The sequence below is a fragment of the Methylobacterium sp. Leaf125 genome, from assembly GCF_001423085.1.
Classification (GTDB): domain Bacteria; phylum Pseudomonadota; class Alphaproteobacteria; order Rhizobiales; family Beijerinckiaceae; genus Methylobacterium.
The window spans coordinates 1-197,607 of sequence record NZ_LMNU01000047.1 but is presented as its reverse complement, the minus strand read 5'-3'; the positions used below and the strand labels follow the sequence as shown (position 1 = coordinate 197,607).

173 protein-coding genes, 2 tRNA genes and 1 pseudogene are annotated in these 197,607 nt (G+C 69.0%); 87 read left to right on the top strand and 89 right to left on the bottom strand.

The window, feature by feature from the left end:
* Positions 1-116: 116 nt before the first annotated feature.
* The 5 genes and pseudogenes from ASF58_RS27575 to ASF58_RS22935 all read left to right on the top strand — a co-directional run.
* A pseudogene (locus ASF58_RS27575) lies at positions 117-557 on the top strand (YDG domain-containing protein); the annotation flags it as partial.
* 15 nt (positions 558-572) lie between these two features.
* Entirely contained in the window at positions 573-3,869 is a 3,297-nt protein-coding gene (locus ASF58_RS27340) for an MBG domain-containing protein (protein ID WP_280137573.1), read from the top strand.
* A gap of 26 nt (positions 3,870-3,895) precedes the next feature.
* Entirely contained in the window at positions 3,896-4,651 is a 756-nt protein-coding gene (locus tag ASF58_RS22945) for a SapC family protein (protein WP_055958131.1), read from the top strand.
* 17 nt (positions 4,652-4,668) lie between these two features.
* The gene (locus tag ASF58_RS22940; protein WP_055958128.1) at positions 4,669-5,322 is read left to right on the top strand and encodes an invasion associated locus B family protein; all 654 of its coding nucleotides are present in this window, start codon (positions 4,669-4,671) and stop codon (positions 5,320-5,322) included.
* Positions 5,323-6,789: 1,467 nt separating this feature from the next.
* Positions 6,790-8,001, top strand: a complete 1,212-nt coding sequence (locus tag ASF58_RS22935) for a serine protease (RefSeq protein WP_055958125.1) — start codon at positions 6,790-6,792, stop codon at positions 7,999-8,001.
* A gap of 129 nt (positions 8,002-8,130) precedes the next feature.
* On the opposite strand, the gene ASF58_RS22930 is transcribed toward ASF58_RS22935, so the two are convergent.
* The 11 genes from ASF58_RS22930 to queA all read right to left on the bottom strand — a co-directional run bounded on the left by ASF58_RS22930 (position 8,131) and on the right by queA (position 24,786).
* A complete protein-coding gene (locus ASF58_RS22930) occupies positions 8,131-8,589 on the bottom strand; it encodes a hypothetical protein (RefSeq protein WP_244477455.1) in 459 nt (152 codons plus the stop codon).
* Between the two features lie 227 nt (positions 8,590-8,816).
* On the bottom strand, positions 8,817-10,694 hold the full coding sequence (locus tag ASF58_RS22925; RefSeq protein WP_200930241.1) for a hypothetical protein: 1,878 nt from the start codon (positions 10,692-10,694) through the stop codon (positions 8,817-8,819).
* Between the two features lie 20 nt (positions 10,695-10,714).
* Positions 10,715-11,779, bottom strand: coding sequence for a hypothetical protein (locus tag ASF58_RS22920; RefSeq protein WP_055958123.1), 1,065 nt, complete (start codon positions 11,777-11,779; stop codon positions 10,715-10,717).
* A gap of 60 nt (positions 11,780-11,839) precedes the next feature.
* Positions 11,840-14,482 (bottom strand): virulence factor SrfC family protein, encoded by a 2,643-nt coding sequence (locus tag ASF58_RS22915; protein ID WP_055958120.1) that lies wholly within the window; start codon positions 14,480-14,482, stop codon positions 11,840-11,842.
* Between the two features lie 48 nt (positions 14,483-14,530).
* Complete coding sequence (locus ASF58_RS22910; RefSeq protein ID WP_055958117.1) at positions 14,531-17,641, bottom strand: virulence factor SrfB; 3,111 nt, start codon at positions 17,639-17,641, stop codon at positions 14,531-14,533.
* An 81-nt stretch (positions 17,642-17,722) separates the two neighbouring features.
* Complete coding sequence (locus ASF58_RS22905) at positions 17,723-19,090, bottom strand: hypothetical protein (RefSeq protein WP_055958114.1); 1,368 nt, start codon at positions 19,088-19,090, stop codon at positions 17,723-17,725.
* A 13-nt stretch (positions 19,091-19,103) separates the two neighbouring features.
* The gene (locus tag ASF58_RS22900; protein ID WP_055958111.1) at positions 19,104-20,924 is read right to left on the bottom strand and encodes a trypsin-like peptidase domain-containing protein; all 1,821 of its coding nucleotides are present in this window, start codon (positions 20,922-20,924) and stop codon (positions 19,104-19,106) included.
* Between the two features lie 36 nt (positions 20,925-20,960).
* The gene (locus ASF58_RS22895; RefSeq protein WP_244477454.1) at positions 20,961-21,575 is read right to left on the bottom strand and encodes a tetratricopeptide repeat protein; all 615 of its coding nucleotides are present in this window, start codon (positions 21,573-21,575) and stop codon (positions 20,961-20,963) included.
* Positions 21,576-22,275: 700 nt separating this feature from the next.
* Positions 22,276-22,351: transfer RNA gene (locus tag ASF58_RS22890), tRNA-Lys, on the bottom strand.
* A 118-nt stretch (positions 22,352-22,469) separates the two neighbouring features.
* Positions 22,470-23,642, bottom strand: coding sequence for a tRNA guanosine(34) transglycosylase Tgt (tgt, locus tag ASF58_RS22885; protein WP_055958104.1), 1,173 nt, complete (start codon positions 23,640-23,642; stop codon positions 22,470-22,472).
* A gap of 58 nt (positions 23,643-23,700) precedes the next feature.
* Entirely contained in the window at positions 23,701-24,786 is a 1,086-nt protein-coding gene (gene queA, locus ASF58_RS22880; RefSeq protein ID WP_055958101.1) for a tRNA preQ1(34) S-adenosylmethionine ribosyltransferase-isomerase QueA, read from the bottom strand.
* 182 nt (positions 24,787-24,968) lie between these two features.
* On the opposite strand from queA, the gene ASF58_RS22875 reads away from it, so the two are divergent.
* From ASF58_RS22875 to ASF58_RS22855, 5 genes are all read left to right on the top strand, one after another.
* Positions 24,969-25,226: a hypothetical protein gene (locus ASF58_RS22875; RefSeq protein ID WP_156375847.1), complete on the top strand. Its 258-nt coding sequence runs from the start codon at positions 24,969-24,971 to the stop codon at positions 25,224-25,226.
* A gap of 119 nt (positions 25,227-25,345) precedes the next feature.
* Positions 25,346-26,233 (top strand): cation diffusion facilitator family transporter, encoded by an 888-nt coding sequence (locus tag ASF58_RS22870; protein ID WP_055958098.1) that lies wholly within the window; start codon positions 25,346-25,348, stop codon positions 26,231-26,233.
* Between the two features lie 88 nt (positions 26,234-26,321).
* The gene (locus ASF58_RS22865) at positions 26,322-26,924 is read left to right on the top strand and encodes a TetR/AcrR family transcriptional regulator (protein WP_055958095.1); all 603 of its coding nucleotides are present in this window, start codon (positions 26,322-26,324) and stop codon (positions 26,922-26,924) included.
* A gap of 86 nt (positions 26,925-27,010) precedes the next feature.
* Positions 27,011-27,262, top strand: a complete 252-nt coding sequence (locus tag ASF58_RS22860; protein WP_055958092.1) for a hypothetical protein — start codon at positions 27,011-27,013, stop codon at positions 27,260-27,262.
* Between the two features lie 102 nt (positions 27,263-27,364).
* On the top strand, positions 27,365-28,048 hold the full coding sequence (locus ASF58_RS22855; protein WP_055958089.1) for a type 1 glutamine amidotransferase domain-containing protein: 684 nt from the start codon (positions 27,365-27,367) through the stop codon (positions 28,046-28,048).
* Between the two features lie 145 nt (positions 28,049-28,193).
* Here the strand turns inward: ASF58_RS22855 and lipB are convergent, their stop codons facing one another.
* A complete protein-coding gene (gene lipB / locus ASF58_RS22850; protein ID WP_082513259.1) occupies positions 28,194-28,919 on the bottom strand; it encodes a lipoyl(octanoyl) transferase LipB in 726 nt (241 codons plus the stop codon).
* Positions 28,920-28,999: 80 nt separating this feature from the next.
* On the opposite strand from lipB, the gene ASF58_RS22845 reads away from it, so the two are divergent.
* Entirely contained in the window at positions 29,000-29,305 is a 306-nt protein-coding gene (locus tag ASF58_RS22845) for a FliM/FliN family flagellar motor switch protein (protein WP_055958086.1), read from the top strand.
* A 135-nt stretch (positions 29,306-29,440) separates the two neighbouring features.
* Positions 29,441-29,525: transfer RNA gene (locus ASF58_RS22840), tRNA-Leu, on the top strand.
* 122 nt (positions 29,526-29,647) lie between these two features.
* Here ASF58_RS22840 and ASF58_RS22835 read toward each other — a convergent pair.
* Entirely contained in the window at positions 29,648-30,781 is a 1,134-nt protein-coding gene (locus ASF58_RS22835) for an FAD-dependent monooxygenase (protein WP_055958194.1), read from the bottom strand.
* A gap of 371 nt (positions 30,782-31,152) precedes the next feature.
* Here ASF58_RS22835 and ASF58_RS22830 point away from each other — a divergent pair, with 371 nt between their 5' ends.
* Entirely contained in the window at positions 31,153-31,362 is a 210-nt protein-coding gene (locus ASF58_RS22830) for a hypothetical protein (RefSeq protein WP_055958083.1), read from the top strand.
* A gap of 76 nt (positions 31,363-31,438) precedes the next feature.
* On the opposite strand, the gene ribB is transcribed toward ASF58_RS22830, so the two are convergent.
* From ribB to ASF58_RS22815, 3 genes are all read right to left on the bottom strand, one after another.
* Positions 31,439-32,515, bottom strand: a complete 1,077-nt coding sequence (gene ribB / locus ASF58_RS22825; protein WP_055958080.1) for a 3,4-dihydroxy-2-butanone-4-phosphate synthase — start codon at positions 32,513-32,515, stop codon at positions 31,439-31,441.
* A gap of 51 nt (positions 32,516-32,566) precedes the next feature.
* Entirely contained in the window at positions 32,567-33,670 is a 1,104-nt protein-coding gene (aroC, locus tag ASF58_RS22820) for a chorismate synthase (RefSeq protein ID WP_055958078.1), read from the bottom strand.
* Between the two features lie 94 nt (positions 33,671-33,764).
* Positions 33,765-34,904, bottom strand: a complete 1,140-nt coding sequence (locus ASF58_RS22815; protein WP_055958075.1) for an anhydro-N-acetylmuramic acid kinase — start codon at positions 34,902-34,904, stop codon at positions 33,765-33,767.
* Positions 34,905-35,039: 135 nt separating this feature from the next.
* Here ASF58_RS22815 and tyrS point away from each other — a divergent pair, with 135 nt between their 5' ends.
* Positions 35,040-36,344 carry a tyrosine--tRNA ligase gene (tyrS, locus tag ASF58_RS22810; protein ID WP_055958072.1) on the top strand — a complete coding sequence of 435 codons (1,305 nt, stop codon included), beginning with the start codon at positions 35,040-35,042 and terminating at the stop codon, positions 36,342-36,344.
* A gap of 25 nt (positions 36,345-36,369) precedes the next feature.
* Here tyrS and ASF58_RS22805 read toward each other — a convergent pair whose 3' ends face one another.
* Positions 36,370-37,278, bottom strand: a complete 909-nt coding sequence (locus tag ASF58_RS22805; RefSeq protein ID WP_055958069.1) for a LysR family transcriptional regulator — start codon at positions 37,276-37,278, stop codon at positions 36,370-36,372.
* A gap of 161 nt (positions 37,279-37,439) precedes the next feature.
* Between ASF58_RS22805 and ASF58_RS22800 the strand changes: the two genes are divergently transcribed.
* Positions 37,440-38,297, top strand: a complete 858-nt coding sequence (locus ASF58_RS22800; protein WP_156375850.1) for an aldo/keto reductase family oxidoreductase — start codon at positions 37,440-37,442, stop codon at positions 38,295-38,297.
* A 60-nt stretch (positions 38,298-38,357) separates the two neighbouring features.
* Here ASF58_RS22800 and ASF58_RS22795 read toward each other — a convergent pair whose 3' ends face one another.
* Complete coding sequence (locus ASF58_RS22795) at positions 38,358-41,807, bottom strand: DUF3971 domain-containing protein (RefSeq protein WP_055958063.1); 3,450 nt, start codon at positions 41,805-41,807, stop codon at positions 38,358-38,360.
* A gap of 173 nt (positions 41,808-41,980) precedes the next feature.
* On the opposite strand from ASF58_RS22795, the gene ASF58_RS22790 reads away from it, so the two are divergent.
* Together ASF58_RS22790 and ASF58_RS22785 are read left to right on the top strand one after the other, a co-directional pair.
* Positions 41,981-42,448 carry a peroxiredoxin gene (locus ASF58_RS22790; RefSeq protein WP_055958191.1) on the top strand — a complete coding sequence of 156 codons (468 nt, stop codon included), beginning with the start codon at positions 41,981-41,983 and terminating at the stop codon, positions 42,446-42,448.
* A gap of 98 nt (positions 42,449-42,546) precedes the next feature.
* The gene (locus ASF58_RS22785) at positions 42,547-43,755 is read left to right on the top strand and encodes a M23 family metallopeptidase (protein WP_055958060.1); all 1,209 of its coding nucleotides are present in this window, start codon (positions 42,547-42,549) and stop codon (positions 43,753-43,755) included.
* A 176-nt stretch (positions 43,756-43,931) separates the two neighbouring features.
* Here ASF58_RS22785 and prfB read toward each other — a convergent pair.
* A protein-coding gene (prfB, locus tag ASF58_RS22780; protein ID WP_156375845.1) for a peptide chain release factor 2 occupies positions 43,932-45,060 on the bottom strand; the annotation gives its coding sequence in 2 pieces (ribosomal slippage) (positions 43,932-44,990 and positions 44,992-45,060; 1,128 coding nt in all).
* 118 nt (positions 45,061-45,178) lie between these two features.
* Here prfB and ASF58_RS22770 point away from each other — a divergent pair.
* The gene (locus ASF58_RS22770; RefSeq protein WP_055958052.1) at positions 45,179-45,574 is read left to right on the top strand and encodes a DUF2809 domain-containing protein; all 396 of its coding nucleotides are present in this window, start codon (positions 45,179-45,181) and stop codon (positions 45,572-45,574) included.
* Here ASF58_RS22770 and ASF58_RS22765 read toward each other — a convergent pair.
* From ASF58_RS22765 to ASF58_RS22750, 4 genes are all read right to left on the bottom strand, one after another.
* Positions 45,550-45,870 carry a hypothetical protein gene (locus tag ASF58_RS22765; RefSeq protein ID WP_082513268.1) on the bottom strand — a complete coding sequence of 107 codons (321 nt, stop codon included), beginning with the start codon at positions 45,868-45,870 and terminating at the stop codon, positions 45,550-45,552. The genes ASF58_RS22770 and ASF58_RS22765 overlap by 25 nt on opposite strands.
* Before the next feature lie 211 nt (positions 45,871-46,081).
* Positions 46,082-46,294 (bottom strand): hypothetical protein, encoded by a 213-nt coding sequence (locus ASF58_RS22760; RefSeq protein WP_055958046.1) that lies wholly within the window; start codon positions 46,292-46,294, stop codon positions 46,082-46,084.
* A 163-nt stretch (positions 46,295-46,457) separates the two neighbouring features.
* The gene (locus ASF58_RS22755) at positions 46,458-47,690 is read right to left on the bottom strand and encodes an LL-diaminopimelate aminotransferase (RefSeq protein ID WP_055958044.1); all 1,233 of its coding nucleotides are present in this window, start codon (positions 47,688-47,690) and stop codon (positions 46,458-46,460) included.
* Positions 47,691-47,946: 256 nt separating this feature from the next.
* On the bottom strand, positions 47,947-48,273 hold the full coding sequence (locus ASF58_RS22750) for a hypothetical protein (protein WP_055958041.1): 327 nt from the start codon (positions 48,271-48,273) through the stop codon (positions 47,947-47,949).
* Between the two features lie 142 nt (positions 48,274-48,415).
* On the opposite strand from ASF58_RS22750, the gene phaC reads away from it, so the two are divergent.
* Positions 48,416-50,221 carry a class I poly(R)-hydroxyalkanoic acid synthase gene (gene phaC, locus ASF58_RS22745; RefSeq protein WP_055958037.1) on the top strand — a complete coding sequence of 602 codons (1,806 nt, stop codon included), beginning with the start codon at positions 48,416-48,418 and terminating at the stop codon, positions 50,219-50,221.
* Positions 50,218-50,688, top strand: a complete 471-nt coding sequence (locus ASF58_RS22740; protein ID WP_244477453.1) for a GNAT family N-acetyltransferase — start codon at positions 50,218-50,220, stop codon at positions 50,686-50,688. The genes phaC and ASF58_RS22740 overlap by 4 nt, the downstream gene beginning before the upstream one ends.
* A gap of 13 nt (positions 50,689-50,701) precedes the next feature.
* On the opposite strand, the gene ASF58_RS22735 is transcribed toward ASF58_RS22740, so the two are convergent.
* Positions 50,702-52,039: an outer membrane protein transport protein gene (locus tag ASF58_RS22735; protein ID WP_082513257.1), complete on the bottom strand. Its 1,338-nt coding sequence runs from the start codon at positions 52,037-52,039 to the stop codon at positions 50,702-50,704.
* Between the two features lie 436 nt (positions 52,040-52,475).
* Here ASF58_RS22735 and ASF58_RS22730 point away from each other — a divergent pair, with 436 nt between their 5' ends.
* Entirely contained in the window at positions 52,476-53,360 is an 885-nt protein-coding gene (locus ASF58_RS22730) for a fumarylacetoacetate hydrolase family protein (RefSeq protein WP_055958035.1), read from the top strand.
* A gap of 50 nt (positions 53,361-53,410) precedes the next feature.
* On the top strand, positions 53,411-54,430 hold the full coding sequence (gene bioB / locus ASF58_RS22725) for a biotin synthase BioB (protein ID WP_055958183.1): 1,020 nt from the start codon (positions 53,411-53,413) through the stop codon (positions 54,428-54,430).
* 37 nt (positions 54,431-54,467) lie between these two features.
* Here the strand turns inward: bioB and ASF58_RS22720 are convergent, their stop codons facing one another.
* The 4 genes from ASF58_RS22720 to mnmA all read right to left on the bottom strand — a co-directional run bounded on the left by ASF58_RS22720 (position 54,468) and on the right by mnmA (position 58,799).
* On the bottom strand, positions 54,468-55,958 hold the full coding sequence (locus ASF58_RS22720; RefSeq protein WP_055958031.1) for a HAMP domain-containing sensor histidine kinase: 1,491 nt from the start codon (positions 55,956-55,958) through the stop codon (positions 54,468-54,470).
* 186 nt (positions 55,959-56,144) lie between these two features.
* Positions 56,145-56,945, bottom strand: coding sequence for a VTT domain-containing protein (locus tag ASF58_RS22715; protein ID WP_055958028.1), 801 nt, complete (start codon positions 56,943-56,945; stop codon positions 56,145-56,147).
* The gene (locus tag ASF58_RS22710) at positions 56,942-57,595 is read right to left on the bottom strand and encodes a class I SAM-dependent methyltransferase (protein ID WP_055958025.1); all 654 of its coding nucleotides are present in this window, start codon (positions 57,593-57,595) and stop codon (positions 56,942-56,944) included. The genes ASF58_RS22715 and ASF58_RS22710 overlap by 4 nt, the downstream gene beginning before the upstream one ends.
* 52 nt (positions 57,596-57,647) lie before the next feature.
* Positions 57,648-58,799, bottom strand: a complete 1,152-nt coding sequence (gene mnmA / locus ASF58_RS22705; protein WP_055958022.1) for a tRNA 2-thiouridine(34) synthase MnmA — start codon at positions 58,797-58,799, stop codon at positions 57,648-57,650.
* 274 nt (positions 58,800-59,073) lie between these two features.
* Here mnmA and ASF58_RS22700 point away from each other — a divergent pair, with 274 nt between their 5' ends.
* The 8 genes from ASF58_RS22700 to ASF58_RS22665 all read left to right on the top strand — a co-directional run bounded on the left by ASF58_RS22700 (position 59,074) and on the right by ASF58_RS22665 (position 66,966).
* Positions 59,074-60,537, top strand: coding sequence for a flagellar hook-length control protein FliK (locus ASF58_RS22700; RefSeq protein ID WP_055958019.1), 1,464 nt, complete (start codon positions 59,074-59,076; stop codon positions 60,535-60,537).
* Between the two features lie 12 nt (positions 60,538-60,549).
* Positions 60,550-61,227, top strand: a complete 678-nt coding sequence (locus ASF58_RS22695; protein ID WP_055958017.1) for a flagellar hook capping FlgD N-terminal domain-containing protein — start codon at positions 60,550-60,552, stop codon at positions 61,225-61,227.
* A gap of 101 nt (positions 61,228-61,328) precedes the next feature.
* Complete coding sequence (locus tag ASF58_RS22690; RefSeq protein WP_018044452.1) at positions 61,329-61,604, top strand: DUF1153 domain-containing protein; 276 nt, start codon at positions 61,329-61,331, stop codon at positions 61,602-61,604.
* A 226-nt stretch (positions 61,605-61,830) separates the two neighbouring features.
* Positions 61,831-63,444, top strand: coding sequence for a flagellar basal-body MS-ring/collar protein FliF (gene fliF, locus ASF58_RS22685; RefSeq protein ID WP_055958180.1), 1,614 nt, complete (start codon positions 61,831-61,833; stop codon positions 63,442-63,444).
* Between the two features lie 42 nt (positions 63,445-63,486).
* Positions 63,487-64,539 carry a flagellar motor switch protein FliG gene (gene fliG, locus ASF58_RS22680; protein WP_055958014.1) on the top strand — a complete coding sequence of 351 codons (1,053 nt, stop codon included), beginning with the start codon at positions 63,487-63,489 and terminating at the stop codon, positions 64,537-64,539.
* Entirely contained in the window at positions 64,536-65,135 is a 600-nt protein-coding gene (locus ASF58_RS22675) for a FliH/SctL family protein (RefSeq protein WP_055958011.1), read from the top strand. The genes fliG and ASF58_RS22675 overlap by 4 nt, the downstream gene beginning before the upstream one ends.
* Before the next feature lie 53 nt (positions 65,136-65,188).
* Positions 65,189-65,533: a flagellar motor switch protein FliN gene (gene fliN / locus ASF58_RS22670; protein WP_055958008.1), complete on the top strand. Its 345-nt coding sequence runs from the start codon at positions 65,189-65,191 to the stop codon at positions 65,531-65,533.
* Between the two features lie 65 nt (positions 65,534-65,598).
* Positions 65,599-66,966: a sigma-54 dependent transcriptional regulator gene (locus ASF58_RS22665; RefSeq protein ID WP_055958005.1), complete on the top strand. Its 1,368-nt coding sequence runs from the start codon at positions 65,599-65,601 to the stop codon at positions 66,964-66,966.
* Positions 66,967-67,005: 39 nt separating this feature from the next.
* On the opposite strand, the gene ASF58_RS22660 is transcribed toward ASF58_RS22665, so the two are convergent.
* Entirely contained in the window at positions 67,006-67,284 is a 279-nt protein-coding gene (locus ASF58_RS22660; protein ID WP_055958003.1) for a hypothetical protein, read from the bottom strand.
* A gap of 52 nt (positions 67,285-67,336) precedes the next feature.
* Positions 67,337-68,650, bottom strand: a complete 1,314-nt coding sequence (locus ASF58_RS22655) for a hypothetical protein (RefSeq protein WP_055958000.1) — start codon at positions 68,648-68,650, stop codon at positions 67,337-67,339.
* A 249-nt stretch (positions 68,651-68,899) separates the two neighbouring features.
* On the opposite strand from ASF58_RS22655, the gene ASF58_RS22650 reads away from it, so the two are divergent.
* From ASF58_RS22650 to ASF58_RS22640, 3 genes are all read left to right on the top strand, one after another.
* The gene (locus ASF58_RS22650; RefSeq protein ID WP_055957997.1) at positions 68,900-69,277 is read left to right on the top strand and encodes a (2Fe-2S) ferredoxin domain-containing protein; all 378 of its coding nucleotides are present in this window, start codon (positions 68,900-68,902) and stop codon (positions 69,275-69,277) included.
* A 100-nt stretch (positions 69,278-69,377) separates the two neighbouring features.
* Positions 69,378-70,484, top strand: coding sequence for a lysylphosphatidylglycerol synthase domain-containing protein (locus tag ASF58_RS22645; RefSeq protein ID WP_082513256.1), 1,107 nt, complete (start codon positions 69,378-69,380; stop codon positions 70,482-70,484).
* A gap of 10 nt (positions 70,485-70,494) precedes the next feature.
* Positions 70,495-71,409, top strand: coding sequence for an EamA family transporter (locus tag ASF58_RS22640; protein WP_055957994.1), 915 nt, complete (start codon positions 70,495-70,497; stop codon positions 71,407-71,409).
* A 30-nt stretch (positions 71,410-71,439) separates the two neighbouring features.
* Here ASF58_RS22640 and ASF58_RS22635 read toward each other — a convergent pair whose 3' ends face one another.
* The 4 genes from ASF58_RS22635 to mltG form a co-directional block, all read right to left on the bottom strand.
* Positions 71,440-72,837, bottom strand: a complete 1,398-nt coding sequence (locus ASF58_RS22635; RefSeq protein ID WP_055957991.1) for a dihydrolipoyl dehydrogenase — start codon at positions 72,835-72,837, stop codon at positions 71,440-71,442.
* 100 nt (positions 72,838-72,937) lie between these two features.
* A complete protein-coding gene (gmk, locus tag ASF58_RS22630; protein WP_055957988.1) occupies positions 72,938-73,600 on the bottom strand; it encodes a guanylate kinase in 663 nt (220 codons plus the stop codon).
* A 12-nt stretch (positions 73,601-73,612) separates the two neighbouring features.
* Complete coding sequence (locus ASF58_RS22625; RefSeq protein WP_055957986.1) at positions 73,613-74,491, bottom strand: YicC/YloC family endoribonuclease; 879 nt, start codon at positions 74,489-74,491, stop codon at positions 73,613-73,615.
* Positions 74,492-74,526: 35 nt separating this feature from the next.
* Positions 74,527-75,888, bottom strand: coding sequence for an endolytic transglycosylase MltG (gene mltG, locus ASF58_RS22620; protein WP_055957983.1), 1,362 nt, complete (start codon positions 75,886-75,888; stop codon positions 74,527-74,529).
* 453 nt (positions 75,889-76,341) lie between these two features.
* Here mltG and ASF58_RS27570 point away from each other — a divergent pair, with 453 nt between their 5' ends.
* Genes ASF58_RS27570 through ASF58_RS25435 form a run of 3 tightly spaced genes read left to right on the top strand, consistent with a single transcriptional unit; the run spans position 76,342 to position 77,777 of the window.
* Complete coding sequence (locus ASF58_RS27570) at positions 76,342-76,470, top strand: hypothetical protein (protein ID WP_280137572.1); 129 nt, start codon at positions 76,342-76,344, stop codon at positions 76,468-76,470.
* Positions 76,471-76,495: 25 nt separating this feature from the next.
* Complete coding sequence (locus ASF58_RS25440) at positions 76,496-76,816, top strand: helix-turn-helix transcriptional regulator (RefSeq protein WP_082513254.1); 321 nt, start codon at positions 76,496-76,498, stop codon at positions 76,814-76,816.
* On the top strand, positions 76,791-77,777 hold the full coding sequence (locus ASF58_RS25435) for a reverse transcriptase family protein (RefSeq protein WP_082513267.1): 987 nt from the start codon (positions 76,791-76,793) through the stop codon (positions 77,775-77,777). Before ASF58_RS25440 ends, ASF58_RS25435 begins: the two co-directional genes overlap by 26 nt.
* An 11-nt stretch (positions 77,778-77,788) precedes the next feature.
* Here the strand turns inward: ASF58_RS25435 and fabF are convergent, their stop codons facing one another.
* The 5 genes from fabF to ASF58_RS22595 all read right to left on the bottom strand — a co-directional run bounded on the left by fabF (position 77,789) and on the right by ASF58_RS22595 (position 82,357).
* Positions 77,789-79,051, bottom strand: a complete 1,263-nt coding sequence (gene fabF / locus ASF58_RS22615) for a beta-ketoacyl-ACP synthase II (protein WP_055957980.1) — start codon at positions 79,049-79,051, stop codon at positions 77,789-77,791.
* Positions 79,052-79,138: 87 nt separating this feature from the next.
* The gene (locus ASF58_RS22610; RefSeq protein WP_018044468.1) at positions 79,139-79,375 is read right to left on the bottom strand and encodes an acyl carrier protein; all 237 of its coding nucleotides are present in this window, start codon (positions 79,373-79,375) and stop codon (positions 79,139-79,141) included.
* A 428-nt stretch (positions 79,376-79,803) separates the two neighbouring features.
* On the bottom strand, positions 79,804-80,544 hold the full coding sequence (gene fabG, locus ASF58_RS22605; RefSeq protein ID WP_055957977.1) for a 3-oxoacyl-[acyl-carrier-protein] reductase: 741 nt from the start codon (positions 80,542-80,544) through the stop codon (positions 79,804-79,806).
* A gap of 30 nt (positions 80,545-80,574) precedes the next feature.
* Positions 80,575-81,516, bottom strand: a complete 942-nt coding sequence (gene fabD, locus ASF58_RS22600) for an ACP S-malonyltransferase (protein ID WP_055957974.1) — start codon at positions 81,514-81,516, stop codon at positions 80,575-80,577.
* A gap of 118 nt (positions 81,517-81,634) precedes the next feature.
* Positions 81,635-82,357, bottom strand: a complete 723-nt coding sequence (locus ASF58_RS22595) for a carbonic anhydrase (protein WP_055957971.1) — start codon at positions 82,355-82,357, stop codon at positions 81,635-81,637.
* A 231-nt stretch (positions 82,358-82,588) separates the two neighbouring features.
* Here ASF58_RS22595 and rpoZ point away from each other — a divergent pair, with 231 nt between their 5' ends.
* The 3 genes from rpoZ to ASF58_RS22580 all read left to right on the top strand — a co-directional run bounded on the left by rpoZ (position 82,589) and on the right by ASF58_RS22580 (position 86,515).
* Positions 82,589-82,999 carry a DNA-directed RNA polymerase subunit omega gene (gene rpoZ / locus ASF58_RS22590; protein WP_055957968.1) on the top strand — a complete coding sequence of 137 codons (411 nt, stop codon included), beginning with the start codon at positions 82,589-82,591 and terminating at the stop codon, positions 82,997-82,999.
* A 184-nt stretch (positions 83,000-83,183) separates the two neighbouring features.
* Complete coding sequence (locus ASF58_RS22585) at positions 83,184-85,427, top strand: bifunctional (p)ppGpp synthetase/guanosine-3',5'-bis(diphosphate) 3'-pyrophosphohydrolase (protein WP_055957965.1); 2,244 nt, start codon at positions 83,184-83,186, stop codon at positions 85,425-85,427.
* A 413-nt stretch (positions 85,428-85,840) separates the two neighbouring features.
* Positions 85,841-86,515, top strand: coding sequence for an NYN domain-containing protein (locus ASF58_RS22580; RefSeq protein WP_055957962.1), 675 nt, complete (start codon positions 85,841-85,843; stop codon positions 86,513-86,515).
* 318 nt (positions 86,516-86,833) lie between these two features.
* Here the strand turns inward: ASF58_RS22580 and smpB are convergent, their stop codons facing one another.
* A complete protein-coding gene (gene smpB / locus ASF58_RS22575; RefSeq protein WP_055957959.1) occupies positions 86,834-87,307 on the bottom strand; it encodes an SsrA-binding protein SmpB in 474 nt (157 codons plus the stop codon).
* A gap of 82 nt (positions 87,308-87,389) precedes the next feature.
* Entirely contained in the window at positions 87,390-88,289 is a 900-nt protein-coding gene (dapA, locus tag ASF58_RS22570; protein ID WP_055957956.1) for a 4-hydroxy-tetrahydrodipicolinate synthase, read from the bottom strand.
* Positions 88,290-88,476: 187 nt separating this feature from the next.
* Between dapA and ASF58_RS22565 the strand changes: the two genes are divergently transcribed.
* The 3 genes from ASF58_RS22565 (at position 88,477) to ASF58_RS22555 (ending at position 92,491) form a co-directional block, all read left to right on the top strand.
* Complete coding sequence (locus ASF58_RS22565; RefSeq protein ID WP_055957953.1) at positions 88,477-90,747, top strand: lytic transglycosylase domain-containing protein; 2,271 nt, start codon at positions 88,477-88,479, stop codon at positions 90,745-90,747.
* A gap of 68 nt (positions 90,748-90,815) precedes the next feature.
* Entirely contained in the window at positions 90,816-91,574 is a 759-nt protein-coding gene (locus tag ASF58_RS22560) for a molybdopterin-binding protein (RefSeq protein ID WP_055957951.1), read from the top strand.
* 71 nt (positions 91,575-91,645) lie between these two features.
* Positions 91,646-92,491 carry a formate/nitrite transporter family protein gene (locus ASF58_RS22555; protein WP_055957948.1) on the top strand — a complete coding sequence of 282 codons (846 nt, stop codon included), beginning with the start codon at positions 91,646-91,648 and terminating at the stop codon, positions 92,489-92,491.
* A gap of 7 nt (positions 92,492-92,498) precedes the next feature.
* Here ASF58_RS22555 and ASF58_RS22550 read toward each other — a convergent pair whose 3' ends face one another.
* Positions 92,499-92,717 carry a hypothetical protein gene (locus ASF58_RS22550; RefSeq protein ID WP_055957944.1) on the bottom strand — a complete coding sequence of 73 codons (219 nt, stop codon included), beginning with the start codon at positions 92,715-92,717 and terminating at the stop codon, positions 92,499-92,501.
* A gap of 131 nt (positions 92,718-92,848) precedes the next feature.
* Positions 92,849-93,028: a hypothetical protein gene (locus ASF58_RS22545; protein WP_055957941.1), complete on the bottom strand. Its 180-nt coding sequence runs from the start codon at positions 93,026-93,028 to the stop codon at positions 92,849-92,851.
* Between the two features lie 230 nt (positions 93,029-93,258).
* Between ASF58_RS22545 and ASF58_RS22540 the strand changes: the two genes are divergently transcribed.
* Positions 93,259-94,143, top strand: coding sequence for an outer membrane beta-barrel protein (locus ASF58_RS22540; protein WP_055957938.1), 885 nt, complete (start codon positions 93,259-93,261; stop codon positions 94,141-94,143).
* A gap of 105 nt (positions 94,144-94,248) precedes the next feature.
* On the opposite strand, the gene ASF58_RS22535 is transcribed toward ASF58_RS22540, so the two are convergent.
* The 9 genes from ASF58_RS22535 to ASF58_RS22495 all read right to left on the bottom strand — a co-directional run bounded on the left by ASF58_RS22535 (position 94,249) and on the right by ASF58_RS22495 (position 105,230).
* Positions 94,249-94,683: a heme-binding protein gene (locus ASF58_RS22535; RefSeq protein ID WP_055957935.1), complete on the bottom strand. Its 435-nt coding sequence runs from the start codon at positions 94,681-94,683 to the stop codon at positions 94,249-94,251.
* A gap of 220 nt (positions 94,684-94,903) precedes the next feature.
* A complete protein-coding gene (locus ASF58_RS22530) occupies positions 94,904-95,878 on the bottom strand; it encodes a CoA ester lyase (RefSeq protein WP_055957932.1) in 975 nt (324 codons plus the stop codon).
* 130 nt (positions 95,879-96,008) lie between these two features.
* Complete coding sequence (locus ASF58_RS22525) at positions 96,009-98,768, bottom strand: phosphoenolpyruvate carboxylase (RefSeq protein WP_055957929.1); 2,760 nt, start codon at positions 98,766-98,768, stop codon at positions 96,009-96,011.
* A 230-nt stretch (positions 98,769-98,998) separates the two neighbouring features.
* Positions 98,999-99,892, bottom strand: coding sequence for a succinate--CoA ligase subunit alpha (gene sucD, locus ASF58_RS22520; protein WP_055957928.1), 894 nt, complete (start codon positions 99,890-99,892; stop codon positions 98,999-99,001).
* A gap of 20 nt (positions 99,893-99,912) precedes the next feature.
* Entirely contained in the window at positions 99,913-101,103 is a 1,191-nt protein-coding gene (locus ASF58_RS22515) for a malate--CoA ligase subunit beta (protein WP_055957924.1), read from the bottom strand.
* A 240-nt stretch (positions 101,104-101,343) separates the two neighbouring features.
* Entirely contained in the window at positions 101,344-101,985 is a 642-nt protein-coding gene (gene fchA, locus ASF58_RS22510) for a methenyltetrahydrofolate cyclohydrolase (RefSeq protein ID WP_055957921.1), read from the bottom strand.
* 5 nt (positions 101,986-101,990) lie between these two features.
* Positions 101,991-102,851: an NADP-dependent methylenetetrahydromethanopterin/methylenetetrahydrofolate dehydrogenase gene (locus ASF58_RS22505; RefSeq protein ID WP_055957917.1), complete on the bottom strand. Its 861-nt coding sequence runs from the start codon at positions 102,849-102,851 to the stop codon at positions 101,991-101,993.
* Between the two features lie 116 nt (positions 102,852-102,967).
* Positions 102,968-103,906 carry a D-2-hydroxyacid dehydrogenase gene (locus ASF58_RS22500; RefSeq protein ID WP_055957914.1) on the bottom strand — a complete coding sequence of 313 codons (939 nt, stop codon included), beginning with the start codon at positions 103,904-103,906 and terminating at the stop codon, positions 102,968-102,970.
* Between the two features lie 115 nt (positions 103,907-104,021).
* Positions 104,022-105,230 (bottom strand): aminotransferase class V-fold PLP-dependent enzyme, encoded by a 1,209-nt coding sequence (locus ASF58_RS22495; protein ID WP_055957910.1) that lies wholly within the window; start codon positions 105,228-105,230, stop codon positions 104,022-104,024.
* Between the two features lie 585 nt (positions 105,231-105,815).
* On the opposite strand from ASF58_RS22495, the gene ASF58_RS22490 reads away from it, so the two are divergent.
* From ASF58_RS22490 to ASF58_RS22480, 3 genes are all read left to right on the top strand, one after another.
* Positions 105,816-106,637, top strand: coding sequence for a UDP-2,3-diacylglucosamine diphosphatase (locus ASF58_RS22490; RefSeq protein WP_055958174.1), 822 nt, complete (start codon positions 105,816-105,818; stop codon positions 106,635-106,637).
* A complete protein-coding gene (locus tag ASF58_RS22485; protein WP_055957907.1) occupies positions 106,634-107,713 on the top strand; it encodes a glycosyltransferase family 1 protein in 1,080 nt (359 codons plus the stop codon). The genes ASF58_RS22490 and ASF58_RS22485 overlap by 4 nt, the downstream gene beginning before the upstream one ends.
* Before the next feature lie 65 nt (positions 107,714-107,778).
* Entirely contained in the window at positions 107,779-108,408 is a 630-nt protein-coding gene (locus ASF58_RS22480; protein WP_055957904.1) for a ribonuclease HII, read from the top strand.
* Here the strand turns inward: ASF58_RS22480 and ASF58_RS22475 are convergent.
* Positions 108,374-109,498 carry a PA0069 family radical SAM protein gene (locus ASF58_RS22475; protein ID WP_055957901.1) on the bottom strand — a complete coding sequence of 375 codons (1,125 nt, stop codon included), beginning with the start codon at positions 109,496-109,498 and terminating at the stop codon, positions 108,374-108,376. The two genes, ASF58_RS22480 and ASF58_RS22475, sit on opposite strands and share 35 nt — an antisense overlap.
* A gap of 169 nt (positions 109,499-109,667) precedes the next feature.
* Between ASF58_RS22475 and ASF58_RS22470 the strand changes: the two genes are divergently transcribed.
* Positions 109,668-110,189, top strand: coding sequence for a hypothetical protein (locus tag ASF58_RS22470; protein ID WP_055957898.1), 522 nt, complete (start codon positions 109,668-109,670; stop codon positions 110,187-110,189).
* Positions 110,190-110,219: 30 nt separating this feature from the next.
* On the opposite strand, the gene moaB is transcribed toward ASF58_RS22470, so the two are convergent.
* The 3 genes from moaB to ASF58_RS22455 form a co-directional block, all read right to left on the bottom strand.
* Positions 110,220-110,777, bottom strand: a complete 558-nt coding sequence (gene moaB, locus ASF58_RS22465; RefSeq protein WP_055958170.1) for a molybdenum cofactor biosynthesis protein B — start codon at positions 110,775-110,777, stop codon at positions 110,220-110,222.
* Between the two features lie 85 nt (positions 110,778-110,862).
* Complete coding sequence (locus ASF58_RS22460; RefSeq protein WP_055957896.1) at positions 110,863-111,774, bottom strand: neutral zinc metallopeptidase; 912 nt, start codon at positions 111,772-111,774, stop codon at positions 110,863-110,865.
* Between the two features lie 94 nt (positions 111,775-111,868).
* Positions 111,869-112,765 (bottom strand): uracil-DNA glycosylase, encoded by an 897-nt coding sequence (locus tag ASF58_RS22455; protein ID WP_055957893.1) that lies wholly within the window; start codon positions 112,763-112,765, stop codon positions 111,869-111,871.
* A 231-nt stretch (positions 112,766-112,996) separates the two neighbouring features.
* Between ASF58_RS22455 and ASF58_RS22450 the strand changes: the two genes are divergently transcribed.
* From ASF58_RS22450 to ASF58_RS22435, 4 genes are all read left to right on the top strand, one after another.
* The gene (locus ASF58_RS22450; protein ID WP_055957891.1) at positions 112,997-114,658 is read left to right on the top strand and encodes an electron transfer flavoprotein-ubiquinone oxidoreductase; all 1,662 of its coding nucleotides are present in this window, start codon (positions 112,997-112,999) and stop codon (positions 114,656-114,658) included.
* Positions 114,659-114,822: 164 nt separating this feature from the next.
* Positions 114,823-116,676, top strand: coding sequence for a tetratricopeptide repeat protein (locus tag ASF58_RS22445; protein ID WP_055957888.1), 1,854 nt, complete (start codon positions 114,823-114,825; stop codon positions 116,674-116,676).
* Positions 116,677-116,757: 81 nt separating this feature from the next.
* Entirely contained in the window at positions 116,758-117,633 is an 876-nt protein-coding gene (locus tag ASF58_RS22440; protein WP_055958168.1) for a 4-(cytidine 5'-diphospho)-2-C-methyl-D-erythritol kinase, read from the top strand.
* Positions 117,634-117,750: 117 nt separating this feature from the next.
* Positions 117,751-119,403, top strand: coding sequence for an EAL domain-containing protein (locus tag ASF58_RS22435; RefSeq protein WP_055957885.1), 1,653 nt, complete (start codon positions 117,751-117,753; stop codon positions 119,401-119,403).
* A gap of 21 nt (positions 119,404-119,424) precedes the next feature.
* On the opposite strand, the gene ASF58_RS22430 is transcribed toward ASF58_RS22435, so the two are convergent.
* The gene (locus tag ASF58_RS22430) at positions 119,425-120,444 is read right to left on the bottom strand and encodes a polyprenyl synthetase family protein (protein WP_055957882.1); all 1,020 of its coding nucleotides are present in this window, start codon (positions 120,442-120,444) and stop codon (positions 119,425-119,427) included.
* 159 nt (positions 120,445-120,603) lie between these two features.
* Here ASF58_RS22430 and ASF58_RS22425 point away from each other — a divergent pair, with 159 nt between their 5' ends.
* The 3 genes from ASF58_RS22425 (at position 120,604) to ASF58_RS22415 (ending at position 122,955) form a co-directional block, all read left to right on the top strand.
* Positions 120,604-120,828, top strand: coding sequence for a DUF2007 domain-containing protein (locus ASF58_RS22425; protein WP_055957879.1), 225 nt, complete (start codon positions 120,604-120,606; stop codon positions 120,826-120,828).
* Positions 120,821-121,591 (top strand): methyltransferase, encoded by a 771-nt coding sequence (locus ASF58_RS22420; protein WP_055957876.1) that lies wholly within the window; start codon positions 120,821-120,823, stop codon positions 121,589-121,591. The genes ASF58_RS22425 and ASF58_RS22420 overlap by 8 nt, the downstream gene beginning before the upstream one ends.
* 509 nt (positions 121,592-122,100) lie before the next feature.
* On the top strand, positions 122,101-122,955 hold the full coding sequence (locus ASF58_RS22415) for a S49 family peptidase (protein WP_055957873.1): 855 nt from the start codon (positions 122,101-122,103) through the stop codon (positions 122,953-122,955).
* Positions 122,956-122,959: 4 nt separating this feature from the next.
* On the opposite strand, the gene ASF58_RS22410 is transcribed toward ASF58_RS22415, so the two are convergent.
* A complete protein-coding gene (locus tag ASF58_RS22410; RefSeq protein WP_055957870.1) occupies positions 122,960-123,199 on the bottom strand; it encodes a hypothetical protein in 240 nt (79 codons plus the stop codon).
* Between the two features lie 212 nt (positions 123,200-123,411).
* Here ASF58_RS22410 and ASF58_RS22405 point away from each other — a divergent pair, with 212 nt between their 5' ends.
* The 3 genes from ASF58_RS22405 (at position 123,412) to ASF58_RS22395 (ending at position 127,210) form a co-directional block, all read left to right on the top strand.
* A complete protein-coding gene (locus ASF58_RS22405) occupies positions 123,412-124,341 on the top strand; it encodes a glycine--tRNA ligase subunit alpha (RefSeq protein ID WP_055957867.1) in 930 nt (309 codons plus the stop codon).
* Positions 124,342-124,402: 61 nt separating this feature from the next.
* Positions 124,403-126,541, top strand: coding sequence for a glycine--tRNA ligase subunit beta (glyS, locus tag ASF58_RS22400; protein WP_055957864.1), 2,139 nt, complete (start codon positions 124,403-124,405; stop codon positions 126,539-126,541).
* A 429-nt stretch (positions 126,542-126,970) separates the two neighbouring features.
* Positions 126,971-127,210, top strand: coding sequence for a hypothetical protein (locus ASF58_RS22395; RefSeq protein ID WP_055958157.1), 240 nt, complete (start codon positions 126,971-126,973; stop codon positions 127,208-127,210).
* A gap of 66 nt (positions 127,211-127,276) precedes the next feature.
* Here ASF58_RS22395 and ASF58_RS22390 read toward each other — a convergent pair whose 3' ends face one another.
* Together ASF58_RS22390 and ASF58_RS22385 are read right to left on the bottom strand one after the other, a co-directional pair.
* Positions 127,277-127,771 carry an N-acetyltransferase gene (locus tag ASF58_RS22390; protein ID WP_055957861.1) on the bottom strand — a complete coding sequence of 165 codons (495 nt, stop codon included), beginning with the start codon at positions 127,769-127,771 and terminating at the stop codon, positions 127,277-127,279.
* Entirely contained in the window at positions 127,768-129,342 is a 1,575-nt protein-coding gene (locus ASF58_RS22385) for a glucan biosynthesis protein G (protein ID WP_055957858.1), read from the bottom strand. The genes ASF58_RS22390 and ASF58_RS22385 overlap by 4 nt, the downstream gene beginning before the upstream one ends.
* Before the next feature lie 677 nt (positions 129,343-130,019).
* On the opposite strand from ASF58_RS22385, the gene ASF58_RS22380 reads away from it, so the two are divergent.
* Positions 130,020-131,186 (top strand): type III PLP-dependent enzyme, encoded by a 1,167-nt coding sequence (locus tag ASF58_RS22380; RefSeq protein WP_055957857.1) that lies wholly within the window; start codon positions 130,020-130,022, stop codon positions 131,184-131,186.
* Between the two features lie 155 nt (positions 131,187-131,341).
* Complete coding sequence (locus ASF58_RS22375) at positions 131,342-131,911, top strand: N-acetyltransferase (RefSeq protein ID WP_055957854.1); 570 nt, start codon at positions 131,342-131,344, stop codon at positions 131,909-131,911.
* Positions 131,912-131,935: 24 nt separating this feature from the next.
* Here the strand turns inward: ASF58_RS22375 and ASF58_RS26780 are convergent, their stop codons facing one another.
* The gene (locus ASF58_RS26780) at positions 131,936-132,112 is read right to left on the bottom strand and encodes a hypothetical protein (protein ID WP_200930240.1); all 177 of its coding nucleotides are present in this window, start codon (positions 132,110-132,112) and stop codon (positions 131,936-131,938) included.
* A gap of 320 nt (positions 132,113-132,432) precedes the next feature.
* Between ASF58_RS26780 and ASF58_RS22370 the strand changes: the two genes are divergently transcribed.
* The 4 genes from ASF58_RS22370 to ASF58_RS22355 all read left to right on the top strand — a co-directional run bounded on the left by ASF58_RS22370 (position 132,433) and on the right by ASF58_RS22355 (position 135,687).
* Positions 132,433-133,878, top strand: coding sequence for a saccharopine dehydrogenase NADP-binding domain-containing protein (locus ASF58_RS22370; protein ID WP_055957851.1), 1,446 nt, complete (start codon positions 132,433-132,435; stop codon positions 133,876-133,878).
* A gap of 153 nt (positions 133,879-134,031) precedes the next feature.
* On the top strand, positions 134,032-134,376 hold the full coding sequence (locus ASF58_RS22365; protein ID WP_055957848.1) for a hypothetical protein: 345 nt from the start codon (positions 134,032-134,034) through the stop codon (positions 134,374-134,376).
* Positions 134,377-134,400: 24 nt separating this feature from the next.
* Complete coding sequence (locus ASF58_RS22360; protein WP_055957845.1) at positions 134,401-135,243, top strand: DUF1206 domain-containing protein; 843 nt, start codon at positions 134,401-134,403, stop codon at positions 135,241-135,243.
* A 108-nt stretch (positions 135,244-135,351) separates the two neighbouring features.
* Positions 135,352-135,687, top strand: a complete 336-nt coding sequence (locus ASF58_RS22355) for a hypothetical protein (RefSeq protein WP_055957841.1) — start codon at positions 135,352-135,354, stop codon at positions 135,685-135,687.
* A gap of 61 nt (positions 135,688-135,748) precedes the next feature.
* Here the strand turns inward: ASF58_RS22355 and ASF58_RS22350 are convergent, their stop codons facing one another.
* The 4 genes from ASF58_RS22350 to leuD form a co-directional block, all read right to left on the bottom strand.
* Complete coding sequence (locus ASF58_RS22350; protein WP_055957838.1) at positions 135,749-136,672, bottom strand: NAD-dependent epimerase/dehydratase family protein; 924 nt, start codon at positions 136,670-136,672, stop codon at positions 135,749-135,751.
* Positions 136,657-137,073: a RidA family protein gene (locus ASF58_RS22345; protein WP_055957836.1), complete on the bottom strand. Its 417-nt coding sequence runs from the start codon at positions 137,071-137,073 to the stop codon at positions 136,657-136,659. The genes ASF58_RS22350 and ASF58_RS22345 overlap by 16 nt, the downstream gene beginning before the upstream one ends.
* Positions 137,070-138,275, bottom strand: a complete 1,206-nt coding sequence (locus tag ASF58_RS22340; protein ID WP_055958154.1) for a lytic murein transglycosylase — start codon at positions 138,273-138,275, stop codon at positions 137,070-137,072. The genes ASF58_RS22345 and ASF58_RS22340 overlap by 4 nt, the downstream gene beginning before the upstream one ends.
* 169 nt (positions 138,276-138,444) lie before the next feature.
* On the bottom strand, positions 138,445-139,047 hold the full coding sequence (gene leuD, locus ASF58_RS22335) for a 3-isopropylmalate dehydratase small subunit (RefSeq protein WP_055957832.1): 603 nt from the start codon (positions 139,045-139,047) through the stop codon (positions 138,445-138,447).
* A gap of 182 nt (positions 139,048-139,229) precedes the next feature.
* Here leuD and ASF58_RS26775 point away from each other — a divergent pair, with 182 nt between their 5' ends.
* Positions 139,230-139,397, top strand: coding sequence for a hypothetical protein (locus ASF58_RS26775; RefSeq protein WP_181017318.1), 168 nt, complete (start codon positions 139,230-139,232; stop codon positions 139,395-139,397).
* Positions 139,398-139,480: 83 nt separating this feature from the next.
* Here the strand turns inward: ASF58_RS26775 and ccrA are convergent, their stop codons facing one another.
* The gene (gene ccrA / locus ASF58_RS22330; RefSeq protein WP_055957829.1) at positions 139,481-140,758 is read right to left on the bottom strand and encodes a crotonyl-CoA carboxylase/reductase; all 1,278 of its coding nucleotides are present in this window, start codon (positions 140,756-140,758) and stop codon (positions 139,481-139,483) included.
* A gap of 595 nt (positions 140,759-141,353) precedes the next feature.
* Between ccrA and ASF58_RS22325 the strand changes: the two genes are divergently transcribed.
* A complete protein-coding gene (locus tag ASF58_RS22325; RefSeq protein ID WP_055957826.1) occupies positions 141,354-143,420 on the top strand; it encodes a protein meaA in 2,067 nt (688 codons plus the stop codon).
* A 112-nt stretch (positions 143,421-143,532) separates the two neighbouring features.
* Here the strand turns inward: ASF58_RS22325 and ASF58_RS22320 are convergent, their stop codons facing one another.
* The 10 genes from ASF58_RS22320 to ASF58_RS22275 form a co-directional block, all read right to left on the bottom strand.
* Positions 143,533-144,708 carry an MFS transporter gene (locus ASF58_RS22320; RefSeq protein ID WP_244477452.1) on the bottom strand — a complete coding sequence of 392 codons (1,176 nt, stop codon included), beginning with the start codon at positions 144,706-144,708 and terminating at the stop codon, positions 143,533-143,535.
* Complete coding sequence (lnt, locus tag ASF58_RS22315) at positions 144,705-146,381, bottom strand: apolipoprotein N-acyltransferase (RefSeq protein WP_055957824.1); 1,677 nt, start codon at positions 146,379-146,381, stop codon at positions 144,705-144,707. Before lnt ends, ASF58_RS22320 begins: the two co-directional genes overlap by 4 nt.
* A gap of 10 nt (positions 146,382-146,391) precedes the next feature.
* Positions 146,392-147,504 (bottom strand): hemolysin family protein, encoded by a 1,113-nt coding sequence (locus tag ASF58_RS22310; protein ID WP_055957821.1) that lies wholly within the window; start codon positions 147,502-147,504, stop codon positions 146,392-146,394.
* Between the two features lie 48 nt (positions 147,505-147,552).
* Entirely contained in the window at positions 147,553-148,083 is a 531-nt protein-coding gene (ybeY, locus tag ASF58_RS22305; protein WP_055957818.1) for an rRNA maturation RNase YbeY, read from the bottom strand.
* Positions 148,080-149,189 (bottom strand): PhoH family protein, encoded by a 1,110-nt coding sequence (locus ASF58_RS22300; RefSeq protein ID WP_055958148.1) that lies wholly within the window; start codon positions 149,187-149,189, stop codon positions 148,080-148,082. Before ASF58_RS22300 ends, ybeY begins: the two co-directional genes overlap by 4 nt.
* A 148-nt stretch (positions 149,190-149,337) precedes the next feature.
* Positions 149,338-150,678 (bottom strand): tRNA (N6-isopentenyl adenosine(37)-C2)-methylthiotransferase MiaB, encoded by a 1,341-nt coding sequence (miaB, locus tag ASF58_RS22295; RefSeq protein WP_055957815.1) that lies wholly within the window; start codon positions 150,676-150,678, stop codon positions 149,338-149,340.
* Positions 150,675-151,607 carry a lysophospholipid acyltransferase family protein gene (locus ASF58_RS22290; RefSeq protein ID WP_082513253.1) on the bottom strand — a complete coding sequence of 311 codons (933 nt, stop codon included), beginning with the start codon at positions 151,605-151,607 and terminating at the stop codon, positions 150,675-150,677. The genes miaB and ASF58_RS22290 overlap by 4 nt, the downstream gene beginning before the upstream one ends.
* A gap of 27 nt (positions 151,608-151,634) precedes the next feature.
* Entirely contained in the window at positions 151,635-152,156 is a 522-nt protein-coding gene (locus ASF58_RS22285) for a GNAT family N-acetyltransferase (RefSeq protein WP_055957814.1), read from the bottom strand.
* A complete protein-coding gene (gene tsaB / locus ASF58_RS22280) occupies positions 152,153-152,830 on the bottom strand; it encodes a tRNA (adenosine(37)-N6)-threonylcarbamoyltransferase complex dimerization subunit type 1 TsaB (protein WP_055957803.1) in 678 nt (225 codons plus the stop codon). Before tsaB ends, ASF58_RS22285 begins: the two co-directional genes overlap by 4 nt.
* 160 nt (positions 152,831-152,990) lie before the next feature.
* Positions 152,991-153,557: a NifU family protein gene (locus ASF58_RS22275; protein WP_055957800.1), complete on the bottom strand. Its 567-nt coding sequence runs from the start codon at positions 153,555-153,557 to the stop codon at positions 152,991-152,993.
* Positions 153,558-153,827: 270 nt separating this feature from the next.
* Between ASF58_RS22275 and rplS the strand changes: the two genes are divergently transcribed.
* Positions 153,828-154,283 (top strand): 50S ribosomal protein L19, encoded by a 456-nt coding sequence (gene rplS, locus ASF58_RS22270; RefSeq protein WP_055957797.1) that lies wholly within the window; start codon positions 153,828-153,830, stop codon positions 154,281-154,283.
* A gap of 117 nt (positions 154,284-154,400) precedes the next feature.
* Here the strand turns inward: rplS and ASF58_RS22265 are convergent, their stop codons facing one another.
* Both ASF58_RS22265 and ASF58_RS22260 read right to left on the bottom strand, forming a co-directional pair.
* Positions 154,401-156,416: an EAL domain-containing protein gene (locus ASF58_RS22265; RefSeq protein ID WP_055957794.1), complete on the bottom strand. Its 2,016-nt coding sequence runs from the start codon at positions 156,414-156,416 to the stop codon at positions 154,401-154,403.
* A 414-nt stretch (positions 156,417-156,830) separates the two neighbouring features.
* Positions 156,831-158,420 (bottom strand): catalase, encoded by a 1,590-nt coding sequence (locus ASF58_RS22260; protein ID WP_055957792.1) that lies wholly within the window; start codon positions 158,418-158,420, stop codon positions 156,831-156,833.
* A gap of 168 nt (positions 158,421-158,588) precedes the next feature.
* Here ASF58_RS22260 and ASF58_RS22255 point away from each other — a divergent pair, with 168 nt between their 5' ends.
* From ASF58_RS22255 to rimM, 12 genes are all read left to right on the top strand, one after another.
* Positions 158,589-159,563 (top strand): LysR substrate-binding domain-containing protein, encoded by a 975-nt coding sequence (locus ASF58_RS22255; protein WP_055957790.1) that lies wholly within the window; start codon positions 158,589-158,591, stop codon positions 159,561-159,563.
* A gap of 124 nt (positions 159,564-159,687) precedes the next feature.
* Positions 159,688-160,737, top strand: coding sequence for an AbrB family transcriptional regulator (locus ASF58_RS22250; RefSeq protein WP_055957787.1), 1,050 nt, complete (start codon positions 159,688-159,690; stop codon positions 160,735-160,737).
* 14 nt (positions 160,738-160,751) lie between these two features.
* Positions 160,752-161,108: a diacylglycerol kinase gene (locus ASF58_RS22245; RefSeq protein ID WP_055958146.1), complete on the top strand. Its 357-nt coding sequence runs from the start codon at positions 160,752-160,754 to the stop codon at positions 161,106-161,108.
* Between the two features lie 211 nt (positions 161,109-161,319).
* A complete protein-coding gene (locus tag ASF58_RS22240) occupies positions 161,320-162,348 on the top strand; it encodes an asparaginase (RefSeq protein ID WP_055958143.1) in 1,029 nt (342 codons plus the stop codon).
* 143 nt (positions 162,349-162,491) lie between these two features.
* Positions 162,492-164,057: a threonine ammonia-lyase, biosynthetic gene (ilvA, locus tag ASF58_RS22235; protein ID WP_156375849.1), complete on the top strand. Its 1,566-nt coding sequence runs from the start codon at positions 162,492-162,494 to the stop codon at positions 164,055-164,057.
* Positions 164,058-164,282: 225 nt separating this feature from the next.
* The gene (locus ASF58_RS22230; RefSeq protein ID WP_055957781.1) at positions 164,283-166,433 is read left to right on the top strand and encodes a methyl-accepting chemotaxis protein; all 2,151 of its coding nucleotides are present in this window, start codon (positions 164,283-164,285) and stop codon (positions 166,431-166,433) included.
* Positions 166,434-166,593: 160 nt separating this feature from the next.
* A complete protein-coding gene (gene lgt, locus ASF58_RS22225) occupies positions 166,594-167,490 on the top strand; it encodes a prolipoprotein diacylglyceryl transferase (protein ID WP_055958140.1) in 897 nt (298 codons plus the stop codon).
* Complete coding sequence (locus ASF58_RS22220) at positions 167,487-168,569, top strand: SAM-dependent methyltransferase (protein WP_055957778.1); 1,083 nt, start codon at positions 167,487-167,489, stop codon at positions 168,567-168,569. The genes lgt and ASF58_RS22220 overlap by 4 nt, the downstream gene beginning before the upstream one ends.
* Positions 168,570-169,263: 694 nt before the next feature.
* On the top strand, positions 169,264-169,488 hold the full coding sequence (locus ASF58_RS22215; protein WP_055957775.1) for a hypothetical protein: 225 nt from the start codon (positions 169,264-169,266) through the stop codon (positions 169,486-169,488).
* Between the two features lie 38 nt (positions 169,489-169,526).
* On the top strand, positions 169,527-171,101 hold the full coding sequence (gene ffh, locus ASF58_RS22210; protein ID WP_055957773.1) for a signal recognition particle protein: 1,575 nt from the start codon (positions 169,527-169,529) through the stop codon (positions 171,099-171,101).
* 105 nt (positions 171,102-171,206) lie between these two features.
* The gene (rpsP, locus tag ASF58_RS22205) at positions 171,207-171,569 is read left to right on the top strand and encodes a 30S ribosomal protein S16 (protein WP_055957770.1); all 363 of its coding nucleotides are present in this window, start codon (positions 171,207-171,209) and stop codon (positions 171,567-171,569) included.
* A 14-nt stretch (positions 171,570-171,583) separates the two neighbouring features.
* A complete protein-coding gene (gene rimM / locus ASF58_RS22200; protein ID WP_055957767.1) occupies positions 171,584-172,270 on the top strand; it encodes a ribosome maturation factor RimM in 687 nt (228 codons plus the stop codon).
* Positions 172,271-172,329: 59 nt separating this feature from the next.
* Here the strand turns inward: rimM and ASF58_RS22195 are convergent, their stop codons facing one another.
* From ASF58_RS22195 to ASF58_RS22185, 3 genes are all read right to left on the bottom strand, one after another.
* Entirely contained in the window at positions 172,330-173,862 is a 1,533-nt protein-coding gene (locus ASF58_RS22195) for a sensor domain-containing diguanylate cyclase (RefSeq protein WP_055957765.1), read from the bottom strand.
* 235 nt (positions 173,863-174,097) lie between these two features.
* Positions 174,098-175,789 carry a HAMP domain-containing methyl-accepting chemotaxis protein gene (locus ASF58_RS22190; protein WP_055957764.1) on the bottom strand — a complete coding sequence of 564 codons (1,692 nt, stop codon included), beginning with the start codon at positions 175,787-175,789 and terminating at the stop codon, positions 174,098-174,100.
* Between the two features lie 217 nt (positions 175,790-176,006).
* Entirely contained in the window at positions 176,007-176,909 is a 903-nt protein-coding gene (locus ASF58_RS22185) for a LysR family transcriptional regulator (RefSeq protein WP_055957763.1), read from the bottom strand.
* A gap of 124 nt (positions 176,910-177,033) precedes the next feature.
* Between ASF58_RS22185 and ASF58_RS22180 the strand changes: the two genes are divergently transcribed.
* Together ASF58_RS22180 and ASF58_RS22175 are read left to right on the top strand one after the other, a co-directional pair.
* Positions 177,034-177,435 (top strand): DoxX family protein, encoded by a 402-nt coding sequence (locus tag ASF58_RS22180; RefSeq protein WP_055957758.1) that lies wholly within the window; start codon positions 177,034-177,036, stop codon positions 177,433-177,435.
* Between the two features lie 149 nt (positions 177,436-177,584).
* Positions 177,585-178,619, top strand: coding sequence for an Atu2307/SP_0267 family LLM class monooxygenase (locus tag ASF58_RS22175; RefSeq protein ID WP_055957753.1), 1,035 nt, complete (start codon positions 177,585-177,587; stop codon positions 178,617-178,619).
* 182 nt (positions 178,620-178,801) lie between these two features.
* On the opposite strand, the gene ASF58_RS22170 is transcribed toward ASF58_RS22175, so the two are convergent.
* The gene (locus ASF58_RS22170) at positions 178,802-179,614 is read right to left on the bottom strand and encodes a methyltransferase domain-containing protein (protein ID WP_082513249.1); all 813 of its coding nucleotides are present in this window, start codon (positions 179,612-179,614) and stop codon (positions 178,802-178,804) included.
* Positions 179,615-179,685: 71 nt separating this feature from the next.
* Between ASF58_RS22170 and trmD the strand changes: the two genes are divergently transcribed.
* The 6 genes from trmD to mtnA all read left to right on the top strand — a co-directional run bounded on the left by trmD (position 179,686) and on the right by mtnA (position 187,163).
* Positions 179,686-180,387 carry a tRNA (guanosine(37)-N1)-methyltransferase TrmD gene (trmD, locus tag ASF58_RS22165; RefSeq protein ID WP_055957749.1) on the top strand — a complete coding sequence of 234 codons (702 nt, stop codon included), beginning with the start codon at positions 179,686-179,688 and terminating at the stop codon, positions 180,385-180,387.
* A gap of 150 nt (positions 180,388-180,537) precedes the next feature.
* Positions 180,538-181,359, top strand: coding sequence for a TauD/TfdA family dioxygenase (locus tag ASF58_RS25420; RefSeq protein ID WP_082513248.1), 822 nt, complete (start codon positions 180,538-180,540; stop codon positions 181,357-181,359).
* A gap of 116 nt (positions 181,360-181,475) precedes the next feature.
* Positions 181,476-182,849, top strand: coding sequence for an MFS transporter (locus ASF58_RS22160; protein ID WP_055957746.1), 1,374 nt, complete (start codon positions 181,476-181,478; stop codon positions 182,847-182,849).
* Positions 182,850-183,075: 226 nt separating this feature from the next.
* A complete protein-coding gene (locus ASF58_RS22155; protein WP_244477451.1) occupies positions 183,076-184,245 on the top strand; it encodes a phosphoserine transaminase in 1,170 nt (389 codons plus the stop codon).
* 108 nt (positions 184,246-184,353) lie between these two features.
* Entirely contained in the window at positions 184,354-185,946 is a 1,593-nt protein-coding gene (gene serA / locus ASF58_RS22150) for a phosphoglycerate dehydrogenase (protein ID WP_055957740.1), read from the top strand.
* A 119-nt stretch (positions 185,947-186,065) separates the two neighbouring features.
* Positions 186,066-187,163, top strand: coding sequence for an S-methyl-5-thioribose-1-phosphate isomerase (mtnA, locus tag ASF58_RS22145; RefSeq protein ID WP_055957738.1), 1,098 nt, complete (start codon positions 186,066-186,068; stop codon positions 187,161-187,163).
* A gap of 4 nt (positions 187,164-187,167) precedes the next feature.
* Here mtnA and ASF58_RS22140 read toward each other — a convergent pair whose 3' ends face one another.
* The 4 genes from ASF58_RS22140 to ASF58_RS22125 form a co-directional block, all read right to left on the bottom strand.
* Positions 187,168-188,163: a MaoC family dehydratase gene (locus tag ASF58_RS22140; RefSeq protein ID WP_055957735.1), complete on the bottom strand. Its 996-nt coding sequence runs from the start codon at positions 188,161-188,163 to the stop codon at positions 187,168-187,170.
* An 84-nt stretch (positions 188,164-188,247) separates the two neighbouring features.
* Complete coding sequence (gene ychF / locus ASF58_RS22135; RefSeq protein ID WP_055957732.1) at positions 188,248-189,345, bottom strand: redox-regulated ATPase YchF; 1,098 nt, start codon at positions 189,343-189,345, stop codon at positions 188,248-188,250.
* A gap of 67 nt (positions 189,346-189,412) precedes the next feature.
* Positions 189,413-190,021 carry an aminoacyl-tRNA hydrolase gene (pth, locus tag ASF58_RS22130; protein WP_055957729.1) on the bottom strand — a complete coding sequence of 203 codons (609 nt, stop codon included), beginning with the start codon at positions 190,019-190,021 and terminating at the stop codon, positions 189,413-189,415.
* A gap of 125 nt (positions 190,022-190,146) precedes the next feature.
* Positions 190,147-190,839: a 50S ribosomal protein L25/general stress protein Ctc gene (locus ASF58_RS22125; RefSeq protein WP_055957728.1), complete on the bottom strand. Its 693-nt coding sequence runs from the start codon at positions 190,837-190,839 to the stop codon at positions 190,147-190,149.
* Between the two features lie 1,301 nt (positions 190,840-192,140).
* Here ASF58_RS22125 and ASF58_RS22115 point away from each other — a divergent pair.
* On the top strand, positions 192,141-192,668 hold the full coding sequence (locus tag ASF58_RS22115) for a TIGR02281 family clan AA aspartic protease (protein WP_055957716.1): 528 nt from the start codon (positions 192,141-192,143) through the stop codon (positions 192,666-192,668).
* 98 nt (positions 192,669-192,766) lie between these two features.
* Here ASF58_RS22115 and mutS read toward each other — a convergent pair whose 3' ends face one another.
* The 3 genes from mutS to ASF58_RS22105 all read right to left on the bottom strand — a co-directional run.
* The gene (gene mutS / locus ASF58_RS22110) at positions 192,767-195,421 is read right to left on the bottom strand and encodes a DNA mismatch repair protein MutS (RefSeq protein ID WP_244477457.1); all 2,655 of its coding nucleotides are present in this window, start codon (positions 195,419-195,421) and stop codon (positions 192,767-192,769) included.
* A gap of 259 nt (positions 195,422-195,680) precedes the next feature.
* Positions 195,681-195,974 (bottom strand): hypothetical protein, encoded by a 294-nt coding sequence (locus ASF58_RS25410; RefSeq protein WP_082513260.1) that lies wholly within the window; start codon positions 195,972-195,974, stop codon positions 195,681-195,683.
* A gap of 838 nt (positions 195,975-196,812) precedes the next feature.
* The coding region (locus ASF58_RS22105; protein ID WP_280137571.1) for an exopolysaccharide biosynthesis polyprenyl glycosylphosphotransferase at positions 196,813-197,491 on the bottom strand (679 nt) is incomplete at its 3' end.
* Positions 197,492-197,607 lie beyond the last annotated feature (116 nt).

Below are 197,607 nucleotides of genomic sequence, written 5' to 3'. Positions count from 1 at the left end.
ATGTCTGCTTCATCTTCGCTCCTCAGGGGCTACGATGAACCAGCCATCCTCCGTTCGGGAAGACCCTCATTCTGTCCCACAGGTGCTGACGTCGGACAGTCGCGGTCACGCCCAGCAGCAGCCGCACCTATGGCAGCGGCAGCGCGCCGGTCGCCACCTATGCCGGCCTGCGCCCCGGCGACTTCGTGACGACGCTCGGAACCCTGAGCACCGGCGCCACCGCGTCCTCGGACGTCGGCGACTACGCGGTGACGGCATCCGGAGCCGCCGTGACGGGCGCGGCCGGCACCGCCTACCGCATCGTCTACGTCCCCGGCACGTTCAGCATCACCCCGGCGACGATCACCGTGGCGGGGGCGACCGGAGTGGACAAGACCTACGACAGGAGCTCCGCCCTGCCGGGCGGCAACCCCGGCTTCACCAGCGCGGGCGTGCTGTTCGGCGACGCCGTCACGGTCTCGGCCGGCAGCGCGGCCTACGACAGCGCCAGGGCCGGCACCCGCTCGGTGATCGTCTCCGGCCTGTCGCTGAGCGGGGCCAAGGCGAGCAATTACAGGCTCTCCGCCGCGTCCGTGACTGGCTCGGGCACGATCGATCCGGCGGCGCTGACGGTCGCCGGCGTGCGCGCCCTGGACAAGACCTACGACGGCACCACCGCCGCCACCCTCGCCGGCACCGCGGCGGTGACCGYGCTGCGCGGCGAYGTCGTCTCGGTGAGCGGCACGGGCACCGGCACCTTCGCCGACAAGAATGCCGGYACGGGCAAGGCCGTCACCGTCGGCGGCTATTCGCTGGCCGGCACCGACGCCGGCAACTACACCCTCGTGCAGCCGAGCGGCCTGAGCGCCGACATCGCCCGGGCCCCCCTGSCCSTCTCCSGCCTCTCCGCCCTGGACAAGACCTACGACGGCACCACCGCCGCCGCCCTCGCCGGCACCGCGACGGTCACCCCGTTCGGCGCCGACCTCGTCGCCTTGACGGGGGCCGTCACCGGCCGCTTCGCCCGCCAGAACGCCGGCCCCGGGATCCCGGTGAACCTGTCCGGGCTCGGCCTGACCGGGCTCGATGCGAGCAATTACGATCTGAGCCTGCCGACCCTCTCCGCCGCCATCTCCCCCGCGGCGCTGACCTACACGGCGGCCGCCGCGGCGCGGACCTACGGCGCGGCCAACCCGACCCTGGCCGGGACGGTGACCGGCTTCGTCGCCGGCGAGAGCCTGAGCAGCGCCACCACCGGCACCCTCGCCTTCGGCACGGCGGCGACGTCGGCAAGCGACGTCGGCACCTATGCGGTCAGCGGCTTCGGACTCGTTGCCGTCGACGGCAACTACGTCTTCGTCCAGGCGGCGACGAATGCCGGCGCGCTCACCGTCGATCCGGCCCTGCTGAGCGTGAGCGGCAGCCGGAGCTACGACGCCACCACCGGCTTCGCGACCGCCCAGCTCGGCGTGGCCGGCGGCCAGAACGGCGAGACCGTCACCTTGATCCGCGGCAGCGGCACGGCCGCCTCGGCCGATGCGGGCCTCCAGGCCGGCTCGGCCCTCGCGGGCCTGGCCGTGCAGGTCGCAGGGGGCAACGCCAGGGCGGGCAACTACCGGCTGCCGACCACCGGCACCCTCAGCATCACCCCGGCGCCCGTCCGCGTGACGGCCACGGGCGGGCGCTCGAACTACGGCGACGCCTCGGCCGATCCCGGCCTGTCGGCGACGGGCCTGCAGGGCGGACAGGACGTCCGCGTGCTCACAGGCCTGTCCAACGGCTTCGGCATCGATGCGGCCACGGGGGCGGGCCGCTACGGCCTCGTGGTGGTCGGCGCACTGAGCAACGGCAATTACACGGTCGCGGCGCGCACCCCCGGCATCTGGCAGGTCGACCCGCGCCCGCTGACCCTGACCGCGGACGCGCAGAGCCGCGTCTACGGCGACGCCGACCCGGCCCTGACCTACAGGATCGGCGGTCTCGGCCTGGTCAACGGCGACCGCCTCAGCGGTGGTTTGGCGAGCGACGCCGACGCGGCCAGCGGCGTCGGCCGCTACGCCATCGGTCAAGGCTCGCTCGCAACCTCCGCCAACTACGCGCTGACCTATCAGGGCGCCGAGCTCACGGTCACGCCGCGCCCGGTGACGCTGACGGGCACGCGGGTCTACGATGCCGGCGCCGGCATCGTCGGCGGGGCGCTGACGGCCGGCAACCGCGTCAACGGCGATGCGGTGACCGTCTCCGGCTCCGGGACGCTCGCGGGCCGGGACGTCGGGCTCCAGGCCCTGAGCGACGTCTCCGGGCTCGCGCTGTCGAACCCCAACTACACCCTCACCGGGGCGGGCGGCGCCGTGACGGTCACGCCGGCCACCCTGACCTACACCGCCGACGCCGCGCGCCGCCGCTACGGCGCGGCCAACCCGGCGCTGTCGGGCACGGTCACCGGCCTTCTCGGCCCCGACACGCTGCCCGGCGCCACCACCGGCCGCGCCTTCTTCGCGACCGCGGCCGGCACCGGCAGCAACGTCGGGGTCTACGCCGTCACCGGCGCCGGCCTCGCGGCTGGCAACTACGTCTTCGTCCAGGCCCCCGGCAATGCCGATGCGCTCACCGTCGATCCCGCCGGGCTCGCCGTCACGGGGGCCAGGACCTACGACGCCACGACCGGCTTCCGCTTCGGTCAGCTCGCCGTCAGCGGCGGCGCCAACGGCGAAACCCTTACGCTGACGGCCGGCTCAGGCGTCACGGCTTCCGCCGATGCCGGCCTCTATGCCGATGCGAGCCTGACCGGCCTGAACCTGTCGGTCGCCGTCGGCAACGGCTCGGCCGCGAACTACCGCCTGCCCGCCACCGGAACGCTCGCCATCACCCCGGCGACCGTGACGGTGCGCGTCGACGATGGGCGCTCGACCTACGGCGATGCTCCGGCCCATCCCGGTCTCGCGGCCACCGGTCTCGTCGGCGGGCAGGAGGCCGGCGTGCTCACCGGCCTCGCGACCGGCTTCAATCTCGACGCGGCGAGCGCGGCCGGCCGTTACACCATCGCGGTGGCGGGCCGGCTCAGCAACGGCAACTACCGGGTCGAGGGCGTCGAACCCGGCACCTATACGATCGAGCGGCGTCCCCTCACCGTCACCGCCGACGCGGTCGCCCGCGTCTACGGGGATGCCACTCCGGTGCTGACCTACACGGTCGGCGGCCGCGGCCTCGCCAACGGCGACCGCTTGACCGGAGACCTCGCGACCGCTGCGGCGGCCGGCAGCGATGTCGGCCGATACGCGATCGGACAGGGCACGCTGGCGGCCTCCGCCGATTATGCCCTGACCTGGCGCGGGGCCGACCTCACCGTGACCCCGCGGCCGATCACCGTGTTCGCCGACCCGCAGACGCGCCGCGCCGGCACGGTCAACCCGAGCCTGACCTACACGGTCGGCGGCCGCGGGCTCGTGGCAGGCGACCGCCTGACCGGCGCGCTCGCCACCACGGCCGGGGCGGAGAGCGAACCCGGCCTCTATCCGATCACGCGCGGCAGCCTGGCGGCCTCGGCCAACTACGGTCTCGGCTTCGTCGGCGCGAGTCTTACCGTCCTCCCGGCGCAGCCCCAGCCCCAGCTGCGACCGGTCGACAGCGACCCCGTGGGCCTCGCCAGCACCGCCGAGCGTGCCGCCCGCCGCGACGCCCGTCCGGTCGATCCAGATCCGCCGCTACTCCTCGGGGCCGGACCGGATGGCGCCCTCCGGGTCTCCGACCCGCGCTTCGACGCCATCCTCGCCTGTGCAGGCCAGCAGGGCGGCTGCTTCCTCACGCCCCTCCCGCGGGCACCGATGGCCCTCCCGGCCCCCGTCCCTGCCCCCACGCCGCAGGCGAGCCTGCCGGCGCGCACCCGCTGATTCCGAACCGGACCGTGACGCGACCGATGACAGGCTTGCCCCTGCTCTACGGCGCGGTCGTGCCCCTCGACCGCGCGACTCAACGCATCTTCCACCTCGCCAACCCGCAGCGCTTCGGCTTCGCCCGCGACAGCCATCGCGTCCCGGCGGCGATCGACGCGTTCGGCCCCGCCTGCCGCCACCGGCCGATCCTGTTCCGGCTGGACAGCCTCGGCCCGACCACGGTCTTCCTCACCGGCCTCGTGCCCGGGCACTGGGCTCTGATCGACGCGGACGGCGCCTGGACCGGCCGCGACCGGCCGGCCTATCTGCGCCGCTTCCCCTTCATCCTCGGCGGGACCGGCGACGCCCCGCCGCTGGTCTGCCTCGACGACCCCAGCGACCCGATCCGCCGCGATTCCGCCGGGGCGGCGCTGGCCGAGGCCGCCCCGCTGTTCCGCGAAGACGGCCCAGAGACGCCGCTGCCGGAAGAGCGGGTGCGGCCGACGGCTGATGATGCGGACGCCGCCCACCGCACCATGGCCTTCGGCCGCACGCTTCAGGATCTCGGCCTGCTGCGGGCGCTGACGGTGCAGGGCCGGGATGCCGCGACCGGTTCCAGCCACGCGATGCACGGGGTGCTCGGCATCCACGAGGCCGCGCTGGCCGCCCTGACGGATGAGGATCTCGGGCGGCTGCGCCGCGAGGGCGGGCTCCCAGCCATTGACGCCCATCGCCTCAGCCTGCGGACGCTGGCCGACTTCACCCTCGCCTTCGCCCCGCCCGGACAGACCGCAGCCTAGGCCCAGGACAACGCCGCATGACCTCGTTCGCCCATCGGAAGACCGCCCTCCCCCCGTCCCCTTTGCGCGCCCGCCTCCTGGCCGTGCTCGCCTCGGGCGCCGTCCTGATCGGTGGCCCGCTCCCCCTCGACTCCGCCCTGGCGCAGGCACCCGGCGCCAAGGCTTCGTCCCCGTCGCCCACGGCGCCGGCCGCCCAGCCGCCGCTCTCGTCCGAGCCGGGTGTCACCACCGCCAGCTACGGCGACTGGGTCCTGCGCTGCCAGCGGGTCGGCACAGCCGAGAAGGCGGCGCGCCTTTGCGAGGTTTCGCAAGCGATGCAGGGGCAGGGACAGCCCGCACCGATCGCCCAGGTCGCGATCGGACCGATGCCGGGCGAAGCCGGGTTGCGGGTCACCGCCCTGCTGCCGGTGGCCGTGAGCTTCCCCTCGACCGTCCGGATCGGCCTCGAGGAGAAGGACGCCAAGGCTGCGTTGCTCGACCTCGCATGGCGGCGCTGCCTGCCCGGCGGCTGCGTGGCGGACGGGCCGGTGAAGGAGGACCTGAAGCGCTGGCGCGAGGCGGAGGCGCCGGGCCGCCTTCTGTTCAGGAGCGCGGGGGGCCAAGAGGTGGCGATCCCCCTGTCGTTCTGCGGTCTCGCCCAGGCGCTGGACGCGCTCGGCAAGGAACGCTGATCCGGCCCCACCAGGCGATCGAGCGAGAGCAGCAACACGCGCACGATCGGAGCGCCCGTTGCGCGCTGGGCCGGCCTCGCGGCCGTCCTATGCGCCGTCCCCACCGGCGCGCCGACCGATGACGGCCGCGGCCTGTGGCGCGGCGGTGATCCGAGCCGGGTCAGCCTCTCGGGGGGCACCTCGGGCGCGGCGACGGACGTCCCAGACGCGATGGCGCATTCCGGTTCGGTGGTGGCGGTGGGAGCCGTTGCTGGCCCACTGGGGCTGCGCCGCGTTCGGCCTGTCCCGCTTGGTCAACGCTTGCCTGTGTGACCGCAGCGCGTTCACGCCCACGATCGAGACGGCTCGACGCTTGGCCGCCCCGGTGCGATCGATCCCTGCGAGGCCGGCAAACCGCGAGCCCTGAACCGGTCCTGGGTGTTTCAGAGCCCGGCCGACGAAGCCGTCGCGGTGGATCTGCGGTCGCGTCTCGCTTGCGGGATCCCACGTCTCTGAAGCGATGCCCGGACGAGGCGTGGCCGCCAGACGTGGCCTTGAGACGTAAAAGGCGGTCTCGTTCGCATCGTGTTTCGGCTTTGGGACGACAATCGAACGACGTCCAGAGGCAGCGATGAACAGGCGGCGCGGCGAGTTCATCGCAGCCTCCGCCGACCAGGCTTGAACGTCAGACCGTGCCGCGCTGACCTGGTGCCGCCAAGCTGCCAAGCTTCGAATTGAGCAACGCCGCCCGAGGTCATGATGGCCCGCGCGAATGGTTCGTACAACCATCCTCTGATGCTGCGCGAACCAGTCGACGCATCAGATGGCAGAAGGCTCCTCCGGGTGTGCCGGCAGATGTCGTGGGGTGCACGCAGTCGTCTTCCGACGGGATTATACGTCTCGGCGAGAACATTCGCCCACCGGTCGGTAAGGTTGTCGCTTAAAAATAGTGCGGGCCGAGGATTTCAGGCGGGAAAACGACTTTCCAAGCGTGGCCGTTCAGGTAGGTTGTAGCGGTAGCACGGGGTTGTGGACGCGAAGATCCCGCAGCCGAATGACCTTTCGCTCCGACGCGGGAGGCCGTTTGCAAGACTCTGCGCTTTCTTTCGATCGGGATGCTTTCGGTGAACGCTTCAAAATATGTTCTCAGCGCCGTCGCGGCGGCTCTCATCAGTTGCACCGCAGCGGTGCCGCGCGCATCCGCGGGCCCGTTGGACGGCCTCGCCGGCGGAGCCATCGGCTTCGCTCTGGGCGCCATGGCGGCTGCACCGCGACACGCCTACCACGCTCCGCGGACGCAACGCGTCGTCGTCTATCGGAACCGTCCGACCCGCCGCCACGTCGCTGCCGCCCCGGCCCGTCGGAAAGCTGCGCCATTGCAGGGCGGCGCTGCCATCAGCACCGTGTCCGATCCGTTCGCCGGATCGAGCACCGCTCGGCCGATTCCCGTCAGCGGTCGCTGAGACCACCGGGAAAGTTTTGACCGTGATGAGCCTCGTCTTGCGTCCGTTCCTCATCGGCGTGGTGGCCCTCGCGGCTGCGTTCCCGGCAACGCGTGCAGCCACGGCCGCGCCTGTCCTCAGCGTGGACAAGACGGTGGGTAAGGTGTCGGGTTGGTCGATCGGGATAAGCCGATCGACCGACGGCTGCCTGGCCGCTGCGACCTACGAGGACCAGACGACGGTCTGGATGGGATTCAACGGAGAGAAGGACGAGGCATTCCTGGCCTTTACCAATCCCAAGTGGCGGTCAATCGAACCCGATCGCCTCTATCAACTCATGATGCTCACCGGACGGGGACGCTGGAAGGGCCAGTTCTCCGGGATCGAACGCGGTGCGGATCGCGGTCTCATGGCATCCGGGCTCAAGAAGAGCTTCGTGCTCGACATCGCCCGTGCCGGTGGGATCGAAGTGCTGTTCGACCGCAAGTCGATCGCGCAACTCTCGTTGTCGGGATCCTCGGATGCGATCAGCGCGATGATCGATTGCCAGAAAGCCATCGTCGAAGCGAAAGCGGAAACGGCGCCACCCAGGAACAAGGCGAACCCCGACGCGGGCGTGACGCCGAGGCGGGACGGCGGGTCCTCCGGAACCGGCTTCTTCGTGTCGGAGGCCGGACACGTGCTGACCAACAACCATGTCATCAATGGTTGCACGGAAATCAATATCGCCAAGTTCGGTCTGCCGTCCCTGCGGGCGCGGCTCGTCGCCACCGATGTCCAGAACGATCTCGCGGTGCTGAGCACCGGCTTCGAGAATCCCGTGGTTCCGGCCCTGTCGCTCAAACCGAGGGTCGGCGAGAGCGTCTATGCCTATGGCTTTCCACTTCCCGACCTCCTGGCAGCCTCCGGAAATTTCACGGTCGGCAACATCACCGCCGCCGCGGGCCTCGGCGATGACACCCGCATGCTCCAGATCTCGACGCCCGTTCAGCCCGGCAACAGCGGCGGGCCTCTGATCGACCAGTACGGCGCCGTGGTCGGCGTCATCGCCTCGAAGCTCAACGCGATGACGGTCGCGAAGGCCAACAACGACATCCCGCAAAACGTGAACTTCGCCATCAAGTCGACGATCGCGCTGAATTTCCTCGACTCGAACGGGATCGTCACAGGGAGCGGTACCAAGAATCCGACTCCGCTGGATCCGGCGACCGTCGCCGAGCAGGCCAAGGCCTACACGGTGCACGTGACCTGCCGATAAGCTGTGCCGTTCGCCATCGGTCTCGGGAATACCCCCCGGGTCGGACAGCGATGCGCCGTCTCGCGCGAACACCCGACGGTCAGGTCTGCCACCCAGGCGACAGGCCGGCATATCGACCGACACGGGCGTTCAGTTGCAGCCGACGCTCCCGCACAGGGTGTTGGCACCCGTCGGCGACGCCCCGGCGATGGCGGGCGCGAAGAGCGCCGCTCTGGCAAGCTTCGCCTCCTCGTTGTCGGGCTTCAGGCGAAGGACTTCGTCGTAGTCGCGCGATGCCAGGAGGAGGTTGCCGAGCTGAGTCTGCGACTTGGCGCGGTTCATCAGCGGATAGATGAAGGTCGGCCGCATGGTGTGGGCCTGCGTGAAGTCGACGATGGCCGCCGCATGGTTGTTCAGACCAGCCTGCGCGATGCCACGATTGGCGAAACTGTAAGGGTAATCGTCATCGGCCCGGATCGCGCTGGTGCAGTCGGCGAGCGCCGCCGCGAAGGCGAGACGATCGTTGTTGGCCTTGCAGCGCCCATCGAGGGCGATCGCGCGCTGTCGAGGCGTGCGCGCTTCCGCCAGCAGAGCCGAACAGCCGGTCACCCGAGCTTCCGCCGTACCGCTTCTGCAATCCTGCCCGGGATCGGCCAGAGCGCCTGATCCTGGCGTCAGGCATGCCGCCAGAACGAGGAGCGCGGTGAGCTGACGGGCGGCTCCTGGAAACCGGTCTCGCCGACACTGCCTCGGAGTCGCGCAGGTGCCGAAAACGGTGCGGGGGCGTGGCGGCATTCGTTTTCCCGGCATGATCAGACGTCCTCGACCCGTTGTCTTCACCGGCACCGGTTCGTGAACATGTCACTGTTCGGCAATTGCATGGAGTTCATCATCTTGAGCAACTCGGCGCGATACGTCTCGCTGTGCTCGGAGGGAAAACGGCCGCCGATATGCGTGATCGTGCTGCGGTCATCGCGGCGAATCGAGACGAAGTCGAGATAGTTGCGATCGTCGAAAGCCCCTTGTCCGCGCGCCGTGCCCCGCCCTTCGAGAATGTAACCGGACCGTCCGGGCGCAGTCGTGATCTCCTGCGAGCGGGAGACCTGCGTCCGGCGTGGAGCGATCTGTTCGCTCATGTACTGGCGCGCGTCGCCGCAGCGCTCGTTCGGGCTGACCTGCACATAGATGGCGACCTGCTCGCCATGCAGCCGGGATTGCCAGACCGTGCTGTACGACTGTTTCTGAGCGTCGAAATGATCATCGGCCAGCGCTTTGATCTCAAGCAGATTTGTCGCGTAGTTCAGTGTCCAGCCGGACGCGCTCCGGGCCGTCGACCGCTGCCGTTGCGCCTCCTCACGCAGCCGCTGGGCTTCCGCCTCCCGCTGTCGCTGCGCCTCTGCCTCGCGCTGCCGGAGGGCTTCGCGCTCGCGCTCGCGCTGGCTCTCCTGTTCGAGGCGAAAGCGGTCCGCTCGTTCACGCTCAAGTCGCGCCTGCTCCTCCCAGCGCCGCCGCTCATCGGCCTCACGCTGGCGCTGAGCGTCGGCGTCCCGTTGGCGTTGGGCCTCGCTTTGCTGCCGGTCACGCAGGCGGTCGCATTCCACGACGTGGTTCTCGACGATGCCGCGGAAGCGTCCGGCCGGATAGGCGCTGCCGTAGCTCGACGCACTGAGGCGGTCGTCGCAGGACGCCACGGCCTTCTGAAACGCGCGCTGCTCGCGGCCGGCCTGGAGCCTGTCGGCGAAAGCGCGCGCATAGGGATAGGCGGCGGTGACCGCCTCGCATTCGCGGATCAGCGGATCGAGGGCGATGGAGCTCAGCGCTGCGGGCTCGGCGTTCGGGTCGACCTTGTTGCAGGGTGTCGTCATACCCGCGAAGAAGCCCTGGGGCAGGAAAGAGAAGGCGGTGGTGAGCGCGCCGCTCGCCCTCGGCTCGAGATCGCTGCCGCCGAGGCCGCGTTGCAGGAATTCGTAGGATTGCAGGAAGTTCTGTCCCTCCTGCGCCATCGCGCCAAGCAGAATGTCGCGCAGGGACGCGCGTCCCGCCAAGGGCACGGCGCCCGGCGCCCGGCGTCCGAGACGCTGACCGCCGATGACGCTGGCACCCGAGGACCCTGCGGCAGCGTCGAAGTCGCAGCGGCCTCCCGCGACCGGCTGACACTCGTCGACGACGGCGACGAGGTCGCGCGGCTGACGGCGTGACAGGCGTCGGAGCAGATCGCCGAGGCGTACGCCCTCGCTCTCGATGAAGGCCGGTCGCTGCGTGAGGTCGCCCGCAGCCCCCTGCGGCATCAGGAACACGTCGTCCTCGCCACCGACACTCGGGCCGAGCGCGATCACCGCGACCTGGGCCCCCTCCGGGAGCCGCGCTGCGGCTTCGCGCAATCCGCGCTCGAGTTCCGGCCGGTCCGCGGGTCCGAAGGTCCAGACGTCGAACCCGATTTCGCGCAGACGCTTGCGATAGGCTTCCTCGTCGGCATGGGCCGTCGCCGCCCGACTCCCGGCATTCGTCGCCTGGGGCACGATCAGGAGCGCGATGCGCGGACCGGACAGGACGCTGCTCCTGCCCGTCGCCGCCTGAACGGCAAGCCCTGGTGCGGCCGCGTGTGCGGACGGGGTGTGCATGCTGGCATTCAGGGCGAGAGACAGGCCCGTGAGCAGTGCAGCCGCGCGCGCCGTGGCCCGGAGCCGGACCGGTCGTGAACTGGAGAGGGCCATGGGAAGACTCTTGGAAAGCGTCATGGACGGCAGATCGCGCGCAGTCGCTCGTCGCGGCCGACGAGATCCGTGTTGGCGTCGCACAGGCTTCGGAGCGCGTCGGTGTGCCGGGGCGAGCGGTTGCGCCAGAGCGCGTAGTAATAGGCCGCGCGGGAGACGTCGGGCTGAGCGGCGTTGCGATACGTGGTGTCGGTGGTCCGGGGATCGTAGAAGCGCGCCATCTGCCAGGCAGCATCCGCGCTGGCGGCGGGATCGGCCTCCTCGAAGGCCCTGAAGGCGGCCCCTCCCTGCTGAGCCTCGATCGCTGTGCCGCCGAGCGCCAGAAACGCGCTGCCTGTCGCGCGTTCCTCCAAGAGGCGTCCGTGCCGTTGGCGCAGTTCGGCAGCACTCAGACGTGGCGCCTCCGCAGCGGGCGGCGTCCGTGCTTCGGGCTGCGCCGGTGTGTCCGTCGGCGCAGTCGGGTGGCCGGCCAGGACAGCCTTGAGCAGGTCCTGGTACAGGTACGCGCCGATCCCGGCCCCGGCGAACAGAACCAGGAATACGAGCGCCGGCCAGATCCGGCGCGGCGCCTCTCGAGGCACTTCGGGCAGGACAAGCCCGTCGCGCACGTTGGCCCGGCGGGGCGGCTCAGGCTCGGCCGGGGACGTTTCCGAATCCTGGAGCGGGGGGAGACCGTCACCGGGTTCACCGGCGAGCGTCTCCTGAGAGGGCGCGGTCTGGGTCAGGCTGGGGGCGGGGATCGGGGAAGCGGCGAGCATGCCGGAGCCGGCGGGTGCCGGCGTGATGAACGGCCAGGACACGACCCCGAACGAGGTGCCGTCCTGGCCCACGATCTCGATCGGAACGAGTTCCTCGATGCGATCGACCACCGAGGGGCCGAAGCGGGCTACGGTGCGGCCGTCATGCTCGGTCATGGAGAGCGGGGCGAGCCACGCAATCTCCGGCTGCCATCCCTCGGTGCCGAGATGCCTCGGCTCGGTGTCCTGGCGCCGGAACGACAGCAGCGGCGAGGCGGCGCGCTGCCCGAGATCGATGAGGGCGTGGCCGCCGATCTCGTCCTCGTCCTCTGTGATGCGAAGGGTCATGGTTGTGTCCAGGCAAGTCGTCTGAGGCGTCTGTGAGCAGCGGGGCTCGAGGTCCGTGAGCTAGGCGGCCGAACGCCCTTGCAGGCCCGTCAGGATCGCGCCCAGCCTGCCGTTCTGCTCGAGGTCGATGGTGACCCCGGCCGCACTCTTCGCGTTGTCCTCCACGACCCGGTAGAAGCCGTGGAACCAGTCGGTCGCGTAGGTGTGGCCGAAGGCTGCCGGAGTGGGGCCGATCGACCGGGCATCGAAGGTGACCGGGCGAGCCTCGAAGGCGATGCGGTCGCCCGCCTCATCCTGGATCGAGGGCCGTTCGCCGGCCGGGGGGACCAGACCGAAGCCGAGATCGCCGCTCAACCGGTTCAGGCGCGTGGCCGCGATCAGTGCGAGCTTCGCCGTCGACTGCTCGGCACGCTCCACGGTCGCGAGGGCCCGCAGATCGGCTGCGATGGCGGCCTCCACATCCGCACGGCGAGCCAGGGTGATCATCTCGCCGACGATGATCTCCATCACGTCGACCGGAACCTGGAAGCGGCGTGTGAACCCGTCGGCCTCGATCCGCCGGCGCATGGAGCCGATCCAGGCGGTAACCGCGGCCCGGGCCAGGCCACGCTCACGATCGGACGCGCCGGGTCCCACCGGTGATCGGGCGCCCGGGACTCCACCCCCAGGGCTCGGCGCACCGGGGCGGGCGATCGCACCGGGACGCGCGATGCGAGCAGGTGCCGCCGGCGAAGCGCTCTCGGCCGGTGCCCCGGATATCGACTGACTCGCCCCATGGAGGGCTTCGGTCAGGGTGCCCACATCGATCAGGAGTTCGCGCAGCAGCGAACCGAAGCCGCCGGCCGCTACGGTCGCGTCGAGGGCGTCGAAGACATGGCCGGCAGCCTCGCGGCGCTCGGCCAAGCGGGTCTCGATGTCGAGGGCCACGTGGAAACGCCCGAGCCGCTCCCGCAGCTCGGCCCGCAGTCCATCGAGCCGCGAGGCAATCTGGGCGGCCTTCAGCTCCGGCCGGCAGACGCGAGCCAGATTCTCGACGAGGTAGCTGACGCCTCCGTCGTTGAGGCGCAACGCCTCGTCGAAGGCGCGGGCAGGATCCTGAAAATGCGCGGCGGCCTCGGGCAGGGCCACGAAGCCGCGGCGCAGTTCGGCGATCCGCTCCTGCTTCTCCGGCAGGAACCCGATCTCGCGCCGCCCCTCGTATCGGATCACCGATTCGGCCGGGTAATTCGGGTTCCGGAACCAGAACGCGTTGCGGAACGGCGCCCCCGGCGTCCACTGCCGAGGCCAGGTATGGGCCTTGCCGAAGAACCCCAGGAGTGATGCCTCGATCCGGTTGCGGAACCGCAAACCGGCATCCTGACCGGCATCCCCCGCCTTGTCGACGAAGTGACTGTCGAACCAGGTCATCACCAGGAAGAGCAGGTTCGGCAGGGCGATCCGCGCCTCGGGGCTGGCACCGTGAGTCTGGGTGATCCAGCGCTCCACCAGATCCGGCAGCGTCACGACCTCCTGGTTCGATGGCCTGATACAGAGCAGCATCGTCGTCAGTTCCTGCTCGGCCACGTAGCGATCGAACAGGTAGGCGACCTTGCCGCGCAGGAAGGTCTCCTTGAGAGAGTCGGGGTGCTCCGCCAGGAAATGGGCCAGATCGACCTTCTGACGGCTGCGTGCGCCGGGGAAGTCGAGGAGGTCCGCTTCACGAAGGAAGGATCGCGGTGCATCCGCGATGTCGATCCGCAACTCCGCCGTGATGGCCGCTACGGTGGCGCGCGGCAGGGAGACCGGCGTTCCGGAGGCGCCGTAGACGAGCAGCGTGTCGGCGCCCCCTGAGGCCCCGAGGCCCGCCAGCGTGGCGACATCGAGGATACTGCCTTCCCGCGGCACCAGGGCGCCGATCGGCGCAAAGATCTCGTCGGGATGCCCGAGGCGTTCGAGGGCCTCCGTGAAGTCCCGGTAGAGCCGGGTGAACGCCGCATGGCCGCCCCAGAGCGGCGCGAACAGGCGCGCGCGTCCCTCCAGGTCGAGCCCCGGGGCGAGTGTGCGTGCCTCGTCCCAGTAGCGTGCCAGCGCCTCCAGGGCGCGGCTGCCGCGCGCCTGGTCGAGAAGATAGTCCCTCAGGTCGTCGACTTCGGCGCCCGTGAAGCGTGCACCCCCGGTGCGGGGCCGGGTCCGCAACTGGGCCAGGAGCGCATCGATCTCCTCGGCCTGCGGCGGATGTTCCTTCGTGGCATCGCTGTCGTGCAGGAAGCTGTTGCAGAGAACCTTGATCAGATCGCTCTCCGTCAGCACCCGAAGGCGTACCGGAGCGCCGGGCGGAGTCGGTGTCCCGCCCTCCTGGGCGCTGAAGCGCGTCACGAGCCCCGTCGCTTCCTTCTCGCCAATCGGATTGATCTCGGCGAGGAAGTCGACCGGCGCGATTCCGTCGAAACGGGCCCGCAGTGAACCGTTTTCGGGGCGGGCCAGAACCTCCACGAGGTAGGATTTCCCAGCCTGGCTCGGGCCGAACACGCCGACGCACATCGGTCGCTGCGCTGCCCGGCCGAGGCGTTCGGCCCGATGGGCGATCTTGCGCGTCGAGCGGACGAGATCGTCCCGCTCACGGCCGACGGTGGCTGCGTTGGCGGCATCGCCGAGCCAGCGCTCGGCATCCTGCGCGAGACGGCTGGTGTCGTGGCAGGCCTTGGCAAGGAGGTCAGTCGACATGGCAGAGATTGTGGTTAATCCTGGAGGAGTTGGGGGCAGACAATGCCTTCAATCGACGGAGAGAACTCCAGTATCGAGCCAGTACCCTTGCTCAGAAACCAGAGTGTCGAGCACAAGCTCGATCTTTCTTTTGACGTCGAGGCCGTCCGCATCGTAGGCATCGGTGATTTCGAATTCTTCCTTCATGGATTCCGAACGGATCAGGGCATCCGGGCTGTCATCGTCAGCACGCCCATCGCCGACGCGTTCGAGCGTGATGTCGAGGGGAAGGCGCAACGGCGTGGCCTCCTGTCCGGTTCGGAGACGCAGCCGATACAGGGGCGTTGCGATCCAGCGCTCGACCGGCAATTGCCGGTAGCCGAGGCGCATTGGCGCATAGTAGCGGAGCTTCGCAGTCATCGCGGGTCCGCTCGCCCGCGCTGCTGCGGGCGCGTCGAGGTCCACGTCGCGGAAGCAAAGACCGGCATCCCGCAACTGCCCGCTCAATTCCATCTCGCCGATGTACCGGGCGGTCGAGCGCAGGCCCAGGCGGTGGGTGAACAGGGTGAAGTTCGTCAGCTGGCTCTCGGCCAGCGCGCAGAGCATTCCACCCACCGCCGTCGTCGTCTTCGGATCGCCGATGCGGCGGTTGTCGCGATCCCGGAACGGATACCAGTTGCCGGCCTGGTACTGGTGCAGCGGCACGATCCGATCGGGAGAGACCGCCAGCTTGTTCACGAGGAGGTCGACGAAGGCCGAGAGACGCGAGGGGCGTCCCGACAGCAGCACGACGTCCACATCCAGGGCGTGGATCGCCTCGCAGAGGTTGTCGAGCACGAGGTCGAGAACCGACACCACGCAGGCGCCGACAACCTCGGCGCGCGCCTCGAACACGCAATCCACCAGGGCAAAGCCGATAGCGCCGTCGCGCCGCGCCGGACCTTCGAGGAAATCGAGCAGGCGTGGCTGCGGCAGGGCACGGCGCACCACGCGGCCGCCGCGCTCAGGGAAGAATTCCGAGAACGGACGGGTGGTCAACTCGCCCTCGGCCTCGACATCGGCCAGAAGACGCAATCCGATCGGTTCCAGCACGCGGGATACGAATTGCCGGCGCAGGTGCTTTTCCTGCTCGGCCATGTTGGCGCGGTCGCCACCGAAGCGCTCGAGCAGGAGCGCGTGCGGGTCAGGATGCCCCGCACGGCGCAGGGCCTCCTCGAGGGTCGGCAGGACGAGCCTCTCGATGACGCTCTTGAGGATGTCGTCGCCCGCGATCCTGAATCCCTCGCGGAAATTCTGCACCGGTTTGATCGCCCGGTTCCCCTCCGCGTAGTAGGTCGTCACCATCAGGTCGGTGGTGCCGCCGCCGACGTCGATACTGGCGATCCGCACCGAGGGTTCGGCGGGCGTGCCGGGAGCGGGTCTCGAGTCCGGTTCGGCGAAGGGTCGCGGGCGGCCGATGAGCTTGAGGAAGCCGTCGACGGCCCCGCCCAGTTTCTGGGTGATCTCTCCGTAGAGATAGACGAACTGGACGCAGCTCGCCTCATCCCAGGACACGTGGACCTCCGGCTGCGTGACGCCCGGGGGTGGCGTGTCGGCCCATCCCATCAATTGCCAGATCAGCTTGACGGCGCCTTCCGCCCGGGAGCGCAGCAGACGCTGTTCCTGCACGGGCATCGCCGGTGGCAGAGTGAGGATGATCCGTCGCAGCTTGCGGGGCGCGTCCTTCGTCCGTCGACGCTCACGCACGCCGGCGTTGTTGATCATCGACAGCGCGTGGCAGACGACCTCGGCGACCATGAACGTGAAGAAGGACGACCGTGAGAACGTCAGCCGCGATGCACCGATCCGATCGTCGGCCTGAACCCGGATGCCGTAGCGCTTCCTGTCGGCGTCGAGCTGCGAGATCACGTCGCCGCGGCTGTTGACGAACTGGCGGATCGTCCGGTCGATGAGCGGGCTCGTTCCATCGGCGCCGTAGTCGCGATCCGGAAAGCGCCATTCCTGGTTCACCGGTCTCACGTCGCAGAGATAGCGTTTGGGGCTCGACAGACCGCCGACCGCCTCGGTGCCCTGCGCCAGCTCTCGGAAACGGCTCGCTTCTGGCCCGACCCGAACGGGGCTCGGCCAGAAAAATGCGCGCGGCCGTGCCGAGAGCCGCGAGAGATGATCGCGTCCGAATCGGGCGTGGGATAGTTCGACGTGGCTCTCGAACGGCTCGACATAGACCTGTTCTGGCTCGGACAGGTCGCGAAGCTGCAGCACGAAGGAGTTGTTGAGGTCGACGCGATCCTCGTTGGGGTGCGACTCGATCAGGATCCCGCAGGTGCGGCTGTTTCCGATGTCTAGGATTAAGTCGACGGTCACTGGCTTGATCGCCGGGAGCGCCGAGACCGTATCGGTCAGACGCATGACGCGGGGCTGGATCGCTCGCTGCAGGTATTCGAGCAGCACGAGATAGCGGGCATAGTGTTCGAGGGTGTTGGGGAAATCGCTGTCCCGCAGAGGCCGGTCGGGCCGCTGGGCCGCCTTGAACTCGCGGAATTGCTCGGAGAGCCAGGACGGCACCCATTCCTGAAAGCCGGCGCGCTGGCGCGCCTCCTCGCTGTCGGAGGCCGCGCCGAGAAACCAGCCGATGTCGCGGAAGCGGTAGGCGAACCGGAACTCGTGCTCGTTGGCGGCATCGTCAAGGCTCGGCGCCGTGTACGGCCGGTTCGGGCGCCGCTCCAGAAGTTCCGTGTCGAAGGCGAAGATCACCCGATGGCTGATTGGACTGTCTGGGGCGCGGTCGGAGACCTCTGCGACGCGCACCCGCGCCCAGTTGGTCGGGCCCACGTCGAGTTCATCGCCTCCCTCGATTCCCGCCTTCACCCGCAACATCGGGATCGGCGTCCACTTCTCCAGGAAGACTTCGAGGGCGCCCCGCTCGCTGATGGCGTATTCGCGATCGGCACCGCGGGCGGTCTCGATTTCCTCTCCACCCGGGTCGGTCTCGTCCCAGGTCGGGAGCAGCCGATAGGTCTGCCGACCCGCCGGCTGGGACACGCCTTCGACCTCGCGCTCGATGAAGCGGCGCGACAGGCGACCAACGGCATCGATGTTGAACGCGTACTCGACGAACTGCACGCCGCTATGGGGCACGAGTCGGATCGTGGGACCGAAGGTGACGGGATCGACGAACATCGGGACGGATACAATCCTGATACGAGACGGCCTTGCCGAGACTCAGGGGACGCGTGGAGGAGGCATGCTCACGGCCGAAGTTCACGGCATGGCAGGGGCTCCGGAAGCTGGGACGATCGGAACCGGGAAGGTGAAGACGTTCTGGGATACACGGGGAGCCGAGACCCGCCCTTCCTCTTCCCGCATCACCCGACCGTTCTGGGACAGGACGAGGCGGAACGGAATGCTCGGGCGCGCATCGCCGTGCCGGTCGTAGAGGGCGACGGCGATGCCGAAGACCCCGGCCGGCGTCGGCGCCTCGTCCCAAATGATGTGCTCGACCGGGCGGCTGGCGCTGGTCCCTCCGCCTTCGTTCTGGTCGGCCACGAGGCGGCCGCCGCAGGCGCTGCGGTTGTTGAAGCTGATCCGGGCCTGATCGGGGCAGGCGACCTGCAGATCGAGATCGGCAGCCCCGTCCCAGGCGAGGGTCAGCTCCAGGTATCGCCCGCGCTCGATCCGCTCCAAACGCCGTTCCACATCGGCGGCGATGGCGCGTGGCGGGGTGACCGGCGTGGACGGACCCGGAATCGCGGCACGCGATGGCAGGGGACAGCTCGCATCGCAGGACAGGGCACGGCGCGTCAGCGCAAGCTCGGCAGCGTGCACCTCGCCCTCGATGGCCTGGATCGCTGTGCGCTGCGACAGGTCGGCCGGGTCGATGCCGAGGGAAGCCACGGGACAGTGATCGGGCAGGACGCCCTTCAGCCAGTCCGGCCAATTGGCGCTGCCGATCGCGCAGGCCTGCAGCAGGCGGTCGCCGAGAGCCAGCGAGAGAAGGGCGAATACCAGCCACAGGACGGGCACGAGAGCCGATCTCGCCCGCACCACGCCGGCGTCGTTCACCGCTTCAGGCCGCGGCGGCGGCGGCGCACTCGAATGCCGGGCGGCCTGCGATGTCCGCGGTGTGACCATCGCGGCTGCCGCACTGCCGGTGATCGCGCCGTTCCGCTCGGCAACGACGCCCATCCCCTGAGCGTGACGATAGCCCCATGCCACCAGGACCGGTTGGCCGCCGAGAGACCAGAGATGGTCGTCGTCAGGGGTGACGAGCGCATCGCGAATGAGGCGAGCAAGGTCACGCGAAGCTTCGCCCTCACGCTCGAGCGCGTCGGCGAAGGCGGCGACCTCGGATCTCAGGCGCCCCGCTACGCGACGGAGGGCTTGCGCCTCGCCGGCTTCGAGCCCCAAGACGGGCGCGGCCTCGCCGTCTCCGTCGGCAAACCAGGCCAGCCCCGGGAGGCCCGTCTTCGCCATGGTGATCGGCACCGGCTCGGCGAAAAGCTTGGCGTGCGCGCGACCGACCCGCTGAGCCAGCAGGGCGACGAACTGGTCGTACTGTTGATTGAGCTTCGGATTGACCGCATCCAGACCTTGGCGCGGCGTCTCGGTCAGCTTGACGGTGCTCGACATCTGGCGACCGATCTCAACGCGCTTGCGGCCCGCCCTCACGCCCCGGACGGGGGCGTGAGGGGACGGGAGCGGTGGGGCGGGGCGGAGGGGCGACGGTACCCTCCCTCGGCGCTGGTCTCGGTGCCACGTCCGGCGCGGGCTCCGCGGTGGCCCCGGCACCCGGGCCGGATTCCCGCGGGGCGGCGGACGCAGGTTCCCCGGGCGGGGCGTCCCGCGCAGTCGCCTGCAGGTCGCATGGTTCGGCGTCGAGCGGTGCCGCGACGCCACTGGCTTCCAGGAATGCCGAGAGACCGTCCGCCCCCAACGCGTAGCGCGCCGTGACGGGCATGTGCCCGTCACTGCGGCCGAAGCTGTTCACGCCGATGACGCGCGCGCAGTAATCCACCAGCGGTCCGCCGCTGTTGCCGGGAGCGATCTCGGCGCTGTGAAGAACCAGCGTCACGGCCGCGTCGTCGTAGCGCTGAAGGTGGTTGACGACGCCGGTCTGTAGGACCGGTTCCAGGTCGCGGCTCGCGGAAGCGTCCCCCTCGCCGAGCCTTGCGAACGTCGGGTCGGTGCCGAGGTGAAGGCCGGGGAAACCGGCCGCGACGACGGGTGTCAGGGGTCGTCCGGGTCCAGCCAGAGCGAGGGGTCGCACGTCGGCCTGACGCGGAACCCGCAACAGGGCGAAATCCGTGAGGTGGCCCTCACCTCCGGTACGGACGAGCGTGGCCGGAATGATTCCGATATGGCGGCCCGCGATCCTCAGGGTCTCGGCGTTCTCGACCACGTGGCGGTTGGTGACCACGAACTCGTCGCTGACGAAGAAGCCGGAGCCGGTGGAACTGCCCGCGAGGACCAGGACGCTGCCTCGCTCCAGTCGGGCAACGAGACTGGCCGGGTCAGGCGTGGCCGGCCCTTGGATCGCGGGCCCGATCGCGGCCCGGGCCTGAGGACGCGACGTGGCATCGGGTGGCAGGCGAACGCCGGCTGGACTCTGGGGAACCAGGGACGGCAGTTCGGCGCGCAGGCGCGGACAGGCGAACGCGGCGGCGGACGCCAGGGCGTCGCGGCGTCGCTGCAGGTTGTCGAGCCATGCGGCCTGCAGCGCCTTCGCCTCCGCCGACAGCGTCCGCGGGGCAGTGGGAAACGTCAGCGCGCCCGGTAGAAAGGACAGTCCGAGAAGAACGGCTGCGCAGGCGACAGCGACAGGTGCCGGGCTCGACCAAGCCGGCAGGGGACGGGCCCTCGGCGGACGTAAGGCTGCCCTCGCTGTCGGTGCGGTCTCGGAGGATGGTGCTTCCTCGGATGGGAAGCGGGCCGACCAGTCTGCGCGTCCGACCGGCGGCATCGGCAGGCCCGGGGGCAGGAGGCCCCCGAGGGCCATTGCGTGATGGCGCAGCCGGCTCGCCTCGTCCGCAACCAGTCCGGCCGGGAGGAGGCCCCAATCGATCAGGACCGGCTGATCGCCGATGGCCAGGACGGCGCGCGGCCCGGCGAGATTCAGACAGGCCCCCAGGAACGGACCCTCGACGAGGTCGCGCAGGAGGGGCGTCAGGTCGGAGAGGACCGCGCGGAAACGGTCGCGCAGCTCCTCGGCCTCGACGGGGTCGAGGTCCGCGAGACTACGAACAGGTCCGTCGAGGGACGTGTACCAGTCGACACGCGCCGCAGCGGATCCGTTGCTGTGCGACAGGACCGGCTCGGCGAAGAGCCGGGCCGCAGCCGCACCACTACGCTGTCGCAGGAGGCGGACCAGGCGTTCGTAACCTTCGATGACGAGCCCGTCATCGATCCGAACGAGGTCGAGGTCGGCCAGCGTGCGACTGCCGACGAAACGCGACCCCTCCGTCACGGCCGCTCTCCGCAGCGCTGGCCCAGGCAGCCGGGGCTAATCACAGCGGGCACCCGTTCCAGGCCCGTCGATATCCAGGCGTACGAGAACATCGCGTGCCTTCGCCGTCCCACGTTGCGCCGCCCGCTCGTACCAGGATCGTGCGGCAGATCCGTCAACGGGACCGCCGAGGCCGTTGTCGAGGGCCGTCGCGTAGCAATACATGCCCTCCGCGAGTCCCATTTCCGCCGCCTCGCGAAACCACGCCCGGGCCTTGGTATCGTTCTGCTCGAAGCGGCGTCCCTGCCGATAGAGAATACCGATGTTCACCTTGGCGGCGGCGCTACCGAGGTCGGCAGCGACCTTGTAGGCGCGATAGGCATCCTGGTTCGCGCCCTGACGATCATAGGCGCGGCCAAGCTGAAAGCTCAGGCGACGAAGGTCGGAATTCTGCGCGAAGGCTCGCTGGCAAAACGGAATGGCACGTTCGGGTTGCAGCTGGCGGAATTCGAGGCGCGTGCGCCGATGCGCCGAATCCGGGTCCCAAGGTGCGGCGGCGGCCTGATCGCACAATTCAACAAGGTTCTCTTGTCGTGCGAATGGCTGCTCCATCCCCGAACACAGCGTGATTTGGAGATCAATGAAAAGACAGATCAGAACGAAGCGCAGCATTGCAAATATCTTCGCATTGCTCAATGATAATGACATTGGACGAATAGAAGGAGTGAACCGCTCCGGTCGTGGAAGTGCCCGCGACTACCCGTGCGGTGTACGATGGGTGGCCTTGAAAAAGTACCAAAGACTCGGACGGTTTTGCCGATTTCGGAAAACAACGGCTGCGTGTCCCCCTTCCGCAACACGTTAGGGTCCTCAACCTTCCACATCGTTGTCAGGATTGTCGTTGCACTTGGCTACCCGTCCTCCTGCCGATGCAAACAGCCTGACGCGCGGGGTCACGGCGCGGGTGGGCTGCGAACTGGGGCGGTGACCTCCAGCGACGAGCGCTCGGACGGGCAGAGCCCGCGGCGTGACGGCGTCTGTGATGGCATTTGTGTCCGACGTGGCCGAGCCGACCCGTTTCCCGTAAGCAGCCACCGTGTTCGCAGTCCCGTTCGCACCGGCGCGCCAGCGACGTTTCCGGGATCGAACCCGAATTGCTCCCCGTTTCTGAACGTACCGGATCATCGAACGCCGTATCGGACGGCGGTTTTCGCCCGCCCCGTCCCCCGACTGGCGAGGGGGCCTGCACGCTTGCGGCGTCGTCCTGCTCGCCCGGCTCCGTTTAGCGGACCAAGCCTAGCCATCGCGACAGATCACCGATGATCGGCGCCGGGACGGGGATGCGCAGGAATGTTTTCGGGGTCTGAAATGGTGGTGAGCGCGCTGGGACTCGAACCCAGGACCTACAGATTAAAAGTCCGTTGCTCTACCAACTGAGCTACGCGCTCGTGTGCGACGGGGCGTTGCGGCGCTCGGCGCCGCGCCGTGTCGAACAGCGTGGCTCGCAATAGGGGCTCGGCGGTATGGGGTCAACCGGCTTCGCGGCCGTCCCCCGGGGATGGTGCGTCAGGCCGCAGCGCGCTCGGCCTCGGCCCGGGCCCAGGCCGCGCGGGTCTCGTCGCTGAAGTCGGCGAGGCGGCCCTGCGCGATGGCGGCGCGCAGGCCCGCCATCAGGTCCTGGTAGTAGGACAGGTTGTTCCAGGTCAGCAGCATCATCCCCAGGATCTCGTCGCTGCGCACCAGGTGGTGCAGGTAGGCCCGGGAGTAGTCGCGGGCCGCCGGGCAGGCCGAGGCCGCGTCGAGGGGGCGGGTGTCCTCGGCGTGGCGGGCGTTGCGCAGGTTGATCCGGCCGTGCCGGGTGTAGGCGAGGCCGTGGCGCCCGGCGCGGGTCGGCATCACGCAGTCGAACATGTCGATCCCGCGCGCCACCGAGCGCATCAGGTCGTCCGGGGTACCGACGCCCATGAGGTAGCGCGGCTTGCCCGCGGGCAGGTGCGGCTCCACGGTCTCGATCATCGCCAGCATCACGTCCTGCGGCTCGCCCACCGCGAGACCGCCGATGGCGTAGCCCTTGAGGTCGAGATCCACGAGCGCGCGGGCGCTCTCCACCCGCAGGGCCGGCACGTCGCCGCCCTGGACGATGCCGAACATCGCCTTCCCGGGCTGGGCGCCGAAGGCCACGCGGCAGCGCTCGGCCCAGCGCAGGGACAGGTGCATCGCCTTCTCGATCGCGGCGTGCTCGGCCGGCAGGCGGACGCACTCGTCGAGCTGCATCTGGATGTCGGAGCCGAGCAGCCCCTGGATCTCGATGGAGCGCTCCGGGCTCATGTGGTGGGTCGAGCCGTCCACGTGGGAGCGGAAGGTCACGCCCTGCTCGTCGAGCTTGCGCAGGGCCGAGAGCGACATGACCTGGAAGCCGCCGGAATCCGTGAGGATCGGGTGCGGCCAGTTCATGAAGTGGTGCAGGCCGCCGAGGCGGGCCATGCGCTCGGGGCCGGGACGCAGCATCAGGTGATAGGTGTTGCCCAGGACCACGTCGGCCCCGAGTTCGCGGACCTGGCCCGGATACATCGCCTTCACGGTGGCGGCGGTGCCCACCGGCATGAAGGCCGGCGTCCGGATGGTGCCCCGCGGCATCGTGATCGCGCCGGTGCGCGCCGCCCCGTCGGTGGCGTCGACGCGGAAGGTGAAGTCGGCGGGCAGGCCGCCGGATGCGGAGGGGGGAGCGGGCTCGGACATGGGCGCCGTCTTAGAGCCTCCGGCGCTTTCGAGGCAAACACCGCCCGGGCCGGCGGCGTCAGCCGCGCGCCGGGAACAGCAGGCTGGAATCGCCGTAGGAGTAGAAGCGGTAGCCCTCCGCGATGGCGTGCGCGTAGGCCGCCCGCATGGTCTCCAGGCCCGAGAAGGCCGAGACCAGCATGAACAGGGTCGAGCGCGGCAGGTGGAAATTGGTCATCAGGGCGTCCACCGCGCGAATGCGCGTGCCCGGGGTGATGAAGATCTCGGTCTGGCCGGCGAAGGCGTGAAGCCGCCCGTCTGCGTCGGCCGCACTCTCGAGGAGACGCAGGGCCGTGGTGCCGACGGCGACGATGCGCCCGCCGCGGGCCCGCACGGCGTTGAGGGCCGCGGCGGTGTCGGGGTCGAGGCGACCGATCTCCGCATGCATGCGGTGGTCTGCGGTGTCGTCGGCCTTCACCGGCAGGAAGGTGCCGGCGCCCACGTGCAGGGTCACGGTGTGGCGGGCGATGCCGGCGACATCGAGCTCGGACAGCATCGCCTCCGAGAAGTGCAGCCCGGCGGTGGGGGCCGCCACCGCCCCCGGCTCGCGGGCATAGACCGTCTGGTAGTCGGTGGCGTCCTGCGCGTCGGTGGGGCGCTTGCCGGCGATGTAGGGCGGCAGCGGCAGGTCTCCGAGGGCGGTGATGGCCTCGTCGAGCGCCGGTCCGGCCAGATCGAAGCGCAGGGTGATCTCGCCGCCCTCCCCCTTCGCCGCGATGGTGGCGTCGAGGCCGCCGAGCTCGCAGGGTTCGCTGGCGCCGTGGCGGCCGAAGCTGACCCGGTCGCCGGCGGCGAGGCGCTTGCCCGGCCGGGCGAAGGCGCGCCAGGTGTCCGGGGCCTCGCGCAGGTGCAGCATTGCCTCCATGCGCAGGCCCGGGGAACCCGGGCGATGGCGCAGGCCGGCGAGCCGCGCCGGAATCACGCGGGTGTCGTTGAAGACCAGGGCGTCGCCCGGGCGCAGGAGCTGCGCGAGGTCACGCACCCGCCGGTCCTCCAGGCCCTCGCCGGGCCGGACCACGAGGAGGCGCCCGGCATCGCGGGGCACCGGCGGCCTGAGGGCGATGCTGGCCTCGGGCAACTCGAAATCGAAGAGATCGACGCGCATGCCGCGCCACCTGCATGGTTTGTCCGCCCGGATCAATGGTCCGGCGCGCCCGTCCGGAACCCAGGCCGGTCCGGCCGGTTCGATGATGCGGTCGGGCGAGCGTGCGACCCGCCTGGATTTTCGTACCTGAGGTTGCGATAAGCGGGTCCACGCACGGTGGGATCGAGGCAGGAGTTCGAGGCATGAGCGACGGAATCACCCGGCCGGTGCGGCCGGGCCGCGTGACCCTGGACGGGCAACTGGTGTCGTACTGGGAGCGGGAGGCGCAGCGCCTCGAGGCCCTCGCCGATGCCGCGCGCTGGAACTGGAGCGCCCGCAGCTTCCGGCGCCGGGCCGAGCGCGCCCGGGCCGAGGGCGCGCGCTTCGCCGCGCGCGAGCAGGCGCGCAGGCCCGCCGCGCCCGAAGCGTCCGAAGCGTCCGAAGCACCCGAGACGGCATAGCCCCGGCTCAATCGTTCAGCGGCGGGTTCAACCTTTGCCGTGGCCTTGGCGCAGGGACGGGCGCTATGGCCGCGCGACCGGGCGTCGTCGCTGCGCCCGGCGCGAGACCGGACGTCGTCATGGACCGTACCCAGAAAGCTGCCCTCCTGAGCGCCGGCCTCGGCGCCCTGGTGATGGGCCTCAAGTTCGCCGCCTACTGGGTCACCGGCAGCCTCGCGCTGTACTCGGATGCCCTCGAGAGCATCATCAACGTGGTGGCGGCGGTGTTCGCCCTCATCGCCCTGCGGGTCGCCGCCCGCCCGGCCGACGACGACCACCCCTACGGCCATCACAAGGCCGAGTACTTCTCCGCCGTGATCGAGGGCGCCCTGATCATCGTGGCGGCGATCCTGATCCTGCGCGAATCCTTCCACGGGCTCCTCGACCCGAAGCCCCTCGACGCGCCCTTGACCGGCCTCGTCGTCAACCTCGTGGCCACCGCGATCAACGGCGCCTGGGCCATGATCCTGCTGCGCCGCGGCCGGGAATGGCGCTCCCCGGCCCTGGTGGCGGATGCCCGCCACGTCATGGCCGACGTCGTCACCTCCGGCGGCGTGCTCGCCGGCGTCGCCCTGGTGGCGCTCACGGGCTACGCGATCCTCGACCCGCTCATCGCCGGCCTGGTCGCCCTCAACATCCTGTGGTCCGGCTGGGGCATGGTGCGCGATTCGGTGAGCGGCCTGATGGACAAGGCGGCCCCCAGCGAGATGGTCGCGCAGATCCGCGCGTTGATCTCGATCCACAGCACCGGCGCCCTGGAGGCGCACGACGTCCGCACCCGCCACGCGGGACAGGCCACCTTCATCGACTTTCACCTCGTGGTGCCGGGCACCATGACGGTGCAGGATTCGCACGCGATCTGCGACCGCCTGGAGGCCGCGATCGAGAGCGCCATCGAGGGCTCCGTGGTGGTGATCCACGTCGAGCCGGGCGAGCACGCCAAGGGGCGCGGCGTGCCGGTGATCTAGGGCGTTTCGCCGTCAGAGCCGTCGGCCCACGCCGACAAACTGCGCATGGGCACTAGACGACCGGTCTAATCGGTCCTATATCGCCGTCATGGCACAGGCGAGCGGCAACACCGATGTTCGGCAGGGCATCCTCGATACCGCCCACACGATCGTGGGTGCGAAGGGGTTCTCCGGGGTCGGCCTCAACGAGATCCTTGTGGCGGCGCGGGTCCCGAAAGGGTCGTTCTACCACTACTTCGGCTCGAAGGAGGCTTTCGGCGAGGCGTTGCTGGCGGATTACTTCGAGGCTTACCTGGCCGACATTGACGCGACGCTGGCGGAGCCTGGTCTCAGCCATGCCGAGCGCCTGATGAATTACTGGCGCAAGTGGCGGGCGACGCAGGGGAGTATCGATCACCAGCGCAAGTGCCTCGCCGTAAAGCTGGCCGCCGAGGTCTCGGATCTGTCCGAGCCCATGCGCCTGGCCCTCAAGGTCGGAACGGCGGGGATCATCGCGCGGGTGACCGGTGCGATCGAGGCGGGCGTGGCGGACGGGTCGCTGCGGGTCGAGGGCAGCGCCCGGGATACCGCCGAGATGCTCTATCACGTCTGGCTCGGGGCCAGCCTCATGGCCAAGATCGAGCGCGCCGACGCACCGTTCGAGGCCGCCATGGCCACGACCCGCCGCGTCCTCAACCTGCAACCGTCCTGATCGCACGATGCGAGACGGGCACCACAGCACCGTCCGGCCCAATTTCCAGACGACTGGTCTACTCAATTCGAATCGAAGGGAGAAGCATGATGCGTTCCGAACTCACCCACAGCGTTGCCCCTTACCTGCTGCTTGCCGAACTCGGCGCGTCCCTGTTCGGGAGCGCCGCCGCCTCGGCCGAGGAGCGCATCACCCTGGAGGTGATCGGCGCCGTCCGCATGGCCGGACCCGATGCCGACCGCCGGGCCAACGACCCTGAGCGACCGGTCGAGGCGCGGCCGTTCCGCGCCGTGGACGCGGAGCGCGCCGATGCCGCGCTCTGGTCCGAACGGCATTAATCGGCATCCACTCGACAACCCGTGCCGATCCGCTCGGCTCCGCGGCCGCTCGACCCCATATCCCCAGACGACCCCCGATTTCCCCGTAAACGGAGAGCACCCATGAAAATCCTGATGGTCCTGACCTCGCACGATACCCTCGGTGACACCGGGCGGAAGACCGGCTTCTGGCTGGAGGAGCTTGCCGCACCCTACTACGTGTTCAAGGACGCGGGTGCCGAGGTCGTGCTGGCCTCGCCCAAGGGCGGCCGGCCGCCTCTCGACCCCAAGAGCAACGAACCGGGTTTCCAGACCGACCTGACCCGCCGATTCGAGGCCGACGATGCGGCCAATGCCCAGCTGTCCGAGACGGTGCGGCTCGATGGCGTCACCCATGACGGTTTCGATGCGGTGTTCTACCCCGGTGGGCACGGACCGCTCTGGGACCTGGCCGAAGATCCGGCCTCGGTCCGGCTCATCGAGGCGACCCTGCGCGCCGACAAGCCCGTGACGCTGGTCTGTCACGCTCCCGGCGTGCTGCGCCACGCGAAAGCCCCTGACGGCAAGCCCCTCGTTGCCGGTAAAGCCGTCACCGGCTTCACCAACACCGAGGAAGCGGCCGTGGGCCTGACCGATGTCGTCCCGTTCCTCGTCGAGGACGAGCTCACCCGCAACGGCGGTACGTTCTCGAAGGCGGGGGACTGGGAGCCGTATGTGGTCGGCGATGGGTTGCTCATCACCGGCCAGAACCCGGCCTCGTCCGGCCCTGCAGCCGAGCGCCTTCTCGGCCTGCTCGCGGGCGCCTGACGCTGCAGGTCGTGCCGGCAGGCGAATGGGACGGCGAGGCGCGTTCGGCATCCCGGCCGGACGCGCCCGGCCCCTCGACCGCGGCGCATCGACCACGACCGATGAGTTCCTGGGAGATCCACGTCGCGGTGCCCGGGCGGGCGCGTCAGTCGACCGGGACAGTCGGTCCGAAGACCGCCTCGAAGGCGGCGCGCAGCTGCATGTCGACCTCGGGCATCGAGACGAGGTGGCCGAGATCGACGAGGCTGGTGACGCCGTGGCCGGCGATGCCGCACGGCACGATGCCGGAGAAGTGCGACAGGTCCGGCTCCACGTTGAGACTGATGCCGTGGAAGCTGACCCAACGCCTCACCCGGATGCCAATGGCGGCAATCTTGTCCTCGACCTCCGCCCCGCGCTCCGGCCGCCGGACCCAGACCCCAACCCGGTCCTCCCGCCGCTCACCGCGGACGTTGAAGGCCTCCAGGGTCGCGATGATCCAGGCCTCCAGGGCGGCCACGTAGGCCCTCAGATCCCGGCGGCGCCGGTTGAGATCGAGCATCACGTAGGCCACCCGCTGGCCGGGCCCATGATAGGTGTACTGCCCGCCCCGCCCCGTCCGGTGAACGGGAAAGCGCCCGGGCGCGACGAGGTCGGCGTCATGCGCCGAGGTGCCGGCGGTGTAGAGCGGCGGGTGCTCCAGCAACCAGACGAGTTCCGGCGCCTGCCCCGCCGCGATGGCCTCGGCGCGCGCCTCCATGGCCGTCACGGCCTCTTCGTAGGGCACGAGCGCGTCGCTGATCCGCCATTCCACCGCCGCCGCGCCGGCCTCGGCCCGGAAGTCCCCGGACGGGAGTGCCAGCCGGGGGGCGTTTAGGGTTTCGTTTACCAAGACTTCACCATCGCGCGTGGAAGGTGGACGGAAGGGCGGACGCCGCATCGCGCGCCGTCCCGGAGCGAGGGACGGGTCGCGTGGCGGTTCTGGAAGACCTGAAGGTCGATCTTACGGTGGTGCTCGGGCGCAGTCACATGCCGCTGCACATGCTGTTGCGCATGGGCCGCGGCGCCGTGATCGAACTCGAATCCACTGAATCCGATATGGTCGAGATTCTGGCGAACGACCATCCGATCGCGCGCGGTCAGATCGTCGTCACGGGCAACCGCATCTCCGTGGAAATCACCGAGCTGATCCGGAAGGCCGAGGTGGTGCGCCTCGCCGGCGTGACAATCGGCGAGGGGGCGGTCCCGGTCCTCGAGAGCGGCGTCGATTTTCTCTAATCCCGCCCTCGCGGCGCTTGTCGGACGGAAATCCCTCTGTTATTGGCTGCGCCGCGCCCCGAGAGATCGGCCGCCGCAGCCGAGTGAGACAGGATCTCCGGGCCCGGTGACCGACGCGAACGGTGTGTTGACGATGCGGCCATGGCGGAATTGGTAGACGCGCTAGCTTGAGGTGCTAGTCCTGCAAGGGGTGGAGGTTCGAGTCCTCTTGGCCGCACCAGCTCAACTGAGTTGGTGTCCCCTTCTGAACGATGAGGTCCCTACCAGGCCTCCCCATCTCCTCAGACACTTCGATCGATGCGGCGCCCTGCACCGGGTGCGTGATCCTTTGCAAACCGGATCTCACACCGAGACCGGCTCGCGGAGGGGCGCGTAAGTGGCGCGGTAGCTGCGCGGGCCGATCATGGGCAGCAGCCGGTTTCGGACCCAGTCCGGCAGCGTCGCGGTGCGCGACAGGCGATCGGTCATGGCCTGGACATGCGCCACGCGCGGCCGGCGCCGCGCCTCGTAGGCGGGACCGATCGCGTTCCAATCGGTTTCGTGCGCCAGGATGTCGGACAGCACCAGGGCATCCTCCAGGGCGAGCGCGGCGCCCTGCGCCCAGACCGGCGCCGTGGCGTGGGCGGCATCCCCGGCCAGGAGAACCCGCCCTTGGGTCCAGCGCGCGATCCGCACCTCCTCGAGCGGGGAGTGATGGATCGCGTCGGGACGGGGCAGCACCCGATCCAGCGTGTCCTGCACCAGGCGCGGAAACCGGTCGAACACCCGGCGAACCTCCGCCAGATCCCGGTCGCCCGCGCCGGCCCGGCTGATGGAGACCCAGCCGTAGACCTCTCCGTTGTCGACCGGAATGAGCAGGAACAGGCCGCCCGCTCCCGCCCAGAGAGTCCAGGCGTCGATGCCCGGGTTGGGTGCCATGAATCGCCAGCTGGCTTGTCCGAGTACCGCCGCGCGGGTCGCCTGTTCGCCGAACATGGAACGCCGGACCGTCGAGTGCACGCCATCCGCGCCGACGAGGAGGCCGCCGTGCTCCACCCCGCCGGCGCCGAGATCGACGGTCACGCCCGCGGCGGTCGCCGCGATCGCCTGGATCGTACAGCCGCGCCGGATCGTCTCCGCCGGGAAGTCCTGCCCCAGGAGGCGCTGGAGATCGCTGCGGCGCAGGCAGCGCGGGCAGGCCGCCTCCCCCCAGAACGCCGCCTCGTCCACGGCAAACAGCAGGTCGCCGCGATGGGTGCGATAGTCGCGCCGCCGCACGGGTGATCCGACGTGCTTGAGGGCGTCGCTCAATCCGAGCTGCCCGAGGGCCTGCACCGCATTGCCCGGGAGGTTGATGGCGAGCCCGCCGTCTTCCGGTGCGGCGCGTCGCTCCAGGGCGAGGACGGGGCGTCCCTGCCGGTGCAGGGCCCGCGCCAGCGCCAGTCCGGCGATGCCGCCGCCGGCAACGAGAACGCGACCGCGCGCATCATCAATCATGAAGCTCTCCATCCTCGTCGCGATCGGCGCCGCGCACGGGGCACGCGCGCCATTGTCACGAAGTCGCGTGCGGCAGGGAACCGTCCGCGGCGCCGGACCTTCCTAGTGCGGGTCTGCGACGGGCGGGTTCGCCTTATGCGGGTGTTGCGCGCGCAGGGCTGCCCTGTGCGAAACGACCTTGTCCGGGTCGGATTTGTACGAAACCCAGGCCCACGGCCCGGCGCTTGCAAGTCGCCGAGAGGCGTCGGCCATGGCGCTTGTCGCAGGCGGCACGTGTCCGTCGCCCGAAGCGATGGACGAAAATGGGTGCCATCGCGGCCGAATCTACGTAGTTCTAACGCGGACGCTCGCCGAGCGCAGGGAGAAGCGGAATGCGGTTGATCGAGGACGTGGATGCGACGGGGGGACGACGGCTCCTGCGAGGGGCCTACATCTGGTATCGCTTCACCCTCCTCGCGGTTCGCGAGATCCTGACGCGCCGCGACACCGAGCACGATCAGGCGGGGGCCCCGTCCTACCCGAGTTCGCCGTCGGGATCCCACCCGCGCCGACTGTCCTGGTCGAGCGGCCCCAAGGCCTGAGGCTCGGACGACTGCGCCCGTCGCTGACCGGACCCTGCAGGGGGTCGGGGGCAAACGGAGGCTCCCGCGCCCCGCCTCAGCTCTCGAGGCGCTCGTCGCCCAGGAACTCGATCCCGAAGCCCGATAGGCCGACATAGGCCCGCGACGAGGTCGCGAGGTTGCGGATCGACGAGACGCCGAGATCGCGCAGGATCTGGGCGCCGAGCCCGACCTCGCGCCACTGTGCCACGCGCTGGGCCTCCGAGCCCTCCTCGGCGAAGGGCTTCAGGGGCACGCCGGCCGTGCCGTCGCGCAGGTAGACGAGAATGCCGCGGCCCTCCTCGGCGAAGCGGCGCATCACCGTTTCGATCTGGCGCCCGCCCTCGATGACGTCGGCCACCACGTTCGACCGGTGCAGGCGCACCAGCACGTCCTTGCCGTCGCCGATGCGGCCGTGGACGAAGGCGAATTGCTGCACGGTCTCGAAGGGCGTGGTGTAGGCGTAGCCCGTCATCTCGCCGAACTCGGTCTTCACCGGGAAGGTGCCGACCCGCTCCACCAGGGTCTCGCGAGCCTGACGGTAGGCGATGAGATCGGCCACCGAGACGCGCTTGAGGTGGTGCCGCTCGGCGAAGGCCGTGATCTGCGGACCCTTCATCACGGTGCCGTCGTCGTTGGCGAGTTCGCAGATCACGCCCACCGGGGGCAGGTTCGCGAGCTTGCACAGGTCCACCGCCGCCTCGGTGTGTCCCGAGCGCATGAGCACGCCGCCATCCTTGGCGATCAGCGGGAAAACGTGGCCCGGACGGACGAAATCGTCCTCGCCCATGTTCCCGTTGGCCAGCGCCCGCACGGTGTTGCAGCGCTGCTCGGCCGAGATGCCGGTGGTGAGGCCGTGCTTAACGTCCACCGTCACCGTAAAGGCGGTGCCGAGCGGGGCGTCGTTCGAGGCCACCATCGGGTCGAGGCGCAGGCGCCGGGCCTCGGCCCGGGTCAGGGGCGCGCAGACGATGCCGCAGGTGTTGCGGATGATGAAGGCCATCTTCTCCGGCGTGCAGAGCGAGGCGGCGACGACGAGGTCGCCCTCGTTCTCGCGGTCGTCGTCATCGGTGACGACGACGATCTCGCCGCGGGCATAGGCCTCGATGGCCTCGGTGATGTGGGTGTGGGGCACGGGCTGTCTCTTGGCGTTTCGCGGATCGACGGCGGCGGGCGCAGGCGGGGGTCAGACCCGCGCGCCGACCTGCCCCCGATGGCGCAGATAGTGATCGGCGAGGACGCACGCCATCATGGCCTCGGCCACCGGGACGGCGCGGATGCCGACGCAGGGGTCGTGGCGGCCCTTGGTGACGAGGTCGACGTCGCGGTTGTCCTGCGTCACGCTCATGCGCGGGGTCAGGATCGACGAGGTCGGCTTCACGGCGAAGCGGCAGATCACCGGCTGCCCGGTAGAGATGCCGCCGAGGACGCCGCCGGCATGGTTGGCGAGGAAGGTCGGGGCGCCGGCATTGCCCGAGCGCATCTCGTCGGCGTTCTCCTCGCCCCGCAGGGCGGCGGAGGCGAAGCCGTCGCCGATCTCGACGCCCTTCACGGCGTTGATCGACATCATCGCGGCGGCGAGATCCGCGTCGAGCTTGCCGTAGATCGGCGCGCCGAGGCCGGGGGGCACCCCCTCCGCCACGACCTCGATCACCGCACCGACGGACGAGCCGTCCTTGCGGATGCCGTCGAGGTAATCCTCGTAGAAGCGCGCCGTCTCGGCGTCCGGGCAGAAGAACGGGTTGGCGTTCACCGCCTCCCAGTCCCAGCGCGACCGGTCGATGGCGTGCGGGCCCATCTGCACCAGGGCGGCCCGAATGGTGACGCCGGCCGGCAGGACCTTGCGGGCGACGGCGCCGGCCGCGACCCGCGCGGCGGTCTCGCGGGCCGAGGAGCGCCCGCCGCCGCGATAGTCGCGGATGCCGTACTTGGCGTCGTAGGCGTAGTCGGCATGCCCCGGCCGGTAGCTGTCGCGGATCTCGGAATAATCCTTCGAGCGCTGGTCGGTGTTCTCGATCTCCAGGGCGATCGGCGTGCCGGTGGTGAGCTGGACGCCGCCGGTGCGGTCGTCGGCGAAGACGCCGGAGAGGATGCGGACCTGGTCGGCCTCGCGCCGCTGCGTGGTGAAGCGCGACTGGCCGGGCTTGCGCCGGTCGAGCTCGGCCTGGATGTCCTCCGCCGAGAGGGCCAGCCCGGGCGGGCAGCCGTCGACCACGCAGCCGAGGGCGACCCCGTGGCTCTCGCCGAAGGTGGTGACGCGAAACAGGTGTCCGAACGTATTGTGCGACATGGCGCTCCCGCTCTAGCGCGGGTTTGGCCCGAGGGCCAGCGTGCGGCCATGCGCGGCTCCCGGGGCGACCGTGCGCCAGGACACGCGCCGCACCTCAGGCATCCGGTCGCGCCAGCACGCCGCCGGTGGTCGGCTCGCGCACGCCGGTGGTCGACGGGAAGGTAATCGGCAGACCCTTCAGCGAGCGGACCGCCAGATGCGCGAAGGCCTGCGCCTCCAGGTAGGCCGAGGACCAGCCGATGGCGTCGGCCGTCGTGATCTCGGCGCGCAGGTGGTAGTTCAGCAGGCGCACGAGCTCACCGTTGCGCGCGCCGCCGCCGGCGACGATCCAGCGCGCCGGAATCTCGGGGGCGTGGTCGAGGGCGCGGGCGACGGCGCGGGCGGTGAACGCCGTCAGGGTCGCGGCGCCGTCCTCAGTGGAGAGCTGGCCCGCGAGCTTGTGCGAGAACCAGTTGCGGTCGAGGGATTTCGGCGGCCGCCGGGCGAAGAACGGGTGGATCAGCAGCCAGGCCAGCAGCGGCTCGTCGGGGCGCCCGCGGGCGGCGGTGCGGCCGCCGTCGTCGAGGGGGCGGCCCGTGCGCTCGCGCATCCAATCGTCGATCAGCGCGTTCCCGGGGCCCGTGTCGAAGGCGATGACGTCGCCGTTCGCGGACAGGATCGTGGCGTTGGCGACGCCGCCGATGTTGAGGATGCCGAGCGCGCCCTCGAAGCCGGAGGCGCGGGCGAGGGCTTGGTGGAACACCGGCACCAGGGGGGCGCCCTGCCCGCCCGCCACCACATCCGCGTGGCGCAGGTCCGAGACCACGGCGATGCCGAGGCGGCGGCTGAGGGCGGCGCCGTCGCCGATCTGCACGCTCATGCGCTGGTCCGGCCGGTGCACCACGGTCTGGCCGTGGAAGCCGATCACGTCGATGTCGGCCGGCGTGAGCTGGTTGTCGGCGAGGAAGCTCTCCACCGCCTCGGCATGGGCGGCGGTGACGAAGGCCTCGGCCTCGGCGAGGCAGCCCGGCCGGTCCTCGCGAGCGGTGACCCCTTCCGAATCGATCAGCGCCTGGCGCAGTAGGGCCCGATCCTCCTCGCTGTAGCCGCGATAGCCGGTCGGCCCGAGGGGCTCGAGGTAGCCGTTGTGGCTCTCGACCACCCGAACGGTCTCGCCATCGGTCTCGATCAGGGCGACGTCGACCCCGTCGAGGGACGTGCCGCTCATCAGTCCGATCGCGCGCATCATCGTCATGGTGCCCTCCCCGGGCCTCGATGCCCGTGCCTTCCGTCCGCAGCCCTGCTAAGAGCCGCCCCAACAACCCGTGCGGTGCTATCACGCGGCCTTCGGCCCTGTCCCGCGCCGCGATCCACCAGACCGGAACCTCGCATGTCCCCCGACGCCACCCAGGCTGCCCCCGCCAAGCCCGTCGACGCCTTCGTGCCGCAATCCGACTTCCTGAAGGTGTTGACCGAGCGCGGCTACATCCACCAGGGCTCGGACCTCGCCGGCATCGACGCGGCCGCGCGCGAGGGCCGGCTGACCGCCTATGTCGGGTACGACTGCACCGCCGCCTCCCTGCATGTCGGCCACCTCCTGTCGATCATGATGCTGCACTGGCTCCAGGCCACCGGCGGCACGCCGATCACCCTGATGGGCGGCGGCACGACGCGGGTGGGCGACCCCTCGGGCCGCGACGAATCGCGAAAGATCCTCACCCTGGAGCAGATCGAGGAGAACAAGGCCGGCATCCAGAAGACCTTCGCGCGGTTTCTCAGCTTCGAGGCCGGCGGCAACGGCGCGACGATGGTCGACAATGCCGAGTGGCTGACGAAGCTGAACTACATCGAGATGCTGCGCGACATCGGGCGCCACTTCTCGGTCAACCGCATGATGTCGATGGACAGCGTGCGCATGCGGCTGGAGCGCGACCAGGAACTCTCGTTCCTGGAATTCAACTACATGATCCTGCAGTCCTACGACTTCGTCGAGCTCAACCGCCGCTACGGCTGCGTGCTGCAGATGGGCGGCTCGGACCAGTGGGGCAACATCGTCAACGGCATCGACCTCGGCCGCCGCATGGGCACGCCGCAGCTCTACGGCCTGACCTGTCCGCTCCTCACCACCGCCTCGGGCGCCAAGATGGGCAAGACCGCCGCCGGCGCGGTCTGGCTCGATGCCGGGATGCTGAGCCCGTACGATTACTGGCAGTTCTGGCGCAACACCGAGGACGCCGATGTCGGCCGCTTCCTCAAGCTGTTCACCCTGCTGCCGATGGACGAGATCGCGCGTCTCGAATCCCTGCTGGGCGCCGGCATCAACGAGGCCAAGAAGGTGCTGGCGACGGAGGCGACCGCGTTGATGCACGGTCGCGAGGCGGCGGAGGCCGCCGCGGAGACGGCCCGCAAGACCTTCGTCGAGGGTACGGTGGCGCAGGACCTGCCGAGCATCACCGTGTCGGCCGAGCTCCTGGACGCGGGCCTCGGCGTCCTCTCGGCTTTCGGCCCGGACTACGCCAAGCTCCTGCCCTCCACCAGCGAGGGCCGGCGCCAGATCAAGAGCGGGGGCCTGCGCGTCAACGACGTGCCGGTGACGGACGAGCGCGCGGTCCTGCGGACGGCCGACCTCACCGCGGACGGCGTGATCAAGCTCTCGTTCGGCCGCAAGAAGCACGTGCTCGTCCGCGTCGGTTGACGCGGCCGCCAGCGCCGCGCCGGCCTCAGGCCCCGCGGCGCTGGCGGCCGATGAAGTCCACGAAGGCGCGCAGCGGCGCCGGCAGGTAGCGGCGCCCGGGATAGTACAGGAACGGCCCCGGGAATCGCTGCCACCAGGGCTCCAGGACGGGTTCCAGGGCGCCGCTGTCCAGGTGCGGCCGAAGCCAATCCTCGAACAGGTTGAGGATGCCGACGCCGGCGATCGCCGCGTCGACGGCGAGCTCGGTGGCCGCCCCGACGCGTACGATCAGCGGCCCCGTCGGCTCGACCCGCACGATCGCGCCGTCGCGCTCGAACTCCCAGGGCGGCATGGCGCCGCTGGCGAAGCGGCCGCCGATGCAGGCATGGTCGAGAAGGTCGCGCGGGTGCTCCGGGCGGCCGCGCCGGTCCAGATAGGCCGGGGCCGCGACGGTGGCGAAGCGCTGCACCCGCGGGCCGATCGGGACCGCCACCATGTCCTGCTCCAGGCGCTCGTCGTAGCGGATCCCGGCGTCGCAGCCCGCGGCGAGCACGTCGACGAAGCTGTCATCGGCGATCACCTCCAGGCGGATGTCGGGATAGGCCGCCAGGAAGGGCGGGACGATCCCGGGCAGCACCAGCCGGGCCGCGCTCACCGGCACGTTGAGCTTCAGCGTTCCGGCCGGCCGGTCGCGAAATCCGTTGACCACGTCGACCGCCGCCGCGACTTCGCCGAGGGCGGGTTTCAGGCGCTCGAGCAGACGCAAGCCCGCCTCGGTCGGGACGACGCTGCGGGTGGTGCGGTTCAGGAGCCGGACCCCGAGGCGGGTCTCCAGCCGTCGCACCGCCTCGCTCAGCCCCGAGGCGCTGAGCCCGCTGGTTCGGGCGCCGTCGCGAAAGCCGCCCGCCTCCGCCACGGCGACGAAGGCCGCCAATTCTCCGAGATCTCGGCTCATTGTTCGCATTTCCGCACGGGCCGTGCACATTATGCCGGATTATCGCGCGGGGTGGCAGGGTCTAGGTGGAACTCATCGCAGAGGAGTTTCCCATGACCGACCTTGTCACCCCGAACGATCTCGACACGGCGAACGACATTGTCACCCCGAACAATCTCGACATGGCCGGGACCTACCGGCTCGGCGACCGGACGGTGAAGCGGATGGGCTACGGCGCCATGCAGCTGGCCGGACCACAGGTGTTCGGCCCACCGAAGGACCGGCCGCGCGCCGTCGCCGTGCTAAGGGAGGCGGTGGCCTCCGGCGTCGATCACATCGACACCAGCGACTTCTACGGGCCCCACGTCACGAACCAGATCATCCGCGAGGCGCTGCACCCCTATCCGGACGATCTCGTCCTCGTCACCAAGATCGGGGCACGGCGCGGCCCCGACGCCTCCTGGATCCCCGCCACCTCGGCCGCCGACCTGACCGCCGCCGTCCACGACAACCTGCGGAACCTCGGGATCGCGACGCTCGACGTGGTCAACCTGCGGATCATGTTCGATGCGCACGGTCCCGCCGAGGGCTCCATCGCGGAGCCCCTGGGGGTTCTCGCCGACCTGCAGCGCCAGGGACTCGTGCGCCGGATCGGGCTCAGCAACGTGACGCCGCGGCAGGTGGCCGAGGGACGCGCGATCACACCCATCGTCTGCGTGCAGAACGCCTACAACCTCGCCCATCGGGCGGACGACGCGCTGGTCGACGACCTCGCCGCCGCCGGCATCGCCTACGTGCCGTTCTTCCCGCTCGGCGGCTTCAGCCCGCTGCAATCGACCACGCTGTCGGCCGTCGCCGCCCGGCTCGGCGCGACGCCGATGCAGGTCGCGCTCGCCTGGCTCCTGGCCCGGGCCCCCAACATCCTGCTCATCCCCGGCACGTCGTCACCGGAGCACCTGCGCGAGAACATGGCCGCTGCAGCCCTGAGGCTGCCGGAGGACGCGATGGCGGACCTCGACGGCATCGGCGGCGCCGGCTGATCGCGGCTGCCTGCGGTCGGGCCGATGGCGTTCGGACCGACCCGCCGGCGGACCGGTCCCTCAGCGCTCCGTCTCGTTCATCGGCGTGCCGGCGGCGAGGCCGTCATTGCCGCCGCCGGCGCTGAACAGCTTGCGCAGGATGCCGGGGGCGAGGGCCGAGAGCGGGTTCACGCTGACGTCCGGCTTGGCGAGGCGGCCGGAGACGCGGAAGTTCAGGGCGAACAGGCCCTCGTTGCGGCCCCCGCCGAGGAGCTGGCCGAGGATCGGCAGCTGCGAGACGACGTTGTTCAGGCCGTAGAGGGGCACGAAGGTGCCGTTGATGTCGGTGCGCTCCTTGGCGGTGTCGAGGTAGCCCGTCATGGTGAAGCCCATGGCGGGGTTCGAGATCGCCGCGTCGCTGATGTCGATCCGGCTCCCCGTGCGGGTGAAGATCGCTCGCAGGCGGTCGAATTCCACGTCGTTGCCGGAATTCTGGACCACGTATTTCCGGCCGCGCGCATCCGTGACCTCGCTGGTGGCGGGCCCCTGCGCCATGATGCTCGACAGGGCCGGCTCGTTGCGCAGGATGAAGTTGCGGATCTGGACGGAGCCCGGCTGCGGCCCGTCGTTCAGGGCGCTCGTCATGATCAGCTTGCCGCCGTACATCCGCTTGTAGATGTCGGCGAAGCGCAGGGTCGAGCCGGCATCGAGCGTCTCGATGGTGACGCTCGATCCGCCGCGATCGGTGTGGGTCACCTGCGCCGTGAAGGGCGCGCTGCTGAACTTGCCCTGGACGCGGCCGCTGCGCAGGTCGCGGCCGCGCAGGGAGAGCTTGGCGCTGGCATTGGTGAGGGATTCGCCGTTGAAGCCGCTGACGATGCCGAGGTTGAGATCGGCCTCGACATCCTTCGGGCTGGCGTCCCGGGCTCCCTTGACGTCCGGCCCGCCGAGACTGCGCAGGAACGGCCGCGCATCGGCCACGGCGCCCCGGACGGTGACCCGATAGGCGTTGCCGCCGCTGCGGTCGACCTGAAGCCGCATGTCGTCCCCGGGCGAGAGCTTCAGCGCCGTCAGATCGGCGCGCTCCAGTCCCCCATCGCCGTTGAGGCTGGCGCTGCCGCGCGCCATCAGCGGCGACGCCTCCACCACGAGGTCGCGCAGGTCCTGATTGCCGTTCGCGCCCTCGCTCACGGTGAAGCTCGCGCGCCCGGCCTTGCCGACGGCCTTGGTCACGCCGGGGAGGAGCCCGTCGGTGCCCATCCGGGTCAGATCGGCCTCCACGCGGATCGGGGGCTTGCCCGACCCGGTCCGGCCGATCGGCAGGGTCAGGCGGACCGGGATGGTGCCGGTGATCTGGGGCGCCACCGGCAGGCCCTTGCGGGCCCGCAGGGCGTCGTCGATGGCCAGGCCGATATTCACCTCGCCGGGGGCGCCGGCCTTCGGCTGGCGAAGGTCCACGGTGATGGGGGTGCCCATGACGCGGCCGTCGCCTTTGAGGGAGAAGGCACCCCGGTCGCACAGGACCGTGAAGCGTCCGCTCTCGAGCCGCTCCTTCCCGAACACCTTGTCGACCGCGATGTCCGACAGGGTCCCGGTGATGCTCACCGGCAGGTCCGGCAGGTCGGGGATGTGCTTCAGGTTGAGGGGGAAGTCGATGCGCAGGTCCGCGGCACCCTTCACCGTCCCGGGATCGAGGTCGAGGCCCGTGAGCGTCTTGAACATGTTGGTCTGCAGCAGCGAGACCAGGGCGTCCGCGCCGCCGCTGAGGCGCAGCCCGATCTGCGCCGTCACCGTGTCGGGGGTGATCTTCGGGATGACGAAGGATCCATCCGAGATCGACAGGGTCCGGTTGTCCGCCATGCGCACATCGGCGGTGACGTTGCGGATCTTGGTCGTCTGTCCGGTGATCGTGCCGGTCACCCGCCCCCGCGTGAGGGGCGGCGCGTCGGGCACCACGATGAGCGTGGCGTCGGAGACCGCGAAATCGATATGGACCGCGTTGTCGGGCATCGGCTCGCCGCGGGTGGCGGCGGCGAGTTCCGAGCCGCTCATGTCCACGGTGATGTCCACCGTGTTGACCTTGCCGCCGCGCAGGTTGTCCACGAGGTAGTTGCGCGCGGGCGGCGCCACGTGCTCCGGCCAGAGGCGGAGCGCCATGCGCCCATCGGTGTCGGCGGCGGCGATGTGCAGGGTCAGCCCGTCATCGTCCGCGGAGGTCCCGATGGTTCCGGTGATCCGGCCGTTGGCGACACCGGCCCGGACCGAGAAATCGTCGATCACGACGCCGCCGGCCTTGCCGGTGAGATGGGCCGAGACGGTGTCGAGGCTGACGGGCTTGTCGGCCGCATTGGCCCCGCGCAGCACCGCGTCCTTGCCCGCCAGTTCCAGGGTCCAGGCGGATTCGGCGCCCGGCGGGGCGGCGGTCCAGGCGCCGGTGAGGTGCACCGCGTTGCCGGCCCCGCGATAGTCGAGGGCGTCGAGCTTCATCGCCCGGCCGGCCTCGTCCCAGCTCACCGCGGCCGACAGGCTGTCGATGGTGACGGGGTTGAAGTCCTTCTCCTCGATCAGGACGTTGCCGCCGCCGGTGCGGATCTCCGCCGTCATCGTCTCGATGCGCCCGGCATCGATCGCCACGTCGGCCTTGGCCGAGAGCTTGAGGTCGGTGTCCACCGGCAGCTTCGACTGGCCGGACAGCAGGAGCAGGTCGGTGATCGGCAGGTCGTCGAGGGTGATGATGCCGGTCCGCTTGGTGCCGCCGGCCTCGTGCAGGTCGCCGCCGAAGCGCCACTCCCCGTGCGGGCCGTCGATGCGCAGCTCGAAGACCCGGGCGTCGCGCACGGCATCGCGGCGGAACAGGCCGTTCACGTGCTCGAAGACGGCGCGCTGGCGGGCATCGTCGTCGATCAGGGTCAGGCGTCCGTTGGTGATCCGCGCCCGATCGAGGGCACCGATGACGCCGGCGGAATCGAGCACCACGCCGAAGATCGAGGCGACACCGGCGGAGATCGGCGAGACGTGGCCGATCGCGGCGTCGACGCTGGGCAGGGTGTGGGGCACCACCGCATTGCCCTGGCTGCTGTCGGAGGCCGCGAAGGCGATGCTGCCGTTGCGGTGGACCAGGGCCGTCATCTGCAGGTCGCGGAACTCGATGGCCCGGGGCTGCACCGCGAGGCGCAGGAGGCTCCAGGTGTCGAGGCTGACCACGGCCAGGGGCGCCCGGACCACGAGGGCGCCCTCGGGATTGTGGATGTCGAGGCCGGAAACGCGAAGGGCCAGTGACTGCTCCGAATCGAGCTCCAGGGCGCTGTCGCTGAGGGCGACGCGCCAGCCGGGACCGATGCTGCCGGCGATGGCCGAGGCCACCCGCTCCGACATCCCGTCGATGCGCAGCGGCCCCATCGACAGACGGCCGATGACCCCGCCGATGGCGACCAACAGGCCCACCACCAGGACGGCCGCAATCCAAAGCAGCGGCCGCCGCCGTGCGGCGGGCCGCGCGGGCCGCAAACCTTTGGCCGTATCCTGGTCCATCAATCCTTGTGCCGCTGGATCGGAAAGTCCCCTCGGGCTATCGAGCGGCAGTCCTACGGGTTTCAGCTTTCGCGGGTCTTTGGCGTTCGTCGGTCCCGGTGCGCCGGGGCGTCGGGCTGCCGTCGCGGTGCAACGCCAGAGGCACACCATCAATCGGCCGAAAGGAAGGCATGATGCCCCTCGATACCGGAGATCAGGCGCCCGATTTCACCCTGCCGGGCGCCGGCGACGAGACGATCAGCCTCGAAGCGCTCAAGGGCCGCAAGGCGGTCCTGTACTTCTACCCCAAGGATGACACGAGCGGTTGTACCCTGGAGGCGCAGGGCTTCAACGCCCTCGGCCCCGACTTCGCCGCGGCTGACACCATCGTGATCGGGGTCTCCCCGGACTCGGCCAAGAGCCACGACAAGTTCCGCGCCAAGTACGCCCTCACCTTCCCGCTGGCCTCCGACGAGGGCAAGGCGATGCTCGAGGCCTACGGCGTCTGGGTCGAGAAGAGCATGTACGGCCGGAAATACATGGGCGTTGAGCGCACGACGATGCTGCTGGACCGCGATGGCCGCATCGCCCGGATCTGGCCGAAGGTGAAGGTGCCCGGCCACGCTGGGGAGGTGCTGGCCGCCGCGCGCGACCTGGCCTGAGGACGAAAGTCGACAGGGTGAATCGCCGGGGCGGCGCCTTGGCGGTTCGTTAACCCTGATTCGGGCAGGGTGACGGGGTGGATCAGGTCACGCGTCCCATGTCATCGTCTTCCCGGAAACCCTCCTCGACGGCGAACCGCGTCGTCTCCGCCACCCCGGCTTCAACGCTGCGGTCACGCCTCCTCGCAGGGGCGCTGGCCGCCGCCGTCGCCTGGGCTGGCGGAGCGACGTACTACCTCGTCTTCCACGACGAGGTGCTGGCACGCTTCGTCTCGCAGCAAAGCGCCATCCAGTACGGCTACGAGGAGCGGATCGGCACCCTGCGCCTGCAGCTCGACCGGGTGACGATGGAGCAGACGGCGTCGCGCGATGGGCTCGCCCAGCGCATGGCCGAGCTGGCGCGCCGGCAGGCCGCCATGGAGGCCCGCCAGGCCGCCATCGCCAGCCTCGCGGGCGATACTGCCCCAGTGGCACTTCCGACGCCGGTGATCGAGGCGACCGAGCCGGCGCCCAGAGCCCTGTCGGGTCCCCCGTCGGGTGCCAAGCCCTTCCCCACGCCCGATGCGCTTCGGCTCCGGACCGAGGCCGAGCCCAGTCCCGGGCGCCAATCCGCCCGCGTCGTCGAGGGTCAGGTCGCGGCCCTGGAACAGCGCCTGGACGGCCTCGCGGAAGCGCAGTCCCGCGTGCTCGCCACCCTCGGGTTGCGGGCCGGCAAGGGCGCGCAGCGCCTGCGCGGCCTCGTCGCCCGCCTCGGTCTCGACCCGGCCCGCTTCGAGCACGAGCGCCCGACCGGCATCGGCGGTCCGCTGGTGCCCCTGAGCGGCGACGCCTTCGCCCTGTCCCTGTCGGAGGTGCAGCGCTCCCTGGCCGAGGAGGCGCGCCTCCGCCGGATCACGGCCGCCCTCCCCGTGCGTCGTCCGCTATCCGGGGAGATCAGCCTCTCCAGCAATTTCGGCGCCCGCCTCGATCCCTTCACCCGCGGCTACGCGATGCATACCGGCATGGACATGCGGGCGGAGACCGGCGAGCCGGCCCGCGCCACGGCGGCGGGCCGCGTGACGGTGGCGGATTACAATGGCGGCTACGGCAACATGGTCGAGGTCGATCACGGCCACGGCCTCGTCACCCGCTACGCCCACCTCTCGGCCTTCGACGTCACGCCGGGCCAGTGGGTCGAGCCGGGAACGGTGGTCGGACGCGTCGGCTCCACCGGCCGCTCGACCGGCAGCCACCTGCATTACGAGACCCGCATCGACGGCGAGCCGGTGGACCCGGTGCGCTTCCTCAGGGCCGCCGACGCACTCTGACCGGCTCTCCGCCGCCCCCACGTCGGGAGGCGGGACCGCCGACGGGACCGTCTGCCGAAACGGGCTCCCCCGCACGATCGAATCGCTGCGGCGCCTCCCCGGAACTGGGAGACGCCGCCTGACGATGGGGAAAGTGACGCTGGACAAGTGACGCTGGCGACGTGGGGTCGGGCGCCCTACTCGATGTCCTCGACCACGTCGGCCCCGCCATAGACGCGCTGGGCCAGCGAGGCTTCCATGAACGGATCGAGGGAGCCGTCCAGCACCGCATCGGGGTCGGTGGACTGGGTGCCTGTGCGCAGGTCCTTCACGAGCTGGTAGGGCTGCAGCACGTAGCTGCGGATCTGGTGGCCCCAGCCGATATCGGTCTTCGCGGCGGCCTCGGCACTCGCCTTCTCCTCCCGCTTCTTCAATTCGGCCTCGTACATGCGGGCGCGCAGCATGTTCCAGGCGGTGGCCCGGTTCTTGTGCTGCGAACGCTCCTGCTGACACGCCACCACGATGCCCGTCGGGATATGCGTGATGCGCACCGCCGAATCGGTGGTGTTCACGTGCTGGCCGCCCGCGCCGGACGACCGGTAGGTGTCGATCCGACAATCGGATTCCTTGATCTCGATCTCGATCCGGTCGTCGATGACCGGATAGACCCAGACGCTGGCGAAGCTGGTGTGGCGGCGCGCGCTCGAATCGTAGGGTGAGATGCGGACCAGCCGGTGCACGCCCGACTCGGTCTTGAGCCAGCCATAGGCGTTGTGGCCCTTGATCAGCAGCGTGGCGCCCTTGATCCCGGCCTCGTCGCCGTCCGACCACTCGACGATCTCGACCTTGTACTTCCGGCGCTCGGCCCAGCGGCCGTACATGCGCTGGAGCATGTTGGCCCAGTCCTGGCTCTCGGTGCCGCCTGCGCCCGAATGGACTTCGAGATAGGTATCGAAGCCATCGGCCTCGCCGGAGAGCAGGGTCTCGATCTGGCGGCGCGCGGCCTCCTTCTCGACGGCGCGGACGCCGGCCTCGCCTTCCTGGATCGTGGACTCGTCGCCCTCCATCTCGCCGAGTTCGATCAGCGTGTGGGCGTCCTCGAGCTCCTGGCTCAGCTTCTTGATCGCGGTGACGGCGTCATCGAGCTGGGTGCGCTCGCGCATGACCTTCTGGGCCGCCTCGGCGTCGTTCCAGAGTTCGGGGTTCTCGGAAGCCGCGTTCAGCTCCGCGAGGCGTTTCTCGACGGTATCCCAGTCAAAGATGCCTCCTCAGCAGTCCGATCGACTGCTTGGCGGCATCCGAGAGTTGTTCGATCTCGGCGCGCATCTGGTGTTTCGGGCTCGTGTGTTCGGGGTGTGGGACGGGGTGATACCGGGCCGGCCGGATGGTGTAAACGGCGCGGGCTGAAAACCGGGGGGCGCGCTCCCGTCAGGAGAACCGCCGCATGACAGGACCGAACCGCGCGCGGCTGCGCCTGCTCGTCGGCACCGCGCTGGTGATCGCCGCCGGGCTCGCCCTGCGCCTCCTCGGGCTCGGGCTGCCGGGGCCGGTGGTCAAATGGGGTGGATCGGTCCTCTGGGGCGCGATGGTCTATGGCCTCGTCGGCCTCGTCCTGCCGCTGCCGCGCTGGCGCATCGTGGCCGTGGCGGCGGCGATCGCCCTGGCGGTGGAGCTGTTCCGGCTCATTCACACGCCGGACCTCGACGCCTTCCGGCTGACGCTGGCGGGCAAGTTGCTGATCGGACGGGTGTTCTCGCCCTGGAACGGCGTCGCCTATGCGGCCGGCATCCTGTGCGCGCGCCTGGCCGACCGGCGTCAGCGGAGCGCGGGACGAACGTAGTCCGGCGGGCCGATGCGGGCCGGCGACAGGACGAATTCGCGCGGGCGGTGCCGCTGGTTGAGCGGGCCCTCGCTGAGGCCGTCGCTGAAATAGTCGGTTCCGGTCAGGCCGAACCCGCCGCCATTCATCACGCTCGGCACGGGAACCGCCTCGGGCACGTCCGGGATCGGCCGGCCGGAGCTCGGGCTGGTCGGCAGCACCACGGGGCCGTTCGCGCCGAGATAGAGGGTCTGCGCGGAGGCGCCGACGGTGAACCCGAGACCGATCAGGCCAGCAGCGAGGAGGGTCCGCATCATCAGCACCACGATCAAACTCCGGCGGGCAGCCTGAAGACCCGGAGGGACGCGCCCGGGGGCACCATGCCCCAATCTTGCGCCCCTGTCCGTATCCGTTCGGTCGCGCCGGCGCGACATTCGTCGCTGTCCTGTGGGAAAGCCGCCGCGCGGGGCGGCCCCGAAACGACGAAGGCCGGGCATCGGCCCGGCCCTGCGACACCTTTCGGCACGCTCAGCCCTTGGCGCGGAGCACCACCGAGCGCTCCTGGAGCGACGGCTCGCAGCTGGAGTAGAAGCCGTTCAGCACGGTCGGTCGCGAGGTGCACTCGTAGCCGAGGGTCGGCTCGGGCGCCGGAACCGGGTCGCGGGCGACGATCGGCTTCGGAGCGCAGGCTCCCGCGGAGGCGCTCAGCAACAGGGCGACGGCAAGGGTCAGGCGACGCATACGATCCTCGGGCCTCGGCGAACGCGCCGCGCGCAAACAGGACTTGCGGCGCGGCTTCGTTGCGACCCTGCTGAGCGCACACCGCCGTGACAAGCACGTCGGCGCGTTTCGGCAAGCTTTGCGGCCGGCTGTCTCCCGGCCGCAACATGCGGGCGATGACGCCTCAGCCGGCCTTCGAGAGCGACGCTTCGGGCATCGGCACCACGTTGTGCAGGGTCTTGTCCGAGGTCTCGAAGAAGCGCCGGACGTTGCGCGCGGCCTGCCGGATGCGTTGCTCGTTCTCCACGAGGGCGATGCGGACGTAGTTGTCGCCGTGCTCGCCGAAGCCGATGCCGGGGGCCACCGCCACGTCCGACTTCTCGAGGAGGAGCTTCGAGAACTCCAGGCTGCCGAGGGCCTGGTACTTCTCGGGAATCGGCACCCAGGCGAACATCGAGGCCGACGGGGTCGGGATCTTCCAGCCGGTCTTGCCGAAGGACTCGACCAGCGCGTCGCGGCGCTTCTTGTAGATCCCGCGCATCTCGACGATGCAGTCCTCCGGCCCGTTCAGGGCCGCGGTGGCGGCGACTTGGATCGGCGTGAAGGCGCCGTAATCGAGGTAGGACTTCACGCGGGTCAGCGCCGCGAGCAGGCGCTCGTTGCCCACCGCGAAGCCCATGCGCCAGCCGGCCATGGAAAAGGTCTTCGACAGGGACGAGAACTCCACCGTACAGTCGATGGCGCCCGGAACCTCGAGCACGGAGGGCGGCGGATCGCCGTCGAAGTAGACCTCCGCGTAGGCGAGGTCCGACAGGATGATGATCTCGTGCCGCTTCGCGAAGGCGACGAGGTCCCGGTAGAAGTCGAGGCTCGCCACGTAGGCGGTGGGGTTCGAGGGGTAGCAGACCACGATCGCCACCGGCTTCGGGATCGAGTGCTGCATCGCCTTCTCGACCGCGGGGAAGAAGGCGGGCGTCGGCTCGGCCGGCACGGAGCGGATGACGCCGCCGGCCATGAGGAAGCCGAAGGCGTGGATCGGGTAGCTCGGGTTCGGCACCAGCACCACGTCGCCCGGCGCCGTGATCGCCTGCGCCATGTTGGCGAAGCCCTCCTTCGAGCCCAGCGTCGCCACCACCTGGGTGTCGGGGTTCAGGCTCACGCCGAAGCGGCGCTTGTAGTAGTTCGCCTGGGCGCGGCGCAGGCCGGCGATGCCCTTCGAGGCGGAGTAGCGGTCGGTGCGCGGACGGCCGGCGGTTTCCACCAGCTTGGCGATGACGTGCTTCGGGGCGTCGAGGTCCGGGTTGCCCATGCCGAGATCGATGATGTCGGCGCCGTTGGCGCGGGCCTGGGCCTTGATCCGGTTCACCTGCTCGAACACGTAGGGGGGCAGGCGCTTGATGCGGTGGAAGTCGGTCATGGCCTTCACGATGTCCGAGAAAACGAGCGAGGATACGAGTTTGGGCGCGAGGCGGCGAGCGTGACCCGGCGCGAAGCTGTCATCATCCCGAGACGGCAGCGTGGTCTCGTCCGGCGGTCCCTCGGGCGGAATCCGGACGTCTTTTGACGGCCTTGCCTGACGCAGGGCCGTCGCAGAATTCGCACGCTCGGCTCCGGTCTAGCAGTTTTGTGCCCCGACGCCGAACGATATCTCGGGATCCCCGGCGGCCTGCTCCCTAGGGCTTGGCGCCCTGGGCCGTGCCCTCGGCGGAGCGGCCGCGCGCCTCGTTGCGCCCCCGCGCCGCGACCAGCTCCGCCTCCAGGGCCTTGGTGCCCTCCGGCGTCTTGGCGCGGATCGGCCGGGGCGGGGCGGAGACCCCCACCGGCATGAAGTCGTCGCTGCCGCGGCGGGACTGCGCCACGAAGTCCGGCGCCTTGGCGGGCGGTCCGGCCTCGCCGGTGCCGTAGGCGATCCGCATCGGGTTCAGGTCGCCGGAACATCCCGCGAGCAGGACGGCCACGGCGACGACCGCGACAAACTGGGAGTTGTGAAGCCGGGACATGGAGAAGTCGGCCGTTTTGGAGGCGTGCGCTCTGGCGGAACTCCGCGATGGCGCGTTAATTTGTCGGAAACGAGGCCCCCCGGGCCGCGCGGCAGGCGTCGCCCGGCGAAAGGTTCGGCCACACTCGGGGAGAGATGCACGCGTGACGACCGAACGGACGACACCGCTGCCCGACATCGAGGCCCTGTCCCGCAACGCGAGCCTGCTGGTCGAGGAATTCGGGCGGGCCGCATCACGCTACATGAAACCCGTCGGTACGCCGGACGCCCTGCCGGTCGAGGCGGTCGAACCGCCCGAGGAGGTCAAGGACGTGGTCCGCACCCTCGGCAGCGTGGCCGAGACCTGGCTCTCCGACCCGAAGAAGACCGTCGAGGCGCAGACCAAGCTGAGCGAGGCCTTCATCACCCTCTGGGGCTCGACCTGGCAGCGCCTGCAGGGCGAGGCCGCCGCGCCCGTGGCCCAGCCCGAGCCGAAGGACAACCGCTTCGCCCACGCGGAATGGTCCACCAACCCGATCTTCGACTTCATCAAGCAGAGCTACCTCATCACCTCCCGCTGGGCCGAGGGCCTCGTGGACGAGGCCGAGGGCATCGACGAGCACACGCGGCACAAGGCGCAGTTCTACCTGCGCCAGATCACCGGGGCCCTGTCGCCGTCGAACTTCGTGATGACCAACCCGGAGCTGATCCGGTACACCCTGAAGGAGAACGGCGCCAACCTCGTGCGCGGCATGAAGATGCTCGCCGAGGACATCGAGGCCGGCAAGGGCCAGCTCCGGGTGCGCCAGACCGATCCGGCCGCGGGCTTCGAGGTCGGGGTCAACGTGGCGGTGACGCCGGGTGAGGTCGTATTCCGGAACGACCTGATGGAGCTGATCCAGTACGCGCCCACCACCGACACGGTGCTCAAGCGGCCGTTCCTGATCGTGCCGCCCTGGATCAACAAGTTCTACATCCTCGACCTCAACCCCTCGAAGAGCCTGATCGCCTGGATGGTCAGCCAGGGCCTGACGGTGTTCTGCATCTCCTGGGTCAACCCGGATGCGCGCCACGCCGACAAGGACTTCGAGAGCTACATGCGGGAGGGCATCGAGACCGCGATCGACGCCATCGGGGTCGCCACCGGCGAGAACGAGGTCGCGGCGGCGGGCTACTGCGTCGGCGGCACCCTCCTGGCCGTGACCCTGGCGATGCAGGCCGCCACCGGCAACAAGCGGATCAAGAGCGCCACCTTCCTGACCACGCAGGTAGACTTCACCCATGCGGGCGACCTGAAGGTGTTCGCCGACGAGGATCAGATCCGCCTGATCGAATCGCGGATGCAGAAGCGCGGCTACCTCGAAGGCACCGGCATGGCGACCGCCTTCAACATGCTCCGCCCCAACGACCTGATCTGGTCCTACGTGGTCAACAACTACGTCAAGGGCCAGACGCCGATGCCCTTCGACCTGCTGTACTGGAACGCCGATTCCACCCGGATGCCGGCGGCCAACCACTCGTTCTACCTGCGCAACTGCTACCTCAACAACACGCTCGCGCAGGGCAAGATGATCCTCGGCAACGTCCGGCTCGACCTGAAGAAGGTGAAGATCCCGATCTTCAACCTCGCCACCAAGGAGGATCACATCGCGCCGGCCCTGTCGGTGTTCGAGGGGTCGTCGAAGTTCGGCGGACCGGTCGACTACGTGCTCGCCGGCTCGGGCCATATCGCCGGGGTGGTGAACCCGCCGGCCAAGCCCAAATACGGCTTCTGGACCGGGGGGCCGGCCAAGGGCCGGTTCGAGGACTGGATGGCGGCGGCCACCGAGACCAAGGGCTCCTGGTGGCCGTACTGGTTCCAGTGGCTGGAGCACCAGGCGCCCGCCCGCGTACCGGCACGGGTGCCGGGCGAAGGCGGCCTGGCCTCCCTCGGTCCGGCGCCCGGCACCTACGTCCGCATGAAGGCGTGAGCGCGGGCGTGGAGGCGCCGGTCTGGACCGTCCGCCTCGAGGCGGAACCAGACCCGGCGATGCGGGCCGCGATCCTGGCGCCCCTCGTCGCCTACAACGAGGCCCAGGTGCCGAATGGGAACTGGGGCCTGCTCGCCCTCACGGTACGCGACGCGGGCGGAGCCATCGTCGGCGGTCTCTGGGGCCGGACCGGTTACGGCATGCTGTTCGTCGAGTTGCTCGCCCTCGGCCCGGCCCGGGGGCGCGGCCTGGGCCGCCGCCTGATGCGGGATGCCGAGGCGGAGGCGCGGCGGCGGGGCCTGTCCGGGATCTGGCTCGACACCTGGACCTTCCAGGCCCCGGGCTTCTACCAGCGTCTCGGCTTCACCGAGTGCGGGCGGATCCGCGAATTTCCGCCCGGCCACGACCGCATCTTCTTCGTCGAGCGCTTCGCGGACGGCGGGACCGGACCGGCTCCGCCGCCCTGAGCGTCGTGCGTCCTCAGAACTTGCGCACCAGGGGGGCCGGCGCGGCCGCCACGGGCTCGCCGAACACGTAGCGGAAGCCGACCGAGACGATGTCGGCGCTGCTGTCGGCGACGCCCGCGAAGACCACGTTCTGGACGTTGTAGTCGCGGCCGGGGCCGGCCAGGATCCGTCCCTTGTCGACGAAGAAGTGCGAGTAGGCGAGGTTGAGGGTCAGCTTCTCGCTCCAGCGGTAGCTTCCGCCGACCGAGACGTTCACCCGGTCGCCATCGGGCAGGCGCACCGACCGGTTCGAGAAATCGATCGGGGAGGATTCGTAGGCCACGCCGGCGCGGACCGTCAGGGCCGGCGACCAGTCGTACTCGCCGCCGATCGAGTAGGTGTAGCCGTCCTTGTAGTTCAGCGGCAGCTGCGTCGCGACGGCACCGGTCCGGTCGAGGAGGACGTTGACGGTGCCCAGACGGCTCCAGTTGTCCCACTCGAAACCGAGATTGAGGCGCGCCACCGGGGTGATCGCCTGGGTGAGGCCGACGCTCAGCTTCTCGGGGGTGTTCAGCTTGGCCTTCACGTCGCCGCCGAGCGCCGCCAGCGGCCCGGGCAGGATGAGCTGGCCGCCGATGTCGTGATGGACGGAGGAGCGGAAGCCGACGCCGATCGCGGTGCCGTCGAAGGGCGTGATCAGCGCACCGGCGGTGAAGCCGACGCCCCAGGAATCGCCCTTGAGGCCGGAGCTCGGCAGGGCGGCCGGATTGGTGCTGAGCGGCGAGAGCAGGGCCTGGCGCAGGACGAGCTTGAAGTACTCGATGTTCGGGCCGGCGGCGATGGAGAGCCACTCGTTGACCTTGAAGCCGACGACCGGGTTGAAGGCCAGGGAGAAGATGCGGCTGGACCGGCCGTAGAGCTCGCCCGACCAGGTCTGGCGCGGCTTCGTCACGAGGCCGAAGGGCGCGCCGGAGGTGATGCCGACCCAGAGGCGGTCGTTGAGCTGGTAGGAGGTGGCGCCGGCCGGAACCACGGCGCCCTGGCCGATCTCGCCGCTGTCACCGAGGCGGGCGAAGGCCGGGTTCGTGCCCACGTCGGGCGTGATCTTCGCCGACAGGTTGATGAAGGACAGGTTCTGCTCGGTGACCCAGCCCGGCCGCATGGTCACGGTGGCGGGGTTCCAGAACATCGAGGAGACGCCGCCGGAGCCGGAGGCGGCGCCCGCCCAGGCGAGACCCTGGGCCTGGGCGCTCTGCTCGCGGATGCCGAAGGCCCCGGCCGAGGCCCCGGCGACGCCGGCGCAGAGGAGGGCTGCGGAAACTCCCGAAAGCGCCAGGCCGCGCAGGGAACGGCGCCGAATCGTACCCATCATGACGTAGGACCCACCCCAGTTGTTGGTGCTCGCTTGTCCTCTCCCGATCGGGGAAGGCCTCGCACCTTGGGTGTGACAATGACGCGAGTGACGCAACTTCGCAAATCGCAGGCCGACAAGTATATCTTCAGTATTAAGGGAAACGTAAACTGAAATCAGCGCGATATTGCAGGCCTGGATTCGAGCTGGCGAGGAAGCCTGCAGAATGGTTCACATCTAAACTCTCGTCTCCGTGAGTAAGCCCGTCGGCCGAAAAAACGCGCCCGGCGCATCTCCGGACGGGGGTGTGACCTTTCGGCGACAAAATCGCCCTCGGGCCGGGCCTCGGGTCCCGGCGCGCGATGAGACGGCACGCCGTCCGTCGCCGATTGCCCCTTGCCGCCCGTCCGGGTCCGATCGATGTCAGGCAGCGGACAGACATGCGGAGGCACGAGCGATGAAACTGGTACGCCACGGCGCGAGCGGAGACGAGAAGCCCGGTCTGGTCGATGCGCAGGGTGTCCTGCGCGACCTCTCGGCCCATGTGCGCGACATCGCCGGGCCTGCCCTCTCGCGCGAGACCCTGGAACGCCTGCGCCGGCTCGATCCGGCGAGCCTGCCGGCCCTGCCGGCGGAGACCCGCCTCGGCCCCTGCGTCGGCGGCACCCGCAACTTCGTGGCCATCGGGCTGAACTTCACTGACCATGCCGCCGAGATCGGTGCCGACATCCCGCCGGAGCCGATTATCTTCAATAAGGCGCCCTCGTGCCTCGCCGGGGCGAACGACCGGGTCATCCTGCCCAAGGGCTCGGCCAAGACCGACTGGGAGGTGGAGCTCGCCCTGGTGATCGGCGCGCGGGCCTCCTACGTGCACGCCAACGAGGCGCTGTCCTACGTGGCGGGCGCCTGCATCTGCAACGACGTGTCCGAGCGCGCGTACCAGATGGAGCGCGGGGGCACCTGGACCAAGGGCAAGGGCTGCCCGACCTTCGGACCGCTCGGCCCCTGGCTGGTCACCCTCGACGAGATTCCCGACCTCAAGAACCTGGGCATGTGGCTCGACGTGAACGGCACCCGGATGCAGACCGGCTCGACGGCCACGATGATCTTCGACGCGGCGCAGCTCGTCGCCTACGTCTCGCATTTCATGATGCTGGAGCCCGGGGACATCATCACCACGGGTACGCCCCCCGGCGTCGGCATGGCGCGCAAGCCGCCCCGCTTCCTGCGCAGCGGCGACGTCATGACCCTCGGCATCGCGGGACTCGGCGAGCAGCGCCAGGAGATCATCGCCTTCGACGACTGGACCGCCAAGGTGGCGGCGGGCGAGCCGACGCACTGAGGTCGCGCGGCCGGCTTGATTTTCCGGCCGAGATTCGCCTCATGGGGACCATGACTGACACCCTGGCCCCCCTCGCCGCCCGCCCGGTCTCCGCCACAGCCGCGATCCGTCACGACTGGAGCGTCGCCGAGATCCAGGCGATCCACGACCTGCCGCTCCTCGACCTCGTGTTCCGGGCGGCGGAGGTCCATCGCGCCCACAACGATCCGGCCGACATCCAGCGGGCCGCCCTGCTGTCGATCAAGACCGGCGGTTGCCCCGAGGATTGCGCCTACTGTCCGCAATCGGCCCACCACAAGGGCACCGGCATGGCCCGCGAGCGCCTGATGCCCGTCGACGCCGTGCTGCGCGAGGCGGCCGAGGCCAAGGCGGCGGGCGCGCACCGCTTCTGCATGGGCGCGGCCTGGCGCCAGCCCAAGGACGGGCCGGAATTCGACTCGGTGCTGGCGATGGTGCGCGGCGTGCGCGGCCTCGGCATGGAGGCCTGCGTCACCCTCGGCATGCTCTCGCCCTCGCAGGCTGAGCGCCTCGCGGAGGCCGGGCTGACCTCCTACAATCACAACCTCGACACCGGCCCCGACTTCTACGGGGACATCATCTCGACGCGGACCTACGAGGACCGCCTCACCACCCTGCAGAACGTGCGCGATGCCGGCATCGGCGTCTGCTGCGGCGGCATCGTCGGCATGGGCGAGGGCGTGAAGGACCGCGCCAGCATGCTCCAGGTCCTGGCCAACCATGCGCCGCACCCCGAGAGCGTGCCGATCAACGCCCTGGTGGCGGTGGAGGGCACGCCCCTCGAGGACCGGCCCGCGGTCGATCCCCTCGACCTCGTGCGGATGTGCGCCACCGCCCGCATCGTGATGCCGCGTGCCCGCGTGCGCCTCAGCGCCGGCCGCAAGGGCCTGACCCGCGAAGCGCAGATCCTCTGCTTCCTCGCCGGGGCCAACTCGATCTTCTACGGCGAGCGCCTGCTGACGACGGCGAACAACGAGACCGATTCGGATGCCGAGCTCCTGCGCGACATCGGCATCACCGTGCCGGGCCTGACCCTGGCGGCGGCCGAGTAGCCGTCGCCGTTCGAGACCCGGCCCGTCCGCCGTCCGGTCAGGCGCCGGCGGCGTCCGGGATCGTGATGCGGAAGCAGGTCCCGGCGGCGGTGTCGTCGAGGCTGAGGCGTCCGCCGTTCAGCTCGATCAGCTCGGACGCGATGGCGAGGCCGAGGCCGGTGCCGCCGGAACGCGACGAGCCCTTGAACGGGGAGAACAGGTGCTCGCGGGCCCGCGGCGGCAGGCCGGGGCCGTTGTCGGCGACGAGGATCGTCGTCTCGCCCGCGCCGGGCTGGCCCGCGCGACGGGCCCGGATGGTGATCTCGGGATTCTCCTGGGACGGCGCCTCGTAGCCGGTCCCCTGCGGGCTCAGGGCCTGGACGGCGTTCCGGACGATGTTGGCCAGCGCGCGCGAGAACTGGTCCGGGTCGACGAAGATCCGGAGCTCGCTCGGGCAGAGCTCGCGGATGACGATCTTCGAATCGCGTCCCCGCCCGGCGAGGTCAGCCTGCTCGGCGACGATCTGGGCGATGGGCACGAGGCGCCGGTTCGGGTTGCGCTCCGTCGCCCGGCCATAGGCCAGGGTTTCCTCGCAGAACCGGATCGCCCGATCCAGGGTGGCGACGAGGCGCGGAGCCACCCGCTGGGCGACCGGATCGGCGACGCCGTCGAGGCGGTCGCTGAGGAGCTGCGCCGTGGTCAGCAGGTTGCGCAGTTCGTGGTTGATCTTGCTCACCGACAATCCGAGTCCGGCGAGCCGCCGCTTCTCGCGCAACTCGCTCGCCAGGGCGGTCTCCATGCGGGCGAGCGCGATCTCGGCATGGCCGATCTCGTCCGTCCGGCGCGAGGGCACGATCACGCCGTCGATCGCCTCCGGGTCGTCGGCGAAGCTGGTGATGTTCTGGACGAGCCGGCGCACCGGCCGCACGATCGCCCGCTGCAGGACGAGGAAGATCAGGCCCGCCACCGTCGCCGCCAGCGCCATGGACGACAGGGCCAGCCGGATCGAGAAATCCGCCACGGCCAGCCGCAGGGGGCGGGGATCCATCAGGATCTCCACGAGGTCGAAGCCGTCGCGGCCGTGCCCGATCACCCGTATCGGATCGTTCGATTCGATCAGGAGCGTCCGGGCGACGCCGCGGATCGAACGGATCCAATGCTCCGACCGCAGGTCGATGATGTCCGAGACCGTATCCGGCACCGTCTCGTTGGCGAGGAGCCGGCGGGTGCCGTTGCCGCGCACCGCGATGGCGCGCGCGCCCGCACCGTCGAGCAGGCGCTGGGACAGGCCCTCCGAGACCTGCTGGTCCGGCGCGGCGTCGAGGACGAGGGCGGCCACCTGGGCGGCGGCGATCCGGTCCGACAGCCACATCCGGCGGTAATTCGCCACCGTGGGGACGTAGATCAGCACCTCGATCAGCGCGACGAACGCCACGGTGAGCAGGAAGAGGCGACCCGAGAGGCCGAGGTGTCGGCCGAGACCGCGCGCAGCCACGGGATTCGCCGCGGCCGCCTCCTGCTGAAATTCGACGCGCGACGTCACAGCCATCTCGGTACTTCGCGTTTCCGGTGTCCCAACGGCGCGGCGGGTGACGGCGTGAACCCGATCTGGAGCGTGGTCCAGTGGCGTTTTCAGGGCGACGGCTCGGAGCGCGATTGCCCACCAACGTCCCGGACCGCATTAGGCTGCGTCCGGAGATGCAACTTTTTAGATCAGATGTATGGCCAAATTCGATCAGGACTCTAACCGGCGTCGCGCCTGAATGCGACGTCGTAGGAATACCGAGATCAGGGCCAAAGCCGCGAGAGCGCCGAGGCCGAGCACCATTTTGGGGGTGATCAGGGCCCGCAGCGTCAGGGCGTTCTCGCAATCGAGGCCGTCGGCGGCGAGGCAGGCCGCCTTGGCGGTCTCGTGCGCCAGCACCACGTCCTCGATCGCCGCGCCGGTGGCGGCATACACGAAGGCCCCCGGCAGGAGACCCACGAGGGTCGCCAGCACGAAGGTGCTGCGCTTCACCCCGAAGGCGGCCGGGGCGAGGTTGGTCATCCAGAACGGAAAGATCGGCAGCAGGCGCAGGACGGCGATGTAGCCGAAGGCGTCCTCGCGAAAGCCCGCCGCGAGGCTCGCGAGCCGGGGCCCGGCCCGGCGCAGCAGCAGGTCGGAGGCCGCGCCGCGGCCGATGGTGAAGACGATCGCGGCCCCCGTGGTGGCGGAGGCGACGGCCACGAGGGCGCCGGGCACGATCCCGAACAGGAATCCGCAGAGCATCGTCAGGAAGAGCGAGGCCGGGATCGAGACCACCACGGCGCCGACATAGACCAGATAGGCGACCACCATCGCGCGGAAGCGGTCCTCGGCCACCCAGGCGTTGAGCCACGCCCGGGAGGCGAGCAGCCGGTCGAGGCTGAGAAGGTGCGAGGCGCCGGAGGCCAGCACGGCCAGGGAGGCGCAGACGAGGAGCAGGAGCGGTCCCCAGCGGAGGAGGCGCTTCAGCCGGGTCGGCGCTTCGTCGGCCGGAGGCGTCGGCGCACTCACCCGCGCTTGCGCATCCGCAGGATCTTGAAGAACCCGCCCGGGAAGGTCGGCGAGACGCCGATGAACTCGACGCCGTTGGCGCGGGCCCAGGCCTCGATGCGGCTCGACTTGAAGTCGGAGGACCAGCCGATCTTGGTGCAGAGCGGCGCCACGATCTCCTCGACCTTGGCCAGCGTGCCGGCATTCTGGCCGAAATGGTTGGCGAGCACGATCTCGCCGCCCGGCCGGACCACGCGCAGGAACTCGGAGAGGGCGGCCTCCGGGTCGGGCACCAGGGTGATGAGGAACTGCGCCACCACGGCGTCGAAGCTCGCATCGGCGTAGCCGAGGCGGCAGACATCCATCACCTGGAGGCCACGCACGTGGCGCAGGCCGCGGCGCAGCACCTTGGCGCGCGCCCGCTTGAGCATGTCCTCGGAGAGATCGACGCCGCAGACGAAGCTCGTCGGCGGATAGTAGCCCAGCGACAGGCCGGTGCCGACGCCGGCCTCGAGGATGCGCGGACCGCAGGCGACGGCCGCTTCCACCGCGTCGCGGGCGGCCGGCTCCGTCAGCTTGTCGTAGACGACGTCGTAGACCGGCGCCCAGCGCGCATAGGCCTTGCGCATCAGGGCGGTGCTCGGACCGGCCTCCCGCGGCTCGCTCAGCATGTCGATCTCGTCGTCCTGTTGGGGGATAGGGGTGGTTCGGGGCGTGATCCGGTCAGGCCGCTTCGGCCGCGCCGGTCGCCAACGCGTCGATGCGCCGAATGGTGCCACCGCCGAGGACGCGGGCGCGCGGGCCGTCATCGGCGTAGATCACGCAGGCCTGTCCGGGCGAGACGCCGTCCTCCGGCGTGGCCAGGACGATCTCGGCTCCGCCGCCCGCGGCCTCGCGGCTCAGGAGCGCCGGTCGCGGCTCCCGGGTCGAGCGCACGCGTACCGCCACGGGCAGGTTCTCGACCGGGCCGGCGCCGCCGAGCCAGTTCAGGTCGGTGATGCGGATCCGGCTGGTGGCCAGCGCCGCGCGCGGGCCGACCACGACCCGGGCGGTCTCGGGCTCGAGGCGGATGACGTAGAGCGGCTCGCCCACCGCGAGGCGCAGGCCCCGGCGCTGGCCGACGGTGTAGTGGATGATGCCCTCGTGCTGCCCGAGCACCTGACCGCCGAGATCGACGATCTCCCCGGCCCGGGCCGCGTCCGGCCGCAGGCGCGCGATCACGTCGGCGTAGCGCCCCTGGGGCACGAAGCAGATGTCCTGGCTGTCGGCCTTCTCGGCCACGGCCAGGCCGAGGTCGCGGGCGAGGCGGCGGGTCTCGTCCTTCGGGAGCTCGCCCAGGGGGAAGCGCAGAAAATCCAGCTGTTCCGCCGTGGTGGCATAGAGGAAGTAGCTCTGGTCCCGGGCCGGATCGAGGGCGCGGTAGAGCCCGCGTCCGCCGGTGGCCTCGGGCCGGCTCGCCACGTAGTGCCCGGTGGCGAGGCAGTCGGCCTCCAGGTCCCGGGCGGTGCGCAGGAGATCGCGGAACTTTATCGAGCGGTTGCACTCGACGCAGGGGATCGGCGTCTCGCCGGCGAGGTAGCTCTCGGCGAAGCGGTCGATCACCGATTCCCGGAAGCGGTCCTCGTAATCGAGGACGTAATGGGGAATGCCCAGGGTCTCGGCCACGCGGCGCGCGTCGTGGATGTCCTGCCCGGCGCAGCAGGCACCCTTGCGATGGGTAGCGGCACCGTGATCGTAGAGCTGGAGCGTGATGCCGACGACGTCGTAGCCCTGCCGCTTCAGGAGCCCGGCCACGACGGAGGAATCGACGCCGCCCGACATGGCGACGACGACGCGCGTCTCGTGCGGGGCCTTGGGAAGATCGAGGGAATTCATCGCGCCAGGGTGTGCCGGGAGGGACCGGTCCGGCCCCGCGCGTGAGTCTATAGCGATCCTCGCCCGCGAGTTCCAGGGAGGCGGATGCGCCGGGTGTCTCCCCGCGCAGGGCGCCGGCGGACGGGCGAAAGCTGCCGGGCGCCCGGCAGGATTTGCCCTCCTGAGCCAGGGCGGGACAGGCCGCCTGGGAAAAAAACGTTCTCTCTCAGGGTCTTGCGCTTCGGTTGCGCTGGCCTGCGCCTTGCTGAGGGAGGGATCGTAGAGGATTGTCGCCATGGCTGTCTCATCGATCGAGTGGAACACATCGTCCCGGCGCACGGCTTCGCCGAGCGCGGTTCCGTCACGGGGAGCGGCCACCGCCGCGTTCCGCCTCGACCCGCCCGCACCCGATCCCCGTCCGCGGGCCGCCGACGCCCGCGCCCGGGACGACCGTGCGGCGGCCGAAGACCGCAACGACCGGATCGCCGCCCAGCGCGCCAACGACGCGGCGGCGACCCGTGAGGCGACGCAGGCCCGCGACAGCGCGAAGGCCGCCGCCGACGCCCGGGCGGCCAAGGCGGATAAGGCCGAGGCGAACCAAACCAAGGCGAACCAAGCCGAAGCGAACCAAACCAAGGCGGGCGAGGCCCGCGCTCCGGCAAATGCCAAGCCGGGCGCTGCCGGCGCCGAGGCTCGCGGCACGAGCGACTCCGCCGGTCCCGGCGTACCCGGCAAGGCGCAGGACGCGCGCAACGACACGAACGCGGCGCCCGGGGCCAGCGCGGGCCAGGACACGACCGAGACCGGCACGCCCGGCGGCACCACGGCGGGCGGGGAGACCGCAACCGCGGATAAGCCGGAGGAGAGCCAGGCCGCCGCGCAGGCCGGGACCGCGACGCCACTCATGTTCTTGCCGACCGCCCCGCTTCCCACCGCCCCGCCTCTCAACGCCCTTGCCTCGGCTGCGCAGGGCGCCGCGGCGGCCAGCGCCGATGGAGCGGCTGCCGACGCGGACCCGTCCGGTACGGCCGCACCGGTGGTGGCCGTGGGCACGAACCCGAGCGGAAGCGCGGCCCAGGGGCTGCCCGGGCTGAAGGTCAAGGCACCTTCGGACGGCGACGAGGGGGCCGAGAGCGGTGAGCCGGGCAACGGCAAGCCACAGGGCGAATTCGCTGCCGGCCTCGCCCTTGCCTCGGATGCCGCCCGCACCGACCTGACGCCCGCCGCCCCGGCGACGCCGTCCCCGGTGACGTCGGCCCCGGCGCACGCGAAGGGGGCGGAGGCGTCCGCCCCGAGCGCACCGGGCACGCCGGCACCGGCACCGGTCCCCCTCGGCGCCGTGCCGATGACGATCGGCCTGCGCTCGCTCGCGGGCAGCAACCAGTTCGAGATCCGCCTCGATCCGAAGGATCTCGGCCGCATCGACGTCAATCTCGACATCGACAAAGAGACCGGCGCGGTCCAGGCAAGCCTCGTGGTCGACCGCCCCGAGACCCTGGCGCTGCTCCAGCGCGACGCCGGCAGCCTGCAGCAGGCGCTCAACCAGGCCGGCCTCAACGCCGCCGATGGCAGCATCAACCTGTCGCTCCGCGGGGACGGCTCGGCCAATGGCCAGTCGAACGGCTCCGGCGCGGACGGGCAGCGGCCCGACGCGGGCGGGTCTGCGCGCTCCGGCGCCGAGTCCCGCGAGCCCACCCCGATTTCCGCCGGTCCGCTGCGCCGCTACGGCGCCGTCCTCGGCATCGACATCCGCATCTGAGGAGTCACCACGATGACAACGGGCATCAGCAGCCTCGCCAGCACGGCCTCGGCCGGCGTGGCGAGCACCAGTTCCTCGACGCAGGAGATCGCGGGCAACTTCACCCAGTTCCTGACGCTGCTGACGACGCAGCTGAAGAACCAGAACCCCCTCGACCCGATGGACACCAACCAGTTCACCCAGCAACTGGTGCAATATGCCGGCGTCGAGCAGCAGCTGAAGTCGAACGACCGCCTCGACTCGATCCTGAGCAACGCCAAGTCGTCGAGTGCCGCCTCCGCCACCGGATTCATCGGCCAGACGATCACGGCGGACGGGAAGTCCACCGCCCTCAAGGACGGGGCTGCGACCTGGACGCTAAATCCGGCCCGGGCGGCCAAGCAGGCGACGATGACGATCAGCGACGCCAAGGGCAACGTGGTGGCCACGCAGACCAAGGCGCTCAACGCGGGCGAACAGGCCTTCACCTGGGACGGGCGCTCGTCCAGCGGCTTCACCGCGCCCAACGGAACCTACGCGATCAAGGTCGATGCCGTGGACGCCACGGGGACGAAGGTGACCGTCGACACCAAGGTGAGCGGAACCGTCGACAGCGTCGATCTCAGTGGCACCGAGCCGGTGCTGTTGGTCGGCAAATCAAGGGTGCCGATCTCCACCGTCCGGGACATCGGAGCTGGGTTGTCCACATGACGAACAGGGCGAATCCAATGCGATCGATCCGCTTCAAGATATCTTAAGTGGGTACAAGTAGCTTCCAATCTCGACAGGTCAGTCGAGTTGTAGAGCGTATCATGACCGAACCAAGCCGCCCGAGAGTAAAGTACGTCATCGGGCCTGATGGAAGTCCGTTAACCATTGCGGACCTTCCGCCGACCACCACCCGTCGATGGGTGATCCGTCGCAAGGCCGAAGTGGTCGCCGCCGTCAGAGGCGGATTGCTCAGCCTCGAGGAGGCCTGCCAGCGCTACACCCTCACCACCGAGGAGTTCCTGAGCTGGCAGTTCTCCATCGATCAGCACGGTCTGGCCGGCCTGCGCACCACGCGCATCCAGCACTACCGCCACTGAGCCGGGCGACGGCCGGGGTCCCTGTCGGACCCCGTCGCCTCCCTTGCCGAACCCGGAAGCCGCGTCCCCTCACCCGGGCGCGGCTTTCGCGTTTTCCGGCGTGCATCCGTGCCCGCGACCCTGCTTCGTTCAGGAATGTTAACTCCGCGCTAACCACGACCCAGGCAAATTTTGCCGAGCGGGTGCCGGCAGTCCGGTGCCGCGTCTCGGGTGGGTGCGTCGCGTCGTGAAACCGGTCCTTGACCTCGTGACCAAGTTGGGCCCGGCGCGCCTCGCCGCCATGGCCGCCGTCACGATGACGCTGATCGGCTTCTTCGCCTTCGTGATCCTGCGCGTCTCCAAGCCCGACATGGGCGTGCTCTTCGCCGACCTGTCGATGTCGGATTCCTCGGCCGTGATCCGTGACCTCGACGCGCGCGGCATCAAGTACGAGACCAAGGGGGATGCGGGCCAGACCATCCTGGCCCCCCGGGCCGACCTGCCGCGCCTGCGCATGGACCTCGCCGGCAAGGGCCTGCCGAGCGCCGCCGGCGTCGGCTACGAGATCTTCGACAAGGGCGACGCCTTCTCGTCGACCAACTTCGTGCAGAACGTGAACCACCTGCGCGCCCTGGAGGGCGAGCTGTCCCGCTCCATCCGCGCCATCGGGCGGGTCCAGGCGGCGCGGGTCCACCTCGTCATCCCCGAGCGGCGCCTGTTCGAGCGCGACCGCGAGACGCCGAGCGCCGCCATCGTGCTCAAGCTGATGGGCGACCTCGACCCGTCCCAGGTCCGCGCCATCCGCCACCTCGCGGCCTCCGCCGTCGAGGGCTTGAAGCCGGAGCGGGTCTCCATCGTCGACGAGCGCGGGCGCCTGCTCGCGGACGGCGCCCGCGGGGCCGAGGCCGAGACCGGCGCGGGCATGGAGGAGAAGCAGGTCGGCATCGAGCGCCGCCTGCGCTCGCAGATCGAGGAGATCGTCGCCGGCATCGTCGGTGCCGGGCGCGCCCGCATCCAGGTCAGCGCCGAACTCGACCTGAACCGCATCGAGAGCAAGTCCGAGAGCTTCGATCCCGAGAGCCGGGTGGTGCGCTCGACCCAGACCCGGACCGAGAATTCGCTGACGGGGGGCGCCGAGGGCGCGGTCAGCGTCGGCAACGAACTCCCGGGTGCCAACCAGCCCGGCCAGACGCCGACCCAGAAGGACTCCACGAACAAGAACGAGGAGACCACGAATTACGAGATCTCCCGGGTGACCAAGACGGAGGTCGCCGAAGGCGGCCGGATCAAGCGCCTCTCTGTGGCGGTGGTCGTCGATGGCGCCTACGTGCCCGGCCCGGACGGCAAGCCGGTCTACCAGCCGCGCCCGGCGGCCGAGGTCGACCGCATCGCCGCCCTGGTGCGCTCGGCCATCGGTTTCGACAAGGCGCGCGGCGATCAGGTCGAGGTGGTGAACCTCCGCTTCGCCGAGACACCGGTCCCGGCCGAGTTCGCCGAGCCGTCCCTGGTCCAGTCGCTGCTGAGCCCCTCGAAGGAGGAGGTGATGCGGATCGTCGAGCTCGGCGTCCTGACGATGCTGACCCTGATCGTCCTGATGGCGGTGGTGCGCCCGCTCCTGAAGAAGGTCCTGGCCTCGGAGCCGATCCAGATCGCCCTGGTCTCGGGCGCCGGAGCGGCCGGAGCGATGGCGGGCGCCGAGGCGCTGATGGTGCCACCCGACAACCCGACCGCACGCCTCGTGGATTTCGCGCAGCTCAACGGCAAGGTCCAGGCCGAGACCGTCCAGCGCGTGGTCGACATGGTCCGGGCCAGCCCGAGCGAGACCGTCGAAGTGCTCCGCAACTGGATTCACGAAAGCTGATGCGCGTCCTGTTTCCCCACCCGACCGTGAGGCGTTGAGACCATGTCTTCGGGACTGAACATCCAGGCGGAACTCGCCAAGGGCAACAACGGTGCCTTCGGCGCCATGACCGGCGCCCAGCGCGCCGCCGCGCTCCTGCTCCTCCTCGGGGAAAGCGAGGGCGCGCCGATCTGGCAGATGCTCGACGAGGACGAGGTGAAGCTCGTCTCGCACGCCATGGTGCAGCTCGGCTCGCTCGAGGCCGAGACGGTCGAGAAGCTCATCGTCGACTTCGTGTCCCGCCTGTCCTCCGGCGGCGGCATCACCTCGAACTTCGAGCGGACGGAATCCCTGCTCCTCAAGATCTTCCCGACCGATCAGGTCTCTTCGATCATGGCGGAGATCAAGGGCGCCTCGGGCAAGCGCGTCTGGGCGAGCCTGACCCAGATCGATCCGGAGATCCTGGCGTCCTTCCTGCGCAACGAGTACCCGCAGACCGTCGCGGTGGTGCTCTCCAAGGTGCGCTCGGACTACGCGGCCCGGGTGCTCACCATCCTCCCCGAGGAATTCGCCATCGACGTCCTGAACCGGATGCTGCGGATGGAGACGGTGCAGAAGGAGGCCCTGCGCCACATCGAGGAGACCCTGCGGGTCGAGTTCGTCTCGACCATCGCGCAGACCACGCGCCGCGACGCCCACGAGCTGATGGCCGACGTCTTCAACGCCTTCGACCGACAGACGGAAGGCCGCTTCCTGACGGCCCTCGACCAGGCCAATCGCGGCTCGGCCAAGAAGATCCGCCAGCTGATGTTCACCTTCGAGGACCTCCTCAAGCTCGATGCCGGCAGCGTCCAGACGCTGCTGCGCAAGGTCGACAACGAGACCCTGTGCCGGGCCCTCAAGGGCGCCGACGACCGGGTGCGCAACTTCTTTTTGAAGAACATGTCCACCCGCGCGGCCAAGAACATCACCGACGAGATGGGCTCCCTCGGGCCGATCCGCCTGAAGGACGTGGATGAGGCGCAGGCCAAGATGACCGAATTGGCCAAGGAGCTCGCCGAGAAGGGCGAGATCATGATCGCCAAGTCGAGCGGCGAGGAGGAGCTGGTCTATTGAACGCGCGCCGCTTCCTCTTCGACACCGATTTCCGGCCCCGGCCCGACAGCCCGGTCGCCGCCCAGGAGGCGGCCGCCCTGGCGGAGACCGTCGCCCGCGCCGAGGCCGAGGGCTATGCGCGCGGCGTGCGCGAGGGCCAGGCCCTGGCCGAGCAGCAGATCCAGGCGCGCCTGTCCGACGCCCTCACCCGGCTCGGGCTCGCCGCGGCGGGCCTGATCGGGCAGTCGGACGCCCGGGACCAGGCGCGCGAGGACGAGGCGCTCGACTTCGCCATCCTGCTCGCCCGCAAGATCGCCGGCGAGGCCCTGGACGCGCAGCCCCTGGCGGCGATCGGCGACGCCGCCCGTGCCGCGCTCCAGCACCTGCGCGGCGTGCCCCACCTCGTCGTCCGGGTGCACGAGAGCCTGGTCGACGAGTCCGAGGCCCTGGTGAAGCGCCTCGCCCGCGAGCGCGGCTTCGAGGGCCGCCTGGTGGTGCTCGGCGAACCCGATCTCGCGCCGGGCGACGCCCGCATGGAGTGGGCCGACGGCGGCGTGGTCCGGGACCGGACCCAGATCGAAGCCGCAGTGCTCTCCGCCCTCGGCATTCCCGCCTGATCCGCCCGCCTGATCCGCCCGCCCGACCCGAATCCAGACCGAGAAGCCTCCGCATGTCCGATGATTTCAGCCTGCCCCAGCTCAACGGCGGCGATGCCTCCTTCGACGGCCTCGGCACTGAGTCGATCCGCGAGACGCCCACCACGCCGAAGAGCGCCGCCGACCTGGAGCAGGTCTTCGACGTGCCGGTGGTGGTCTCGGCGGTGCTCGGCTCCTCGCGCATGCCGATCGGCGACCTGCTCCGGCTCCAGCCCGGCGCGGTGCTGGAACTCGACCGCAAGGTCGGCGAGGCCATCGACATCTTCGTCAACAACCGCCTCGTGGCGCGCGGCGAGGTGGTGCTCGTCGAGGATCGCCTCGGCGTGACGATGACCGAGATCATCAAGAGCGATCACTGACCCCCCTCGCCCTTCCGGCCGCCGCGCCCCCCGCGCGAAGCCGAACCTGACGGAGACCCCGAGCCATGCGGCTACTCATCATCGGACGCCTCAACGGCGAGCTGATCACCGCCTCCAAGATCGCCATGAACCGGGGCGCGGCCGTCACCAACGCCGAGAGCCTCGCCCAGGGCCTCGCGGTGCTGCGGGCCAAGGGCGCCGATCTCATCATGATCGACGTGGCCCTGGCGATCCGCGACCTGGTGACGGCCCTGGCCGAGGAGCGCATCCGCACCCCCGTCATCGCCTGCGGTGTCACCACGGACGCCAAGGCGGCGGTGGCCGCGATCCAGGCCGGGGCCCGGGAATACATCCCCCTGCCCCCCGATCCCGAGCTGATCGCAGCGGTGCTGCAGGCGGTCTCCGAGGATGGGCGGGCCTTCGTCTGGCGCGACGCCTCCATGGAGAAGGTGGTCAAGCTTGCCGAGCAGGTGGCGCGCTCCGAGGCCTCCGTGCTCATCACGGGCGAGAGCGGCACCGGCAAGGAGGTCCTGGCCCGCCACCTCCACGGCAAGTCGAACCGCGCCAACCGGCCCTTCGTCTCGGTGAACTGCGCCGCGATCCCCGAGGCGCTGCTGGAATCCGAGCTGTTCGGGCACGAGAAGGGGGCCTTCACGGGTGCCGTGGCGCGCCGCATCGGCCGCTTCGAGGAGGCCCATGGGGGCACGCTCCTGCTCGACGAGATCTCCGAGATGGACGTGCGGCTGCAGTCGAAGCTCCTGCGCGCCCTGCAGGAGCGGGTGATCGACCGGGTCGGCGGGACCGCGCCCGTGAAAGTCGACATCCGCGTGCTCGCCACCTCCAACCGCAACCTGGTGGAGGAGGTCCGCAAGGGCACCTTCCGCGAGGATCTCTACTACCGGCTGAACGTCGTGCACCTGCGCCTGCCGGCCCTGCGCGAGCGCCCCGCCGACATCCTCGCGCTGGCAGCGCACTTCGCCAAGAAATACGCCGAGGTGAATGGCGTGCCGGTGCGGCCCCTCAGCGTCGAGGCGCAGGGCCTGGTGCGGGCCAATCCCTGGCGCGGCAACGTCCGCGAACTCGAGAACACCCTGCACCGCGCGGTGCTGCTGGCCTCCGGCGCCGAGATCGGGCCCGACGCGATCCTCACCCCGGAAGGCGACAGCATTGCACCGGTCTCGGCCGGTCCGGCCGAGCGTGCCGCCCGGGTGGCGGAGGCCGCCACGCGCGGCCTGGTGGGGCAGACCGTGGCGCAGGTCGAGTGCGACCTCATCCTCGACACCCTGGACCATTGCCTCGGCAACCGGACGCATGCCGCCAAGATCCTCGGCATCTCGATCCGGACCCTGCGCAACAAGCTCAACGAGTACGTCGATGCCGGCCTGTCGGTGGCCGAGCCCGGCAGCGTCCGGGCCATGGCGGCCTACGGCTGATCACGGCGATCGGGATGGCGGGCCGGACGGGGGCCCGCCCTACTGGCCACCGCTGGCACGCTCGGCGGCCATCTGGGCTTCGTGGGCGCGCTCCAGCTTCTCCATCGAATGGAACCGGGCGATGTCGGCTTCCACGTCGCGGATCGTCTCCTCGACGAGATGCTGCTGCAGGGCGCTGCGCGGATCGTTCGGCTCCAGGCCATCGCGGGCCTGCAACCGCTCGACCGCCTGCTTGACGACGCCGTAGACCGCCTCCCGCTCAACGCGGGACATGGCGGGATTGACCGCGCGGGCGATGAGATCGGTGAATTCGGACATGCGTTTTGGCAGGATGTGCGTGCTGGCGGGAACGACCGGGGCGTGAGGCGGTTCAGAGGCGCTGGTCGTTGACGCCCGCGAGGATGAGGGCGAACGAACTCCAGAGCACCAGGCAGCCGAAGAAGACGACCATGATGCTGTAGCCGCGTTCCGGGAAGATCGAATCGTCGGGCAGAGCGGGCTCGACGAAGGTCGCCAGGTAGATCTGCTGCTTGTTGGCGGCGATGCGGGCCCGGTCGACCATCAGATTTGCGGATTCGTTGAGCTTAGTGGCGATGACGCGCTCGACCTGCAGGCCCTCGTATTCGAGCAGGGCGCGGGTCATGTTGTTCGAGGCGTCCGAGCCCGACAGGCCGTCGCTGGTGAGCTGGTCGGTCAGCTTCTGGATCTGCTGATCGAGGGCCGCCACAGTCGAGGCCAGATTCTGGATGCTGCGGGACTGCTCGCCGAGATTCGAACCGCGCAGGACCGCGAGGTCGGACTCGGCCTTGAGCCGGTCCTTCCGCAACGTCGTGATCGTCGTCAGGGTCGATTCGGCGGTCTTGGAAGGATCGATGATGCCCCAACGGTTCCGGAAGACCTGAAGGGCAAGGTGCGCGTTGCGCAGGCGCTCCTGTGCCTTCGCCGCCTCGGCCTCGGCATGCTTGACCATGTCGGCCTGGGCCCGGCGGGAAATGTCGTTGATGAGCGCTTCGCTGCGCTCCACGATTCCGCGATTGATCGCCAGGGCATCCTCCGGCGTGAACGCGCGCACGCTCAGCGTGATGATGCCGGAGAGCACCTCGATCCGGGTGCCGACATGCTTGTTCCAGTACTTGACCAGTTCTTCCATGGACTGGTCGACCCGGTAGCGTGTCCAGAAATCCGCTTCCGGGCGCGAGAACATCTTCGAGACGTGAAGGCTCTCTTCCATCCTGGCGACGATCGCGCGGCTCTCGACGAAATCCCGGATGATGAAGCTGTCCTGGCTGTTGTGCTTCATGATCAGGTCGGAGAACTGACCGCCCGAGCTTTCCTCCATCGGCTCGACGTTGCCGCGCACCGCGAACTGCGACACGGCCACGTACTGGTCGGCGGCGAAGACGTAGAAATAGATCCCCGCGAGGGCCGTCGGCAGCAGGACGAAAAAGCCGAATTGCCGAAGCAAGCTACGGACGAGATTCACCGGCTTGCTCGGCGGTGGCCGCAGGCCCGGGAGCTGGCGCCAATCGAGCCGTTCCTGCGCCCGGCGCAGGAGGGCCGGGACGCGGCTCCGCGAAATCGGATCGACCGTCTCGGCGTTGCGACGCAGATCCGGCAGGGAACGCAGGGCGATATCGATCACCCCGCGCACGCGGTCGGTCTGCTTGACCTCGTCGGTACTCATGACTTCATGTTCCCGAGGCTCGGCGCGTTCAGGGTTGACTGCGGACTCACCATCACGGGCAGCAAGTCTGCACGAGCCGGATGACGATGCATATGGTCACGCCTGTGGAGCCCTCTCGCCGTCCTCGTGTTGAGCCCGACGAATCCTTGGTTTTTCGGCCCTTTTTAAGGCGTGCCGCCCTGGTGGCGGGAGCCTGGGCGCCGGGGTCCGCACAGGACACCGGTCACGGCATGGATGACAAGGCAAGGCATGGATGACAAGGACAAGGGCGCCGCACGCCCGGCGCGGATCCGCATGGCACGGGCGGGGTTCACGGAATTGGTGCTCGTCTGCAGCAAGTGCGTCAAGCGCCAGGGTCTGAAGAAGGGTTCGGTGCGGCGGCGCCTCAAGGGTGAACTCAAGCGGCGCGTCACGGCGCGCAAGCTTCGCGTGGTCGAAGTCGGGTGCCTCGGCCCGTGTCCCAAGCGCGCTCTCGCGGTGGTCACCGCGGACAGCCTCGCCAAGCAGCGCATCCACCTGCTTGACCCGCAGGCCACGCCGGCCCAATCCGTGGACGCGCTGTTCCCCGATTTCGGCCCCAAAGGCCGCCTAACCCTGCCGGACGCAGCGGACGCGTCGCGCGGCTGAGCCGGGGCCGCGCGTCGGAACGGGATGTCGGGAGCACTGTCCCGGCACGGCGGATGCGGGAGCGGGGACGCCTTGAGACGGACGATTCGGAACGGGTCCGATGCCTGACGATCCGCGCTTCGCGACGACCCGGATCGCCGAACGCCCCGCTCCTGCGCCATCCTGGCCGGCGCGTCTCGGGCGCCGCGTCCTGCGACGCCTTCCCCTGGTCGGAACCCTCCTCGGCCTGGGCCTCGGCGTCTGGCTCATCGCCACCAACGATCTCGCAGCCGTCGCCGACGCCTTCGGCCGGGTCGGTCCCGGAGGCCTCGCGGCCATCGTGCTGGTGCGGGTGTCAGTGATCCTGTTGTGCGGGCTCGCCTGGGGCTGCGTCATCCAGGGGCTCGCGGGACTGGGACAGGCCCGGACCGGAGCCTTCGTGCTGCTGCGCCTCGTCCGCGAAGGCATCAACGTGCTGCTGCCGGTGGCCTCCGTCGGGGGCGACGTCGTGGGCGGGCGCCTGCTGACCTTCTGGGGGACCACCGGGACCCTGGCGGCGGCCTCGATCCTCGTCGACATGCTGTTTCAGGCCGGGACCCAGGCGGTCTTCGCCCTGGCGGGGGTGGGCCTCCTGCTTCAGGTCGGCGGCGAGGCCGCGCAGGCCTTGGCCACCTGGGTCCTGCGCGCCCTCGCGGTCACCGCCCTCCTGCTGGCGGCGTTCCTGGCGGTCCAGCGCAGCGCCGCGGCGCGGGCAGCCGGGGGCAAGGTGGTCAAGGCCCTGCGCCGAGTCTTTCGTGGCGACCCCGTCGATCCGTCGCCGCTGGGCGGCAGCGTCTACGACGCGCTCGATGCCGTCTGGGCGCCGGGCCGGCGCGGGACGCTCGCGGCGTCCGTCCTGCTGCACCTCGCCGCCTGGGGGCTCGGAGCCCTGGAGATCTGGATCGCCCTCACCTGCATCGGCGTCGATTCTGTGAGCTTCACCGAAGTCATGGTGATCGAGGCCCTGAGCCAGGCCATCAAGTCGGCGGCCTTCCCGGTGCCGAGCGGTCTCGGCGTTCAGGAGGGCGGCTTCGTCCTGCTTGGCAGCCTCTTCGGCATCGATGCGGGAACCGCCCTCGCCCTGTCGCTGATCAAGCGCGTGCCCGACATCGTCCTCGGTCTTCCCGCCCTGCTGCTCTGGCAGGCCCTGGAAGCCCGGCGGGCGATGATCCTGCCGCCGGCGGCCTGACGAACGCACCATGGCGCCCGCACCGCAAGGATCTTCGAGGCCCGCTGGCCTCGCCGCCACGCTGCTTCCCGTCGCCGCCCTCCTGGGCAGCATCGTCTCGCTCAGCGTCGGCACCTCCTACGCCAAGCAGCTGTTCCCGATCCTGGGTGCGGAGGGCACGACCGCCCTGCGGGTCGGCCTCTCGGCGCTGATGCTCGTGGCGATCTGGCGGCCCTGGCGCCTGCGTCCCAGCCGCGCCGACCGCGGCGCCCTGCTGCGCTACGGGGGCGTGCTGGGCGCGATGAACCTGCTGTTCTACCTCTCCCTGCGCACGATCCCGCTCGGCCTCGCCATCGCGATCGAATTCTCCGGGCCGCTGGCCCTCGCCCTCGCGGTCTCGCGCCGGGGAATCGATTTCGCCTGGATCGGCTGCGCCATCCTCGGCCTGTCGCTGCTGCTGCCCGTCGGCGACCTCTCCACCGGCCTCGATCCCGTCGGTGTCGCCTGCGCCCTCGGCGCGGCCCTGTGCTGGGCGCTCTACATCGTCTTCGGCCAGCGCGTCGGCCATCTCCACGGCGGACGGGCGGTGGCCCTCGGCATGTCGGTGGCGGCCCTGGTCGTGCTGCCGTTCGGCATCGCGAAGGCGGGGACCCTGCTGCTGCAGCCGGCGATGCTCGGGTTCGGCCTCGCGGTGGCGGCCCTGTCGAGCGCCCTGCCCTACACGCTGGAGATGGTCGCCCTGAAGCGGTTGTCGAAGCAGAGCTTCGGCGTCCTGCTCAGTCTCGAGCCGGCCGTGGGCTCCCTCGCCGGCCTCGCGATCCTCGGCGAGCAGCTCACCCCCACGGAGTGGCTGGCCATCGCCTGCATCGTGGTGGCCTCGGTGGGCAATACGGTGACGAGCCATCGCGGCCGGGTGGCCGCCGCGGCCGCGATGACGCCGGTCTGACGGACGCAAGGCCTCGCGCGCGGTCCCGGCTCATGGGTCGAGCGCCGCCACGATCGCCTCCAGGGCGGTCTTCAGCCCCTCCTCCACCGTCGGGTGGTAGAACGGCCGGTCGAGGAGTGCGCCGGCGGTCAGCCCGTCCGCGATGGCGAGGGCGAGGAACTGCGCGAGGTGCTCGCAGGCCGGTCCGAACATCTCGGCCCCCTTGAGGGTGCCGCTGCGATCGGCGTGCAGGCGCAGGCCGCCGGCATTCTCGGCCATGATCCGCGCCCGGCCCTGGTCGCCGAAATCGACGGTGCCGACGACGCGGGACGCGTCCGCGGGATCGTGGGGCGCCCCGACGCTCGCCGCCTGCGGCTCGGTGAACACCATCGTGAGGTTGGTCCAGCGCCGGGGCGCTTCGACTGCCATGCGGCCGGAGGCGATCAGGCGGACGGCGTTGGCGCCGGCGATCCGGCCCTGGCGGGCGGCCTCGTGCAGCACCGGGCGGTCGGCATTGGCGTCCCCCGCGATGAAGACCGGGCCGTCGTGGCAGAGCAGGCTGCGGGCGTCGAACCCCGGCAGGCCGTGTTCGTCGAGGGCGAGGCCGGCGGCCTCCAGGCCGAGATGCCGGACATTGGGCGGACGCCCGGCCGCCGCGAGGACCCGCGCGAAGGTGCCGGTCGCGGGCGTCCCGCTCGCGTCGGTCCAGGTCAGGCGCACGCCCTCCCCGTCGCGCTCGCCCTCGGTGACCCGGCTGCCGAGGTGGAGGGTCATCTCGGTCCCGAAGAGCCGGCGGGCGGTCACGGCGAGGCCGTCGTCGCGCAGGGAGGCGAGGTGCGTGCCGGGGTCGAACAGGGTGACGGCCACGCCGAGGCGGGCCATGGCCTGGGCCAGTTCGAGGCCGACGGCGCCGCCGCCGAGCACCGCCAGGGAGGCCGGCAGGTCGGCGATCTCGAACACCGTGTCGCTGGTGAGCAGCCGGTCGCCGAGATCGCGCAGGGGCTCGGGAATGGCCGGGCTCGAGCCGGTGGCGACGATCGCGGCGCGGACGCGCAGGGTGGTGTGGTCGTCGACCGCCAGGGTGTCGGGGCCGGTGAAGCGGGCGCGGCCGGCGATGCGGGCCTCGGCGGGCAACGCGTCGACGCCCGCGCGGACGCCGGCCACGAAGCGGTCGCGCTCGCGCCGGACGCGGTCCATCACCCGCCGGCCGTCCACCCGCACCGGGCCGGCGTCGATGCCGAAGACTCCGGCGTGACGCGCCGCGTGGGCGGCGTTGGCGGCGGTGATCAGCAGCTTGGAGGGCATGCAGCCGACGCGGGCGCAGGTGGTGCCGCCGGGCCCGGCCTCGATCAGGACGGCGTCGGCGCCGCCGTCCCGGGCGGCGTGGAAGGCGGCGAGGCCGGCGGTGCCGGCGCCAATCACGGCGATGTCACAGGATCTCTCGCGCATCGCGACGGCTCTCGGGTTCGCGCCTCTCGACCCCGACCACCGGAATCGCGGGCCAACCCCCGTCGCGCGACGAACGTTCCTGTCTGCGGCAACCCGCGCGTCAGTCGGGCTCAGCCAGCAAGCCCTCGACGAAGGTGGTCAGGCCGGTGCGGCGGGCGCGCTTCAGCCGCTCGGCGATGAGGATGCCCTCCAGGGAGCGGAAGGCGTCGTCGAGGTCGTCGTTGACGATGACGTAGTCGTATTCGCTCCAGCGCTGGATCTCCAGCCGGGCGTTGGCGAGGCGCTTCTCGATGGTGTCGGGGGAATCCTCGGCCCGGCGCTCCAGGCGGTGGCGGAGCTCGGCCAGCGACGGCGGCAGGATGAACACCGTGACCACGTCGTCGGCGAGTTTGGCCCGCACCTGTCGGGTGCCCTGGTAGTCGATGTCGAAGATCATGTCCCGGCCGGCGCCCAGCACCTTCTCCACCGGGCGCCGCGGGGTGCCGTAGAAATTGCCGTGGACCTCGGCCCATTCGAGCAGGTTGTCGGCGCTGCGCAGGGCGTCGAAGGCCTCGCGGTCGATGAACTGGTAGTGCTTGCCGTCGATCTCGGAGGGGCGGCGCTGCCGGGTCGTCACCGAGATCGAGAGGTCGAGGCCCCATTTCGGGTCGGCGGCCACGGCCCGGGTCAGGGTCGTCTTTCCCGCGCCGGAGGGCGAGGACAGGATGAGGATGAACCCGCGCCGCGCGATCACCCCGGCCTCCATCGTCAAAGCGTCCCGCATCGCTGAAAAAACCTACTCGACGTTCTGAACCTGCTCCCGGAATTGCTCCACCACGGCCTTCAAGTCGAGTCCGATCCGCGACAGCGCGATGTCATTCGCCTTGGCACACAGGGTATTGGCCTCGCGCCCGAGCTCCTGGGCCAGGAAGTCGAGCTTGCGCCCGATGGCGCCGCCGGCGGCCAGGAGCTCGGCCGCGCTGGCGAAGTGGGCCTGGAGCCGGTCGAGCTCTTCGCGCACGTCGGCCTTGGCGGCGAGCAGCACCGCCTCCTGGTGCAGGCGGTCGGGATCGAGGTGTCCGGCTTCCAGCAGCGTCGCGACGGCGGCGGCGAGGCGCGCCTTCACCGCCTCGGGCTTGCGGGCCGGGCAGGCCTCGGCGGTGGCGGTGAGCCGGGCCATCTCGGCGAGCTGGGCCTCGATGACCCCGCGCAGGGCCCGGCCCTCGGCGCGGCGCGCCTCCACGAGGTCGGCGACGAGGCGGACCACGCCCGCGGCGAGGTCGTGCGCCAGGGCCTCCGCTTCGGCCCCCGGCTCCTCGTCGGATTCGATGACGCCGCGGATGCCCAGGAGCCCGTCGAGGGTGGCGGGCGCCAGCCCCTCGGGCCGGGGCACCCGCGCGATGGCGGCGGCGAGCTGGCCGAGCAGCGCCTCGTTGATCCGGACGCGGGGCGCGGCCTCCGGCCGGGTGAGGTTGAGGGAGAGCTGGCACTGGCCCCGCGCCAGGCTCTTCTGCAGGGCGCTGCGGGCGACCTCCCCGACGGCGTCGTAGCCGTTCGGCACCCGCAGGCGCACGTCGAGCCCGCGCCCGTTGACGCTGCGGACCTCCCAGGCCCACTGGACCGGCCCGGTGGTGCCGGCGGCGCGGGCAAAGCCCGTCATGCTGGAGAGGATCATGGCTGACTTCGCGTTCGGTTCGACGCCTCCCTCCCCTACGGCTGCTTCAGCACCGGCACGGTCTTGGGCGAGTTCAGGTCGAAGGTCTTGTTGCGCAGGGGGTCGAGGCGGGTGCCCTCCGAGGCGTCGAAGGCCTTCACGCGGCCGCCGGGGCCGTCGGGGCTGGCGGCCATGTTGGTGCCGTCGGGGGCGTAGGCCGAGGCGGTGCCGGGGACGGCGGAGGCGCCCGGCGGGTCGGCCTTGTCGACCACCGCGTCCGGCGTCGGGGTCTGGCGGGCGCGCTCGACCTGGCGCCAGCGGGCGACGTTGCGGGAATGGCCCTCGAGGGTCTCGGCGAAGGCGTGGCCGCCGGTGCCGTCGGCCACGAAGAACAGGTCCTTGGTGCGCGAGGGGTTGGCCACCGCCTCCAGGGCGGCGCGGCCCGGATTGGCGATGGGGCCCGGGGGCAGGCCCTCGATCACGTAGGTGTTGTAGGGCGTCGCGCGTTCGATCTCGGCGCGCTGGATGCCGCGCCCGAGGGTGCCGCGCCCGCCCACCAGCCCGTACACGATGGTCGGGTCCGATTGCAGCTTCATGCGCTTGTTGAGGCGGTTGACGAACACCCCGGCGACCCGGGGCCGCTCGTCGGCCCGGCCGGTCTCCTTCTCGACGATGGAGGCCAGCGTCACCATCTCGGCCGGCGTCTTCACCGGGATCTCGGCCGAGCGCCGCAGCCAGATCTGGTTCAGGACCTCGCGCTGCTTGGCGCGCATCAGGTTGACGATCTGCTGGCGCGTGGCGCCGCGCTCGAACTTGTAGGTGTCGGGCAGCAGCGAGCCCTCGGGCGGGATTTCGTTGATGTCGCCGGTGAGAACGTCGTTGTCGTTGAGGCGCATCACGATCTGCTCGGAGGTCAAGCCTTCCGGGAAGGTGATGGCGTGCTGCACCTGCCGGCCGGAGGCCAGGGTGTCGATGGCCTCGCCGATGCTGGCATGGGCCTTGAAGGTGTACTCGCCGGCCTTCAGGGCCTTGCCCGAGAAGCGGGCGGCCCATTCGAACAGGGCGGTGTGGGTGATGACGCCCTCGCGGGAGAGCGCCTCGGCGATCTCGGTGGTGCCGCTGCGGGGCGGGATGACCACGACCTTGTCGGCGGGCAGCGGACCCGCCTCCTTGGTCTGGCGCTCGAACAGGGTCACGCCGATCATCACGGCGATGGCCAGCACCACGGAGGCGGTGAGCAGGCCGGAGATGCGGGCCAGCAGGCCGCCGCGCTCACGGACCGGACGGTCGGGCGGCGGGGGCGCAGCCGTGGGCTTGATCGCCTCGCTCGGGCTGCGAGGCGAGAGACGGTTGGGCAGGGCCGGCTCGTCGGAGAGCACCGGCGTCTGCGCCGGATCTGGGCGTTTGCGGAAGAACATGGACATCCTGTTCGGGCCTCAGGTCCCCGCCCCGGCCGCCGCCGAAGTGTTGGGGAGTCCGCGCGTCGGAGTCGAGGGGGTGGGCGCACGGGGCGAGCATTTTGGCGCGCGAACTTGGTGGGTTTTGTGGCGGAATCCTGCGCAAGCAGCCACGCGTTTCCAGCGAACAAGATGAAATATCGCTCTGTGCGATTTTTTATCTTGTCATCTCATATGTGCTTCGATAGGTTCACTGGGCGATGGTTGTTCATACTGCACTCGTCACCAGCTGGGGCTTCGAGCCCTGTGAGAGGTTAATCCTCTCGTCTACCTCCTTCGGCCTCAGCGGGGGCGGCGCCGTGCCGCGCCCGCCCGGGGCCGGGCGCGGCAATCCCGAGGTTCAAACGCTTCTGAACAGAACTCCGTCAGCCTACGGGGGTCAGTATCTCGCTGGCCGGCTATGCGGAGTACCCCATGAGCAAGAACCCTCGCCAGCGGCAGCGTCGTTTCTCTTTTCGATTCTGGTTGTCGATCTTCAAGGCAATCGTCGTGATCGGACAGTTGGCACATCTCGTCATGAAGCTTTTTTCATTGCGCGAGTGAACGGCGACCTCGGGACAGCCACACCATGAGCAAACGCCCCTTGATTAATGAAGCACTTCGATTGCTCCGCCTTTACTGCGGTTATTCGCAGATTGAGTTGGCGAATGAACTGGGAATTTCTCAGTCCACTATCTCCGAAATTGAAGCATCTAGGAAAAATGTGACGCTAGATATTCTTCAAAAATATAGTGAAAAACTTGAAATTAAAATGTCTCAGCTTTTATTTTTTGCTGAAGAAATAGAGGATCAGCCTATAGGTCGTCGCGGCAAGTTGATTATTGCTGAAAAGGTACTCAAAATCCTGGAAATGATCAAGCCTCATGACGATCAAACGGAAAGAACCTAGTCACCGTTCTGATCGATACGAACTTGAGGCGTCACCGCTGTACCAAAAGCCAACCCAAAAGCAATTTGCTGAACTGGTTGGCCTCAGTAAATCCAAATTACGGGGCCTTATAGACCACAAAAAGCAGTATATTATTCGTCGTGATGCGGAGATAAATGGGAAGAAACGCAGGCTTGTTTACCCATTTGGTAAATTCAGATCTGTCCACGAAAAGCTCAAGTTCCATCTCAACAAAATTATTCAACCGGCATATCTATACAGTCCAAGAAAAGGACGTAATCAAAGATCAAATGCGGTTTTCCATCTTGGGCAAACCCAATATTTGAAGCTTGATATCAAGCAATTCTACCCTTCTACTTCAAGCGAGCATGTCTTCCGGTGGGCAAAATACGATATGCGTATGTCTGATGACGTCGCAGGTTTGCTAGTCCACATCGCAACAATCGATGATGTTGTCTCTTTTGGCTCGCCTCTAACCCCTGTTCTTGCAACACTGGTTCATCGACGTATGTTCAACGCCATAGCCGAAGAGTGCAGTGCTCGTGGCTTGCGAATTTCGCTATGGGTTGATGATATTGTTATATCCGGTAAATTTATTCCCGGTCCGCTTGTCAGTCGGATTAGAGATTTAACTAGGTCAAATGGACTTAAAAGTCACAAACTTGAATATTTTACGGGATACAGAAGAGTGACTATTACTGGTGTAGTTGTGAAAGGCGACGAAATACATTCGCCGAGAAAACTTCATACAGAAATAAGCAATGCATATGGATTGGCTATACAAAGCAACAGCAGAATTGAAGCAGAAGCTGCAGTTGATCGGCTGCTGAGCACTTTGGGTAGATATCGCGTAATGGTAGGTAAAGGCTCACCAATGGGGCGAAGAGCATCTAGCAGGATGAACGCAATTCGTCAGAAACGAGTGCGATTTGTAAGTGAGAGATGCAGTACAACCGATTGAAAAGCGGTTGATTAATCCACCCGCCGCATCACCAGGCTCGCATTCGTCCCACCAAATCCGAACGAATTCGACAGCACCGTATCCACCCGCTTGCGCTTGGCCTCGTGCGGCACGAGGTCGATCGCGGTCTCGACGGAGGGGTTGTCGAGGTTGAGGGTCGGGGGCAGGACGCCGTCGCGGATGGCCAATATCGAAAAGATCGCTTCTACGGAGCCGGCGGCGCCGAGCAGGTGGCCGATGGAGGACTTGGTGGAGGACATCGAGGCCTTGGCGGCGTGGTCGCCGAGCAGGCGCTCCACGGCCTTCAGCTCCAGCTCGTCGCCCATGGGCGTCGAGGTGCCGTGGGCGTTGATGTAGTCGAGATCGCTGGCCTGGATGCCGGCGCGCTTCACGGCGGCGCTCATGCAGCGGAAGGCGCCGTCGCCGTCCGGGGCCGGCGAGGTGATGTGGTAGGCGTCGCCGGTGAGGCCGTAGCCGATCACCTCGGCGTAGATCTTCGCGCCGCGGGCCTTGGCGTGCTCGTACTCCTCGAGCACGACGACGCCGGCCCCCTCGCCCATGACGAAACCGTCGCGGTCGCGGTCGTAGGGACGCGAGGCCTTGGTCGGATCGTCGTTGAAGCCGGTGGAGAGGGCGCGGCAGGCCGCGAAGCCCGCGAGCGCGAGGCGGTTCACCGGCGATTCGGCGCCGCCCGCCACCATGACGTCGGCATCGCCGAACTGGATCAGCCGGGCCGCGTCGCCGATGGCGTGGGCGCCGGTGGAACAGGCCGTCACCACCGCGTGGTTCGGGCCCTTGAGGCCGTGCGCGATCGAGATCTGGCCGGAGGCCAGGTTGATGATGCGGCCGGGAATGAAGAAGGGGGAGATCCGGCGCGGGCCCTTGTCGTGCAGGGTCACCGAGGCGTCGTAGATGCCGCCGATGCCGCCGATGCCCGAGCCGACCATGACGCCCGTGGCGCACTGGTCCTCGTAGGAGGTCGGATGCCAGTCGGCGTCGTTCAGGGCCTCGCCGGCCGCCGCCATCGCGTAGACGATGAACGGGTCGACCTTGCGCTGCTCCTTCACCTCCATGAAGGTGTCGGGATTGAAGCTGCCGTCGCTTCCGTCGCCGAAGGGCACGGAACACGCGATGCGGCAGGCGAGGTCGTCGACGGGAAACGCCGTCACGACCTTGGCTGCCGATTCGCCGGCGATCAACCGGCTCCAGGTGGCTTCGACCCCGCTGGCCAGCGGCGTCACCATCCCCAAGCCCGTCACCACTACCCGACGCATCGCGCTATCCCGAACCGGTCCTGTCATCACAACGAATGGCGCGCGGGGTCCGTTTCACCGGACCCCGCTGACGCACGACCCGTGGCCTTAAGCGGAGTTCTTCTCGAGGAACTTCACCGCGTCGCCGACCGTCTGGATGGTCTCGGCGGCATCGTCGGGGATCTCGACGTTGAACTCTTCCTCGAACGCCATCACGAGCTCGACGGTGTCGAGGCTGTCGGCGCCGAGATCATCGATGAAGTTCGCGCCCTCGACCACCTTCTCCGGCTCAACGCCGAGGTGCTCGACAACGATCTTCTTCACGCGCTCAGCGATATCGCTCATCGGTCTTGGTCCTTAGCTCTTCAAGGTCGTGATGGTGCAAGGATCTTGTTGGTGAAGAGTCTTGCTGGTGGAAGGTCGGTGAAGGTGCCGTGGCCGCCGTCCCGTCCTCGGGACTGACTGTTCAGATTGAGCGGCCGGTGTGTTCGATCGCGCGTTTCGGGCAAGTCACCGCACTTGTCCAGTCCGTGACCCACGTTTTTCAAACATCCGCAACACGCTGAATCGGCACCCCCCTCGCACGGCAGCCGGGGTGTTAACACAGGGTTCCGACGCTGGCGAGAGGCTGTTCACAACCCGTTCATCGGTGTGGCCTTTTCGAGCCAATCGCCTGTTTTTTGGTCGGTGCGCCGCTGCGACGTTCGACGGTCTTGATCCTCCTCCGCCCCGGAATACACGGGAATGCATCCCGGGGGGGGCAGGCGCGATCGTCAATACATCGCCATGCCGCCGTTCACGTGCAGGGTCTGGCCGGTGACGTAGGCGGCCTCGTCGGAGGCGAGGTAGATCGTGGCGGCGGCGATGTCGGTGCCGGTGCCGAGCCGCCCCATGGGGACGCGGCCGAGGATGCCCTCGCGCTGCTTGTCGTTCAGGGCATCGGTCATCGGCGAGGTGATGAAGCCGGGGGCGATGCAGTTGACCGTGAGGTTGCGGGTGGCGACCTCGGCGGCCAGGGCCTTGGTCATGCCCACGAGGCCGGCCTTGGCGGCGGCGTAGTTGACCTGCCCCGGATTGCCGGTGGCGCCCACCACCGAGCCGATGTTCACGATGCGGCCGTGGCGGCGCTTCATCATGCCCTTCACGGCGGCCCGCGAGAGCCGGAACGCCGCCGACAGGTTGACGGCGATCACCGCGTCCCACTCGTCGTCCTTCATGCGCAGCACGAGGTTGTCGCGGGTGATGCCGGCATTGTTCACCAGGATGTCGAGGCCGCCCAGGGCCGCCTCCGCCGCCGGCACCAGGCCTTCCACCGAGGCCTTGTCGGAGAGGTCGCCCGGCACGAGGTGGACGCGCTCGCCGCCCAGCTCCGCCGCGAAGGCCTCCAGGGCCGCCTGGCGGGTGCCCGAGATGGCGAGGGTCGCGCCCTGCGCGTGCAGGCCCCGGGCGATGGCGCCGCCGAGGCCGCCGGTGGCGCCGGTGACAAGGGCCTTGCGGCCGGTCAGGTCGAACATGGACTGTCCTGTGATTCGGGCGCCTGCGGTTCAGGCGAAGGCGGGGAACGCGGCGATGTCGTCGGGTGTGCCGACCGCGCTCGCCGACGCGCCGGCGGCAATCCGCTTGACGAGTCCGGTGAGCACCTTGCCGGTGCCGATCTCGGTGAACTGGTCGACCCCCTCGGCCGCCATGGCGGCGACGCATTCGCGCCAGCGCACGGTTCCGGTGACCTGGGCGACCAGCGCCTCGCGAATCCGGGCCGGATCGGTCAGGGGCGCGGCCAGCACGTTGGCGTAGACCGGGACCACGGGGCTGTGCATCGCGACCTCGACAAGTGCTCTCTGCATACGAGCGGCGGCGGGAGCCATCAGCGAGCAGTGGAACGGGGCCGAGACGTTGAGCAGGATCGCGCGCTTGATGCCGCGCGCCTGGGCCAGGGCCACCGCCCGCTCGACCGCGGGCTTGTCGCCGGAGAGCACCACCTGGCCGCCGCCATTGTCGTTGGCGACCTCGCAGACCGCGCCCTCGGCGGCCTCCGCGGCGATCGCCTGCGCGGTCTCGGCCTCGGCCCCGATCAGGGCCGCCATGGCCCCGGCCCCGGGAGCCACCGCGTCCTGCATGGCGGTACCCCGGATGCGCAGCAGCCGGGCGGCATCCGCGATGGAGAAGGTGCCGGCGGCGGCCAGCGCGGTGTACTCGCCCAGCGAATGGCCGGCGACGCAGGCGATGTCCCGCTTCAGGTCGAGGCCGCGCTCGGCCTCCAGCACCCGCAGGGTCGCAAGGCTCGCGGCCATCAGGGCCGGCTGGGCGTTGGCCGTGAGCGTCAGCTCCTCGATCGGCCCCTCGAACATCAGGCGCGAGAGCGGCTGGCCCAGGGCCTCATCGACCTCGGCGAACACGTCGCGGGCCTGGTGGAAGTGCTCGGCCAGCGCCCGTCCCATGCCGACGGCCTGACTGCCCTGTCCGGGGAAGATGCAAGCGCGCGCCATGTGGAAGTCCTCGTCTCGCCGGGTCGCCCCGAGAGGCTCGGCCCGGGACAGGAAGGGCGGCGCAGTCGCACCGCCCGCCCCCTGTGTCAACATGGCACCGCAGCGAGGCTCGGCGCTTTTACCCCTCGTTGAAGAAGTCGACCGTGCCTGAATCGAGGCTGTAGGACGCCCCGACGATCCGCAGCTTGCCGACCTTCAGCGGGTCGAGGAGCGACGGCTCGGAAGCGCTGCGCAGGCGCTCCACCACCCGGTTGACGTTGGCACGGACGCAGTTCTCGGTGAAGTCGCCCGGCTTGTCGCGCTGCGACAGCACCGCGGGGACGATCGGCTCGATCATTCGGCCGATCGAGCCCGGAAACACGGTATTGTTCTTGACCACATCGATCGCCGCTTCCACCGCACCGCAGCGGCTGTGACCCATCACCAGCACCAGCGGCACGCCGAGCTGTGAGACGCCGTACTCGATCGACCCCAGGGCGGCGGTGTCGACGCAGTTGCCGGCGTTGCGCACGATGAAGAGCTCGCCGAGGCCGCGCCCGAACAGGATCTCCGGCGATACGCGCGAGTCGGAGCAGCTCACCAGCACCACGAAAGGGGTCTGTCCCAGCGCGATCTCGATGCGGCGCTCGCGGCCCTGGACGGCGCGCACGGGACTGTCGGTCTGGTAGAGGCGGTTGCCCTCCTTCAGGGCCTCCAGCGCCTGGTCGGCAGTCAGGGTCGTCTTCTTCGTCGAGGGCGCTGCCGCGAAGGCGAGGCTCGGCAGCGCGGTGGCCGCGAAGCACCCGGCCCCGAGCCGGCATCCACAGCCGAGCAGGCTGCGACGACTGAGTGGCGTGGTCATGGTTGGACGATCCCCCTGGCCCGGCCGAGGAACCGCCGCGCTTGGATCTTCTACACCGTGCCGCCGCCCCGCGTCGCTGAGGCGTTATGCGGGACCTCGACAGGGGATTGCCGGAGGATCGTCGAACGTGCGCAACGGGATAGACCTGCCGCAGCGCTTGTTGCCCGGCGCCAAGGGGTGTATGAGGCGAGCTCAGCCCAGAAATTCCGTCCGAGGAAGGAGCCGTCCGCCATGGCTCGCGTCACCGTTGAAGACTGCATCGACAAGGTCGAGAACCGCTTCGAGCTGGTTCTGCTGGCCAGCCACCGCGCGCGCCTGCTCGCCGCCGGCGCGCCGCTGACGATCGATCGCGACCGCGACAAGAACCCCGTCTGCGCCCTGCGCGAGATCGGCGACGAGACGATCACCGCGGACGACCTGAAGGAACAGCTCATCCACTCGATGCAGAAGTACGTCGAGGTCGACGAGCCGGAGGCCGAGACCGTGCCGCTGCTGTCGAGCTCGCCGGCCGCTGCCGCGGTGGCGCCGCCCTCGTCCAGCGACGACGGCGCGGTTCAGTTCGATCGCATGAGCGAGGAAGACCTCCTGCGCGGCCTCGAGAACCTGGCGCCGCCCACCGAGACGGATGACGAGGCCGAGTAAGCCTCTCCCGCCCGACGTGAACTGACAAAGAACCCGGCCGCCGCGCCGGGTTTTTTCGTCCCGGAAGCCCGGATTTGCCGCTGATGCGACGCCGTGGGGCTGGCGTGCCCGCGTGCGATGCGGGACACATCAGGGGAGCGGTCCCGATGCCGGGGTTGTCGAGCGTGAAAGGGTCCTTCGGCGGATGATGCGCCAATATGAACTTGTCGAGCGGGTGAAGCGCTACAATCCCGCCGCGAACGAGGCCCTGCTGAACCGCGCCTACGTCTATGCCATGCGCGCCCACGGCACCCAGAAGCGGGCCTCGGGCGACCCCTTCTTCGCTCACCCCCTCGAAGTCGCCGCGATCCTCACGGACCTTAGGCTCGACGACGCCACGATCGTGGCAGCCGTGCTGCACGATACGGTGGAGGATACGGCTGCCACCCTCGACGAGATCCGCGAACTCTTCAGTCCCGAGATTGGTGCCCTCGTCGACGGGCTGACCAAGCTGAAGCGCCTCGACCTCGTGTCGAAGCGGGCGGCACAGGGAGAGAATTTTCGAAAACTGCTCCTGGCGGTGGCAGCCGACGTCCGCGTGCTCCTCGTCAAGCTCGCCGACCGGCTGCACAACATGCGCACGCTCCATCACATGCGGGCGGACAAGCGCGAACGGATCGCACAAGAGACCCTCGACATCTACGCGCCGCTCGCCGGACGCATGGGCATGCAGGAATTGCGCGAGGAACTCGAGGATCTCGCGCTCCGCAACCTCAAGCCGGAGATCTACGCCACCATTGACCAGCGGCTCACCGATCTTTCCGCCAAATCGGAACGCCTCGTCGAAAGCATCGAGCACGATCTGACCGCCAAGCTCGCCGCGCAGGGCATCAAGGCCGTCGTCACGGGGAGGCAGAAGCGACCCTACTCCATCTCGGCCAAGATGGAGCGCAAGTCGGTCGCCTTCGAGCAATTGTCCGACATCTTCGGCTTCCGTGTCGTCGTCGAGACCCTGGCCGATTGCTACGGTGCTCTCGGCGTCGTTCACACCAGCTGGCCGATGGTCCCAGGCCGGTACAAGGACTACATCTCGACGCCGAAGCAGAACGATTACCGCTCGATTCACACCACGGTGATCGGCCCGAAGAGCCAGCGCGTCGAGCTGCAGATTCGCACGGCCGCGATGGATGAGATCGCCGAATATGGTATCGCCGCCCATGCTCACTACAAGGAGAGCGGCGGCAAGGACGATATTGGCGGCGGGCATCCCCGCCTGGCTACCGAGAGCGGCGCCTATCAGTGGCTGCGTCGCACCATCGAACTTCTGGCCGAGGGCGACAGCCCGGAAGAATTCCTGGAGCACACGAAGCTCGAGCTCTTCCAAGACCAGGTATTCTGCTTCACGCCGAAAGGACGCCTGATCGCCCTCCCCCGCGGCGCGACCCCGATCGACTTCGCCTACGCCGTTCACACGGATGTCGGGAACACGGCGGTCGGCGCCAAGATCAACGGCCGGATGGCGCCGCTGCTGCACGAACTCGTCAACGGTGACGAGGTCGAGATCGCGCGCTCGGACGGCGCATCCCCCCCGGCAGCATGGGAATCCCTGGTGGTCACCGGCAAAGCGCGCTCCGCGATCCGGCGTGCGACGCGCTCGGCTGTCCGGCGCCAATATGCCGGCCTGGGGCGCCAGATCCTTGATCGTGCCTTCGAGCGGGCGGCCAAGAGCTTCTCGGAGGACAAGCTGCGCGGGGCGCTGCCCCGTCTCGCCCGGCAGAGCACCGAAGACGTCTTCGCCGCCGTCGGACGAGGCGAGATGTTCTCGGGTGACGTCGTGCGGGCTGTCTATCCGGACCACAAGGACGAGCGTCGCGGCGCGCCGGCACCGTTGCCGCAGCCGACCTCGACCGACGGAGCGGGGCGCCTCAGCCTGGCCAAGGATCAGACCATGCGCCTGACGTTCCCGGAAGGGAGAAGCGCGGAGCATGGCCGCTCGGACGGAATCCCGATTCGCGGTCTCGACAGCGACTTGCCGGTCAGCTTCGCGCCCATCGGTGGTGCCGTCCCGGGCGACCGCATCGTCGGCATTCTGACCCCGGGCGTCGGCGTCACGATCTACCCGATCCAATCGGCGGCCCTCGCCGACTTCGACAACGAGCCCGACCGCTGGCTTGATGTGCGCTGGGACGTCGAGGCCGGGACGAGCGAACGCTTTCCGGCGCGCCTCGCCCTGCAATCGATTAACGAGCCGGGCGTCCTCGCACAGATCGCCCAGGTCATCGCCGATCATGACGGCAATATCGACAATGTCTCGATGAAGCGAAAGACGCAGGACTTCACGCAGATCGTAATCGATCTCTCCGTTTGGGACCTGAAGCACCTGAACGCCATCATCTCTGAGCTTCGTGGGAAGCGGACGGTGAACAAAGTCGAGCGCGTCAACGGCTGAGCTGGACGGAGGAAAAGGCGTCAGCGCTAAACGCGCAGTGACAAGGCGTCCGCTCATTGCCCCGCCCTCGACGAGGCGCCCGTGGAAGGCAGCATCCCGCTTCGCGAGCGCTGGCGTGCGAAGAATCCGCTACGACCGCCGCCGGCGGTTGCGATTCGGAAAATAAACCTGCGTAGATTGTTGTCGGATTTCCCTCATATCAGGCCAAAGTTGACTTTTGCGTTGATACGCCTTTAAACAATCATAAGGTATTTCAGTCACAAAGCTTCGTTGCGCGATCAATTTGTTCTTTTTTGCTTTAGTCTCATTCTGAGCATTTAATACGAGACCGAGAAGCAAGTAGCAGCTTCGGTGGCGTCTATCATTCCTCCGAGAAATATTCGTTTTTATCCTCCTCTTAAGCGGGTCACCACATGAGCGCACAACAGCGCAGCGCCTTGTTTATCGATGGCGCGAATCTTTATGCGGCAACCAAGGCGCTCGGGTTCGATATCGATTACAGGCGTCTTCTCCGGGAATTTCAATCGAGAGACGCGCTTCTTCGAGCCTTTTATTATACGGCTATTGTTGAAGATCAGGAATATTCGTCCATCCGGCCGTTGATCGACTGGCTCGATTACAACGGCTTCCGCGTCGTCACCAAGCCTGCAAAGGAATTCGTCGACTCGATGGGTCGGCGGAAGGTGAAGGGCAACATGGATATCGAGTTGGCGATCGACGCCCTCGAACTCGCCTCCCATATCGACCATATGGTGCTCTTCTCCGGCGACGGGGATTTCCGGTCCCTGGTCGAGGCGATGCAGCGCCGCGGCGTTCGCGTGACCGTCGTCAGCACGATTCAGACGCAGCCCGCGATGATCGCGGACGACCTGCGCCGGCAGGCCGACGAATTCGTGGATCTTGCGCAGCTGATCTCGCGGATCGGCCGCGATCCTGGCGAGCGTGGCTCGCGCGTCCCAGACAACCGGCATTCCGGTGACACAGCGACCCGCTTCCGCGGCGAGACGCCGGAGCGATCGGCGCGACCGAGTCCCGCCCTGGAAAGCCGCTACGGCATTCGTCAAAATGACGAGGTCGTCGAGCCCTGAAACGCCGGGAAACCGGCGCATGAGGTAGAGACGGAACGTTGAGGCCGGGCAGTCACGTTGCCCGGCCTCATTCATACCGACACTGCCCTGCCTGGGAGAGCCGTCTCGCCCGACACGCGGCGGGGTGTTCGGACCGCTGCACTGCGTGTCCCCCGTTCCGGCCAATGTCGGTGCAGTTTCGCCGTCGTGGCGATTGTTCGTCGATCGCTTCAACGCTCTCGGATCATACCCGGGCTGTCGGAGAAACGGTCGGCATTCAGGCCCGCGGGCGCTCTCTGCGTCCGGAGTGATCGCTAACCCTGCGAATAACCCTCGCCCTCAGCCCTTGTCGCGCATGATGCGGGCGCGGTCGCGCTGCCAATCGCGCTCCTTCGAGGCTTCGCGCTTGTCGTGCAGCTTCTTACCCCGGCCAAGTCCAAGTTCGATCTTCGCGCGGCCGCGTTCATTGAAATAGATCTTCAGCGGAACGACGGTGAAGCCTTCGCGCTGGGTGGCGCCGATCAGCTTGTTGATCTGCTTCCGATGGAGCAAGAGCCGGCGCGGCCGCTTGGTCTCATGGTTGAAGCGGTTCGCCTCGACATATTCCGGGATGTACGCGTTGAAGAGCATCAGATCGGTGCCGGACGGACCGGCGTAAGCCTCCCCGATCGTCGCCTTGCCTTTGCGCAGGGATTTGACCTCGGTCCCCGTCAGAGCGAGTCCCGCCTCGAGCGTGTCGGTGATCTCGTAATGGTAGCGGGCGGCGCGGTTATCGGCGACGACGCGGCGGTTCGATTCGGGTTTGGGAGCCATCACAACGTCGGGTCAGGCCGGTCGCGCCATCGCGACCGGGCCGAGGGATATGGTTCTGCGCGGACTGCTTTGCCAGTCTGGCTCAGGCGTCGAGTAGGCCCGCATGTCGCAAGGCGGCGTCGACCAGCGCTTTCGTCTCGGCGCTCACGGTGAGAAGCGGCAGCCGCACCTCGTCGGTCATCAGGCCGAGCCGCGCGAGGGCGTACTTCACCGGCGACGGGTTCGGTTCCACAAACATGCTGGCGTGCAACGGCATCAGCCGGTCCTGGATCTGGAGCGCCTTGGCGTAGTCGCCGCCCAGGGTCGCCTCCTGGAGCTCGGCGCAGAGTCGCGGCGCGACGTTCGACACCACCGAGATGCAGCCGCGGCCGCCATGGGCGTTGAAGCCGAGCGCCGTCGCATCTTCGCCCGAAAGCTGGATGAAGTCTTCGCCCATGGCCTGGCGCTGGAGGCTGACCCGGTCGAGCTTGGCCGTGGCGTCCTTCACACCGGCGATATTCGTGAGTTCGTACAGGCGCGCCATCGTCTCGACGCTCATGTCGACGATGGAGCGCCCGGGAATGTTGTAGAGGATGATCGGAATGCCGATGGCGTCGTTCACGGCCTTGAAATGCGCGTAGAGGCCGGCCTGGGTCGGCTTGTTGTAGTACGGCGTGACCACCAGCACGGCATCCGCTCCCGCCTTCTCGGCGTGGCGGGCGCGCTCGACCGCCTCGGCGGTGGAATTGGAGCCGGCACCGGCGATCACAGGCACGCGGCCGCCGGCCTCCTCGATGCAGATCTCGACCACGCGGTCGTGCTCGGCATGGCTCAAGGTCGGGCTTTCGCCGGTGGTGCCGGTGGGAACGAGCCCGTGGATACCCTCAGCGATCTGCCAGTTCACGAACTTGCGAAAGGCTGCCTCGTCGAAGGCGCCGTCCCTGAACGGAGTCACGAGGGCGGACATCGCGCCCCTGAGGCGTCGTGTGGAGGTCTCGGTCATCCTGGCGTTCCCAGCCGTCGGTCTCGTCATGCGCCGGTTGTCCGGCAGCGGCACCGCTTCGCGCGGACGGGCAGACATAGGCTCTCGTCCGCACCGGCGCAAACGCTGCGTTCATGGGGTTAATGCCTTCTTAATGCCCTTCGGGTGAGCTTGAAGGTCTGTCCACGGTGATGGGACTGGAAGAACCATGGTGTTCTCGACGCAACGCGCAGCCCTGATGCTGGCTCTGAGCCTCGTGTCGGCCGGAGCGCTCGCGGCCTCCGCCGGACTGGATGGCGACGCGCCGAGCCTTCGCCCCGCCAGCGACGCGGTCGCTCCCTCGTCCGCCTTGCCCGAGGCCAAGGTCGCAGATCCCATCGCGGCCGATGCTCTCAAGATCGAGGCGAAGACTCCGGAAGCCGCTCCCAGCCAGGGTCTGCCCCCTGCGGCCAAGGCCTATGCCTCGGCTGATCCCGAGGCCGCCATCGCCTTTCCGCTGCCCGACGCAGCCGTGTCACCGGCCGCGCCCGTCCCGGAGGTCGTGGATCCGGCCCGCGCGGCACAAGCGGCGCCCGACGTCGATCTTCCCGCTCTGCGGCAGGCGATCGATGCCTATCGCAAAGGCCGCGTTTCGGACGGTGATCGCCTGCGGGACGCCTTCGCGGACCCCGCCGCGCGCGCACTTCTCGAATGGGTTGCGATCCGAGCCGGTGCCGGCATCGGTTTCGACCGCACCGTCGCTTTCACGCGCAGCAATCCCGACTGGCCGGCCGGCCCCCTGCTCCGCCGCCGCGCCGAGGAGGCCCTGCTCACCGAACGCAGGAACTCCACCACGGTGCGGGCCTTCTTCGCCGCCTCGCGGCCGGCCAGCGCGCCGGGCAAGTTCGTCCTGGCGCTGGCCCTCCGGGCCGACGGCTTCGACGAGGACGCCGCCGTTCTCGTGCGCGACCTGTGGCGCTCGGAAACCTTCGGCCGGAACCTCGAGACGAAGGTCCTCGAGGCTTTCCCCACGGTCCTGACCCGGATCGACCACCGTTTCCGCATGGAGCGCGCCCTCCTGAAGGAGGATTACGACAGCGCTGGACGGGCGGCGACCCTGGCCGGGGGCAGCTACGCGACCCTGGTCCGCGCACGTCGGGCCGTGGAAGACAAGAGTTCGGCCGCACCGGCGGCCCTCAATGCGGTACCGCCGTCGCTACGCGGCGACTCGTCCTACATCCTGTCGCGAGCGCAGTACCTGCGCCGGCACGACAAGTTCGTGGAGGCGGCAGCGGTCCTCGCCACCGCACCCGCTCATCCCGATGTGCTGGTGGACGGCGACGAGTGGTGGGTCGAGCGCCGGATCGTCGCCCGCAAGCTCATCGATGCCAACGACCCGGTCGCTGCCTACGCGGTGGCGCGCGCACCCTGTGCTCGCACCGTCGAGAAGCGGATCGAGGCCGAGTTCCACGCGGGCTGGATCGCCTTGCGCTTCCAGGACGATGCGGCGAAGGCGGCGCAGCACTTCGCCGAGGCCGCCCGGATTGCCGAGACGCCGATCTCGCTCGCCCGGACCGCCTATTGGCAGGGCCGCGCCGCGGAGGCCTTGGGCCAGGCGGAGGCCGCGAAGACCTTCTACGAGCGCGCCGCGCTCCAGCCCATCGCGTATTATGGACAGCTGGCGCGGACGAAGCTCGGACGTTCCAGCCTGTCCCTGCGCAGCATTCCCGGTCTCGACGCCGCCCAACAGGCTGCCTTCGACCGGCGCCTTTACGTCCGCGCCCTGAAGATGCTGGAGGCCGCAGCGATCCGCGACCTCGCACTGCCGCTCTACATCGACAGCGCGAACCGCCTCACGGATGCGGCCGAACTCGAGGCGCTCGGCAACGTCGCCGCCGAGCAGCGCAACTCCCGCGCCCTCGTCGCCATCGGCAAGATCGCGGTGCAGCGCGGCCTGCCGCTCGATGCCCATGCCTACCCGACGATCGGCATCCCGAACTACGAGGCCTCCGCCGCCGTGCCCCTGGTCGAGAAGGCGATGGTCTATGCCATCGCCCGGCAGGAGAGCCAGTTCGACCCGCAGGCGCAGTCCAGCGTCGGTGCCCGCGGTCTCATGCAGATGATGCCCGCCACCGCCCAGCGCACGGCGCGCCGGGTCAGCGCCAGCTTTGACCCTGACCGTCTGACCAGCGACCCCGCCTACAATGCCCGCCTCGGTCAGGCCCATCTCGGTGAGTTGATGGAGGATTGGCGCGGCTCGTACATCCTCGCTTTCGCCTCCTACAATGCCGGTGGCGGCAACGTGAAGAAGTGGATCGACGCGTACGGCGATCCGCGCAAGGGCGGAGTCGACCCCATCGACTGGGTCGAGCGCATCCCGTTCACCGAGACGCGCAACTACGTCCAGCGGGTGATGGAGAATCTGCAGGTCTACCGCAATCGCCTGGACGGCAAGAGCGCCCTCCTTATCGACGGCGACCTTCAGCGCGGGGCACGCTGAGGACGCGTGGTCAGGCGGGGCTCGCCGCGCTACTTGGCAGGGACCCTCCCGCTTGCCCCGGATCCGCCGTGCCCGAACCGACCGAAATCGCCGCCGTCACCGCCGCCGTCCTGGTCATCGGTGACGAAATCCTGTCCGGGCGCACCAAGGACAAGAACATCGGCACGATCGCGGACTACTGCAGCGCCGTCGGCATCGACCTGAAGGAAGTGCGCATCGTACCCGACGAGGCCGATCGCATCGTCGCCGCCATCAATGCCCTTCGGGATTCCTACACCTATCTCTTTACCACCGGCGGCATCGGTCCAACGCACGATGACATCACCGCCGACTGCGTCGCCGCGGCCTTCGGCGTCGCGATCGACGTCGATCCGCGCGCGAAGGCGATGCTGCTGGAGCGCCACAAACCCGAGGACCTGAACGAGGCGCGCCTGCGCATGGCGCGCATCCCGGACGGGGCCGACCTCATCGCCAACCCGGTCTCCAAGGCGCCGGGCTTCCGCATCGGCAACGTCATCGTCATGGCGGGCGTGCCGGGGATCATGCAGGCGATGCTCGACAATGTCGGACCGACGCTGGTGACCGGCGCCAAGGTGCTGTCGGAGACGATCGAGGCCGGCAACCTGCCTGAGGGCACTTATGCGAGCGGTCTCGCAACCATCGCCAAGGCCCACCCGAAGGTCTCGATCGGCTCCTATCCGTCGATGACGCCGAACGGTTTTGCCAATCGCATCGTGGTGCGCGGCCGGGAAGCCACAGCGCTGGCCGCCGCCCGGGCTGAGGTGGACGCGCTCGTCGACGGCTTGCGCGGCGGCGCGCCCGCCTGAACAACCCCAGCCCCGGTCCGCTTCCATCCAAGCGACCCCTTTCCATGCGGGCGACACCGGGAGCGGATACGATGGCCGATGAGCGCGAGGACGGGTCCGATCCGAAAGCCGCGGCCGTCGCGGAAATCGGACGTCCCGACGCCTTCGTCCTCCACGAGGTCATCCGGCTCGAGGGCGATGAAGAGCTGCGGCGTCGGGGTAGCGCACTCCTCCTGTCGGCCATCGCCGCGGGCCTCACCATGGGCTTCTCCCTGATCGTGCCGGGTGTGCTGAAGACCCACCTGCCCGAGGCGCCCTGGACCAGCCTGATCACGAGTCTCGGCTACGCCACCGGCTTCCTCATCGTCATCCTGGGACGCCAGCAACTGTTCACCGAGAACACCGTGACGCCGATCCTGCCGCTGTTGCATGACCGCAGTCGGTCGACGCTGTGGCGGGTCCTGCGGCTCTGGGGAATCGTGCTGACCGGCAATATCGCGGCGACGGCCGTCATCGCGGCGGTGCTTGCCTATTCGGACGCTTTCGCGCCGGGTGTTCATACCGCCTTCGCGGCGCTCAGCCACCACGCCGTCGCCTCGGGCTTCGGTACCACGGTGATCAAGGCCGTCTTCGCCGGTTGGCTCATCGCCCTGCTGGTGTGGATGCTGCCGGCAACGGGATCGGCGGCCGCCTTGGTGATCATCCTCATCACCTGGCTCGTCTCGATGTGCGATCTCAGCCACATCGTCGCCGGCTCGGTCGACACGTTCTATCTCGTGTTTTCCGGCCAAGCGACGATGGTCGACTATGCTTGGCGCTTCTTCCTGCCGACCTTGATCGGGAACGTTTTCGGCGGAACCGCCCTGGTGGCGGTTCTGAACTTCGGGCAGGTCGCGCCGGAGGTCGAGGAGCAAAAAGCCTCCGACGGCGAGGTGTGAGCCGTCCCTACGCGTCTCGATCGGGCCGACCGCGGGCGTAGCCGTGGGAAATCAGGCGATCGCGGCATAGGGTCCGACGCTCGGCTTCGCACAGGTCGGTCAGAGCATCGGCCACCGCGCGATGGAGGGCGAGGATCGCATCGCCGTCGGCCTCTTCCAGAGAGGCGGCCACGATCGCCTCCGCCGGCGCGATCCAGGCAGGCGCGGGGGTGGGACGAGACTGCATCGGCGATCCTGAGTGAGAACATATCAGGAACATGCGTCCGAAGTCTCGCAACGGTCAACGGGGCTGCCGAGCTTTTCCGAAGCCTCCCGCCCTCTCTGGCGCCGGCACACGCAGATGCGCCGGCGCTGAAATCAGGCTCGGATCAAGGTCTTGCCTTTGACGGCTGCCGCGAGGGCTTTCAGGTTACGGTTGAGATCCGCAATCTCATTCAGGGCGATCGTCTTGTGGCCGTCCTTGACCGCGCGCTCGATGTCGCTGACCTGATCGGTGGCGATGCGCTTCAGTTCTGCGGCGAGCTGGTCCCGTGTCATCGTCGCTCCTGTCACGGCTGGAGGGGTGGCGGATCGGAGTAACGCAACGTGCTTAACCGGCCGTTGTCACCCGCCGTGGCGCGCCATGGGTCGCACTCCGACGCACGGTCCGACAGAATTTCGTACGCCACCTGACGCTTCCGAAGCAGGTGTGGCTTGTGGGGCATAGTCGGCTTGGACAACCGCGAGTAGCTTGACGGCAACTCTCCGACCCTGGGACAGACACCCCGATGATTGCAAAGACTTTCCTGGCTGGCCTCGCGTCGCTCGCCGCCATCGGCGCAGCAAATGCCGCCGACCTTCCGCGCCGTCAGGCGCCGCCGCCGGTCTTCGTCCCGGTGCCGGTCTTCACCTGGACCGGTTTGTACGTGGGAACGCACAGCTCCTACACCTTCAGCGACAACCAGACCATTCGCACCATTGGCAACAACGATGCTACGGGCGGTCTGACTGACACCCGCCTCAACGTGGCCCGCGAGCGTCGTCCCTCGAGCTTCAAGGCCGAGCAGGACGGCATCGGCAACATCGGCGGCGGCATCGGGTATAACTACCAGTTCACCCCGGGCTCCGGCTTCGTCGTTGGCGCCGAGGCCGACGTGACCTGGACCGATATCGGCAAGCGTCGTGACTATTTCAGCGCTCCCAGCGTGTTCAACGGTGGTGTTCCTGACCCGAGCAGCTTCCGGAACCGCCTGAACTACCTCGGCACTGTGCAGGGCCGCCTCGGCTACGCCTTCGACCGGTTCCTGGTCTATGGGACCGGCGGCTTCGCCTACGGCGAGGTCAAGTATCAGGCCGACTTCTTCAACGGTGCCAACCAGCTCGCCTACCTGGGCCGCTACAAGGGCATGGAGACGGGCTACGTCTACGGCGGCGGCATCGAGTACGCGATCCCCACCGACAGCTTCCTGAACCGCTTCAACTTCATCGGCGGTCTCATCGGCGCCAGCGCCATCACGCTGAAGGCTGAGTACCTCCGCTACGACCTCGGCAGCCGCAACGTCCTCGTGAACACGACCGGCCTGACCGCCGCGACCGGCTCGTACACCTCGCGCTTCAACACCGAGGGCAACCTGATCAAGGCCGGCTTCAACTACAAGTTCGGCTCCCTCTAAGGTCCGATCCGGCGGCCCTCATGGGCCGCCGCCTTCGAAGGTCGCACAGAAAAGCCCCGCTCTCGCGAGCGGGGCTTTTTCGTGTTCGAAGGGGAATCGAGCGGGTCAGGTCCGCCAGGGATGCGCCGGCAGCTCCGTCGAGCCGATGCAGCTCGCGCCGGCCAGCGCCACTGCGTGGTCGTTCTCGACCGTCGATCCGCTGACGCCGATCGCTCCAGACATCTCGCCGTCCTGATCCACGATCGGGATGCCGCCCGGGAAGGTGATCAAGCCGTCGTTCGAGTGCTCGATTCCGTAGAGCGGTCCGCCCGGCTGCGAGAGCTGGCCGATCTGACCGGTCATCATGCCGAAGAACACGGAAGTCTTCGCCTTCTTGTGCGAGATGTCGATCGAGCCGACCCAGGCGCCGTCCATCCGGTAGAAGGCCTTCAGGTTTCCGCCGGAATCCACGACGGCGATGCACATCTGCGTGCCGAGTTCCACGGCCTTCGCGCGAGCGGCCTCGATGGCCTTGTGCGCGTCTTCGATGGTCACGTGCATGATGGGATCTCCCTGGATACCTGGTGAGGGTCTTGTGTCATGCGCCCGCCGATCGGCTTCATCTTGCACGTTTGCCGCAACGCTTGCCGCTGGCGGGCATGGGCTAACGGATGACGGGCGGTCTTGGTGCCGGTCGTTGCGAGGACCGGCCGCCAAACAAAAGGGCCGCCCCCACAGGGGCGGCCGAGTTGCGGGTTTCGTCAGGCGTCGTGCCGAGGCGTCAGCTCGCCGCCATCGCGTTGGCCTTCTCGATCAGCGCTTCGGCCATACGGATCGAGGCGATGTCGATGAGGCGGCCGTCGAGGGAGACGGCGCCCTTGCCGGCCTTGGCGGCCTCTTCCATGGCCGCCAGAATGCGGCGGGCCTTGTCGACCTCGGCCGCCGAGGGGGTGAACACCTCGTTGGCCAGATCGATCTGCGAGGGGTGGATCGCCCACTTGCCTTCGAAGCCGAGGGCGGCGCAGCGGCGGGCGGCGGAGATGTAGCCGTCCGGATCGGAGAAGTCGCCGAAGGGACCATCGATCGGGCGCAGGCCATAGGCGCGGCAGGCGACCATCATGCGGGCCTGGGCGAAGAGCCACGGGTCCTGCCAATGGGTCTCGCGGTTGCCAGACTCGTCCTTGTCGGTGAGGACCGAATAATCCTTGTTCACGCCGCCGATGACGGTGGAGCGAGCGCGGGTCGAAGCCGCGTAATCGGCCACGCCGAAGGACATCGCCTCGAGGCGCTTGGACGACTGGGCGATGGCTTCGACGTTCGCCATGCCGAGAGCGGTCTCGATCAGCACCTCGAAGCCGATCTTCTTCTCGCGCTTCTTGGCCTGCTCGATCTGGGTCACCATGACGTCGATGGCGTAGACGTCCGCCGGCACGCCGACCTTGGGGATGAGGATCATGTCGAGGCGGGGGCAGGCCTCAACGATGTCGACGACGTCGCGGTACATGTAGTGGGTGTCGAGACCATTGATACGGATCATCATGGTCTTGTTGCCCCAGTCGATCTCATTGAGCGCCTGGATGATGTTCTTGCGGGCCTGTTCCTTGTCGTCCGGCGCCACCGCATCCTCGAGATCGAGGAAGATGACGTCGGCCTTCGAGCTGGCCGACTTCTCCATGAAGGTCGGGTTGGAGCCGGGAACGGCGAGTTCCGAGCGGTGAAGGCGCGGGGTCGCCTGCTGAATCAGGGTGAAGCTCATTGGGTATCCTTCCTGTTCGACGTCTTCTGGTTGTTCATGAGACCCGCATAACGGGTCACCATACCGGGCGGGACGAACCCGCGTGTGAGACCGGGGCCCGTCGCGGGCCCGCGGGATCCTGAGAAAGCCGCTATCCCGTGGCTCCGAAGCCCACGGCGATGCAGTTGATCGAGAGCAGCAGAGCCGACTTCACCGCCTCGCGCTGGTCCTCATCCTCCTCGGAGCGGAACCGGCGCAGCAATTCGACCTGTTCCCGGCTGACCTGATTGATCGTCGGCAGGCGCCCGTTGAGGCGATCGCGGAAGAGCGGAAAACGTTCGGCGAGTTCGGTACCGCCGCTGACCCGGAGGGCCATCTCACGGGTAAGGGCGTACTCGGCCTCGATCAGCGGGAAGATGCTGTTGCGCGCACCCTCGTCGGGCACCAGCCCGGCGTAGTCGCGCGCGATCTCCAGATCGACCATCAGCAGCGTCTTCTCGACTTCGTCGAGGATGAGGCGGAACGGCTTCGATTCGGCGAAGAGCCGCTGCAGCTGCGCTTCGCCCTGCTTGCCGCGCACGTCGAGGAAACTCTTCAGCCCCGAGCCGACGCCGTACCAACCGGTGATCACGTGCCGATTCTGCGACCAGGCGAAGACCCAGGGGATCGCCCGAAGATCGGACAGCGAGCGCGCGCCGAAGCGGCGGGCGGGACGCGACCCGATGTTGAGGAGCGCGATCTCGTCCAGCGGGCTCGCGGCCCCGAAATAGGTCACGAGGTCGGGGTGCTGGATCAGGTTGACGTAGGCCGCGCGCGAGGCGCCCGACAGGGCCTCCAGGCAGTCGTCGAACTCGCTGCGGGGCAGCTTGGCGGCCTCGCGCTCCGACTTCAGGGCGTGCTGGAAGACCGATGAGGCGAGAAGCTCCATCTGGTAGGCGGCGGTGCCCCGGTTGGCGTACTTGAACGAGACGACCTCGCCCTGTTCCGTGGTGCGGAAGCGGCCGTTGATCGAGCCGGGGGGCTGGGCCGCGATGGCACGGGCCGTCGGTGCCCCGCCGCGGCTCACGGAACCGCCGCGGCCGTGGAAGAAGGCGATCGGCACGCCCGAAGCCTTGCCGAGCTGGGTCAGCTTGTCCTGGGCCTTGTAGAGCTCCCAGTTCGAGGCAACGAAGCCGCCATCCTTGTTCGAGTCCGAGTAGCCGATCATGACCTCCTGCACGCCGCCCTGCCAGCGCGTGGACCGGCGCACGAGGGGGATCGAGAACAGCTCCTTCATGATGGCCGGAGCCGCACGCAGGTCGTCGATGGTCTCGAACAGCGGCACGATCGGCAGGCAGCAGATCTCGGTGCCGGCCGCGTCGAGGAAGTTACCCGCCTCCTTGGCCAGCAGGTAGGCGCCGAGAATGTCCTGCACCGAGCGGGTCATCGACAGGATGAACGAGCCGAAAGCCTCGCGATCGAGCTGCTCGCGCATCTCGCCGACGAGCGCGAAGGTCTCCAGGGTCTCGCGCGCATCGTCGGGCAGATCCTCGAAGCTGCGCTCGGTCGTCCGTGGCCGGGCCAGCTCCTCGATGATCCACTTCTTCCACTCGGGCGAGTCGACGTCCGGGGGCGTGCGGTTCTGACCGTTCGCCTGGATCCACAGGGCCTGCAAGGTCTCGGTGGTTCGGGTGGTGTTCTCGCGCAGGTCGAGGCGGACGGTGGAGAAGCGGAAGATCTCGACCATGCGCCGGACCGGGCGCACGAGATCGACGGCCAACGACGGGCACTTCGCGTCGGCCAGCCCTTGCTCCAGGGTGCGCAGATCGTTGATGAGGCCGTCCGCGCTCGGATAGTCCGGCCCGGTCGAGCGCTGGCCCTTGTTGCGCAGGATCGTCGCCTCGAGCTTGCGCAGGACGCAGGTGAGGAACTGCCGATAGGCCTCGCCCGGGTTCCTGTTGGCGATGGCGCGGCCGTCGCCGCTCTCGGTCAGCATCTGCGCCAAGGCCGCCCTGAAGGTCTCCGGCACCGGCAGCGAGCGCTCGGTCAGGGAGAGCGTGCGGCCCAGCGACGTGACGCCGTCGCGATAGCGCCGCAGGGAGGCCAGCGCATTGCGCTGCAGGGTGGCGCGGGTGACGGACGAGGTCACATAGGGATTGCCGTCGCGATCGCCGCCGATCCAGGAGCCGAACTGGAAGAACGGCGGCACCTCGAACTTCTCGTCCGGATAGTACTCCGCCAGGCTCTCCTCCAGGGAGTAGAGCACCTCCGGCAGCATCTCGAACAGCGTCTCGTCGAAGAAGTGCAGGCCCCAGGCGACCTCGCGCTCGACGGTGGCCTTCTCCAAGTGCAGCTCACCCGTCATCCAGACGAGCTCGATCTGGTCGCGCAGCTCGTTCATCAGGCCGTTGCGCTCGCGCTCGGTCCAGCGCGGCAGCTCCAGCTCACGCAGCACGAGATAGATGCGGCGGAATTTCTCCAGCACCGTGACGCGCTTGCCCTCGGTGGGGTGCGCCGTGATCGTCGGACGGATCCGCAGATCCTTCAGCAGGGCGTGGATCTCCGGCGCCTTGATGCCACTCGCCGCCGCATCGGCCAGGACGGCGCTGAAGCTGCCGCCCAACGCCTCGCGGCCCTTGGTGCGCTCGACCTGACGGCGCCGGCGCATGGCGGCGTTCTGCTCGGCGATGGAGAGCAGCTGGAACCAGATACCCTGCACCTGGAGCGCCCGCGCGAGGAGCTCGGGTGAGAATTCCGAGATGTTGGCCCGCCCGTGCAGCACGTCCTCGAGTTCGGGCTCATGCCGGCGGGCCACGGCGAGCAGGGCGTGGAACAGGATGTCGAGGGCTTCCTTCGACGAAGTTCCCGTGATGACGGGGGGCGCGAAGGTATGGTCGACGGCTCCGACCGGGGCGTGAAGGGTATCCGTCATCGAAGGCCACCTTGAAAGAAATTCTTCGCCGATCGACCGCGACGGAAGCGGGCAACGGATGGGTATGGGGTCCCGTGTGTGCCCTCGCCTTAAACCAGGCGAAGGATGCCCGGCATCCGGGTCGGGTCGGAGCGAGGTCCCGCGAGAGGGGCGCGGCTTTCCGAGAAAGGGCTCCCTCTCCGGGGCGCTTCGCCACCACCCTCCCTCATACGGAGGGAGGGTGTCGCGGATCAGGCCGCCAGCTTGCGCATCACCTGCGCCACCGTCGAACCGAACTCGCCGGGGCTCGGGGCCACGGTCAGGCCGTAGGAACGCATGATCTCGGCCTTCTCGGCGGCCGAGTCGCCGGTGGCCGAGATGATCGCACCGGCATGACCCATGCGGCGACCTTTCGGAGCCGTCAGGCCGGCGACGAAGCCGACCACCGGCTTCGACATGTTCTCCTTGATCCAGGCCGAGGCCTCGGCCTCCTGGGGACCGCCGATCTCGCCGATCATCAGGACGGCCCGGGTGTCCGGGTCCTGCTCGAACAGGGCGAGGTGGTCGAGGAAGGACGAGCCGTTGATCGGGTCGCCGCCGATACCCACGGAGGTGGAGATGCCGATACCCTCGGCCATCATCTGCGCGGCCGCCTCGTAGCCGAGCGTGCCGGAGCGCGAGATCACCCCGACATTGCCCTTGAGGTAGATGTGACCGGGCATGATGCCGAGCATCGACTTGCCGGGCGAGATGATGCCCGCGCAATTCGGGCCGACCACCATGGTGCGACGCTCCTTGGGGTAGCGGCGCAGGTAGCGCTTCACCCGCATCATGTCTTGGGCCGGGATGCCGTCGGTGATCGAGCAGATCAGCGCGAGGCCGGCATCGGCACCCTCCATGATGGCGTCGGCCGCGAAGGGCGGCGCGACGAAGGTGATCGAGGTGGTGGCCCCGGTGGCCTCGACGGCCTCCTTGACGGTGTTGAACACCGGGACACCCAGGTGGGTCTTGCCGCCCTTACCGGGGGTGACGCCACCCACGACGTTGGAGCCGTACGCCATCATTTCCTCGGCGTGGAAGGTGCCCTTGTCGCCCGTGATGCCCTGGATCAGGATCGGGGTCTTCTCGTCGATCAGAATGCTCATGACGTATCCTCCCCTGCGTCTCAGTGGCTGGTCTTGGGGCTGTTCTTGGCCGCTTCGCAGGCCTGGACGGCCTTGGCGGCAGCATCCGAGAGGCTGTCGGCGGTGATGAGGTCGAGACCGCTCTCGGCCAGGATCTTCTGACCCGCCTCCACATTGGTACCGGCGAGCCGGACCACGAGCGGCACGTCGATCTTCACCTCGCGCGCCGCCTGAATCACGCCCTGGGCGACCCAGTCGCAGCGGTTGATGCCGGCGAAGATGTTGACGAGGATCGCCTTCACGTTGCGGTCGGAGAGGACGAGGCGGAAGGCCGTCGCGACTCGGTCCGGCGAGGCACCGCCGCCGACATCGAGGAAGTTCGCGGGCTCACCGCCCGCATGCTTGATCATGTCCATGGTGGCCATGGCGAGACCGGCTCCGTTGACGATGCAGCCGATCTCCCCCTCGAGCCCGATGTAGGAAAGGTTGTGCTCGGCGGCCTGGGCCTCGCGCGGATCACCCTGCGAGGGATCGTGCATGTCGGCGATGTTGCGCCGGCGGAACATGGCGTTGTCGTCGAAGGACATCTTGGCGTCGAGCGCCAGGACCCGGTCGTCCTTCGTGACGACGAGGGGGTTGATCTCCAGCATGGTGCCGTCGCAATCGCGGAACGCCCGGTAGGCGTTCATGATCGTTTTCACGGCCGCCGAGACCTGCTTGATGTTGAGGCCGAGCTGGAAGGCGATCTCGCGCGCCTGGAACTGCTGCAAGCCGACGGCCGGTTCGACCACGACTTGGATCAGAGCCTCGGGCTCGTTCGCGGCGATCTCCTCGATATCCATGCCGCCGCGCTGGGAAGCGATGACGCGGACGCGCTCCGCTTTCCGGTCGAGGACGTAGCCGAGGTAGAGTTCGCGCTCGAAGGGGTCTGCGGTCTCGACGTAGACGCGCTGCACCGGCTTGCCTTCGGGGCCGGTTTGCAGGGTCACAAGGCGCTTGCCGAGGAGATCCTTGGCGGCGTCTCGGACCTCGTTGTAGGTCCGGCACAGCTTGATTCCGCCGGCCTTGCCGCGCGCGCCCGCGTGGATCTGGGCCTTGACCGCCCAGAAGGAGCCGCCGAGCTCCGTGGCTGCGTAGACGGCTTGATCGGCGCTGAAAGCCACTGCTCCCTTCGGAACCGCCACGCCGAAGCCGGCAAGCAGTTCCTTGGCCTGGTACTCGTGCACGTCCATGGGCGTTCTCCTCGGCGTTTCTTCCTTGCCGCGACTGTCTCGTAAATTCCACTTCACGGAAAGTGCTTTGCGACTTATATTTTTTTACAGTCTGTTTCACTCTGCCTTGAGGGACGTGAAACTGTATTCACTTTGCAGAAAAGCTGCCCCGATGGCGTCGGGAGCAGCTCTTGCTGTGGTGCGATACATACTTTGTCTTCGTGCGGTGCGAAACCCGCGCGGCATGGGTGGCCGAATGGCTCAGTTCACCTTCGCCTTCACGACCTCATAGATCGACTCGTTGAGCGAACCGGCCGAGCCCAGGAGGGTTTCGAGCTCGCCGAGACGCTCGTCTGCGAAGGCTCGGTCATCCAGGCCCTTGGCGTTGACGTAGACGTTCAGCGCCGCGCTGCGTAGGCCGGCATGCGCCGACAGGACCGCGACGCCGGCATCCGAGATGACGTTCAGGTTGCCCTTGTCGGCGACGGCCTGCGCGAGGTCGATGACCTTGCGACAGGCGCGGCAGCAGGCGAGCGGCACGTCGGTGGCGACCTTGAGGGCAGCCTGGATCTTCTCCGCCCGTGCCGCCTTCTCCTCGTCGGTGCCTTTGGGAAGCCCGTAGGCGCCCATCACGGCGTCGAATGCCTCGACGTCGTCGGCGATCATGCCGGTGAGTTCGGTACGCAGCGCCTCGGACTGACCGAGGATCTGCCTCAGCTCGTCTTCGACCTCGACGTACTTCTTCTTCCCGATGGTGAGATTGCAGACCATGCTCAGGAGGGCGGCACCCATGGCGCCGGAGATGGCGGCCGCGCCACCCCCGCCGGGGGTGGGCGCCGAACTGGCCAGACCGTCGAGGAAGGTCTGGATGGTCTCGTTGGCGGCGTTCTCTTTCGCGGCCATGGCGATCAGGCCATCTTCTTGGCGAGGGCGTAGATCGCCTCGGCGTCCAGCACCTGCTCGGTGTTGTCGAAGAGCTGACCGACACAGGCGCGGTGCAGCTTCAGCTTGAGGCCGCCGATGCCGAGGGCGCCGAACACCTTTTTGCCGTGGCGGTCCTTGCCCTTGTCCATGGCCTCGATGCCACCGAAGCCGAGGGGCGGCTGCGCATTGTAGTCGGCCACAAACTCGATGCTGGCCTCATCCTTCCAGGCGTCCTCGGGCAGGAGTTCGAGGCCGATCGCGCCGGCCGAGAACACGAGGTTCTGGCCCTTGACGATCTGCGCACGGGACGCCGCGTCGGGGGTCTCGGCGGCCTTGATGTTGACCTTGAAGCGGGTGTTGATCTGATCGGCGGCCGCCTGCGCCTTGTCGAGGGAGCGGCCGCACAGGATGACCTCGGCGCCTTCCTGGGCCAGGAGCGCGGCCGAGCGCATGCCGACGGGGCCGGTGCCGGCGAGTACCACGGCCTTCTTGCCCTGTAGCGAACCGGCCGCCTTCTGGACGAGGGCGACGCCCGCGGCCGCCGTGGTGTTCGAGCCGTTGGAATCGAGCATGATCGAGACGCGGAACGGGCCGAAGAAACGTTTCTTCACCGCCTCGAACACGGCCTCACCGGCCGCCATGCTGCCGCCGCCGACGAAGATCGCCGTCGACTTCTTCTCGGAACCGCCGCGGGTGTAGATCGTGCCGTCGACGAGGGCGCCGACATTGTCCGGGGTGACGTTGCCGTAGCCGGTGATGTGATCCGCGCCGCCATCGTAGCCGACGACCACGTCGAACACGCTCGGGACGGCGTCGGTGTCGAATTGGAACAGCAGCTTCTTCATTGTCTCAGGATCCCTGTCGGTCCCGCGCTCGGCGCGGCTGGCGTTTGATCTCGGTTTGGTCGATCGCTTCGGCGATCACGATGCGCCCCCGCGACGGTGGGGAGCGCGGACCCGCGTCACACCACGTTCTGCGGCTTGCCGGCGACGAAAGCCTCGACGTTGTCGACGAGCTGATCGGCGAGGATCTGCATCGCCTCCTTGCTGGCCCAGGCCACGTGCGGCGTGACGATGAGGTTCGGCAGGTCGAGCTCGCAGAGAATGTTGCCGTTCTTCGGCGGTTCGGTCATCACCACGTCGAAGCCGGCGCCGCCGATCGTGCCGGCCTTCAGAGCCTCGGCCAGGGCCTCCTCGTCCACGAGGCCGCCGCGGGCCGTGTTGATGAGGAGCGCGTGCTTCTTCATCTTCGCGAGCTGCTCACGCCCGATCATGTTGCGGGTCTCGGGCGTCAGCGGCGCGTGCAGCGTGATGACGTCGGATTCCGTGAGGATCGTCTCGAAGTCGACGAGACCCTCCTGGGGGAACACGTCGTAGGCGATGACCTTCATGCCCAGCGCTTCCGCCCGCTTGGCGATCGACTTGCCGAGCGCGCCGTAGCCGACGATGCCGAGGGTCGAGCCGGCGATGTCGTGAATCGGGTAGTCGAAGTAGCAGAATTGCTTCGATTTCGTCCAATCCCCCCGGCGCACCGAGTTGGCATAGGGCACGATCGCCCGGCGCAGGGCGAACATGAGGCCGATCACGTGCTCAGGCACGGTGTTGAAGGCATAGTTGCGGATGTTGACGACGGTGATGCCCTGGGCCTTGGCGGCTTCCTTGTCGACCACGTCGGTGCCGGTGGCGGCCACCGCGATGAGCTTCAAATCGGGCAACTGCTTCAGAGTTTCGGCCCGCATCGGGACCTTGTTGATCAGTGCGATCTCGGCCCCCTTGAGGCGCTCGACGATCTCTTCCGGCGTCCAGGTCGACTCGTACTCGACGTACTCGTGCGGAAAAGAGAACGCACGGACTTTGGCGTCCAGGGACTCGCGGTCGAGGAACACGATCTTCTTCGTCATGGAATCCTCTGGCCGATCCGGCCAAGACACGTACTAGACACGCCGCGGTGAGGGCACGTCACGGATAAGGACTTCGGGTGTGCCGGAGCGGGCGTGTCCGCTCCGGCACGTCAGATCAGGACTTCGAGAGCGGGTTCTCGCGCAGGTAGCTCGACGCGGCCGCGACGCCGGAGCCGGGCTGAACCTTCACCCCGTGGTCGAGCATGGCCATCTCGGCACCCGCGATGGCGCCCAGGAGCGACAGCTCGTTCATGTCACCGACGTGGCCGATGCGGAACACCTTGCCGGCGACCTGGCTCAAGCCGGCGCCGAGCGCCAGGTTGTAGCGCACGTAGGCGTGCTTGATGATCGCGGCGGCATCGACGCCCTCCGGCACGAGGATGGCCGTCACGGTGTCGGAGTTCCACTTCGGCTCCTTGGCACAGGTCTTCAGGCCCCAGGCCGCCACGGCCTGGCGGGTCGCCTCGCCGAGCACGTGATGGCGATGGTAGACATTCTCGAGCCCTTCCTCGTTGAGGCAGGCGAGGGCTTCGCGCAGGCCGTAGAGCAGCGGCAGCGGCGGGGTGTAGGGGAAGTAGCCGGCCGGGTTCTGCTTCTGGTGGTCGGCCCAGTCGAAGTAGACATGCGCCAAGCGATCGTTCTGGCCCGACGAGGTGTCGGCGGCCTTGAGCGCCTTCTGGCTGACGCAGATCACGCCGAGACCGGCAGGGAGCATCAGGCCCTTCTGCGAGCCGGCGATCGCGCAATCGACCTTCCACTCGTCCATCTTGAACGGCAGCGATCCGATCGAGGAGACGCCGTCGACGAAGAGCAGGGCCGGGTGGCCGGCCGCGTCGATCGCCTTGCGCACGGCGCCGATATCGCTGGTGACGCCGGTGGCGGTCTCGTTGTGGACCACCATGACGGCCTTGATCTCATGGTTCTTGTCGGCGCGCAGGGCCTCGCCGATCCGCTCCGGGTTCGCACCCGTGCCCCACTCCTCGTCCTGCACCACGACCTCGAGGCCGAGGCGCTGGGCCATGTCGATCCAGAGGTGGCTGAACTGGCCGAAGCGGGCGGCCAGCACCTTGTCGCCGCGCGACAGGGTGTTCGACAGCGCGGATTCCCAGATGCCCGTGCCGGAGGCCGGGAACAGGAAGATGGTGCCGTCCTTCGAGCCGTAGACCGCCTTGCTCTCCTCGAAGAGAGGCTTCGTCAGCGCTGGGAAATCCACCGAGCGGTGGTCCTCGGACTGGACCATCATCGCGCGCATCACGCGATCCGGAATGTTCGTCGGGCCCGGGACGAACAGATGGTTCCGGCCGGGACGTCGCGTTGCCGCCATGGTGTTTTCTCCGTTTCTCAGAATAGCGCCGACACGCAGCTTGCGTGCGGCGACAATGGTGCGCCGAGGGTTGGGGCGGATCGCACGGAGCGCCCCGGGACGATCCCGAGTGCTCCTGACGGCCGCTGGTCAGATGAATCGCGGGACGAACTCGTTCGCGCGCGACATGGGAACGAAAACGGGACCCATGTCCGTCCGCGCCGAAGGTTGCCCTCCGACGCCCGTCGCCGCGCGCGCCACCGAATACCTCAAGCCTCTTCTCCATGGGCCGGGTCGCGCGACACGCGCTGACCGCTGGGCCGTTTCAGCGTCGTCGTCCCCGGGGACGGCACCCTTAGTTCGCCTCAATGGGCTCCGGTCATGCGTTCTCGAACGCCGCCCGGTGGGGCACCTTGAGCGGGACTATGCCCGGCTTCTGGCAGAAAGGAAAACCCGAAATACTTGGTCGCAAATCAAAATTTTTTTTGTGGAAGAAGAGCTTACGTCGCGGCGCAGAAGGCGCGCGGTCTCGCGGGGCCAACGTCATCAAACTGATACGGGAATCCGGTTTGGCTCATGACGTTGGAGGCTGTCCCGGAGGCGAACGTGGGCGAAGACACTGAGACGACCCGCGTCCGGACCCTGTTCCTGTCCGACATGCATCTGGGCACCAAGGGGTGCCAGGCCGATCTGCTGCTCGAATTTCTGCGTGATTACGATGCGGACGTCATCTACCTCGTCGGTGACATCGTGGATGGCTGGCAACTCAAGTCCGGCTGGTACTGGCCGCAGAGCCACAACGACGTCGTGCAGAAGCTCATGCGCAAGGTGCGCAAGGGTTCGACGCTGGTGTACGTGCCGGGCAACCACGACGAATTCCTGCGTGACTACATCGGCATGACCTTCGGCGGCATCGAGATCGCCGACCAGCGGGTGCACGAGGCTGCCGATGGGAAGCGGTACCTCGTCATTCACGGCGACCAGTTCGACATGGTGGTCCGCCATGCCAAGTGGCTCGCGTTCCTGGGCGACGGCGCCTACACCTTCGCGCTCTTCGTGAACACCTACGTCAACACCGTGCGCCGCCGCCTCGGCCTCGCCTATTGGTCGCTTTCGGCCTGGGCCAAGCTGAAGGTGAAGAACGCCGTCAGCTTCATCGGCAAGTTCGAGGAACTGCTGAGCGCCGAGGCCAAGCGCGTCGGAGCCGATGGGGTGATCTGCGGCCACATCCACCACGCGGCCAACCGGCAGATCAACGGTCTGACCTACCTGAACACCGGCGACTGGGTGGAATCCTGTACCGCCATCGTCGAGCATTACGACGGCACCATGGAGGTGCTGCACTATCCGAGCCTGCTACGCGCCCGTGCCGCGCGCACCGAGCTGGTCGGCCATCCGCGGCCCGAAGGGGCCCGGGCGGTCGCGTGAGGCTCCTCATCGCGACGGATGCCTGGCATCCGCAGGTCAACGGTGTCGTCCGCTCCCTGGAGAACATGGCCGCGGCGGGGGCCGCCTACGGCTTCGACCCGGTATTCCTGACCCACCAGGACTTCGCGTCCCTTCCCCTCCCGGGATATCCCGAGATCCGGCTCGCCTACGCCACCAAGCGGCACGTGGCCCGCCTCTGGGACGATCTGCGGCCCACCCACGTCCACATCTCCACCGAGGGGACCGTCGGCTATGCCACGCGGCGATACTGCCTCGCCCACGGCCGGCCGTTCACCACGAGCTATCATACCCGTTTCCCGGAATATCTTTCCGCCCGGGCCCCCGTGCCGGAAGCCTGGAGCTATGCCTGGCTGCGCCGGTTTCACGGAGCGGCCAACGGCACCATGGTCTCCACCCCTTCCCTGGAGCGCGACCTCGACGCCCGCGGCTTCACCAACCTGATGCGCTGGACGCGTGGCGTCGATACCGAGCTGTTCCGCCCGCGCCCGCCGGAAGCGCCGGACTTGGCGGACCTCGCCGGTCTGCCACGGCCGATCTTCCTTTCCGTGGGACGGGTGGCGGTGGAGAAGAACCTCGAAGCGTTCCTGCGCCTCGACCTGCCCGGCACGAAGGTCGTCGTCGGCGACGGCCCGGACCGAGCACGCCTCTCAGGTATCGCGCCGGAGGCCCGTTTCCTGGGCACCCGTACGGGCGCCGCGCTGGCCGCCCTCTACGCCGCCGCCGACGTCTTCGTGTTTCCGAGCCTGACCGACACCTTCGGTATCGTGCTCCTCGAAGCCCTCGCGTGTGGTGTGCCGGTGGCCGCCTACCCCGTCACAGGGCCCCTCGACGTCATCGGCCGGACCGGTGCCGGCGTCCTCGATCAGGATCTGCGAGCGGCCGCCCTGGCCGCGCTGGCCATTCCGCGCGAGCGCTGTCGCGGCGAAGCCCTGCGCTACACCTGGGCCGAGAGTGCGCGCCAGTTCTACGACAACATTGCCCACGCCCATGGCAGTACACCGGCCCCGGCCCGGGCAGCGGGGACGGCCCCGCGGGGCATCGTCGAACTCGGCTGACGCGTGGACCCGCCTGACCACGCAGGCTAGGGGAAGAGGGCAACCCCTGCCCCGGACCCCTCCCGATGCCGCCCTTCGACCCACGCCTGGCGGAGACTTACCCGGCCGTGATCGGCTGCGACGAGGTCGGGCGCGGCGCGCTCTGCGGTCCGGTGATCGTCGCAGCGGTGTGGTTCGCGCCGACCGCGTTTCCGCCCGAGCTGCTGGCGCGCCTCGACGACAGCAAGCGCGTGAAGGCGGCCGAGCGCGAGGCGCTGACACCCCTGATCCGGGCGCGAGCCCGCGTCGCGGTGGCGGCCGGGTCGCGCGCGCTGGTGGACCGGATCAACGTCCGCGCCGCCACCCTCGACGCCATGCGTCGCGCGGTCCTCGCCCTGCACCTCGACGCACCGGTCTGGGTTGACGGCCGCGACGCGATTCCCGGTCTCACCCTCCCGGGCCGCGCCGTGGTGGGCGGCGACCGTCTGGTGCCGCAGATCGCCGCCGCTTCCATCGTGGCCAAGACCCTCCGCGATACCCTGATGCGTCGGCTCGCCGGGCGCTACCCGGATTACGGCTGGGCCAGCAATGTCGGCTACGGCACGCGCACGCACCTCGCCGGCCTCGCACGCCGCGGCCGCTCACCCCATCATCGCCTCAGCTTCACGCGCGCCTATGACCTCAGAACAGGCTCAGTTGGTCCGTCGGAACCCTGAACAGGCCAGTCCGCAGGCGCCGTCGGACTTCGGGATAGCCGAGGCGCAGCCGGGCAAGCCGCATGCGCTGGCGGATCAGGTCGGCATAGGCGCCGGTGCCGGTCATCCGCGTGCCGAAGGCGGCGTCATAGGCCTTGCCGCCCCGCGCAGCGCGGACCAGCGACATGACGTGGCGTTGCCGGCCCGGGTAATGCTCGGCGAACCAGTCGTTCACCAGGTCATCGAGCTCGAGCGGAAGGCGCAGGAGCACGTGGCTGGCCTCCTGGGCGCCGAGGGCACGGGCCTGACCGAGGATCGCCTCGATCTCGTGGTCGTTGAGCGAGGGGATGATCGGCGCGGCAATGACCATCACGGGGATACCGGCCGCGCTCAGTCGGCCGATCGCATCCAGGCGCTTTTGCGGATGCGGCGCCCGCGGCTCGAGCCGGCGCGCCAGGACGGGATCCAGGGTCGTCACAGAGATCGCGACTTTGACCAGACCATCCCGCGCGAGGTCGGTGAGGAGGTCGAGGTCGCGTACGACGAGGTTCGATTTCGTCACGATGCCGACCGGGTGGCGGAAACGCGCCAGCACCTCCAGCACCGCGCGGGTGACGCGATGCTCCCGTTCGATGGGCTGGTAGGGATCGGTGGCGGTGCCCAGGGCGATGGTAGCAGGGCGGTAACCCGGCGCGGACAGCTCCGCTTCGAGCAGGGCGCCGGCATTCACCTTCCGGAACAGCTTGGTCTCGAAATCCAGTCCCGGCGAGAGGCCGACATAGGCATGGTTCGGACGGGCGAAGCAGTAGACGCAGCCGTGCTCGCAGCCTCGATAGGGATTGATCGAGCGATCGAACGAGATGTCGGGCGAGGTGTTGCGGGTAATCAGCGTGCGGGCATGCTCCGGCCTCACCTCGGTCCGCAAAGCGACCGCCTCCTCCTCCGCGGACCAGCCGTCGTCGAAGGATTCCCGCCGGGCCGCCTCATACCGTCCGCTCGGATTGGCCGTGGCACCCCGGCCCCGCCGCCCTGACGGCTGGGGCGTCGCCTCACCGAGGCGTCGCGCCGCCTCGATGCCGGCGGATGATGAGCAGAAGGCGTCTGCAGGCATGGGCCGAGTTCATCCAAAGGGATCGGATGAGAACGTATCACGAACAAACGTCGGGACAGTTGCAGATATTTCAGGCAGAACGCCCGTCCCTCAGCATTTCTACCCGCCTGCCAGCATGGCGCCGCCGTGAGATGGCTTTGCGCAACGCAAAAATGCGGTATGCGCGCGCATGCTTTCGGCTCTCATCTCCGTGACCCGGCCTGCCGACCCCGAATCCGTCGATCAACTCGCCGATACGCTCGGCGCGCTGGTGGCCGGCGTCGCGGCGGGGCTCGTCGGCGATGCGGTGATCATCGTGCCAACCGCGAATACGACGATCGAGACCGTGGCCGAAGCGACCGGTGCGAAGGTCGTTCTGCGCGGACGCGGGTCGTCGCCGTGGTCGGCGGGGGCGAAGGTCGCACGCCGGGACTGGGTCCTTTGCCTGGAGGCCGGCGATATTCCCGCCGAGGGCTGGATCCGTCTTCTCGACCGCTTCATCGGGACGGCGCGGCCGGAGGTCTCGCTGGCACGCCTGCGCCGGCCCCATACCGGCCTGCCCGCGCGCCTGGCTGCCCGGGGCGAGCGCGTCATCGGCGTGAACGCACCGCGTCCGGGCGATCTGGTGCGACGCGACCGCCTCCTCGCCGGACCGAAATTCATCCGCCGACTGAAGGCCCGCCCGCTCGCGGCGCGGCTCGACCGGGCCTGACCACCGCGGACAATCCCCAGACGGTGTGGGTCAGACCGAGATCGATGCGCCGCGACGCAGGTGCTCGTCGAGACGGGGCATGATCTCGACGAAGTTGCAGGGGCGATGGCGATAGTCCAGCTGCGCGGCGAGGATACCGTCCCAGGCGTCGCGACAGGCCCCGGGAGAGCCGGGCAGCACGAAGATGTAGGTGGCGTTCGCGACGCCGGCCGTCGCGCGCGACTGCAGCGTCGAGGTTCCGATCTTGTCGTAGGAGATGCGGTGGAAGACGGCCGAGAAGCCGTCCATGCGCTTCTCGAACAGCGGCTCGATCGCCTCGGGCGTCACGTCCCGACCGGTGAAGCCTGTGCCGCCCGTCGTGATGACGACGTCGACGGCCGGGTCCCGGCTCCAGTTCTCGACCTGTCCGCGGATCGCCGCCACTTCGTCGGGGACGATCGCGCGAGCGGCCAGGGTATGGCCCGCGGCCTCGAGGCGCTCGACGAGGGTGTCGCCGGAGCGGTCGTCCTCCGCGCTCCGAGTATCCGACACCGTAAGGACCGCGATGGCCAGCGGGATGAAGCTGCGGGTCTTGTCGGATGCGACCATCATGGAATGCCTTCAGCCGAGCGCGGGCGGGACATCAGCGATCTTACGCGAAAGCCCCGCCCCCCGACAGCGCGCCGGCTGCACCTCAGTTACGCGCGGCCCGGAACGTGTCGCAGGACTTCGTCTGTCCGCTGCGATAGCCGGTCATGAACCAGCGCATCCGCTGTTCGGACGAACCGTGGGTGAAGGAATCCGGCACCGCGTAGCCCTGCGACTGCTTCTGAAGCTTGTCGTCGCCGATGGCACTCGCCGCCTGCATCGCCTCCTCGATGTCGCCCTGCTCCAGGGCGTTGTACTTGTCGTTCGAGTTCTTGGCCCAGACGCCCGCGAGGCAGTCGGCCATGAGTTCGATGCGCACCGAGAGCTGGTTCGCTTCCGTCTTGCTCGACGCGTTCTGCTGGCGCCCCTGCACCTTGCCGAGGATCCCGAGTTCGTCCTGCACGTGGTGCCCGACTTCGTGGGCGATGACGTAGGCGTAGGCGAAATCACCCTTCACGCCGAACTTCTGCTCCATCTCCTTGAAGAAGGACGTGTCGAGATAGACCTTCTTGTCGATCGGGCAGTAGAACGGCCCCATCGCCGCTTGCGCGGAACCGCAGCCGCTGCGGGTGCCGCCGGTGTAGAGCACCATCGCGGTCGGCCGGTACTGGCGACCGGTCTGGTTCGGAAGGACCTCTTTCCACACGTCCTCGGTGTTGCCGAGGATCGCAGCGGCGAAGCGGCCGCTCTCGTCGGTGGGCTTGGTCTTGCGCTGCGTCTGGGTCTTCGGATCGACCTGCTCCTGGCGGGGGCGTCCGCCGCCGGACATCTGCTCGGCACCGCCGATCAAGACGGCCGGATTGATGCCTGTGACCCACCCGATGATGCACAGGATCACGATGGTGCCGATGCCGAGGCCACCGGCTCCACCGCCGGGAAAGCCGAACCCACCGCCGCCGCCACCTTCGCCGCGCCGATCCTCGACATTGTCCGACGAGCGGAAATCTTCCCAGCGCATGATCTCGTTACACCTTGTCCGGCCACGCGGCGTCACACACGGCCGCGTGAAGTAAGTCGTAGGCGCGGAATACGGTTCCGCTTGGGCGCTGGCCCTAGAGGGCGCAGGCCTTCCCGTCGAGAGCCGCGCGCAGCGTCCGGAAATCCCGCCAGGCGAGGCGCTTCTGCAGGGGCTGGCGCAGGAGATAGGCCGGATGCAGGGTCGCCAGGGCGCGGATCTCGCGGCTCCCAACCCGATACGGATAGAAGCGGCCGCGGGCCTTCAGAATGCCGTCCTTGGTGCCGGTGATCGCCTGCGTCGCTGGGCTGCCGAGGCAGACGATCAGGTCGGGATCGGCGAGCTCGATCTGGCGCTCGATGAACGGCCTGCAGATCGACACCTCCTGCGGCGTCGGATTGCGGTTCCCCGGCGGTCGCCACGGCACGATGTTGGTGACGTACGCATTCGTACGGTCCAGGCCGATGGCCGCCATCATGCGGTCGAGGAGCTTGCCCGAGCGGCCCATGAAGGGTTTGCCGACCCGGTCCTCGTCGGCCCCCGGCGCCTCTCCGATGAACATCAGCTTCGCCGCCGGATTGCCGTCGGCGAAGACGAGGTTCTTGGCGGTGAACTTCAGAGGGCAGCCGTCGAAGCCGGCGAGCAGCGCCTCCAGTTCCTCCAGGCTCTGGACGTCCTTCGCGCGCGCTCGGGCATCGCCGGCGGCTTCGCCGGGCTTGGCCGAAGCCGATTGTCCGAAGGTCCGGGCCGGTGGCGGCGTCGAACCGCGCGGGGGCAGTTCGGTGCGGAAAGTGTCGTCGAGGGCGGGACGGGCACGCTCGGGGGATTGTCTCTCCGGGGCTAGACGGCTCGGGGCGGCGCGCGCCAGCTCCGGTGAATCGGTCTCGGAGAAGCGATCGTGGGGCGCTTCGTCCAGAAACAGGTCGAGCCCGGCCTCGACGTGGAAGTCGAGGTTCGCGATCAGATCCCGTTGTCGGTCTTCACCCTGGCTCATGCCGCTGATGTGGCGCCTCAGCGAGCTGTGGACAACGGGGCATGCGACGTCGCGCACCACCTTTTGCCCTGCGCGACATCGTCAGCACGGGGCATCCCCGGGCAGAGTCGCGCCTGCATTCCCAAGTTGGGTTGCGTTCCCAAGTTGGAATGGGTTGAGACTGATCGTCAAACATGGGATCGCACGACCAACGCGCCCGCGAAAAGCGGATGCACGACAGGAGGATGACGGATGGCGCTGCCTGAACGCGAGGCAATGGAGTTCGACGTGGTCATCGTGGGCGCCGGTCCGGCCGGGCTCGCGACGGCCATCCGCCTCAAGCAACTGGCGCCTGACGTCAGCATCGTGGTGGTCGAGAAGGGCTCCGAGGTGGGCGCCCACATCCTGTCCGGTGCTGTGATCGATCCCTCGGGGCTCGACGGCTTGCTCCCCGGCTGGCGCCAGGACGAGGCGCGCCCGCTGAAGACCGCGGTCGAGCGCGACGAGTTCATGTTCCTGACCAAGAACAGCGGCGTGACCATGCCGAACGTGTTCTTCCCCAAGCTGATGTCGAACCACGGCAACTTCGTCGGTTCGCTCTCCAACGTGACGAAGTACCTCGGCGCCAAGGCCGAGGAACTCGGCGTCGAGATCTATCCGGGGTTTCCGGCCGCGGAGGTGCTCTACGACGCGGCCGGCGCCGTGGTCGGCGTGGCCACGGGCGATCTCGGCATCGGCAAATCCGGCGAGCCGCGCGACGACTACACCCGCGGCATGGAGCTTCGTGCCAAGTACACGGTCTTCGGCGAGGGCGCGCGCGGGTCGCTGACCAAGACGCTGATCGACCGGTTCAAGCTCAACGCCCACAGCGACCACCAGAAATACGGTCTCGGCGTCAAGGAACTCTGGCAGCTCGCCCCCGACAAGTTCCAGGCCGGCCTCGTGCAGCACACCATGGGCTGGCCGCTGCCGAACAAGGCCGGCGGCGGCTCCTGGCTCTATCACTTCGACGACGGCCTGCTCTCGGTCGGCTTCGTGACGCACCTGAACTACGAGAACCCGACCCTGTCGCCGTTCGAAGAGTTCCAGCGCTTCAAGACCCACCCGATGATCCGCGAGACCTTCGAGGGGGCCAAGCGCATCGGCTACGGCGCGCGCGCCATCATGGAGGGCGGCTGGCAGTCGGTCCCGAAGCTCGTCTTCCCAGGCGGGTGCCTCGTCGGCGATTCCGCCGGCTTCGTGAACGTGCCGCGCATCAAGGGCTCGCACAATGCGGTCCTCTCCGGCATGCAGGCGGCCGAGGCCCTGGCGCAGGCGCTCGAAGCCGGTCGGCAGGGTGACGAACTCGTCACCTATGAGAACGGCTGGCGCGACAGCGCCATCGGCCAGGATCTGAAGCGCGTGCGGAACGTCAAGCCGCTCTGGTCGAAGTACGGCACCCTGATCGGCGTCGGGCTCGGCGGGCTCGACATGTGGTCGAATACGATCCTGGAGGCCTCGCCCTTCGGAACGCTGCGCCACGGCAAGCCGGATCACGCCACGCTGAAGCCGCTCAGCGAGGTGAAGCCGATCGTCTATCCGAAGCCGGACGGCAAGCTGACCTTCGACCGGCTCTCCTCGGTCTACCTCTCGAACACCAACCACGAGGAGGACCAGCCGGCCCACCTCAAGGTTCGGAACCTGGAGCTGCAGAAGGCCTCCGAGCACGACGTCTACGGCGGGCCGTCGGCACGCTACTGCCCGGCCGGCGTCTACGAATGGGTGGAGGATGCCGGCGCCAGCGACGGCGTCCGCTACCAGATCAACGCCCAGAACTGCGTCCACTGCAAGACGTGCGACATCAAGGATCCGAACCAGAACATCAACTGGGAGACCCCGGAGGGACCGGGCGGACCGAACTACCCGAACATGTGAGGGGGGCCGCTTCGCGGCGCGATCACGGTCGGATGAGGGGGGATGGCGGGCGCAGGTGCCGCCATCCTTATGCCTTGCGAGGATGGCGGTAAGAGTCCAGTGTCCCGCCCCAATCGAGCCCGGCTGCCGAGATGGCCGGTGCGCAGGAGCCGTGATCGGTGCCCATGAACGGAACAGCCAAAACCAGTCGGACCGGCCGCCGGGTCCTCTCGGCGCTCGCCGTCTGCCTCGCGGCCTCGCCGGCGGCCTACGCGGCCCAACCCCGGGAATCCGCTCCGATCTCCGAGTACGAGCCGGCAGAATCGCTGGAGGGCAACTTCCTCTCGGCCTACATCGCCGGTGCCTCCAAGGACACCGCCGCGGCCGCGAGCTATTATCGCGAGGCGGTGAAGGCCGATCCGCGCAACGCCGAGCTCCTGGAGCGGGCCTTCGTGTCGCTGCTCGCCGACGGCTCCCTGCCGGACGCCTTCCGGGCCGCCGAGCGCCTCACCAGCCGCGACGGCACGAACGGCCTTGCCCAGCTCGCGCTCGGTGTGCGCCAGATCAAGGCCGGGCAGTTCGCCCAGGCGCGCCAGAACTTCGCGCGCAGCGGCCGGGGGGCCGCAGCCGACCTGACTGGAACGCTGCTCACCGCCTGGGCCTTCGCCGGGGCCAATGACGGCAAGCGCGCGCTGGAGACCATCAACAAGCTCAAGGGCGAGCGCTACTACAACACCTTCCGCGACTTCCATGCCGGGCTGATCGCCAGCCTCGTCGGCGATCAGGCAGAGGCCGAGCGCCGCCTGAAGGCCGCCTACGATGCCGATCGCAACACCCTGCGCATCGTCGATGCCTATGCGCGCTTCGAGGCCCAGGCCGGCCGTACCGACCTCGCGATCCAGGCCTACACTGAGTTCGACAAGCTGCTGCCGCGCCATCCCATCGTGCGCGATGCGCTGACAAAGCTGAAGGAGGGCAAGCCCCTCAGCCGCCTCGTCAACTCGGCGCAGGAGGGTGCGGGCGAAGTTCTGTACGGCCTCGGCTCAGCCGGCTCGACCCAGGGCGACGAGCTTCCGGCGGTGGTCTACCTGCGTCTCGCCCTCTACCTCGCTCCTGAGCACGCCCTTGCGCGGCTCACCCTCGCCGACATCCTCGACCGGATGAAGCAGACCGAGCGGGCCAACGAGGCCTATTCGCAGATCCCCACCACCTCGCCCCTGCGCCTCAATGCCGACGTCCAGGTCGGACTGAACCTGGAGCAGATGGGCAAGGGCGACGAGGCCATCGCCCATCTCGATGCGGCGATGAAAGCGCATCCGGACGACATCGACATCGTCACGGCGCTCGGCAACGTTCAGCGCTCGCGCAAGAAGTACGAGGAGGCGGCGGAGACCTACAGCCGCGCCATCGCGCTGATCGGCGACAAGCCGGCATCGAACTACTGGACGACGTTCTACTTCCGCGGCACCGCCTACGAGCGCGCCAAGCAATGGTCGAAGGCCGAGGCGGACCTGAAGAAGGCCCTGGAGCTGGTGCCCGCGAGCCAGCCCGGTGCCCGGGCCCAGGTGCTGAACTACCTGGCCTATTCCTGGGTCGACCAGAACATGAACATCGACGAGGCCTTCACGATGCTGAAGCAGGCCGTCGATGCGGCCCCGCGCGACGGCATGATCATCGACAGCCTCGGCTGGGCCTATTTCCGTCTCGGCCGCTGGGACGATGCGGTGCGTGAGCTGGAAAAGGCGATCGAGCTGAAGCCCGGCGACCCCACCATCAACGACCACCTGGGCGACGCCTACTGGCGCGCCGGACGTCGCCTGGAGGGCAAGTTCCAGTGGCAGCATGCCAAGGACCTGAACCCTGAGCCGGACGATCTCGAAAAGATCAATGCCAAGCTCAAGGACGGCCTGCCGGAACTCGACAAGCCGGCGGCCACCGCCGAGAACCCGCCCGAGAGCAAGGTGAACCCGGAACTGCCGAAGGGCGCGCCGGCTCCGAACGAGCCCCCGGGCGCTGCCGACAAGAAGAGCGGCGGTTGACGAGCCCGAAGGCTTGACGGACCGCGCGTCGCGGGGCCAGACCGGCCCCGCGATTGCCCGATCCGTGAGCCCCGAGTGTCCGTGCCCCTCCTCGTCACCCGCGCTCCGGCGAAGATCAACCTCACCCTTCACGTCCTCGGCCGCAGGACCGGCGACGGCTACCACGAGCTCGAAAGTCTCGTGGTCTTCACCGGCGCCGGCGACACGCTCAGCCTGGAGCCGGGTCCCGACCTGGCGCTGACCGTATCGGGGCCGACCGCCGGCCCGGCCGGCCCCCTCGACGACAACCTCGTCATCCGCGCGGCGCAGAACCTCGCGCGCCTGCGGCCGGGTCTGCGCCATGGCACCTTCCATCTGGTGAAGCGCCTGCCCGTCGCCGCAGGCATCGGCGGCGGCTCCTCCGACGCTGCCGCGGCCCTCCGCCTTCTCGGGCGCCTGAACGACATGCCCCCCGACGATCCGCACCTGATCGCGGCCGCCCGTGCCACTGGTGCCGATGTCCCGGTCTGTCTCGTCCCCCGCGCCCGCATGATGTCGGGCGCCGGCGAAGCCGTCGGACCCGCCCTCGATCTGACCCCGCTGCCGGCGGTCCTCATCAATCCGGGCGTCCCGGTCGAGACCGCGCCGGTGTTTCGCGCGCTCGGGCTCGCGGTCGGCGATCGCCACGGCATCGGCGCCCATCCCGTCATCGCCCCCGGTCTCGGGGCGGAGGCGCTCCTGCGCGCGATCACGCCCGCGCGCAACGACCTCGAGGCCCCGGCGCGCAGCATCGCCCCGGTGATCGACGGCGCGCTCGAGGCCTTGCGGGCCGCACCCGGATGCCGTCTGGCGCGGATGTCGGGGTCCGGCGCGACCGTGTTCGGACTTTTCGGGCATCGGTCCGAGGCAGCTGGTGCCGCTCGTAGCATCGCGACAGTTCACCCGGACTGGTGGGTCAGCGCAGCAATGCTTCGCTAAGCATTCGCTCACTCGGTGGAATAGCAACTTTCCGTGCATCGAGGCCGACTTGAGCTGTCAGCTTTACGCTCGCTCAAGGTTTGAGTCTGCAGGATCGGCATGCGCGAGGAGCGATGCATGCCCGACCAGAAAAACAACTCATGGGGAGAGGGTGAGCTCCGAGAACTCCTGTGCCTGATGATGATCGGCTCCTGCATCTGGATCCTCGGCACCCAGCTCGGCTTCTTCACGGTTCTCATCGACGCGACCCGGACGCATCAGCTTCAGGACCTGCTGATGCTGACCCTCTGCATGAGCCTGGGCGTGGTCGTCGCGGCCATCCGCAAGTCTTTCAAGCTGCGCAAGGCGATGCAGGATCGCGACGGGGCCGAGGCCCATGCCGAGGCCGTTGCTCGCCACGATGCGATGACGGGACTCGCCAATCGGCGCCTGTTCCGGGAAACCCTCGAAGCCCGCATCCGCGTGGCCACCGGTCTGCCGCGGGTCGCCGTGATGCTGATCGACCTCGACCGCTTCAAGCCGGTGAACGACGTCCATGGCCACGCCGCGGGCGATGCGGTCCTCTGCGTCATTGCCGATCGTCTGCGGGCCCTCGCCCCGCCTCAGAGCCTCGTCGCGCGCCTCGGCGGCGATGAGTTCGCGCTCCTCCTCGCTGACGGCAGCGACCCGGAAGTTCTGGCGCGCCTCGCGCAGGGCGTCATCGCCGCGCTCTCTCAACCGATCGCCTGGACCCAGAGCCGTCTCGAGATCGGCGCCACCATCGGGATCGCGACGGCGACGGAGGAGAGCCGCACCGCGGAGGCGCTGCTGCACGCTGCCGATGTCGCCATGTACCAGGGCAAGCGGGATGGTCGCGGGACCTACCGGTTCTTCCATCTCGACATGGGTCAGGCCCTGAAGGCACGGGCCCGGCTCGAGGGCGAGTTGCGGATTGGCATCGAGAAGGGCGAGATCGAACCGTTCTACCAGCCTGTAGTGTCACTGCCTGGCCGCGACCTCATCGGGTTCGAGGTGCTGGCCCGCTGGAATCACCCCCGGTTGGGCATTCTGACCCCCGCCGATTTCATCGGCTTGGCCGAGGAGACCGGCCTGATCGCCGACCTCACCTGGTCCCTGATGCGCCGGGCTTGCCGGGACGCCCGGCTCTGGCCAGCCCATCTCCAGCTGGCGATCAACATATCGCCGCTCCAGCTCCGCGATCCGCACCTGCCGGAACACATCCTCGGCATCCTGACCGAGACCGGGTTCGCGCCGGGACGCCTGGAGATCGAGATCACGGAGACGGCCCTGGTCAACGATCTCGAAGCGGCGCGGACCGCCCTGAAGTCGCTCCAGAGCTTCGGCGTGCGCATCGCCCTTGACGATTTCGGGACGGGATATTCGAGCCTGTACCATCTGCGCGAGCTGCAGTTCGACAAGCTGAAGATCGACCGCAGCTACGTGGAATCGATGCGGCTGAGCAGCGAGCGCGCCAAGCTCGTCGATGCGATCATCGCCCTGGGCTCGAGCCTCGGCCTGCTCACCACGGCGGAGGGCATCGAGAGCGGGACCAGCGTCGATTGGCTGGCGGGCCAGGGCTGCACCTATGGTCAGGGCTACCTCTTCGGCCGGCCCATGAACAAGGCCACCACCGACGGTCTTCTCACACAATGGTCCGACGATGAGGGCCGGATCGTGATCGCGCCGTCTCTGTCCGAAACGTCGGAGCTCGCCGAGCGCGAACTCGTGGCCCTTGCTCCGCCGCCGGCCCTCCGCCAAGCGGCAGCCTGACCGTCCGCCGCGCCTGGAAGCTCAGTGCGCCCGGGCGATGCAGAAGTCGACGACCTGCAACAGGGCGTGCTTCATCGGGCTCGCCGGGAACGCCTTCAGGGAATCCCGGGCCCGGTCGCCGTAGAGGCGGGCACGCGCCATGGTCTCCTCCAGGGCACCGTGACGCCGGAGGATGGCGCGCGCCGTCTCGAGATCGTTGTCGGTGACCTCGCCCAGTTCGAGCGTCCGCTTCCAAAAGGCGCGTTCGCTGCCCGTGGCACGCCGCACCGCGAGGACGATGGGAAGCGTGATCTTGCCCTCGCGAAAATCGTCGCCGACATTCTTGCCCAGGGTATCGCTGGTGCCGCCGTAATCGAGCACGTCGTCGATGAGCTGGAAGGCGATCCCGAGGTTCATGCCGTAGGCGCGGCAGGCCGCCTGCTCAGCGGTGTCGCGCTCGGCCAGGACCGGTCCGACCTCGCAGGCAGCGGCGAACAGCTCAGCCGTCTTGGCACTGATCACCGCGAGATACTCGGCCTCGCTCGTCTCGGTGTTCTTCGCCGCGGTGAGCTGCATCACCTCGCCCTCGGCGATGATGGTGGCCGCCGCGGACAGGATATCGAGGGCCTTCAGCGATCCGACCTCGACCATCATGCGAAAGGCCTGGCCGAGCAGGAAATCGCCCACCAGGACGCTGGCCTCGTTCCCCCACTTGATGCGGGCCGCGACCTTGCCGCGACGCATGTCGCTGCCGTCGACCACATCGTCGTGCAGGAGAGTCGCGGTGTGCATGAACTCGACGCTGGCAGCGAGCTTCACCGCGCCGTCGCCGGCATAGTGGCAGAGATCGGCGGTCGCGAGGGTGAGGATCGGCCGGAGGCGCTTGCCGCCCGAGGAGATCAGGTGGTTGGCGACCTCGGGAATCATCTGGACGTCGGATCCGGTGCGGGACAGGATCGTCGCGTTGACGCGCTCCATCCCGCCTGACACCAGGGCGACGAGGTCGGCCAGGCTCGCCTCGGGATCGGGGCTTCTCTCTTCGATCGGAACTACGACGCCCAAGACCTCGAGGCCTCCCGCTTCCCTACGCCAACGCGGCGCGATCCAATCGACCACGTCCGTGACACCCCATCGCATGCGCTCGGAGGCGCTGCAACACGCACCATGCCGCAAGGTATAGATCCGCGGTCGGTGTCCGGTATGGCACCGGGGAGAGGATGTATGACCGAACTCATTCGCAGCAACGACGTCGTTCTGATCGGCTTTGCCCAGTCGATCCTAGAGGCCGCTGCCATTCCGGCCCTGGTAGCCGACCAGCACATGAGCCTTCTCGAAGGCTCCATCGGTGCCTTCGCACGGCGTCTGCTGGTGCCGCAGGATCAGGCGATGCAGGCGCGCCGCCTCCTCACCGATGCGGGCCTGGCCCACGAGCTGCGGGATGCCTGAGGCCGCTGCCGATCTCTGGCTCGGCGGGCGGCTTCGGCTGACCCAGCCGCCGCGCGGCGCGCACCGGGCCGGTACGGATGCGGTGCTCCTGGCGGCTCTCCTCCCGCCCGAACCCGGTGCCGTCGTGTGCGACGTCGGAGCGTCGAGCGGCGCGGTCGGCCTCGCGGTCGCCCTGCGCAGCCCCCGCTGTCGTGTGGTGCTGGTGGACCGCGATCCGGAGCTGGCCGCCTACGCCCGCCGCAACGCGGAGGCGAACGGCTTGTCCAGCCGGACAACGGTGATCGAGGCGGATGTGCTGGCGCCCGGGCTGCGTCGCCATGCCGATGGCCTGACGCCCGGCCTTGCCGACCTCCTCCTGACGAACCCGCCCTACTTCGAGCCCGGACGGCACCGGCCCTCCCCCGTGGCCGCCAAGGCCGGCGCGCACACGTTCTCGGACGGCGGGCTCGCGGACTGGATGCGCTGCTGCGTCGATCTTCTTCGTCCACAGGGTCGGCTCGGCCTGATCCATCGGGCGGATCACCTCCCCGCCTGCCTCGATGCCCTTCGCGGCCGCTTCGGCGCGCTGGCGATCCGGCCGGTCCACGCCAAGCCGGATCAGCCGGCGATCCGCATCCTCGTCAGCGGCGTGAAGGGCAGCCGCGCACCACTCCGGCTCCTGCCGCCCGTCATCCTTCACACCGATGGCGGCCAGTTCACCGCGCACGCCGCGGCCCTCAACGAGGGCCGCGGCTGGGTCGATGCCTCCGGCGAGTCCGCCTGAGGTCGGCCCTCAGTAGAACGTCCGGACCCGATACGGCCGATGCCAGCCGTGATGGCGGTGGCCCCAGCCGTGGTGCCGGCGCCAATGATGGCGGTGATGCCAGTGGCGACGGTGATGCCAGTGACGGCGATGGTGCCAGTGCCGGCGGTGATGCCAATGGCGCCGATGCCCATGCCACCGGGCCTGCGCCACCAGGGGAGCCTGCGCGCCGGCCTCGATACCTGCCACGGGCATCGGTGCGGCGCTCACCGTCGCTCCAAATCCTATTGCACCGGCCAACATGCCGAGTGCCAGGGCCATCCAACGCATCGCGCGCATGGTTGCGTCTCCTTCGCTGCTGCGCGGCCCCCTTCGGGAGGCTCGCCCACCGCCACGATCCGGCGGCGTGAGGCGACAACGGCGACGCTGGCAAAAGGGTTCGTCCCGCCCCACCTCAGCGCTCAAGCCGCCCGGCCACCCGTGGTCGACGCGGGACACCTTGCCTGCCCTCCTGTTCGAGTCGAGATCGCATGCCTGTTTCCCTGCCGGGTCCCTTGCGCGCGCTGCTTCCCCGGCGCTGGCGCCGTGAAGGCTCCCGCGTCGCCGTCCTGCGCCTCAGCGGGGCGATCGGCGCCGTGTCGCCGTTCCGCGCCGGGTTGTCGATCGGCGGTCTCGCGAGCAGCCTCGAACGCGCCTTCGCGACGCCCGGCATCGCGGCCGTCGCGCTGGTCATCAATTCGCCGGGCGGTTCCCCGGCCCAGTCGCACCTGATCCATCAACGCATCCGCGCCCTGGCGGCCGAGAAGAAACTCCCGGTCCTGGCCTTCGTGGAGGATGTTGCGGCGTCCGGCGGCTACATGATCGCCTGCGCGGCGGATGAGATTATCGCCGATCCCATGTCCCTGGTCGGATCGATCGGTGTCGTCTCGGCGGGGTTCGGTTTCGACCGACTGATCGAGCGAATCGGCATCGATCGCCGCGTGCATACCCAGGGCGAGGCCAAGGGCATGCTCGACCCGTTCCGTCCGGAGGATCCTGCCGACGTCGCGCGTCTCAAGGCCATTCAGGCGGATGTGCAGGCGCTGTTCACGGCGCTCGTCAGTGCCCGCCGTCCGAAGCTCGCGTCGAGCGGAGAGAACCTGTTCACCGGGGCGGTCTGGACCGGGCAGCAGGCCCTGCCGTTGGGCCTTGTCGACGGCCTGGGAGATGCCCGGTCGACCCTGCGGGCCCGCTATGGGGAGACGGTCGACCTCGTTTTCATCGCGGAGAAAAAGGGCTCTCTCGTGGCCCGCCTGTTGCGGCGCTCGGCACCCGGGAGCAGCGTCGCGGGCGAAGTCATGGCGGCGATTGAGGATCGCGCCGCCTTCGCCCGCTACGGCTTGTAGACACTCAGTGCTTGCAGGCTTCGGTGCCGTAACCGGCATAGACCACCCGAACCTTGCGGGTGCAGGTCTCGGCCAGGGCGGGGGCCGGCACGGCCGCGACTTCGATCGGCGTCACGGCGGCGGGCATCGTGACCGCGTCCGAATACTCGGCCGTGGCGAGCGCGTTCGACGCGGTGATCACCAGCGGAGTGGCGACCAGGGATGCTGCGACGAGGGCGGCGAAGACTGTGACGGACGAGCGCATGACGCGATGTTCCAAATTGTCGACCGCCCTTGAGGACGGTGAGAACCCCTTGATTGCCTGATAAACTTGGCAGCAAGCGAGACCGTTCCACCGCTCAAACGAAACGTGGCCGAATTGTGTGTGCCGACGCACGCCCGGCCTGCCGTGCCTTCGCTTGACACGACCGGGCCGCCTCTTAAACGCTGGCCGCCCCTCCACGGACCGGAAAACCCATGTCGAGCGCCGTCGATCTCGCGCCCAAAACCTCGTTCCAGGGCCTGATCCTGACCCTGCAGCGATTCTGGGCGGCGCAGGGCTGCGTGATCCTGCAGCCCTACGACATGGAAGTCGGCGCCGGCACCTTCCATCCGGCCACGACTCTGCGGGCGCTCGGCCCGAAGCCCTGGAAGGCCGCCTACGTCCAGCCCTCGCGGCGTCCGAAGGACGGTCGCTACGGCGAGAACCCGAACCGGCTGCAGCACTACTACCAGTTCCAGGTCATCCTGAAGCCGAACCCGTCCAACCTGCAGGAGCTCTACCTCGCCTCCCTCGACGCCATCGGCGTCGACCTGACGCTGCACGACATCCGCTTCGTCGAGGACGACTGGGAGAGCCCGACCCTCGGGGCCTGGGGCCTCGGCTGGGAGTGCTGGTGCGACGGCATGGAGGTGAGCCAGTTCACCTATTTCCAGCAGGTCGCCGGCTTCGAATGCGCCCCCGTGGCGGGCGAGCTGACCTACGGGCTTGAGCGCCTGGCGATGTACGTCCAGGGCGTCGAGAACGTCTACGACCTGAACTTCAACGGCGGGACCGGCGAGGATCGGGTGTCGTACGGCGACGTCTTCCTCCAGTCCGAGCAGGAATATTCGCGCCACAACTTCGAGGCGGCGGACACCGCGATGCTGTTCCGCCAGTTCACCGACGCGGAGAGGGCCTGCCGCACCTACCTCGACGCCGGGGCGCCGGAGGACGAGACCAGCCGGCACCGGATGGCGCAGCCGGCCTACGACCAGTGCATCAAGGCGAGCCACGTCTTCAACCTGCTCGACGCCCGCGGCGTCATCTCGGTGACCGAGCGCCAGAGCTACATCCTGCGGGTGCGTGAACTCGCGAAGGCCTGTGGGGCGGCGTACCTGCGCACGGCGGGGGGCGGCGCGGCCTGATCCGCGTCACTGACCGCGCCCCACGACCCCGAACACCATCACCTGGACGCCGCCTGATCCCATGCCCGACCTCCTCCTCGAACTTCGCTCCGAAGAGATTCCCGCCCGCATGCAGCGGAAGGCGGCCTACGACCTGAAAAAGCTCGTCACCGACGCCCTCGTGGAGCGCGGCTTCCTCTACGAGGGGGCCAAGGCCTTCGCCACGCCGCGCCGCCTGGCGCTGCATGTGGCCGGCCTGCCGCCGCGCGGGCAGGACGTGCGCGAGGAGCGTAAAGGGCCCCGGGTCGGGGCACCGGAGGGTGCCGTCCAGGGGTTCCTGAAGAGCGCGGGGCTCGCGAGCCTCGACCAGGCGAACGTCGTCACGGATCCGAAGAAGGGTGCGTTCTACGTCGCGGTGATCGAGCGGCCCGGCCGCGAGACTCTCGACGTCCTTGCCGAGATTCTGCCCCAGATCATCCGCAGCTTCCCGTGGCCGAAATCGATGCGCTGGGGCCAGGCCTCGGCGCAGCCGGGCGCCCTGCGCTGGGTGCGTCCGCTGCAATCCATCGTCGCCACCTTCGGGCCGGAGACCGAGACGCCGGACGTGGTGCCGTTCGCGGTGGACGGCATCGTCGCCGGCACCACCACCTACGGCCACCGCTTCCTGGCGCCCGAGGCGATCGAGGTCCGGCGCTTCGACGACTACGTCCGGTCCCTGGAGCGCGCGAAGGTCGTGCTCGACGTGGAGCGGCGCAAGGACATCATCCTGCACGATGCCCGCGACCTCGCCTTCGCGCGTGGCCTCGAACTCGTCGAGGACGAGGGGCTGCTGGAGGAGGTCGCCGGTCTCGTCGAGTGGCCCGTGGTGCTGCTGGGCTCCTTCGACGAAGCCTTCCTCGACATCCCGGCCGAGGCCATCCGCGCCACCATCCGAGCCAACCAGAAGTGCTTCGTGCTGCGTCAGGCCGGCACCGACACCCTCGCACCGGCCTTCGTCCTGACGTCGAACCTGGTCGCCAGCGACGGCGGCCTGGCCATCACCGCCGGCAACGAGCGCGTGGTGCGCGCACGCCTGTCGGACGCCAAGTTCTTCTGGGAGACCGACAAGGCGACCCGCCTCGCGGACCGGCTTCCGAAGCTCGACACCATCGTGTTCCACGAGAAGCTGGGCACGCAGGGAGAGCGCGTTCAGCGCATCGCCGCCCTCGCCCGCGAGCTGGCGCCCCTGGTCGGCGCCGACCCGGATCAGGCCGAGCGTGCGGCGACCCTGGCCAAGGCCGACCTCGTCACCGAGATGGTCGGCGAGTTTCCCGAGCTGCAGGGCCTGATGGGTCGCAAATACGCGGCGCTCCAGGGAGAGACCGGGAGTGTCGCGGCGGCGGTCGAGGACCACTACAAGCCGGTCGGTCCCTCCGACCGGGTGCCGACCGATCCCGTGGCCGTGGCCGTGGCGCTCGCCGACAAGTTCGACACCCTGGTCGGGTTCTGGTCCATCGACGAGAAGCCGACGGGCAGCAAGGACCCCTACGCCCTGCGCCGCGCGGCCCTCGGGGTGATCCGGCTGCTCATCGAGAACACCGTGAAGCTGTCCCTCCTGCGTGACGGCTACCAGGCCGCCGCCGACGGCCATGCGAATTACGGCACTCCGCCGAAGACCGTTGCGCCTGCCAGCGCCGCGGACGCGGATGGCGCGAGCCTCCTCGCCTTCTTCGCCGATCGCCTGAAGGTCTACCTGCGCGACAAGGGTGCCCGCCACGACCTGATCGATGCGGTCTTCGCCCTGCCCGGCCAGGATGATCTGCTGATGGTGGTCCGCCGCATCGAGGCTCTGGGCACCTTCCTCGAAACCGACGACGGCCGGAACCTGCTGGCCGGCTACAAGCGCGCTGCCAACATCCTGCGCATCGAAGAGAAGAAGGACGGTCGCGCCTACGACGCGGCCCCGGATGCAGCCCTCGCCGCCCGCGGCGAGCCGGAGGAACGGGCCCTCGCCGAGGCCCTGGCGGCGGCGCGCGAGACGGCGTCGGCGGCCGTGGCTGCGGAGGATTTCGCCGGGGCCATGCAGGCGCTCTCGACCCTGCGCGTGCCGGTCGACGCGTTCTTCGAGCGGGTCACGGTGAATGCCGAGGATCCCGCCCTGCGCCAGAACCGCCTCGCGCTTCTCAACGCCCTGCGGGCTGCGACCCGCGAAGTCGCGGATTTCTCGCGCATCGAGGGCTGAGCGACGGCCTCTCGTTTCGGCCCTGGTCTACGTCCCGACCGCCCGGCTGACGGGATGATACCGCTCCACCCCGTCAACCTGTTTGGCGAGGGACCCGAGCCGCGAAACCCCGACCAAATGGCCGGGCGCGTCGATGCGCTCGCGGGAGACGAGGCCTAAACCCCCTACCCGTTTTCGCGGACGAGGGCGGGAGTCCGGTCGGCCGCTCCGCGAACGGATCCGTCGCCCGCGGCCGACGATCTGGCCCACATCACCCGGCTCCGGCGCTCTCGCCGGGGCTCATGTGCAAGGTCTCAGGTGGACGTCGCAGGACATCGTCAACCGAAGATTCGCAATGCGGCAGATTTCGGTTGGGCGGCCTTCGAACAAGCGGAACGGTTTCTCGATGATCGCCGTTGGGGCTGCAGATTTTCCTGAAGGGAGATGTACATGCGCAACCCCATCATCGCCGCCCTGACCCTGGCAACGCTGTTCGGCGCTTCGGCCGTTCAGGCCGAGACCACGGTAATCCGCCGCGACGCGCCCGACACCGTCGTGGTCGATCGCCCCTCAACCGAGAGCCGCACGGTCGAGCGCCGGGAGTCCGGCGACGGCTGCTCCTCCAAGACCGTGACCAAGGAGAACGATCTCGGCGACCGCAAGACGGTCACCAAGGAGAGCTGCGACTGAACCAGCCGTCCGGTTTCGGAGGCCTGCCGCGCCCGCTCCGGTCCCACCGGGGCGGGCTTTCGCGTCTCAGAGAGACTTCTCGTAGCGCCAGGCTTCCATGCCGTCCTCGTAGTAATCCCGGATGACGGCGAAGCGCAGGTAACCCCGGCGTTCGTAGAGCCGGATCCCGGCACCGTTGTCGGCGCGGACTTCGAGGCGCAGACGCGCGCAGCCATGGGCGCGCGCATCCGCTTCGGCGGCGTCGAGAACGAGGCTGCCGAGCCCGAGACCGGACCGCGCCGGGGAGACGGCGATGGAGGAGAGTCGGGCGCTGCGGCTGCCGCGCCGGCGCTCCAGCGTGGCCGACCCGACGAGGGTCGCCTGTCCCGCCTCGTCGCGGATGATCGCCGCCAGGAGCGACATGCTGGTCGAGCGGATGGCGTGGCGGATGGCACGCCGCTCCGCGCGGTCGCTGGCGAAGGCGGCGTGTTCAAGGGCCACCAGGGCGTCGAGATCGGCCAGCGTCGCCGGGCGGATCTCCACCCGCGGCGCCGTTTCAGACCTGATCGAGGACGCGCTCACCGGGCCGTCCAGGGATAGACCCAGGTTTCCGACAGGGCACGCCCCGAGGCCCGCAGGAACACGCGCAGGTCGGTCGCCTGACCCGGCGCCTCCAGGGTCACGTCGAAGGCCGCGCGCAGGCCCTGGATATGCGGGTTCGGCGCCACCGAGCTGTGCGTGATACGGCCCAGGGCGGTGCTTGCCACCACCTCCACCCGGCTCGGATCGGCGCGGTAGTAGTCGAGATCGCCGCCGGCGAAATCCACGAGGAAGCGCCGCGTCAAGCCGCCCTTCTCCTCCTCCGCCTTGGCGGTGCCACTGGCCAACGGGGCGACGCTGAAGGTGTTGATCACGCGCCCGCCCGGATGGAGCGGAGCCCCGCCGACGGCACGAACCCGGTAGGACAGCATGACCGGCGTGCCGGCCGGATAGGGGCTCGCTGGCCGCCAGCACGCGACGATGTTGTCGTTGGTCTCGGTGTCGGTGGGCAGCTCCATCAGCATTACCGCGCCCTCGCCCCACGGGCCGTCCGGCTCGACGAAGTAGCCGGGCCGGCGGTCGTAGGAGGCTTCCAGGTCCTGGTAGGTTTCGAAATTCCGATCGCGCTGCATCAGCCCGAAGCCCTTCGGGTCGCGGTCGACGAAGCTGGAGATGCGCCGGTCGCGCGGATTGTGGAGCGGACGCCACAGCCACTCCCCGCTGCCCGCCGCGATCTGGAGCCCGTCGGAATCGTGAAGCTCCTGCCGATAGTCGTCGGCGTGGCGACGGTCGTTCTCGCCGATGAAGAACATCGAGGTGAGCGGGGCGAGGCCCACCGTCGCGAGGTCGACCCGTGGGATCAGGGTGGCGCGCACCGCCACGCTGGTCGCGTCACCCGGCGTCACAATGAACTGATAGGCACCGGTGAGCGACGGGCTGTCGAGGAGTGCGTAGATCATCAGCGCATCGTCGGCCTTGTCCGGCACGCCGACCCAGAACTCGCGGAAAACCGGAAATTCCTCGGGGCCGCCCTGCCCCTCGACGTTGACTGCCAGTCCCCGGGCCGAGAGGCCGTAGAGCTGATCGCGCCCGAGGAAGCGATAGTAGCTCGCCCCGAGGAAGACGATGAGCTCATCGAGCAGGTTCGGCTTGTTCAGCGGCGCATGGATGCGCAGGCCGGCGAAGCCGAGATCGACCGGCAAGGCCTTGTCCAGCTTCGTGCGCCCCATGTCGTAGAGGCTCGACTGGTAGGGAATCGGCGTCGCCACGCCACCGCGGACGAGGTTCACCGTCACCGGACGGGTGTAGAGGAAGCCGAGATGGAAGAGCTGGAGCCGGAACGGGCTCCCGTCGCCGAGAAACGCCTTGTCCGGCTTGAAGCGGATGTCGCGCCAGGCGTCGTAGTCGAGCTTGGCGATCGGCGCCGGCAGGGTCGGGACGCGGGCCTCGTAGGCAACCTTGGCAAGGTCCTGCGCCCGGCGCTCCACGTCGGCGAAGCCGAAGGGGGTCTCCGGACGCCCTTCGCGGCGTTGCGCCCGCGCCTCCACGGTTGCCGCGAGGAGGGTCGTGGCCGCGAGTCCCTGGACGATTCTGCGCCGGTTGGGTTCTGACATCGTCCTGCGATCCGGTGCGCCTTGAGAGAAAACCGTGCGCTTGATGGCCCGTCCGCACGACCTTGGGAAGGGCCCATCGTCTGCTGGGCGTCGGTGTCCGCGGCGTTTCTGCAACAGCCCGGGAAGACAACCCGGTTTCGGGTGAAAAATCGCGGTTTTCCCTTGTGGCGAGAACACCCTGACCGTATATGCGCCTTGCCCAATTTCGCACGTGCCTGTGGCCGCGTGTCGGTTGGTGGGCATCCGGCCAACTGCCGGACAGCCGCCAGGGGTCTTAAAGGATCGATGGTCGACAGGGTGGATTCCCTCCGGCCGGCATCCAGGTGGCAACACCGGACCCCGACAACAACCGGCAGCCGGAGGCGAAACCGGCGAACCCCGCTCTCCACGGGGGACGCAGCTTAAAGCAACGACGAACGGGCTTTTTTGGTCTCGTCGGCCCTCCAAAGGCCGGCACCGAAGAGGCTTGTTTCTCTTTGCCCGGCGTGCGGTGGGGACCCCCCTTCCAATCCAAGGCAGCTTCCGGGTGCTCTTGCGCCCGCGATGCCCTCGCGTGTCTCCAAAGCACGTGGCGCGTCGCGTCGCAGCGCCCCCAGACGCCGGACGGCATCCTGTCGTCCTGACATTCGACAGCGCGCCCCGCGAGGGCGCTCGCGAACCTGTGGGTTGGAACGAGCATGACCGATCGTATCCGCGATTTCCTGCGCGCACGCCGTGACATGGGCCAGGACGAGGGCCCGGTGATGGTGCTCGACCTCGATGTCGTGCGCGACAACTACACCGCCTTCGCCCGTGCGCTGCCCGACACCCGCGTGTTCTACGCGGTGAAGGCGAACCCGGCGCCGGAGGTGCTGCGGCTGCTCGCCGAGATGGGCTCCTGCTTCGACACCGCCTCGGTGGTCGAGGTCGAGATGGCGCTCGCCGCCGGGGCCACCGCCGACCGCGTCTCCTTCGGCAACACCATCAAGAAGGAGCGCTGCATCACCCGCGCGCTCAAGCTCGGCGTGCGTCTCTTCGCCGTCGACTGCCAGGCCGAGGTCGAGAAGATCGCCCGGGCCGCCGATTCGGCGGGCGTCGAGGCCGGCGACGTGCAGGTGTTCTGCCGCATCCTCTGCGACGGGGCCGGCGCCGAGTGGCCGCTGTCGCGCAAGTTCGGCTGCGTGCCGGAAATGGCCGTCGACGTGCTGGAGCACGCCTACCGCCAGGGCCTCACCGCCTACGGCGTCTCGTTCCATGTCGGTTCGCAGCAGGGCAATACCGGTGCCTGGGACGGCGCCCTCGCCTCCGCCGCCACGATCTTCGAGGACTGCGCCCAGCGCGGCATCACCCTGTCGATGGTCAACCTCGGCGGCGGCTTCCCGACCAAGTACCTCAAGGCGGTGCCGGGCGTGGAATCCTACGGCGACGCGATCTTCCGCGCCCTGACCAAGCACTTCGGCAACCACATGCCGGAGACGATCATCGAGCCCGGTCGCGGCATGGTCGGCAATGCCGGCGTGATCGAGGCCGAGGTGGTGCTGGTGTCGAAGAAGTCCGACGCCGAGGACGAGGTGCGCTGGGTCTACCTCGACATCGGCAAGTTCGGTGGGCTCGCCGAGACCATGGACGAGTCGATCCGCTACGCGATCCGCACCGAGCACGACGAGGACCGCATGGCCCCCTGCGTGCTCGCCGGCCCGACCTGCGACTCCGCGGACGTGCTGTACGAGAAGGTACCCTACCCGCTGCCCGTATCGCTCTCCATCGGCGACAAGGTGCTGATCGAGGGGGCCGGCGCCTACACCACCACCTACGCGGCGGTCGCCTTCAACGGCTTCCCGCCCCTGCAGCAATACGTGATCTAAACCTCTTCACGGTCATGACGCGAACGCCGGGCGTTTCCCTGAGGGACGCCCGGCGGTGGAACCCCACAGTCCCGCCCCGTGCAGGTCGACGGCCTCGGTCGCAGCCTGAACGGACTCGTCCTGTCGCCTGCCCAACGTTCGGGAAGGGTGCGGCCTTGGTCCAGATTCGTGATGAAGTGGCCGGCGACGTCGTCGCCCGCGAGCAGCTCCTTGACGCCTGCTTCGGCGAGGCTCGCCGCCTGAAGACGTCCGAGCGCCTGCGCGAAGGCCGGCTTCCGGCGGAGGGCCTCGCCCTCACCGCCGAGAAGGACGGTCGCGTCGTCGGCACCTGCCGTCTGTGGCATGTCGAGGCCGGCGCCCGGCGCCCGGCCCTGCTGCTGGGGCCGCTGGCGGTCGACCCGACGATCCAGGGGCTCGGCCTCGGATCGATCCTGATGCGGGCTGCCCTGCGTCGTGCGGACATCCTCGGCCACGGCGCTGTGCTGCTGATGGGCGATGCGCCCTACTATGCGCGCTTCGGCTTTTCGGCGGAACGCGCGGAGGGGCTGTTCATGCCCGGCCCGTTCGAGCGCGAGCGCTTCCTCGGGCTCGAGTTGCGTCGCGGTGCCCTGGCCGGAGCACGGGGTATCCTGCGGGCATCGGGTGCCTGGGATCAGGCGGCACCCATCCCCCTTGTGCCGGCGGTGGCCGAGAGCGGCGCAGGCTCCCGACGACGGGTCGCCTGACGGCCGTTCCGGCGAAACCGCGGGTCAGACGGCCGTGTGATGCTCGGTCTTGGTGGCGAGATCGCAGCGGCGCTGGAAGGCGGCATCATGGCGGCGCGTCACCGCGCGAAGCAGCGAGGCCGCCAGGGTGATGATGCCCGGATCGCGGTCGATGGGCTCGTCGACCGGAGCGGCGAGGCGCGAGGTGATGAGTGCGAGCATGGTCGAAGTCCGTGGCGTTGAGGGGACGGACGTTTCCGCGTCGGTGTTCGCTGTTGTTCTGTTGCAGTGCAATATCGGTGTGCGGGGCCGTCGTCGCAATGCGCTGCGGTGGGACCTCGCCCTGCGTACAGGGCATGCGCCGCTTCAAACTTCCGTAAGACTCGGTGCATGGCGCATGAGTCGATTGCCCCGGGGCGGTTGACCGCCGGAGCCGCAAACGCCACTGAGCCCGTCGCTTGTTCGTCATTTGCGCCGCCTAAGGCATGCGGTCGCCGTACGACCACCGACAACGACACGCGTATGAGAAGGACCCGACGCCCATGACCGAAGCCGCCACCGCCTGGCCCGTCCACGGCCGCATCACAGGCCCCATCGTAATGATCGGCTTCGGCTCCATCGGGCGCGGCACGCTCCCGCTGATCGAGCGCCACTTCGAATACGACAAGGCGCGCTTCACCGTCGTCGAGCCCTCCGACGCGCACAAGTCCCTGGCCGATCAGCACGGCCTGCGCTTCGAGCAGGTCGCTCTGACCAAGGAGAACTATCGCGAGGTGCTGACGCCGCTGCTCACCGAGGGCGGCGGCCAGGGCTTCTGCGTGAATCTCTCGGTCGACACCTCGTCGCGGGCGATCATGGAGCTCTGCCGCGAGCTCGGCGCCTTCTACATCGACACCGTCGCGGAGCCCTGGCCGGGCTTCTACTTCGACAAGAACAAGAGCCAGGGCGACCGCACCAACTACGCCCTGCGCCAGGAGATCCTGGACGCCCGTACCGCGAGCCCCGGCGGCACCACCGCCGTGTCGTGCTGCGGCGCCAATCCCGGCATGGTGTCGTGGTTCGTCAAGCAGGCGCTGCTGAACATCGCCGGCGATCTCGGCCTGAAGACCCCTGAGCCGAAGGACCGCGCCGGCTGGGCCGCCCTCATGCGCGAGGTCGGCGTGAAGGGCGTGCACATCGCCGAGCGCGACACCCAGCGTGCCAAGTCGGCCAAGCCCATGGGCGTCTTCGTCAACACCTGGTCGGTGGAAGGCTTCGTCTCCGAGGGCAACCAGCCGGCCGAGCTCGGCTGGGGCACCCACGAGACCTGGATGCCGGAGAACGGCCGCGAACAGGAGAAGGGCTCGCGCTGCGCGATCTACCTGCTCCAGCCCGGCGCCGACACCCGCGTGCGCTCGTGGACGCCGACGGCCCAGTCGCAATACGCCTTCCTCGTGACCCACAACGAGGCCGTCTCGATCTCCGACTACTATACCGTGCTGGAGGGCGAGCGCGCCGCCTACCGGCCGACCTGCCACTACGCCTATCACCCCGCGAACGACGCGGTGCTCTCGCTGCACGAGATGTTCGGCAACGGCGGCAAGGTCCAGGAGACGATCCACATCCTCGACGAGACCGAGATCGTCGACGGCATCGACGAGCTCGGCGTGCTTCTCTACGGCCATGCCAAGAACGCCTACTGGTACGGCTCGCAGCTCTCCATCGAGGAGACCCGCCGCATCGCGCCCTACCAGAACGCCACGGGCCTGCAGGTGACCTCGGCGGTGCTCGCCGGCATGGTCTGGGCCCTGGAGAACCCGGAGGCCGGTATCGTCGAGGCCGACGAGATGGACTTCCGTCGCTGCCTCGAAGTGCAGACCCCGTATCTCGGCCCCGTGATCGGCGTCTACACCGACTGGACGCCGCTGACCGGTCGCCCGGGCCTGTTCCCCGAGGACATCGACACCAGCGACCCCTGGCAGTTCCGCAACGTGCTCGTCCACGGCTGAGACACCACGCCGCCGCGTCCCCGGCACGGCTTCCGCGCCGGGGACGCGGCCGATGCATCCGAAGCCCGTTGTGTCCGGGACTCGCGGACGGCTACGATGGCGTTGCGCAGCGACGCGCCCCATCTTCGTCTCCAGCCAGGACTGTGCCGCCCGGTGCCCCATTTCGAAGATTTCTACGCCAACAAGCTGCGCGGTTCGCTCGGGGTCACCGATGCCGAATCGGTCCTCGACCTGCGCGAGACCAATCGTCCGACCGCGGAGGCTTCGCTGGCGGACATGCTGGAACGCAGTCGCTTCGGGAAGGGCAAGACGGTGGCGATCCGGCTGGCGCCTCCGCCGGAGGGCGGCGGCGAAACCCTGTTCCAACCGATCGGCCGCCTGCTGCTCGAGGCCAAGCGCAAGGGTCTGGTCGATCGATTGCAGACCCTCCCGGCCGGCGACGGTCTCGGGTTCTACGTGGCACTATCCGGCAAGGCTGCGCGTTCCTCCGACGGATAACGTCGCGCGACCCCGGGAAACGCCTTGCTCAACCTCGGACACAACACCATCGAGCGCGTCGCTCGGTTCGGCTACGGCGCCCGCGGCATCGTCTATTGCGTCGTCGGTGGCTTGGCAGTCCTCGCCGCCATCGGCCAGGGCGGCCGCGCCGGCGACAGCGAGAGCGCCCTCCGCTGGGTGCTCGCCGGACCGTTCGGCGTCGTGCTCGTCGGCCTGATCGCGGCCGGTCTGCTCGGGTTCGCGGTCTGGCGCTTCATCGAGAGCGTCACCGATGCCGACCGGCGCGGAACCTCGCTGAAGGGCGCGACCGTCCGGCTTGCCCATCTCTTGAGCGCCGCGATCTATACCGGCCTCGCCATCACCGCCGCGAGCCTCGCCCTCGGCCTCGGGCGCAAGGGCGGTGACGCCACGCAGGACTGGACGGCCTGGCTCCTGGCAAAGCCCTTCGGCCTGTGGCTCGTCGGCCTGATCGGCCTCGGCGTCATGGGGGGCGGCGTCGCCTTCCTGATCAAGGCGTTCAAGGGCGACGTCACCGATCGCCTGAAGCTCGACGCCGACCATTGTCGCTGGGCCAAGCCCGTCGGCCAGTTCGGTTACGCTGCCCGCGGCGTCGCCTTCCTGATCATCGGCGGGTTCTTCATCGCGGCGGCCTGGTATCAGGCCTCCTCGGAGGTGAAGGGCTTGGCCGGCGCCTTCGCGGCCCTGCGCGCGCAGCCCTATGGCTGGGTGCTGCTCGCCATCGTGGCGGCCGGGCATTTCGCCTTCGGCGCCTTCGGTCTGATCCAGGCGCGCTTCCGCCACATCGACGCGCCGGATATCGACCAGACCGACGACGCCGTCGCCGCCGCGATTCGCGCGGTGCACTGACGCCCTCCAGGAACAAGAGCGAACGCACGGGGATTGAGGCCCGAATCGCAGGAGGCGTCCCGAGGCCCATCGGCCGAGGCGGCGCGCCTGACAGAGGGGGAAGCCATCATGCACATTCGTCCGACGATCCTGGCCGGCAGCCTCGTTGCCCTCGGCCTCGGCCTCACGTCCGCTCCGGCGCTCGCGCAGGGCATCTCCATCGGCCCCGGCGGCGTACAGGTCGATCCGGGTTACCGCCGCGGCTACGACGATCGTGGTCCGCCGCGCAGCGAACTGACCCGTGGCGAGGCCGCCCGCATCGCGCGGCGCGAGGGCCTGGTGGATGTGGACGGCGTCGACCGGCGCGGCCCGCGGATGATCGTGCGCGGTTCGGACCGGCGGGGCGACGACATCACCGTCGTGCTCGACAGCCGGTCCGGCGACGTGATCGACGTCCGCCGCTGAGCACACAGGCCGCGAAACCATCCGCGTCGATCGCGGCCCGGCCGGCGATGCCGGGCCTTCGTCAGGCCTGGCTGCGGGCGAAGCGTTCGAGACCCTCGCGGGCCGTGCTCACGGGCCGCCATCCCAGGGTTGCCAGCCCCTCCGCGTGCGCGACGAGGCTGGTGGAGAGGCGGGCATAGGCGCGCTCCTGTCCTGCGAGCCGGCAGGCGAGTGCGAGCAGCGCGGACGGCGCGGGCAGGAGTCCGGCGCGCCGTCCGAAGCCGGCGCGCAGGGCCGTCACCATCTCGGCCGGGGTGAGCGGATCGGGCTCGGCCACGATGAGCGGCCGGCGCAAGGGACCGGGCGCGGCAAGCGACACGGCGACCGCCTGTGCCAGCGATTCCACCGAGACGAGAGAGCGCCGAGCCCCGAGGCTCGCGAAGGGAAGCGGCGCGGCAGAGCGGGCCAGTTGCAGCAGGGTCGCGACATTGCCCGTCACGCCGGCGCCGTAAACCAGGACGGGGCGAAGGGCGACCCAGTCGAGCCCGGTCTCCGCCAGGGCTGCCTCGGCCGCGAGCTTGGAGCGCCCATAAGCCTCGGTCGGGGCTGGCAGATCGGACTCCGTGACGAGTCCGGGCGCCGAGATCCCGGTTTGCGCCCGGATGGAGGACAGGAAGACGAAGCGCTGGACCCGGGCGCGGACGGCCGCCTCGGCGAGACGCAGGGTCGCCTCGGTGTTCGACGCGCGGAAATCGTCCTCGGGCGTGCCCGACATGGTCGGCGACAAGCCCGCGGAATGCACCACCGCGTCGACGCCCGCGAGGGCCGCCGCCATGTTCATCGGCCGGGTCAGGTCGCCGACGACGGCGCTGCTCGCGCCCTCCGGAACCTCCACGGGACGGCGGAGCAGGACGCGCACCCGGAACCCGTGCCGCGACAGGCTTTGCAGCAGGTGCCGCCCGATGAAGCCCGTGGCACCGGTCAGTGCGATCAGCGGTCCACCCATGGGACGAACCCTCCTGACGGCAGCAGCGCCGTGACCTCGATCTCGACCTTCATCTCGGGACGCAACAGACCGGCGACGATGACGAGCGTGGCGGCGGGCCGGATCCCGGCCAGGACCCGGCCGCAGACCGCGAGAACCGCTTCGGCCTCCGTGCGATCCGTGACGTAGTAGGTCGCCCGCACGATCTCCGCGAGCCCGGTCCCGGCCTGCGCCAGGACGTCCCCGATGGTCCGCCAGCAGGCCTCGGCCTGCTCGGTGGCCGAGACCGGCAGCGTCATCGTGGCGTAGTCGTAGCCGGTGGTGCCTGCCACGAAGACGAAGCCGCCCTGCACCACGGCGCGCGAATAGCCGTAGGCCGCTTCGAACGGCGACCCGGAGCTGATCAGGCGCCGTGCGCTCATCCGCGCCGGAGGGCTTCCAGGACCTTGGCCCCGGGCCGACCGGTGGCCGGCATGCCGAGGCTGCGCTCGACTTCCTTGATGGCGTCGCGGGTCTTAGAACCGACCTTGCCGTCGGGTTCACCCACATCGAAGCCGCGCTTGGTGAGGCGGGCCTGAAGGTCGCGGCGCTCGGCCCGCGACAGCGGCGGATCGTCGGTGGGCCAGTCGGCCTGGATGCCGCCCCGCCCGCGCAGACGGTCGGACAGCACCGCGATGGCGAGGCCGTAGGATTCGGCCGCGTTGTAGGAGTAGAGCGCGTCGAAGTTCTTCGTCACCAGGAAGGCCGGGCCGTCGATGCCGGCCGGAAGCAGGATGCCGGCCGGACCTTCGCCCGAGAGGGGACGGCCGTCGACGCGGGTGACGCCCAGCGAGGCCCAGTGGGCGATCGCCTTCTTGTTCTTGCGACCCGCCGCGCCGGCGTTGAAGCCGCGCGGCACCTTCACCTCGTAGCCCCAGGGCTGGCCGTTGTTCCACTTGGCCACCCGCAGGAAGTTCGCCGTGGACGCCACGGCGTCCGGCACCGAATCGACCAGGTCGCGGCGCCCGTCGCCGTCGCCGTCGACGGCGAGGCGCTGATAGGTGGTGGGCATGAACTGCGTCTGCCCGAAGGCGCCGGCCCAGGACCCGTTCAGGCGGGAGGGATCGATATCGCCGCGCTCGATGATCTTCAGGGTGGCCATCAGCTCGCCCTTGAAGAACTCCTTCCGGCGATGGTTGGCACAGATCAGGGTGGCGAAGGACTGCACCAGCGGCATCTTGCCGAGGTTCTTCCCGAAGTTCGATTCGACGCCCCAGACCGCCGCGATGGTGTGCCGGTCGACGCCGTAGCGCGCCTCGGCATTGGCCAGGGCCTGCGCGTGCTGGCGCATGGCGGCCTTGCCGTCGTCGACGCGCTCCTCGTCCACGAGGGCGGCCATGTAGTCCCAGATCGGCGTCTTGAACTCGGGCTGCGCCTGGCTGAGCTCGAGGACCTTCTCGTCGTAGGTGATCCCGGCCGTCGCGGCCCGGAAGGTCTGGGCCGAGATGCCCTGCGCGGCGGCCTGCGCCTGCAGGCTTCCGAGGCAGTCCTGGAAGTCGGCCTGGGCCGGGGCGCAGATCGCCAGGAGGGCCGCGGCCACTCCGCCGGAGAGGGTCGCCGTCTTGCCCGATCGGCCGAATGCCATCGTGTTCTCCGCCAATGCGTTCGTCGAAACCGTGATCGCCGATTCAGGCGATACCAGGGTTAACGAACGGTTGCGGCCGGCACCGAATGACCGGAACGCCCGACGCACAAATCCGGCTGCCCCGTGCCCGACCCTTGGGATCGGGCGCGCGAGCCGGCGTCGATCGCGCTCAGGCGAACCCGCGCGCGGCGAGCTTCTCCTCGTAGGCGTCGATGGCCGGAGCGCGCTTCAGGGTCAGGCCGATCTCGTCGAGGCCGTTGAGGAGGCTCTCCTTGCGGCCGGAATCGATCTCGAAGTGCAGGGTGCCACCGTCCGGGCCCTTGATGGTCTGGGCCTCCAAATCCACCGACAGGGTCGCGTTGGAGCCGCGCTCCGCATCCTCGAACAGCTTCTCCAGATCCTCGGGGGAGACGGTGATCGCCAGGATGCCGTTCTTGGCGCAATTGTTGAAGAAGATGTCGGCGAAGCTCGTGGAGATGACGCAGCGGATGCCGAAATCGGTCAGGGCCCAGGGTGCGTGCTCGCGCGACGAGCCGCAGCCGAAGTTGTCGCCGACCACGAGGATCCTGGCGTTGCGATAGGCCGGCTTGTTCAGCACGAAGTCCGGGTTCTCCGAGCCGTCGTCGCGGTAGCGCATCTCGGAGAACAGGCCCTTGCCGAGACCCGTGCGCTTGATCGTCTTGAGGTACTGCTTCGGGATGATCCGGTCGGTGTCGACGTTGATGATCCGCATGGGCGCCGCGACGCCCTCCAGGGTGGTGAACTTGTCCATGATGGTCGCCGTGGTCCGTGAACGTCGTGCCTGACGGCCGACCCGCTCGGGCGGGCGACCGGTCGCTTCGGCACCGGTCTATCAGGCTGCGGAACGCGCCGGAAGCCGGGCGACCGGTCCCACGTCTCGCGATCGTCGCGCATCGCGCCTATGCTGGGGGTCGCGCACGACAGGGGGCAGCGATGGCCGAGACGACCAACCAGTTCAAGAAGGCGCCCAAGCGCAAAAAAGAGAAAGCGCGCTCGGTGACGGTGTCGCCCGAGATGCGCCAAGCCTACGCGGATCTGATCAAGCAGAAGGAAGAGCGCGAGGAATACGCAAAACACCTGCCCTCCGAAAAGGGCAGGTAAGCGAGACGAGCCGGCGAAGGTTGCTTCGCGCCCGCCCTCCGAGAAGGGCAGGCCATCGTTGAGACGGGAAAGACGCCGAACGCCTAGCGCTTTCCAGCCTCGATCACGTCCTCGACCGTGCGCAGGCCGGCGCGGGGCGCGTTGACGAGGCAGGCCATGTTGCCGGGGGCGTGCTGGTTCTTCCACATCTTGGTGTGGGCCTGGGGGATCTTCTCCCAGGGGAAGACCTCGCTCATGCACGGGTCGATGCGCTGGTCGAGGACGAACTGGTTGGCGGCGGAGGCCTGCTTCAGGTGGGCGAAGTGCGAGCCCTGGATGCGCTTCTGGCGCATCCAGACGTAGCGGGCGTCGAAGGTGATATTGAAGCCGGTGGTGCCGGCACAGAACACGATCATGCCGCCGCGCTTGGCCACCAGGGTCGAGACCGGGAAGGTCGACTCGCCCGGGTGCTCGAACACGATGTCGACGTCGTTGCCCTTGCCGGTGATGTCCCAGATCGCCTTGCCGAACTTGCGGGCTTCCTTGAGCCAGGTGTTGTACTCGGGCGAGTTGACCTTGGGCAGCTGGCCCCAGCAGTCGAACTCCTTGCGGTTGATCACGCCCTTGGCGCCGAGGCTCATGACGTAGTCGCGCTTGGTGTCGTCCGAGATCACCGCGATGGCGTTGGCACCCGAGGCCGCGCAGAGCTGCACGGCGAAGACGCCGAGGCCGCCCGAGGCGCCCCAGACGAGGACGTTCTGGCCCGGGCGCACGGTGTGCGGGGCGTGGCCGAACAGCATGCGGTATGCGGTGGCGAGGGTGAGCGTGTAGCAGGCCGCCTCCTCCCAGGTCAGGTGCTTGGGGCGCACCATGAGCTGGCGCGACTGCACCCGGCAGAACTGGGCGAAGGAGCCGTCCCCGGTCTCATAGCCCCAGATGCGCTGGGAGGGCGAGAACATCGGGTCGCCGCCGTTGCACTCCTCGTCGTCGCCGTCGTCGCGGTTGCAGTGGACGATGACCTCGTCGCCGACCTTCCAGCGCTTCACCTTGGCGCCGACCTTCCAGACGATGCCGGAGGCATCCGAGCCGGCGATGTGGTACTCGCCCTTGTGCACGTCGAAGGGGGAGATCGGCTCGCCGAGGCCGGCCCAGACGCCGTTGTAGTTCACGCCGGCGGCCATGACGTAGACCAGCACCTCGTCGTCGCCGATGTCCCAGACGGGCAGCACCTCGAGCTGGTGCGACTGCTCCGGCGGTCCATGGCGCTCGCGCCGAATGGCCCAGGCATACATCTTCGCCGGCACGTGCCCGAGGGGCGGCACTTCGCCCATCTCGTACAGGTCCTTCAGTTCCGTCGTGCTCGACGCAGCGCTCGCGGCCATCTTGGCTCTCCCCATCACTTCTTGTGCTGCTCGCTATATCGGCGAACCGAGAGCCGTCCAAGAGCCCGAACGGCCAAGAATCTTTTCGACTGAGGCCAAGAAACCTTCACGTCCCCAAGAACAAGCCGCCGCTTGAGCCGGCTCGATCCTGTATTCAATATTATCGTGACGGAGCGGGCCTTTAGCGCCCGTCGTACACAGGCTGATCGGCCTGCGGCCCGCCGCGTCTCGATCGCCGCTCGGCCGTGGCCCCGCGCACCAGGCCGCGCACTGGCTTGTACCAATGTCCAATCCTTCGCGGTGTTCGGGAGCCGCCCGACCCGCTCAGGGGCGCCGATGTTGTCCACAGGTCGCTCGGCTTTCGCCCCGTGAAGCCAGAACGGCCGACCGGGAATCCCCGCGGGCGCCCCCGCGCGCGGCACGTTTGCGTGAGGTCGCGGCGTCGGTGAAAGCGCGAAGAGCGGGGCCGCCCCGGATGTTCTTTGGTGCTGATGACGTGGCGAACGCGCTTCGCTAGGGTGCGCCGCAAGTGATCGACAGCAGTCAAAAGCAATTTGAGATCACATCAAATTCAGTCTTGAGGGAGTGTTCCGGGATGAGCGGACAGGCAGCGGTCGCCGAGACCAAGCGCGACAAGCCGTGGATCATCCGCACCTATGCGGGTCATTCCAACGCCAAGGAGTCGAACGCGCTCTACCGCGGCAACCTGGCCAAGGGACAGACCGGCCTCTCGGTGGCCTTCGACCTGCCGACCCAGACCGGTTACGACCCCGACCACGAGCTCGCCCGGGGCGAGGTCGGCAAGGTCGGCGTCTCGATCGCGCATCTCGGCGACATGCGGACCCTGTTCGAGCAGATTCCGCTGCAGCAGATGAACACCTCGATGACGATCAACGCCACGGCGCCGTGGCTGCTGTCGCTCTATCTCGCGGTGGCCGAGGAGCAGGGCGCGCCGTTCGCGGGCCTGCAGGGCACCACCCAGAACGACATCATCAAGGAATACCTCTCGCGGGGCACCTACGTGTTCCCGCCCGCGCCGTCCCTCCGGCTGACCAAGGACGTGATCCTGTTCACGACCAAGGAAGTGCCGAAGTGGAATCCGATGAACGTCTGTTCCTACCACCTGCAGGAGGCCGGGGCGACGCCGGTGCAGGAGCTGTCCTACGCGTTGGCCATCGCCATCGCGGTGCTCGACACCGTGCGCGACGATCCCGATTTCGACGCGGCGAGCTTCGCCGACGTGTTCAGCCGGATCTCGTTCTTCGTGAATGCCGGCATGCGGTTCGTCACCGAGATCTGCAAGATGCGGGCGTTCTCCGAACTGTGGGATGAGATCGCCCAGGAGCGCTACGGCATCACCGACCCGAAGAAGCGCATCTTCCGCTACGGCGTCCAGGTGAATTCGCTCGGCCTGACGGAGCAGCAACCCGAGAACAACGTCCACCGCATCCTGATCGAGATGCTGGCCGTGACCCTGTCGAAGCGCGCCCGCGCCCGCGCCGTGCAGCTGCCGGCCTGGAACGAGGCGCTCGGCCTGCCGCGCCCCTGGGACCAGCAATGGTCGATGCGCATGCAGCAGATCCTCGCCTTCGAGACCGACCTGCTGGAATACGACGACATCTTCGACGGCTCGAAGGTCATCGACGCCAAGGTCGAGGCCCTGAAGGCCGAGACGCGCAAGGCTCTGGAGGAGATCGGCGGCATCGGCGGTGCCGTGGCGGCGGTGGAGACCGGAGCCCTCAAGCGCGCGCTGGTGGAATCCAACGCCAAGCGCATCTCCGCCATTGAGGCCGGCGACCAGGTCGTGGTGGGCGTCAACAAGTTCCAGGCCGGGGAGCCCTCCCCGCTCACCGCCGGCGAGGGCGCCATCTTCACCGTGTCCGAGACCGTCGAGATGGAGGCCGAGCAGCGCATCCGCGAGTGGCGTTCCAAGCGCGACGGCCAGGCGGTGGAGAAGGCCCTCGACGCGCTCGAGGCCGCGGCGCGCTCCGGCGCCAACATCATGCCGGTCTCGATCGCGGCGGCGAAGGCCGGCGTCACCACCGGCGAGTGGGGCGAACGCCTGCGCCAGGTCTTCGGCGAGTACCGCGCCCCCACCGGCGTCACCCTGGAGACGATCTCCTCGGGGGCGGCGCAGGACGCCAAGCTCCTGATCGCCGATCTCGGCGAGCGCCTCGGCGAGACCCCGAAGCTGGTGGTCGGCAAGCCCGGCCTCGACGGCCATTCCAACGGCGCCGAGCAGATCGCGCTCCGCGCCCGCGACGTCGGCTTCGACGTGACCTACGACGGCATTCGCCAGACCCCGGCCGAGATCGTGGCCAAGGCCAAGGCCACCGGCGCCCACGTGGTCGGGCTTTCGATCCTCTCTGGCAGCCACGTGCCGCTGGTGCGCGACGTCCGGGCGAAGATGCGCGAGGCCGGCCTCGATCACATCCCGCTCGTGGTCGGCGGCATCATCTCGCCCGACGACGAGCTGGTGCTCAAGAACATGGGCGTCACGGCGGTCTACACCCCGAAGGACTACGTCCTCGACACCATCATGGTGGGCATCGCCAAGGTGGTGGAGCGCGCCCTGGACAAGCGCGCCGCCGAGCAGGCCGACGCCAAGGCCGGCATCGCCGGGGCGACGCCGCGCAGCGACACGGCCGAGAAGGTGTTCTGACGCGTCGTACGCCCATCGCCCGCGCTCCTGACCGCGCGGGCGATGGGCTTCGGGCGAGCATGGCGCCGGCCGCGACCGCCTGCGTCGGTTGGGGACGGGAGGTGCCCGGCCCTCAGGCCGGGCCCACGAAGCAGTCGCGCCCGGCGCCGAGGCTGCACAGGAAGGCGCAGGCGGCGATGGCGCAGAACAGGGCCGTCGAGGCCGCCCAATGGCCCGTCAGGTCGTGCGCCAGCCCGAAGCCGAGCGGCCCGAGCGAGGCCACCGTGTAGCCGACGCTTTGAGACATCGCCGCGAGGCTGCCGGCCGTGGCCGGGTCGCGGGCGCGCAGGACGATAATGGTGAGGCCGAGGCCGAACAGGCCGCCGAGGCCGGCGCCCAGCAGCATGCCGACCGGCAGCGCCCAGGCGAGCGGGCCATAGACCAGGGCGACGAGGGCCAGGGTGCAGAGGGCGAGAAGGCCCGCGGCGAAGCCGCGCTGGTCGCGGACCCGGGCCGCGAAGGACGGCACCAGGAGCGCCGCCGGCGCCTGCCCGATGCTCATCAGCGAGGACACGAAGCCGGCTTCCACCGCGCTCAGCCCGCGATCGTGCAGCACCAGGGGCAGCCACCCGAACATGATGTAGGCCAGGGACGATTGCAGGCCCATGAAGCCGGTGACCTGCCAGGCGAGCCGGTCGCGCCACAGGGAAATCCGCCGCGCTGCGCCGGGTGCGGTCTCGGGCGCCCGGGCGAAGGGCGCCCAGGCGAGGGTGGCCACGAGGGCGGGCACGGCCCAGAGGGCGAGCGCGGCGGGCCAGCCGCCGAGGCCGTCGGCGAGCGGGACCGACAGGCCCGCGCCCGCCGCGGCGCCGAGGCAGAGCACCATGGTGTAGAGGCCGGTGACGACACCCGTCAGGCCCGGAAAGTCGCGCTTGACCAGGCCCGGCAGCAGCACCCCCGAGAGGCCGATGCCCAGGGCGGCGAGGCAGGCCCCGACGAAGAGCGGCCCCAGCCCCCCGAGGCCGCGCAGGCCGGAACCGAGGGCGACGACCGCCACGGCGAGGAGCACGCCGCGATCGGAGCCGAGGCGCCGCATCACCCAGGGGCCGACGGTGCAGGCGAGGCCGATACAGAGCACCGGAAGCGTGGTGAGCAGGGCGGCCCCGGCGGCGCTGAGCCCCGTTTCCGCCCGGATGCGCTCCAGGAGCGGGCCGACGGTCGTCAGGGCCGGGCGCATGTTGAAGGCGACCAGCATGATGCCGAGACCGAGGAGGATCGGCCGGGCCGAGACCGGCAGGGTGGTCTTCACGCGCTTCGCCGCCGTGCCGCCAGGAGGGTGAGGAAGGTTCCGACCCAGACCAGACCGAAGGGCAGGTCGCCGAGGCGGGCATAGAGGGTCCGTCCCGGGAGGCGCGCCGGGAGATCGGCGTCGAGGACGCCCTCCACGCCGAGGGGCAGGCTGGCGGTGATCCGGCCATGGGCGTCGATCACGGCCGAGATGCCGGTATTGGCGTCGCGGACCAGGGGCAGCCCCTCCTCCACGGCGCGCAGGCGCGCCTGGGCGAGGTGCTGGCGCGGCCCCGGCGTATCGCCGAACCAGGCGTCGTTGGTGAGGTTCAGGATCAGGCCCGGCACCGGCGGCGGACCGTTCGGGCTCGCCCCCGGAACGATGGCGCCCGGAAAGATCGCCTCGTAGCAGATCGTCGCCGCCACCGGCGGCAGGCCCGGCACGGTCATGATCCGCTGGGTCGCCCGATCCCCCGCCGTGAAGCCTCCCGGAATCGAGACGAACTGCCGGATGTGCAGGGCCCGCAGGGTCGCGTCGAGGGGGGCCGGCAGGTACTCGCCGAAGGGCACGAGGTGCACCTTGTCGTAGATGTCGCCGAATTTCGGCCCGGCCGAGATCGTCAGGATGCTGTTGAAGAAGCGCGGCCGCTCGTCGCCCACCGGGACCTCGGCCCGGGCCGCGCCGGTGATCAGCTGCTTGCCCGGCGGAAAGGCGGCGGCAACCCGGGCCAGGGCCTCGGGATCGCGCTGGATCAGGAACGGGAAGGCGGATTCCGGCCAGATCACGTGGGTGACGTCGGCGATGCCGGTGCGGTCGGGCGCGGCGGCGCGGTCGCTGAGTTCGAGGTAGCGGTCGAGGATGTCCTGACGGTTCTCCGGCCGGAACTTGGCGTCCTGGTTCAGGTTCGGCTGAACCAGGCGCAGGCGCACGCCCTGGACCAGCGGATCCGCGCCGGCCGGCACCCGCTGGGCGCCGTAGCCGGCGAGCCCGGCGAGGGCGAGGCCGGCGAGGGCGAGGGGAAGGTAGCGGCTGGACCAGCTGTGGGCGGTCGCCAGGGTCGCGGGGGCGGCCGCAACGAGGATCGCCAGGAAGGTCAGGCCGTAGAGCCCACCCACGGCCGCACCCTGCATCAGCCAAAGGTTCTGGCCCAGGGCCATGCCCAGGGTGTTCCAGGGAAAGCCGGTGAAGAGATGCCCGCGCAGCCACTCGCAGGCGGAGAGGCCGAGGGCGAAGCCGACGAGGCGCAGCGCACCCCGCGACCAGAGCAGGCGGGCCAGGGCGAAGCCGAAGGCGTAGAACAGCGCCAGCACCGCCGGCAGGCCGACGACGCCGAGCGGCAGGGCCCAGAGGAATTCCTCGGCCTCCACCAGGAAGGCGGAGCCGAGCCACCACAGGCCGGCGGTGAGATAGCCGAAGCCCCAGGCCCAGCCGATGACCGCGCTGGCCAGCACCGCACCGCGCGTGGCCCTGCGCCCCGTGGCGGCCCCGTCGACGAGCCAGACGGCGACGCTCAGGGAGACCACGAGGGCGGGAAACAGCCCGAAGGGCGGCATGGCGAGGGCGCCGAGGGCGCCGGAGGCCATCGCGATGGCGATGCGGCGCCAGCCGGCGCTGAGCATGACCCAGTGGGCCAGGGCGGCGAGCGGTCCCGTCGCCGGACCGCGCCCGGCGCGGTCCGCGGGGATCGAGGTCATGCCGGCTCCGTCACGCGGCGGGTGATTCGGATGCGGGCTTCGGCGCCGGCAGGGCCAGGGGCACCACGGCGGTGATGCGGGCATCGCCGCGATGGAGGCGCAGGCGCTTCACCCGGCGCGGATCGGCATCGAGCACCTCGAACTCGAGGTCGCCCGGCCCGCTGATGAGCTCGCCCCGGGAGGGCACCCGCCCGGCCAGGGTCACGATCAGGCCGCCGATGGTGTCGATCTCCTCGGCCATTTCCCCGACGGCCGCCACGAGGTCGACACCGCTGGCAGCCGAGACCTCGGCCAGGCCGGCCCGGGCATCGGCCACGAAGACGTCGCCCTCGCCGTCGACGCGCTGGACGAGATGTCCCTCGGCGACGTCGTGCTCGTCCTCAATGTCGCCCACCACCACCTCGATCAGGTCCTCGATGGAGATGAGGCCGTCGGTGCCGCCGTACTCGTCGATGACGAGGGCCATGTGGGTGCGCGTCGCCTGCATCCGCACCAGGAGATCGATGGCCGGCATCGAGGGCGGCACGAACAGCACGGGGCGCTGGATGCGGGTGGCGGCCAGGGTGGCCGACAGGTCGACATTGGCGAGGTTGAGGGTGCGCAGGGCCCGCGTGCCCCGGCGCGCCCGGGGCGGCAGCACGGGAGCGGCGTCGCCGTCGCTGGCGGCGGCCGCGGGCGGCGTGCGGCGGCTGCCCGCCTCGGCCCGGGCGGCGATATGATCGACGAAGTCGCGGATGTGGACCATGCCGCGGGGGTCGTCGAGGGTCTCGCCGTAGACCGGCAGGCGCGAATGCCCGGCCGTCCGGAACAGCTTCAGGAGGTCGCCGAGGCTGGTCTCCATCGACACCGCGACGATGTCGGCCCGGGGGATCATCACGTCGTCGACCCGCACCTTGTGCAGGCCGAGGACGTTCTTGAGCATGGCGCGTTCGAGGGGCGAGAAAGCGTTCTCGCCGGTGTCGGGCTCGGCCAGCGCGTCCTCGATGTCGTCGCGCAGCGAATCGCGGGGACGAAGATGGAAGACGTGCAGGAGGCGGTCGTACCAGGGCTCGCGGGCCTGGCTCTCACCGTCGCCGGAACTGGGCGCGGCCTGGGCCGCGCCGCGACTTCGATCGTTTGTCATGTCTCTCTGATCTGGAGTGTCGGGCGGGTTCGCCGCTCGTGGTGCCGTTCACGCGGCAGGCGGTTCTGCCGGCGGGAGGTCGGGCGCATAGGGATCGGGAACGCCGAGGGTGCGGAGGGCCGCGACCTCGAGGGCCTCCATCGCGTCGGCATCCGCCTCGCCGGTCTCGTGGTCCTGACCGAGGAGGTGAAGGGTGCCATGGACGAGGAGATGGGCCAGATGGTCGCTGAGCGGCTTCGACTGCTCCGCACTTTCGCGCAGCATCGTGTCATACGCAAGAACCACGTCGCCGAGGGGCACCGGCATCCCCGCATGGGCGGGTTGCGCCGGCGCGGGGAAGGACAGCACGTTGGTGGGCTTGTCCTTGCCGCGCCAGGTCCGGTTGAGGTCCTGGACCACCGCGTCGGTCGCCAGCAGGATGCTGATCTCGACGGGTCCTTCGGGCGGCTCCGGGGCCACCGCCAGGCCGGCCTCGACGGCGCGAATCACGAAGGCTTCGAGCTCGGGCGCGACGCCCTCCCAGCGCGGGTCCTCGATGGCCACGTCGATCTCCGCCGCGCAGGCGGGGGCCGTGCTCACGACAGCGGCCTCCGGCGCGAAACCGGACCGCGGTCGGCGTCGCCCTCCCCGTGGGACGCGGCCTCGTAGGCGGTGACGATGCGGCGGACGAGGTCGTGGCGCACCACGTCGACGTCCCGGAAGGTGATGCGGCCGATGCCCTCGACGCCGTCGAGGACGCGCACCGCCTCGACGAGGCCGGATTTCTGGCCCGGCGGCAGGTCGATCTGGCTCGGATCGCCGGTGATGATCATGCGGGAGTTCTCACCGAGGCGGGTGAGGAACATCTTCATCTGCATGGACGTGGTGTTCTGCGCCTCGTCGAGGAGCACCACGGCGTTGGTCAGGGTGCGGCCGCGCATGAAGGCGAGGGGTGCGATCTCGATCACGCCGGTCTGCAGGCCGCGGTCGACGTGGCGCGCCTCCATGAAGTCGTAGAGGGCGTCGTAGATCGGCCGCAGGTAGGGATCGACCTTCTCGCGCATGTCGCCGGGGAGGAAGCCGAGGCGCTCGCCGGCCTCCACGGCAGGGCGCGACAGGATCAGGCGCTCGACATGCCCCTGCTCCAGCAGCGACACGGCGTAGCCCACGGCGAGCCAGGTCTTGCCGGTGCCGGCCGGCCCCTCGGCGAAGACCAGTTCGTGGCTGCGCAGGGCCTTGATGTAGGCGTCCTGCGCCGCGTTGCGGGCGCGCACCGCACCGCGCTTGCGGGTGGCGAGCTGGTCGAACACGGGCCGGTCGGGCTCGGCGCTGACCTCCGCGGCCGGGAACAGGTTGCCCTGCTGGGTCGTCTCGTGGATCGCCCCGTCCACGTCGCCGAGGGTCAGGGGCAACCCGCTCGCCTTCACCCGGGCATAGAGCCGCTCGAACACCTTGCGGGCCTTCTCGGCCGCCTCGACGCTGCCCTTGACCACGAGGTGGTTGCCGAGCGCGGTGGCGGTCACGGCGAGGCGCCGCTCGATGTGGGCGACGTTCTGGTCGTACTGGCCGAAGACGAGGCTCGCGAGCCGATTGTCGTCGAAGGTCAGGGAGACCTCCTCGGTCTCGACCAGACCCCCGATCCGCGCCGCCGGGCCGCGCCCGCGCAAGGCGCCACCGCGTCCACTCGACCCTTCAGATCCTGGCACGCCGTCGTCCTTTATTCGTTGCAGGGAGGTCCGCACCGGCCGTCCGTGGCCGCGCCGCATCGCGGACGATCCCGAGATGGGCTCCCGCGGCGCGCCGGACAGTGGCGGATCGGCGCGGCGTATCGACCGACGGGGCCGCCACGGGCCGTCACGCCGCCGCCGCGGTGCCGCCGACGGCCTCGCCGAACAGGCTGTTGGAGCCGGCGCGGATCACCCGCACCGGCACCACCGTGCCGATGGTGGAAGTCGGCGCATCGAACTGGACCGGCAGGAGATGGGGCGTCTTGCCGGCGACCTGGCCGGGATGGCGGCCGGCCTTCTCGACCAGCACCTCGACCACGTGGCCGACCGCGGCCGCGTTGAAGGCGTGGCGCTGCGCGTCGAGCAGGGCCTGGAGCGCGGCGAGGCGCTCGGACTTCACGGCTTCCGGAACGGCATCGGCGCTGTCGGCCGCCGGAGTGCCGGGGCGCGGGCTGTACTTGAAGGAGAAGGCGCTGGCGAAGCCGATCTCGCGCACCAGCCGCATCGTGTCCTCGAACTCGGCCTCGGTCTCGCCCGGGAAGCCCACGATGAAATCCGAGGACAGGGCGATGTCGGGCCGGGCCGCGCGCACCCGCTCGATCAGGCGGCGATAGGCGTCGCCGGTGTGCTTGCGATTCATCGCCTTGAGCACCCGGTCGGAGCCCGACTGCACCGGCAGGTGCAGGTAGGGCATCAGCGCCGGTAAGCTGCCATGGGCGGCGATCAGATCGTCGTCCATGTCGTTGGGATGGCTGGTGGTGTAGCGCAGGCGCAGGAGGCCGGGGATGCGCTCCAGGGCACGCATCAGCGCCGGCAGGGTCGCGCTGCCGCCGTCCGGACCGAGCCCGTGATAGGCGTTCACGTTCTGGCCGATCAGGGTGATCTCGCGGACGCCGCCGCGCACCAGCTTCTCGGCCTCGGCCCGGATCGCGTCCACGGAGCGCGAGACCTCGGCGCCGCGGGTATAGGGCACGACGCAGAAGGCGCAGAACTTGTCGCAACCCTCCTGCACGGTGAGGAACGCGGTCACCCCGTGGGTGCGGCGGGCCGGCAGGTGGTCGAACTTGTCCTCGACGGGAAACTCGGTGTCGACCACGCGCTTCGTGGCCGAGCGCGCCAGCAGATCCGGCAGGCGGTGATAGTTCTGCGGGCCGACCACCACGTCGACGGTGGGCGCGCGGGCCAGGATCTCGGCGCCCTCGGCCTGGGCGACGCAGCCCGCGACGACGATCCGGGTCTCGTGCCCGGCCTCCGCCCGCTCACCCTTGAGCACCCGCAGGCGACCGAGCTCGGAATAGACCTTGTCGGCCGCCTTCTCGCGGATGTGGCAGGTGTTGAGGATGACGACATCCGCCTCCTCCACCGCGTCCGTCGCCGCGTAGCCCTCGGCGCCCAGCACGTCCGCCATCCGGGCGGCGTCGTAGGCGTTCATCTGGCAGCCGTAGGATTTGACGTAGGCTTTCTTCAACAGTCCGATTCCGGTGACAGCATTTCCGCGCCGCGCATAGCACGGTTCGCCTGCGGCGTCGCGATCCCTCGCTCCGGCAATGTGCCATCCTCGACGTCGGGGCGCATCCGGTGCCCCGGCCAGACCGGCCCCAGGGGCGGCTGGCCCGTGACGCCGCGCTGGAGGGCGGCGCGGACCGAGGCCTCGGCGAGGGCGGTGGCCCGCTTGCGGTCGGTGCCGGCCTCGACGGCGATCGGTGCGCCCCAGACCACGTGGATATCGATGGGACCGCCGTCGAAGAAGGCGGCGAGATGGGGCGCCAGTTCCATGTCGCCGTACCAGGCGACGTCGGGGCGTTCCTTGCGGACGAGCGGCAGGCCGTTGCGGCGGGGATAGGTGATGGCCAGGGGCTGCAGCCGGATGCGGGCGGGCCCCTCGCCCGCGACCGCGGCCCGGGCGGCGCCGACCAGCGAGGAGCGGAAGGGCAGCAGCCGGGTGCCGTCCCCGGTGGTGCCCTCGGCGAAGAGCACGATCAGGTCGCCGCGGGCGAGGCGCTGCGCCACCGTGGCGTTGACGTTGGCGGTGTCGGCTCGGCGCGCCCGGTCGATGAACACCGTGCGCTGCAGCCGCGCCAGGGTCCCGATCACCGGCCAGCCGGCGATCTCGGATTTCGCCACGAAGGAGAGCGGCCGCAGGGAGCCGAGGACGATGATGTCGAGCCAGGAGACGTGGTTCGACAACACGAGCGCGGGTTCGCCGGCCTCCGGCGGCGTGCCGCTCTGGGTCACCCGCAGGCCGAACAGCGCCACGAAGACGCGGTGGAACAGCACGGGCATCCAGGCCGCGATGCGTCCGCGGCCGAAGCGGAGGCTGAGGAGGTGCGGCCCCACGATGACGAGGAACGCCACGGCGCAAAGCGCCAGGCGGCCATACGCGCCGAGGCGGGACATCGGCGGCCTAGCGCGCGCCGGCTGGCGTCACGCCAGCACCGCCGTCATGGTGAGCGCCGTCGCCCGCGCGCCGTCGGCCCGGGTGTAGTACCCCGTCCGCTCGCCGACCTGTCGGAAGCCGTGGCGGGCGTAGAGCTTCAGCGCCGGCACGTTGCCCTCGTCGACCTCGAGATGGACCGTCCGGATGCCGGACTGGACGAGGTGTTCGAGATGGGCGGCGATCAGCTTGTGCGAGAGGCCGCCCCCGCGCGCGGCCGGCGCCAGCACGACGGTGAGGATCTCGGCCTCGTCGGCCGCCCGTCGCGACAGGACGAAGCCCTGGATCGCGCCGTTCTTCCACAGGGCATGGGCCTCGGTGGAGCGCTCGCACAGCATGCGCTCGAACTCGTGCGCGTCCCAGGGGCGCGCGAAGGCGGTGGCGTGGATGCGCGCCAGGGCCCGCGCCTGGCCGGAATCCCGCAGCAGCGTGACGTAGGGTGCCGTGCCCCAGGCTTCCCACCAGGCGGACCAGACCTCGAAGGGCCAGAACGGCGTCAGCGAACGGGTCATCGGCGGGCGAGCCTCGCATGGTCTTGCGGCTGGGCGTCGGGACCGCGGAGATAGAGGGGACGCGCCAGCGCCTGGGCGGGGTCGGCCAGCATGCCGAGCGAGGCGACCCAGGCGATCTCGGCCGCTCCGGTGCCGGCCACCGCCGTGTTGAGCCCGCGCGCCTTCGCGGCCTGGGCAACCAGGGGCGCGCCGGAGCCGACCAGGGTGACGACGCCGTCGAGCATCGCCGCGGCCTCGGCCACCGGAAGGTGGCTCGGCGGCACGACGATGCCGTCCGTCATGCTCATGGCCTGCAGGTAGACCGACCCGTGCCGGGCATCGATCGCGGCTACGATCAGGCCCTCGCCGTTCTGCGCGAGCAGCGGCGCCAGCAGGGCCGACAGGGTGGTGACGCCGACGACGGGGATGCCGGTGGCCAGGCCGATGGCCCGGGCCGCCGAGAGCCCGACCCGCAGGCCGGTATAGCTTCCCGGCCCGACCGTGACCGCGACGCGGTCGAGGGCCTCGAAGCCGCCCTCGGCCCGGGCGACCACGCGCTCGATCATCGGCAGCAGCGCCTCGGCATGGCCGCGTCCGAGGATCATCGACTCGTGCGCGAGGAGATCGTCGGTCGAATCCGAGGCGATGCAGACGGAACAGGCGTCGAGCGCCGTGTCGATGGCGAGGATACGCAAACTCACTCCCGAACGTGCCACACGCCCGGATCGCGCAGGGGCGCCCGGGGCCACGAGTTTAAGACAAAAACGGCCGCTCCGTCAGGGCGGAGCGGCCATCGTGGAGAGATTCGGGCGAACCTGTTGCGGCTTTGCGTCGGCCCGCCGGAATTCGGACGGGTCAGATCGCCTGGACTTCGCGGATTTCCGGCAGGAAGTGGCGGAACAGGTTCTGCACGCCGTTGCGCAGGGTCGCGGTGGAGGACGGGCAGCCCGAGCAGGCACCCTTCATCTCCAGGTAGACCACGCCCTCCTTGTAGCCCCGGAAGGTGATGTCGCCGCCGTCGCCGGCCACCGCCGGGCGGACCCGGGTCTCGAGCAGGTCCTTGATGGTCTCGACCGTCTCGATGTCGGCAGGATCGAAGAACTCCTCGGCATCCTCGCTGCCGGCGACGTGGCCCTCGGCCAGGACCGGGGCTCCGGACTGGAAGTGCTCCATGATCGCGCCGAGGACGGCCGGCTTTACCTGCGGCCAGAGGTTGTCGTCCTCGGCCTTGGTGACCGAGATGAAGTCGTGACCGAGATAGACCCCGCTGACGCCGGGCACGTCGAACAGGCGGCTCGCCAGGGGCGAGCGGGCGGCGGCGTCGGAATCGCGCGCCTCGAAGGTGCCCTCGGGCAGGACGACGCGGCCCGGCAGGAACTTCAGGGTGGCGGGGTTCGGGGTGGCTTCGGTCTGGATGAACATGGTGGACAGGATCCTCGTCCGCTGCGCCGGTTCAAGGCCGGCCGGGAATGGCGGCGGACGTCGCCGCCGCTCTCCCCATGTGGACCGTGCGCGGGATTTTCTCAACCGCACCGGTTCGCGGGAGACGCGCCCGCGTGGATGGACTGCCGGCTATTGGACAAGCGGCCGCACCTCGTGTATGGCCCGCCTCAATTCAAAACAGGATGCCGAAATCCTGACGCACGCGGTCCCATCCGGGGATCCCGGGCGCGCACCGGCAGGAACTTGACCATGAACATCATCCAGCAGCTCGAGCAGGAGCAGATCGCTTCGCTCGGCAAGACGATCCCCGATTTCCAGCCCGGCGACACGGTCACCGTGAACGTCAAGGTGAAGGAAGGCGAGCGCACCCGCGTGCAGGCCTACGAGGGCGTGTGCATCGCCCGCTCCGGCGGCGGCCTCAACGAGAGCTTCACCGTCCGCAAGATCTCCTACGGCGAGGGCGTCGAGCGCGTGTTCCCGCTCTACTCGCCGCTGATCGATTCGATCGCCGTTGTCCGCCGCGGCAAGGTGCGTCGCGCCAAGCTGTACTACCTGCGCGACCGTCGCGGGAAGTCCGCCCGTATCGTCGAGCGCGCCGATCGCCCCGCCGAGAAGGCCGCCAAGGCCGATGCCTCGAAGGCGAACAAGGATGCCCGGAAGGCCGAGAAGGCTGCCAAGAGCGCCGCGAAGACCGCCGCCGAGTAAGGCTGACGCGGCGCAAGAGTTGCGCTGAGTCAGATCTGGGCGGCGCCCCGCGCGCCCGTCCCTCGCATCATCAGGCCCGCTCGCGCGATCGAGCGGGCCTTTTTTACGATTCGACGATCAGGCCGCCGCGACCACCCGGCGCGCCGCGATCGTCCAACCGCCGGCCGCCCAGCCCTGCCGGGCGAGGCGCGCGACGAGATCGTTTCCGGTGATCCAGGCCAGGGCCTGCCGCGGCGGCATGGCCCGGGCGAAGTGGTAGCCCTGCACGGCCGGGCATCCGAGCTGGCGCAGCAGCTGGAACTGCGCCCGCGTCTCGACCCCCTCCGCCAGCACCTTGACCCCGAGGGTGCGGGCGAAGGCCAGGATGGCTTCCAGGAGCACCCGGTCCTGGGGCGTGTCGACGATCCGCTGGATGAAGCTCCGGTCGACCTTCAGGCTGTCGAAGCGCAGGTCGCGCAGCGATCCGATCGACGAATACGCCACCCCGAAATCATCGACGATGATGCCCACCCCCATGTCGACGAGGGCATCCACGTCCTTGCCGCCGCGCTCGTTCGAGTAGACCGCCTCCTCGGTGATCTCGAGGGCGATCCGGGTGGCGGACAGACGGTGGGCGGCCAGTTCCGCCGCCACCATCTCGGCGAGCGGATAGGCACCGAACTCGGTGGGCGAGACGTTGACCGAGACCACGGCGGCGTCGTGACCGCCGCCTTCGAGGAGCTGCGCCATGCGGCAGGACTGCCTCAGGATGGTCCGGGTCAGGTCCTGCGAGCGCCGGGTCGCGGCGGCGGCCGCGATCGCGTCCGGTGGCGAGATCCAGCCCAAAGCGGGGTGCTCCCAGCGCAGGAGCGCGTCGAATCCGATGACCCGCCCGGTGTTGCAGTCCAGCTGCGGCTGGAACCAGGCCTGGATCGCACCGCTCTCCAGCGCCTCGGGAAGATCCCGCTCGATGACGTGCCGCGCCGTCACCCGTGCGGCCATGGCCTCGTGGAAGGGCCGCCAGGTGCTGCGCCCCTCCGCCTTGGCGGCATAGAGGGCGAGATCCGCGTGGATCTGCAGGTCCATCCGGGTCCGACCGTCGCGGGGGTGGTGGGCGAGGCCCACGCTGGCACCCGCCTGCAGCGTCTGCCCGGAGGGCAGGAGAAGGCTCTCCAGGCCGGAGACCACCGCCTGCGCCAGGCACTCGCCTTCCGGATCGCCGGGACCGGCCGAAATCAGCGCCGCAAACTCGTCGCCACCCAGGCGGGCGACCACCGAGTTCGGCCCGAGGATCCGGCGCAGCTTCGTCCCGGCCTCCACCAGGATCGTATCGCCGACACCATGCCCGAACCGGTCGTTGATCCGCTTGAAGCGGTCCAGGTCGATCATCATGATCCAGAACGCCGTCGTGCCGGGCGGGGCCAGACGGGCCTCGAAGGCCTCCCGATAGGCGGCGCGGTTGACGAGCCCGGTCAGGGGATCGTGCGTGGCCGAATGCGCGAGGCAGCGCATCGCATGTCCGGCCGCAACGTTGGCCGCCTTCAGCGACTCCGTGAGCGCGACCGCCTCGTAGGTCAGGCGTTTCGTCCGCAGGTAGTGCCGTTCCTGCTCGTTGGCGCAGTGGAGCAGGAGCGCCGTCAGCAGGATGAGGTTCACGGCGACGATCTGTGCGCCAAACGAGCGGTCGAGGAGGAAGAGCAGGATCAGGATCGTGAGGTTCGGCAGCACGAACGCGACGGCTGGCGCCCGGGCGAACTTGTTCTGGATGATCGCGCCGGCATTGACGCTCAGGAAGGCAAGGCCGGTCGAGATCGTGTAGGCCTGTCCATGATAGGCGAGGCCGACCAGCGCCGCGGCCCAGCAGAGCCCCGACAGCAGGGCCCCGATCCAGCAAGAGGTCAGCACCCGGCCCGGCGCCGCGAGCGGCAGATCCGTCCGGAGCCAGACCCGGACAAGCAGGCCGCGGCCGACATTGATCCCGGCATTCAGCGCGAGCAGGCCGAGGATCTGCGCATGGGGCACCAGGTGCCAGACCATGCCGGCCAGGGAGCATGACACGAAGAGGTTCGCGACCAGGGTCGCGTTCACACCGCGCAGGACATCGCTGACCTGATCGCGCTCGATGCTCACGTCGACAGGTGGCGGGGCGGTCATGGTCGATGCCGATCTCAATCCGTTCGTTGGGCCGGCAACCGGAGGCCGCCCTCTCGTCATTGATCGTCGACACAGATGAAGAGAGGGTAAGATTTTTCGCGGACAACGCTCTAATTGGCGTCAAATCCGCCTGTTTCTCCAATCATCAAAGACTTCTGCTGTCAAAGTATTGCGTTGATCCAGCATTGGCCGGAAGAAGGTCTTGTGGCCACGGGCCCCGGTGACGGCGGTCTCCCGTCAGTCCCTCCCCCACTCCGACGCCGGCGAACCGAGAAGCCCGGCTCGCCGATGCGTTGCGGCGTCCACGAAAAAGCCCCGCCGGGTCCTGCGACCCGGCGGGGCTCTGAGGGTCGTCCGAGGACGACTGGTGGTCACTCAGGGACGACTTGGGGTCGCCCCGAAACGACCTGGGCCTTACTCGGCGGCGATGCTGTGGGCCTGGCTACCGTCGGTGTAGGTCTCGGACTGAAGACGCTTGCCCGGAGCCGCGCGACCCGGCAGCGGCGGCAGGGCACGGGCCTTCTCGAGGTCGATGCCCGCACCCTCGGCGACGCGGCGGCCGTAATCCTCATCGGCATGGAGGAAGTGCCAGACCATCCGCAGCTGGATGGCTTCCGGGCACTGCTTCATGTCGCCGACGAGGTTGGCGATCAGGTCGTCGCGCTCCCAATCCTGGAACGAGCGGTAGCGCACGCCCGCCTGGGTGTAGTCGTCCTCGGTGCGCGAGGTCTGGTAGCGGCCGAGGTTGCCCTGGACCGGCTGGTGATAGTCACGCGCCGGCTTCGGGGCCTCGCGCAGGCCCTCGGCCAGGGTCGAGGGCTCGTAGTTGATGTGCTTGTTCGGACCCGTGCCGTCGACGCCGTAGGTCATCTGCCCGTCGCGCTGGTTCGAATAGACCTTCACGCCCGGCTGCGGCGCGTTGATCGGCAGCTGCAGGTAGTTGGCGCCGACGCGGTAGCGCTGCGTGTCCGAGTAGGACAGCGTCCGCCCCTGGAGCATCTTGTCGTCCGAGAAGTCGATGCCGTCCACCAGGACGCCGGTGCCGAAGGCCGACTGCTCGACTTCCGCGAAGAAGTTGTCCGGCACGCGGTCCAGCACCATGCGGCCGACGGGCAGAAGCGGGAAATCCTCCACGGGCCACAGCTTGGTATCGTCCAGGGGATCGAACGACAGGTGATCGTTCGGGCCGTCCGGCATGATCTGCACGCAGAACTCCCACTCGGGGAAGTTGCCGGCCTTGATGTTGTCGTACAGGTCGCGCGTCGCGTGGCCGACATCCTTGGCCTGGATCTCGGAAGCCTGTGCCGAGGTCAGGTTGCGGATGCCCTGCTTGGGCTCCCAGTGGAACTTGCAGAGCACGGCCTCGCCCTGGTCGTTGACCAGCTTGTAGGTGTTGACGCCTGAGCCCTCCATCTCGCGATAGTTGGCGGGGATGCCCCACGGCGACTTCAGGTGCGTGACCATGTGGATGGCTTCGGGGTGCTGGGCCACGAAGTCGAAGAAGCGCCACGCCTCCTGGCGGTTCGTCACCGGATCCGGCTTGAACGCGTGGATCATGTCGGGGAACTTGATCGCGTCGCGGATGAAGAAGACCTTGAGGTTGTTGCCCACGAGGTCCCAGTTGCCGTCGACGGTCTTGAACTTCACCGCGAAGCCGCGCGGATCGCGCTCGGTCTCGGGGGACTCCTTGGCGCCGGCCACGGTGGAGAAGCGCACGAACATCGGCGTCTTCACGCCGGTCTCGTTCAGCACCCGGGCACGGGTGTACTTGGAGGCCGGCTCGCTGCCGATCTTGCCGTAGGCCTCGAAATAGCCGTGCGCGCCGGCGCCACGGGCATGCACCACGCGCTCCGGAATCCGCTCACGGTCGAAATGGGTGATCTTCTCGATGAACTGGTAGTTCTCGAGGGTCGCCGGGCCGCGCTCGCCCACCGTCCGGGTGCTCTGGTTGTCGCGAACCGGGTGGCCCTGACGGGTGGTGAGAATCGGGCGCTGATCGCTCATGCGGTGCTCTCTCGCTCGGAATCGATCGACGCGGCGATGGCCGCATCCAGATCTTGGCAGAAAACCAGACCTTCGCAGAAAGCCTGGAATGGTTCTGAGACAGCCTTATGACCCGCCGCGGGCGATTTGGCTAATGCATCGTGGCGAACGCAATGATAGGCATCGCCTATGAACATGTCCGGCCTGTCCCTGCGTGATCTCGAATACGTCGTCGCCGTGGCGGAGGAGATGCATTTCGGCCGGGCCGCCGAGCGCTGCAACGTCAGCCAGCCGACCCTGAGCGTCCAGGTCCGCAAGCTGGAGGATCTCCTCGGCCTCGCCCTGTTCGAGCGCGGCAACCGGCGGGTGATGCTGACGCCGGCCGGGCAGACCATCGTGCGGCAGGCCCGCATCGTGATGGCGGAGGCCCAGCGCCTCCTCGTGCTGGCGAGCGAGGGGCGCGGCGCGCCGCTCACCGGCCGCCTCGTCCTGGCGGCGATCCAGACCCTCGGGCCCTACCTGTTTCCGCTGATCCTGCGCACCCTGCGCCAGGAATACCCCCTCCTGGCGCTCGCCCTGAGCGAGGCGCGCACGGCCGAGATTCTGGAGGGTCTGCGCAACGGCCGCATCGATGCCGCGCTCGTGTCCCTGCCGGTCCCGGCCTCGGGCCTGACCGTGTCGCCCCTCTTCGTCGAGCCGTTCCAGCTCGCCTGCCCGGCCGAGCATCCCCTCGCCCGGGGCGGCGCCCTGCGGGCCACCGACATTGCCGGCCCCGACCTCCTCCTGCTCGACGAGGGCAATTGCCTGCGCGACCAGACCGTGGCGGCCTGCGGGGCCGGCTCGGCCGCCGGGCGCCACGCCACCAGCCTGGAGACCCTGCGCTCGATGGTGGCGGCGGGGGCGGGCTACACCCTGCTCCCGGCCCTGGCGGTCCCCTCCGGACCCGATCCCAGCGGCCTCACCGTGACGCGCAGCTTCGACGTCGATGGGCCGGGGCGCACCGTGGCCCTGGCCTGGCGCACCAGCGATCCGCGCGCCGATGGCCTCGCCCATCTGGCCGCCTTCTTCCGGACCCATGCGCCGGCGGGCACCGCGGCCTGCCGGGACGACGGCATGCCCCGTCTGCGCGCGGGGCGCCGTGACAGCGTGAGCGATCCGGTGTAGCGCCCGGCGCGACGGGCGTTCCGGCCCGGCCAGTTCCCGGCATCCCCTTCCGGGCAGCCCCTCCCGGCATCCACTTCCCGGTATCCATCCGCTCCCCGGTATCCATCCACTCCCCGGTATCATCGTGTTCGCACTGCGCTTCCTCGGCCGTTGGGCGGCTCTTCTCGCGGCCTCCGGCCTCCTGGCCTACGCCCTCGACCACGCGCATTTCCCGGCGGCCCTCCTGCTCGGGCCGATGGTGGCGGCCATCGCGTTCGGGGTCGGGGGCGCGAACCTGGCGGTGCCGAAGTTCGGCTTCCAGGCCGCCCAGGCGATGATCGGCTGCCTCGTGGCCCACACGGTCACGGGCGAGATCGTCGCCACCGTGGTGGATGACGGCTTCCTCATCCTCGCCGTGGTGCTGGTCACCGTCCTGGTCGGCGGGGCGGTCGGCTGGGCCCTGACCCGCCTGCGCATCCTGCCGGGCTCGACCGCCGCCTGGGGTTCGTCGCCCGGCGGCGCCGCCGCCATGGTGGCGATGTCGGAGGAGTACGGTGCCGACCCGCGCCTCGTCGCCTTCATGCAATACGTGCGCGTGGTCGCCGTGGTGCTCTCGGCCTCGATCATGGCGCGCCTGCTCACCAACGTCTCCGACGTGGTCCCGGCCGCCGATCCCGTCTCGGTGGCTCCGCTCGCGCTTCTGGCGACCCTCGCGGTCGCCGCCTGCGGCGCGGGCCTCGCCAAGCTCCTGCACCTGCCGGCCTTCGCCCTAACCGGGCCGATGCTGCTCGGCGCCGCCCTGCACGCCTCCGGCCTGGTCTCCATGGCGCTGCCGATGCCGCTCCTCGACCTCGCCTACGCCACCATCGGCTGGTATGTCGGCCTGCGCTTCCGGCGCGAGACCCTGCGCGAGACGCTCGGCGCCATGCCGGGCATCGTCATCGCCACGCTGGGGGTCATCGCGCTCTGCGGCGGCTGGGCCTACGGCCTGACCTTCCTGCTGCCCATCGACTTCCTCACCGCCTATCTCGCGACGAGCCCGGGCGGGCTCGATTCGGTGGCCATCATCGCGGTCGGCTCGAAGGTCGACGTGTCCTTCGTGCTGGCGGTGCAGACGCTGCGGCTGTTCGTGGTGCTGGTGACGGGCCCGATCGTGGCGAAGTGGATCGCCCGCGGCGCCCCCGCGGCGCCCTGAGCGGGCGCCCAGACATGCGCGCCCTCTACCTCGCCTTCCTGAATTCCTGGCGCGGCCTCGTGCACGGCGCCCGGACCGAGCGGGCGGTGCGCCTCGAACTCGTGCTCCTGGCCCTCGGGCTGCCGCTGGCGCTGCTCCTCGGGTCGGGGATGTGGGTCCGGGTCGCCCTGGTGGCGAGCCTGCTCCTGATGCTCGCGGCCGAGTTCCTGAACACCGCGGTGGAGAAGCTCTGCGACCACCTGCATCCGGGCCGGCACCCCAAGATCGGCATCGTCAAGGATCTCGCCTCGGCCGGGACCTTCTCCGCGCAGGGGATCGCCGCCCTGGTCTGGATCGCAGCCCTGTTCGAGCGGCTGTCCGATCTCCCCTGACGGGCTTCGCGAAAGACGTTCGTCGACGACATCCGCAGGTCGCGAGATGAAGCACCGGGCCCTGCGGCCTGGACAGGGATGCTGCCGTCCGTCAACGCTGGATGCCCGGTCGATCCCTGACGGAACGACTTGAAGCATCCGAGGTGCGTTCATGGCGGTCGCCACACTCCTGAGACAAACACTGTTCGGCCTGGGCGGTCTCCTTCTGCTGATGCATCCAGCGGCTGCGGCCGACACGTCGAAGGCGGACACCTCGAAGTCGGATTTGCCGAAGATCGCCGTGATCGCGACCGGCGGCACGATCGCGATGAAGCTCGACCCCACCACTCATGCGCCGGTGCCGGCGCTGTCGGGCGAGGACCTCGTCGCGGCGGTCCCGAAGCTCAAGGACATCGCCGCGATCGCCGTGACCGAGTTCAGCAACGTCCCGAGCGACTACATGGGACCGGACCGCTGGCCCGGCCTGTCCCGCAAGGTCGACGAGATCCTAGCCGATCCTGCGATCCGCGGCGCCATCGTCCTGCACGGCACCGATACGCTGGACCAGACCGCCTACTTCCTCGATCTCACCGTCAAGAGCGACAAGCCGATCGTGCTGGTGGGCGCCCAGCGCAACGCCTCCGACTGGGATTCGGACGGGTCGCGCAACCTCCTCAACGCCGCCCGGCAGATCCTCGCCGACGGGTCCACCGGCATGGGCGTGACGGTGACGCTCAACCACCACATCAACGCCGCCCGCGAGGTGCGCAAGACGCACACGAGCAACGTCGAGACCTTCAATTCCGGCGATGCGGGCTTCCTCGGCTACGTGGACGAGGATCGAGTGGTATTCGGCCGCAAGTCCCTGCGCCGCCAGACGCTGCCCCTGCCCGACCGCATGCCGCGGGTCGACCTGGTGGCGATGTATGCGGGTGCCGACGGCAGCCAGGTGCGCCATGCGGCCGAGACCGGCGCGGAGGCCATCGTCGTCGAGGCCTATGGCTGGGGCAACATGAACGCCGAGATGCACGACGCCATCGCGGAGGTCATCGGCAAGGGCGTACCGGTCATCGTGGCCACCAAGGTCCCTAACGGCCGCGCCCTGCCGGTGTACGGCTTCAAGGGCGGCGGCAACACGCTGCTGAAGGCCGGCGCCGTCTTCGCCGACGACCTGACGCCGGACAAGGCGCGGATCCTGACCCTGATCGCGCTGCCGAAGACCAAGGACCGCGCGGCCCTGCAGGCCCTGTTCGACAAGTAGGCCCCGTCGACGAGAGATCCTGCCCGCCCGCCACGGATGGCGCCCGCGCCCCCGTCGCGGGACGGGGCTCGGCCCGCGACAGCGCCTCGCTCGCTTCTGGCGCGCCGAGCGCCTATGTGCGGGGCGAGTTCCCCTCGCACCGCATCGCTGCCGGAGCCCGTGTCTCCTTGACCGACTACATCCGCAAGATCCTCACCGCCCGCGTCTACGACGTCGCCATCGAGAGCCCCCTCGACCCGATGCCGCGCATGTCGGTGCGCCTGGCCCGCCCGGTGCTCCTGAAGCGCGAGGACCTGCAGCCGGTCTTCTCGTTCAAGCTGCGCGGCGCCTACAACAAGATGTCGGGCCTGGCGCCCGAGCTGCTGGCCAAGGGCGTCGTCTGCGCCTCGGCCGGCAACCATGCCCAGGGCGTCGCCCTGGCGGCCGCCCGCCTCAACGTCCGCGCGGTGATCGTGATGCCGCGGACCACCCCGGCGATCAAGGTCGATGCCTGCCGCGCCCGCGGCGCCGAGGTCATCCTGTTCGGCGATGCCTTCGACGAGGCCCTGGGCCATGCCCGGGAGCTGGAGGCGCGCGACGGCCTGACCTTCCTGCATCCCTTCGACGATCCCGACGTGATCGCCGGCCAGGGCACCATCGGGATGGAGATCCTCACCCAGCATTCCGGGCCGATCGAGGCGATCTTCGTGCCCGTCGGCGGCGGCGGCCTCGCGGCCGGCATCGCCACCTTCGTGAAATACTTGCGGCCCGAGACCAAGGTCATCGGCGTCGAGCCGGACGACGCCGCCTGCATGGCCGCGGCCCTGGCGGCCGGCGAGCGCGTGGTCCTGCCGACCGTCGGGCTGTTCGCCGACGGCGTCGCCGTGCGCGAGGCCGGCGCCGAGACCTTCCGCCTCTGCCGCGCGTTCCTCGACGAGGTTATCACCGTCGACACCGACGCCATGTGCGCGGCGGTGAAGGACATCTTCGACGACACCCGCGCCATCTCGGAGCCCTCGGGCGCCCTGGCGCTGGCCGGCGCCAAGGCCTACGCCGCCCGGCAGGAAGGCGGCACCGGCACCCTGGTGGCGATCTCCAGCGGCGCGAACCTCAACTTCGACCGCCTGCGCCACATCGCCGAGCGCGCCGAGCTCGGCGAGCAGCGCGAGGTCCTGCTCGGCGTGACCATCCCGGAGCGGCCGGGCGCCTACCGCGCCTTCATCCAGACCCTCGGGCCCCGGGCGATCACCGAGTTCAACTACCGCTACGCGGCAGGTGCCGACGCGCAGATCTTCGTCGGCATCAACCTCGCGGGCGGCCTGCGGGAGAAGCACGCCCTCATCGACTCGCTGAAGGCTGCCGGCTACCGCACCGTCGACATGAGCGACAACGAGATGGCCAAGGTCCATATCCGCTACATGGTGGGCGGGCGCGCCACCGGCCTCGCCGACGAGCGGCTCTACCGCTTCCAGTTCCCCGAGCGGCCGGGGGCGCTGATGAAGTTCCTCGATGCCCTGGGCGACGGCTTCGCCATCACGCTGTTCCACTATCGCAACCACGGCGCCGATTACGGCCGCGTCCTCGCCGGCATCGATGTGCCGCCGGCCGAGCGCGCCCGCTTCGACGCGGCGATCGAGGCCCTGCACTACCCGTGCGTCGACGAGACCGACAACCCGGCCTACCGGATGTTCCTCGACGATGGGCACGGCATGGGGGGCGTCGCGGCCTGACGTCGACGCGCTGCGCGACGCAGCAATCACGGATTGCGGGAGGACGGGGCGTTTCAATGCCCGCTCGTTCGCGCGCCGGTGCGGCAGCAACAAATGATAAGGTTCGGCGGCTGATCCGTCGCCGGCACGTATTCTGAATACCACCCGAAGACGCGCCGGACGAAAGTTTTAATTCAACTTTCTCCCTTAGCAACGATGTCCGCACTTCCTCTTCGGGCGTAACCAATGCCGCGTTTGACCAGCCTCAACTTTCGTCTGCCCGCGATCACCGTCGGCCTGGCCCTCGTCAGCGCCACGGTGATGGGCGGGCTGAGCTGGTACAGCGCCCGCTCCGGCCTCGTCGACGCGGCCCGGGAACGCCTCCAGTTCGCCGCCTCGGCCCGGAAGGCAGGGATCGAGCTGATCGCCGAGCGGATCGGCGGCGACCTCGTCACCGTCGCGGGCAACCCGCAGGTCGGCGGCAATTTCGGCGACCTGGCCGAAGCTCTCGACCCCGCCAAAGCCGATTTCGCCGGGCTCGTCCGGACCTATACGGGCGGCGCGAACCTCGACGCGCGCCTCGGTGCCGAGGCTCCGGGCACCATGTACGGGCGCCGCCACGCCAAGGTGCAGGAAGTCGCCCGCAAGCTGCTCGAGCGCCCGGGCTACGCCGATCTCGTCTTCGTGTCGGAGGACGGGCGCGTCGTCTACACCACCACCAAGGGCGCCGATTTCGGCCACGCGCTCTCCGAGCCCGAGCTGGCCTCGACCGGCCTCGCCCGCCTGGTGGCGCGCCTGAAGGGCGCCGAATCCGACGCGACGCTCTACGAGGACTATGCCGCCTACCCGGCGGAGGCCGTCCCGTCGGCCTTCATCGGCCGGTCCATCGCCCGCCGCGCCAACGTCGCCATGGGCACCGGCCAGGAGGCCGCGCGCATCGGATTCGTCCTCCTGCGCCTGACCCCCGCCCTGTTCGACCGCACCCTCTCGGACCGGGCCGGGCTCGGCGAGACCGGCCAGATCCTCGCGGTGGGCGCCGACGGCGCCCTGCGGACCAACCCGCCCCTGTCCCCGGCCGTCACGGCCGGCAAGCCCGCGACCGCCCTCGGCCTCGACAAGGCGGACCTCGCGAGCGAGCGCCCCTTCACCTACGCGAACGGCGCGGGCCAACGGATGGTCGCGACCGCAAAGGTCTCGGTGCTCGGTGCGCCCTGGACGATTCTGGCCGAGCAGGCCGAGGACGAGACCCTCGCGGCGGTGGGCGCCCTCACCCGCGCCCTGGCGGTGACGGCGCTGGCCGTCCTGGCCGCCACGGCGATCCTCGGCCTCCTCTTCGCCCGCACCATCGTGGGTCCCCTCGGCGCGCTGACCCGGGCCCTGCAGGCGCTGGCCCGCCGCGAATCCCTCGCCGAGGTGCCGGGCAGCCGGCGCGCCGACGAGATCGGCGACATCGCCCGGGCCGTCGTCACCATCCGCGACATCTCCCTAGAGGAGGCCGCGCAGCAGTTGAAGACCACCGAGGCCGCCCGCCTGCGCGAGGAGACCGAGCGGCGCGCCCTGCTGCGTGACCTCGCGGACCGCTTCGAGCGCTCCGTCGGCGGCATCGTCGGCACGGTCTCGCAGGCCTCCGGCGACCTGCAGGGCGCCGCCACCGGCATGACCGAGGCGGTGGCCGGCACGGCGCGTCGCTCCACCTCCGTGGCGGCGACCGCGCAGGAGACCGCGGGCAACGTCAACGCCGTGGCGGTGGCGGCCGAGGAGCTCGGCGCCACGGTCGGCGAGATCGGCCGCCAGGTCGAGCAGGCCTCGACCATGTCGTCCCAGGCCGTCGACGAGGCCGGCCGCACCGCCGCCACCATGCAGACCCTGTCCGAGGCCGCGACCCGGATCGGCGACGTGGTCGGCCTGGTCTCGCAGATCGCCAGCCAGACCAACCTGCTGGCGCTCAACGCCACCATCGAGGCGGCCCGGGCCGGCGAGGCGGGGCGCGGCTTCGCGGTCGTCGCCGCGGAGGTGAAGAACCTCGCCGAGCAGACCAGCCGGGCCACCACGGAGATCGCCGAGCAGGTCGATGCCATCCGCTCGGCCACCACCGGCGCCACGGGCGCGATCCGCAGCATCGTCACGCGGATCGAGGGCATGAGCTTCGTCACCAGCAGCATCGCCGCCGCGGTGGAGGAGCAGGGCGTGACGACCCAGGAGATCGTGCGCAACATGGGCCAGGCCTCCGCGGGCACGGGGGCCATGAGCCAGGATATCGAGGCGGTGGCCCGCTCGGCCGCAGAGGCGGGCGCGACGGCGGACCAGGTTCAGCGCGCCTCCGCGGATCTCTCCCGGCAGTCCGAGCAGCTGCGCGCGGAAGTCGCGAGCTTCCTCGCCACCGTCCGGGCCGCCTGAGCGCGGCCGCAGGCGAGGCATCGCGGAGACATGCCCCCTGCGGCCTGACCGCAGGACGGGATGACAGGGGCCGGCGGCGTCCGCCGGCCATGTGCCTGGCGGGGTTGACCCCCCGGCGGGCTTGGCTCCAATGCCCCGGCTCAACCGGGACGCCTCGCCGATGCCGCCGCTCTTCGCCCTGCCCTTCCCCGCCATCGATCCGGTGGCGGTGGCGATCGGGCCGATCACCATCAAGTGGTACGCCCTCGCCTACATCGTCGGCCTGCTCGGCGGCTGGTACTATGCCCGCCGGCTGGTGGCGGCGGACCGCTACTGGGGCGTGGTCCGGCGCCCGAGCCTGAACGACATCGACGACCTCATCGTCTGGGTGGCGCTGGGCGTCGTCCTCGGCGGGCGCATCGGCTACGTGCTGTTCTACAACCTGCCGCTCTATCTCGCCGACCCCATCGAGATCCTGGCCATCCGCAACGGCGGCATGTCGTTTCACGGCGGCTTCCTCGGCGCGGTGCTCGCCATGGTGCTGTTCGCCCGCTCCCGGAAGCTCCAGGCCCTCACGCTCCTCGACCTCGCCGCCGTCGTGGTGCCGATCGGGCTGTTCTTCGGGCGGATCGCCAACTTCGTGAACGGCGAGCTCTGGGGCCGCATCGCCCCGGATTTCCCCTACGCCATCGTGTTTCCCACCGGCGGCCCCCTGCCCCGGCACCCGAGCCAGCTCTACGAGGCGGCCACCGAGGGCGCCCTCCTGTTCGTGGTGATGATGATCGCGGTGCGGGCCCGCGGCTTCCGCAAGCCCGGGCTGATGGGCGGCATCTTCGTCCTCGGCTACGCCATCGCGCGCACGTTCTGCGAGTTCTTCCGCGAGCCCGACCGCCAGCTCGGCTACCTGTTCGGCACCGAGGGCTGGTCGACTGGGGGCATCACCATGGGGATGGTGCTCTGCGTGCCGATGGCGCTCGTCGGCATCACCGCCATCGTCCTGGCGCTGCGCGGCACCACCCGTCCGCGCGTGGCGATCGAGGACGTCGCCGCTTCGCCCGCGAAGGTCGATCCGGCGTGACGAGCCCGCTCTTCGCCGCGCTCCGCGACGAGATCCTGGCCTCGGGTCCGATCGGGCTCGATCGCTACATGGGCCTCTGCCTCGGCCATCCGGTGCACGGCTACTACCGCACCCGCGACCCCCTCGGGTCCCGCGGCGACTTCATCACCGCCCCCGAGATCAGCCAGATGTTCGGCGAGCTCATCGGGATCTGGATCGCGGCGAGCTGGGGCGCGATGGGCGCGCCGGCCGACCTCGCCCTGGTGGAACTCGGCCCGGGCCGCGGCACCCTGATGCAGGATGCCCTGCGGGCGCTGAGCCGCGCCGCCCCGGATCTGCGCCCGGCCCTGCACCTCGTGGAGACGAGCCCGGTGCTACGGGCCGAGCAGGAGTCCCGGCTCTCGGCCGCCGCCCCGACCTGGCACGCGTCCATCGAGACCCTGCCGCCCGGCCCGACCCTCGTGATCGCCAACGAGTTCTTCGACGCCCTCCCGGTCCGCCAGTTCCAGCGCGCCGAGCGCGGCTGGTTCGAGCGCCTCGTCGGCCTCTCCGCGGCCGGCAATGCCCTTGCGTTCGGGCTGGCGGCGGAGCCGGACACGCGCATCAGCGCGAGCGGCCCCACCGGCGTCCTAATGACCCTTCCGGGCGCCGCCCTCGAGGCCGTGCGCAGCCTCGCCCGCCGCGTCGTCGCCGACCGGGGCGCGGTCCTTCTGGTCGATTACGGCCATGTCAGGCCGGGCTTCGGCGATTCGCTTCAGGCTCTGCGCGGCCACGCCTTCGTTCCGCCGCTGGCCACCCCCGGCGAGGCTGACCTGACCACCCACGTGGATTTCACCGCCCTCGGCCGGGCCGCCACCGGTGAGGGCGCGATCCTGCACGGGCCCGTGGACCAGCGCGACTTCCTCCTGGCCCTCGGCCTGCGCGCGCGCGCCGAGCGGCTGGGACGGGACGCGAGCCCGGCGCAGCGCGATGCGATCACGGCGGCGGCGACCCGCCTCACCGACCCCGCGCGGCGCGGCATGGGCAGCCTGTTCAAGGCGATGGCATTTTCCGACGCGACCCTGACGGCGCTGCCCGCGCTCCCGGCGCCGGGGCGCTGATCGGATCGATCAGCCGGCCGGGATCAATGGGCGCGGCGCGCGAACCACAGCGTTCCCAGGCCCAGCGCCAAGGCGCCGAGCGGGAACAACAGCAGGGTCAGGGTGTGGGCGTCCATTACCGGAGTTCCCGCAAAAAACCTCTTGCCGCCCAATGTAGGGCTCCGCTGACGCAGATGCAAAGCAGGGAGAGCACCGGTGTGAGCCAAGGTTGATCAGGTGGAGCCGCCGATGCGGCGCGCTGGGAGAACAGCGGCGCGAGTCCGCCCACGGCGAGGACGGCGATGGCCACTCCGTTCACGTAGGTGGCCGTCAGCTTCGCGCGTTCGTTCGCGATCAAAAGAGTCCTGGGATCAGGCGGTTCGACCATGGCACCTCGAACAACGGGTCTGGGCACAATGCGCCGACCCCGGCGGGGCATGATTCGGCGCCGTCTGCAGTCGGGAGAAGGATATTATTCCTACATGCAGGGTAAGCCGATGTCAAGGGCGCAGCCCCACCGGACCCGCAAAACTTGACTTGCCCCCGCCATCGGACTAACCGCCTCCCAATTCATTCGACGGTCTGATCGTCATCACGAACGCCGACCGGCCCCACGAGGCCGGAGGTCAACGCCCGACAGCGCGATGCGCCCTCGGGCGAGCTTCGCGTTGGGGACAGGGCGTCGGCCCCGTCCAGACCGTCGTCGCGAGTCCCGATGCCCAACGCCGCCGCGAACACGATCCTGCGCATCGAGGATGCGGTGAACGACACCTGCCCGTGGTCGGGCAAGCCGATCGCGGCCGACTCGCTCACCCTCTACAACGGCGCGGTGGTGGGATTCTGCAACCCGGAGTGCCGGGACAAGTTCGCCCAGGCGATCCGCGGCTTCGAGGATGCGCTCCAGGCGCGCCGGGCCGAGAGCGCGGGCGTGAACCAGTGACCGGTCCGACGACGATGCCGGTCCAGGGAGCCTGACGCATGTTCGAAGGCCTGTCCGATCGCCTTTCCGGGATTCTCTCCGGTCTCACCCGTCGCGGCGCCCTGACCGAAGCCGACGTCACCGCCGCCCTGCGCGAGGTCCGGCGCGCCCTGCTGGAGGCGGACGTCGCCCTCGAGGTGGTGCGCGGCTTCACCGAGAAGGTGCGCGAGAAGGCCGTCGGCGCCGTCGTCCTGAAGTCGGTCACCCCCGGCCAGATGGTCGTCAAGATCGTCAACGACGAGCTCGTGGCGATGCTGGGCTCGGAAGCCGGCATCATCGACCTCAATGCCCCCGCCCCCGTCGCCATCCTGATGGTCGGCCTGCAGGGCTCGGGCAAGACCACCACCACCGCCAAGATCGCCCGCCGGCTCGTCGCCCGCGACAAGCGCCGGGTGTTGCTGGCCTCCCTCGACACCCGCCGTCCGGCCGCGATGGAGCAGCTGGCGATCCTGGCCAAGCAGGTCGAGGTCGAGAGCCTGCCGATCGTCGCCGGCCAGTCGGCGGTGCAGATCGCCCGGCGGGCCATGGACGCGGCGCGCCTCGGCGGCTTCGACGTGGTCATGCTCGACACCGCCGGCCGCATCACCCTCGACGAGGCGCTGATGGCGGAGGCGGCCGAGGTCAAGGCCGCCACCAACCCGCACGAGGTGCTCCTCGTCGCCGACGCGCTGACCGGCCAGGACGCGGTCAACACCGCCCGCGCCTTCGACGAGCGCCTCGGCGTCACCGGCATCGTGCTGACCCGCATGGACGGCGATTCGCGTGGCGGCGCGGCCCTGTCGATGCGCGCCGTCACCGGCAAGCCGATCAAGCTCGTCGGCACCGGCGAGAAGGTCGACGCCCTGGAGGAGTTCCACCCCTCCCGCGTCGCCAACCGCATCCTCGGCATGGGCGACATCGTCAGCCTCGTCGAGAAGGCGGCCGAGACCATCGACCACGAGCAGGCGCTCCGCACCGCGGAGAAGATGCGCAAGGGCAAGTTCGACCTCGACGACCTGTCGATGCAGCTCGGCCAGATGGAGAAGATGGGCGGCATCGGCGGCCTGATGGGCATGCTTCCGGGCATGGGCCAGATGAAGAAGCAGGTCGAGAACGCCAATCTCGACGAGAACATGTTCAAGCGCCAGCGGGCCATCATCTCGTCGATGACCGCGCAGGAGCGGAAGAATCCCGACATCCTCAAGAATTCCCGCAAGAAGCGCATCGCGGCGGGCTCGGGGACGAAGGTGGAGGAGCTGAACAAGCTCCTCAAGATGCACCGGACCATGGCCGACATGATGAAGGCGATGGGCTCGGGCAAGCGCGGCATCGGCCAGGCCCTCGGCTCGATGTTCGGCATGGGCGCGGGAGGCATGGGCGGCGGTGGAATGGGCGGCATGCCCGGCCTGCCCCCCGGGATGCCGGAGCCGACGCCGGAAATGATCGCCGACATGCAGAAGCAGCTCGGCGGCAAGCTCCCCCCGATGCCCCCGGGCCTCGGGGGCAAGATGCCGGGCCTGCCCGGGCTCGGGGGTCCCAAGGGCCCCGGCGGCCTGCCGGGTCTCGGCGGATTTCCCTTCGGGAAGAAGAAGTAGCGACGGGGGGCGTAGCGCATAGCGAGTCGGGTTCACGCCCACGGACTCGCCATTCGCTACGCGCTTCTCGCCCTCACACGACACACTGACCTTTGGAGTAGACCCATGTCCCTCAAGATCCGCCTCACCCGTGGCGGCGCCAAGAAGCGCCCGTACTACCGCATCGTCGTCGCCGACGCCCGCGCGCCCCGCGACGGCCGCTTCATCGACAAGGTCGGCGTCTACGACCCGATGAAGGCCAAGGACGATCCGGCCCGCATCGTGCTCGAGGCCGACAAGATCCAGGCCTGGCTCGCCAAGGGCGCCCAGCCCACCGACCGCGTCCTGCGCTTCCTCGACGCCGCCGGCCTCGCCAAGCGCCCCGCGCGCAACAACCCGCAGAAGGCCGAGCCGGGCGAGAAGGCCAAGGAGCGCGCCGCCAAGCGCGCCGAGAAGGCCGCCGCCCCGGCCGAAGACGCCGCGGCCTGAGGCTGGATCCGCGCATGGCCCGCCGTCCCGGAGGCTCTTCATCCCACGGTGACGGTGGCCGCCGTGCGCGCCCCGGCCGCATCGGCAGCGATGCGGCCACCTCGGCCCACCGGCCGCGGCCCGAGGCCGACGCGCCCCTGCCGCCCACCGACCCGAGCCTCGTCCAGATGGGCGAGTTCGGGCGGGCGCACGGGCTCAACGGCGAGGTCCGGCTGAAATCCTACACCGGCGACCCGCAGGCGATCGCGTCCTACGGGCCGCTGATCGGCGCCGACGGCCGCCGCATCGACCTGACCGACGTCCGCCAGGCCGGCGGCGCCTCCCCCGACCTCCTGGTCGTGCGGGTGAAGGGCGTGACCGACCGGACCGGTGCGGAAGGCCTCAACCGCCTCGCCCTGTTCCTGCCCCGCGAGCGCCTCGGCACCGTGTCGGACGCGGACGAGTTCTTCACCGCCGACCTCGTCGGCCTCTCGGTGGTCGACACCCAGGGCGCCGTCCTGGGCACCGTCGCGGACGTGCCGAATTACGGCGGCGGCGATCTCCTGGAGATCAAGCCGGCCCTGGGCGGCGCCACCGCCCTCCTGCCCTTCACCAAGGCCTTCGTGCCGGAACTCGACGTCGCCGGCGGCCGCGTCGTGGTCGATCCGCCGGACGACCTGTTCGCACCGGCCCAGCCCCGCCCCCCGAACGAGCCCGCCTGAGGCGAACGAAGCGCCACGCGCGGCGCTGCCCGCGCCCGGCCGCGCGAGGCGGCCGGCCCTCAGGCGGCCTCCGCGTTCTCGCCCGATGCGCCTTCGCACGCCGCTGACCGGCTGCAGGTCCGGTTGCGACCGCTCGCCTTGGCGGCGTAGAGCGCCGCATCGGCGACGCGGTAGAGGTCGGTGGCGCCGCCGTGCGCGGCGCTCGCGGGCGCGGTCCCTGTCAGGCCGATGCTCACCGTCAGGGCGCCGGCCGGGATACCGGCGGCCGGAAGCCCGAGGCGATGGACCTCGGCATGCACGGTGTCGGCGACCCGCTGGGCGCCCGCCACCTCCGCTCCGGGGAGCAGCATGACGAATTCCTCCCCGCCCACGCGGCAGACGAGATCGCCCGGGTGGCGCACACTCGCCAGAAGGCAGCGCGCCAGGCCCTTCAGGACCTCGTCCCCGACGGCGTGCCCGTAACGGTCGTTCACGGCCTTGAAGTGATCCACGTCGATGACCAGCAGGGACAGGGGCTCGTCGCGGGTGATGCGCCCACCTTCGACGTCCGCCAGGGCCTCCTCGAAGCGGCGCCGGTTCGGCAGGCCGGTCAGCGGATCGGTGAGGGAGAGGCGGGCCAGCTCCCGCTGCATCCGTCCCCGGTGCCGGAGCTCGCGTCCGAACAGCAGCGAGAGGCCGGCACAGAGCCCGCACAGGATCAGCACGATGCTGCCGATCACCAGGGCCTTGGCCCGCCACTCGGCGTCGATCTCGTCCGGTGCCAGGGTCACGGCCAGGATCAGGGGGAGATCGCCGATCCGCGTGAAGGTGTGGTGGCGCGGCTCGTCGCTGCGCACGGCGCTGCCGATGAAGCTGCCGCTGCCCTCCCGCACGAAGCGCTGGAAGGACGTGGCGGCCGCGACGTTGTCCCCGATGGCGCCCGCGATCTCGGGATGCCGCATGATGCGCTGCCCGTCGCGGGCGTAGAGATTGATCGCGCCCTTGGCACCCAGGGCGATGTTGGCGAACAGGCGGCTGAAATAGGTGAGCTTCAGGGAAGCCTGGACGACGCCGCCGAAGCTGCCGTCCGGCTTGGTGATCCGGCGGCTGAGCACGATGACGGGGACGCCGAGCAGGCGCGAGGTGACGGGCTCGCTGATGAACAGGCCGAGATCGGGCCGGTCGCGATGGGCGCGGAAGTAGCTGCGGTCGGCGTTGTTAAGGGGCCGTGCCGGGATCGCGTTGGCGTCGAAGAGGGTGTCGCCGTTCTCGTCGACCACGAGAAAGACCCCCATGTCCCGCGCCGTCACGGCCCGGTCGAACAGGATGAGCTGGCGCAGGGCCGGGCTCACGGACGAGAAGCCGGGCGTCGACAGGTTGTCGACCACGCCGCGCAGGGACAGGTCGATGATCTCGACGTTGCCGGCGATGTCGCGCTCGATGACCTGGAGCAGGTTGCGCGAGGTCTGCGCGGCCTTGTCCCAGGCGTCGACCCGCAGGTCGATCAGCATCAGGCCGGACACCACGAGGAGGCCGAGCGGCGCCAGGACCCCGAGCCCGATCCAGGCGCGCGCCGAGCGCAGGTGGCCCGTGAGATCCGGCGTCATCCGCATCGGCGAGTCTGAAACCTCCGGTTGCTGCTCCTTCGGTTGATCGCACCCCAATGCCTAAGCCGAGCTTGTCGCCGCCGGAGCCAGGACCCGGCGCGGTGACTCCAGAGCCACTTTGTCTCAGGAAATCGCCGCCCGGGGGCGCCTGCCGGCGCCGCGGCGCTGGCTCCCCGGGTGAGCGGCCCCGGCGCGGGACCTGTTTTGGTTGACGTGGGCGGGTGGTCCCGCCCGCGCGATCTCAGGCGGCGCGGACGCTCGACAGGAACCGGCTCACCTCGGCGCTGAGGTGTTCGGACTGGCGCGACAGTTCGGAGGCCGAGGCGAGGACCTGCGTGGCCGCGGCGCCGGTCTCTTCCGAGGCCCGAGCCACGCCGGAGATGTTGCCGGTCACGGCGCTCGTCCCCTGGGCGGCCTGGGCGACGTTGCGCACGATCTCCTGGGTGGCGGCCCCCTGCTGCTCGACCGCCGCGGCGATCCCCGTCGCCATCCCGTCGATCTCGCGGATCCGGCCGGTGATGCCCCCGATGGCGGTGACGGCCTGGTCGGTGACGCCCTGGATCTCGCCGATCTGGCGCGCGATCTCCTCCGTCGCCCGGGCGGTCTGCCCGGCCAGCTCCTTGACCTCGGTCGCCACCACGGCGAAGCCGCGGCCGGCCTCGCCCGCGCGGGCCGCCTCGATGGTGGCGTTCAGCGCCAGCAGGTTGGTCTGTCCGGCGATGTTCGAGATCAGCCCGACCATGTCGCCGATCCGGGCCGACGTGGTCCGCAGGGCCTGGACGAGCTGACCCGTCTGGTCCGCCTCGCCGACGGCGGCCTGTGCCAGCCCCGCCGAACCCTGGACCTGGCGGCCGATCTCCTGAACGGAGCTGCCGAGTTCCTCGGCGGCCGCCGCCACCGTGCCGACGTTCGCGGCGGCCTCCTCGGCGGCCGCCGCGACCTGGGTGGACTGGGTCGCGGTCTCCTGGGCCGTCGCAGTCATCTGCTGGGCCGTGGCCTGCAATTCCGTGGCGGAGGACGAGACCAGGCCGACGATGCCGCCCACGGCTTGCTCGAAGCCATTGGCGAGTTCGATCATCGTGCGCTTGCGCTCCGTCACGGCGGCCGCGTCGGCGATGCGGCGGACCTCAGCCTGCTCGGCCGCCTTCTGCGCCACCATCGTCTTGATGCCCTCCACGGCGCGCCCGACGGCACCGACCTCGTCGCCGCGGCGCGCCTCCGGGATCGTGGCCTCGATGGAGCCCTGCGCCATGCGCTCGAGCACCCGGACCAGGCTGGCCAGCGGCCGGGTGATCCCCAGCACGCCCACGGCGGCGGCGGCCAGGAGGCCGGCGAGCATGCCGAGGGCACTGAAGAGCATCAGGCTGTGGCGCGTGGCGTTGGTCTTCTCCGTGAGCGCCTCCGAGCCCTCGTCCAGGGCCTTGGTGATGTCGTCCCCGAGCACCTTGCCCTCTTGGACCATGAGGGCGAAGCTCGGGTCGATGGCCCGGTGCACGAGGGCGATGGCCTCGGCGTTCCGATTCTCCGTACCCAGGCGGCGGACCTCGGTCACGTCCTGCACGAAGCGCTCGACGCGCGCGGTCTGTGCCGCGACGCGGGTCTCGAAGGACGGGGCCTGACGGCGCAGGTCGGCCAGGATCTGCCGCATCGGCGCGAGGGTGGATTCGAATCCCGCGTTGGCCGCCGTCAGCTGGGCCTCCTCGGTCTCGGCGATGATCCGGTAGACCCAGTAGTTCATCTCGAAGACGATCCGATTCACCCGGCGCGCCGTCGCGGCACCCTTGGCGTCCTGGAAAATGAACTGACGATAGGCATCGTCGATCTGCGTCATGCGGGCCTGGGCAAACCAGATACAGACGCCGACGACCAGCGCGATCAGCCCGATGACTGCCGCCAGCTTGGGCAGGATCTTGATCTTGGATAAAAACAGCATCGTTACGCCTCGAATTGAGTGCCTATCATCGATCCGTCCTGTTAAAATTTGATGGAGAACAGTTGACGCTCAGCATTTACACTGAGCCAAAACAATTCAACTTCAGAGCTATTTTGGCTGAACTGATTCAAGAGCGCGTGATCGTGCGGATCATCGACAGCGATCTCCGGCATTGATCGCCGGCATGGCCGCGGACGCGACCTGGCCGCCCCCCGGATCAGGGGCGCGGGGCGGCGTCGCGCAGCTGGCCGATGAGCCAGCGGCCGGCCGGTCCCGGCGGACGCTCCATCGGGTAGACCGCCCACATCGGCAGCAGCAGGCCGCCCTTCGGCAGGGCGGCGACGTCGAGGCGCACGAGCTGGCCGTTCGCGAGATCCTCGGCCACCACGTCCAGGGGCATGCCGCCCCAGCCGAGGCCGGAGCGCAGGAAGGCGTGCTTCGATCCGAGGTCGGCGAGGCGCCAGGTGCGCGGCGAGAACACACCGAATTCCCGCCCCTTGGTCAGGTCGCTGCGGTCGGTCAGCACGAGTTGGACGTGCTCGGCGAGGTCGGCGGTGGCAATCGGGCCGGGCCGGCTGGCGAGCGGGTGGTCGGGCGCCGCCACCATCACGAGTTCGATCTGCCGCAGGGGCTCGCGGGCGAGCTCAGGGGGCAGCAGGGGCGTCGCGCCCGCCACCGCGAAGGCGCAGCGACCGTCGAGGACCGGCGCGATCACCGCCCCCAGGGTCTCGACCTGGATGCGCAGGGGCGTCGCCGGGAAGGCCGGCTGGAAGGCCACCACCGCCCGCGTCACCACCTGGATCGGAAACAGCACGTCGAGGACGATGCTCACCTCCGGCTCGAGCCCGCCGGCGAGGTCGCGCGCCTGGGCCTTGAAGGTCTCGGCGGCCGCCACGGTGGCGCGCGCATGGGCCAGGAGCACGCGCCCGGACTCCGTCAGCACCGGGTAGCGGCTGGAGCGGTCGAAGAGCTTCACCCCCGACTGCGCCTCGAGGTTGGCCAGGGACTGGCTCACCAGGGACTGTGCCCGTCCGAGCTTGCGTCCGGCCGCGGAGAAGCTGCCGGTGTCCACGGCGGCCACGAAGGTGCGGAGCTGATCGAGGGTGAGCTGGTCGAGCATCCATCTGTCCAGGTGATGGGACACATCGAAAGATATAGGCTTCGCTAGGGGAAGGAAGCCACCTAGATCGTTGCCCACAGCCGAGCCGCCCCGGCCCTGGCGAACGCAGACCCGGATGACGTCCATGTCCATGACCCTGACCGCCGCTCCCGCCCCCTCGCGCGCCCGCACCGTCTCCGCCTGGTCGCTGCAGATCCTGCTCGCCCTGGTCTTCCTGGTGGCCGGCGGCGCCAAGCTCGCCGGCGTGCCGATGATGGTGCAGGTCTACGACCTCATCGGCGTCGGCCAGTGGTTCCGGATCGTCACCGGCCTCGTGGAAGTCGGCGGCGCCGTCGCCCTGCTGATCCCGGGCTATGCCGGCCTCGCCGCCCTCTGGCTCGCCGGCACCATGGTGGGCGCCGTGATCGCCCACCTAGTCGTCCTGCCCACGCCCGCCGCCCCGGCCGTCGTGCTCCTCGTCCTGACCGCGACCCTGGCCTGGCTGCGCCGGGACCAGACCCTCTCGCTCCTGGGCCGGCGTCGCTGATCGGCCCAGCCCCCGCCGACGGGGTGGCGATCGCCGGGCCTTCGGGGCCGGGCGACGCCACCCCGGCCCGTCATACGCCTTCGCCGCCCCAAGACTTCGCCGCCCAAAGACTTCGCCTCCCCAAGCCTTCGCCCCGGAAAGACCCCGTCATGGACATCGGCATCGACAGCTTCGCCGTCACCCTCCCCGATCCGAAGACGGGCCGTACCCTCTCGGCCGCCGAGCGCATGGAGCGCCTGCTCGACGAGGTCGAGGTGGCCGACCGCTCCGGCCTCGACGTGTTCGGCATCGGCGAGCATCACCGGGCGGAGTTCCTCGACGCCGCCCCCGCGGTCATCCTGGCGGCCGCGGCGGCCCGCACCCGCCGCATCCGCCTGACCAGCGCCGTCACCGTGCTGAGCGCGGCCGATCCGGTCCGGGTCTTCCAGGATTTCGCCACCCTCGACTTGATCGCCAAGGGCCGGGCCGAGATCGTGGTCGGACGCGGCTCCTTCGGCGAGGCCTATCCGCTCTTCGGCTTCGCGTCCGAGGATTACGATGCCCTCTTCGTCGAGAAGCTGGAGCTGCTGCTGGCCCTGCGGGCACAGACCCACGTCACCTGGCGGGGCCGCTTCCGCCCGCCGCTCAGCGGCCAGGGCGTCTATCCGCGCCCGTACCAGGACCGGCTCCCGATCTGGGTCGGGGTGGGCGGAACACCCGCCTCCTTCGCCCGGGCCGGTGCCCTCGGCCTGCCCCTGATGGTCGCGATCATCGGCGGCAGCTTCGCGCGCTTCCGTCCCCTGGTGGAGCTCTATCGCGAGGCCGGGCGCCGGGCCGGGCACGCCCCCGAGACCCTGAAGGTCGGCGTCCACGCCATCGGTTTCGTCGCCGACACCGACCGCGCGGCCCGGGAGGCGTTCTATCCGGGCTGGGCCCAGATGTTCGGCAAGATCGGGGCGGAGCGCGGCTGGCCGAGCGCGGGCCTGGCGGAGCAGTTCGCGGCGATGTGCGCGCCCGACGGGTCCTACCTCATCGGCGCGCCGGAGACGGTCGCGGCGAAGGTGCAGGCGGCCAACGCTGCCCTCGGCGGCCTGTCCCGTTTGACCTTCCAAATGAGCTCGGCGATGCAGGAGCCGGAGGCCATGCAGCGGTCGATCGCCCTGCTGGGCACCGCGGTGATGCCCCGGCTGAAGGCGGCCGGCTGATCCGATCCGCGGAGTCCGGATTACCGGCCGTCCAGCGTCCTGCGGCGGGTCCGATCGAGAGCGGTTCCGGGTATGGCACGCGAGCCCGCCCCCCAGGGAAGGACGGGATCGACGGCGTGAGCGGGGTTCAGGACGGCGGCGGGCAGAGCCCCCGCGCGTCGCCCCGCGCTCACGGCCCGCGCTCAAGGCGCGCGCTTGGCAGCGCCCTGTGTCCCGAGCCGGGTGGTCTCGTCCCGGCAGGGATGGATGGCAGCCGGATTCGGCCGGTCGGCGGCCGCGGGCGCCTCGTAGATCGCGAGGTAGCCGACGCCGCCCTCCAGCACCGAGAGACCGGTCTGGCGATAGCCCGCGGCCGTGAGTTCGCAGGCGAGCAGCGCCGGCGGCGTCCCGTGCCGCGAGGGCACGTCGTTCGCGTCGACGATCCCGACCTTGCCGCCCGGCTTCATCATCGGCGCCAGGTTGTGGAGCAGGCCGAAGGGCTGGGCGATCTCGTGGTACATGTGGACCAGCACGGCGGCGTCGAGGGAGGCCGGCGGCAGGCGCGGATCGTGCGGCTCGCCGCGCACCACCGTGACGTTGGTGAGCGCGCTCTTGGCGATGCGCGTCTCCAGGCCGGCCAGGTAGCGGGGCGTCACGTCCTCGGCGTAGACGTGCCCCTGGGGGCCGACCCGTTCGGCCAGGCGCACCGTGTAGTAGCCGCTGCCCGCGCCGATATCGGCGACGCTCTGGCCGGCCGCGATGCCCATCAGCCGCATCACCTGCCCGACCTCGTCGACCGAATCGCGCTGCGCCTCGGAGGCCCAGAGCGGCGCGATGATCTCGGCCACCGGCCGGTCGGGCTTCGGGAACGCCGAGGCGGGCGCCCCGGCCGGGGCCAGCGGCTCGGCCGCGCGGACGGGCCGCAACAGGACGAACCCCGTCAGGGCCAGCGCCAGCGTGACGGTCCGGACGAGGGCGACCAGGATCCGGGGACGGAGCGAGCGGAAAGCAGCCATGAAGGGTTAACCCGCCGCCGCCGGATCGGTGCCACGTTGACCCGGTGCGTCTCCGCGCGCCAGTAAGCACCATGACCGCCAGCCCCTGGAACGCCACCGTCCTCACCCTCTATCCGGAGATGTTTCCGGGGCCGCTCGGGGTCTCCCTGTCGGGGGATGCGCTGGCGCGGGGCACCTGGAGCCTGGAAGCCCGCGACATCCGCGAGCACGGCCTCGGCCGCCACCGGGCGGTGGACGACACCCCGGCCGGGGGCGGCGCCGGCATGGTGCTGCGCTGCGACGTCCTCGCCGCCGCCATCGACGCCGCCGGCGCGCCGGACGATGCCCGGCCCCGGCTGCTGATGAGCCCGCGCGGCCGGCCGCTGACGCAGGCCCGGGTCCGGGCGCTGAGCGAGGGGCCCGGCGTGCTCGTGGTCTGCGGCCGCTTCGAGGGCGTGGACGAGCGCGTGATCGCCGGGCGCGGCCTCGAGGAGGTGTCGATCGGCGACTACATCCTCTCCGGCGGCGAGATCGCCGCCCTGGTGGTGCTCGATGCCTGCGTGCGCCTGCTGCCGGGCGTGATGGGCAAGGTCGCCTCCGGCGTCGAGGAGAGCTTCGAGACCGGCCATCTCGAATACCCCCACTACACCCGCCCCCGGGACTGGGAGGGCCGCGCGATCCCGGAGGTCCTCACCGGCGGCAACCACGGCGCCATCGCGGCCTGGCGCCGGGCCGAGGCCCTGCGCCTCACCCGGGAGCGCCGCCCGGACCTGCTGCGGTCCCGCGCGGATTGATTCGGGCAGTTCTCGGGCTTAGTCCATCTTCTACTGTCGTCGACAGGTGCCGTGAACGACTAAAGAAGGATAGGGCACCGCGTATCATCAATCCTTCACAGAATGAGTCGCTAATATGCCTCCCGCAGTCTGGTGCAGACGAGGCCGATCATGCCCATCTCCGAACATCAGGGATTTCACGCAGATTTTGACGCCAGCAAGCAAATCATAAACATCAAGAATATCAGATCTTTGTCTGAACAAAATCAGCAATCTCTTGTCGATCGCTTCAATGAATTCGGGTTTGTCATCCTGCGTTGCGAAGACGCGGCCGAAAGTCGAGCGGATCTGTGCGCTTTAAAAAACCTTCTCGGCGAATCAACGCCCCATCCAAGAGCAGATCAAGACGGCATCGTATCGATCGACCCTTCCGATCAAGCGATCGGATTTATAGGCGCAAGCAATAGCGAACATTTGCTCCATACGGATGGCGCATACTCGGACAAGCCAGAAAAAATTATTTCTCTGCAATGCGTCTTTGCAACGAAAACCGGGGGCGATACAATATTGGCGAGCGCAAAATCTGCCTTTACCTCTCTGAGTTCCTCGTTGCCGCGGGACATCCATACTTTATTCGATGGAGACGCACTCCTGGTCGAACGGAAAGGGCAATCAAGTCGAAACTCTGTTTTTCGCCTGAATGCCGATGGTCGAATCGCTTTAAAATTTCGCATGTCCGATGGGTCGGCATCCGTGACACCGAGCGCAGCTGCGCAAATAGCTTACCTTGCTTTCTGCGCGTTCTTCGAAAATCGGAAGCATCAAATCCAGTTCAGACTGGAGCAACAAGATATCCTGATCGCAGACAACACCGCGATCGTTCACGGACGGACCGCGTTTCCAAGTGACGAGAAACGGACCAGGCGTCGCCTGAACTTCGACGCCTCCGGGCCACTCTGCGCAAACTTATCACTGGGCTTCGTTGCACCGTAACCCTCTCAGAGAGGGAACGGCCCCGATCCCCTGACGGGCTGCTCGGGCCGACCGCGCATCGCGCTGAACGCCGTCGGCAGCCGTCGCTTTCAGGGACCGAACGGAAAGAGCTTGGGATGACCGGAAGGACGGCAAGCGAGAATCATTCCTGGCTGCTTCTCCTCGTCTCGATCGGGGCCTTCATGCAGGCCGTCGATGCCACCATCGTGAATGCCGCGATTCCCATCGTGGCCACCGCCTTCTCGATCGTGCCGCTGGATCTGCATCCGGTTCTGACGGCTTACGTCCTGACCCTGGCCGTCTGTATTCCCGCCACGCCCTGGCTGTGCGAGCGCTTCGGGACGAAGCGCGTCTTCGGTGGCGCGATCATCGTCTTCACCATCGGTTCCTGCCTGTGCGGCCTCTCCGCGAGCGTGTCCCAACTCGTCGCCGCTCGGGTCCTGCAGGGCATCGGGGGCGCCGCCCTCCTGCCGGTCGGACGGTATGTGATGGTCCGCAGCATCGACCCGGCAAAGCTGATCGCTTCGATCAGCACCGTCGCGACGGTGGGGCTCGTCGGCGCCACGATCGGGCCGTTCCTGGGCGGGTTTCTCGCGCAGCACATATCCTGGCGCACGGTCTTCCTGATCAATATCCCGATCGGGATCTTCGCGCTGATACTCAACCACCGGCACATGATCGACTTCCGGGCAGAGGCCTGGAAACGGTTCGACGGTCTCGGCTTCGCGATCTTCGGGGCCGGCTCGGTCTTGCTCCTCACCGGCGCCGAGACCGTCGTGACCTCCAAGGCGCAAGGCGGGGCCGCCCTGGCCGGCGCGATCGTCCTGTTTTCCCTCTATATTGGTTGGAGCCGACGGTATCGGGATCCTCTCGTCGACCTCCGGTTGTTCAAGGTGCGCAGCGTGGCCGTCGCCATGCTGGGAAATCTCCTCGCGCGCCTCGGGATCTCCGGTATGTTCCTGATACTGGTCGTCTTTCTTCAGGTTGGGTGCGCTTGGCCGCCGACGGAAGCGGGCTTGATGCTCGTTCCGCAAGCCATCGGATCGATCGTTGCGAAGAGACTTGTGCCCGGTATCCTCAGCCGGTCCGGCTACAAATGGTTTCTGCTGGTGAATACCGCGCTGGTGGCCCTGTCCATCGGCGGATTCGCCGTCCTGGGGCCCCGGACGGGCGTCCCATTCCTGACCGCGTATCTCTTCGTCTATGGCTGTCTCACGGGCCTTCAGTTCACCGTGATGAACACGCTGATCTACGTGGATATCCAAGACCGTGACATCGCCATGGCATCCTCCATGGCCTCGACGATGCAATATTTTTCGATGAGTCTCGGCATCGCCGTCGGATCCTTGCTGATGAACGCGTTCCTGCCGGGAGAAACCCCGGAGGGTTACGTTCAGGCCTTTCGCGAAACGGTCATCGTTCTCGGATGTCTCACGTTCCTGGCGAGCGGCGTCTTCGCGACGTTACGCGACACGGTTGCCCGGGCCTGACGTCGGTTCGATCCCTGCCGCGTCCCGTCTTGCTTGTTCTCGCGCCTGCGCAGCCGGTGATTCCCCCGGCAAGCCGCATGGGACAACGCTGGGATATCGTTCCGAGCGCGCGCGGTCCGATCCCCGGCGGCACGGCGACCGCTTGCGTCCCGTGCGGCGCGGGTCCATTGGCGTCTCCGGGCCACTCCTCCCCAACGAGGAGCTCTCATCTGGAAGGATGACGCACGTGACCAACCGACCCGCCACGCGCCCCCGCGTGCCGAATTTCTCGTCCGGCCCCTGCACCAAGCGTCCGGGCTGGAGCCTCGATTCCCTGGCCGACGCGCCGCTGGGCCGCTCGCATCGCTCGGCCATCGGCAAGGCGAAGCTGAAGGAGGCCATCGACCTCACCCGCAGCGTCCTGCAGGTGCCGGAGGATTACCGAATCGGCATCGTGCCGGCTTCCGACACCGGCGCCGTCGAGATGGCGATGTGGTCGATGCTGGGCCCGAAGACCGTCGAGGTCGTGGCCTGGGAGGCCTTCGGCCTCGAATGGGTCACCGACGCCCTCAAGGAACTCAAGATCGCGCCGCGGGTGCATGTCGGCGCCTACGGCGTCCTGCCCGATCTCTCGGCCGTCGACACGCGGCACAACGACGTGATTTTCACCTGGAACGGCACCGCCGCCGGGGTCCGCGTGCCGAACGGCGACTGGATCGCCGCCGACCGCGCGGGCGTCACCATCTGCGACGCCACCTCGGCCGCCTTCGCGATGCCCCTCGACTGGGCCAAGCTCGATGTCGTCACCTTCTCCTGGCAGAAGGTCATGGGCGGCGAGGCCGCACACGGCATGATCGTGCTCTCGCCCCGCGCCGTGGCCCGAATCGAATCGAACGTCCCGGCCTGGCCGGTCCCGAAGGTCTTCCGCCTCGCCAAGGACGGCAAGCTGATCGAGGGCATCTTCAAGGGCGACACCATCAACACGCCTTCGATGCTGGCGGTCGAGGATTACCTCGACACCCTGAAATGGGCCGCGCGCATCGGCGGCCTGCCGGCGCTGCACGCCCGGGCCGACGCCAACGCCAAGGTCATCCACGACTGGGTGGCGCGCACCCCCTGGATCGGCCACCTCGCCGCCGATGCCGGCACCTACAGCAACACCGGCGTCTGCCTCGTCATCACCGACCCGGACATCCTCGCGATGGGCGACGCCGTCGTCGGCGCCGTCGCCAAGGGCATCGCCGACACCCTGGACCGCGAGGGCATCGCCTTCGATATCGGGGCCTACCGGGACGCCCCGGCCGGCCTCAGGATCTGGTGCGGCGGCACGGTCGAGTCCTCGGATCTCGAGGCCCTGACCCCGTGGCTCGACTGGGCCTTCGCGGCCGAGAAGGCGAAACTCGCCCGGGCCGCCTGACACCCGCGCGACCTCGACGTCACCCGCGTCGTATACCGAGCGCATGACGGAGCCGGTGTCCGGCTCCGTCATGCGTCGGTTCTCCCCCCACCCGAGCCGGACGCCGACATGCCCGCGCCCAAGGTGCTCATCTCCGACGCCCTCTCCGACGCGGCCGTGCAGCGCCTGCGCGACCGCGGCCTCGACGTCGATTTCCGGCCGGAGCTCGGCCGCGATCGTGACGCCTGCGCCGCCTTGATCGGCGCCTATGACGGTCTGGCGATCCGCTCCACCACCAAGGTCACGGCCAAATTGCTGGCGAAGGCCCCCCGCCTGAAGGTGGTCGGCCGCGCCGGAATCGGGATCGACAACGTCGACGTGGCGGCAGCCACCGCCCGCGGCGTCATCGTGATGAACACGCCCTTCGGCAACGCGATCACCACCGCCGAGCACGCCATCGCGATGATGTTCGCCCTCGCGCGGCAGATCCCCCGGGCCGACGCCTCGACCCAGGCCGGCCGCTGGGAGAAGGCCCGCTTCATGGGGACGGAGCTCACGGGCAAGACCCTGGGGATCATCGGCTGCGGCAACGTCGGCGCCGTCGTCGCCGACCGGGCGATCGGCCTCAAGCTCAAGGTGATCGCCTACGATCCCTACCTGACGCCGGAGCGCGCCGCCGAGATCGGCGTCGAGAAGCTCGAACTCGACGCGCTTCTCGCCCGGGCCGACCTCATCAGCCTGCACGTTCCCCTGACCGAGCGGACCCGGAATATCCTCTCGGCCGACGCTCTGGGACAGACGAAGCCCGGTGTCCGCATCATCAACTGTGCCCGCGGCGGCCTCGTCGACGAGGTCGCCCTGCGCGCGGCGCTCGAATCCGGCCGGGTCGCGGGCGCCGCCTTCGACGTGTTCGCGACCGAGCCGGCCTACCAGAACCCGCTCTTCGGCCATCCGAACGTGGTGTGCACGCCCCATCTCGGCGCCTCGACGAACGAGGCACAGGCGAACGTCGCCCTGCAGATCGCCGAGCAGATGGCCGACTACCTGCTGAGCGGCGCCGTCGTGAATGCCGTCAACATGCCGTCCATCTCGGCCGACGAGGCACCGCGCCTGAGGCCCTTCGTGCACCTGGCCGAGAACCTCGGCTCGTTCCTGGGTCAGCTTACCGATGCGCCGATCCGCGGCATCCGGGTGACGTATGAAGGCGCGGTCGCGGAGATGAATATCCGCGCTCTCACGGCGGCTGCCGTCACCGGCGTGCTCAGCCCCGTCCTGTCGGGGATCAATATGGTCTCCGCTCCGGCGGTGGCGCGCGAGCGCGGCATCCTGGTCGAGGAGGTCACCCGCGCCGGTGCGACGTCCGATTTCGAATCGGTGATCCGCATCACCGTCGAGGCCGAGGACATGCCGCGCGATGCCGCCGGAACGGTGTTCCACGACGGCAAGCCGCGCATGATCGAGATCCGCTCCATCCCGATCGACGCCGCCTTCGCGGAGCACATGCTGTACGTGCGCAACCACGACCAGCCGGGCTTCATCGGACGCTTCGGCGGCGTACTCGGCGCGGCCGGCGTCAACGTGGCGACCGTCGCCCTCGGACGCGACGGGAAGGGCGGCAATGCCATCTGCTTCTGCGCCGTCGACGCCCCGGTCTCCCAGGAGGTTCTGGCGAGCATCGCCGCAATCCCGCAGGTGAAGCGCGTGCGGCCCCTTCGATTCTGAGACTTTCGCGATCGCGACAGATCGGGCCGCACGCTGGCCTACCGAGGGCATTCTGACGTAAACGCCGTCCGACGAAGAGGCCTCGCGGCCTCGGCCCCGCCAGCACCTGGATCCGCCCCATGAAGATCGACGGCAAGCCCTACCGCACCATCTTCCCCGCCGAGGATGGTGCCTCCGTGGCGGTGATCGACCAGACCCGCCTGCCCTTCGCCTTCGAGCTGAAGACACTGTCGACCCTGGACGACGCCGCGGTGGCGATCCGTACCATGGTGGTTCGCGGAGCGCCGCTGATCGGGGTCACGGCCGCCTACGGGCTCGCCCTCGGCCTGCGGGCGTATGCCTCCGAAACCGGGCTCGACCGGGCTGTGGCGACGCTCGCCGCCACACGGCCGACCGCGATCAACCTCCGTTGGGCTCTGGATCGGGTCGCCGCCAAGCTCCGGACGGTGCCGGAGGCCGAGCGCGCGGCCTTCGCCTACGCGGAGGCCGGCCGCATCGCCGAGGAAGATGTGGAGAGCTGCCACGCCATCGGCGTCCACGGCGCGCAGATCCTCAGCGACCTGCATCGTCTGAAGAACCGCACCATTAACGTACTGACTCACTGCAACGCAGGTTGGCTCGCCACGGTGGATTGGGGAACGGCCCTGGCGCCAATCTACGTGGCCCACGATGCCGGCGTGCCTGTCCACGTCTTCGTGGACGAGACCCGTCCCCGAAACCAAGGTGCCGCCCTGACCGCGTTCGAACTCAATGCCCACGGCGTCCCGCACACCGTCATCGCCGACAATGCTGGCGGCCACCTCATGCAGCACGGCGCCATCGACGTCTGCATCGTCGGCTCGGATCGCACCACGGCCTCGGGTGACGTCTGCAACAAGATCGGCACCTACCTGAAAGCGCTGGCCGCCAGCGACAATCGGGTGCCGTTCTATGCCGCCCTGCCTTTCTCGACGATCGATTGGACCCTCGACGACGGCGTGCGCGAGATCCCGATCGAGGAGCGCGACGGCCGCGAAGTCACGCATCTCACCGGGCGTCTGGCGGACGGCGGCTTCGCCACCGTCGAGGTCGTTTCGCCGGGAAGCCCGGTGGCAAATCCCGCCTTCGATGTGACGCCGGCCCGCCTCGTCACTGGTATCATCACCGAGCGTGGCGTCGCCGCGGCCGATGCCGAGGGGCTTCTCGGCCTCTACCCAGAGCGGCGCAAAGCCGCCTGACGCGTCAGGCGCCGGGCGCCCATTGCCAGAACACCGAGCCGGTGAAGGCGAAGACCTTCTCGCCGCGCTGGTTCAGACCGGTGTTCTGGTGGGTTGCGAGGCCCCAGCCGGGACGCGACGCGGTCTCGCGCTTGTCGATCAGGGTGCAGCTGTATCGGATCGTGTCGCCGGCATAGACCGGTGCCAGCCACCGCATATCGCGAAAGCCCGGCGATGGACCGAGTTGCGGGACCGGACCGGTCTTCGCCGTATGGGCAAGGTCGCGGGCGCGGGTGATGTGGAGCCGCTTCATCCAAGCAGCGGCCGTGTGCCAGCCGGACGCGCAGAGCGCCCCGAAATGGGTCTGGCGGGCGGCTTCGGGATCGAGATGGAACGCCTGCGGATCGTAGGCTCGGGCGAAAGCCATGACGGTTTCAGGCGTGAACTGGTGGCCGCCGAGGTCGCGCACCGCACCGATGGGAGCCGCTTCGAGGAAGTGGAGTTGCTCGGCGTCGTGGGGCTCCCTGAGCGGTGGCGCGTCCGCCGGAACTACGGTCCGCGGCGGCAGAGACGCTGCACCGCGGCGCGGAAACATCACCGTAAAGATCTGGGTCAGCACGCTCTCACCATCCCTGTTCAGGACGGTCATGGCGAAACCGACGAAGCCGCGATCCGGCTTGGTGTTCGAGGCCCGGCAAGTATCGACCCGGACCGAGATGCTCAGCCGGTCGCCCGGCAGGACCGGCCGCAGCCAGCGCAGCTCGTTGATCCCGGGCGACCCCATCGAGGTGGCACCGCGGAAGACATGTTGCTGCAGGAGGCGCATCCCGAAGCCGGCGGTCTGCCAGCCGGAGCCAATCAGCTGACCGACGAACGTCGTCTTTGCGGCCTCCGGGTCGAGGTGGAACGGCTGTGGGTCGAATTCACGCGCGAAGGCGATCATCTCGGCTTCCGTCACCGTCACCGGGCCACCTTCGATCACCGTACCGGGCGTAAAGTCCTCGAAGGCGATGCCGGTCATCCGGGTCCTTTCAGGCACTGGGGTTCAACGCGCCGGGGAAAGGCCCGGCGCTGCGGGAGCAACGCCGCACCGACCCATGTCGGATCAGTTGGCGAAGCGGAAATGCAGCACGTCGCCGTCCTGCACCACGTACTCCTTACCCTCGAGACGGAACTTGCCAGCCTCCTTAGCGCCGGCCTCGCCCTTCAGACTCGTGTAATCGTGGAAGGCGATGGTCTCGGCGCGGATGAAGCCCTTCTCAAAGTCCGTGTGGATCACGCCGGCGGCGGCGGGCGCCCGCGTCCCCTTCTCGATGGTCCAGGCGCGCGCTTCCTTGGGACCGACCGTGAAATAGGTGATGAGGCCGAGGAGTTCGTATCCGGCGCGGATGACGCGGTTCAAGCCAGGCTCGGCGAGGCCGACAGCCTCAAGGAAATCGCCCTGGTCGCCCAGGGGCATCACGGCGATTTCGCTCTCGATCTTGGCGGAGACCACCACGGCCTTGGCGCCCTCCACCTTGGCGCGGTCCATCACGGTGTCCGAGTAGGCGTTGCCCTTGTCGGCATCGCCCTCGTCGACGTTGCAGACGTAAAGCACCGGTTTCGCCGTCATCAGGCCGAGGCTCTGAAACAGACGCTCCTCGTCGGGCTTGCGCTGCACCAAGCGCGCAGGCTTGCCCTCGCGCAGCAGCGGCAAGGCGCGCTGGACGAGGTCGAGGATTTCTTTGGCCTCCTTGTCGGCGCCCTTGGCCTTCTTCTCTAGAGCGATGACGCGCTTCTCGAGGCTATCGAGGTCGGCGAGCATCAGCTCGGTCTCGATCGTTTCGATGTCGGCGGCCGGGTCGACCTTGCCCTCAACATGGGTCACATCACCGTCGGTGAAGCAGCGCACCACGTGCGCGATGGCATCCACCTCCCGGATATTGGCGAGGAACTGGTTCCCAAGCCCTTCGCCCTTCGAAGCGCCGCGCACGAGACCGGCAATATCCACGAAGGTGAGCCGGGTCGGAATAATTTCCTTCGATGCAGCGATTTTGGCGAGATCGTCCAGGCGCGGATCCGGCACCGCCACCTCGCCGACATTCGGCTCGATGGTGCAGAACGGGTAGTTCGCCGCCTGCGCGGCCGCTGTCTGCGTCAGTGCATTGAAGAGAGTTGACTTGCCAACATTCGGCAGGCCGACGATGCCGCATTTGAAGCCCATGGGTCACCTGTCTGTTCGCGGGTCTGCGCAAAGCCTGCCCGCGTGAAATCCGATGTCACCGCCGCGGTCAATCGCGCGCGTTGACTTGCTTGACGTCATCCCAGCCGCGCCCTGCCATGGCCAGGTGGACCTTGTTCTGGAAGCTCGCATCTTCGCCGATCGCCAACAGCGGCGCATAGTCGGCGATGGCGCGGCACAGATCGTCGACCCAGCCCTCTTCACCTTTGCCAAAATCGTTCAGCACATAAGCGTGAACCAGGGCTTTGTCCCCCGGATGCCCGATACCAAGACGAACCCGACGATAATCGTTGCCGCATTGCGCCGTGATCGAGCGAAGGCCGTTATGACCGGCATTGCCGCCTCCCGACTTTACGCGCAGCTTGGCTGGGGCGAGATCCAGTTCGTCGTGCAACACGATTACGTCGGACAATGCGATTTTGTAGAAGCGCTGCGCTTCCTGCACCGCACGCCCGGATTCATTCATGAAAGTCTGCGGCTTCAGCAGGATAGCCCGTTCGGTACCGAGAGCCACCTCGGCGATCTCCCCCTGGAATTTGCGACGCCACGGCCCAGCGCGATGCACGCGCGCAATCTCGTCGACGGCGAGGAAGCCGATATTGTGACGGTTCTTGGCATAGCGGGAGCCGGGATTGCCGAGGCCGACGATCAGGCGCATGGCGCGAAACGATCCAGACAGGATTTTTATGGGGCCGCCGAGCGCGGTCCTGAAAACGGAGATGCCCCAGCCTGATGGCCGGGGCACCCGAAGGGTTGAGCTGAGACAGGGCTTGCGCCCCGGCCTCAATCCTCCTTCTTCTCGTCCTCGGCGGCTTCCTCGGAAGCCTCTTCCTCGGCCTTCTCCTCGGCGGCCTCCGCGGACTGCGCCTCGGCAATCGCGGCCTCCTCGGCTTCGACCTCTGCGCCGAGCACGGTCGGCGGCACGATGTTAGCGACGGTGGCGTCGGGCTCACCCGTGAAGGTGGCGCCGGACGGAAGCTTCACGTCGGTGATGTGAATCGCATCTCCGATCTCGCGACCGGCGAGGTCGATCTCGATGGCATCCGGGATCGCGTCGGGCGCAACCTCGAGGGCAAGGGTGTGAAGCACGACATTGAGCGTGCCGCCCTTCTGCTTGATGCCGGGGGCCGCATCCTCGTTCAGGAAATGCACCGGGACCTCGACCGTGATCGACTGGCCGGCGACGACCCGCAGGAAGTCAACGTGGATCGGCACGCCGGACACCGGATCCAGGTGGAAGTCGCGCGGAATCGCCCGGGTCTTCTTGCCACCGGCAATGATCTCGAAAAGGGTGGTCTTGAAGCCACCGGCGTAGATCAGCGTACGGACACGGACGAGGTCGATGGCGATGGACTGCGGCGCCTGACCGCCTCCGTAGATGACGGCGGGAACTTGACCCTGGCGACGAACGGCCCGGGCGGCCCCCTTGCCGACCCGGTCGCGTGCCACGGCCTCAAGCGTCTTGACTGCGCTCATGGCGTGATCCTTTTAAAAATGAGAACGCCGGGGAAACGCGAAAAGCCGTCCAAAACGGACGGCCCAACCCCGATCCCCGAAGCGCCCGTGCCTCCAAGGGTGTCTGGCGGGCGCTGGGGCGGCCTATACCCGCAAGTACCGCGCGGCGCAACCGAAGCGTCGACCGGACCATGTCATTTCGGGTTGAGCGAACCACCCCGCGCTGATCGCATCCTGAGCGGCGTTGTGGATCGATGGCGGAGAGACGATGTCCCAGCATAGAGTTCGGCAAGACCGGCCTGGGGCTCGAGCAGACTGCCTTAACCTATCGAAGTTATTCAGATTGGAGAGGCCCAGAGAGCTTGAGATGTAAGCCAATGCACTGACGAAAACGCTCCAATGGGAGATGTCCCATTGGAGCGAGGTTGGAGAAACGCTGTTCTGATGCACCGTGCATCCGTTTAGCGAACGGATGCGTCGGCAGTCTCGGCAACGACCCGCCGGGTGGTAGGCGCGCGAGGAGCCAGGGAGGGCGTCGTCGTCAGTTCCGACGCGGGACGCACGGTAGCCATTGCGCGGGCTTGCTCACGATACAGCGGTGGAGTGAGGAAAGTGCGATCATCCGCCAGCGCCGTATTAGCCAGGCTCGCCGTCGTAAGCATAGCGAGAATGAAGGTGCGAGTGGTCATTCAATCTATCCTTTTTTCCGGGACACATGCCCCGTTCAGTCACTGGAATATATTTGCACCGCACCATCGTTCAAACAAATGCTTTCGATAACCGATATTGATCAGGTCAATGTGCCTTGGGGCGCAATACGACGCGACGCTTCGCTGGGCGAGCAGGTCGAAATGTCGGTCCGCGTTATCGATGGTGATGGTTGCGACGAGGCGCCCACCATTATCGCCCTGTGGCAGTATATGGCCCCCGCTCGAACGACCACCACGCCGAATCTTGATAGTTGGAGTATCGGGATCTCAGAGGTCCAACTCGACGCGGAAGCTAAGTGTATTCGGGGGACCTCACTGGTAGACGCGGGTCGCTGGTTTCTGCAGGACGCGTAGCCATTTTGCAGGGCGGCACAGGCAATATGTGCTGACTGACTTGTCGACACTGGGCGAAAGATCTTTGATCCGCCGTCTCTGCCTTCCGGGGATGAAGCAAGCAAGGTGGAGAAGCGCTACCTTATCGCTTGAACCGACAGCGATTTCGAAACCATGAACCTTGGTCACAGTCGATCACCCGGAAATTCCTGACCTCCCGCCGACAGCTCGTTTACCTTGGCTGCCTTAAACTTCCGCATCGACAAAGGAAGGGGTGTGATGACGCGACCGATCGTATGGGCGCTCGGGGTGACGGCAGCGGCCGCGATCTGGGGCATCGGGCTAGCGGAGCGATTTCAACGTCCGGCCGCGCAGAACGCAACCATCGCCACGCAGTTGGGTGAGCGCGCCGTGCCCACAGTCGTGCGGAGCGGCCAGAGTACCCTAACCCTCTTTGCGGACGCGCAGGGACATTACTCCACAGATGCGGTGATCGACGGCAAGCGTCTGCACATGTTGATCGATACCGGTGCGACAGCCTGCGCCTTCACCTACGAGGACGCGGAGCGCGCAGGCCTGCGGGTCGGCGAACGCGATTTCCGCGTACCGATCCAGACTGCCAACGGCACGATCCTAGCGGCGTTGGTGCGCATACCGGAAATACGGATTGGCACCATCACCGTTCAGGGCGTCAACGGCATGGTCATGCCTCGCGGACGCCTGTCCACCAGCCTCCTTGGCATGTCCTTTCTGAAGCGCTTGAACGAGTTCAATATGAATAGCGGCCGCCTCACCCTACGTGGGTGACTTTGCTGACGGTCTCGATCCAGGCCCAGGTCTCGAGGGGCGGGACCCGCCCGTGAGCGGAGTCGACGGCGCTTTACCAAGAGCCACTCGAGACACACTTAATGGCTCTGGCTGCCAACGGCCTTGAGCTTGTACAGGGCCTCTAACGCCTCCCGTGGTGTCAGCGCATCCGGATCGATTGCTTCGAGGGCGATGCGCAGGGCATCGTCGGGCGTCTTGGCGAAGGGCTCCGTTATTTGCGGCGGCGCTAGATTGGCAAAGAGCGGCAAGTCGTCAATGCGGGGTCGGGCGGGTCGGTCGCGCTCGGCTTTCTCGAGATGCTTCAGGATCGAACCCGCACGGGCGATGACGCCGGCCGGAAGACCTGCGAGCCGAGCCACCTGTAACCCATAGGAGCGCTCCGCCACACCCGGCACCACTTCATGCAGAAACACGACCTCTCCCTTGTGCTCGGCCACCCGGAGGGTCGCGTTGTCGAGATGGGAAAGGCGCTGTCCGAGGGCCGTGAGTTCATGAAAGTGGGTCGCGAACAAAGCACGGCAGCCGTTCTGCTCGTGCAGGTACTCCAGGCAGGCCCAGGCGATGGAGAGACCATCGAAGGTGGCGGTGCCGCGGCCGATCTCGTCCAAGATCACCAGGGAACGACGGGACGCCTGATTCAGGATCGCCGCGGTTTCGACCATCTCAACCATAAAAGTCGATTGCCCACGTGCGAGGTCGTCAGCCGCACCGACACGGGAGAACAGCCGGTCGACGATGCCGAGGCGTGCGCGGGCCGCCGGCACAAACGCGCCGATCTGCGCCAGAACGGCGATCAGCGCGTTCTGACGCAGAAAGGTCGACTTGCCACCCATATTGGGACCCGTGACGAGACGGATGCGCCCACGCCCCTCCCCCGACAGATCACAATCGTTGGCGATGAACGGAGCGCCGGAGCGGAGGAGTGCGGCTTCCACCACCGGATGGCGTCCTCCCTCCACCATGAAGGCGTAGCTTTCGTCGACCAGAGGTCGGCGCCAATCGCGCTCGACTGCGAGTTCGGCGTGCGAGGTGGCCACATCGAGTCTTGCAAGCGCATCGGCCACTTCCGCAATGGCGGTGGCCTGCATCAGGACTTGCCGCGCGAGGGCATCGAAGACAGCGCTCTCCAGGGCCAACGCCCGATCGGACGCACCCGAGATCCGGCTTTCGAGCTGGCCGAGTTCGACACTGGTAAAGCGCATCGCATCCACCATCGTCTGACGATGGATGAAGGTTTCACGCATCACGCCCTTCAGGCAGGCCTCGCCTACCCCTTGCGGTACCTCGATGTAGTAGCCGAGCATGTTGTTGTGCTTAATTCGCAGTGTGCGACAGCCAGTCTCCTCCGCGTAGCGCGCCTGCAGAGCGGCAATGACCTTTCGGGAGTCCTGACCAAGCAAACGGCTTTCATCGATCTCGGGGTCGTAACCCGCACGTACGAAACCACCGTCCTGACGCTTCAGGGGGAGATCGTCGGCCAAGGCCGCGCGGAGTTCCAAGACCAGGGCCCGGTCTACGCCTGCGAGGCACGTCGCTACGGTCGCGAGATCTTCCGGCAGCAGTTCTAGGCTTTCGCATCGGTCGGAGAGATCCTGCGCCGCGTCCAAACCATCGCGAAGGGCCGCGAGATCCCGCGGGCCGCCCCGCTCGAGCGCAAGGCGTGAGAGGGCCCGGGCAAGGTCTGGCGCTCTTGCAAGGCTGTCGCGGAAGGCGGTTCGGGTCGTCGCGTCATCCACTAGGAACTCCACTGCCGCGTGTCGATGACGGATGGCGTCGAGATCGGTCAGAGGGCCGGCGAGGTGTTCCGCAAGGAGGCGAGCCCCACCCGCAGAGACGGTCCGATCAATGGCATCCAGCAAGCTTCCCTTGCGCTCGCCGGCCAGCGTTCGGGTCAGTTCGAGGTTGGCGCGAGTGGATGCATCGATGGAGAGTGTTGCGGCAGAACTCTCCCGAGTCGGCGGCGAAAGCGTCGGTCGCGCACCGATCTGGGTGCGTTCGATGTAGAGCAGCGCCGCCCCCGCGGCCGCGATCTCAGCCCGCCCAAACTGGCCGAAACCCTCCAAAGTCGAGACGCCGAATTGCAGCTTGATCCGTCGTTCGGCGGCGGACGGTTCGAGCTCCGCCTGCGCCAATGGCGTTACGGGGGCGGAACATTCTCGCCACAACCTGGCGAGCGCCGGATCGGTGTGAATGGTTTCCGACAGCACGATCTCGCGCGGCTCGTGCCGGGCGATTGCGGAGCCCAGTTCGCCTGACGCCACTTCACTTAACGAGAAGCGACCCGTTGAGATGTCAACCGCTGCAAGACCGTAGACGAACACAGCTTCCCCAACCTTGCGGCGGGCGATTGCCAGCAGGATGTTGGCACGGGTTGGGTCGAGGAGCCGATCCTCGGTGATTGTGCCGGGCGTGACAAGCCGGACCACTTCGCGCCGGACGACAGATTTCGGACCCCGCTTCTTCGCGTCGGCCGGATCTTCCGTCTGCGCACAGACTGCAACTCGATGACCAAGGGCGATAAGACGACTGAGGTAATCGTCAGCGCGATCCACTGGCACGCCGCACATGGGGATGTCGGCTCCCCCATGTTTACCCCGCTTGGTGAGCACGATGCCCAGAGCGCGAGATGCGATCTCCGCATCCTCAAAAAACAGCTCGTAAAAATCGCCCATCCGATAGAACAGTAGGCAATCGGTGTTGGCGGCCTTGATCTCGATATACTGTGCCATCATCGGCGTGGCACCGGCCGTTTCGAGGACGGCCGCACTGGTGGAGTAATCCGAAGGGGAGGAGCCGGTCTTGGCGACGGAACGGGCGATGCGCTGTGACATGAGTCCAGCTTAGCAGACTGACCTCCAGAGAAGCAGCACGGGGACGCGTCTCGCCTGGGGAGAAGCCCAAAGCCTCCAAGGACGGAGCATCAGAGAAGGGCTGACGTCCGTGGAACGTCAGCCCTTCAAGCATACCAGCTGTCTCGGTTGAAGCCGACGATCAGTAACGAGGACCGCCCGATGTGTTACCCTTCTGCTGCTGATAGCCAGGCTGCGAAGGATTACGGGAATTGGGATCGCTCATCATCCGCGAGCGCGGCATGCGGTGCATACGGCGGTGATGACGGTGATGGCGCATACCGTGGTGGTGACGGCGAAAGGCCACCTGATCGACAACCTGATCACCAGCAACCGCAACGGCAGGTGCTGGCATCACGGGAGCAGCCGACGCAGACGTCAGTCCGATGGCGCCAAGCAGGGTGCTGGCGGCCAGAGCGATCGCAAGTTTCGTCATGAATTCCATCTTCCGTTGACACGCCTATTGCGCATGCAGCCAACAAATCCTGCGAGATGAATTCGTTCCCATCGCTGGGTCTCTGCAGCCACTCTTTTTCAGAGATCTGTCGCGATGGGCAAATACAAGGGAGACCGCGTGCTGAAATGCCGAGCGATCAGCCTTCGGCGCGGATCTTTTCGACCGTAGAACCTCAGCGCTTCATGGTAAGTGATCAATGTTCGGAAACAACCAATGATAGACGCATTGATCGTTTGCGCTGCTAACGATACCAAGGAACATCGAGGCGCCATTAGAGCAACGTCAGCAACGATGTTTCACACATTTCTCCGGCTGAACGCTCAGCTGAAAAATTGGTCAAGGTAGGAGCAGGCGGTGTCTTGGACAGTTCATTGGAGCGAAGCAGTCGAAACCGGTTTATCCGAGGAGGATATCACACCCCACGTCTACCTTGCTCTTCGAGGTGAGGAGGAGGCACTGCAGGTAGCCCGCGAGTTTTTGGATAAAGGTTTGATCGTCTGGTCTATCCGTCGGGATCACGGGATCCTCGAAATGGATAGACACCCCATTTTCCATTATTTCAATCCGCTGACTTCGTAGAGTGTCGGATCGGAGGCCTTGACCTTCGATCTGCCCTAATACATCGAAGACAGTACGCAATACGGTTAAAATGACATACTGGTATCAGGTGATCGCGAAGAGCCGTCGCGCTTCACTTTGCAGACCAAAAAGCTGCGTTAGAAGGCGTTGGTGCGGCGGGTGATTTCGGCCAGGACGGTGCGCAGGAGGATCTGGAGGTCGAGGCGCAGGCTCTGGTTCTCGATGTACCAGAGGTCGNAGAAGGCGTTGGTGCGGCGGGTGATTTCGGCCAGGACGGTGCGCAGGAGGATCTGGAGGTCGAGGCGCAGGCTCTGGTTCTCGATGTACCAGAGGTCGAGGGCGGCGCGGCGCTGCATGTCGGCCAGAGTGGGTGTGGGTCCGCGCGAGCCGTTGATCTGGGCCCATCCGGTGATGCCGGGCCTGACGGCGAAGCGGTGGCGGTAGGTCGGGATCTCGGCGCCGTAGTAGAGGTCGTGCGCCAGGGCGTGGGGACGCGGGCCGACCAGGGCCATGTCGCCCTGCAGCACGTTGAGGAGTTGGGGCAGCTCGTCGATGCTGGTCCGGCGCAGGAGGGCGCCGACGCGGGTCACCCGGGCATCGCCGCGGGTGGCCTGGTGGACGACCGCCCCGTCATCGAGCACGCGCATGGTGCGGAACTTGTAGATCTGGAACGGGTGTCCGTCCTTGCCGGTGCGGGTCTGGCGGAACAGGATGGGGCCCTTGCTGTCCAGGCGCACCAGGAGGGCGACCAGGACCAGGAGGGGGGCGACCAGGAACAGGGCCAGGGCGGCCAGGGTCTGGTCCAGGGCGGGGCGCAGGGCCGCCAGGGTGGCACGGGCTCGGCTGGAACGGACTTCGGTCAGCGCAGTCGAGGTGGCGCTCACGGGAAGGCCCTTCCGAGCAGAAGTGGTGTCCATCGTGACAGTGCCCTCAGGATAAGCAGACATTGATTCCCATAAGCCCGTGGCCYTGGAACGAAAGAAACCAACGAGCTCTACGTCGCCGACGGCTACTTCAACCACCGGGTCATCGT

Bases quoted from the DNA above. Each gene is read 5' to 3' on its own strand.
- ASF58_RS22945 (WP_055958131.1), top strand. From the start codon at position 3,896: ATGACAGGCTTGCCCCTGCTCTACGGCGCGGTCGTGCCCCTCGACCGC.
- ASF58_RS22940 (WP_055958128.1), top strand. From the start codon at position 4,669: ATGACCTCGTTCGCCCATCGGAAGACCGCCCTCCCCCCGTCCCCTTTG.
- ASF58_RS22935 (WP_055958125.1), top strand. From the start codon at position 6,790: ATGAGCCTCGTCTTGCGTCCGTTCCTCATCGGCGTGGTGGCCCTCGCG.
- ASF58_RS22925 (WP_200930241.1), bottom strand. From the start codon at position 10,694: ATGGCCCTCTCCAGTTCACGACCGGTCCGGCTCCGGGCCACGGCGCGC.
- ASF58_RS22920 (WP_055958123.1), bottom strand. From the start codon at position 11,779: ATGACCCTTCGCATCACAGAGGACGAGGACGAGATCGGCGGCCACGCC.
- ASF58_RS22915 (WP_055958120.1), bottom strand. From the start codon at position 14,482: ATGTCGACTGACCTCCTTGCCAAGGCCTGCCACGACACCAGCCGTCTC.
- ASF58_RS22910 (WP_055958117.1), bottom strand. From the start codon at position 17,641: ATGTTCGTCGATCCCGTCACCTTCGGTCCCACGATCCGACTCGTGCCC.
- ASF58_RS22905 (WP_055958114.1), bottom strand. From the start codon at position 19,090: ATGTCGAGCACCGTCAAGCTGACCGAGACGCCGCGCCAAGGTCTGGAT.
- ASF58_RS22895 (WP_244477454.1), bottom strand. From the start codon at position 21,575: ATGCTGCGCTTCGTTCTGATCTGTCTTTTCATTGATCTCCAAATCACG.
- tgt (WP_055958104.1), bottom strand. From the start codon at position 23,642: ATGTCCGAGCCCGCTCCCCCCTCCGCATCCGGCGGCCTGCCCGCCGAC.
- queA (WP_055958101.1), bottom strand. From the start codon at position 24,786: ATGCGCGTCGATCTCTTCGATTTCGAGTTGCCCGAGGCCAGCATCGCC.
- ASF58_RS22875 (WP_156375847.1), top strand. From the start codon at position 24,969: ATGAGCGACGGAATCACCCGGCCGGTGCGGCCGGGCCGCGTGACCCTG.
- ASF58_RS22870 (WP_055958098.1), top strand. From the start codon at position 25,346: ATGGACCGTACCCAGAAAGCTGCCCTCCTGAGCGCCGGCCTCGGCGCC.
- ASF58_RS22865 (WP_055958095.1), top strand. From the start codon at position 26,322: ATGGCACAGGCGAGCGGCAACACCGATGTTCGGCAGGGCATCCTCGAT.
- ASF58_RS22860 (WP_055958092.1), top strand. From the start codon at position 27,011: ATGATGCGTTCCGAACTCACCCACAGCGTTGCCCCTTACCTGCTGCTT.
- ASF58_RS22855 (WP_055958089.1), top strand. From the start codon at position 27,365: ATGAAAATCCTGATGGTCCTGACCTCGCACGATACCCTCGGTGACACC.
- ASF58_RS22835 (WP_055958194.1), bottom strand. From the start codon at position 30,781: ATGATTGATGATGCGCGCGGTCGCGTTCTCGTTGCCGGCGGCGGCATC.
- ASF58_RS22830 (WP_055958083.1), top strand. From the start codon at position 31,153: ATGCGGTTGATCGAGGACGTGGATGCGACGGGGGGACGACGGCTCCTG.
- aroC (WP_055958078.1), bottom strand. From the start codon at position 33,670: ATGTCGCACAATACGTTCGGACACCTGTTTCGCGTCACCACCTTCGGC.
- ASF58_RS22815 (WP_055958075.1), bottom strand. From the start codon at position 34,904: ATGACGATGATGCGCGCGATCGGACTGATGAGCGGCACGTCCCTCGAC.
- tyrS (WP_055958072.1), top strand. From the start codon at position 35,040: ATGTCCCCCGACGCCACCCAGGCTGCCCCCGCCAAGCCCGTCGACGCC.
- ASF58_RS22805 (WP_055958069.1), bottom strand. From the start codon at position 37,278: ATGAGCCGAGATCTCGGAGAATTGGCGGCCTTCGTCGCCGTGGCGGAG.
- ASF58_RS22800 (WP_156375850.1), top strand. From the start codon at position 37,440: ATGGCCGGGACCTACCGGCTCGGCGACCGGACGGTGAAGCGGATGGGC.
- ASF58_RS22795 (WP_055958063.1), bottom strand. From the start codon at position 41,807: ATGGACCAGGATACGGCCAAAGGTTTGCGGCCCGCGCGGCCCGCCGCA.
- ASF58_RS22790 (WP_055958191.1), top strand. From the start codon at position 41,981: ATGCCCCTCGATACCGGAGATCAGGCGCCCGATTTCACCCTGCCGGGC.
- ASF58_RS22785 (WP_055958060.1), top strand. From the start codon at position 42,547: ATGTCATCGTCTTCCCGGAAACCCTCCTCGACGGCGAACCGCGTCGTC.
- ASF58_RS22770 (WP_055958052.1), top strand. From the start codon at position 45,179: ATGACAGGACCGAACCGCGCGCGGCTGCGCCTGCTCGTCGGCACCGCG.
- ASF58_RS22765 (WP_082513268.1), bottom strand. From the start codon at position 45,870: ATGATGCGGACCCTCCTCGCTGCTGGCCTGATCGGTCTCGGGTTCACC.
- ASF58_RS22760 (WP_055958046.1), bottom strand. From the start codon at position 46,294: ATGCGTCGCCTGACCCTTGCCGTCGCCCTGTTGCTGAGCGCCTCCGCG.
- ASF58_RS22755 (WP_055958044.1), bottom strand. From the start codon at position 47,690: ATGACCGACTTCCACCGCATCAAGCGCCTGCCCCCCTACGTGTTCGAG.
- ASF58_RS22750 (WP_055958041.1), bottom strand. From the start codon at position 48,273: ATGTCCCGGCTTCACAACTCCCAGTTTGTCGCGGTCGTCGCCGTGGCC.
- ASF58_RS22735 (WP_082513257.1), bottom strand. From the start codon at position 52,039: ATGATGGGTACGATTCGGCGCCGTTCCCTGCGCGGCCTGGCGCTTTCG.
- ASF58_RS22730 (WP_055958035.1), top strand. From the start codon at position 52,476: ATGAAACTGGTACGCCACGGCGCGAGCGGAGACGAGAAGCCCGGTCTG.
- bioB (WP_055958183.1), top strand. From the start codon at position 53,411: ATGACTGACACCCTGGCCCCCCTCGCCGCCCGCCCGGTCTCCGCCACA.
- ASF58_RS22720 (WP_055958031.1), bottom strand. From the start codon at position 55,958: ATGGCTGTGACGTCGCGCGTCGAATTTCAGCAGGAGGCGGCCGCGGCG.
- ASF58_RS22710 (WP_055958025.1), bottom strand. From the start codon at position 57,595: ATGCTGAGCGAGCCGCGGGAGGCCGGTCCGAGCACCGCCCTGATGCGC.
- mnmA (WP_055958022.1), bottom strand. From the start codon at position 58,799: ATGAATTCCCTCGATCTTCCCAAGGCCCCGCACGAGACGCGCGTCGTC.
- ASF58_RS22700 (WP_055958019.1), top strand. From the start codon at position 59,074: ATGGCTGTCTCATCGATCGAGTGGAACACATCGTCCCGGCGCACGGCT.
- ASF58_RS22695 (WP_055958017.1), top strand. From the start codon at position 60,550: ATGACAACGGGCATCAGCAGCCTCGCCAGCACGGCCTCGGCCGGCGTG.
- ASF58_RS22690 (WP_018044452.1), top strand. From the start codon at position 61,329: ATGACCGAACCAAGCCGCCCGAGAGTAAAGTACGTCATCGGGCCTGAT.
- fliG (WP_055958014.1), top strand. From the start codon at position 63,487: ATGTCTTCGGGACTGAACATCCAGGCGGAACTCGCCAAGGGCAACAAC.
- fliN (WP_055958008.1), top strand. From the start codon at position 65,189: ATGTCCGATGATTTCAGCCTGCCCCAGCTCAACGGCGGCGATGCCTCC.
- ASF58_RS22665 (WP_055958005.1), top strand. From the start codon at position 65,599: ATGCGGCTACTCATCATCGGACGCCTCAACGGCGAGCTGATCACCGCC.
- ASF58_RS22660 (WP_055958003.1), bottom strand. From the start codon at position 67,284: ATGTCCGAATTCACCGATCTCATCGCCCGCGCGGTCAATCCCGCCATG.
- ASF58_RS22655 (WP_055958000.1), bottom strand. From the start codon at position 68,650: ATGAGTACCGACGAGGTCAAGCAGACCGACCGCGTGCGCGGGGTGATC.
- ASF58_RS22650 (WP_055957997.1), top strand. From the start codon at position 68,900: ATGGATGACAAGGACAAGGGCGCCGCACGCCCGGCGCGGATCCGCATG.
- ASF58_RS22645 (WP_082513256.1), top strand. From the start codon at position 69,378: ATGCCTGACGATCCGCGCTTCGCGACGACCCGGATCGCCGAACGCCCC.
- ASF58_RS22640 (WP_055957994.1), top strand. From the start codon at position 70,495: ATGGCGCCCGCACCGCAAGGATCTTCGAGGCCCGCTGGCCTCGCCGCC.
- ASF58_RS22635 (WP_055957991.1), bottom strand. From the start codon at position 72,837: ATGCGCGAGAGATCCTGTGACATCGCCGTGATTGGCGCCGGCACCGCC.
- gmk (WP_055957988.1), bottom strand. From the start codon at position 73,600: ATGCGGGACGCTTTGACGATGGAGGCCGGGGTGATCGCGCGGCGCGGG.
- ASF58_RS22625 (WP_055957986.1), bottom strand. From the start codon at position 74,491: ATGATCCTCTCCAGCATGACGGGCTTTGCCCGCGCCGCCGGCACCACC.
- mltG (WP_055957983.1), bottom strand. From the start codon at position 75,888: ATGTTCTTCCGCAAACGCCCAGATCCGGCGCAGACGCCGGTGCTCTCC.
- ASF58_RS27570 (WP_280137572.1), top strand. From the start codon at position 76,342: ATGAGCAAGAACCCTCGCCAGCGGCAGCGTCGTTTCTCTTTTCGATTC.
- ASF58_RS25440 (WP_082513254.1), top strand. From the start codon at position 76,496: ATGAGCAAACGCCCCTTGATTAATGAAGCACTTCGATTGCTCCGCCTT.
- ASF58_RS25435 (WP_082513267.1), top strand. From the start codon at position 76,791: ATGACGATCAAACGGAAAGAACCTAGTCACCGTTCTGATCGATACGAA.
- fabF (WP_055957980.1), bottom strand. From the start codon at position 79,051: ATGCGTCGGGTAGTGGTGACGGGCTTGGGGATGGTGACGCCGCTGGCC.
- ASF58_RS22610 (WP_018044468.1), bottom strand. From the start codon at position 79,375: ATGAGCGATATCGCTGAGCGCGTGAAGAAGATCGTTGTCGAGCACCTC.
- fabG (WP_055957977.1), bottom strand. From the start codon at position 80,544: ATGTTCGACCTGACCGGCCGCAAGGCCCTTGTCACCGGCGCCACCGGC.
- fabD (WP_055957974.1), bottom strand. From the start codon at position 81,516: ATGGCGCGCGCTTGCATCTTCCCCGGACAGGGCAGTCAGGCCGTCGGC.
- ASF58_RS22595 (WP_055957971.1), bottom strand. From the start codon at position 82,357: ATGACCACGCCACTCAGTCGTCGCAGCCTGCTCGGCTGTGGATGCCGG.
- rpoZ (WP_055957968.1), top strand. From the start codon at position 82,589: ATGGCTCGCGTCACCGTTGAAGACTGCATCGACAAGGTCGAGAACCGC.
- ASF58_RS22585 (WP_055957965.1), top strand. From the start codon at position 83,184: ATGATGCGCCAATATGAACTTGTCGAGCGGGTGAAGCGCTACAATCCC.
- ASF58_RS22580 (WP_055957962.1), top strand. From the start codon at position 85,841: ATGAGCGCACAACAGCGCAGCGCCTTGTTTATCGATGGCGCGAATCTT.
- smpB (WP_055957959.1), bottom strand. From the start codon at position 87,307: ATGGCTCCCAAACCCGAATCGAACCGCCGCGTCGTCGCCGATAACCGC.
- dapA (WP_055957956.1), bottom strand. From the start codon at position 88,289: ATGACCGAGACCTCCACACGACGCCTCAGGGGCGCGATGTCCGCCCTC.
- ASF58_RS22565 (WP_055957953.1), top strand. From the start codon at position 88,477: ATGGTGTTCTCGACGCAACGCGCAGCCCTGATGCTGGCTCTGAGCCTC.
- ASF58_RS22555 (WP_055957948.1), top strand. From the start codon at position 91,646: ATGGCCGATGAGCGCGAGGACGGGTCCGATCCGAAAGCCGCGGCCGTC.
- ASF58_RS22550 (WP_055957944.1), bottom strand. From the start codon at position 92,717: ATGCAGTCTCGTCCCACCCCCGCGCCTGCCTGGATCGCGCCGGCGGAG.
- ASF58_RS22545 (WP_055957941.1), bottom strand. From the start codon at position 93,028: ATGACACGGGACCAGCTCGCCGCAGAACTGAAGCGCATCGCCACCGAT.
- ASF58_RS22540 (WP_055957938.1), top strand. From the start codon at position 93,259: ATGATTGCAAAGACTTTCCTGGCTGGCCTCGCGTCGCTCGCCGCCATC.
- ASF58_RS22535 (WP_055957935.1), bottom strand. From the start codon at position 94,683: ATGCACGTGACCATCGAAGACGCGCACAAGGCCATCGAGGCCGCTCGC.
- ASF58_RS22530 (WP_055957932.1), bottom strand. From the start codon at position 95,878: ATGAGCTTCACCCTGATTCAGCAGGCGACCCCGCGCCTTCACCGCTCG.
- ASF58_RS22525 (WP_055957929.1), bottom strand. From the start codon at position 98,768: ATGACGGATACCCTTCACGCCCCGGTCGGAGCCGTCGACCATACCTTC.
- sucD (WP_055957928.1), bottom strand. From the start codon at position 99,892: ATGAGCATTCTGATCGACGAGAAGACCCCGATCCTGATCCAGGGCATC.
- ASF58_RS22515 (WP_055957924.1), bottom strand. From the start codon at position 101,103: ATGGACGTGCACGAGTACCAGGCCAAGGAACTGCTTGCCGGCTTCGGC.
- fchA (WP_055957921.1), bottom strand. From the start codon at position 101,985: ATGGCCGCGAAAGAGAACGCCGCCAACGAGACCATCCAGACCTTCCTC.
- ASF58_RS22505 (WP_055957917.1), bottom strand. From the start codon at position 102,851: ATGAAGAAGCTGCTGTTCCAATTCGACACCGACGCCGTCCCGAGCGTG.
- ASF58_RS22500 (WP_055957914.1), bottom strand. From the start codon at position 103,906: ATGACGAAGAAGATCGTGTTCCTCGACCGCGAGTCCCTGGACGCCAAA.
- ASF58_RS22495 (WP_055957910.1), bottom strand. From the start codon at position 105,230: ATGGCGGCAACGCGACGTCCCGGCCGGAACCATCTGTTCGTCCCGGGC.
- ASF58_RS22480 (WP_055957904.1), top strand. From the start codon at position 107,779: ATGCCGCCCTTCGACCCACGCCTGGCGGAGACTTACCCGGCCGTGATC.
- ASF58_RS22475 (WP_055957901.1), bottom strand. From the start codon at position 109,498: ATGCCTGCAGACGCCTTCTGCTCATCATCCGCCGGCATCGAGGCGGCG.
- ASF58_RS22470 (WP_055957898.1), top strand. From the start codon at position 109,668: ATGCTTTCGGCTCTCATCTCCGTGACCCGGCCTGCCGACCCCGAATCC.
- moaB (WP_055958170.1), bottom strand. From the start codon at position 110,777: ATGGTCGCATCCGACAAGACCCGCAGCTTCATCCCGCTGGCCATCGCG.
- ASF58_RS22460 (WP_055957896.1), bottom strand. From the start codon at position 111,774: ATGCGCTGGGAAGATTTCCGCTCGTCGGACAATGTCGAGGATCGGCGC.
- ASF58_RS22455 (WP_055957893.1), bottom strand. From the start codon at position 112,765: ATGAGCCAGGGTGAAGACCGACAACGGGATCTGATCGCGAACCTCGAC.
- ASF58_RS22450 (WP_055957891.1), top strand. From the start codon at position 112,997: ATGGCGCTGCCTGAACGCGAGGCAATGGAGTTCGACGTGGTCATCGTG.
- ASF58_RS22445 (WP_055957888.1), top strand. From the start codon at position 114,823: ATGAACGGAACAGCCAAAACCAGTCGGACCGGCCGCCGGGTCCTCTCG.
- ASF58_RS22435 (WP_055957885.1), top strand. From the start codon at position 117,751: ATGCCCGACCAGAAAAACAACTCATGGGGAGAGGGTGAGCTCCGAGAA.
- ASF58_RS22425 (WP_055957879.1), top strand. From the start codon at position 120,604: ATGACCGAACTCATTCGCAGCAACGACGTCGTTCTGATCGGCTTTGCC.
- ASF58_RS22420 (WP_055957876.1), top strand. From the start codon at position 120,821: ATGCCTGAGGCCGCTGCCGATCTCTGGCTCGGCGGGCGGCTTCGGCTG.
- ASF58_RS22415 (WP_055957873.1), top strand. From the start codon at position 122,101: ATGCCTGTTTCCCTGCCGGGTCCCTTGCGCGCGCTGCTTCCCCGGCGC.
- ASF58_RS22410 (WP_055957870.1), bottom strand. From the start codon at position 123,199: ATGCGCTCGTCCGTCACAGTCTTCGCCGCCCTCGTCGCAGCATCCCTG.
- ASF58_RS22405 (WP_055957867.1), top strand. From the start codon at position 123,412: ATGTCGAGCGCCGTCGATCTCGCGCCCAAAACCTCGTTCCAGGGCCTG.
- glyS (WP_055957864.1), top strand. From the start codon at position 124,403: ATGCCCGACCTCCTCCTCGAACTTCGCTCCGAAGAGATTCCCGCCCGC.
- ASF58_RS22395 (WP_055958157.1), top strand. From the start codon at position 126,971: ATGCGCAACCCCATCATCGCCGCCCTGACCCTGGCAACGCTGTTCGGC.
- ASF58_RS22385 (WP_055957858.1), bottom strand. From the start codon at position 129,342: ATGTCAGAACCCAACCGGCGCAGAATCGTCCAGGGACTCGCGGCCACG.
- ASF58_RS22380 (WP_055957857.1), top strand. From the start codon at position 130,020: ATGACCGATCGTATCCGCGATTTCCTGCGCGCACGCCGTGACATGGGC.
- ASF58_RS26780 (WP_200930240.1), bottom strand. From the start codon at position 132,112: ATGCTCGCACTCATCACCTCGCGCCTCGCCGCTCCGGTCGACGAGCCC.
- ASF58_RS22370 (WP_055957851.1), top strand. From the start codon at position 132,433: ATGACCGAAGCCGCCACCGCCTGGCCCGTCCACGGCCGCATCACAGGC.
- ASF58_RS22355 (WP_055957841.1), top strand. From the start codon at position 135,352: ATGCACATTCGTCCGACGATCCTGGCCGGCAGCCTCGTTGCCCTCGGC.
- ASF58_RS22350 (WP_055957838.1), bottom strand. From the start codon at position 136,672: ATGGGTGGACCGCTGATCGCACTGACCGGTGCCACGGGCTTCATCGGG.
- ASF58_RS22345 (WP_055957836.1), bottom strand. From the start codon at position 137,073: ATGAGCGCACGGCGCCTGATCAGCTCCGGGTCGCCGTTCGAAGCGGCC.
- ASF58_RS22340 (WP_055958154.1), bottom strand. From the start codon at position 138,275: ATGGCATTCGGCCGATCGGGCAAGACGGCGACCCTCTCCGGCGGAGTG.
- leuD (WP_055957832.1), bottom strand. From the start codon at position 139,047: ATGGACAAGTTCACCACCCTGGAGGGCGTCGCGGCGCCCATGCGGATC.
- ASF58_RS26775 (WP_181017318.1), top strand. From the start codon at position 139,230: ATGGCCGAGACGACCAACCAGTTCAAGAAGGCGCCCAAGCGCAAAAAA.
- ccrA (WP_055957829.1), bottom strand. From the start codon at position 140,758: ATGGCCGCGAGCGCTGCGTCGAGCACGACGGAACTGAAGGACCTGTAC.
- ASF58_RS22325 (WP_055957826.1), top strand. From the start codon at position 141,354: ATGAGCGGACAGGCAGCGGTCGCCGAGACCAAGCGCGACAAGCCGTGG.
- lnt (WP_055957824.1), bottom strand. From the start codon at position 146,381: ATGACCTCGATCCCCGCGGACCGCGCCGGGCGCGGTCCGGCGACGGGA.
- ASF58_RS22310 (WP_055957821.1), bottom strand. From the start codon at position 147,504: ATGACAAACGATCGAAGTCGCGGCGCGGCCCAGGCCGCGCCCAGTTCC.
- ASF58_RS22290 (WP_082513253.1), bottom strand. From the start codon at position 151,607: ATGTCCCGCCTCGGCGCGTATGGCCGCCTGGCGCTTTGCGCCGTGGCG.
- ASF58_RS22285 (WP_055957814.1), bottom strand. From the start codon at position 152,156: ATGACCCGTTCGCTGACGCCGTTCTGGCCCTTCGAGGTCTGGTCCGCC.
- ASF58_RS22275 (WP_055957800.1), bottom strand. From the start codon at position 153,557: ATGTTCATCCAGACCGAAGCCACCCCGAACCCCGCCACCCTGAAGTTC.
- rplS (WP_055957797.1), top strand. From the start codon at position 153,828: ATGAACATCATCCAGCAGCTCGAGCAGGAGCAGATCGCTTCGCTCGGC.
- ASF58_RS22265 (WP_055957794.1), bottom strand. From the start codon at position 156,416: ATGACCGCCCCGCCACCTGTCGACGTGAGCATCGAGCGCGATCAGGTC.
- ASF58_RS22260 (WP_055957792.1), bottom strand. From the start codon at position 158,420: ATGAGCGATCAGCGCCCGATTCTCACCACCCGTCAGGGCCACCCGGTT.
- ASF58_RS22255 (WP_055957790.1), top strand. From the start codon at position 158,589: ATGAACATGTCCGGCCTGTCCCTGCGTGATCTCGAATACGTCGTCGCC.
- ASF58_RS22245 (WP_055958146.1), top strand. From the start codon at position 160,752: ATGCGCGCCCTCTACCTCGCCTTCCTGAATTCCTGGCGCGGCCTCGTG.
- ASF58_RS22240 (WP_055958143.1), top strand. From the start codon at position 161,320: ATGCATCCAGCGGCTGCGGCCGACACGTCGAAGGCGGACACCTCGAAG.
- ASF58_RS22230 (WP_055957781.1), top strand. From the start codon at position 164,283: ATGCCGCGTTTGACCAGCCTCAACTTTCGTCTGCCCGCGATCACCGTC.
- lgt (WP_055958140.1), top strand. From the start codon at position 166,594: ATGCCGCCGCTCTTCGCCCTGCCCTTCCCCGCCATCGATCCGGTGGCG.
- ASF58_RS22215 (WP_055957775.1), top strand. From the start codon at position 169,264: ATGCCCAACGCCGCCGCGAACACGATCCTGCGCATCGAGGATGCGGTG.
- ffh (WP_055957773.1), top strand. From the start codon at position 169,527: ATGTTCGAAGGCCTGTCCGATCGCCTTTCCGGGATTCTCTCCGGTCTC.
- rpsP (WP_055957770.1), top strand. From the start codon at position 171,207: ATGTCCCTCAAGATCCGCCTCACCCGTGGCGGCGCCAAGAAGCGCCCG.
- rimM (WP_055957767.1), top strand. From the start codon at position 171,584: ATGGCCCGCCGTCCCGGAGGCTCTTCATCCCACGGTGACGGTGGCCGC.
- ASF58_RS22195 (WP_055957765.1), bottom strand. From the start codon at position 173,862: ATGCGGATGACGCCGGATCTCACGGGCCACCTGCGCTCGGCGCGCGCC.
- ASF58_RS22190 (WP_055957764.1), bottom strand. From the start codon at position 175,789: ATGCTGTTTTTATCCAAGATCAAGATCCTGCCCAAGCTGGCGGCAGTC.
- ASF58_RS22185 (WP_055957763.1), bottom strand. From the start codon at position 176,909: ATGCTCGACCAGCTCACCCTCGATCAGCTCCGCACCTTCGTGGCCGCC.
- ASF58_RS22180 (WP_055957758.1), top strand. From the start codon at position 177,034: ATGTCCATGACCCTGACCGCCGCTCCCGCCCCCTCGCGCGCCCGCACC.
- ASF58_RS22175 (WP_055957753.1), top strand. From the start codon at position 177,585: ATGGACATCGGCATCGACAGCTTCGCCGTCACCCTCCCCGATCCGAAG.
- ASF58_RS22170 (WP_082513249.1), bottom strand. From the start codon at position 179,614: ATGGCTGCTTTCCGCTCGCTCCGTCCCCGGATCCTGGTCGCCCTCGTC.
- trmD (WP_055957749.1), top strand. From the start codon at position 179,686: ATGACCGCCAGCCCCTGGAACGCCACCGTCCTCACCCTCTATCCGGAG.
- ASF58_RS25420 (WP_082513248.1), top strand. From the start codon at position 180,538: ATGCCCATCTCCGAACATCAGGGATTTCACGCAGATTTTGACGCCAGC.
- ASF58_RS22160 (WP_055957746.1), top strand. From the start codon at position 181,476: ATGACCGGAAGGACGGCAAGCGAGAATCATTCCTGGCTGCTTCTCCTC.
- serA (WP_055957740.1), top strand. From the start codon at position 184,354: ATGCCCGCGCCCAAGGTGCTCATCTCCGACGCCCTCTCCGACGCGGCC.
- mtnA (WP_055957738.1), top strand. From the start codon at position 186,066: ATGAAGATCGACGGCAAGCCCTACCGCACCATCTTCCCCGCCGAGGAT.
- ASF58_RS22140 (WP_055957735.1), bottom strand. From the start codon at position 188,163: ATGACCGGCATCGCCTTCGAGGACTTTACGCCCGGTACGGTGATCGAA.
- ychF (WP_055957732.1), bottom strand. From the start codon at position 189,345: ATGGGCTTCAAATGCGGCATCGTCGGCCTGCCGAATGTTGGCAAGTCA.
- pth (WP_055957729.1), bottom strand. From the start codon at position 190,021: ATGCGCCTGATCGTCGGCCTCGGCAATCCCGGCTCCCGCTATGCCAAG.
- ASF58_RS22125 (WP_055957728.1), bottom strand. From the start codon at position 190,839: ATGAGCGCAGTCAAGACGCTTGAGGCCGTGGCACGCGACCGGGTCGGC.
- ASF58_RS22115 (WP_055957716.1), top strand. From the start codon at position 192,141: ATGACGCGACCGATCGTATGGGCGCTCGGGGTGACGGCAGCGGCCGCG.
- mutS (WP_244477457.1), bottom strand. From the start codon at position 195,421: ATGATGGCACAGTATATCGAGATCAAGGCCGCCAACACCGATTGCCTA.
- ASF58_RS25410 (WP_082513260.1), bottom strand. From the start codon at position 195,974: ATGACGAAACTTGCGATCGCTCTGGCCGCCAGCACCCTGCTTGGCGCC.